The sequence below is a fragment of the Halorarum salinum genome (genome assembly GCF_013402875.1).
GTDB classification, from domain to species: Archaea; Halobacteriota; Halobacteria; order Halobacteriales; family Haloferacaceae; genus Halorarum; species Halorarum salinum.
Map to the genome: position 1 here is coordinate 1,799,713 of NZ_CP058579.1, position 225,173 is coordinate 2,024,885.

225 protein-coding genes, 1 tRNA gene and 7 pseudogenes (1 of these 233 running past the window's edge) are annotated in these 225,173 nt (G+C 62.7%); 145 read left to right on the top strand and 88 right to left on the bottom strand.

Annotation, left to right across the window (positions count from 1 at the left end):
- Nucleotides 1–320: 320 nt before the first annotated feature.
- Nucleotides 321–578, bottom strand: coding sequence for a four-carbon acid sugar kinase family protein (locus HUG12_RS21690; protein ID WP_246308167.1), 258 nt, complete (start codon nt 576–578; stop codon nt 321–323).
- On the bottom strand, nt 575–1,339 hold the full coding sequence (locus HUG12_RS08665; protein ID WP_179268376.1) for an IclR family transcriptional regulator: 765 nt from the start codon (nt 1,337–1,339) through the stop codon (nt 575–577). The genes HUG12_RS21690 and HUG12_RS08665 overlap by 4 nt, the downstream gene beginning before the upstream one ends.
- 321 nt (nt 1,340–1,660) lie before the next feature.
- Here HUG12_RS08665 and HUG12_RS08670 point away from each other — a divergent pair, with 321 nt between their 5' ends.
- From HUG12_RS08670 to HUG12_RS08685, 4 genes are all read left to right on the top strand, one after another.
- Nucleotides 1,661–2,530, top strand: coding sequence for a fumarylacetoacetate hydrolase family protein (locus tag HUG12_RS08670; RefSeq protein WP_179268377.1), 870 nt, complete (start codon nt 1,661–1,663; stop codon nt 2,528–2,530).
- A gap of 1,204 nt (nt 2,531–3,734) precedes the next feature.
- Nucleotides 3,735–4,199: a MaoC family dehydratase gene (locus tag HUG12_RS08675; protein ID WP_179268378.1), complete on the top strand. Its 465-nt coding sequence runs from the start codon at nt 3,735–3,737 to the stop codon at nt 4,197–4,199.
- A gap of 42 nt (nt 4,200–4,241) precedes the next feature.
- A complete protein-coding gene (locus HUG12_RS08680; protein ID WP_179268379.1) occupies nt 4,242–4,838 on the top strand; it encodes a PH domain-containing protein in 597 nt (198 codons plus the stop codon).
- A complete protein-coding gene (locus HUG12_RS08685) occupies nt 4,835–5,407 on the top strand; it encodes a PH domain-containing protein (protein WP_179268380.1) in 573 nt (190 codons plus the stop codon). Before HUG12_RS08680 ends, HUG12_RS08685 begins: the two co-directional genes overlap by 4 nt.
- A 177-nt stretch (nt 5,408–5,584) precedes the next feature.
- On the opposite strand, the gene HUG12_RS08690 is transcribed toward HUG12_RS08685, so the two are convergent.
- The gene (locus HUG12_RS08690; protein ID WP_179268381.1) at nt 5,585–7,384 is read right to left on the bottom strand and encodes an acyl-CoA carboxylase subunit beta; all 1,800 of its coding nucleotides are present in this window, start codon (nt 7,382–7,384) and stop codon (nt 5,585–5,587) included.
- 107 nt (nt 7,385–7,491) lie between these two features.
- Here HUG12_RS08690 and HUG12_RS08695 point away from each other — a divergent pair, with 107 nt between their 5' ends.
- Together HUG12_RS08695 and HUG12_RS08700 are read left to right on the top strand one after the other, a co-directional pair.
- Nucleotides 7,492–7,716, top strand: a complete 225-nt coding sequence (locus tag HUG12_RS08695; protein WP_179268382.1) for a DUF2061 domain-containing protein — start codon at nt 7,492–7,494, stop codon at nt 7,714–7,716.
- Between the two features lie 106 nt (nt 7,717–7,822).
- Nucleotides 7,823–9,757, top strand: a complete 1,935-nt coding sequence (locus tag HUG12_RS08700; RefSeq protein ID WP_179268383.1) for a S9 family peptidase — start codon at nt 7,823–7,825, stop codon at nt 9,755–9,757.
- Between the two features lie 57 nt (nt 9,758–9,814).
- On the opposite strand, the gene HUG12_RS08705 is transcribed toward HUG12_RS08700, so the two are convergent.
- The 4 genes from HUG12_RS08705 to HUG12_RS08720 form a co-directional block, all read right to left on the bottom strand.
- Entirely contained in the window at nt 9,815–10,042 is a 228-nt protein-coding gene (locus HUG12_RS08705; protein WP_179268384.1) for a hypothetical protein, read from the bottom strand.
- A gap of 48 nt (nt 10,043–10,090) precedes the next feature.
- Nucleotides 10,091–10,939, bottom strand: coding sequence for a class 1 fructose-bisphosphatase (locus tag HUG12_RS08710; protein ID WP_179268385.1), 849 nt, complete (start codon nt 10,937–10,939; stop codon nt 10,091–10,093).
- Nucleotides 10,939–11,754, bottom strand: a complete 816-nt coding sequence (locus HUG12_RS08715) for a class I fructose-bisphosphate aldolase (RefSeq protein ID WP_179268386.1) — start codon at nt 11,752–11,754, stop codon at nt 10,939–10,941. Before HUG12_RS08715 ends, HUG12_RS08710 begins: the two co-directional genes overlap by 1 nt.
- Nucleotides 11,755–11,850: 96 nt before the next feature.
- Nucleotides 11,851–12,477, bottom strand: coding sequence for a DUF7409 domain-containing protein (locus HUG12_RS08720; protein ID WP_179268387.1), 627 nt, complete (start codon nt 12,475–12,477; stop codon nt 11,851–11,853).
- A gap of 228 nt (nt 12,478–12,705) precedes the next feature.
- Between HUG12_RS08720 and HUG12_RS08725 the strand changes: the two genes are divergently transcribed.
- The 6 genes from HUG12_RS08725 to HUG12_RS08750 all read left to right on the top strand — a co-directional run bounded on the left by HUG12_RS08725 (nt 12,706) and on the right by HUG12_RS08750 (nt 21,430).
- A complete protein-coding gene (locus HUG12_RS08725; RefSeq protein ID WP_179268388.1) occupies nt 12,706–13,563 on the top strand; it encodes a 3-hydroxyacyl-CoA dehydrogenase family protein in 858 nt (285 codons plus the stop codon).
- 80 nt (nt 13,564–13,643) lie between these two features.
- Nucleotides 13,644–14,636 (top strand): phosphomevalonate decarboxylase MvaD, encoded by a 993-nt coding sequence (gene mvaD, locus HUG12_RS08730; protein ID WP_179268389.1) that lies wholly within the window; start codon nt 13,644–13,646, stop codon nt 14,634–14,636.
- A 195-nt stretch (nt 14,637–14,831) separates the two neighbouring features.
- Complete coding sequence (locus HUG12_RS08735; RefSeq protein ID WP_179268390.1) at nt 14,832–15,974, top strand: NAD(P)/FAD-dependent oxidoreductase; 1,143 nt, start codon at nt 14,832–14,834, stop codon at nt 15,972–15,974.
- A 57-nt stretch (nt 15,975–16,031) separates the two neighbouring features.
- Nucleotides 16,032–18,944: a DEAD/DEAH box helicase gene (locus HUG12_RS08740; protein ID WP_179268391.1), complete on the top strand. Its 2,913-nt coding sequence runs from the start codon at nt 16,032–16,034 to the stop codon at nt 18,942–18,944.
- 158 nt (nt 18,945–19,102) lie between these two features.
- Entirely contained in the window at nt 19,103–20,425 is a 1,323-nt protein-coding gene (locus tag HUG12_RS08745; RefSeq protein ID WP_179268392.1) for a hypothetical protein, read from the top strand.
- Nucleotides 20,426–20,518: 93 nt separating this feature from the next.
- A complete protein-coding gene (locus HUG12_RS08750; protein ID WP_179268393.1) occupies nt 20,519–21,430 on the top strand; it encodes an NAD(P)-dependent oxidoreductase in 912 nt (303 codons plus the stop codon).
- Between the two features lie 45 nt (nt 21,431–21,475).
- On the opposite strand, the gene HUG12_RS08755 is transcribed toward HUG12_RS08750, so the two are convergent.
- A complete protein-coding gene (locus HUG12_RS08755; RefSeq protein WP_179268394.1) occupies nt 21,476–21,859 on the bottom strand; it encodes a DUF7522 family protein in 384 nt (127 codons plus the stop codon).
- Nucleotides 21,860–21,978: 119 nt separating this feature from the next.
- Between HUG12_RS08755 and HUG12_RS08760 the strand changes: the two genes are divergently transcribed.
- Nucleotides 21,979–22,698 (top strand): class I SAM-dependent methyltransferase, encoded by a 720-nt coding sequence (locus tag HUG12_RS08760; RefSeq protein WP_179268395.1) that lies wholly within the window; start codon nt 21,979–21,981, stop codon nt 22,696–22,698.
- 9 nt (nt 22,699–22,707) lie between these two features.
- Here HUG12_RS08760 and HUG12_RS08765 read toward each other — a convergent pair whose 3' ends face one another.
- Nucleotides 22,708–24,954: an AAA family ATPase gene (locus HUG12_RS08765; protein WP_179268396.1), complete on the bottom strand. Its 2,247-nt coding sequence runs from the start codon at nt 24,952–24,954 to the stop codon at nt 22,708–22,710.
- A gap of 344 nt (nt 24,955–25,298) precedes the next feature.
- A complete protein-coding gene (locus HUG12_RS08770) occupies nt 25,299–25,757 on the bottom strand; it encodes a DUF7500 family protein (RefSeq protein ID WP_179268397.1) in 459 nt (152 codons plus the stop codon).
- A gap of 200 nt (nt 25,758–25,957) precedes the next feature.
- On the opposite strand from HUG12_RS08770, the gene ileS reads away from it, so the two are divergent.
- Complete coding sequence (gene ileS / locus HUG12_RS08775) at nt 25,958–29,122, top strand: isoleucine--tRNA ligase (RefSeq protein ID WP_179268398.1); 3,165 nt, start codon at nt 25,958–25,960, stop codon at nt 29,120–29,122.
- A gap of 54 nt (nt 29,123–29,176) precedes the next feature.
- Here the strand turns inward: ileS and HUG12_RS08780 are convergent, their stop codons facing one another.
- Entirely contained in the window at nt 29,177–29,992 is an 816-nt protein-coding gene (locus HUG12_RS08780; protein ID WP_179268399.1) for a class I SAM-dependent methyltransferase, read from the bottom strand.
- 316 nt (nt 29,993–30,308) lie between these two features.
- Between HUG12_RS08780 and HUG12_RS08785 the strand changes: the two genes are divergently transcribed.
- Nucleotides 30,309–31,085: an HAD-IIB family hydrolase gene (locus HUG12_RS08785; RefSeq protein ID WP_179268400.1), complete on the top strand. Its 777-nt coding sequence runs from the start codon at nt 30,309–30,311 to the stop codon at nt 31,083–31,085.
- A 12-nt stretch (nt 31,086–31,097) separates the two neighbouring features.
- On the opposite strand, the gene cutA is transcribed toward HUG12_RS08785, so the two are convergent.
- A complete protein-coding gene (gene cutA, locus HUG12_RS08790) occupies nt 31,098–31,409 on the bottom strand; it encodes a divalent-cation tolerance protein CutA (RefSeq protein WP_179268401.1) in 312 nt (103 codons plus the stop codon).
- A 10-nt stretch (nt 31,410–31,419) separates the two neighbouring features.
- Nucleotides 31,420–31,596 carry an HEWD family protein gene (locus tag HUG12_RS08795; protein WP_179268402.1) on the bottom strand — a complete coding sequence of 59 codons (177 nt, stop codon included), beginning with the start codon at nt 31,594–31,596 and terminating at the stop codon, nt 31,420–31,422.
- Between the two features lie 104 nt (nt 31,597–31,700).
- Between HUG12_RS08795 and HUG12_RS08800 the strand changes: the two genes are divergently transcribed.
- Both HUG12_RS08800 and HUG12_RS08805 read left to right on the top strand, forming a co-directional pair.
- Entirely contained in the window at nt 31,701–32,021 is a 321-nt protein-coding gene (locus HUG12_RS08800; RefSeq protein ID WP_179268403.1) for an EthD family reductase, read from the top strand.
- 110 nt (nt 32,022–32,131) lie between these two features.
- Nucleotides 32,132–32,686, top strand: coding sequence for a class I SAM-dependent methyltransferase (locus HUG12_RS08805; protein ID WP_179268404.1), 555 nt, complete (start codon nt 32,132–32,134; stop codon nt 32,684–32,686).
- An 81-nt stretch (nt 32,687–32,767) separates the two neighbouring features.
- Here HUG12_RS08805 and HUG12_RS08810 read toward each other — a convergent pair whose 3' ends face one another.
- Both HUG12_RS08810 and HUG12_RS08815 read right to left on the bottom strand, forming a co-directional pair.
- Entirely contained in the window at nt 32,768–33,937 is a 1,170-nt protein-coding gene (locus HUG12_RS08810; RefSeq protein ID WP_179268405.1) for a DUF7482 domain-containing protein, read from the bottom strand.
- A gap of 401 nt (nt 33,938–34,338) precedes the next feature.
- Complete coding sequence (locus HUG12_RS08815; protein ID WP_179268406.1) at nt 34,339–34,596, bottom strand: hypothetical protein; 258 nt, start codon at nt 34,594–34,596, stop codon at nt 34,339–34,341.
- Nucleotides 34,597–34,762: 166 nt separating this feature from the next.
- On the opposite strand from HUG12_RS08815, the gene HUG12_RS08820 reads away from it, so the two are divergent.
- Entirely contained in the window at nt 34,763–35,353 is a 591-nt protein-coding gene (locus HUG12_RS08820; RefSeq protein WP_179268407.1) for a sulfite oxidase-like oxidoreductase, read from the top strand.
- 48 nt (nt 35,354–35,401) lie between these two features.
- Here HUG12_RS08820 and HUG12_RS08825 read toward each other — a convergent pair whose 3' ends face one another.
- From HUG12_RS08825 to HUG12_RS08835, 3 genes are all read right to left on the bottom strand, one after another.
- Nucleotides 35,402–37,762, bottom strand: a complete 2,361-nt coding sequence (locus HUG12_RS08825; protein WP_179268408.1) for an ATP-dependent DNA helicase — start codon at nt 37,760–37,762, stop codon at nt 35,402–35,404.
- A gap of 291 nt (nt 37,763–38,053) precedes the next feature.
- On the bottom strand, nt 38,054–39,370 hold the full coding sequence (locus HUG12_RS08830) for a S8 family serine peptidase (RefSeq protein ID WP_179268409.1): 1,317 nt from the start codon (nt 39,368–39,370) through the stop codon (nt 38,054–38,056).
- 54 nt (nt 39,371–39,424) lie between these two features.
- A complete protein-coding gene (locus tag HUG12_RS08835; protein ID WP_179268410.1) occupies nt 39,425–40,138 on the bottom strand; it encodes an ArsR/SmtB family transcription factor in 714 nt (237 codons plus the stop codon).
- 245 nt (nt 40,139–40,383) lie between these two features.
- Here HUG12_RS08835 and HUG12_RS08840 point away from each other — a divergent pair, with 245 nt between their 5' ends.
- The 12 genes from HUG12_RS08840 (at nt 40,384) to HUG12_RS08895 (ending at nt 49,393) form a co-directional block, all read left to right on the top strand.
- Nucleotides 40,384–41,883, top strand: a complete 1,500-nt coding sequence (locus HUG12_RS08840) for an NAD(P)H-hydrate dehydratase (RefSeq protein WP_179268411.1) — start codon at nt 40,384–40,386, stop codon at nt 41,881–41,883.
- A gap of 1 nt (nt 41,884) precedes the next feature.
- Nucleotides 41,885–42,400 carry a cyclic pyranopterin monophosphate synthase MoaC gene (gene moaC / locus HUG12_RS08845; protein WP_218836430.1) on the top strand — a complete coding sequence of 172 codons (516 nt, stop codon included), beginning with the start codon at nt 41,885–41,887 and terminating at the stop codon, nt 42,398–42,400.
- Between the two features lie 137 nt (nt 42,401–42,537).
- Entirely contained in the window at nt 42,538–42,789 is a 252-nt protein-coding gene (locus HUG12_RS08850; protein ID WP_246308168.1) for a hypothetical protein, read from the top strand.
- Between the two features lie 316 nt (nt 42,790–43,105).
- The gene (locus HUG12_RS08855) at nt 43,106–43,624 is read left to right on the top strand and encodes an alpha/beta fold hydrolase (RefSeq protein WP_246308169.1); all 519 of its coding nucleotides are present in this window, start codon (nt 43,106–43,108) and stop codon (nt 43,622–43,624) included.
- A gap of 392 nt (nt 43,625–44,016) precedes the next feature.
- Nucleotides 44,017–44,202 (top strand): hypothetical protein, encoded by a 186-nt coding sequence (locus HUG12_RS08860; protein WP_179268413.1) that lies wholly within the window; start codon nt 44,017–44,019, stop codon nt 44,200–44,202.
- 90 nt (nt 44,203–44,292) lie between these two features.
- Complete coding sequence (locus tag HUG12_RS08865; RefSeq protein WP_179268414.1) at nt 44,293–45,438, top strand: acyl-CoA dehydrogenase; 1,146 nt, start codon at nt 44,293–44,295, stop codon at nt 45,436–45,438.
- Between the two features lie 139 nt (nt 45,439–45,577).
- Nucleotides 45,578–46,387, top strand: a complete 810-nt coding sequence (locus tag HUG12_RS08870) for a helix-turn-helix transcriptional regulator (protein WP_179268415.1) — start codon at nt 45,578–45,580, stop codon at nt 46,385–46,387.
- 260 nt (nt 46,388–46,647) lie between these two features.
- Nucleotides 46,648–46,821 (top strand): DUF1059 domain-containing protein, encoded by a 174-nt coding sequence (locus HUG12_RS08875; protein WP_179268416.1) that lies wholly within the window; start codon nt 46,648–46,650, stop codon nt 46,819–46,821.
- Between the two features lie 485 nt (nt 46,822–47,306).
- On the top strand, nt 47,307–47,912 hold the full coding sequence (locus HUG12_RS08880) for an OsmC family protein (RefSeq protein ID WP_179268417.1): 606 nt from the start codon (nt 47,307–47,309) through the stop codon (nt 47,910–47,912).
- Nucleotides 47,913–47,925: 13 nt separating this feature from the next.
- Nucleotides 47,926–48,693 carry a methyltransferase domain-containing protein gene (locus HUG12_RS08885; protein ID WP_179268418.1) on the top strand — a complete coding sequence of 256 codons (768 nt, stop codon included), beginning with the start codon at nt 47,926–47,928 and terminating at the stop codon, nt 48,691–48,693.
- Nucleotides 48,694–48,698: 5 nt separating this feature from the next.
- Complete coding sequence (locus HUG12_RS08890; protein WP_179268419.1) at nt 48,699–49,196, top strand: hypothetical protein; 498 nt, start codon at nt 48,699–48,701, stop codon at nt 49,194–49,196.
- A gap of 32 nt (nt 49,197–49,228) precedes the next feature.
- A complete protein-coding gene (locus tag HUG12_RS08895) occupies nt 49,229–49,393 on the top strand; it encodes a hypothetical protein (protein WP_179268420.1) in 165 nt (54 codons plus the stop codon).
- 53 nt (nt 49,394–49,446) lie between these two features.
- Here the strand turns inward: HUG12_RS08895 and HUG12_RS08900 are convergent, their stop codons facing one another.
- The 4 genes from HUG12_RS08900 to HUG12_RS08915 form a co-directional block, all read right to left on the bottom strand.
- Complete coding sequence (locus tag HUG12_RS08900) at nt 49,447–50,478, bottom strand: hypothetical protein (RefSeq protein ID WP_179268421.1); 1,032 nt, start codon at nt 50,476–50,478, stop codon at nt 49,447–49,449.
- A 51-nt stretch (nt 50,479–50,529) separates the two neighbouring features.
- Nucleotides 50,530–51,456, bottom strand: a complete 927-nt coding sequence (locus HUG12_RS08905) for a mechanosensitive ion channel family protein (protein WP_179268422.1) — start codon at nt 51,454–51,456, stop codon at nt 50,530–50,532.
- The gene (locus HUG12_RS08910) at nt 51,453–51,701 is read right to left on the bottom strand and encodes a YhbY family RNA-binding protein (RefSeq protein ID WP_179268423.1); all 249 of its coding nucleotides are present in this window, start codon (nt 51,699–51,701) and stop codon (nt 51,453–51,455) included. Before HUG12_RS08910 ends, HUG12_RS08905 begins: the two co-directional genes overlap by 4 nt.
- A 101-nt stretch (nt 51,702–51,802) precedes the next feature.
- Nucleotides 51,803–52,084 (bottom strand): ribonuclease P protein component 4, encoded by a 282-nt coding sequence (locus tag HUG12_RS08915; RefSeq protein ID WP_179268424.1) that lies wholly within the window; start codon nt 52,082–52,084, stop codon nt 51,803–51,805.
- 105 nt (nt 52,085–52,189) lie between these two features.
- Between HUG12_RS08915 and HUG12_RS08920 the strand changes: the two genes are divergently transcribed.
- The 4 genes and pseudogenes from HUG12_RS08920 to HUG12_RS22190 form a co-directional block, all read left to right on the top strand.
- Complete coding sequence (locus HUG12_RS08920; protein ID WP_179268425.1) at nt 52,190–53,203, top strand: alcohol dehydrogenase catalytic domain-containing protein; 1,014 nt, start codon at nt 52,190–52,192, stop codon at nt 53,201–53,203.
- A 169-nt stretch (nt 53,204–53,372) separates the two neighbouring features.
- Nucleotides 53,373–54,437: a glycosyltransferase family 4 protein gene (locus tag HUG12_RS08925; protein WP_179268426.1), complete on the top strand. Its 1,065-nt coding sequence runs from the start codon at nt 53,373–53,375 to the stop codon at nt 54,435–54,437.
- An 89-nt stretch (nt 54,438–54,526) separates the two neighbouring features.
- Nucleotides 54,527–55,624, top strand: coding sequence for a glycosyltransferase (locus tag HUG12_RS08930; protein ID WP_179268427.1), 1,098 nt, complete (start codon nt 54,527–54,529; stop codon nt 55,622–55,624).
- 307 nt (nt 55,625–55,931) lie between these two features.
- Nucleotides 55,932–56,054 (top strand): annotated as a pseudogene (locus HUG12_RS22190) (hypothetical protein); the annotation flags it as partial.
- A gap of 153 nt (nt 56,055–56,207) precedes the next feature.
- Here the strand turns inward: HUG12_RS22190 and HUG12_RS08935 are convergent.
- The gene (locus HUG12_RS08935) at nt 56,208–56,549 is read right to left on the bottom strand and encodes a HalOD1 output domain-containing protein (protein ID WP_179268428.1); all 342 of its coding nucleotides are present in this window, start codon (nt 56,547–56,549) and stop codon (nt 56,208–56,210) included.
- 981 nt (nt 56,550–57,530) lie between these two features.
- Here HUG12_RS08935 and HUG12_RS08940 point away from each other — a divergent pair.
- Nucleotides 57,531–58,370, top strand: coding sequence for a TrmB family transcriptional regulator (locus HUG12_RS08940; RefSeq protein WP_179268429.1), 840 nt, complete (start codon nt 57,531–57,533; stop codon nt 58,368–58,370).
- 238 nt (nt 58,371–58,608) lie between these two features.
- Here the strand turns inward: HUG12_RS08940 and HUG12_RS08945 are convergent, their stop codons facing one another.
- Both HUG12_RS08945 and HUG12_RS08950 read right to left on the bottom strand, forming a co-directional pair.
- On the bottom strand, nt 58,609–59,025 hold the full coding sequence (locus HUG12_RS08945) for a hypothetical protein (protein ID WP_179268430.1): 417 nt from the start codon (nt 59,023–59,025) through the stop codon (nt 58,609–58,611).
- Between the two features lie 203 nt (nt 59,026–59,228).
- Nucleotides 59,229–59,405 carry a XapX domain-containing protein gene (locus tag HUG12_RS08950; protein WP_179268431.1) on the bottom strand — a complete coding sequence of 59 codons (177 nt, stop codon included), beginning with the start codon at nt 59,403–59,405 and terminating at the stop codon, nt 59,229–59,231.
- 147 nt (nt 59,406–59,552) lie between these two features.
- Between HUG12_RS08950 and HUG12_RS08955 the strand changes: the two genes are divergently transcribed.
- Nucleotides 59,553–60,920, top strand: coding sequence for a CRTAC1 family protein (locus tag HUG12_RS08955; protein ID WP_179268432.1), 1,368 nt, complete (start codon nt 59,553–59,555; stop codon nt 60,918–60,920).
- A gap of 42 nt (nt 60,921–60,962) precedes the next feature.
- Here the strand turns inward: HUG12_RS08955 and HUG12_RS08960 are convergent, their stop codons facing one another.
- Nucleotides 60,963–62,093, bottom strand: coding sequence for a hypothetical protein (locus tag HUG12_RS08960; RefSeq protein WP_179268433.1), 1,131 nt, complete (start codon nt 62,091–62,093; stop codon nt 60,963–60,965).
- Nucleotides 62,094–62,259: 166 nt separating this feature from the next.
- Here HUG12_RS08960 and HUG12_RS08965 point away from each other — a divergent pair, with 166 nt between their 5' ends.
- Both HUG12_RS08965 and HUG12_RS08970 read left to right on the top strand, forming a co-directional pair.
- Entirely contained in the window at nt 62,260–63,348 is a 1,089-nt protein-coding gene (locus tag HUG12_RS08965; protein ID WP_179268434.1) for an AIR synthase-related protein, read from the top strand.
- Nucleotides 63,349–63,620: 272 nt separating this feature from the next.
- Nucleotides 63,621–66,179: a cation-translocating P-type ATPase gene (locus HUG12_RS08970; RefSeq protein WP_179268435.1), complete on the top strand. Its 2,559-nt coding sequence runs from the start codon at nt 63,621–63,623 to the stop codon at nt 66,177–66,179.
- Between the two features lie 38 nt (nt 66,180–66,217).
- On the opposite strand, the gene HUG12_RS08975 is transcribed toward HUG12_RS08970, so the two are convergent.
- From HUG12_RS08975 to HUG12_RS08995, 5 genes are all read right to left on the bottom strand, one after another.
- Nucleotides 66,218–66,799, bottom strand: coding sequence for a VIT1/CCC1 transporter family protein (locus HUG12_RS08975; RefSeq protein ID WP_179268436.1), 582 nt, complete (start codon nt 66,797–66,799; stop codon nt 66,218–66,220).
- Nucleotides 66,800–66,805: 6 nt separating this feature from the next.
- Entirely contained in the window at nt 66,806–67,096 is a 291-nt protein-coding gene (locus HUG12_RS08980; RefSeq protein WP_179268437.1) for a DUF211 domain-containing protein, read from the bottom strand.
- Nucleotides 67,097–67,255: 159 nt separating this feature from the next.
- The gene (locus HUG12_RS08985) at nt 67,256–67,705 is read right to left on the bottom strand and encodes a pyridoxamine 5'-phosphate oxidase family protein (RefSeq protein ID WP_179268438.1); all 450 of its coding nucleotides are present in this window, start codon (nt 67,703–67,705) and stop codon (nt 67,256–67,258) included.
- Nucleotides 67,706–67,874: 169 nt separating this feature from the next.
- Nucleotides 67,875–68,408, bottom strand: a complete 534-nt coding sequence (locus HUG12_RS08990) for a cation-transporting P-type ATPase (RefSeq protein ID WP_179268439.1) — start codon at nt 68,406–68,408, stop codon at nt 67,875–67,877.
- A 214-nt stretch (nt 68,409–68,622) separates the two neighbouring features.
- On the bottom strand, nt 68,623–69,882 hold the full coding sequence (locus tag HUG12_RS08995) for an MgtC/SapB family protein (protein ID WP_179268440.1): 1,260 nt from the start codon (nt 69,880–69,882) through the stop codon (nt 68,623–68,625).
- Between the two features lie 113 nt (nt 69,883–69,995).
- On the opposite strand from HUG12_RS08995, the gene HUG12_RS09000 reads away from it, so the two are divergent.
- The 3 genes from HUG12_RS09000 (at nt 69,996) to HUG12_RS09010 (ending at nt 74,126) form a co-directional block, all read left to right on the top strand.
- Nucleotides 69,996–72,110 (top strand): acetate--CoA ligase family protein, encoded by a 2,115-nt coding sequence (locus HUG12_RS09000; RefSeq protein WP_179268441.1) that lies wholly within the window; start codon nt 69,996–69,998, stop codon nt 72,108–72,110.
- An 875-nt stretch (nt 72,111–72,985) separates the two neighbouring features.
- Nucleotides 72,986–73,750, top strand: a complete 765-nt coding sequence (locus HUG12_RS09005; RefSeq protein WP_179268442.1) for a proteasome assembly chaperone family protein — start codon at nt 72,986–72,988, stop codon at nt 73,748–73,750.
- A gap of 178 nt (nt 73,751–73,928) precedes the next feature.
- The gene (locus tag HUG12_RS09010; RefSeq protein WP_179268443.1) at nt 73,929–74,126 is read left to right on the top strand and encodes a DUF7501 family protein; all 198 of its coding nucleotides are present in this window, start codon (nt 73,929–73,931) and stop codon (nt 74,124–74,126) included.
- A gap of 114 nt (nt 74,127–74,240) precedes the next feature.
- Here HUG12_RS09010 and HUG12_RS22035 read toward each other — a convergent pair whose 3' ends face one another.
- Nucleotides 74,241–74,345: a CBS domain-containing protein gene (locus tag HUG12_RS22035; protein ID WP_345777004.1), complete on the bottom strand. Its 105-nt coding sequence runs from the start codon at nt 74,343–74,345 to the stop codon at nt 74,241–74,243.
- Nucleotides 74,346–75,264: 919 nt separating this feature from the next.
- Between HUG12_RS22035 and HUG12_RS09015 the strand changes: the two genes are divergently transcribed.
- Both HUG12_RS09015 and HUG12_RS09020 read left to right on the top strand, forming a co-directional pair.
- On the top strand, nt 75,265–76,014 hold the full coding sequence (locus HUG12_RS09015; RefSeq protein WP_179268444.1) for an SDR family oxidoreductase: 750 nt from the start codon (nt 75,265–75,267) through the stop codon (nt 76,012–76,014).
- Between the two features lie 180 nt (nt 76,015–76,194).
- A complete protein-coding gene (locus HUG12_RS09020) occupies nt 76,195–77,241 on the top strand; it encodes a Gfo/Idh/MocA family protein (protein ID WP_179268445.1) in 1,047 nt (348 codons plus the stop codon).
- A gap of 128 nt (nt 77,242–77,369) precedes the next feature.
- Here HUG12_RS09020 and prs read toward each other — a convergent pair whose 3' ends face one another.
- The 3 genes and pseudogenes from prs to HUG12_RS09035 form a co-directional block, all read right to left on the bottom strand.
- The gene (prs, locus tag HUG12_RS09025) at nt 77,370–78,212 is read right to left on the bottom strand and encodes a ribose-phosphate diphosphokinase (RefSeq protein WP_179268446.1); all 843 of its coding nucleotides are present in this window, start codon (nt 78,210–78,212) and stop codon (nt 77,370–77,372) included.
- Nucleotides 78,213–78,336: 124 nt separating this feature from the next.
- Nucleotides 78,337–78,978, bottom strand: a complete 642-nt coding sequence (locus HUG12_RS09030; RefSeq protein ID WP_179268447.1) for a dienelactone hydrolase family protein — start codon at nt 78,976–78,978, stop codon at nt 78,337–78,339.
- A gap of 170 nt (nt 78,979–79,148) precedes the next feature.
- Nucleotides 79,149–79,612 (bottom strand): annotated as a pseudogene (locus HUG12_RS09035) (universal stress protein).
- 218 nt (nt 79,613–79,830) lie between these two features.
- Between HUG12_RS09035 and HUG12_RS09040 the strand changes: the two are divergent.
- On the top strand, nt 79,831–80,490 hold the full coding sequence (locus HUG12_RS09040; RefSeq protein WP_179268448.1) for a phosphoribosyltransferase: 660 nt from the start codon (nt 79,831–79,833) through the stop codon (nt 80,488–80,490).
- Between the two features lie 114 nt (nt 80,491–80,604).
- Here the strand turns inward: HUG12_RS09040 and HUG12_RS09045 are convergent, their stop codons facing one another.
- Nucleotides 80,605–80,964 carry an Hsp20/alpha crystallin family protein gene (locus tag HUG12_RS09045; protein ID WP_179268449.1) on the bottom strand — a complete coding sequence of 120 codons (360 nt, stop codon included), beginning with the start codon at nt 80,962–80,964 and terminating at the stop codon, nt 80,605–80,607.
- A 177-nt stretch (nt 80,965–81,141) separates the two neighbouring features.
- The gene (ppsA, locus tag HUG12_RS09050; protein ID WP_179268450.1) at nt 81,142–83,427 is read right to left on the bottom strand and encodes a phosphoenolpyruvate synthase; all 2,286 of its coding nucleotides are present in this window, start codon (nt 83,425–83,427) and stop codon (nt 81,142–81,144) included.
- Nucleotides 83,428–83,838: 411 nt separating this feature from the next.
- Here ppsA and HUG12_RS09055 point away from each other — a divergent pair, with 411 nt between their 5' ends.
- The 5 genes and pseudogenes from HUG12_RS09055 (at nt 83,839) to HUG12_RS09080 (ending at nt 87,346) form a co-directional block, all read left to right on the top strand.
- Entirely contained in the window at nt 83,839–85,245 is a 1,407-nt protein-coding gene (locus tag HUG12_RS09055) for an ADP-dependent glucokinase/phosphofructokinase (RefSeq protein ID WP_179268451.1), read from the top strand.
- Between the two features lie 111 nt (nt 85,246–85,356).
- The gene (locus tag HUG12_RS09060) at nt 85,357–85,671 is read left to right on the top strand and encodes a hypothetical protein (RefSeq protein WP_179268452.1); all 315 of its coding nucleotides are present in this window, start codon (nt 85,357–85,359) and stop codon (nt 85,669–85,671) included.
- A 305-nt stretch (nt 85,672–85,976) separates the two neighbouring features.
- Nucleotides 85,977–86,546 (top strand): hypothetical protein, encoded by a 570-nt coding sequence (locus HUG12_RS09070; RefSeq protein WP_179268454.1) that lies wholly within the window; start codon nt 85,977–85,979, stop codon nt 86,544–86,546.
- Nucleotides 86,547–86,556: 10 nt separating this feature from the next.
- Nucleotides 86,557–86,748, top strand: a pseudogene (locus HUG12_RS09075) (enoyl-CoA hydratase/isomerase family protein); the annotation flags it as partial.
- 118 nt (nt 86,749–86,866) lie between these two features.
- A complete protein-coding gene (locus HUG12_RS09080; RefSeq protein WP_179268455.1) occupies nt 86,867–87,346 on the top strand; it encodes a hypothetical protein in 480 nt (159 codons plus the stop codon).
- 93 nt (nt 87,347–87,439) lie between these two features.
- Here the strand turns inward: HUG12_RS09080 and HUG12_RS21865 are convergent, their stop codons facing one another.
- Entirely contained in the window at nt 87,440–87,574 is a 135-nt protein-coding gene (locus HUG12_RS21865) for a hypothetical protein (protein WP_281362338.1), read from the bottom strand.
- A gap of 153 nt (nt 87,575–87,727) precedes the next feature.
- On the opposite strand from HUG12_RS21865, the pseudogene HUG12_RS09085 reads away from it, so the two are divergent.
- The 8 genes and pseudogenes from HUG12_RS09085 to HUG12_RS09120 form a co-directional block, all read left to right on the top strand.
- Nucleotides 87,728–87,859 (top strand): annotated as a pseudogene (locus tag HUG12_RS09085) (thiamine-binding protein); the annotation flags it as partial.
- A gap of 100 nt (nt 87,860–87,959) precedes the next feature.
- Nucleotides 87,960–88,433 (top strand): DUF2267 domain-containing protein, encoded by a 474-nt coding sequence (locus tag HUG12_RS09090; RefSeq protein WP_179268456.1) that lies wholly within the window; start codon nt 87,960–87,962, stop codon nt 88,431–88,433.
- A gap of 131 nt (nt 88,434–88,564) precedes the next feature.
- Nucleotides 88,565–88,648: transfer RNA gene (locus HUG12_RS09095), tRNA-Ser, on the top strand.
- Between the two features lie 209 nt (nt 88,649–88,857).
- Nucleotides 88,858–89,307 carry a universal stress protein gene (locus tag HUG12_RS09100; protein ID WP_179268457.1) on the top strand — a complete coding sequence of 150 codons (450 nt, stop codon included), beginning with the start codon at nt 88,858–88,860 and terminating at the stop codon, nt 89,305–89,307.
- Between the two features lie 224 nt (nt 89,308–89,531).
- Nucleotides 89,532–90,332, top strand: coding sequence for a TrmB family transcriptional regulator (locus tag HUG12_RS09105; RefSeq protein WP_246308171.1), 801 nt, complete (start codon nt 89,532–89,534; stop codon nt 90,330–90,332).
- A 36-nt stretch (nt 90,333–90,368) separates the two neighbouring features.
- Nucleotides 90,369–90,614 (top strand): ribonucleotide reductase N-terminal alpha domain-containing protein, encoded by a 246-nt coding sequence (locus HUG12_RS09110; RefSeq protein WP_179268458.1) that lies wholly within the window; start codon nt 90,369–90,371, stop codon nt 90,612–90,614.
- Nucleotides 90,611–91,462 (top strand): glycyl radical enzyme family protein, encoded by an 852-nt coding sequence (locus HUG12_RS09115; RefSeq protein WP_179268459.1) that lies wholly within the window; start codon nt 90,611–90,613, stop codon nt 91,460–91,462. The genes HUG12_RS09110 and HUG12_RS09115 overlap by 4 nt, the downstream gene beginning before the upstream one ends.
- 606 nt (nt 91,463–92,068) lie before the next feature.
- Nucleotides 92,069–93,259, top strand: a complete 1,191-nt coding sequence (locus tag HUG12_RS09120) for an AGE family epimerase/isomerase (RefSeq protein ID WP_179268460.1) — start codon at nt 92,069–92,071, stop codon at nt 93,257–93,259.
- A 175-nt stretch (nt 93,260–93,434) separates the two neighbouring features.
- On the opposite strand, the gene HUG12_RS09125 is transcribed toward HUG12_RS09120, so the two are convergent.
- The 4 genes and pseudogenes from HUG12_RS09125 to HUG12_RS09140 all read right to left on the bottom strand — a co-directional run bounded on the left by HUG12_RS09125 (nt 93,435) and on the right by HUG12_RS09140 (nt 98,303).
- The gene (locus tag HUG12_RS09125; protein WP_179268461.1) at nt 93,435–93,947 is read right to left on the bottom strand and encodes a hypothetical protein; all 513 of its coding nucleotides are present in this window, start codon (nt 93,945–93,947) and stop codon (nt 93,435–93,437) included.
- A gap of 158 nt (nt 93,948–94,105) precedes the next feature.
- Nucleotides 94,106–95,358, bottom strand: a pseudogene (locus HUG12_RS09130) (hypothetical protein).
- Between the two features lie 107 nt (nt 95,359–95,465).
- Nucleotides 95,466–97,106 (bottom strand): BCCT family transporter, encoded by a 1,641-nt coding sequence (locus HUG12_RS09135; protein ID WP_179268462.1) that lies wholly within the window; start codon nt 97,104–97,106, stop codon nt 95,466–95,468.
- Between the two features lie 333 nt (nt 97,107–97,439).
- The gene (locus HUG12_RS09140) at nt 97,440–98,303 is read right to left on the bottom strand and encodes a hypothetical protein (protein WP_179268463.1); all 864 of its coding nucleotides are present in this window, start codon (nt 98,301–98,303) and stop codon (nt 97,440–97,442) included.
- Nucleotides 98,304–98,447: 144 nt separating this feature from the next.
- Here HUG12_RS09140 and HUG12_RS09145 point away from each other — a divergent pair, with 144 nt between their 5' ends.
- The gene (locus tag HUG12_RS09145; protein ID WP_179268464.1) at nt 98,448–98,663 is read left to right on the top strand and encodes a hypothetical protein; all 216 of its coding nucleotides are present in this window, start codon (nt 98,448–98,450) and stop codon (nt 98,661–98,663) included.
- A gap of 47 nt (nt 98,664–98,710) precedes the next feature.
- Here the strand turns inward: HUG12_RS09145 and HUG12_RS09150 are convergent, their stop codons facing one another.
- Nucleotides 98,711–100,057 carry a DUF362 domain-containing protein gene (locus tag HUG12_RS09150; RefSeq protein WP_179268465.1) on the bottom strand — a complete coding sequence of 449 codons (1,347 nt, stop codon included), beginning with the start codon at nt 100,055–100,057 and terminating at the stop codon, nt 98,711–98,713.
- Nucleotides 100,058–100,582: 525 nt separating this feature from the next.
- Between HUG12_RS09150 and HUG12_RS09155 the strand changes: the two are divergent.
- Nucleotides 100,583–101,044, top strand: a pseudogene (locus tag HUG12_RS09155) (glycosyltransferase); the annotation flags it as partial.
- Nucleotides 101,037–101,474, top strand: a pseudogene (locus HUG12_RS09160) (SAM-dependent methyltransferase); the annotation flags it as partial. The pseudogenes HUG12_RS09155 and HUG12_RS09160, both read left to right, overlap by 8 nt.
- Before the next feature lie 928 nt (nt 101,475–102,402).
- On the opposite strand, the gene HUG12_RS09165 reads toward HUG12_RS09160, so the two are convergent.
- Complete coding sequence (locus HUG12_RS09165) at nt 102,403–103,392, bottom strand: arsenic resistance protein (RefSeq protein WP_179268466.1); 990 nt, start codon at nt 103,390–103,392, stop codon at nt 102,403–102,405.
- Nucleotides 103,393–103,544: 152 nt separating this feature from the next.
- Entirely contained in the window at nt 103,545–103,883 is a 339-nt protein-coding gene (locus HUG12_RS09170; protein WP_179268467.1) for a Zn-dependent oxidoreductase, read from the bottom strand.
- A gap of 163 nt (nt 103,884–104,046) precedes the next feature.
- Here HUG12_RS09170 and HUG12_RS09175 point away from each other — a divergent pair, with 163 nt between their 5' ends.
- Nucleotides 104,047–104,343 (top strand): winged helix-turn-helix transcriptional regulator, encoded by a 297-nt coding sequence (locus HUG12_RS09175; RefSeq protein ID WP_179268468.1) that lies wholly within the window; start codon nt 104,047–104,049, stop codon nt 104,341–104,343.
- Between the two features lie 279 nt (nt 104,344–104,622).
- On the opposite strand, the gene HUG12_RS09180 is transcribed toward HUG12_RS09175, so the two are convergent.
- Both HUG12_RS09180 and HUG12_RS09185 read right to left on the bottom strand, forming a co-directional pair.
- Nucleotides 104,623–105,087, bottom strand: coding sequence for a response regulator (locus tag HUG12_RS09180; RefSeq protein WP_179268469.1), 465 nt, complete (start codon nt 105,085–105,087; stop codon nt 104,623–104,625).
- 230 nt (nt 105,088–105,317) lie between these two features.
- The gene (locus HUG12_RS09185; RefSeq protein ID WP_218836432.1) at nt 105,318–105,752 is read right to left on the bottom strand and encodes an Lrp/AsnC family transcriptional regulator; all 435 of its coding nucleotides are present in this window, start codon (nt 105,750–105,752) and stop codon (nt 105,318–105,320) included.
- Between the two features lie 436 nt (nt 105,753–106,188).
- Between HUG12_RS09185 and HUG12_RS09190 the strand changes: the two genes are divergently transcribed.
- From HUG12_RS09190 to HUG12_RS09215, 6 genes are all read left to right on the top strand, one after another.
- A complete protein-coding gene (locus tag HUG12_RS09190; RefSeq protein WP_179268470.1) occupies nt 106,189–107,094 on the top strand; it encodes an FAD-binding oxidoreductase in 906 nt (301 codons plus the stop codon).
- A gap of 321 nt (nt 107,095–107,415) precedes the next feature.
- A complete protein-coding gene (locus HUG12_RS09195) occupies nt 107,416–108,714 on the top strand; it encodes an NRAMP family divalent metal transporter (protein ID WP_218836433.1) in 1,299 nt (432 codons plus the stop codon).
- 85 nt (nt 108,715–108,799) lie between these two features.
- The gene (locus HUG12_RS09200; RefSeq protein ID WP_179270617.1) at nt 108,800–109,516 is read left to right on the top strand and encodes a sulfite exporter TauE/SafE family protein; all 717 of its coding nucleotides are present in this window, start codon (nt 108,800–108,802) and stop codon (nt 109,514–109,516) included.
- A gap of 757 nt (nt 109,517–110,273) precedes the next feature.
- Complete coding sequence (locus HUG12_RS09205) at nt 110,274–110,417, top strand: hypothetical protein (RefSeq protein ID WP_179268471.1); 144 nt, start codon at nt 110,274–110,276, stop codon at nt 110,415–110,417.
- A 397-nt stretch (nt 110,418–110,814) separates the two neighbouring features.
- Nucleotides 110,815–111,051, top strand: coding sequence for a hypothetical protein (locus HUG12_RS09210; RefSeq protein WP_179268472.1), 237 nt, complete (start codon nt 110,815–110,817; stop codon nt 111,049–111,051).
- A 76-nt stretch (nt 111,052–111,127) separates the two neighbouring features.
- Nucleotides 111,128–111,793: an MBL fold metallo-hydrolase gene (locus HUG12_RS09215; protein WP_179268473.1), complete on the top strand. Its 666-nt coding sequence runs from the start codon at nt 111,128–111,130 to the stop codon at nt 111,791–111,793.
- Between the two features lie 264 nt (nt 111,794–112,057).
- On the opposite strand, the gene HUG12_RS21700 is transcribed toward HUG12_RS09215, so the two are convergent.
- Nucleotides 112,058–112,516, bottom strand: coding sequence for a hypothetical protein (locus tag HUG12_RS21700; protein WP_246308174.1), 459 nt, complete (start codon nt 112,514–112,516; stop codon nt 112,058–112,060).
- On the opposite strand from HUG12_RS21700, the gene HUG12_RS21705 reads away from it, so the two are divergent.
- Together HUG12_RS21705 and HUG12_RS09225 are read left to right on the top strand one after the other, a co-directional pair.
- On the top strand, nt 112,503–112,847 hold the full coding sequence (locus tag HUG12_RS21705; protein ID WP_246308175.1) for a hypothetical protein: 345 nt from the start codon (nt 112,503–112,505) through the stop codon (nt 112,845–112,847). The two genes, HUG12_RS21700 and HUG12_RS21705, sit on opposite strands and share 14 nt — an antisense overlap.
- Nucleotides 112,848–113,042: 195 nt before the next feature.
- Nucleotides 113,043–113,207 carry a hypothetical protein gene (locus HUG12_RS09225; protein ID WP_179268475.1) on the top strand — a complete coding sequence of 55 codons (165 nt, stop codon included), beginning with the start codon at nt 113,043–113,045 and terminating at the stop codon, nt 113,205–113,207.
- A 75-nt stretch (nt 113,208–113,282) separates the two neighbouring features.
- Here HUG12_RS09225 and HUG12_RS09230 read toward each other — a convergent pair whose 3' ends face one another.
- On the bottom strand, nt 113,283–113,873 hold the full coding sequence (locus HUG12_RS09230) for a hypothetical protein (RefSeq protein ID WP_179268476.1): 591 nt from the start codon (nt 113,871–113,873) through the stop codon (nt 113,283–113,285).
- 121 nt (nt 113,874–113,994) lie between these two features.
- Between HUG12_RS09230 and HUG12_RS09235 the strand changes: the two genes are divergently transcribed.
- Nucleotides 113,995–114,381, top strand: coding sequence for a hypothetical protein (locus tag HUG12_RS09235; protein ID WP_179268477.1), 387 nt, complete (start codon nt 113,995–113,997; stop codon nt 114,379–114,381).
- A 42-nt stretch (nt 114,382–114,423) separates the two neighbouring features.
- Here the strand turns inward: HUG12_RS09235 and HUG12_RS09240 are convergent, their stop codons facing one another.
- On the bottom strand, nt 114,424–114,834 hold the full coding sequence (locus HUG12_RS09240; protein WP_179268478.1) for a hypothetical protein: 411 nt from the start codon (nt 114,832–114,834) through the stop codon (nt 114,424–114,426).
- Between the two features lie 1,284 nt (nt 114,835–116,118).
- Between HUG12_RS09240 and HUG12_RS09245 the strand changes: the two genes are divergently transcribed.
- From HUG12_RS09245 to HUG12_RS09255, 3 genes are read left to right on the top strand one after another with little or no spacing between them, the layout of a single operon-like run.
- A complete protein-coding gene (locus tag HUG12_RS09245; protein ID WP_179268479.1) occupies nt 116,119–117,498 on the top strand; it encodes a selenium-binding protein SBP56-related protein in 1,380 nt (459 codons plus the stop codon).
- 46 nt (nt 117,499–117,544) lie between these two features.
- On the top strand, nt 117,545–117,862 hold the full coding sequence (locus HUG12_RS09250; RefSeq protein WP_179268480.1) for a 2Fe-2S iron-sulfur cluster-binding protein: 318 nt from the start codon (nt 117,545–117,547) through the stop codon (nt 117,860–117,862).
- Between the two features lie 25 nt (nt 117,863–117,887).
- On the top strand, nt 117,888–118,664 hold the full coding sequence (locus HUG12_RS09255) for a DUF2182 domain-containing protein (RefSeq protein WP_179268481.1): 777 nt from the start codon (nt 117,888–117,890) through the stop codon (nt 118,662–118,664).
- Between the two features lie 431 nt (nt 118,665–119,095).
- Here the strand turns inward: HUG12_RS09255 and HUG12_RS09260 are convergent, their stop codons facing one another.
- Both HUG12_RS09260 and HUG12_RS09265 read right to left on the bottom strand, forming a co-directional pair.
- A complete protein-coding gene (locus HUG12_RS09260; protein WP_179268482.1) occupies nt 119,096–119,608 on the bottom strand; it encodes a hypothetical protein in 513 nt (170 codons plus the stop codon).
- Between the two features lie 244 nt (nt 119,609–119,852).
- Entirely contained in the window at nt 119,853–120,704 is an 852-nt protein-coding gene (locus HUG12_RS09265) for an IS5 family transposase (protein ID WP_179268483.1), read from the bottom strand.
- A 24-nt stretch (nt 120,705–120,728) separates the two neighbouring features.
- Here HUG12_RS09265 and HUG12_RS09270 point away from each other — a divergent pair, with 24 nt between their 5' ends.
- Both HUG12_RS09270 and HUG12_RS09275 read left to right on the top strand, forming a co-directional pair.
- The gene (locus tag HUG12_RS09270; protein ID WP_179268484.1) at nt 120,729–120,905 is read left to right on the top strand and encodes a hypothetical protein; all 177 of its coding nucleotides are present in this window, start codon (nt 120,729–120,731) and stop codon (nt 120,903–120,905) included.
- Nucleotides 120,906–121,419: 514 nt separating this feature from the next.
- Nucleotides 121,420–121,794 carry a class I SAM-dependent methyltransferase gene (locus tag HUG12_RS09275; RefSeq protein ID WP_345777005.1) on the top strand — a complete coding sequence of 125 codons (375 nt, stop codon included), beginning with the start codon at nt 121,420–121,422 and terminating at the stop codon, nt 121,792–121,794.
- Between the two features lie 15 nt (nt 121,795–121,809).
- Here the strand turns inward: HUG12_RS09275 and HUG12_RS09280 are convergent, their stop codons facing one another.
- Nucleotides 121,810–123,396 carry an ABC1 kinase family protein gene (locus tag HUG12_RS09280; RefSeq protein WP_179268485.1) on the bottom strand — a complete coding sequence of 529 codons (1,587 nt, stop codon included), beginning with the start codon at nt 123,394–123,396 and terminating at the stop codon, nt 121,810–121,812.
- Between the two features lie 108 nt (nt 123,397–123,504).
- Here HUG12_RS09280 and HUG12_RS09285 point away from each other — a divergent pair, with 108 nt between their 5' ends.
- Together HUG12_RS09285 and HUG12_RS09290 are read left to right on the top strand one after the other, a co-directional pair.
- A complete protein-coding gene (locus HUG12_RS09285; RefSeq protein ID WP_246308177.1) occupies nt 123,505–123,624 on the top strand; it encodes a YHS domain-containing protein in 120 nt (39 codons plus the stop codon).
- Between the two features lie 113 nt (nt 123,625–123,737).
- The gene (locus HUG12_RS09290) at nt 123,738–124,868 is read left to right on the top strand and encodes a VIT1/CCC1 transporter family protein (protein WP_179268487.1); all 1,131 of its coding nucleotides are present in this window, start codon (nt 123,738–123,740) and stop codon (nt 124,866–124,868) included.
- Between the two features lie 545 nt (nt 124,869–125,413).
- Here HUG12_RS09290 and HUG12_RS09295 read toward each other — a convergent pair.
- On the bottom strand, nt 125,414–126,421 hold the full coding sequence (locus HUG12_RS09295) for a Cdc6/Cdc18 family protein (RefSeq protein ID WP_179268488.1): 1,008 nt from the start codon (nt 126,419–126,421) through the stop codon (nt 125,414–125,416).
- Nucleotides 126,422–126,612: 191 nt separating this feature from the next.
- Between HUG12_RS09295 and HUG12_RS09300 the strand changes: the two genes are divergently transcribed.
- Nucleotides 126,613–127,443 carry a Cdc6/Cdc18 family protein gene (locus HUG12_RS09300; RefSeq protein ID WP_179268489.1) on the top strand — a complete coding sequence of 277 codons (831 nt, stop codon included), beginning with the start codon at nt 126,613–126,615 and terminating at the stop codon, nt 127,441–127,443.
- Between the two features lie 368 nt (nt 127,444–127,811).
- Nucleotides 127,812–128,831, top strand: coding sequence for a tyrosine-type recombinase/integrase (locus tag HUG12_RS09305; protein ID WP_179268490.1), 1,020 nt, complete (start codon nt 127,812–127,814; stop codon nt 128,829–128,831).
- A gap of 275 nt (nt 128,832–129,106) precedes the next feature.
- On the opposite strand, the gene HUG12_RS09310 is transcribed toward HUG12_RS09305, so the two are convergent.
- Nucleotides 129,107–129,919, bottom strand: coding sequence for a hypothetical protein (locus HUG12_RS09310; RefSeq protein ID WP_179268491.1), 813 nt, complete (start codon nt 129,917–129,919; stop codon nt 129,107–129,109).
- Between the two features lie 226 nt (nt 129,920–130,145).
- Here HUG12_RS09310 and HUG12_RS09315 point away from each other — a divergent pair, with 226 nt between their 5' ends.
- The gene (locus HUG12_RS09315; RefSeq protein WP_179268492.1) at nt 130,146–130,313 is read left to right on the top strand and encodes a DUF1931 family protein; all 168 of its coding nucleotides are present in this window, start codon (nt 130,146–130,148) and stop codon (nt 130,311–130,313) included.
- A gap of 68 nt (nt 130,314–130,381) precedes the next feature.
- Here HUG12_RS09315 and HUG12_RS09320 read toward each other — a convergent pair whose 3' ends face one another.
- The gene (locus HUG12_RS09320; protein WP_179268493.1) at nt 130,382–130,588 is read right to left on the bottom strand and encodes a hypothetical protein; all 207 of its coding nucleotides are present in this window, start codon (nt 130,586–130,588) and stop codon (nt 130,382–130,384) included.
- A gap of 449 nt (nt 130,589–131,037) precedes the next feature.
- Here HUG12_RS09320 and HUG12_RS09325 point away from each other — a divergent pair, with 449 nt between their 5' ends.
- The 3 genes from HUG12_RS09325 (at nt 131,038) to HUG12_RS09335 (ending at nt 132,994) form a co-directional block, all read left to right on the top strand.
- Nucleotides 131,038–131,355: a hypothetical protein gene (locus HUG12_RS09325; RefSeq protein ID WP_179268494.1), complete on the top strand. Its 318-nt coding sequence runs from the start codon at nt 131,038–131,040 to the stop codon at nt 131,353–131,355.
- A gap of 103 nt (nt 131,356–131,458) precedes the next feature.
- Nucleotides 131,459–131,944 (top strand): hypothetical protein, encoded by a 486-nt coding sequence (locus HUG12_RS09330; protein ID WP_179268495.1) that lies wholly within the window; start codon nt 131,459–131,461, stop codon nt 131,942–131,944.
- A 606-nt stretch (nt 131,945–132,550) separates the two neighbouring features.
- Entirely contained in the window at nt 132,551–132,994 is a 444-nt protein-coding gene (locus tag HUG12_RS09335; protein WP_179268496.1) for a hypothetical protein, read from the top strand.
- Nucleotides 132,995–133,024: 30 nt separating this feature from the next.
- Here HUG12_RS09335 and HUG12_RS09340 read toward each other — a convergent pair whose 3' ends face one another.
- The 7 genes from HUG12_RS09340 to HUG12_RS09370 all read right to left on the bottom strand — a co-directional run bounded on the left by HUG12_RS09340 (nt 133,025) and on the right by HUG12_RS09370 (nt 141,054).
- Nucleotides 133,025–134,149, bottom strand: a complete 1,125-nt coding sequence (locus HUG12_RS09340; protein ID WP_179268497.1) for a tyrosine-type recombinase/integrase — start codon at nt 134,147–134,149, stop codon at nt 133,025–133,027.
- A 215-nt stretch (nt 134,150–134,364) separates the two neighbouring features.
- Nucleotides 134,365–135,480: an ABC transporter ATP-binding protein gene (locus HUG12_RS09345; RefSeq protein WP_179268498.1), complete on the bottom strand. Its 1,116-nt coding sequence runs from the start codon at nt 135,478–135,480 to the stop codon at nt 134,365–134,367.
- A gap of 195 nt (nt 135,481–135,675) precedes the next feature.
- Nucleotides 135,676–136,548: a carbohydrate ABC transporter permease gene (locus tag HUG12_RS09350; protein ID WP_179268499.1), complete on the bottom strand. Its 873-nt coding sequence runs from the start codon at nt 136,546–136,548 to the stop codon at nt 135,676–135,678.
- Nucleotides 136,545–137,504 carry a carbohydrate ABC transporter permease gene (locus HUG12_RS09355; protein ID WP_179268500.1) on the bottom strand — a complete coding sequence of 320 codons (960 nt, stop codon included), beginning with the start codon at nt 137,502–137,504 and terminating at the stop codon, nt 136,545–136,547. Before HUG12_RS09355 ends, HUG12_RS09350 begins: the two co-directional genes overlap by 4 nt.
- A 10-nt stretch (nt 137,505–137,514) precedes the next feature.
- Entirely contained in the window at nt 137,515–138,936 is a 1,422-nt protein-coding gene (locus HUG12_RS09360) for an ABC transporter substrate-binding protein (protein ID WP_218836434.1), read from the bottom strand.
- Nucleotides 138,937–139,514: 578 nt separating this feature from the next.
- Nucleotides 139,515–140,249: an oxygen-binding di-iron domain-containing protein gene (locus HUG12_RS09365; protein ID WP_179268502.1), complete on the bottom strand. Its 735-nt coding sequence runs from the start codon at nt 140,247–140,249 to the stop codon at nt 139,515–139,517.
- Nucleotide 140,250: 1 nt separating this feature from the next.
- On the bottom strand, nt 140,251–141,054 hold the full coding sequence (locus tag HUG12_RS09370; protein ID WP_179268503.1) for an MBL fold metallo-hydrolase: 804 nt from the start codon (nt 141,052–141,054) through the stop codon (nt 140,251–140,253).
- Nucleotides 141,055–141,234: 180 nt separating this feature from the next.
- On the opposite strand from HUG12_RS09370, the gene HUG12_RS09375 reads away from it, so the two are divergent.
- The 9 genes from HUG12_RS09375 to HUG12_RS09410 all read left to right on the top strand — a co-directional run bounded on the left by HUG12_RS09375 (nt 141,235) and on the right by HUG12_RS09410 (nt 151,336).
- The gene (locus HUG12_RS09375; RefSeq protein WP_179268504.1) at nt 141,235–141,759 is read left to right on the top strand and encodes a YbhB/YbcL family Raf kinase inhibitor-like protein; all 525 of its coding nucleotides are present in this window, start codon (nt 141,235–141,237) and stop codon (nt 141,757–141,759) included.
- A gap of 281 nt (nt 141,760–142,040) precedes the next feature.
- The gene (locus tag HUG12_RS09380; RefSeq protein WP_179268505.1) at nt 142,041–142,814 is read left to right on the top strand and encodes an IclR family transcriptional regulator; all 774 of its coding nucleotides are present in this window, start codon (nt 142,041–142,043) and stop codon (nt 142,812–142,814) included.
- 653 nt (nt 142,815–143,467) lie between these two features.
- Entirely contained in the window at nt 143,468–144,685 is a 1,218-nt protein-coding gene (locus HUG12_RS09385) for a CaiB/BaiF CoA transferase family protein (RefSeq protein ID WP_179268506.1), read from the top strand.
- Complete coding sequence (locus HUG12_RS09390; protein ID WP_179268507.1) at nt 144,682–145,773, top strand: LeuA family protein; 1,092 nt, start codon at nt 144,682–144,684, stop codon at nt 145,771–145,773. The genes HUG12_RS09385 and HUG12_RS09390 overlap by 4 nt, the downstream gene beginning before the upstream one ends.
- Nucleotides 145,774–146,246: 473 nt before the next feature.
- Complete coding sequence (locus HUG12_RS09395) at nt 146,247–146,849, top strand: hypothetical protein (protein WP_179268508.1); 603 nt, start codon at nt 146,247–146,249, stop codon at nt 146,847–146,849.
- Nucleotides 146,850–146,869: 20 nt separating this feature from the next.
- Nucleotides 146,870–148,864, top strand: coding sequence for an ATP-binding protein (locus HUG12_RS09400; RefSeq protein WP_218836436.1), 1,995 nt, complete (start codon nt 146,870–146,872; stop codon nt 148,862–148,864).
- 1,209 nt (nt 148,865–150,073) lie between these two features.
- The gene (locus HUG12_RS21970; protein WP_321169772.1) at nt 150,074–150,361 is read left to right on the top strand and encodes a site-specific integrase; all 288 of its coding nucleotides are present in this window, start codon (nt 150,074–150,076) and stop codon (nt 150,359–150,361) included.
- Nucleotides 150,337–151,083, top strand: coding sequence for a site-specific integrase (locus HUG12_RS09405; RefSeq protein WP_321169773.1), 747 nt, complete (start codon nt 150,337–150,339; stop codon nt 151,081–151,083). The genes HUG12_RS21970 and HUG12_RS09405 overlap by 25 nt, the downstream gene beginning before the upstream one ends.
- A gap of 55 nt (nt 151,084–151,138) precedes the next feature.
- Nucleotides 151,139–151,336 (top strand): hypothetical protein, encoded by a 198-nt coding sequence (locus tag HUG12_RS09410; protein WP_179268510.1) that lies wholly within the window; start codon nt 151,139–151,141, stop codon nt 151,334–151,336.
- Between the two features lie 229 nt (nt 151,337–151,565).
- On the opposite strand, the gene HUG12_RS09415 is transcribed toward HUG12_RS09410, so the two are convergent.
- The 6 genes from HUG12_RS09415 to HUG12_RS09440 form a co-directional block, all read right to left on the bottom strand.
- Nucleotides 151,566–151,997 carry a hypothetical protein gene (locus HUG12_RS09415; RefSeq protein WP_179268511.1) on the bottom strand — a complete coding sequence of 144 codons (432 nt, stop codon included), beginning with the start codon at nt 151,995–151,997 and terminating at the stop codon, nt 151,566–151,568.
- A 289-nt stretch (nt 151,998–152,286) separates the two neighbouring features.
- Nucleotides 152,287–154,788 carry an ATP-binding protein gene (locus HUG12_RS09420; protein ID WP_179268512.1) on the bottom strand — a complete coding sequence of 834 codons (2,502 nt, stop codon included), beginning with the start codon at nt 154,786–154,788 and terminating at the stop codon, nt 152,287–152,289.
- A gap of 3 nt (nt 154,789–154,791) precedes the next feature.
- The gene (locus HUG12_RS09425) at nt 154,792–154,968 is read right to left on the bottom strand and encodes a hypothetical protein (protein WP_179268513.1); all 177 of its coding nucleotides are present in this window, start codon (nt 154,966–154,968) and stop codon (nt 154,792–154,794) included.
- A 286-nt stretch (nt 154,969–155,254) separates the two neighbouring features.
- The gene (locus HUG12_RS09430; RefSeq protein ID WP_218836437.1) at nt 155,255–156,364 is read right to left on the bottom strand and encodes a tyrosine-type recombinase/integrase; all 1,110 of its coding nucleotides are present in this window, start codon (nt 156,362–156,364) and stop codon (nt 155,255–155,257) included.
- Nucleotides 156,365–156,366: 2 nt separating this feature from the next.
- Nucleotides 156,367–156,573, bottom strand: a complete 207-nt coding sequence (locus tag HUG12_RS09435) for a hypothetical protein (RefSeq protein ID WP_179268515.1) — start codon at nt 156,571–156,573, stop codon at nt 156,367–156,369.
- A 242-nt stretch (nt 156,574–156,815) separates the two neighbouring features.
- Complete coding sequence (locus tag HUG12_RS09440; protein ID WP_179268516.1) at nt 156,816–157,010, bottom strand: hypothetical protein; 195 nt, start codon at nt 157,008–157,010, stop codon at nt 156,816–156,818.
- A 411-nt stretch (nt 157,011–157,421) separates the two neighbouring features.
- On the opposite strand from HUG12_RS09440, the gene HUG12_RS09445 reads away from it, so the two are divergent.
- From HUG12_RS09445 to HUG12_RS09455, 3 genes are all read left to right on the top strand, one after another.
- Complete coding sequence (locus HUG12_RS09445; protein WP_246308178.1) at nt 157,422–159,503, top strand: RecQ family ATP-dependent DNA helicase; 2,082 nt, start codon at nt 157,422–157,424, stop codon at nt 159,501–159,503.
- Nucleotides 159,504–159,596: 93 nt separating this feature from the next.
- Nucleotides 159,597–160,232: a PD-(D/E)XK nuclease family protein gene (locus HUG12_RS09450; RefSeq protein ID WP_179268517.1), complete on the top strand. Its 636-nt coding sequence runs from the start codon at nt 159,597–159,599 to the stop codon at nt 160,230–160,232.
- 5 nt (nt 160,233–160,237) lie between these two features.
- A complete protein-coding gene (locus tag HUG12_RS09455; protein WP_179268518.1) occupies nt 160,238–160,876 on the top strand; it encodes a hypothetical protein in 639 nt (212 codons plus the stop codon).
- Between the two features lie 118 nt (nt 160,877–160,994).
- On the opposite strand, the gene HUG12_RS09460 is transcribed toward HUG12_RS09455, so the two are convergent.
- Nucleotides 160,995–161,753 carry a DUF429 domain-containing protein gene (locus HUG12_RS09460; protein ID WP_179268519.1) on the bottom strand — a complete coding sequence of 253 codons (759 nt, stop codon included), beginning with the start codon at nt 161,751–161,753 and terminating at the stop codon, nt 160,995–160,997.
- On the opposite strand from HUG12_RS09460, the gene HUG12_RS09465 reads away from it, so the two are divergent.
- Nucleotides 161,752–162,087, top strand: a complete 336-nt coding sequence (locus HUG12_RS09465; protein ID WP_246308179.1) for a hypothetical protein — start codon at nt 161,752–161,754, stop codon at nt 162,085–162,087. The genes HUG12_RS09460 and HUG12_RS09465 overlap by 2 nt on opposite strands.
- Before the next feature lie 735 nt (nt 162,088–162,822).
- On the opposite strand, the gene HUG12_RS09470 is transcribed toward HUG12_RS09465, so the two are convergent.
- Nucleotides 162,823–164,010 (bottom strand): hypothetical protein, encoded by a 1,188-nt coding sequence (locus HUG12_RS09470; RefSeq protein ID WP_179268520.1) that lies wholly within the window; start codon nt 164,008–164,010, stop codon nt 162,823–162,825.
- Between the two features lie 11 nt (nt 164,011–164,021).
- The gene (locus tag HUG12_RS09475) at nt 164,022–166,829 is read right to left on the bottom strand and encodes a DEAD/DEAH box helicase (RefSeq protein WP_179268521.1); all 2,808 of its coding nucleotides are present in this window, start codon (nt 166,827–166,829) and stop codon (nt 164,022–164,024) included.
- A 157-nt stretch (nt 166,830–166,986) separates the two neighbouring features.
- Here HUG12_RS09475 and HUG12_RS09480 point away from each other — a divergent pair, with 157 nt between their 5' ends.
- Complete coding sequence (locus HUG12_RS09480) at nt 166,987–167,949, top strand: DUF4268 domain-containing protein (protein WP_179268522.1); 963 nt, start codon at nt 166,987–166,989, stop codon at nt 167,947–167,949.
- Between the two features lie 163 nt (nt 167,950–168,112).
- Nucleotides 168,113–168,661 carry a TATA-box-binding protein gene (locus HUG12_RS09485; protein WP_179268523.1) on the top strand — a complete coding sequence of 183 codons (549 nt, stop codon included), beginning with the start codon at nt 168,113–168,115 and terminating at the stop codon, nt 168,659–168,661.
- A gap of 11 nt (nt 168,662–168,672) precedes the next feature.
- Here the strand turns inward: HUG12_RS09485 and HUG12_RS09490 are convergent, their stop codons facing one another.
- Complete coding sequence (locus HUG12_RS09490; protein WP_179268524.1) at nt 168,673–169,212, bottom strand: TATA-box-binding protein; 540 nt, start codon at nt 169,210–169,212, stop codon at nt 168,673–168,675.
- A 218-nt stretch (nt 169,213–169,430) separates the two neighbouring features.
- Here HUG12_RS09490 and HUG12_RS09495 point away from each other — a divergent pair, with 218 nt between their 5' ends.
- The 3 genes from HUG12_RS09495 to HUG12_RS09505 all read left to right on the top strand — a co-directional run bounded on the left by HUG12_RS09495 (nt 169,431) and on the right by HUG12_RS09505 (nt 177,507).
- Nucleotides 169,431–172,793 carry an Eco57I restriction-modification methylase domain-containing protein gene (locus HUG12_RS09495; protein WP_246308180.1) on the top strand — a complete coding sequence of 1,121 codons (3,363 nt, stop codon included), beginning with the start codon at nt 169,431–169,433 and terminating at the stop codon, nt 172,791–172,793.
- Nucleotides 172,786–176,148 carry a helicase-related protein gene (locus tag HUG12_RS09500; RefSeq protein ID WP_246308181.1) on the top strand — a complete coding sequence of 1,121 codons (3,363 nt, stop codon included), beginning with the start codon at nt 172,786–172,788 and terminating at the stop codon, nt 176,146–176,148. The genes HUG12_RS09495 and HUG12_RS09500 overlap by 8 nt, the downstream gene beginning before the upstream one ends.
- Nucleotides 176,149–176,493: 345 nt before the next feature.
- The gene (locus HUG12_RS09505; RefSeq protein ID WP_179268525.1) at nt 176,494–177,507 is read left to right on the top strand and encodes a tyrosine-type recombinase/integrase; all 1,014 of its coding nucleotides are present in this window, start codon (nt 176,494–176,496) and stop codon (nt 177,505–177,507) included.
- A 32-nt stretch (nt 177,508–177,539) separates the two neighbouring features.
- On the opposite strand, the gene HUG12_RS09510 is transcribed toward HUG12_RS09505, so the two are convergent.
- From HUG12_RS09510 to HUG12_RS09520, 3 genes are all read right to left on the bottom strand, one after another.
- Nucleotides 177,540–178,715: a tyrosine-type recombinase/integrase gene (locus HUG12_RS09510; protein WP_179268526.1), complete on the bottom strand. Its 1,176-nt coding sequence runs from the start codon at nt 178,713–178,715 to the stop codon at nt 177,540–177,542.
- Nucleotides 178,716–178,733: 18 nt separating this feature from the next.
- Nucleotides 178,734–178,949, bottom strand: coding sequence for a hypothetical protein (locus tag HUG12_RS09515; RefSeq protein WP_218836438.1), 216 nt, complete (start codon nt 178,947–178,949; stop codon nt 178,734–178,736).
- A 144-nt stretch (nt 178,950–179,093) separates the two neighbouring features.
- Nucleotides 179,094–179,477 carry a hypothetical protein gene (locus HUG12_RS09520; RefSeq protein WP_179268528.1) on the bottom strand — a complete coding sequence of 128 codons (384 nt, stop codon included), beginning with the start codon at nt 179,475–179,477 and terminating at the stop codon, nt 179,094–179,096.
- 155 nt (nt 179,478–179,632) lie between these two features.
- Here HUG12_RS09520 and HUG12_RS09525 point away from each other — a divergent pair, with 155 nt between their 5' ends.
- From HUG12_RS09525 to HUG12_RS09560, 8 genes are all read left to right on the top strand, one after another.
- Nucleotides 179,633–179,851 (top strand): hypothetical protein, encoded by a 219-nt coding sequence (locus HUG12_RS09525; RefSeq protein WP_179268529.1) that lies wholly within the window; start codon nt 179,633–179,635, stop codon nt 179,849–179,851.
- 116 nt (nt 179,852–179,967) lie between these two features.
- On the top strand, nt 179,968–180,360 hold the full coding sequence (locus tag HUG12_RS09530) for a hypothetical protein (RefSeq protein WP_179268530.1): 393 nt from the start codon (nt 179,968–179,970) through the stop codon (nt 180,358–180,360).
- On the top strand, nt 180,357–181,289 hold the full coding sequence (locus HUG12_RS09535) for a HesA/MoeB/ThiF family protein (RefSeq protein WP_179268531.1): 933 nt from the start codon (nt 180,357–180,359) through the stop codon (nt 181,287–181,289). The genes HUG12_RS09530 and HUG12_RS09535 overlap by 4 nt, the downstream gene beginning before the upstream one ends.
- Complete coding sequence (locus tag HUG12_RS09540; protein WP_179268532.1) at nt 181,286–181,621, top strand: hypothetical protein; 336 nt, start codon at nt 181,286–181,288, stop codon at nt 181,619–181,621. The genes HUG12_RS09535 and HUG12_RS09540 overlap by 4 nt, the downstream gene beginning before the upstream one ends.
- The gene (locus tag HUG12_RS09545) at nt 181,618–181,875 is read left to right on the top strand and encodes a hypothetical protein (protein WP_179268533.1); all 258 of its coding nucleotides are present in this window, start codon (nt 181,618–181,620) and stop codon (nt 181,873–181,875) included. Before HUG12_RS09540 ends, HUG12_RS09545 begins: the two co-directional genes overlap by 4 nt.
- Nucleotides 181,876–181,926: 51 nt before the next feature.
- Nucleotides 181,927–182,523, top strand: a complete 597-nt coding sequence (locus HUG12_RS09550; RefSeq protein WP_179268534.1) for a hypothetical protein — start codon at nt 181,927–181,929, stop codon at nt 182,521–182,523.
- Nucleotides 182,513–182,884, top strand: a complete 372-nt coding sequence (locus HUG12_RS09555) for a hypothetical protein (protein WP_179268535.1) — start codon at nt 182,513–182,515, stop codon at nt 182,882–182,884. The genes HUG12_RS09550 and HUG12_RS09555 overlap by 11 nt, the downstream gene beginning before the upstream one ends.
- Nucleotides 182,885–182,932: 48 nt before the next feature.
- The gene (locus tag HUG12_RS09560; RefSeq protein ID WP_218836439.1) at nt 182,933–183,820 is read left to right on the top strand and encodes a phage NrS-1 polymerase family protein; all 888 of its coding nucleotides are present in this window, start codon (nt 182,933–182,935) and stop codon (nt 183,818–183,820) included.
- Here HUG12_RS09560 and HUG12_RS09565 read toward each other — a convergent pair.
- From HUG12_RS09565 to HUG12_RS09575, 3 genes are all read right to left on the bottom strand, one after another.
- Nucleotides 183,817–184,230 carry a hypothetical protein gene (locus HUG12_RS09565; protein ID WP_179268537.1) on the bottom strand — a complete coding sequence of 138 codons (414 nt, stop codon included), beginning with the start codon at nt 184,228–184,230 and terminating at the stop codon, nt 183,817–183,819. The two genes, HUG12_RS09560 and HUG12_RS09565, sit on opposite strands and share 4 nt — an antisense overlap.
- Nucleotides 184,231–184,333: 103 nt before the next feature.
- Nucleotides 184,334–184,693 carry a hypothetical protein gene (locus HUG12_RS09570; protein ID WP_179268538.1) on the bottom strand — a complete coding sequence of 120 codons (360 nt, stop codon included), beginning with the start codon at nt 184,691–184,693 and terminating at the stop codon, nt 184,334–184,336.
- A gap of 91 nt (nt 184,694–184,784) precedes the next feature.
- Nucleotides 184,785–185,546, bottom strand: a complete 762-nt coding sequence (locus HUG12_RS09575; RefSeq protein ID WP_179268539.1) for a hypothetical protein — start codon at nt 185,544–185,546, stop codon at nt 184,785–184,787.
- Nucleotides 185,547–185,757: 211 nt separating this feature from the next.
- Here HUG12_RS09575 and HUG12_RS09580 point away from each other — a divergent pair, with 211 nt between their 5' ends.
- From HUG12_RS09580 to HUG12_RS09660, 17 genes are all read left to right on the top strand, one after another.
- Nucleotides 185,758–186,363, top strand: coding sequence for an OB-fold nucleic acid binding domain-containing protein (locus tag HUG12_RS09580; protein WP_179268540.1), 606 nt, complete (start codon nt 185,758–185,760; stop codon nt 186,361–186,363).
- A gap of 207 nt (nt 186,364–186,570) precedes the next feature.
- Nucleotides 186,571–186,945 (top strand): hypothetical protein, encoded by a 375-nt coding sequence (locus tag HUG12_RS09585; protein ID WP_179268541.1) that lies wholly within the window; start codon nt 186,571–186,573, stop codon nt 186,943–186,945.
- Nucleotides 186,942–187,379, top strand: a complete 438-nt coding sequence (locus HUG12_RS22120; protein WP_179268542.1) for an HNH endonuclease — start codon at nt 186,942–186,944, stop codon at nt 187,377–187,379. Before HUG12_RS09585 ends, HUG12_RS22120 begins: the two co-directional genes overlap by 4 nt.
- Before the next feature lie 591 nt (nt 187,380–187,970).
- Nucleotides 187,971–190,223: a minichromosome maintenance protein MCM gene (locus HUG12_RS09595; RefSeq protein ID WP_179268543.1), complete on the top strand. Its 2,253-nt coding sequence runs from the start codon at nt 187,971–187,973 to the stop codon at nt 190,221–190,223.
- Between the two features lie 189 nt (nt 190,224–190,412).
- A complete protein-coding gene (locus HUG12_RS09600) occupies nt 190,413–190,736 on the top strand; it encodes a hypothetical protein (RefSeq protein ID WP_179268544.1) in 324 nt (107 codons plus the stop codon).
- Between the two features lie 207 nt (nt 190,737–190,943).
- Nucleotides 190,944–191,681: a hypothetical protein gene (locus HUG12_RS09605; RefSeq protein WP_179268545.1), complete on the top strand. Its 738-nt coding sequence runs from the start codon at nt 190,944–190,946 to the stop codon at nt 191,679–191,681.
- 42 nt (nt 191,682–191,723) lie between these two features.
- Nucleotides 191,724–191,870, top strand: a complete 147-nt coding sequence (locus HUG12_RS22125) for an antitoxin VapB family protein (RefSeq protein ID WP_179268546.1) — start codon at nt 191,724–191,726, stop codon at nt 191,868–191,870.
- A 3-nt stretch (nt 191,871–191,873) separates the two neighbouring features.
- The gene (locus HUG12_RS09615; protein ID WP_179268547.1) at nt 191,874–192,086 is read left to right on the top strand and encodes a hypothetical protein; all 213 of its coding nucleotides are present in this window, start codon (nt 191,874–191,876) and stop codon (nt 192,084–192,086) included.
- A complete protein-coding gene (locus tag HUG12_RS09620) occupies nt 192,061–193,845 on the top strand; it encodes a hypothetical protein (protein ID WP_179268548.1) in 1,785 nt (594 codons plus the stop codon). The genes HUG12_RS09615 and HUG12_RS09620 overlap by 26 nt, the downstream gene beginning before the upstream one ends.
- A gap of 28 nt (nt 193,846–193,873) precedes the next feature.
- Nucleotides 193,874–194,386, top strand: coding sequence for a hypothetical protein (locus HUG12_RS09625; RefSeq protein WP_179268549.1), 513 nt, complete (start codon nt 193,874–193,876; stop codon nt 194,384–194,386).
- Complete coding sequence (locus HUG12_RS09630) at nt 194,383–195,387, top strand: hypothetical protein (RefSeq protein WP_179268550.1); 1,005 nt, start codon at nt 194,383–194,385, stop codon at nt 195,385–195,387. Before HUG12_RS09625 ends, HUG12_RS09630 begins: the two co-directional genes overlap by 4 nt.
- A 109-nt stretch (nt 195,388–195,496) precedes the next feature.
- Nucleotides 195,497–195,847: a hypothetical protein gene (locus HUG12_RS09635; RefSeq protein ID WP_179268551.1), complete on the top strand. Its 351-nt coding sequence runs from the start codon at nt 195,497–195,499 to the stop codon at nt 195,845–195,847.
- Nucleotides 195,848–195,873: 26 nt separating this feature from the next.
- Entirely contained in the window at nt 195,874–196,026 is a 153-nt protein-coding gene (locus HUG12_RS09640) for a hypothetical protein (RefSeq protein WP_179268552.1), read from the top strand.
- A 9-nt stretch (nt 196,027–196,035) separates the two neighbouring features.
- Entirely contained in the window at nt 196,036–196,758 is a 723-nt protein-coding gene (locus HUG12_RS09645) for a hypothetical protein (RefSeq protein WP_179268553.1), read from the top strand.
- Complete coding sequence (locus tag HUG12_RS09650) at nt 196,751–198,274, top strand: ATP-binding protein (protein ID WP_179268554.1); 1,524 nt, start codon at nt 196,751–196,753, stop codon at nt 198,272–198,274. The genes HUG12_RS09645 and HUG12_RS09650 overlap by 8 nt, the downstream gene beginning before the upstream one ends.
- Nucleotides 198,275–198,713: 439 nt before the next feature.
- Entirely contained in the window at nt 198,714–199,406 is a 693-nt protein-coding gene (locus HUG12_RS09655; protein ID WP_179268555.1) for a hypothetical protein, read from the top strand.
- Nucleotides 199,406–201,520 carry an ATP-binding protein gene (locus tag HUG12_RS09660; protein ID WP_179268556.1) on the top strand — a complete coding sequence of 705 codons (2,115 nt, stop codon included), beginning with the start codon at nt 199,406–199,408 and terminating at the stop codon, nt 201,518–201,520. The genes HUG12_RS09655 and HUG12_RS09660 overlap by 1 nt, the downstream gene beginning before the upstream one ends.
- A 120-nt stretch (nt 201,521–201,640) precedes the next feature.
- Here the strand turns inward: HUG12_RS09660 and HUG12_RS09665 are convergent, their stop codons facing one another.
- The 3 genes from HUG12_RS09665 to HUG12_RS09675 all read right to left on the bottom strand — a co-directional run bounded on the left by HUG12_RS09665 (nt 201,641) and on the right by HUG12_RS09675 (nt 202,667).
- Nucleotides 201,641–201,994, bottom strand: coding sequence for a hypothetical protein (locus tag HUG12_RS09665; protein ID WP_179268557.1), 354 nt, complete (start codon nt 201,992–201,994; stop codon nt 201,641–201,643).
- A 176-nt stretch (nt 201,995–202,170) separates the two neighbouring features.
- Nucleotides 202,171–202,386, bottom strand: a complete 216-nt coding sequence (locus tag HUG12_RS09670) for a hypothetical protein (protein ID WP_179268558.1) — start codon at nt 202,384–202,386, stop codon at nt 202,171–202,173.
- Complete coding sequence (locus tag HUG12_RS09675) at nt 202,383–202,667, bottom strand: hypothetical protein (RefSeq protein ID WP_179268559.1); 285 nt, start codon at nt 202,665–202,667, stop codon at nt 202,383–202,385. Before HUG12_RS09675 ends, HUG12_RS09670 begins: the two co-directional genes overlap by 4 nt.
- Nucleotides 202,668–202,807: 140 nt before the next feature.
- On the opposite strand from HUG12_RS09675, the gene HUG12_RS09680 reads away from it, so the two are divergent.
- The 10 genes from HUG12_RS09680 (at nt 202,808) to HUG12_RS09725 (ending at nt 214,589) form a co-directional block, all read left to right on the top strand.
- The gene (locus HUG12_RS09680) at nt 202,808–203,242 is read left to right on the top strand and encodes an ArsR/SmtB family transcription factor (RefSeq protein ID WP_179268560.1); all 435 of its coding nucleotides are present in this window, start codon (nt 202,808–202,810) and stop codon (nt 203,240–203,242) included.
- 128 nt (nt 203,243–203,370) lie between these two features.
- Nucleotides 203,371–204,288 carry a hypothetical protein gene (locus HUG12_RS09685; protein WP_179268561.1) on the top strand — a complete coding sequence of 306 codons (918 nt, stop codon included), beginning with the start codon at nt 203,371–203,373 and terminating at the stop codon, nt 204,286–204,288.
- Between the two features lie 154 nt (nt 204,289–204,442).
- On the top strand, nt 204,443–204,718 hold the full coding sequence (locus tag HUG12_RS09690) for a hypothetical protein (RefSeq protein ID WP_179268562.1): 276 nt from the start codon (nt 204,443–204,445) through the stop codon (nt 204,716–204,718).
- Between the two features lie 194 nt (nt 204,719–204,912).
- Nucleotides 204,913–205,212, top strand: coding sequence for a hypothetical protein (locus HUG12_RS09695; protein WP_179268563.1), 300 nt, complete (start codon nt 204,913–204,915; stop codon nt 205,210–205,212).
- Between the two features lie 391 nt (nt 205,213–205,603).
- Nucleotides 205,604–206,671 (top strand): hypothetical protein, encoded by a 1,068-nt coding sequence (locus HUG12_RS09700; protein ID WP_179268564.1) that lies wholly within the window; start codon nt 205,604–205,606, stop codon nt 206,669–206,671.
- Nucleotides 206,672–206,727: 56 nt separating this feature from the next.
- Nucleotides 206,728–207,396 carry a hypothetical protein gene (locus tag HUG12_RS09705; RefSeq protein WP_179268565.1) on the top strand — a complete coding sequence of 223 codons (669 nt, stop codon included), beginning with the start codon at nt 206,728–206,730 and terminating at the stop codon, nt 207,394–207,396.
- Nucleotides 207,393–208,307, top strand: coding sequence for a hypothetical protein (locus HUG12_RS09710; protein ID WP_179268566.1), 915 nt, complete (start codon nt 207,393–207,395; stop codon nt 208,305–208,307). The genes HUG12_RS09705 and HUG12_RS09710 overlap by 4 nt, the downstream gene beginning before the upstream one ends.
- Nucleotides 208,308–208,625, top strand: a complete 318-nt coding sequence (locus tag HUG12_RS09715; RefSeq protein WP_179268567.1) for a hypothetical protein — start codon at nt 208,308–208,310, stop codon at nt 208,623–208,625.
- A 40-nt stretch (nt 208,626–208,665) separates the two neighbouring features.
- On the top strand, nt 208,666–210,669 hold the full coding sequence (locus tag HUG12_RS09720; RefSeq protein ID WP_179268568.1) for a hypothetical protein: 2,004 nt from the start codon (nt 208,666–208,668) through the stop codon (nt 210,667–210,669).
- 8 nt (nt 210,670–210,677) lie between these two features.
- A complete protein-coding gene (locus tag HUG12_RS09725) occupies nt 210,678–214,589 on the top strand; it encodes a hypothetical protein (protein WP_179268569.1) in 3,912 nt (1,303 codons plus the stop codon).
- A gap of 45 nt (nt 214,590–214,634) precedes the next feature.
- Here HUG12_RS09725 and HUG12_RS09730 read toward each other — a convergent pair whose 3' ends face one another.
- Together HUG12_RS09730 and HUG12_RS09735 are read right to left on the bottom strand one after the other, a co-directional pair.
- Entirely contained in the window at nt 214,635–215,744 is a 1,110-nt protein-coding gene (locus HUG12_RS09730; protein ID WP_179268570.1) for an HNH endonuclease, read from the bottom strand.
- Between the two features lie 254 nt (nt 215,745–215,998).
- Nucleotides 215,999–217,315: a hypothetical protein gene (locus HUG12_RS09735; RefSeq protein ID WP_179268571.1), complete on the bottom strand. Its 1,317-nt coding sequence runs from the start codon at nt 217,313–217,315 to the stop codon at nt 215,999–216,001.
- Between the two features lie 157 nt (nt 217,316–217,472).
- Here HUG12_RS09735 and HUG12_RS09740 point away from each other — a divergent pair, with 157 nt between their 5' ends.
- The 3 genes from HUG12_RS09740 to HUG12_RS09750 all read left to right on the top strand — a co-directional run bounded on the left by HUG12_RS09740 (nt 217,473) and on the right by HUG12_RS09750 (nt 219,005).
- Nucleotides 217,473–217,640 (top strand): DUF1931 domain-containing protein, encoded by a 168-nt coding sequence (locus tag HUG12_RS09740; protein WP_179268572.1) that lies wholly within the window; start codon nt 217,473–217,475, stop codon nt 217,638–217,640.
- Nucleotides 217,641–217,950: 310 nt separating this feature from the next.
- A complete protein-coding gene (locus HUG12_RS09745) occupies nt 217,951–218,379 on the top strand; it encodes a hypothetical protein (protein ID WP_179268573.1) in 429 nt (142 codons plus the stop codon).
- Nucleotides 218,380–218,519: 140 nt separating this feature from the next.
- Nucleotides 218,520–219,005 (top strand): hypothetical protein, encoded by a 486-nt coding sequence (locus tag HUG12_RS09750; RefSeq protein WP_179268574.1) that lies wholly within the window; start codon nt 218,520–218,522, stop codon nt 219,003–219,005.
- 580 nt (nt 219,006–219,585) lie between these two features.
- Here the strand turns inward: HUG12_RS09750 and HUG12_RS09755 are convergent.
- Nucleotides 219,586–220,161, bottom strand: a complete 576-nt coding sequence (locus tag HUG12_RS09755; protein WP_179268575.1) for a type II toxin-antitoxin system CcdA family antitoxin — start codon at nt 220,159–220,161, stop codon at nt 219,586–219,588.
- A 223-nt stretch (nt 220,162–220,384) separates the two neighbouring features.
- On the opposite strand from HUG12_RS09755, the gene HUG12_RS09760 reads away from it, so the two are divergent.
- Nucleotides 220,385–221,029 carry a hypothetical protein gene (locus tag HUG12_RS09760; RefSeq protein WP_179268576.1) on the top strand — a complete coding sequence of 215 codons (645 nt, stop codon included), beginning with the start codon at nt 220,385–220,387 and terminating at the stop codon, nt 221,027–221,029.
- Nucleotides 221,030–221,150: 121 nt separating this feature from the next.
- Here the strand turns inward: HUG12_RS09760 and HUG12_RS09765 are convergent, their stop codons facing one another.
- Both HUG12_RS09765 and HUG12_RS09770 read right to left on the bottom strand, forming a co-directional pair.
- Nucleotides 221,151–221,357 carry a hypothetical protein gene (locus HUG12_RS09765; protein ID WP_218836290.1) on the bottom strand — a complete coding sequence of 69 codons (207 nt, stop codon included), beginning with the start codon at nt 221,355–221,357 and terminating at the stop codon, nt 221,151–221,153.
- A gap of 113 nt (nt 221,358–221,470) precedes the next feature.
- Nucleotides 221,471–221,797 carry a hypothetical protein gene (locus HUG12_RS09770; RefSeq protein ID WP_179268578.1) on the bottom strand — a complete coding sequence of 109 codons (327 nt, stop codon included), beginning with the start codon at nt 221,795–221,797 and terminating at the stop codon, nt 221,471–221,473.
- A 203-nt stretch (nt 221,798–222,000) separates the two neighbouring features.
- Here HUG12_RS09770 and HUG12_RS09775 point away from each other — a divergent pair, with 203 nt between their 5' ends.
- The 4 genes from HUG12_RS09775 to HUG12_RS09790 all read left to right on the top strand — a co-directional run bounded on the left by HUG12_RS09775 (nt 222,001) and on the right by HUG12_RS09790 (nt 223,197).
- Nucleotides 222,001–222,207 carry a hypothetical protein gene (locus HUG12_RS09775; protein WP_179268579.1) on the top strand — a complete coding sequence of 69 codons (207 nt, stop codon included), beginning with the start codon at nt 222,001–222,003 and terminating at the stop codon, nt 222,205–222,207.
- Nucleotides 222,204–222,476: a hypothetical protein gene (locus HUG12_RS09780; RefSeq protein WP_218836291.1), complete on the top strand. Its 273-nt coding sequence runs from the start codon at nt 222,204–222,206 to the stop codon at nt 222,474–222,476. The genes HUG12_RS09775 and HUG12_RS09780 overlap by 4 nt, the downstream gene beginning before the upstream one ends.
- A gap of 67 nt (nt 222,477–222,543) precedes the next feature.
- The gene (locus HUG12_RS09785; RefSeq protein WP_179268581.1) at nt 222,544–222,738 is read left to right on the top strand and encodes a hypothetical protein; all 195 of its coding nucleotides are present in this window, start codon (nt 222,544–222,546) and stop codon (nt 222,736–222,738) included.
- A 168-nt stretch (nt 222,739–222,906) separates the two neighbouring features.
- Complete coding sequence (locus HUG12_RS09790) at nt 222,907–223,197, top strand: hypothetical protein (RefSeq protein WP_179268582.1); 291 nt, start codon at nt 222,907–222,909, stop codon at nt 223,195–223,197.
- Nucleotides 223,198–223,840: 643 nt separating this feature from the next.
- Here the strand turns inward: HUG12_RS09790 and HUG12_RS09795 are convergent.
- Nucleotides 223,841–224,650 carry a hypothetical protein gene (locus tag HUG12_RS09795; protein ID WP_218836292.1) on the bottom strand — a complete coding sequence of 270 codons (810 nt, stop codon included), beginning with the start codon at nt 224,648–224,650 and terminating at the stop codon, nt 223,841–223,843.
- Between HUG12_RS09795 and HUG12_RS09800 the strand changes: the two genes are divergently transcribed.
- A protein-coding gene (locus HUG12_RS09800) for a site-specific integrase (RefSeq protein ID WP_218836293.1) crosses the window boundary here: on the top strand, nt 224,570–225,173 show its 5' portion. The gene runs 89 nt beyond the window's last position; only the first 604 of its 693 coding nucleotides appear in the window; its start codon is at nt 224,570–224,572; its stop codon lies off the right edge, out of view. The two genes, HUG12_RS09795 and HUG12_RS09800, sit on opposite strands and share 81 nt — an antisense overlap.

Sequence of the window (225,173 nt, forward strand, 5' to 3'; positions counted from 1 at the left end):
GAGCGCGCCGACCTGCTCGAGCGTGACCGGGTTCGTGCTCTCGACGACGCAGAGGACGCTCCGCCTCCAGGTCGGGACGGAGGGGGGAACCGCCCGGGGCGGGTGACGGCGCCTCCACGTACCGTGCGAGTCCGGCGCCTCCGACGTGGAGGACCAACCCGTCCGAACGCGCCGCCCCCGTCGCCAGCGCGTCGAGGTACCGCTCGTGTGAGGCGTCGGCGACCACGATCGTACGGCCTGCGCGCTGCCGCTCGAAGGTCGGAGGTGACGGCGTCCGCCCCGACCGCGTCGAGCGCAGCGTCAACCTCCGCGACGAGGTCTCACCCGAGCGTCGAGTCCGTCTTCTTGTAGACGAACGGGTGGTCGCGCCCGTCGATCACACGAGCGACCGCGGTCGTGGCCTCCTCCGGGTCGACGTACCGGGAGTCAGCGTCGACGACGTGGACGTCCACGGGTCCCGGGGCCTCGCCCGTCGCGGTGCCGGACGCGGAGGCGAGGGTCCGGAGGCCGCGTGCGGCTAACTCGTGGCCCGTATCGGTCGCCCCGGTCGGGTCGTCGGCGACGACGCCAGCGATCACGAGTACGTCAGGTTGAGTTCGATGACGTTCGCGGCGCTCCGGAGGCGTTCGGCGATCTCCGATTCGAACGCCTCCCCCTTCATACGACTGGTCGGACCGGCGACGCTCACGGCGCCGATGGCGCGGTCGTCGGCGTCGGTGATGGGCGCCCCGACGCAGCGGAGGCCGGCGAGCCGTTCGCCGTTGTCCTTCGCGTACCCGCGCTCATGGATCGTGGCTAGCTCGGCTTCGAGTTCATCGCGCGTGGTGATCGTGTTTGCCGTCCGCGCAGGGAGACCCCACCGGTCGAGTATCTCGTCGACGCGTTCGTCGGGGAGGTACGCGAGGATCGCCTTCCCGAGCGACGTGCAGTGAAGGTTCACGCGCATCCCCGCGTGGGTGTCGAGGTTGACCGCCCGATCGCCCTTCGCGCGGAAGAGGTAGACGCCCTCGCCGTGTTCCTCGACGAGCAGGTTCGCCAGCTCCCCCGTCTCCTCGGCCAACGCTTGCACCTCGGGCTTGGCTACCTCGTAGATGTCCATCCGGTCGCGAGTGTGCTCGCCGAAGTCGAGGAACTTCAACCCGATACAGTACGTCTCGTCGTGGTTGATGACGTACTCGTGCTCGCGTAGCGTTCGGAGGTGGCTGTAGACGGTGCTCTTCGGGAGGCCGAGTTCGCCCGCCAGCTCGGTCACTCCGGCGCCACCTATCTCCTTCAGCGCCTCGAGGATTCGAAGCGACGTTCCGAGCGCCCCGATCGTGTTCGCGGTGTTCGGTTCCATGTCGTGAGCGTGACCATACCCACGATAATAAACGTTCGTTCGTGTAGGATGAACGATCTCCCCGTCATCGGGGTCGATACATCGACACCGCCGCACGGATTCGCCCCGAACGTGGTCAGGACGCTCACGATCGTCGTCCGCCGACTGCACGTATCGGCGTGACTCCGGGCTGATCGGACTGGGTCGCCGTCATGGGGGCCAACGATCGCGTACGGAGTCACACCGCGGCCGAGAACGCAACTCCTTCGACGGTCGGACTCGCTGAAAGACGCCGCCGGGTTCCGGGGCAACAATTATGTAGATTTGTTCGGTATCCGGAGCATGCGCTATTACGCCCTCGCGCGCCCCGAGCGGCGGGTTCTGGTCGCACGCGACGGTGACGATATCTTCGATCTGCCGAGCGCCAACCCCGACGTCGAGGGGTACTTCGACCTCGTCCGGGCCGCGAGGATAACGAATCAGTCCGTGGAGCGCGTCGCGCGCGGACTGCTCGACGAAGCGGAAGAAGTCGCACCCGAGGAACTGACGGGGCGACTCGGCCGGCCTGCGGTGCCCGAGGAGGTGTGGGCCGCCGGCGTAACCTACCGGATTAGCGAGAAAGCGAGGGAAGCCGAGAGCGGGATGCCCGACGTCTACGTCGACGTGTACGAGCGGGAGCGTCCCGAGTTGTTCTTCAAGGCCACCGGGAGCCGGACCGTCGGCCCAGGCGACGCCGTCGGCGTCCGCGAGGACTCCGCCTGGAACGTGCCCGAACCCGAACTCGGGATCGTCCTCCATCGGGGCGACATCGTCGGGTACACCATCGGGAACGACGTCAGCAGCCGCTCCATCGAAGGTACCAATCCCCTGTACCTCCCGCAGGCGAAGGTGTACGAGCGCTGTTGCTCCATCGGTCCCTGTATAACGCCTCCCGGCACCGTCGGCGATCCGCACGACCTCGGGATGGCGATGACGATCGAACGCGACGGCGAGGTCGTGTACGACGAGGCCACGTCAACGTCCGAGATGGTCGTAACGTGCGAGGAACTCGTCTCGTACTACACGCGTCACAACGTCGTCCCCGAAACGGCGGTTCTGCTGACCGGAACAGCCCTCGTTCCAGACGAGGATTTCACGCTTCGGAGGGGTGACGAGGTCCGCATCGAGATCGAGGGCATCGGCGTCCTGGAGAACTCTGTCACCGTCGTTTAGTACGGGTCTACTCGCCCGAAGGACCGATCGTCTCCTCGACTGTTACCGCCCGGAATCGCCGCGTATCGTTACCCCGAACGATCGCCGGTCGGTTGGCCCCTCCAAAGAGGCGGACTACTGTGTTCATCGTCGCCGCACGACGTTTCGACGGACGCGCGTCGGGTCGGGGCCGATGGAACCTAGAATTTTGCCGCCCTGCCGGGGTGCATCTCCGGCGACGGCGGAATGCGGGCGGCGCTATCCCGTTCGCTCCGTTCGGCTATACCGAATACAATCCGTTTCGGTCCGATTTTCATGACGCTTTTAGCGATGTAATCGCGACCCGGGCGGTCGCGTCAGTTCGGGACCGACCGGTCGTCGACCCGTCTGTTTGAACAGCGATCGGTTTCGAGCGGTGCCGGAGGGGTGTTCCCGGTCACGGATCGGATCTCCGGGGCGAACGGTGCCGGCGTCACTGGCGAAGGCTCGACGCCGCCTGCGTGCCCCGGAACAACCAGTTCAGGACACAGTAATTTCTTATTATGCTTCGACGCCGATCGACCGTGGCCTTGCGTCACGTTCGGATCGTGAACCGTGGTCGACGGCTCATCGGAAGACCACGGATCCGAACTGGTCAGTGAGCCGTGATCCGCAGCCGCGATCGGGGACGGTCCGGACACCCTCCTCCGACGAACCACGGAATACGGCCTCGACCGCCTGTCGCCGCCGAGTACGTTCGTGGGTCTCGCACGGTCCAACGAGGCGCCTCGGGAGCGCGGGGTCGGTGATCCGCAGCCGCGATCGGGGACGGTCCGGACACCCTCCTCCGACGAACCACGGAATACGGCCTCGACCGCCTGTCGCCGCCGAGTACGTTCGTGGGTCTCGCACGGTCCAACGAGGCGCCTCGGGAGCGCGGGGTCGGTGACCCGCCGATCCGCGTCGGTGAAGTACGGTCGTTACGTGGAGGAACGAACCGACGTGCCACCGACTCGGCGCCGGACACGACGAGTGAAACGGCGCTACGAAACATATTCGATCTTACACGAACTGGAACTATACAAGTGAATGCTATTTCGGTCGTCGATCGTGGCGCCGTCGAGTCGGGACCGAACGACGACTTCCGCCACTCCCTGCCGATCTGCCGTGACCGAATTCGTGGCATGCATCAGTCGCACCGTCCCCCTTCCCACAGGATTTTTGCCCCCGCCGTCGACCCACGCGCATGGCCGGGAAGTACTACGAGGAGTTCGAGGTGGGCGTGACCATCGACCACGAAAAGCGCCGGACGGTGAGCGAGCGGGACAACCAGGCGTTCTGCGACGTGACGATGAACCAGCAGCCGCTCCACCTCGACGCCGACTTCGCGGCGGACACGGAGTTCGGCGAGCGACTCGTCAACGGCATCTACACGATGGCGCTCGCGACCGGGCTGTCCATCCCGGACACCACCGACGGCACCATCGTCGCCAACCTCTCGTACGACGGGGTCCAGCACCCGAATCCGGTGTTCCACGGGGACACGATATACGCTCGCTCGACGGTGCTCGACAAGCGGGAGACCAGCGACGGGGAACGTGGGGTCGTCACGATGCGCGTCGAGGCGTTCAAGGTGGGCGACGGGGAGGACCCGCTCGTCTGCGAGTTCGAGCGAACCGTCCTGAGCCTGAAGCGCGAGCACGCGGCGTGATCGACGCGGGGGTTTTATAGTCGCCGTCGAAACACGCCGGGTATGTCGCCACCCTCCACCGCCGACCCGCGCTCGGACGAGTTCGACTGGCTCACGCTCGACCCCGACGAGGAGGTCGTCTGGAGCGGCATCCCGCACGTGCTCAGCATCGTCCCCGCGCTCGTCGTCGGCGTCCCGCTCTCGCTGATACTGGTCGGCATCCCCATCGTCGTCTCGGCGTACCTCGGCCGGAAGAACACGGAGTACGTGCTCACCACCGACGCGCTGTACAAGAAACGGGGGATCCTCTCGCGGGACGTGAAGCGCATCGGCTTCGAGAAGGTGCAGGACACCTCCTACACGCAGGACTTCCTCGGCACCCGGTTCGGCTACGGCACGGTCGAGATCTCGACGGCCGGCGGCGCGGGCGTCGAACTCAGCTTCGACGACGTCCCCGACCCGAAACGGGTGCAGGAACTCGTGAACGAGCGCATCCGTGCCCGCGGCCGCGGCGACGGCGAGACGAAGTCGGACGTGCTCTCGGACGTCCTCGCGGAACTCCGGGCGATCCGCGCCGCCGTCGAGGCCGACGACGGTGCGACCGACACGGCGGTCGCGGAGGCAGCGGACACGTTCGACTACCCCGATTCCGAGGAATGACCGACGCCGACGTTCCCCGGTCGCTGCCGCTCGCCGACGACGAACCGGTCGTCTGGAGCGGTCGGCCGCGGCTCTCCGCGGCCGGTCCTGCCGTGCTCGTCGGCCTCCTCGTCGCGACCGTGGGGGTGGCCTGGTGGGTCGTCCCCGCGGACGGGATGGCGCTGCCGCTCCCGGTGGCGGTCGCGGCGATCCTGCTCGGCGTCGCCATCCCGGCGGTCGCGCTGGTTTCGCTCGTGAACGTCCGCTACGCGGTGACCGACCGCGCCGCGTACGTCAAGCGCGGCGTACTCGGTCGGCGCGTCTCCCGGGCCAGGCTGGCGATGGTGGAGAACACCGCGTACAGGCAGTCCGTGACCGGGTCGCTGTTCGGCTACGGGGTTGTCGAACTGGAGACGGCGGGGACCTCGTTCGCCTTCCGGCGGGTCGACGACCCGGGGGCGGTTCGCGCCGTGGTGGACGAACGGACCGGCGGAACGGGCGACGAGGAGGGGGGGATTCCGGGTAGCCTCGCGGAGTGGCGGGCGGTTCGCGAGGAGGTCCGGGCGCTCAGGAGTGCGTTCGAGGGGTGAGTCCGGCGCCGCCGACCGGGTGCCGGGGCTAACGGTGCGAATTCTGGGGCGAACAGGCGGCAGCGGCGGCTACGCGCGGGACGGACTGCCGCACGACCGCTCGTCGTCCCGCGGTGACTGGTCAGCGCATGGGTGGGCTGGTCCCGGCCCCGTATTTGAACCTACGGGGCCAGGATCCTACAGCACCGTGCCGTGCTTCTTGTCGGGCACCGACTTCTCGACGTCCGCGTAGAAGTCGAACCGCTGGACCAGTTCCTCGCGGAGGTCGGAGGGCGGGACGATCTCGTCGATGACGACCTCGCTGGCCATCCGGTGGACGTCGATGTCGCGGCGGTACTCCTCGCGGAGTTCCGCCTCCCGCCGCTCCCGTTCCTCCTCGTCCTCGATGTCGTCCAGTTTGTTCGCGTAGACGGCGTTGATTGCGGCCTCGGGGCCCATGATGCCGATCTCGCCCGAGGGGAGGCCGATGACCGACTCCGGTTCGTAGGCGGGACCGCCCATCGCGTAGATGCCGGCGCCGTACGCCTTCCGCACGACGACGGTCTGTTTGGGGACCGTCGCCGAGGAGGTCGCGTAGATGAACTTCTTCCCCTTCTCGAGGATGGCGTCCTTCTCGACCCCCGATCCGGCCATGAACCCCGGCGTGTCACAGAGGTACAGCAGCGGAATCTCGTAGGCGTCGCACGTCCAGATGAACTCGGCGGCCTTCTCGGCGGCGTCGGGGAAGATGGCGCCCGAGCGCTGGGTCGGCTGGTTGGCGACGACGCCGACGGGCCGGCCGTCGATCCGGACGAACGCGGTGACGATCTCGGTCCCGTACTCGGGTTTGAGTTCGAAGGTGGACTCGGCGTCCGCGACGCGCTCGATCAGGTCGTGGACGTCGTAGGGGCGGTTCGGCGCCTCGGGGATGAGTTCGTCGATGCCGGCGGGCGAGCGCTTCGGCGGCTTCGACTCGCTCCGGGGCGGTTTCTCGCCGGCCTTGTCCGGGAGGTAGCTCATCAACCGGGCGACCAGTTCGCGGGCGTGCGCCTCGTCGCGGGCGACGAGGTCGGCGCTGCCCGAGTGCTTCGCGTGGACCTCGGGGCCGCCGAGCTCCTGCATGTCGATCTCCTCGCCGGTGACCATCTTCACCATCCGGGGGGAGGCGATCGCCATCGCGGACATCCCCTCGACCATGACCGTGAAGTCCGCGAAGACGGGGGTGTAGGCCGCGCCCGCGATGCACGGCCCGTACAGCACGCAGATCTGTGGGACGCGCCCGGAGAGCATCGAGTGGTTGTAGTAGTACTTGCCGATGCCCTCGCGGTTGGCGAAAAAGCCCGTCTGCTGGTCGATGCGGCCCCCCGAGGAGTCCATCAGGTAGAGCACCGGCTTCCCGTTCTTCAGCGCGCGCTGTTGCATCCGGAGGAACTTCTCGACGCCGCGGCTCGCCATCGACCCGGCCTTCACGGTGAAGTCGTTCGCCATGAAGTGGAGGTCGCGCCCCTCGAACTCGGCCGCGCCGGTGATGAGTCCGTCGGCGGGGACGCGGTCGGACTCGTCGTACTCCTCCACGTCGGGCGAGTCGGGGTGCCACGCGTCGAAGTGCGCGAACTTCCCGTCCTCGAACTTCAGCCCGCTCGAGCCGTCCTCGCGGTCGGCGTCGCCGGTGCCACCGGCCCCGCCGTCGCCGAACCAGAGGTCGAGTCGGTCGCGGACGAACAGCTTCCCCTGCTCGGGGAGCCGTTGCCTGTACTTCTCGGGGCCGCCCTGGAGGATGTCCGCGATCTCCTCGCGGAGCGCGACCTCGCGGTCGGTCATCCCCAGGTCGTCGGCCAGCGGGTACTCGGGTTCCGGCGCCGCCGCGGTGGCGGCGGGCTCCCCGTCCTCGCGCTCGCCCGCGATCACCTCGATGTCGACGCCGAGATGCTCCGCGAGCGCGGACGCGATCGCGCCCGCCTCCTCCTCGGTCGCCCCGGCGCCCACGTGGACCTTCATACGGAACCGTTGCGCAAGAATTGCCCTAAGGAGTTTCCATGCGAGCGCGCACGGGTCGACGGCGGGGGTACCCGAATCTTCTTGATACACCAGGTTGACGTAACCCTATGACGTTACGTGAGTCGGTCGGCTCGCGCCTCCCGCCACTGAGCCGTCGCCGGTCGCTGGTGAAGACCGCCGGCTACCGCGTGCTGATGGTGGTCGTGACGGTGGCCGTAGCGCTGCTGGTCACGGGGAACTTCGTCGACGCGCTGAACATCGGCGTCGCCGCCAACGTCGTGAAGACCGGAACCTACTACGGATACGAACGGTTCTGGGCGGGAATCGGGTGAGCCCGGGTCGGGGCGCCGGCGGCGCCGGCGCTCGACGTGTAACCGAGATTTCAGTACCACGCTCCGGCGAGGACTGAAGTCCCCCCGGTCGAACGGTTCGATCGAAATGTCGGACACCCTCCAGGAACTGGCGGAACTCCCGACGATGGCCCACCCGACGGTCGCGCCGGACGGGGACGAGATCGCGCTCTACTACGACGTGGACGGGCGGAACGAACTGTACCGGCTGGATCCGGAGACGGGCGAGCTAGTCCGGTGGAGCGACGGCGAGGTCCCCCGGAACGTGATCCACGGGATCGAGTGGAGCGCCGACGGCGAGCGGGTGTTCTTCCACCTCGACGATGACGGCGACGAGCAGAACGACGTGTTCGTCATCGACCGCGACGGCGCGGTGGAGCCGGTGATCCGGCAGGACGGGCAGGTCTCGCTCCACTCGGTCGGCGAGGACGGCGAGACGCTCCTGTTCGGCTCGAACCGCGACGGCCAGATGAACGTCTATCGGCACGACCTGCCGACCGACGAGACGACGAAGCTGACCGACTACGACCGCGCCGTCTGGACGGCCACACTCTCGCCGGACTGCGAGCAGGTCGCCTACGCCACGAACGAGTCTGACGACTACGACAACGTGGACGTGTACGTCGCGAACGTGGGCCGAAGCGCCACGGAGAGCCGGCCGGCGGCCGGCGGAGACGCCGACGGCTCGGACCCCCGGAACCTCGGGATCGGCGAGACCGGGGCCGAAGCGATCCCGGCCGACTGGCGCCCGGACGGCGACGCGCTGCTGGTGTCCGACAACACGCCCGGCCGCACCCGCGCCGGCGTCTACGACCTCGAGGCGGACGAGGTGACGTGGCTCGGCGACGGGGCCTACGAGGAGGAGCCGGGCTTCTTCATGCCCGACGGCGAGCGCGTCGTCGTCACGCGGACCCGCGGCGCTTCCGTCGTCCCCGTCGTCTACGACGTCGCGACCGGCGAGGGCGACGAGTTCGACGTCCCCGACGGCGTCGCGACGTTCGGCCGCGGCTTCGCGGGCGGCGAGTGGATCCTCGACGACGACCGGGTCCTCCTGATGCACACGACGCCGACCCGCCGGCCCGAACTCCTGGCGTACGACCCCGGGACCGACGAGTACACGACGGTGATCGAGGCGGAGTACGGTCCGTTCTCCCCCGACGACTTCGTCGACGCCGAGTACCTCACGTTCCGGTCTGACGGCGTCCCGGAGACCTCCCAGCGTGCGGTCGAGCACGACCCGTACGACGAACTGGAGATCGGCGCGATACTGTACGACTCGGGCGAGCGGCCGTCGCCGCTGGTCGTCAACCCGCACGGGGGACCACGCGGCCGTGACACCCTGTCGTTCGGCTACCGGACGCAGTTCCTCCTCTCTCGGGGCTTCTCCGTGCTGCAGGTGAACTACCGCGGCTCCACGGGCCGCGGGCGCGAGTTCGTCGAGGAGCTGTACGACGACTGGGGCGGGGCCGAACAGGGCGACGTCGCCGCCGCCGCCGAGCACGTGCTCGACGAACACGACTGGCTCGACGAGGACCGCGTGGTCGTGTACGGCGGCTCCTACGGCGGCTACTCGGCCTACTGGCAGCTGGTCCAGTTCCCGGACCTGTACGCCGCCGGGGTCGCCTGGGTCGGCGTCAGCGACCTGGAGGACATGTACGAGAACACGATGCCGCACTTCCGGTCGGAGCTGATGGTGAAGTACCTCGGCCACCCCGACGAGAACCCCGGCCTGTACGAGGACCGGTCGCCGTCGACCCACGCGGCGAACGTGGACGCGCCGCTGCTGCTCGTCCACGGCGTGAACGACCCGCGGGTGCCGGTGTCCCAGGCGCGCATCTTCCGGGACGCGATGGACCGAGCCGGGTTCGAGGCGGGCGAGGACTACGAGTACGAGGAACTCGGCGAGGAGGGGCACGGCTCGACGGACATCGACAACAAGGCCCGCAGCCTTCGGCTGCTCGACGACTTCCTCGACCGCCGCGTCGGGACCGCGTCGGCCGAGTCGGCGGCGGCCGACGACTGAGCGTCGGCCGGTCGTCGGGCCGGGTCACGTGCGCCGTCCCGGGCGTTCCCGCCCGCGCTAGTCGAACATCCGGTCGTCGAACTCCGGGATGTCGAACCCGCCGTCGCCGCCCCAGCCGTCCATCACCCGGCTCTGGTACAGCGCCATCGCGACCTGCGGGACCGCCTGGGGCGGGACGGGCGAGGGCTGGTCGAACGCCTCCTCGGTCCACTCGTTGTAGGCGTCGACCACGTCCATCGAGTCCTTGAACGAGCGGAGCATGAGTTCCTTGTACCGATCTCTCATCGCCCCGACCTTGGGGTGACCACGGGAATCGCTTTCGGGACGCGGCGACTACGCGAGCGCCGCCTCGAGCCGGTCGACGAACTCCCGGTTCCCGACGTACACGGGCGTCCGCTGGTGCAGTTCCGTCGGCTCCACGTCCAGCAGCGACCGCTCGCCGTCGGAGGAGGCGCCGCCCGCGGCCTCGACGATGTAGCCGATGGGCGTGCCCTCGAACTGCAGGCGGAGCTTCCCGTTCGGATTCGACTCCAGCGCGGGGTAGGCGAACACGCCGCCGTACGTGAGCACCTGGTTCACGTCGCCGATCATCGCACCGCCGTACCGGAGTTTCAGCTCCGACTCCACCTCGCGGGCGTACGACTCGAAGTCGGCGGGCCAGTCGGGGACGCGCCCGCCGAAGCCGTACACGACCGGGTCGTCGGGCAGTTCGACGTCGCGGAGTTCCTCGCGCGTCCCGTCGCCGGTCACGAGGTACTCGGTCGGGGTTCCGTCCCGCGCGACCGCCATCGTCGTGATGGGGCCGTAGAGGACGAAGGCGGCGGCGACGAGATCGCGCCCGGCCGCTGGGAGCGGCGCGTCGTAGACGCCGACGATGGTCCCCATCGTGTTGTTCGGCTTCAGGTTCGAGGAGCCGTCGAGCGGGTCGCAGGTCACCGAGAGCCCCTCGCCGACCTCGACGACGTCCTCTCGCTCCTCGCTGGCGTAGGCGCCGACCCCGTCGACGGCGGTCAGTCGCTCCTCCAGCAGGTCGTCGGCGTACACGTCGGCGTCGAGCACCGACTCGCCGGAGGGGTTCTCCGCGTCGAGGTACGAGCGCCTGCCGGCGAGGTTCCCGCGGACCTCCGGCGCGGTCGCGGCGACGGCGTCGAAGACGCGGGTGACGGCGTCGTCGCTCCCCATCAATCGTCCGCGACGGCGGCGCTGCCGGTCAGTTCCAGCGCCTCGTCGGCGCTCGCCTCCTCGTAGATGACGGCCTCGAGGGCGTCCAGTATCTCGACGGGGTTCTCCCGCTGGAAGACGTTCCGACCGACCGCGAGCCCCGCGGCGCCGTTCGCGATCGCGCTCTCGACGGTCTCCAGGAACGCCCGGTCGTCGGTCTTCGACCCGCCGGACATGACGACCTTCGCCGGGCCGGCCATCTCGCAGGCGTGGGCCATCGCCTCGCCCGACCCGGGGTACTTCACCTTCGCGATGTCCGCGCCGAGTTCGAGCCCCAGCCTGGCCGCGTACGCGATGGTGTCCGGGCTCGTGTCGTTCTTCAGCCCCTGGCCGCGAGGGTACGACCACATCACGACGCCCATGTCGTGTTCTCGGGCGGTCTCCTGGGCGTCGCGGAACTCCTCGGCCATCTCGACCTCGCCGTTCGAGCCGCCGTACAGGGTGAACCCGACCGCGTCCGCGCCGAGTTCGGCGGCGTAGTCGGCCGACCAGTTCACCGCGGAGTCGGGTTCGCCCATCCACAGGTTGGAGGTGCCGTTGAGCTTCGCGAGCAGGGACACGTCGTCCTCGTAGGAGGGGTAGTACGCCTCCGCGATCCCCTTCTGGACCGCGAACGCCGACACGGCGTCGTGGGTCGCGAGTTCCCAGACCGCCTCGGGGTCGGCGGTGTCCGGGTTCGGCTCGAAGTCCACCGGTCCGTGCTCGAGGCCGTGGTCGTACGCGAGGACGAGGGCCTTGCCGTCACGGGTTATGGCGTCGTCGGCGTGGGGAAGCATCTCGTTGAAACGTGGCCCGTCACGTCACATAAAGCGACCGGTGGAATCGGGGATGAAATTAACTCGAAACCGAATAGCGTCTTCGTCCCGTCCGACTCAGCCGAGGTACTCGTTGGCGGCGTCCCGGAGGTCGGCGACCCGGTCCACGTCGCGGTCCAGCGCGTCCGCGACCTCCGAGGGGTCGGCAGTCGAGAGCGAGCGGACCGAGGTGATGCCCGCCTCCGCGAGGTCGCCGACCGTCCCCTCGTCGACGCCGTCGAGCGCCGTCAGCGGGGTCGGCCGCGAGCGGTCGCGCCAGGCGGACTCGGCCGCGACGGGATCGCCGGAGCCGTCGGCCTCCGCCGCCTCCGCGGTGGTCCGCGACGAGGCCGCGACCCAGGCCTCCTCCCCGTCGTCGGCCTCCTCGGCCGGCGTGAGCTCCCGCTCGCTCCAATCGTCGGAGGCGGCGGCGACCCACGCACGTTCGGCGTCCCCCAGTCCACGGACCTGACTCGACCGGCGCCGGAGGTCGTCGGCGTCCTCCGACTCGAACGACCACGACAGCGAGTGCTCGCGGCGGATGCGCGCGGCGACGCCCGGGTTCACGTCCGCGTCCAGCAGCATCCGGAACGACACTGTCTTCTCTCGGATGCCGGCGGCGTCGAACGTCGCGTCGGCCAGCACCGCCGCCGTCGCCGGCCCGACGTACTTGATGTCGGTTGGGTCAGGGGCCTCCTCGGTCACGAACTGTCACCAGTTGCCAGTGCCTTGGAGCCCTGGTTCTTAACCTTTCTGTGCCGAGTATCAGAACCGAATAATTTGTCAGACGGATCGACGCGCCGTCGCCGGGTTTGCCGACGAGAGGTTGATTTTCCGTGCTCGAACGGGCGTACCGCGAATCGAGCCGCGACGCGCCCGCGGCCGGCGCGGCCCTTCGCTACGCTTACGGCCCACCCCGTGACACGTTCCGGTATGCGTGGACTCTCCGAGGTCGAGACGGTCGCGGTCATCGGGGCGGGGACGATGGGCAACGGCATCGCACAGGTCGCCGCGACCGCCGGCTACGACGTGATCGTGCGCGACGTCGAGCAGGAGTTCCTCGACGACGGCTTCGAGGCGGTCGACTCGTCGCTCTCCCGACTCGACGCGAAGGACCAACTCGACGAGGACCCCGGGACGATCCGGGACCGCATCACTGGGACGACGGACCTCGCGGACGTCGCGGCGGCGGACCTCGTCGTCGAGGCGGCGGTCGAGAACATGGGCGTGAAGCGGGACATCTTCTCGGACCTGGACGACGTGACCGACGGGGACGTGGTGCTCGCGACGAACACCTCGACGCTGTCGATCACGACCATCGCCGCGGCGACCGACCGACCCGAACTGGTCGTCGGCCTCCACTTCATGAACCCGGTGCCCGTGATGACGGGCGTCGAGGTGGTCGTGGGCGAGAAGACCGACGCCGCGGTGACCGATCTCGCGCACGCCTTCGCAGAGGACCTCGGCAAGGAGACGTGGGAGAGCGACGACAAGCCCGGCTTCGTGACCAACCGCGTGTTGATGCCGTGGATCAACGAGGGCATCCGCGCGTACGACGAGGGCGTCGCCACCAAGGAGGACATGGACCGGGGGATGAAGCTCGGCACCAACGTCCCGATGGGGCCGCTCGAACTCGCGGACCACATCGGGCTGGACATCTGCCTCGACGCGAGCCGGACGCTCCACGAGGAACTCGGCGACCGCTACAAGCCGGCGTACCTCCTCAAGCGAAAGGTCGACGCGGGCGACCTCGGGAAGAAGACCGGGAAGGGGTTCTACGAGTACGAGTAGGACACAGCACTCGTGATCGTCCGGACGGTCCCTCGCGGCCATCCGGAACGACTAACCCCGGCCCGGCCGCTCGGGCGGACATGAAGGCGACCGCGACGGCCCACCCCATCCAGGGCCTCGTCAAGTACCACGGGATGCGCGACGCGGAGCTGCGGCTCCCGTACCACGACTCCATCAGCCTCTGTACCGCCCCCTCACGGACGACCACCACCGTCGAGTGGGAACCGGACGGGAACGAGGACGGCTACCGGATCGACGGCGAGGCGGTCGACGGGCGCGGCGCCGAGCGGATCGACCACGTCGTCGAACACGTCCGCGGGCTGGCCGGCTTCGACCACGCGGTCCGCGTCGAGTCGGAGAACTCCTTCCCGTCGAACGTCGGGTTCGGCTCCTCCTCGTCGGGCTTCGCGGCGCTGGCGACGGCGCTGGTCGAGGCGGCTGGGCTCGAGATGACGCTCCCCGAGATCTCGACGGTCGCGCGCCGCGGTTCCTCGTCGGCCGCCCGGGCCGTCACGGGCGCCTACTCGCACCTCTACGCGGGGCTGAACGACCACGACTGCCGCTCCGAGCGGATCGAGACGGGGGCGAGCGACGCGTTCGACCCGGAGGAGGACCTCCGCGTCGTCACCGCGCTCGTCCCGGCCTACAAGGAGACCGAGGAGGCCCACCGCGAGGCCGAGGCGAGCCACATGTTCGACGCGCGACTGGCGCACGTCCACGAGCAGATCCAGCGGATGCGCGACGCGCTCCGCCGCGGCTCGTTCGACGACGTGTTCGAACTCGCGGAGCACGACTCCCTGTCGCTCACGGCGACGACGATGACCGGCCCGGCGGGCTGGGTGTACTGGCAGCCCGAGACGATCGCCACCTTCAACGCGGTCCGAGCGCTACGGGAGGAGGAGGACGTGCCCGTCTACTTCTCGACGGACACCGGCGCGAGCGTGTACGTGAACACGACCGTCGAGCACGCCGACCGCGTGGAGGAGCGGGTGAGCGAGGTCGGCGTCGAGACGGACGTCTGGGAGCTCGGCGGCCCGGCCCGGGTGCTGCCGAACTCGAAGGCGCTGTTCTGAGGAGCGCCGTTTCACCGCAACGGCTCCCGTCGGCGGGAATGGCGAACAGGCGGGACGGACGTCCCCGCGGCGGCGTCCCGCGCAACCGCGTCACGCCACGGGGTCTTGCTCACGTCACGGGAGGTGTGGCCCCGTTCTCGCACTTGAACCCTCGCCGCCACGCTCTTTCCGGCGGGCCTCGAACGGCCCGTATCCATGCACGTCGTCGTTCTCGGAGCGGGCTACGCCGGGCTCACGCTGACCCGCCGCCTCGAATCCCGGCTCCCCGCCGGGGCGGAGCTCACGCTCGTGAACGACGGTCCGAACCACGTCCTCGTCCACGAGATCCACCGCGCGATCCGCCGACCCGCGGTCGCCGCGGTGATCTCGATCCCAATCCGGGGGCTGCTGGACCGCGCCGAACTCGTCGACGCCCGGGTCGACGACGTGGACGCCGACGCCCGTACGGCCAGCCTGGAGGCCGGGAACTCCGTCTCGTGGGACTACGGCGCGGTCTGTCTCGGTTCGGAGACGGCCTACTACGGCATCGAGGGGCTTCGCGAGCACGCGACGCCGATGAAGTCGCTGGCCGACGCGACGACCGTCCGGGAGGGGTTCCTGCGGCTGTGTGAGGACGGCGGCCGGGCGGTCGTCGGCGGCGCGGGGCTCTCGGGCGTCCAGGTCGCGGGGGAGCTCGCGGCGCTGGCGGCCGAGGAGGGAGTCGCCGTCCCCGACGGCGTCGAACTCGTCCTCCTCGAGCAGTTCGCGGAGGTGGCGCCGGGGTTCCCCGACAACTTCCGACGCGCGGTCCGGGAGGAACTGGAGGCGCGGGACGTGGACGTGCGGACGGGGACGACCGTCGAGCGCGTGACCCGGGACGCCGTCGGCACCGACGAGGGGGAACTCGGCTACGACGAGTTCGTCTGGACGGGCGGAATCGCCGGGACCGCCGCGGTCGGCGGCGACCGTCCGTCCGTGCGCGCGGACCTCGGGCTGACCGATCGGACGTTCGCGCTCGGCGACGCCGCGCGCGTCGTCGACGCCGACGGCGACCCCGTCCCGGCGAGCGCGTCGGCGGCGGTCCGCGAGGCGGAGACCGCGGCGGTGAACGTCGCTCGGCTGGTCGAACACGAGATGGACGGCTCGGCGGCCGACTTCCGCCCGCGGCTCTCCCGGTACCGCTTCGACGTGCCCGGCTGGCTCGTCTCGGTCGGCGACGGCGCCGTCGCACAGCTCGGCCCGACGGTCCTCCGCGGGTCGGCCGCGAGGGCGACGAAGGCCTCGGTCGGCGCCGGCTACCTCACGTCCATCGGGGCCGTCCGGCGGGCGGCCGCGCTCGCCGAGGCGGAGCTACGGTGACGGCTCCGATCCGCCGGAGGCGGGGTGCTTAACCGCCTCGCACCGCTACAACCGGCGATGAGTGACGCGGCGCAGGTAGGGGGGATGGACGCCTTCGCCGCGCTCGGCGAGTCGGTGCGCGCGGCGCTCTCCGAGCGCGGGTTCTCGACGCCCACGGAGCCGCAGCGCCGCGCCATCCCGCCGATCGCGGCCGGGGAGAACGCGCTGGTCATCGCGCCCACCGGCACCGGGAAGACCGAGACGGCGATGCTCCCGGTGTTCGACGCGCTGGTCACGGGGAGGAGTCCACGCGGGGACCCGGCCGACGCCGACGCCGGCCCGCCCGAGGGCATCGGCGCGCTGTACGTCACGCCCCTGCGCGCGCTGAACCGCGACATGCGGGGGCGGCTGGAGTGGTGGGGCGAGTACCTCGACCTCGACGTGCAGGTGCGCCACGGCGACACGACCGACTACCAGCGGACCAAGCAGGCGAACGACCCGCCGGACGTGCTCGTCACGACCCCCGAGACCGTCCAGGCGATGCTCACCGGCGAGAAGCTCCGGGAGGGGCTCTCGGACCTCCGGCACGTCGTCGTCGACGAGGTTCACGAACTCGCCGCCTCGAAGCGGGGCGCCCAGTTCACCGTCGCGATGGAGCGCCTGCGCGCGCTGGCGGGCGACTTCCAGCGCATCGGCCTCTCGGCGACCGTGGGAGACCCCGACGAGGTCGGGCGGTTCCTCACCGGCCACCGCGGCGACGTGGAGGGGTCGCCGCAGGCGTCCGACCGCGGCTGTGAGATCCTCGAGATCGACGCCGGCGCGGACGTCGAGTTCGACGTCGTCTCGCCGGAGGTGACCGACGAGGACGAGCGGCTGGCGGGCGAACTCGCCACCAGTGCGGACGTCGCGAGCCACGTGCGGTTCATCCGCGACCAGGTCGCGGACCACGAGTCGACGCTCGTGTTCGTCAACACCAGACAGACCGCCGAGGCGCTCGGCGCCCGCTTCACGGCGCTGGACGCCCCCATCGGCGTCCACCACGGCTCGCTCTCGAAGGACGCCCGAATCGAGGTGGAGGACGCGTTCAAGTCCGGCGAACTCGACGGGCTGGTCTGCACCTCATCGATGGAACTCGGCATCGACGTAGGCCGGGTCGACCACGTCGTCCAGTACAACTCCCCCCGCGAGGTCGCGCGCCTGCTCCAGCGCGTCGGGCGTGCGGGCCACCGCCGGGGGGAGACGTCCCACGGCACGATCGTCACCGACAACCCGGACGACACGCTGGAGGCGCTGGCGATCGCCCGTCGGGCGGCCGCCGGCGAGGTCGAGGACGCCGGCATCCACCACGGCAGTTTGGACGTGGTCGCGAACCAGATCGTCGGCCTGCTCATGGACGTCGGCGAGATCGACGCGCGGGAGGCGTACGAACTGGTGACCGGGGCCTACCCGTTCCGCGATCTCGCGGAGGGGACGTTCCGCGACGTGGTCCGGCAGCTGTCGAACAACCGGCTCGTCTGGGTGGACGAGGAGCGGGACGTCCTGGAGAAGTCCGGCGGCACCTGGCAGTACTTCTACCGGAACCTCTCGATGATCCCCGACGAGGAGACGTACGACGTGACCGACATCTCCTCGCGCCACCAGATCGGAACGCTCGACGAGCGCTTCGTCGTCAACTTCGCCGCGCCGGGCGAGACGTTCATCCAGCGCGGGGAGATGTGGCGCATCAACGACATCGACGACGAGGAGGGGACGGTGAACGTCTCGCCGATCGAGGACCCCGCCGGCGAGGTGCCCTCGTGGACGGGCCAGGAGATCCCCGTCCCGAGCGCGGTCGCCGCCGAGGTCGGGGAGATGCGCGGCGTCGCGGAGCCGCAGTTCGCCGGCGGGGCCGACGTCGAATCCGTCGCCCGGGAGTTCGCCGCCCGCTACCCGGCCGAGCCCCGGACCCTCGAGGTCGGCCTCTCGCAGGTCGAGCGTCAGGTCGAGGCCGACGCGCCGATGCCGACCGACGACCGCGTCGTCCTCGAGGGCCAGGGGCGCTCGATCACGCTGAACGTCGCCCGCGGCCACGAGGTGAACCGGACGCTCGGGCGCCTGCTCTCGGCGCTCGTCGGACAGCGCACCGGGTCGTCGGTCGGCATGGACGCCGACCCCTACCGGGTGGAACTGGAGGTGCCGACGTCGGTCGACCCCGGCACCGTCATCGAGGTGCTGGAGGAGACCGACCCCGAGCACGTCGAGGCGCTGCTCGAACTCGCGCTCAAGCGGTCGGACACGCTGAAGTTTACGCTCACCCACGTCGCAGCGAAGTTCGGCGCGTTGAAGCCGTACCAGGCGGACAAGCGGTTCGGCGCCGACCGCCTCATGGCCGCCCTGGAGGACACGCCCGTCTTCGACGAGGCGGTCCGGGAGGTGTTCCACACCGAACTCGCCGTCGAGGAGACGGCGGATCTGCTCCAGTCCATCCAGTCGGGCGACCTGGAGGTCGTCACGGCGCGGGAGCCGACCCCCGTCGGAACCGGCGGGCGCTCCTCGGGCAGGGAGTTCCTCGTGCCCGAGAACGCCGACGCGTCGGTGATCCAGACGATAAAGGAGCGCATCATGGACGACCGCGTCATCCTGCTGTGTCTCCACTGTCACGAGTGGAACCACACGACGAAGGTGCGGCGCGTTCGCGAGACGCCGCGGTGTCCGAACTGCGAGTCGACGCGCGTCGCCGCGCTCAACCCCTGGGCCGAGGAGACGGTGGCCGCGGTCCGGGCCGACGAGAAGGACGAGGAACAGGAACGCCTGACGAAGCGGGCGTTCCGCGCCGGGAGCCTCGTGCAGGCTCACGGGAAGCAGGCCGTCATCGCGCTGGCGGCCCGCGGCGTCGGGCCACACAACGCCGCGCGCATCATCGCGAAGCTCCGCGAGGACGAGGACGACTTCTATCGGGACATCCTGGCCCAGGAGCGCCAGTACGCCCGGACGCAGAGCTTCTGGGACTAGATACGGGGCGGCTTCGTCGGAACGTGTTCCCCGAGTACAGTAGCGTGAAACGGCCGACCGAGGACCTGGCGAGCTCGAACCGCGTCCGCACGTTCGAAAGTAACCCGGTTCCAGTTTGGAATAAAAAATCTTAAATGGGATGGTAGTGGGCACCGAGTGTGTCGAAAGCGGTACAGAACGGGAAACCAACACGTGCGAACCGGCGGACCGTCCTCAGGGGCGTGGCCGCGACCGCGGGCCTCGGAGCAGTACTGGGTTCGGCATCGACGCTGGCCAGCGAGGAGTCCTCGGGGGAGGGCGACGAGGGAGCGACTGCCGGGACCTACGGGGCGACCGCCGAGGCCGAGGAGGCGGCCTCCCCCGCGACGGACCGGCCGGGGACGCCGAAACTCGGCGCGAACCTCAACGGACGGCCGCGTCGCCTCGGGAACGACCTCGCCCGCCTCGACGCGAGCGACACGACCTGGGTTCGCGCGTTCCTCGATATCAGGGACAAACTGAACGACGGGCGGGACCCGAGCGGGGACCCCGACGTCCTCGCGCTCCGGCGCGCCGCCCGCGAGAAGGGCTGCAGGCTCGTCGTGAGCCTGAAGTGGGGGTTCGAGGTGAACTGGCGGTGGGACCGCAAGGAATCGAGGAGCGTCCCGGAGCCGGACTCCGAGGACGAGCGGAGCCTGCTGTCGTGTGCCACGCAGTATCTCGGGGCGATCGGCACGCCGGTCGACGTCGTCGTGCTCGGGAACGAGCCGATGTGGGAGACGAAACGCGAGGACATCACGGGGGAGGACCCGCCGATCCTCCGGTTCACGCTGAACCTCAAGGAGCACCTCCTCCGGCACGGCGACCACGGCGACCCCGCGTACCTCCTCGGGGCGATCACCCGGCTCTACGACGACCCCGTCCGAGAGGAGCGGTTCCCGACGTTCTGTCGGGAGACGTTTCGGATCGCGAGGGAGGACGACGACGTCGACGGCGTCGACCTGCACGTCCACTACGACGGGCGGGAGGAGGCCCGGAAGGCACTCGAAATCGCGCGCGATCGGCTCCCCGACGGGACCATCACCGTCACGGAGTTCTCCCCCGTCTTCCGGTACGACAGGCACGTTCGGACGCCGATCGGCGAGTGGGGGGCCGGACGACGGTTCGCCGGCGAGTACGGCTACTCGCCGGACGTGACGGCCGTCGACTACTTCGAACGGGCGAAGGCCGATCCGCGTCCGCCCCGCGAACTGGCGGACTTCTACGACGCGATGCCCTGGTACCGGGCGGATCAGCTCAGACGGGACTACCGGCTGTTCGAACGGTTCGACGTCGACGTCGGCACGTTCGGGTTCCTCCAGGACGTCGGGATGCGCGACGTCGACTGGCGGCGACCCGACTGGACGCCGTTCCACATCAACTTCCTCCACCAGGACGCCCTGATGGAGGGCCGGGGCGCCCACCCGCTGTACATCGACGACTACCGGGAACTGGCCGGATGACTCCGCGTCGGGGCCCGCGTCCGCCCTCGGCTCCGTTCGGTCGGCGATCCCGACCGTAGCTATTTACCCCACAACGCCGCAGTGTGAGGCGACATGACGGACGAGACGATCGGTTTCGTCGGACTCGGTATCATGGGCCTCCCGATGGCGAAGAACCTCGTCGACGCGGGCTACCGCGTCGTGGGACACAACCGCTCCGACGAGCCAGTCGAGGAACTCGTGGAGCACGGCGGCGAGGCCGGCGGGTCGCCCGCCGGCGTCGCCGAGGAGAGCGACGTCGTCCTGCTGTGTCTCCCCGACTCGCCGGACGTGGAGAACGTCGTCCTCGGCGAGGGCGAGGAGCCCGACCCCGTGATCGACGGCCTGCGCGAGGGGACGACGCTCGTCGATCACTCGACCATCTCGCCGACGGTGGCCGAGCGGGTCGCGGAGCGGCTCGCGGACGAGGGCGTGACGGCGCTCGACGCGCCCATCTCCGGCGGCGAGGAGGGTGCCATCGAGGGGACGCTGTCGATCATGGTCGGCGGCGACGAGGAAGCACTGGAGGAAGTGAGGGACGTCCTCGACGTGATGGGCGAGACGGTCACGCACTGCGGTCCAAGCGGCGCGGGACAGACGACGAAGGCGTGTAACCAGATCGTCGTCGCCGCCCAGATGGTGGGCGTGAGCGAGGCACTGGTGTTCGCGGACAACGCCGGCGCCGACCTCGAGGCCGTGGTGGACGCGATCAGCGGCGGGGCGGCGGGGTGCTGGACGCTGGACAACCGCGCGCCGGACATGATCCACGGCGACTTCGACCCGGGCTTCTTCGCGGAGTACCAGTACAAGGACCTCCGCATCGCCACCGACGCGGGCGAGGCGTTCGGCTCGCCGATGCCCCAGACTGCCCTCGCACACGAACTCTACAAGACGATGGTCCAGAACGGGATGGGGAGGGACGACAACTCCGGCGTGATGCAGGTGCTGGAAATGATGGCGGGCGGCGAGGCGCGGGTCGACGGGTAGTCGGTCCCCGCGTCGTGGCCCCGGGCGGCCCGATCCGGCCGTCCGTCAGGACTCCCACTCCTCCAGGGTCGTGCTCACCGCGCGGGCGAGCGCGTCGAAGTCGCGCAGTTCCACGCCGTCGGTGGTCACGAACACGGCGGCGTTCTCCCCGCCGACGCGGACGAGGTAGCCGTTCTCGAACACCCGGAGCGTGTACCGGTAGTCGCCGAGCTCCGAACCGCCGTACGCGTCGGCCGTCGTGTTGAAGTCCTGGCGCTCGATGCCGATGAAGTCCATCAGGTCGGCGTCCCGCTCCAGGTCGTCCCGGAGGTACACCTGCTGGAAGTCGGTTCGTGTGAAGTACGTCACGGACCGGAGGTTGTCGCCGACGGTCGTCCGGCACGTCGCGACGAGCCGCTCGGTCGCCTCGGCCGGCAGCAGTCCGTCCATGGCCCGCCCTCTCGCTCCAGGTGGTTGACCGCACCGGTTCGCGACGGGGTCGCCGAGGGTGTGCCATTCAATACCACGTATCGCTCGGATTTACGATCCGACTCCGGCCAGTCGAAGACATGTCCGACCCCTTCGGGCGCGCGATCCGCGACTTCCACCGCGGCGAACAGGACGAGCCGTTGCGGCAGTTCGACGGCGACGAGTCCCTCGACCACCCGATCGAGGACTTCTACTTCGGCGAGGTCGACCCGGAGGACGAGCGGACGAGGTGGCTCGAATCGCGCCTCTCCGGGCGGTTCCTCGACCTGGGCGCCGGCGCGGGCCGCGACTCGCTGTACTTCCAGGATCGCCTCGAGACGGTCTCCCTGGAGGTCTCCGAGCACCTCGTGGGGACCATGCGCGAGCGCGGCGTGGACGACGCGCGGCTGGGGGACATGTTCGCGCTCCCGGAGCAGTTCGAGCGAGGTCGGTTCGGGTCCGTGCTCGCCTACGGGACCCAGCTCGCGCTGGTGCGGTCGATGCGGGGGCTCCGCGAGTTCCTCGGGGACCTCGCGCGGGTCACGACCGACGACGCGACGGCGATCCTCGACAACTACGACCCCGAGTACGAGGGGGCTCGGGAACTCCTCGGCTACCGGCACGACCCGACGCCGGGGCTCGGCTTCCGGGTCATGCACTTCGAGTACGAGGGGGACGTCGGCGACACCCTGCTGTTCCGACTGTTCTCCTCCGACAGGCTCCGCGACGCGTGCGTCGGAACCGGGTGGACGCTCGACGGGGTGAGCCGTGGGGCGGTCGGAAACGAGTGTCACTACATGGCGGTGCTGGAGAAGGAGTGACCGGCCCGGCTACGACGACAGCGTCGGCGACACCGACTCCAGGGCCGATTCGAAGTCCGCCATCGTCACCGACAGCTCGTCGGCGTGCTCGTTCGCATCGTCGCCGTGCTCGTCGGCGACGCGCTCGACCGCCCGCATCGTCGCCTCCCTGGCCACCGCCGTGAGGTCCGCGCCCGAGTAGCCGGCCGTCCGCGAGGCGAGGTCCTCGATGTCGACGTCGCCGGCCAGCGGCTTCCGCTCGGTGTGCACCCGGAGGATCTCCAGTCTCGCCTCCTCCTCCGGGGCCGGCACCTCGACGTGGCTCTCCAGCCGACCCGGGCGGAGGAGCGCGTCGTCGAGCCGTTCCTTCCGGTTCGTGGCGGCCAGCACGGCGAGGTTCGGGTTGCCGGACGCGCGATCGAACTCGGTGAGCAGCTGCGAGACGACGCGCTCGCCGACGCCGGAGTCGCCGCCGGCGAGGTCCCGATCGCCCGCCAGCGCGTCGATCTCGTCGAAGAAGACGATCGCCGGGGCGGCCTGCCGCGCGCGCTCGAACAGCTCACGGACGGCCTTCTCGGACTCGCCGACGTAGCGGTCGAGCAGCTCCGGCCCGGCGACCTGGATGAAGTTCACCTCCGACTCGCCCGCGATGGCGCGCGCGAGCAGCGTCTTCCCGGTCCCGGGCGGCCCCCACAGCAGCACCCCGGTCGGCGGGTCGGCGTCGGCCGCCTCGAACAGCGGGCCGTACGTCAGCGGCCAGGTGACGGTCCGCTCGAGCGCCTCCTTCGCCTCCGTCAGTCCGCCGACGTCGTCGAACGTGGTCGAGGGCTTCTCGGCGACGTACTCGCGCATCGCCGACGGCTCGACGCTCGCCATCGCCGCCTCGAAGTCCGCGCGGGTCACCTCCACCCCGGCGAGGTCCGCGTCGGCGTCGTCGTGGCGGACGCGCCGGAGCGCCGTCAGCGCGGCCTCGGTGGTGAGCGAGTCCACGTCCGCGCCGACGAAGCCGTACGTCCGGGCCGCGAGCCGGTCGAGGTCGACGTCGTCGGAGAGCGGCATCCGGCGGGTGTGCACCTCCAGGATCTCCCGGCGGCCGGCCTCGCCGGGCACGCCGATCTCGATCTCTCGGTCGAAGCGGCCGCCGCGTCGCAGCGCGGGGTCGAGCGAGTCGACCCGGTTGGTCGCGCCGATGACGATCACGTCCTCGCGGGCGTCGAGCCCGTCCATCAGCGAGAGCAGCTGGCCGACGACGCGGTTCTCCATGTCGCCGCCCTCCTCGCGCTCGCCCGCGATGGAGTCGATCTCGTCGAAGAAGATTATGGCGGGGGCGTTCTCGTCGGCCTCGCGGAAGATGTCCCGCAGGCGCTCCTCGCTCTCGCCCTTGTACTTCGAGGTGATCTCGGGGCCCGAGATCGAGAGGAACGTCGCGTCGACCTCGTGGGCGACGGCCTTCGCGATCAGCGTCTTCCCGGTCCCGGGCGGGCCGTGGAGCAGGACGCCCTTCGGCGGGTCGATGCCGAGCCTGGTGAACACCTCGGGCTCGGAGAGCGGGAGTTCGATGGTCTCGCGCACCAGGTCGAGCTCCTCGTCCAGCCCGCCGATGTCCTCGTAGCTGACCCCGCCCGCGGCGGGCGCCCCCGGCGCGGGGGTTCCACCCGCTCCGCCGGTCTCGCCCGCGCCGCCGGTCCCCGCCGACGCGCCGCCCGACTCGCCGCCGACCCCGGTCCGCGTCGCCCCGGACGTCGAGCGTGTTCGTTCCCCGTCCGCCCCCTCGCGTCGCCGCACGGTGACACGCGTCCCGTCGTTTATCCGCACCGGCCCAGCCGGGTCGGTGTCGCCCACGACGAACACGTTGCCGCCGAGGTGGGCGAGTCGGACCTGCTCGCCCGCAGTGACCGGGCGGCCGTCGAGGTCGCGCTTCGCCGCGCGGGCGAGCGTCGCGTCGTCGATGTCGACGTCGTCGAGCGCGGCCGGGGCGGTGAGCGTGACCGCGTCGGCTGCGTCGACGCTCTCGGCGGTCACCCGCACCGACTCGCCGATCCTCGCGCCGGCGTTCGTCCGCGTCTCCGCGTCGATCAGCAGTTCGCCGTCGTCGGCCTCCGCGCCCGCGGGCCACACCTTCGCCACCGTCTCGCGGTCGCCGGCGATGCGGACCGTCTCCCCGGAGAGCACGCCGAGCGCGCTCATGGCGGAGGCGGGGAGGCGGGCGATGCCGCGGCCGGCGTCCCGCTTCGCGGCGCCGCGGACCTGGAGGGCGATCCCGTCGTCGTCGCTCATGTCGGCTCGTTGGGGAGGTGGGGGTTTACCGGTTTCCACTGGCGGGACGGCGGGTGTCCCCTCGAACCGGCGTGCGGCGGCCGCGCCTCGGTCACGCGAGCGAAGTCGTTCGAAAGACGCTTCGTGTCTTTCGTGACGACGAGACGGCGGAGCCGTCTCGAACCACGAGGGTGAGTTCCGAGGAGCGTGCTCCGAGGTACGGGAGGGCGAGGTGCGGGTGGACGGGACTTTCGGGGACTGTTCCACGACGATCGAACTGACTCCGAAGCCGACGGCCGCGGGACCGTTCGACGCCTCGTCCGAGCCCCACCAACCTCGCCACGCGTCCCGACGCCACGAACTCCCTACTCGCCGTCGAAGTCCAGCCCCGCGTCCTCGAGCAACTCCATCACGGTCGCGTCCACGTCTCCCTCCGAACCCACCTGCCCGGCGTACCACCGGACTGCCGCCCCCAGCACGTCAGCCGGGTCGGTGCCGGCGAACTGGATGTTCGCGGTCCCGTCCTCGGACTTTCCGGCCAGCGCCAGCCCGTACGGCGCACCCGAAGCGTCGAGTTCAGCGGCGAGCGCGTCGAGGGGAGGTTCGGCGTCGGGTTCGCCCGCCGACTCGGCCACCGTCGGGCCCACCTCGTCCGCCGGAGACCGACCGTCGACGCCCGCCCCTCCCCCCTCGGTGGAAATGACGTACCGACCGTCGTCGCGCTCTTCGACCTCCCGTCGTTCGCGGATGTCCAGGTCGTCCGGGTCGAGGACGCCCTCGTCCTCCGGACGGTCGTCGTCCGTTCGGTCGCTCCCGTCGGTCACGGCGGGTCCTCTGTCGGCATCCGGTTTAGGTTCTCGTCCCTGCGTATCAGCCGTGAAAGCGGGAGGCGGGAACGGAGGGGTTCGGTCCGCTGCCCGTTCGTGTCCGGCGGCCTCGCCGCCTCGTCCCGTGGGCGGCCGCGCCCGACTACGCGGACTGCAACACCACGGTTTTGATAAGCACCGGGCGGGTTCGTTCGCGTATGGACGACAGCGACGTCTCGGACCAGTACGCCCCGGAGGCGGTCGAATCCGCCGTCGCGGCGCGCTGGGACGAGGAGGGCGCCTACGAGGCGGCGAAGGAGGCGCACGCCGGCGACCCCGAGTTCTTCTTCGTCGACGGGCCGCCGTACACGACCGGACAGATGCACCTCGGAACGGCCTGGAACAAGACGCTGAAGGACACGGTCATCCGCCACAAGCGGATGACCGGCCACGACGTCACCGACCGGCCGGGCTACGACATGCACGGGCTCCCCATCGAGACGAAGGTGGAACAGGAGCTCGGCTTCGACACCAAGCGGGACATCGAGGAGTTCGGCATGGAGAACTTCATCGAGGAGTGCCGCGAGTTCGCCGAGCGCAACCGGGAGAAGATGGACGAGGACTTCCAGTCCATCGGCGCCTGGATGGACTGGGACGACCCGTACCGGACCATCTCGCCCGAGTACATGGAGGCCGCGTGGTGGGCGCTCTCGCGGGTCCACGACCGCGGGCTGGTCGAGCGGGGCAAACGCGCGATCTCGCAGTGTCCCCGCTGTGAGACGGCCATCGCCAACAACGAGGTCGAGTACGAGGAGATCGAGTCGCCCTCCATCTACGTGACGTTCCCCCTGCGTGACCGCGAGGGGAGCCTGGTCATCTGGACGACGACGCCGTGGACCATCCCCGCCAACGAGTTCGTCGCGGTCGGACCGGACCTCACGTACCAGGAGGTCAGGGCGAGCAGGGACGGCGAGGAGGAGACCCTCTTCCTCGCCGAGTCGACCGTCGAGGACGTCCTGAAGCGCGGACGCTACGACGACTACGAGGTCGTCGCCGAGTACGCCGGTGAGGACCTGGTCGGCTGGGCGTACGAGCACCCGCTCGCGGAGGAGGTCCCCGACCACGCGACCGGCGAGGGCGTCGGACGGGTGTACACCGCCGACTACGTCGAGGCGGATCGGACCGGCCTCGTCCACTCCTCGCCCGGGCACGGCCAGGAGGACTTCGAGCGCGGGCAGGAACTCGGGCTCCCGACGTTCACCCCCGTCGCGGGCGACGGCACCTTCACCGAGGCCGGCGGCGCGTACGCGGGCCAGTTCGTCCGCGACGCCAACGACGACATCATCGAGGACCTGGACGCGAAGGGCCTGCTCCTCGCCGCGGAGACCCACTCCCACAGTTACGGCCACTGCTGGCGGTGTGACACGCCCATCGTCTTCCTCGCGACCGACCAGTGGTTCATCCGCATCACCGAGATCAAGGACGAACTGCTGGCGAACATCGACGAGAGCGAGTGGCACCCCCACGAGGCCCGCGAGGGCCGCTTCCGGAACTTCGTCGAGGAGGCGCCCGACTGGAACGTCTCCCGCCAGCGCTACTGGGGCATCCCGCTGCCCATCTGGGTGCCCGAGGGCGAGGGGAACCCCGACGCGGACGACCTCCTCGTCGTCGCCACGCGCGAGGAACTCGCCGAACGGGCCGACCAGGACGTCGACCCCGAGACGGTGGACCTCCACCGCCCGACCGTCGACGAACTCACGATCACCGAGGACGGCGTCACCCACGAGCGCGTGCCGGACGTGTTCGACGTGTGGTTCGACTCGTCGGTCGCCACGCTCGGCACCATCGGCTACCCGTCGGACGAGGAGACGTTCGAGCGCCTGTGGCCCGCCGACCTCATCATCGAGGCGCACGACCAGACCCGCGGCTGGTTCTGGTCGCAGCTCGGCATGGGGACGGCCGCGCTCGGCGAGTCGCCCTACGACGAGGTGCTGATGCACGGGTTCACCACCCTCGGCGACGGGACGAAGATGAGCAAGTCCCGCGGCAACATCGTCACCCCCGAGGAGGCCATCGAGGAGGTCGGCCGGGACCCGCTCCGGTGTTACCTCCTCAGCCACGAGCAGCAGGGCCAGGACCTCGCGTTCGAGTGGGACGGCCTGCACGCCATGCAGTCGACGCTCAACATCCTCTGGAACGTGTTCCGCTTCCCGCTGCCGTACATGCGCCTCGACGGCTACGACCCGGCCGAGGCCGACCTCGACGACGGCGACCTGACGGTCGTCGACGAGTGGGTACTCTCCAGACTCCAGACCACGAAGGCCGAGATGGCCGACGCCTGGGCGGACTACGAGGTCGACGACGCGCTGAACGCGCTCCTCTCGTTCGTCACCGAGGACGTCTCCCGCTTCTACGTGAAGGCCATCCGCGAGCGCATGTGGGAGGAGGAGGACTCCGGGAGCAAGCGCGCCGCCTACGCCACGATGTCGACGCTGCTCGACGAGGCCACGCGCCTGCTCGCCCCCTTCGCCCCGTACCTCACCGAGCGGATGTACCAGCACCTCGACGGTGGGAAGACGACGGTCCACCAGCTCCCGTACCCCGAGGCCGACGAAACGCTCCGGAACCCCGACCTCGAACGCGACATGGCCGTCCTCCGGGACGTCGAGGAGGCCGCGGCGAACGCCCGCCAGCGCGCCGAGCGCAAGCTTCGCTGGCCGGTCACCCGCGTCGTGGTCGAGAGCGACGACGCCGACGTCCGCGGGTCGGTCGGGAACCTGCGGGACCTGCTGGCAGAGCGCGTGAACGCCCGAACGGTCGAGGTGACCGACTCCTACGGCGAACTCGTCGAGGTGGCCGAGCCCGAGATGTCGACGCTCGGTCCGGCGTTCGGCGGCGACGCCCAGCGCGTCATGGAGGCCGTCCGCGGCGCGGCGCGTGCGGACCTCGACGCGGGCGACGGGCTCTCCGTCGAGGTCGACGGCGAGGAGTACGACCTCGACGGGGAGATGGTGAACTTCCGATCGCAGGCCCCCGAGGGCGTCGTGGGCGTCGGGTTCGACGGCGGCACCGTCTACGTCGACACGGAGCTGACCGAGGGGATCGAGTCGGAGGGGTACGCCCGGGACGTGGTCCGCCGAATCCAGGAGATGCGCAAGGAGCTCGACCTCGACGTAGACGAGCCGATCCGGGTCTCGCTCGAGGTGGCGGACGACCGCGTCGCCGGCTTCGTCGACGAGCACCGCGAGTACGTCGCGGAGGAGACGCGGACGGCGGAGTTCACGGACGAGGCGGAGTTCGACCTGGTCGAGGAGTGGACCGTCGAGGGGGTCGAGGTCACCATCGGCGTGGCCCGCGTCCCCGCGGGGACGCGGGCCGAGTGAGGCGGTCGAGCGGCACCTCCTCGCCGCGGGGCGGGCGCGGGTGACCCGTCCGGGTCAGTTCGCGGGCCCGGACGGGGTCCCGACGAGATAACAGTACCACGAGTCCCCGCGAGACACCTCGCCGCTCACCTCGACGTCGAACCCCCCGTCGGCCAGCATCGCCTCCCAGTACGCCACCGCCTCCTCGGTCTCCTCGTGGGTCGTCCGGAGTTCCAGCACGCCGAACCGCCCGCCCTCCCGCAGCGCCCGCCGCGCCTCCGCGACCGCCGCCTCGGCGTCCGCCCGCGGGAGGTCGTGCAGCACGCGGCAGGCGGTCACGACGTCCTGTGACCCGCCGGCGACCGGCAACCGGGCGGCGTCGCCCCGAACCGCCTCGGCGTCCAGCCCCGCCGCCGCGGCGTTTCGCTCGGCCAGTCGCGCGCCGTTGCCGAGGATCACACGGGCGTCGAAGGCATCGAGCGCGGTCACGCGGGTCCCCCTCGGCGCGCCCCGCCCGTCAGCGGTAGTCGCGTGCCCCACGCCGTCGCCGTTCGGACTCGCGGCGCGAGACGCCCCGCTCAGTCCGACGAGCGACCGCCCGGTGCCACAGCCGACGTCGAGCCAGCGGTCGGCGTCCCCCAGGTCGAGCGCGTGCCCGAGCGGGGCGTACTGCCACCGATCGGGTTCCCACGGTGCGGGGACGAGCAGCCGCTTCAGCGCGGGCTGGCCGTACCGGAGGCCGGCGAAGACGAGGACCAGTCCGGCGACGTATGCCGCCCCGGTGGCGACGACCGTTCCGAGCGCGACCCCGCCCAGCGCGACCGCCAGGCCGACCCCGATGCGCCGGAGGCGGCGACGCCAGTGGTACACCCCGAACCAGTAGCGGAACACGGCTTCCCCTCCATCGGGTCGCCCTTGCCTCTGTCGGAGATCGCTCGATCGACGCGGGACCGACGACGCCGCCCCCCGACCGGGTGTTTCGACGGACCGACGTCCCACCGCCCGTCCGTCAGGAGCGGCGACGGGCCGACACCCTGCCGCCGTCCGAGCGGACGTCGCCGACGGCGCGCGACAGCCTGCTCGCCGGGGTGGATTTCCCGAGCGGCGTCCGTCGGCCCGTCGAGCGCTGCCGGTCGGGCGAGAGCCGAACCGGTCGGGTCCCCACCGACGACGCTTTCCGGCGGGCACCCACACGACCCACCAGCGAATGCCCCCGTCAGAGACCCCGGACGACCCCGACACGCCCGACGCGTCCGTCGTCGCCGCCGACGCCGCCAACGCCGCCGACGCCGCCGACACGGGCGGGACCGACGTCCCTCCGCTCGCGCTCGACGTCGACGGCACGCTCACCACGCCGGCCCACACCGTCGACCCGCGGATCTTCGAGGTGCTCCCCCGGTGGCCCGCGCCGGTCGTCATCGCGACGGGGAAGGCGTTCCCGTACCCGGTCGCGCTCTGTCACTTCGTGGGAATCCCCGAGCGCGTCGTCGCCGAGAACGGCGGCGTCGTCTGCGTGGACGGGACGGTCCGCTTCGAGGGCGATCCCGAGCGAGTGCGCGAGGCCGTGGCCGCCTTCGAGGAGCGCGGCGGGGACCTCGGCTGGGACGGGGCGAACACGGCGAACCGCTGGCGGGAGACCGAGGCGGCGGCGCGGCAGACGGCGGACGAGACGCTGCTCCGCGAGATCGCCGAGAAGTTCGACCTCGACTTCCTCGACACGCAGTACGCCTACCACCTCAAGTCCCGCGGCGTGAGCAAGGGCCGGGCGCTGCTGACCGTCGCGGACGTCCTCGACGTGGACGCCGGCTCGTTCGTCGCAGTCGGCGACAGCGAGAACGACGCGGAGCTGTTCCAGGTCGTGGGGGAGGCGTACGCGCTCTCGAACGCGGACGAGGTCGCCAAGGGCGCGGCCGACCACGTCCTCGAGGAGGGGTTCGCGGACGGGACGATGGCGGTGCTCTCCGACCTGTTGAACCGCGCCTGATGGGCGACCCCGTCAGTCGGGACGCGTGGAATCCTCGATCCAGGCGGCGAACGGCTCGGCGACGGCCTCCGGTTCGAACCGCTCGATGCACGGCGTGTCGTACGGGTGGAGTTCGGCGACCCGCTCCTCGGCCGCGGCGACGCGCGCGTCGCTCGTCTTCACGAACAGCACCTCCTCGGACTCGTCGGCGTGGACCTCGCCGTCCCAGCGGTAGGTCGACCGGCAGGGTACCCGGTTGACGCAGGCCGCCAGCCGTTCGTCGACGAGCGCTCGCGCGAGGTCGGGAGCCGCATCCGGCGGCGCGGTGACGTACAGCGTCGGCATCCGGCCGGCCTCAGTCCTCGGTCCCCTCGAACGGGAGGAACGCGCCGTTGATGTCCCACTCGTGGATGCAGAAGACGTCGCCCCCGCCGCCGTCGACGCGCCAGGCGTCCGCCGCCTCGTTCCACCGCTCCACCCGACCGCACCGCTCGCACTCGCGGCGGTCCGGTCGGCGAATCTGGACGGGCATATCCGGGAGAGGGGCGTCCCGAACCATAAGCCCACCGTCGGTGGCAGGCGGTCGCACCGGCGCCGGGCGGTAGAGCAAAGTGCCTCTCGCGTGAGTCGACTGGCGTGATCAAGGTGGTCGAGTTCGTCGTCCGCGACGGGGAGTACAGCCACGAGGAGTTCGCCGAGTACTGGCTCGAGGAACACGGCCCCGTCGCGTCCGAGCTCCCGGGGCTGAAACGCTACGTCACCTCGCTGCCGACCGACCCCGAGCGCGCCGACTACGACGGCGTCCTGGAGCTGTACTTCGAGGACGTGGACGCGTACGGCGCCGCGTTCGACTCCGACGCCGGCGAGCGGACGCTGGCCGACGCCGAGGAGTTCCTCGAGGTCGGCGCCGGCCCCCGGATGATCGTCGAGGAGACGGTCCAAGTCGACGAGCGCTGAAGCGACGCCACGGGCCGGGCCCGCTCCGCCGTTCACGCGCTCTGGTGCCCCGTCCGGGGGACGGGTCGCACCGTCCGAGGGCTTATCGCCCGACGGGCCGAGCCACGTGCATGGGCTTTCACACGTACGACGTCGAGCGGGCGGACGAACTGGAGGACCCGGACCGGTTCCGCCACTGCTCGGCGGAGGAACTGCTCGCCGCGCTCGCGGCGTCGGCGGACGCGACGGTCGCGGACCTCGGGAGCGGCACCGGCTTCTACACCGACGTCGTCGCGCCCCGGGTCGACCGCTGCTACGCGGTGGACGTCCAGGAGGAGATGCACGACCTGTACCGCGAGAAGGGCGTCCCGGAGTCGGTCGAGTTCGTGGCCGCCGAGGTGGCGGACCTCCCGTTCGAGGACGACGCGCTCGACGCCGCGTTCTCGACGATGACCTACCACGAGTACGCGGGGGACGGGTCGCTGGCGGAGCTCGCGCGGGTCGTTCGCCCCGGCGGGCGCGTCGTCACCGTCGACTGGACCGCGGAGGGGTCGGGCGCGGACGGGCCCCCGACCGACGAGCGCTTCGCGCTGGGCGAGGCGGTCACGGCGTTCGAGGACGCCGGCTTCACGGTCAAGCGCGCGGAGACGCGGGTCGAGACGTTCCTCCTCGTCGCGCGGCGCTGATCCGTCGACGACCCCGATCGAACCCCCTTTCAGGATCCCTCTCCCACCCTCGTTTCAGGATCTCTCCTCCACATCGCCTCCTTACTCGTCCTCCTCGATGGAGATGATCGGACAGTTGACCGCAGCGACCGCCGCGTGGATGTTCCCGAGGAGCGTATTGACTGGACCGTCGGCGGCGCTCGCGAGATCCCCCGACAGGACCAGATCGATAATCTCCTCGTGGTCGGTCAGCCGACGACGGCGCCCGTCGTCGATCGCCTCCTCGGTCCACACGACCGGGTGGACGTCCCACAGCGGACTGTAGAATACGGAACACTCGGTGGGGTCTCCTGGCCGCTGGCACACCTGCTCGGACCGGGTGACGTTGAGGGGGCCGCCTTCGCCGGCCACCGCCGACCGGAGCCCCTGCCGCTCAGGGTTGTCCTGGCCCATCGGCCCGTTCACGATCGGGATGATCGCCTCCCGGGCCGAGCTTTCGAGGTCGCGGTTTCCGGCGACGGGTGCCGCCTCGAGGGTCGGCGCGTGCGTCGTGCCCTCGAGGGCTGCCACGTCGACCGGATACGCGTCGGTGCTGATGTACAGCTCCTCGCGTCCCTCGTAGAACCCGTCTACGAGCCCCAGGGTCACGGTCATCCCGTCCGTGTCGATGTCCGAGACGGCGTCGTGGACGCCCGTTCGGTTCTGGACGTGGGGAGCGTTGAACACGACGCCGTCCCCTCCCGTCGGCGTCACGAACGGACTGTACGACCCGTCGCCGACCGACCCGGGTCGGGTGTTCTCGCTGTCGAGCGGGAACCCGTCCGGTCCCGGCGCGACGTTCCGCTCCGGCGCGAAGTCGACCGTCCCGGCGAAGCGAACCTGGGCGTTTCGTGGGTTGAATCTCCCCTGCCCGGCCGTCGTTACCTCCTGGACGGCCGGCGTTCCAAGCGCGTTCTCGAGTTTCGGCGACCAGTTGAGCCCCATACGGATCGCGGGCTGGAGACGGGACGACTCCGTGAGCACGTAGTAGACGTCCTCGTCGTCGGGGCCACGACCGCGAAACAGCGGGAGGGTCACGGTGCCTCCCTCGGCGTCGATCTCGATGGCGCTCGCGAGTTCAGCCGGGATTCCGGTCGTTTGTCGGGTGCCCGCATCGGCCGACGACCCGCGGACGCTCGTCGACGTCCCGAGGACCGCGGCCCCGGCGCCCAGCGCCCCGAGGAAGGTTCGGCGGTTCGAACGAGCCGGACGACGCGACGGTTCCAGTGTCATGAACGCAGAAGTACGGTCCGTCGACGGTTAGTAACGAACGTGCTATTCCGCGGAAATGCTCGTGGAATCCACGTAATAGTCCGTTGTTCGACTGGAAGGGAGTTCGATCGGGGACGTCGACCCGAGGGCGAACGAGAAGGTTCACTCCTGGCCGCGGCCGGGAGGGACACGTCCCGGGTTCCGTCCGCGGTACGGTCGGCGTACGTGTGCCGCGCTCGTCGACCGGCCGGCCCGCTGCTCCGGTCACCGTCGCCGGCAGTCGGACGGGATCCCGACAAAACACGGGAGCTTTCCGAGGATGTAGCCGCCATCACGTACAGACGGCTCTAGCCTGGAACGAACGGTAGTGTTCCGTCGACGAACGGTTCCGCGGCGAAACGGGCAGTGAACCGTCGGGGCGTTCACCCCGCGGGTTCGTCCCGCTGCTGCTCGCCGTGCGTCTCGCAGAGTATCTCGCCCGTGTCCGTGTCGAAGTAGAACGGCTCGCCCGGCCGGATCATCTCCCCGTCCACGCCACAGCCGTCCTCGTGGTTCAGGAAGTACCTGCCACCCTCCTTTCCGGTTTCCAATCGGCTGGTCCGGACGGCGAACCGAACCAGCCCCTCGCCGATCTGGGTGCGCTCGGTCGAGTCGGCCATCTCGAACCTGATGACTGGCATCGTACCGTTCTAGGTGCGTCGCCATTGCCCTAAGCGTACGTGCCCCGGGACGCAACCGGCAACCGACCGGTCGATAGCTATCGATCGACAGCAGACGTATACTCACTACCGGGCTGACTTCCGGCACGTAGCACTAACCGGCCGCCTCCCCTAGTTCTCCCCCACGATGAAGGACGTCACGGACGTTCACGAGGAGTTCGGCGGGGAACGGCTCCCGCCCGGCCAGCGCGAGACCGAGCGGTTCCCAGTGCTCTCGAAGAGCGGAACCCCCGACTGGAGCCCGGAGACGTGGGAGTTCTCGGTGACGGGCGCGGTCGAGAACGACCTCTCGTTCACGTGGTCGGAGTTCACCGACCTACCGGCCGAGACCCAGGTGCAGGACTTCCACTGCGTCACCGGGTGGAGCCGATTCGACAACGAGTTCGCCGGGGTCACGTTTCCCGAGATCGCAGAGCGCGCCGGCGTCGACGACGACGCCCGCCACGTCATGTTCCGCTCGCTCGATGGCTACTCGACGAACCTCCCGCTCGACGACTGCATGCGTGAGGAGGTACTGTTCGTCCACGAGTTCGACGGCGATCCGCTTCCGACCGACCACGGCGGTCCCCTCCGCGTCGTCACCCCCCACAGGTACGCGTACAAGGGCGCCAAGTGGGTGACCGGGGTCGAGTTCCTCACCGAGCCTGAGCGCGGCTACTGGGAGATGCGCGGCTACTCGAACACGGCGAACCCGTGGAACGAGGAGCGGTACAACTGACGGTCGGTCCGGCTTCTCCCGACGAGCGGGACACCGCCACGCCCAACCTCACTCCTGCCCGTCCCAGAACCGTTCCAGACCGAAGCGGAGCATGTCCGGGCTCACGGGCTGGAACTCCTCGCGGGCGGGTTCCGGGAAGTGTTCGCGGACCGAGTTCCACGAGTCGCGGGCGTAGCGGGCGTCCACGAGCGCGCGGACCCCGACCTCCTCCGGGCCGCGGATGACCCGGCCGACGGCCTGGCGCGCCTTCCGGACCGCCGGCACCGTCAGCGCCGTCTCGAACCCGTTTCCGAACTCGCGGTCGTACGCCGTCTTCACCGCCTTCGTCCGCGGCGACGCGGTGTTGATGATCGGCACCCCGCAGACGACCGCCGCCGAGAGCCGGTCCCCGCGGTAGTCGACGCCCTCCGTGAGCGTCCCGCGGATGCTCGTCACCAGCGTCTTCGCCCCGCCGCCGAAGAACTCGGCTTTCAGGTCCTCGGTCGCCGCGTCCGCGCTCGACTCGTCGCGTAGGACCGGCGCGTCCGTCCGCTCCTCCAGCACGCCCGCCATCCACTCGGCCTCGCCGTAACTGGGCATCCCGACGAGCACGTTGCCGGGCGTCGTCCCGACCACCTCCACGACGGCGTCGGCGTGGGCCTCGCGCGTCTCGTTCCCCTCGCCCGGCGGCCCGCGGTTGCCGTACGTGAACTTGGGCGCGTCCACGGCGAGCGATTCGCGGTTTCCGTCGGGGAACGCGAGCCCGTAGGTCCGCTCCTCGACCGGCCGCCCCTCGGATTCGAGGTAGTTCAGCCCCGTCACCTCGCGGAACACGTCGAGCGGGGCGAGCGTCGCGGACATCAACACGCCGCCGCCGAACTCCGCGAGGCGGTCGCCGATGGCGTCCGCGGGCACGCAGTTGTGGAGCGACAGCCGCGCGTTGTACGCCCGCCGCCAGGAGTCGACGGGCTCCGTCTCGTCCCACGTCCGGTCCAGTTCCAGCTCCCTGAAGTACGACTCGTGGTCGAGCCGGTACCAGGCGTTCAACAGCCGGCCGACCGCCGGCGTCGCGCGCTTGGTCTCCTCCTCCTCGGCCTCGTTCAGGACCCGCTCGACGACCGCGCCGACGTGCTCGGCGCGGGCCCACACCTTCCCGCCGTAGCCCGCCTCGCGCGCCCACTCGGAGAGCTCGTCCTCGGCGGGCTCCTCGGGGTCGCGGAGCGGGAGTTCCGCGTCCGTGAGATCCGTGAGGTCCGCGCGCCATCCCGGGTGTTCCCGTTCGAGGTGGGCGGTCACCCGTCGGTCGACCTCCTCGCGGAGGTCGCGCACGAAGTCGCGCACGAGTTCGAGTTCGCCCAGGCTCACCTCCGAGTCCGAGAGCTCCCCCCGAACGAGTTCCGCGTCGGTCGTCCCCCGCGCCCGCTTCCCCTCGTCCTCGAACGCGACGGGCTGGATGACCCGCGTGAGCTCGTTCTCGGCGTCCCGGAGCGTCGCGTCGCCGACGCCGTCCGAGACGAGGTCCCGCACCCGCGGCTCCAGCATGTGCGCCTCGTCACAGACCACGAACGTCGAGTCGTCGAGCAGCGCGCCGGTGAACGTCGCCGCCGTCACGGGGTCGAACGCGTGGTAGTAGTTGCCCACGACGACCTCCACCTCGGGGACGAGCGCGCCCATGATCGAGTGCGGGCAGGAGCCGTGGCCCGCCGACAGCCGCACGAGTTCCTCGGCGTCGATCAGCCCCGCGTCGGCGAAGTCGAACGGCACCGCCTCGGCCGGGTCGCCCTCCTCGGGCAGGTCGTCGAGGAACTGCGCGTAGAAGGGACAGAACTCGGTCCCCTCGGCGGTCGCCCCCCCGCCGTGTTCGGGCATCGAGGGGAGGTACGGCGTCGGCTCCCCCGCGGTCTCGAGATAGGAGACGCCCGACTCGCCCGAGTCCGCGATGCCGGTCTGGGCGCGCCTGGCTTGCTGGACGAGCGCGCCCGCCGTCGCGTCGCCCCCCTCGCCCGTCAGGGCGCGCGTCCGTTCGCGCAGGCCCTCACAGCGGTCGTACACGTTCGAGTCGTCGATTCCGGCCCGGTTCTCGCGGGCGTACGGGCAGACGTCCGCCTTCCCGACGAGCGTCATCGCGGAGACGGACCGCCAGTCGTCGGGCAGGCCGGCGTTGATCGTCTCCAGGTCCTGTTCGAACTGGCGGAGCTGCTGCTTGACGCTGGTGAGCACGAACACGCGCTCGAAGTCGGAGTCCGGGTCACGGACGAGGTGGATCCCGGCGGCGAGCGCGAGCATCGTCTTCCCGGTGCCGCAAGCGCCCTCCAGCGCGAGATACCCTCCGTCGCGCGCCGTCTCGACGGCGGCCTCGATCCCGTCCTCCTGTTCGGGGTACGGCTCGTCGTGCCCGAACACTGCTCGCCAGCCCTCGGCCTCGGTCACGGTTACGCTCGCGTTCGACACGGCTTCAGTGCGTCGATGGCCTCGCCTTCGGTGATAAACCTCCGCCGGCGGAACGGCCGCCTGCGCGGACACGAACGTCCGTCGCCGCCGGGCGACTCACCCCGGGAGCGGACTCCGGCCGAGCACGACGACCGCGAGGTCGTTGGCGAAGACGGCGTGCGCCGCGGCGTCGGTCATCCGCTCTCCGCCCTCGTCGGTTCGGACCCGTCTCCGGTCGCGCGGGTCCGCTTTCGGTTCCCGCCGGTACAGCCCCGCCCGGGACGATGTGGGTCACTCACACTCCCTCCCGGTCGCGTTCCCCGTCCGCGGGTCGGCGACGTCGCCGGCGGCGACTGCGATCGCCCGGTCGGGATCGAGCTCCCGCGCGTCGCCGTCGGCGGCACACACGAGGATCGCCTCCACCTCGGCCGGCGAGTACGACCCCCGTTCCCGTATCGACACGACCGTGCCGGCGACGAGCGGCGCGGCGGCGGAGGTCCCGTCGAACCGACCGGCGGCGCTCGTGTCGGCGTCGTCGTGGACGCTCACGTCCGCCCCGGCGGAACTGTACGGCCGGACCGACCCGGCGCCGTCGACGGCGCCCACGGAGACGACCCCGTCGGCGTCGGCGGGCGCGACCGCGCTCCCGTCGGCCGCGGTGTGGGCGAGTCGCCGGTCGGCGGCGAAGAGGTCGACGGGTTCGGACCCCGCCTCGCGGGCGTACACCGAGACGTAGTAGTGGCCCCGCGGGAGCGTCGCGTCGATCGCCTCCGCGTTCCCGCGTTCGCGGATGGACTTGGCCACGACCGGGTCGTCGCGTCCGGGGAGGTCCCGGTAGAGGTAGAGGTCGTAGTCGGCCTCGTCGTCCCAGTAGAGCCGGAGCGTCACCTCGCCCGCGACGGCGCCGTCGCCGAGCCTGTTCCCCTGCGTCCCGTCGTCGAACTCGAGCCACCCACCGGAGTCGGGCGTCCCCCGCCAGTGGCGCCGCGCGTAGTTCCCGGAGGACGTGACGAAGACGGCGTCCTCGCTCGTCGCTCGCTCCGCGGCCTCGGAGATGCGATCCATCCCCTCGGCCGTCGCCGGGAAGTAGCTCCCCGAGTCGACGACGACGTCGACCCCGTTCTCCAGCAGCCAGTCCACGGCCCGCTCGTACTCCTCGGCCGAGGGACCGGTGCCGACGCCGACGAGGTACAGCTCCGCGCCGTCGGTCCGGTCAGCGACGATCTCGGCGACCGCGGTGTCGTGGGCGCCGGCGGCCGGGGAGGCGGGCGCGACGCCCGGCGGGGTCACCCGACTGTACGCGGCGACGCGCCCCGCGAGTTCCGGGTGGTCGCCGTCGAACCGGCTTCCGATGACGCCGACCCGGACGGCGTCGTCCCCGACGCCCGCCCCGCCGACGTCCGCCGTGCCGGCCGCCGCCGAACCGTCGACCGAGCCTCCGACCGGGCCGCGGGCGTCGCCGCCGGCGGCGACGCCCTGCGGCGGGGTGACGTCCCCCACGACGCCGCCGATGGGCCCGACGTCCGGGACGCCGGCCGCGCCGACCATCCCGGTGGTGAGGCCGGCGAGGGTGAGGAGGACGGCGAGCGCGGGCGCGAGTCGGGTCACGGCGTCACCGCCCGCCGGGTCGCGCCCGGCCGCGGGGTCGGGCGGAGGGCGCCATCAGGGACCCCGCAGTCGGTCGGCCGCGAGGACGGTCGCGAGGACGAGCAGGCCGCCACAGAGGAACCCGAGCCCCGGGGGGAGCACCCCGAGCGCCGCCCCGGCGGACCCGGCCATCGAGTCGCCGACGCGCGGGGCGGTCGCCGGGCCGCCGAGGTCGACGACGCCGGCGCCGAACGCCCACTGGACCAGCAGGCTCGCGCCCCCAAGCAGCGCCGCGACGCCGAGGAGCCCCCGGAGCGAGTCGAGCAGGGAGGTCCGGTCCCCGTCGCCGCCGACGGCGACGACGAGTCGCTCGTCCGCCGGGGCGTAGACGGTCATCTCCCGCCCCTTCACGGAGTAGCGGGTCCCCGCCACCGCCACCAGGCCGGCCTCCTGCAGGTTCGAGAGGTGGTGGCGGACGTTCTGGACGGACGTGTCCACGACGGTCGCGAGTTCGGAGGCGGTCCGGCGTTCCTCGTGGAGGGCCGTGAGCACGGACCGGGCCGTCTCCGAGGAGAGCGACCCGATGAGTTCGTCCGCGTCCTCGTCGTCGAGCCAGCAGACGCGGACGTCGTCGCCGGCCGTCCCGTCCGGCGCGTCGGACGGGGCCGCGCCGCGGTCGGCCGCGCCGTCCGCGACCGACGACCGGTCGCCGTCGCTCCCCTCCACGGGTCCCGAACCGGCGTCGTTGCCGGCCGTCGAGTCGGTGTCGGACGGGAGCAGTCCTGACATGCGGTCACTTTCCACACAGGATGGCTAAATATTTCCGGGTAGTTTCCCGACGATTTCGTTGAACAAAATCGCTCCGGTCGAGGGTCCGTCGGTTCGTCAGTCCCGGCCGTCGCCACGGGACGGGCCGCGGTCGACCCCGGCAGCGGTCGGAGTTCGCCACGGGTTTCGGCGACGCCCACGACGGTACGGAACCGGCCGCCCTACCCGCCCGATTTACGGCGTCCCCCGACGAACAACCGGCACCGATGATCACCGGCGAGCGGATGGCGATGGTCGACCGCAACGCCGCCGCGCTCGGCGTGGCCCGCAAGCAGTTGATGGAGTCGAGCGGGGGCGCCGTCGCGGGCGCCGTGCGCGAACGGGCCGAACCCGGCGCGGGCGTCACTCTCGTCTGCGGCCGCGGCAACAACGGCGGCGACGCGTTCGTCGCCGCGCGCTTCCTCGAGGCGTACGGCCTCCGCGTCGTCCTGCTCGGCCGGCCCGAAACGATCACGACCCGCATCGCCCGCGAGAACTGGGAGGCGCTCCGGGCGGCCGAAGTCCCGACCGAGACCTGCACGGACTCGGCCGACTTCGACCTCGGCGACCCGGACGTCGTCGTCGACGCGATGCTCGGTACGGGGGTCTCGGGCGCGCTCCGGGAGCCGGAGGCGACCGCCGCGGCGGCCATCGACGACGCCGACGCGACGGTCGTCTCCGTGGACGTGCCCTCGGGGTTCGACGCCGACGCGGACGGGGCGGCCGACGACGCGCACGAGTCGCCCGGTGACGCGGCGGACGACACGGGAGACGACGCGGCCGCCGCACCGGTCGACGCGGACGTCGTCGTCACCTTCCACGACGAGAAGCCCGGACTCGCGGACCTGGACGCGGAGGTGACCGTCGCCGACATCGGCATCCCCGACGGGGCCGAACTGTTCGTCGGCCCGGGCGACCTCCGGCCGCTGGCACGCGACCCGGAGAGCCACAAGGGCGACCACGGCGAGGTGCTCGTGGTCGGCGGCGGCCCCTACACCGGCGCCCCGACGCTCGCCGCGCGGGCGGCGCTCCGCGCCGGCGCGGACCTCGTCCGGGTCGCCTGCCCCGAGTCCATCGCGCGCGAGGTGCAGGGGTTCGACGAGGGCCTCATCGTCCGGCCGCTCCCCGGCGATCGTCTCGACGCGGCCCACCTCGACAGGCTCCGGTCGCTGGCCGCCGAGCACGACGCGGTCGTCCTCGGGCCGGGGCTCGGCGACGCGGACGAGACGCTCGAGGCCGTCGGGGAGTTCCTCGGCGGGTACGACGGCACGGCCGTCGTCGACGCGGACGCCCTGCAGGTCGTGCCCAGGGTCGACACGGCGGCGACGCTGATCTGCACCCCCCACCAGGGCGAACTCCGGGGCATGGGCGGGGAGACCGCCGCCGACTGGCGCGAGCGCGCCGACCTCGTGGCCGAGTTCGCCGCGGATCTGGGGCAGGTCCTGCTCGTGAAGGGCGCCTACGACGTCGTCTCGGACGGCGAGACGACCAGGGTCGGCCGGACCGGCAACCCGGGGATGACCGTCGGCGGGACCGGCGACGTGCTCGCGGGCGTGACGGGCGCGCTCGCGAGCACGCAGGAACCGGTTCACGCCGCCGCCGTCGCGGCCTACGCGAACGGCCGCGCCGGCGACATGGCCGTCGAGGAGAACGGCTACGGCCTCGTGGCGACGGACCTGCTCGACCGAATCCCTCATGCGCTGCGGGACGAAGGGGGGGACGAGTGAGATGACGCGAAACGCCACGGGCGACGACGGCGACTCGGAGCTCACCCACACCGACGAGGAGGGGGACGTGCAGATGGTCGACGTGGGCGGAAAGCCCGACTCCGCGAGGCGGGCGGTCGCCCGCGGGGTCATCCACCTGCGGGAGTCCACGGTCGACGCCGTTCGCGGGGACGACGTGAAGAAGGGCGACGTGCTCGCGACCGCCCGCGTCGGCGCCGTCCAGGCGGTCAAGCACACGTGGGAGACGATCCCGATGTGCCACGGGATTCCGATCACGAACGTCGAGACCGAGTTCGACGTGGGCGGGGACCGCGTGACGCTCACCGTCGCCGTCGAGACGACCGGGAAGACGGGCTGTGAGATGGAGGCGCTGGAGGGCGTGACGACGGGGCTGAACGTCGTCTGGGACATGGTGAAGGCCGCCGAGAAGGACGCCGACGGTCAGTATCCGGGGACCCGGATCTCCGACGTCGAGGTCGTGACGAAGGAGAAGCGTGTGCTAGATTCGGGAGCGTGACGGTTTCGTCGAACGTCCCCGGCAGATACGGTTCTCGTCCGTTCCCCATGTGACGGGGAACGTCTCGAACGCTCGGTCGCTCGTGAAGTACGGATCGCGACGTGCAGGAGGAGGCCGTATCTCGGGCAGGTGCCGCGTTGGCTCGACGCGCTCGCGGATCCGACCGCCGACCACAGTCGGTCCGTCCGGAAGAGGAGAAGGGGGAGGAGATCCCCGACGACGGGCTCGCCGAGGCCGCGAACGTCGCGGCCCACGTGCGCTGCTTCCCGACGATCCTGCACGGCGCGGAGTTCGACGTGGAGGCGTTCACGACCGAAACGGCCGGGATCGTCGAACACGCCGACGGTCGGGTGGAGGGGTCGGAACCGCCGTATCTCGTTGGGCCGTGACGTACGCTTATCGATGAGTGCAACGTACGTCCCTTGCTATGCCGTACGTCCAGTGTAACGGGGCGGACCTCTATTACGAAGACCGCGGCGAGGGAAGCTCGATCGTCCTTCTCCACGGCGTCACGTGTAGTCTCAGGCATTTCGAACCGCAGTTGGCCGATCTCCCGGACGGGTACCGCCCGGTCGCCGTCGATTTCAGGGGGCATGGTCGGTCTGAGAGGACGGAACTCGGGCACACCGTCGCGCAGTATGCCCGCGACGTCCGCTCCTTTCTAGAGAGCGGGACCTGGATGACGTCGTCATCGTCGGGTGGTCGATGGGTGCCTTCGTCCCGTGGGACTACGTGGACCAATTCGCCACGGAGCGAATCCGGGGACTGGTCGACGTGGACATCGAGACGTCCCGGTTTCGATGGGACGACTACGACTACGGACTCACCGACATGGACGGCCTCGAGGAGAAGCTCGCATTGGCCCAGATGGACCGAACGAGCCTCATCGAGCGCTTCACCGAGCAGGTCTTCGAGGATCCCACCGACGAGGCGAGAGCGATACAGTTCGACGAAATGTCCCGCACGCCCGCCCCGATCAAAAGCGCCATCCTGTTCGTTGCGCTCACGCGCGATTACCGAACCGTCTTCCCCGAGATAGACGTTCCCACGTTGGTGTGTGCCGGCGCGGGTGAGTCGCGGGGATCCGTCGCGGCGGTGAGACACGTCGCGGACCTCGTCCCGGACGCTACGTTCGAACTCTTCGAGGATAGCGGCCACTGTCCCCCTTTAGAGGAACCCGAGCGGTTCAATCAGATTCTCGGTGAATTCGTCGACTCCCTGTGATCGATGCGCGGACCCACTAAGCGGCCGTTCCGACTATCGCTCGAACGATCTGATCCGGCGGGGCCGGAGTAGCCGTTCCGCGGGGACGACGCTCGTCGAAGTACTCGCCCCTACGTCGATTGCTAACAAGCCCTGCGCGGACTTTTTGCGTCACCGGTCGACCGCCATCTCGAGGTGACGACGACGTGCCAACTCCCCTCCACATCCGCCGGCTTCTCGCCGGGTCCGTGACCGCCATCGCGGCGGGCACCGGGACCCGTACGGCCCGCGTCGTCGCCGCGCCGTGGCGAGGTCCGAGGCCGGACCGTCGCTGAACGGTTCGGCCGCCCCGGTCGTCGCGACCCCACCGGTCGAGGAGACCCCCCGCTGACGAACACCCCCCTTCCCCCCAGATGTACGCACACAGTCCCCCCGCGGACCACCGAACGTATCGACACGCATCCACCCTGGAGACGACCGTCGTGCTGGCGGCCGTCCCGCCCGTCGCCCTGCTCGCGGCGTCGTTCCCCGTCGCGGCCGGTGCGCTGGCCGTGGGCCTCGTCGCCGGCGGCGCCGTCGGCCGGGCGACCGGTCGGTGAAGCCGGTCGCCGACGGCGGTCGACCGGCCGCCGACCGGACGCCGTTCTCGCATCCGGAAACGCAATAAGCCCGGACTTGCAGGATTGACCATGGACTTCGGCCTCACGACCGAACAGGCGCAGATTCGCGACGTGGTCGCGGAGTTCGTCGACGAGGAGGTCGCCCCCCGCGCGGCCGAGATCGACGAGACCGACGAGTTCCCGGCCGATCTGGTGGCCGAGATGGGCGAACTCGGGCTCATGGGGATGCCGTTCCCGGAGGAGTACGGCGGTGCGGGGCTCGACTACCACAGCTACGCCATCGGCCTCGCGGAGATCTCGCGGGGGTCGGGCGGGCTCGGCACCGTCGTCGCCGCCCACACCTCCCTCGCCGGCAACATGCTGTACGAGTTCGGCGACGAGACGCAGAAGGAGGAGTTCCTCACGCCGCTGGCCGAGGGGACCGACGTCGGCGCGTTCGCGCTCTCGGAGGCGGAGGCCGGCTCGGACGTGCCCGCCATGACGACCGCCGCCGAGAAGGACGGTGACGAGTACGTCGTGAACGGCGGGAAGCTCTGGATCTCGAACGGCTCGGTCGCGGACACGATCACCCTGTTCGCCAAGACCGACCCCGAGGCCGGGAACCGGGGGATCTCCTCGTTCGTCGTCAGGCCCGAGGAGGACGAGGGGTTCGTCGTCGAGGGGACGGAGCACAAGCTCGGCGACAAGGGCTGTCCGACCGCCGAGCTCCGGTTCGACGACGTGCGACTCCCCGAGGACCGCCTGCTCGGTGCGGAGGGCGAGGGGTTCGTGCAGGCGCTGAAGACGCTCAACGGCGGCCGCATCACCATCGCGGCCCGCGGCGTCGGCATCGCCCGCGCCGCGCTCGACGACGCCCGGGAGTACAGCCAGCAGCGCGAGCAGTTCGGCGGCCCGATCTCCGACTTCCAGGCCATCCAGCACAAGCTGGCGGACATGGACACGAAGCTCCAGGCGGCGACGCTGCTGATGCACAGGGCCGCCGACCTGAAGATGCGCGGGGAGGACTACATCAAGGAGGCCGCGCAGGCGAAGCTGTACGCCAGCGAGATCAGCCGGGAGGTCGCCAACGAGGCGATCCAGATCCACGGCGGCTACGGCTACACGACGGACTTCGACGTGGAGCGCTACTACCGCGACGCGAAGCTGAACGAGATCTACGAGGGGACCAGCGAGGTGCTGCGGAACACCATTGCGGGACAGCTGCTGGAGGAGTAGCCGGGCTATCGGCTTCGGAATGGGAATCCGTCGGGAGCGGCCCCCGGACCGACGAACGACCCGAACCGCTCGATCGCCGTCGGGCCCGCGTCGGAACGCTCGGAGCTACAACTATACCCCTACCGTGCGTACCCGTCCCATGGAACTCGATAGCACTGGATCGCCCGTCGACGACATCGCGTACCTCACCCGGTCCGAACACCGAGTTCCCGCGCTCGTCGCCCTGACCGCCCGTCCGCGGAGTCGGTCCGAGCTCTGGGAGATGACCGGAGTCTCCTCGTCCACGATCAGGCGGACGATCAGGGAGTTCGAGGACCGGCACTGGATCCGCAGGAACGAGTACCGCTACGAGGCGACACAGCTGGGCGCGTACGTCGCGTCCGCGATGATGGACCTGCTCGAACGGTTCGAGACCGAGCGACAGCTCCGCGACGTCTGGCAGTGGCTGCCGAGCGAGGAGAACGGGTTCACGGTCGGGATGTGCGCCGACGCCGTCGTGACCGTCGCCGAGGCCGACGACCCGTACCGCCCCGTGAACCGGTTCGTCTCCCTCCTCAGGGAGACGGACCGGTTCCGGTTCGCCGGGTTCGACGTGGCCCTGCTCGAGCCGTGCAAGGACGAGCTCTGCCAGCGGATCGTCGAGGGGACGCGAACGGAGATCATCAGCCGGTCGAGGGTCGTCACGTACATCCGGTCGACGTCCCCGGAGCTGTTCTCGGAGGCGCTCGAGAGCGGAAACCTGACGGTCCGGGTCCACGACGACCTGCCGTCCTTCGGGGTCAGCATCTTCGACCGCCGGGTCGCGATCAGCGGTTACGACCCCGACAGCGTGATGGTCCGCGCGCTGGTCGACACCGACGCCCCGGAGGCGCGCGAGTGGGCGGAATCGATGTACGAGTCGTACCGGCGCGAGACGCCGACCATCCCCCTCGAGACGGCGGCGGAGTGACGGGTCCAGCGGACGCGGGGACGGCCCCGGTCGTCCGACGTCGACGTCCCCGACGGGCCCGCGCAATCAGTTCCGTCCCTGTGCAGACGGCCGTTCCCACAGGACGGGAGGGGAGACGGATTTCCGCCGCGGGCGGGGTCCCGTTCCAGCGACTGACGGGCCGTCACCTGCTGCACGGCTGGCACCGACCGGGCGACCGTCACCAGTTAGCTACCTAACACTCGCGCGCGTTCCCCCGTCGGGAGGTGAAAAACGAATCCATGGCGAAAGCACACAAGCTCGACTGCGAGAACGCGGCGGCCGACTGCCGCTTCATCGTCCAGTCCGAGAACGAGGAGGAGGCGATCGAACTGGCCGGGAACCACATGCGGGACGTCCACGGTCAGGACTACTCCGACGAGGAACTCCGAACGGACCACCTGCAGGTCGTCTGAGGTCCTCGCGGAAGGCCCCCACTCGGTCCGTTCTCCCCTCGCCGCTCGATACTTCGTTCGACCCACTCGCCACGCCCGTTCGTTCCACGGACCGTCCGGGCGTCGCCCGCTCCGTTCCCCTCCCGTCCTCGCTTCGTCCGCTCTACACCCGCCAGTCCACACCCTCCGGCCCGTATCCTCCAGTCCACATCCCCGGTCCGGCTCCGGCGATCCCTGTTCCGTCGTCGTTCCGCCCCGCGTCGACGCGGCGGGCGCGGCGACCGTCGGACCGCGGTCGGCGGCTCGACGCCCATCGAGTCGTTCGGCCGCCACGGCCACGACGGCGCCGAACGCGTCCGACGAACCGAATACGGGATCGGATCGACCGCGCGTGCAGTCGGTGACGCTCGTTCACCTGCTGCACGGGTGCCACCGACTGGCCGGCCGTCACCAGTTAGCTACCTAACACTCGCGCCCCTCTGCTTTCCCGCCGGGAGGCAGAAGACATGACCAACGAACAGCGAATCACGCACGGCGTGGACGTCGACGAACTGGAGGCGTTCGCGGAGTACGCGAGCGACCGGCCCGACGCGGTGCGGCTCGGGCTCGGGGCCCGCGCCACCTACGAGGGGACCTGCGCCCACAGCCTGGCGAAGATCGACTCGTACGGGCTCGGCGACGAGACGATCGCCCGCGACACGCGCGAGTACACGATCCCGTACGGGGGATGGAAGGAGGTGCTGGACGCGGGGGGCTGGGTCGGCGCGACCGACCGGCTGGAGCCGATCGAGGCGGCCCTGTCCGCGCTCGCCTCGTGCATCAACGTCGGCATCACCGTCAACGCCGTCGCGAACGGCGTCGAGATCGAGTCCCTCAGGACCGACGTCCGGGTCGACTTCGATCCGGGCGTCCTCTTCAGCGTCAGGGACCTCGAGGAGGTCGACGGCGTCTTCGACAACCTGATCGCCGAGATCGAGATCGAGTGCGAGGACCTCGACGAGGACCAGGTCGACGAGTGGGCGCGGCGGGCCCCGGTGTACACGCTCGTCTCGGGCGCCCAGGACGTCAACCTGACCGTCAACACGCCGGCCGAGGTGTCGGCCGACGACTGAGGGGGTGACGGGGATGCCGAACACACTCGACGTCGACAAACTGGAACGGGAGGTGAAGACGGTCTACCGGAACGTCGCGGAGGCGCCGGCGGGCGAGTACCACTTCGAGATGGGCCGCGGGCTGGCCGAACGGCTCGGCTACCCGGCGGCCGACCTCGACCGGATCCCCGCGGAGGCCCTGGAGTCCTTCGCGGGCGTGGGCTACCACTTCGACCTCGCCGACCTGCGGGAGGGCGACGACGTGCTCGACCTGGGTAGCGGCTCGGGGACGGACGCGTTCGTCGCTGCGCTGCAGGTCGGCGAGACGGGGAGCGTGACCGGGGTGGACATGACCCACGAACAGCTCGAGAAGGCCCGGGAGCTGCGGGACGAGGCGGGACTGGCGAACGTCTCGTTCGAACGGGGGTACGTCGAGGACCTGCCGTTCGAGGACGGCACGTTCGACGTCGTGGTCTCCAACGGCGTCATCAACCTCTCGCCGGACAAGACGCGGGTGTTCGAGGAGACGAACCGCGTCCTCGTCCCCGGCGGGCGACTCGCCGTCTCGGACATCATCAGCGAGCGGCGGATGCCCGGGAGCATCAAGACCGACGCGGACCTCTGGGCGGCCTGCATCGGCGGGGCCGAACAGGTCGACAGGTACAGGAGCGTCATCGAGGACGCCGGCTTCGAGGCGCTCGACCTCCGGGAGAACCCGCAGTACGAGTTCGTCTCGGAGCAGGCGGAGAACGCGTGTCAGAAGTACGGCGTCAAGAGCGTCTCGCTCGGCGCCCACAGGTGATCACGATGGCAACGGAACAACCAGTAGCGGGCGAACGGGAAGAACAGGTCGAGCTCGGCTCGAAACTACGGAACGGCTCCCTGCTGATGGCCTTGGCGGGCGTGGGGTTCATCGGGTACGGGATCGTGTTTCTGGTGATGAACTTCGTCGGGAGCGGGTTCGAGATCGGGGTGAGCACTCTTGGCGGGATGACGAGCGCGGAGTTGGACCCGACGGTGGCGTACTACATCAGCCACCTGCACGTGGCGACCGCGGCGTTCATCATCTCGACGGGGATCGCGGTGACGGCGCTCTCGTGGTACGGGGTGCGCCAGCGGCTCACCTGGGCGTGGGCGACCGCGATCGTCGCCGCGGTCGTGGGCCTGGCGCTCGCGCTCCCGATGCACTACACCGCGGACGCGTTCGCCCACGACTGGGTGACCCACCTCGGCCCCATCTACCTCGCGACCATCGTGTTCGTGGTGGGTGTGGTTCTGTCGTACCAGGGCATGCGAGCGTCGTAGCGCCCGTGGGGCCCTTCCTCTCCGCTTCTCCCGTGGTCCCCTCGTCGTTCGCGGTCGCACACGTCGGCCCCGGTTCGGAACTGACCGCGCTAGGGTACGTCTTCCTGGTCCTGCTCCACCTGCTGGCCTTCGGAGGGGTCGCGCTTCTCCTCTCCTGGCTGCTGGGCGTACTCGGAGCGGGTCGTACGGGGACGTGAGCGCGGCGGCGAGGCACGAACGGGACCGGGCCGCGTCGCTCGACGCCGTTCGGTCACGGTTCGTCGCCCGCGAGGCGCGTCCTCGCGGTCGAAATCGCGTCCCGGAGCCGAACGAACCCGTCGTCGTCCCGGCCCGCCAGGAGGGAGACGACCGGGAGGAGGTCCCGCGCCCCGTGGAGGAACCCCTCGACGAGGGCTTCGGACCGGACGAGGACGCCGTCCGGCGGGAACCGCGGCCTGTGGCCCCCGCCTCCCCCCGCCACGCGGACGCGGGCGACGCCGTCACCCCGGGGGCGCAACTCGAACCGGAGCGGGCCGTAGAGGCACGCGTACTCGACCGGTTCGCCGTCGAGTAGCCGCGTCACCGCGTCGAGCAATCCGGCGAGGTGCCACGGTGCGGTGTCCGTCCCGTACCGCGTCTCGTCGCCGAGGAACCAGCGGGGCCCCACTGTCATCCGCATCGAAAGTTCGACCGGGCCGCCTCCCGACCCGAGCGACTCGCGGAACCGCTCGTCGTCGAGGTCGAGTTCCACGGCCACCTCGTCGTAGACGACGCCGGCCCACGGGTCCGTGTCCGGGTCGTCGTCGACGGCGTGGACGACCAGTCGGGCGCCGTCGGCGGCGACGTGGCTGCAGTCGTCGATCCCCAGCCCCGCGAGTATCTCGTCGGTCGCGCCCGCCTCGCGGCGCGGACGAGTCGTCCCGCGAACCGGCACCGAGGCGACGTCGAAGCCGAGGTCGATCGGGACCGACACCGCCTCGCCGTCCCACGTGCACGCGGCGGTCCGGCGGCCGGCGAGCCGGGCGACCCCCTCCCCCAGCGGTTCGACGGTCGGCCCGTCGGCCGCGGGCCGAACCGCCGGAACGCCGTCGATGGCGACGGCGAGCGTCCGCGTCGCCCCGACGACCCCCTCGGCCACCCGACCGTCGGGATCGAGGAGCGAGAGCCGCGTTCCGTCCGGGCAGTCGACGACGACGACGTCGCAAGCCGTCCCGTCCCCGGGCGAGGAGCCGTTCCGATCGACGACGGTGCCGTGCAGGCGGAACGAGACGGCCGATTCGTCGATCGTGCGGTCGGAAACCATCGGTGGGTGAGGGGGGTGGGTTCGAGATCGTGTTCGCCGCTCCGGGACGGCTCAGTCGTCGCCGGTCGCCGTCTCGGCGGCCGCCAGCGTCCGGACGCCGCCCGAGAGTTCGCGCTGCGGGTACGGGATGGTGATGCCCGCCTCGTCGAACCGCTCCTTCACGCGCTGGACGTAGTCGGCGCGGGTCTTCACGAAGTCGGCGCGCGAGGGGTTCTCGATCCAGACCCTCGACTGGAGTCCCACGAAGGAGTCCGCCAGTTCGCTCAGGCGGACGGAAGGGGCCGGGTCCGCGAGGACGTCGGGGTGGCGGTCGGCCTCCTCGACGATGATCTCGGTCGCCTCGTCGATGTCGTCGTCGTAGCCGATGCCGAACTCCACCTTCAGCCGGAGCGTCTCCTTGGCGACCGGGTTCTTGATGACGTCGTCGGTGAGCACGGCGTTCGGCACCGTGAGCAGTTCGTTGTCGAACGTCCGAACCCGGGTGACCCGGAAGGAGATGTCCTCGACGACGCCGGAGTTGTCCTCCCACTCGATCCAGTCGCCGATGCGGAACGGCCGGTCGGTGAAGATGAACACGCCGGCGACGAAGTTCCTGATGACGTCCTGGAGCGCCAGCCCGATGGCGAGCGTCGCCGCGGCGGCAACGGTCGCGAGCGACCGCAGGAAGTTGCCGTACCCCGCGAGCCCGAACGCGACGGAGATGCCCACGAAGACGAGGACGACGTTGGCCATCTTTCGCAGCGGCCGGCGGGCGTGTGGTTCCAGCCCGCGCCGGTCGAGCACGCGGTCGACGAGGGGGACGACGAACGTCCGGCCGAGGAGGTAGACGCCGAACAGGACGACGAGGAACGTCGCCGCGGCCGCCAGCGGGCCGGCGACGTTCGCGGGGAGGTACTGGGAGAGGAACTCCGCGACCGGGGCCGAGGGGTTCACCGTCCCGCCGGGTTCCGGAGTCGCCTGGAGGAGCAGCCCGCTCATCGCGCGAACACGGCCGTGTTCCCCCGCGTCTCGACGAGGTCGGCGTCGGCATGCTCGGAGAGGTCCACGGCGAGTTCCTCGGTGCTGGAGCCGCCGCGGGCGGCCCGGAGGAACTTCACCTTCACGAGGTCGCGGTCCTCGAGCTGGTCGGAGAGCTCCCCTGCCACGGATTCTACGCCCTTCTTGCCGACCCAGACGGTCACGTCGAGGTCGTGGGCTCGCTTCCGGAGGTCGTGGTCGGTCATGGTAGCTCCCTACCGGCGGCGCGGGTTTGAAGCTTTACGTTACGTGCTGACGGGCGGGAACGGGGCCGGGTGGCTTCCCCGGCGGCAACGCGTTCCGCCGCTCAGCCGTAGGGGTAGCGCGCCGTCTCCCCGCAGTCACAGCGGATCACGACGTGGCTCCCCTCCTGCAGGCGGACGCGGGCGTTCAGCCCGGGGACGAGGTAGGCGTCACAGCGGTCGCAGGTGAACCGCTCGAAGGAGCGGGGCACGCCGCAGCGATGCCGCTCCGCGAGGCGACGCGCCAGCCGGACGTACTCCCGGGCGCGGTCGGGTTCGCCGGCTTTGACGGCGTCCTTGGCGAGGGCTTCGAGTCGCTCGATCCGCTCCTCCGCGATCTTCTGCATTGGATCGGCTCCCGGATGGTAGTTGACGGTGGACGGCGGATAGCGGTTTCGGAGCGATTCGCGCATCCAGCATCACTATTGCCGTTACGGTCGAACCACGAACCGATGCGTGCCGCAGCCTTCACCGAACTGACCGGTCCTGACGGGGTAACGATCGTCGAACGTCCGACCCCCGAACCGGGCCCCGGGGAAGCCGTCGTCGACGTCGAAGCGTGTGCCATCAACCGGCACGACCTCTGGATCCTCGAAGGCGACTCCGCGATGGTCGAGGCCGACGACCTGCCGTTCGTCAGCGGTCTCGACGTCGCCGGCGAAGTCCGCACCGTCGGTGCGGGCGTGACTGGTGTCGAACCCGGGGACGGCGTCGTTCTCTGCCCGAACGAGACCTGTGGAACCTGTCGATTCTGCCGCGACGGCCCCGAGAACCTCTGTGAATCCTTCTCGCTCCATCACGGCGGCCTCGCGGAGGCCGCCTGCGTCGAGGCCGACCGTCTCGTCGCGCTTCCGGAGTCCGTCGACACGACGACCGCCGCCGCCCTCCCGACCGCGTACATGACGGCGTACCGTATGCTCAGGCTGGCGAACGTCGGCCCCACCGATCTCGTCTTCGTGCCGGGTGCGACCGGCGGTGTCGGCGTCGCCAGCGTCCAACTCGCCGACGTGTTCGGTGCGAGAACCATCGGGACGTCCTCGTCGGCGGCCAAACTCGAACGGGTCGATTCGCTGGGCCTCGACCACGCCGTCCAGGGAACCGACCCCGATTCCCTCCGAACTGCGGTGGGGAACGTCGGGACGCCGGACGCGGTCCTGAATCACCTCGGCGGGCGCTACACCGAACTCGGGCTCGACGTCCTCCGGCGCGGCGGGCGGATGATCGTCTGCGGCCGGACCGCCGACAGCCGGTCCGAGATCGACGTCCCCGACCTGTTCCTGGGCCACAAACGGATCACCGGCAGTACGATGGGGACGCAGGGCGACCTCCGGACGCTGGTCGAACTCGTCGCTGCCGGGGATCTGACTCCCGAGATCGCCGGGACGTATCCGCTCGACGGGACCCGGAACGCGTTCGCGGCGATGCGAAACCGCGAGAGCGTCGGGAAGCTGGTCGTAACGAACTGAGAGCGACCGCCCAGTTCCTGTACAGGCGTGCTCCCCGGTGCTGTGAAGCCGCTGGAACGCGTTGACGTGTAGTCGTCGACGATCACGACGGGCAGCCCGAACGCGTCCCCGGAAATCGACTCCGACAGAGCAAAGGCCCGAAGCGGCGAACCGCCGGACCGTTCCGACGGTGAAGGTCCTCGACTACCTCGAACTCGAATCGCGGCTCGCCCGCGCGGGCATCGGCACGGCCCACGACCAGCAGGTCGAGGCGCTCCGACGCGCCGCCGAGTCGGGCGCGGCCGTCGAGGTGGTCGAGACCCCCTGGGCCGGCGAGGACGCGCTCGACGGCCTCTACAGCGCCGCCCGCGGCCGGGGCCTGTTCCGCGAGTACGACCTCGCCCACTGCAACCTCATCGGGCCGGGGAGCGTCGCCGTCGCCCGCCACGCGCGGCGCAACGGGGTCCCCCTCGTGCTCCACTGCCACGTCACGAGCGAGGACTTCCGCGAGAGCTTCCGCGGGTCGAACGCCGTCGCCCCGGCGCTCCGCCGCTACCTCCGGTGGTTCTACTCGCAGGCCGACCTCGTGCTCACGCCCTCGGAGTACACGAAGCGTCAGCTCTCGGCGTACCCCGTCGGGGCGCCGATCCGGGCGCTGAGCAACGGCGTCGACCTCGACTCCGTCGCCGACCACGCGGACCACCGCGAGCAGTACCGCGAGCGGTACGACCTCGACGGCGTCGTCGCGTTCGCGGTGGGCAACGTGTTCGAGCGGAAGGGGCTCACCGACTTCTGCGAGGTGGCCGAGCGCGTCGACCTCGAGTTCGCCTGGTTCGGCACCTACGACACCGGCCCGCAGGCGTCGCCGACGGTCACGCGCCGGGTGGAGAACCCGCCCGAGAACGTCACCTTCACCGGCTGGGTCGAGGACAAGCCGGGGATGTTCGGCGCCGGCGACGTGTTCTTCTTCCCGACGAAGGAGGAGAACCAGGGCATCGTGGTGCTGGAGGCGATGGCCTGCGGCAAGGCGGTCGTGCTCCGGGACATCCCGGTGTTCCGCGAGTACTTCGAGGACGGTCACGACTGCCTGCTCTGCTCGGGGAGAGACGAGTTCGTCGCGGCCCTCGAACGGCTCGCAGCCGACCCGGACCTCCGGGAGCGTCTCGGGGAGAACGCCCGCGAGACGGCCGGCCGGCACGGCCTCGACCGGGTCGGCGAGGAACTCGTCGCCACCTACCGGGATCTCCTGGAGTGACGCCCGCCTCGTCGTCGACGCGACGTGCCGGCCCGCCGTCGTGACGAAGACGCAAGGCATTACCCGCCACCCCCAGAACCGGGCGGACGATGCAGACGGTCGCCGCCTTCACCGACACGTACCTTCCCACGGTGAACGGCGTCACCTACACCGTGCGTGCCTGGCGCGACCGCTGGCACGACCGCGGCGGCCGCATGGACGTGGTGTTCCCCGGTGCGCCGGAGTACGACCCCGAGGACGGCGAGTACGCGACCCGGAGCTTCGGCTTCCCGTTCTACGAGGGGTTCCGCTTCGGACTGCCGGGCGTCCCCGACGCGGTCCGGGACGTCGACGTCGTCCACGCCCACACGCCGTTCGCACTCGGGCTCTCGGGGCTGTACCTCGCGCGAAGGATCGACGCTCCGCTGGTCGCCTCCTATCACACCCCGACCTCCGAGTACGCGGACTACATCGCCAACGGCCGGACGGCAGACGCGCTCGAGGCCGTCGCCCGACGGTACGAGCGGTTCTACCTCAACCGCGCGCGAGCGGTCGTCGTCCCGAGCGAACCAGCGCGCGAGCACCTCCGGGGCATCGGCATCGACGCGCCCGTCTCGGTCGTGCCGAACGGCGTCGACACCGGGTTCTTCCGTCGCGTCGACGACGGCGACTTCCGCGAGCGGTACGACCTTCCGGACGGCCCGCTCGTCGGCTACACCGGCCGACACGGCTTCGAAAAGGGGCTCACCGGGATCCCGCCTGCGGTCGCCGCGGCCGACACGGACGCGACGCTCGTCTTCGGCGGCGACGGCCCCGCCCGCGACGCGCTCGAACGGGCGGCCGCCGAGCACGGCCTCGACGCGCGCTTCCTCGGGTTCCTCCCGCGCGAGGACCTCCCGGCGTTCTACTCCGCGCTCGACGCCTTCCTCTTCCCCTCGCCGGTCGAGACGCAGGGGCTCGTCGCGCTGGAGGCGAACGCCTGCGGCACGCCCGTCGTCGGCGTGAACGACGGCGCGCTCGCGGACACGGTCAGGGACGGCGTCACCGGCCACCACTTCGTCCGCGGCGACGTCGACGGCTTCGCGGACGCCATCGAGCGCACGCTGGCCGAGCGGGAGTCGCTCTCGGCCAACTGTCTCGACTCCCGCGAGGAGTCGAGCGTCGAACACGCCGTGGACCGACTCGCCGAGGTGTACGACGAGTTGTGAGTCGGCGGCGGACAGCGCTTCTCGTCGACCCACGAGCCGATGGTTCACGAAGATCGAGTGGAAAACACAAACCAACATAGGGAAGCTTTCGACGGCGTACTCGAAACGACCGTTTGATGATTCGGGTAAACGATAGAAGCTTCTCCAGGGAGCGCGGGACGTCCCGTACCGTGTTCCCCGGCGTCGACGTCCCGTTTGAACACGGGGGACGTACGATGGATCTGATAAACCTACCGTACCCATCGAGGCAGCGCTAGAACTGCTTTCCGACCAGTGCAGACGACGGGTCCTACGGTACCTGATCGGGATCGACGGCGACGCCGCGGACCTCGACGAACTGGTCGACGCGATCGCGAGCGGCGAGCCACGGGTGGAGCGGGCCCGCGGAACGACTGCCGACCAGCTCAGAATCCGGTTGCACCACGTTCACCTCCCGAGGCTAGCCGAGGCGGGCGTCGTGGAGTACGACGCGCGAACCGACACCGTTCGCCATCACCGGTCGCCATCACCGGTCGGACGGAATCGAGCGACCCCTCTCGGTCGCCGTCGACGAACGACCGGGATGTGCGGTCCGACGTCGCCCTCACTCGCGTCCGTCCCGGCGGACGTAGACGTCCAGTCGGCCGTCCCGCCCGACGACGACCTCACAGCCGTCGTACGTGAACCACGTGCGAACGGTTCGGCGGGACCCGTCCTCCGGGGACGCGAGGAGCGCATCCAGCGCGTCGGGGTCGACGTACTCGTTCAGGAGCGCGACGTCGAGCGGGTTGCGGTCGGTCGCCGCGGCGACGGCCTCGACGACGGCGACGCTCGGCCCGCCCGCCGCCTCCCAGTCGGCTCGGGCGACGCTCACGTCGGGGTCCGGGCCGATGGCGAGCCCGGCGTTCGGTGCGTCCTCGTCCGTCGCAGTTTCCTCGTCAAACATGGTCTCACTTCCGTCGGCCAGCCGCCGACCTGGGTCCCCGCGTTCGTGACCCGTCCTGTGCTGCCCATCGCGGGGGTATTCGTACCGGAGGGAACGGTGTATCCACACATAGCTCTGTTGTGAGCATTCGAGTTACTGTTCCCCGTCCCGGTCCCGGGCGCCGTCGAGTTGCACGTGAACATCGTCTTCAGCACGACCACCAGGCTGTTCGTCGCCCCAGTCCCCAAGATGGCGGCCCCCTCCAGTCGGCCCGCTGGACCGCCGCCCCCCTCCGACGCGATTACGCTCACGAGCGTCTTGTCCTCGTCCACCATGAGCAGCCGTCCGGCGGGCGTGTCCGACCAGATCCACAGCGAATCGAACGTTTCGACGCCCGACGCTTCCCCGCGAATCCGCTCCTCGACCGCGTCGTACACGCGCGTCCCGGGGACCTCGGCGACGTCGCTCACGTCCTGTGCCGTTCCGTCCTCGAGGCCGGTGAGGGCGACGAACGTGCGGGCGGCGTAGAGACTCGGTCCAAACGCCTGGACCCGTTCGATCGCCGCGAATTGGGGTCGGTCCGTGGAGTCGGGCGACATTGGTAAAATCGGCGACGGTCGTTCGAACCCGTCCGGAGACAGGTTCGGCGCACGGCGGCAGAGAGGTTGGGACCCATTCTGTGCCGGGCGCCACCGTCAAGTCGTCGTCCTCCCCTATATTCTTATTGTGATTATCCGAGTGAACTGTGTCCATCGCTCGAAATCGGGGTGCCGACAGCCGTCCCGCCGGTCCGACCCGTCACTGGGACGGTGAGTTCGAATCCGGTCCCGCCTCCCCGGTGGCGGGATCGAACGGGGAGACGCTCGGGAGAGCGGGGAGACGCCGGGGAGTCCGAACGCGATCGCGCTCCGCTTCGGAAAGTCAAGAGAGGAAACGCCTTTCCGCTGGAGCACAAACCGGCGGCAGAGTCGATCGGGAGACCGGTCGAACGGGTTGGGACCCATGGACGGACTTACAGATCAACAACAGGCGGTCGAACTGCTCCAGCAACTCGGTCTCAAAGAGTACGAGGCCAAGTCGTTCGTGGCGCTCTCGCGGGTACCACGGGGGACGGCCAAGGAGGTGGGCGAACTCTCCGAGGTGCCACGCACCCGCGTCTACGACGCGATCCGCGTGCTCGAGACGAAGGGGCTCGTCGAGATCCAGCACTCGAACCCCCAGCAGTTCCGGGCGGTCCCGATAGACGAGGCGATTCGGACGCTACGGGAGGAGTACCGGTCCCGGACCGAACTGCTTCAGGAGGCGCTCAGGGGCATCGAACCGGCAGCGACCGACGACGAGACGGAGGTCACACACGAGGTCTGGGCGCTCTCGGGGGAGACGGCGATCAAGAACCGGACCCGGCAGTTGATCGACGAGGCCGACCGGGAGCTCGTCCTCGTGATCGGACACGACGCCGTCATCACCGAGCAACTGATCGACAACCTCCGGACGGCCCGGGAACGGGGCGTCGACGTCGTCGTCGGAACCGAGTCCGGCGAGCTGCGCGAACTCGTCCGGGGGGAGCTTCCGGACGCGGAGGTGTTCGTCTCCGGGCTCGAGTGGCTGAGCGGACCCGGGATCGCCGCCGACGAGACGGAGATCAGCCGCCTCCTGCTGGTCGACGGGTCGACCATCCTCGTGAGTTCGTTCCACGAGGACCGGACGGGGGGCAGGTCACACGAACAGGCCGTGTTCGGTCGGGGGTTCGACAACGGACTCGTCGCCATCGTCCGCCGGCTGATGGCGACCGGGTTCCCCCCCGCAGACGACGGCGAGACCGAGGAACCGGAACGATCGTAGGGGGGTTGGGTCGTCCGGACCGGGATCGGACGCGACCGTACCGGGATACGACGGTCTATCGGGTTCGGATCGCCGCTTCCGCGCCGCCCGGACGCCGGCCAACCGACCGCTCGACCGTCCCAGTCGTGACTACGGCCCGCTAACCGACTACGGCATGCCAGCACGGGACTACGGCATGCCAGCACGTCTCCGACACGCTACCCCGATACGGCACGCCGGTTCGAGCGCGTCCGGCGCGCTAGTCCTCGAGCGCCTGCGCGATGCGCTGGAGCTGCCGGGTCGCGTCGCGCACCTCGTCGCGGAGCTGGCGCACCTCGCGCACCAGTTCCTCGTTGCCGGCCGACTCCTCCTCGGCGCCGGGCCCGCCCATGCCGCCGGGGCCGCCGCCGCCCATCATGCCGCCCATCATCTGCGCGAACGGGTTGCCGCCGCCGCCCATGCCGCCCGGACCGCCGCCGCCCATGCCGCCCGGACCGCCGCCGCCCATCATCTCCTCGGGCGAGGGCGCCTCGCCCTCCTCGCGCTCCTGTTCGCGTCGCTCGCGGATCTCCTCGACGCGCTCGCGGAACGACTTCTCCTCGCTCTCCTCGTCGGCCTCGTTCTCCGCCTGCGCTTCCCCGTCCGTCGCTGACTCCTCGGGTTCGTCTTCGGCCATGGGGAGGGCTTCGCTCCGGCGTCCGAAAAGGGTTGTCTCTCGGTGTCATCCCGCCGAGCGTTCGCCGGTCGCCGTTCGACCGGTTCGTTCGCCGCGGGGGAGTGGTCGTCCCCAACCTCTGCCGTCGCCGGAGCCTCCCCCGGCACACCGTCGGCGGCGTTCCCCCCGGATTCGCTCCCCTGGCGCGGCGAGCGACCGCGCGTTCAGAAGTACGCGCTGATCGCGGCGTGCCCGATGTACATGCCACAGAGGGTGAACGCCCCCGCGACGACCCCCAGCGACTCCTCTGGGGCTGGACTCGGGAGTTCTGCGGCGGAGAGGACTGCGCCGATGCAGGACCCGGCAGCGAGCGCGATGACGGCCGCTTTGAGCCATTCCATACGTTGACTCCTTGGGGTCACGAGGTGAAATAAATGACGATGGGATTCGCGACCCGGGACGTTCGGGTTCAGCGGACGCGCGGGGTTCCGTCGGCGGCGATGCCACCAATCCGTGCGTTCTTATCCGACCGTCCCTGACGGGGGGCCGTGTTCACGGACCGGTCCGACGCCGTCGCGGACGAGCGTCCCCACCGGGGCTACGGGGTCACGGTGACCCCCGGCCAGAGGGGCCCCTGCGCGCTCGTCACGGGCTACGGACCGGGGAACCGCCTGCTCTCGTGGCGCGACGGGGCGCTCCGGGACGTCGCCTCCCCCGCCGTCGCGGACGAGGGGCGACACGCCATCGGCGTCGTCGCCGCCGACCTCGACGCCGACGGCCGCGAGGAACTGTACGTCCACAACACCGACGAGTTCGACGGCCGGACCCGCGACACCGACCTGCTGCTCGACCCCGTGGAGTGCTCGCCCGACCGGAAGGGGGCCCGCTGGCGGGACCTCTACGGGCTCGGCGTCAACGCGGACCGGGGGAACTTCCGGTCCGGCCGCTCGGTCGCCGCGCTCGACCGCTACGGCACCGGCCGCTACGGCGTCTTCGTGGCCTCCTACGGCGCCCCCTCGCGCTTCTACGAACTCGGCGACGACGGGGAGCTGACGGACATGTCCGCCGCGGTCGGGCTGGAGGTGGACGCCTGTGCCCGATCGCTGTTCGCCGGCCCCGTCGTCTCCGAGCGCATGGATCTGTTCGTCGGCGTCGAGCGCGGGCCGAACCGGCTGTTCCGCAACGGTTCGGGCCACTTCGAGGAGGTGGCAGGCGACGTCGGCCTCGACGACGCCGAGGCCGACGCCCGCGGGGTCGCGATGGCCGACGACGCGCTCGCCTGCGGGACCTGGGAGGGGCCGAACCGCATCTTCGAGCCGGTCGAGGACGGGACGTTCGTCGACGTCGCTCCGCCGGAGTTCACCGAGCCGACTCGGGTCCGGACGCTCGTCTGTGCCGACTTCGACAACGACGGGCGCGAGGAGCTGTTCGTCCACGGCCTCGGCGCCGAGAATCGCCTGTTCCGGCTGACCCCCGAGGGCGAGTGGGACCCGCTGGATCCCGGGCCGGCGCGGGAGCCCCGCGGGCTCGGCACGGGCGCGTCGGTCGCCGACTTCGACGGCGACGGCACGCTCGAACTCCTGCTCGTCCACGGCGAACTCGCTGCACAGCCGCTGTCGCTGTACGCCGCCGAGAACGACGGCGACTGGCTGCGGATCCGCCCGACGACCCAGTACGGCGCCCCGGCCCGCGGCGCGGCGGTCACGCTGGAGACCGACGAGTGGACGCGCACGCGTGTCGTCTGTGCCGGCTCGGGCTACCTCTGCCAGATGGAGCCCGTCGCCCACTTCGGGCTGGGCGAGCTGACCCCCGAGCGCGTGACGGTCCGCTGGCCGGACGGCCGCGAGGCGACGATGGAGCGGCCGGCCGAGCGCGCCGAACACGAGGTTCCACATCCGATGGCGCCGCGCTTCTGAGCCGCTCCGGCTCGTGACGGCCGTCCGCGGGACGCGGGCCCCTCAGGGCGCCGCGAGCGACCCGACGAGGTCCTCGAACCCGTCACCGTCCAGTAGCTGTGACGACCCCGCCCAGGCGGCGTAGCGGACGCCGTCCTCGGCCCAGAACGCCTCCCACGCGCCGCGTTCCTCGGTGAGCGCGGCGTAGTGGACGGTCGTCCCGCGACGGTCGAGCGCCCGGCGCGTCTCGGCGGACTGGTCGGCAGGCTCCGGCGGGAGGTCGGGCGCGAACGGGCTCCCCTCCGCCGCCGCCGCGAGCCAGAGGTGGTCGCTTCCGTTCCCGCGCCGTCGGAACACGCACTCGATCGCATCCGCGTCCGGGAACGCGACGGCCGAGTCGAACACGTACCCGTCGTTTCGCGGCAGAAGCGGACGGACGGGCGGGTCGCGGGCCAGCGCGACCGGCGAGAGCGGACGGGCTCCGTCGTACGGCCGAACGGGACTGAACTCCCACAGGCCGTGGGGGACCGCGACCGGCTCACACCGGTACCGCACCCAGTAGTTCAGCCGGTGGAACGGCGCGTCGCGGACGGCCGCGGCGGCGTCGGGTGCGGCGGGGGCAACCCCCCGCAGTAGCTTCCGAAGCTCGCGGTCCCCGAACTCGCCGTCGAGCACGGAGAGTTCGACCTGCGTCCGGTCCCGCTGGACGCAGGCGCCGCGTCGATCCTCGTAGTCGCGCCCGAGCCAGCCGACCGCGTCGCCGCAGTCGAACGGCGTCGGGTCCGGCGTGCGCCACAGCGGCGCGACGCTCGCGGCCGGCGGCGCCCAGTCGTAGAGGAACTGCTTGAGCCGGAGCCGCCGGCCCTCGCCCTCGACGACGGTCCGGACGCTGCTCGGGTTGCCCTCGCTCCAGGGCGTCTGTCCGAGCTCCTCGGGGGTCACGTCGTCCGGTCGCCCCGGCGGCTGTTCGGGTCGGCACGTGACGCGACCGATCGAACAGTCGCCGGGGAGCCACTCCGGTTCGAAGACGACGAAGTTCACGTCCGCCTGCGCGTCGGCGTGGGTCGTCTCGCGGGGCGGCCGGGCCTCGTCGGGGTCGTCGAGTCGGGCGGCGGGGTCGGCGGAGAGCCAGGCGGTCATCGGCTTCCCCTCGCTCGATCCACCGCTTCCATGCCGGGTCGTACGGCGGGCCATGGGGCCGAATCTCGGAGGACAGCGACGCGCTCGGTGGGCATGGGTCCCCGTTCGCCGACGGCGACAAAGCCTTTCCCTGAACCCGAGTTACGTTCGTCGGCTTACCGTTCGACCCGGCGACGCCCGTGACGGACCGTTTTTCACCCCTCCCGCCCACCTCCCGACGATGACCGACCGGCTCGGGAAGGCGGACCGAGCGCTGTTCGAGGGGACGATCCTGCCCGACCTCGGCGCGGACCGCGAGGACGTGGCGCTCGGCCCGGCCCACGGCGTGGACTTCGGCGTGCTCGACGTGGGCGGCCGCGCGCTCGTCGCCGCGACCGACCCGCTGTCGGTGCTCCCGGACCTGGGCTTCGCCCGGGCCGGCCGCTTCGCCATGTCGTTCGCGCTCGCGGACGTGGCCGTCTCCGGCATCCCGCCGAGTCACGTCGCCCCGACCTTCTCGCTCCCGACGGCGATGACCGACGACGAGTTCGCGGAGCTGTGGACGGCCATCGCGGCCGAGTGCGAGGACCTCGGGGTCGCCGTCGCGACGGGCCACACCGCGCGCTACCCCGGCGCGTCGTACCCCTGGGTCGGCGCGACGACCGTGCTCGGCGTCGGCGACCACGGCGATCTGATCCGACCGGACGGCGCGCGGCCGGGCGACAGACTGCTCGTCACCCGGGGGCCCGCCATCGAGACCGCCGGCCTGCTGACGACGCTGTACCCGGGTGCGTTCGAGGGGCTCGACGAGTCGACCCTGCGGGACGCCCAGGCCTGCCTCGACCGGACGAGCGTGGTCCGGGACGCGCTGGCCGTCGCGGACGCGGGGCGTGACGTGGACACCGACCGGGGGGTGGATTCGGGACCGGGCGACGCCCGCGGGGGGAGAGCGAGTGACGACGGTTCGACCGTCACCGCGATGCACGACGCGACCGAGGGCGGCCTCCGCGGCGCGCTCTGTGAACTCGCGGCCGGGGTCCGGATCGACGTCGATTCGGCGGCCGTGCCCGAGGACCAGGCCGCCGTCGCCGCCTGCGACGCGCTCGGTCTCGACCCGTGGGCCTGTACCACCGCGGGGACGCTCCTCGTCGCCGTCCGCCCGGACGGGGTCGAGGCGGTCGTCGATGCGCTGGAGTCGCGTGGGACCGCGGTCGGCGTCGCCGGGAGTGTCCGGGAGGGCGACGGCGTGCGGGTGGACGGCGAGCGGGTCGAACCCCCCGCGGAGGACGAGTCGTGGGCGGCCTACGCGGCGCTGTCGGGCGGGGAGTAGCGCCCCGGGCTGGCTCACCGCGCCTCGTGTCCCCGCACGTCCGTTCACGCACCGACCGACGAGTGGTTCGGGGAAATCGTTGTATCGGTGGACGTGCAATCGAACGACCAGCTACGAACGTGATACCGCTTCCGCGACCGAGGCCTCGCTCGCGTGACCGCCCGCCCCGCCGACCCGGAGCGGCGCTCCTCCGGCGTCGCTGAAGACCCGCCGTCCCGCACGACTCCGACGCCCGGACGCTCCAACGGCCCTACGAAGCCCCAGACGAACCGATGGACTGGTACACGCGCTCGCTCGAGGCGATTTACGCGGAACTCGACACGAGCACGACGGGGCTCCCCGACGAGGCGGTCGCCGAGCGACGCGAGCGGTTCGGACCGAACGAGATCGCCAGCGACCGCCGGCGAGGGCCCATCCGGATCTTCCTCGCGCAGTTCGCGAGCGCGCTCATCTGGGTGCTGCTCGTCGCCGCCGCGCTCTCTGCGGCCATCGGCCACGTGGTCGACGCGGTCCTCATCGCCACCATCCTGTTGGCGAACGGCGCCTTCGGGTTCGTCCAGGAGTACAGGGCCGAGCGGAGCCTCAAGGCGCTCCGCGGGATGGCGGCGCCGACCGCCACCGTCCGGCGCGACGGGACCGAACGGACGATCGAGGCCGCAGACCTGGTCCCCGGGGACGTCGTGCTCCTGGAGCAGGGGGACGTCGTCCCGGCCGACGGCCGCATCGTCGAGGAGGGGAACCTGGAGGTGGACGAGGCCGCGCTGACCGGCGAGAGCGTCCCCGTGGAGAAGACGACGGGGCCGGCGGAGGCGGGGACGCCCCTCGCCGAGCGCGACAACATGGTGTACAAGGGCACGAGCGTCAGCCGGGGGAGCGGGGTCGCGGTCGTCGTCGCCACGGGGATGGACACCGAGGTGGGCGCGATCGCGACGGAGCTGATCGGGGCGGAGGACCCCCGCACGCCGCTCCAGCGGGACCTCGACCGCCTCGGTCGGCGACTGGGGATCGGGGTCGTGGCGCTCTCGGCGCTCGTCGTCCCGCTGCTCGTGTTCGGCGGGCGTGGGCTCGTTCAGGCGGGGCTGACCGCCGTCTCGCTGGCGGTGGCGGCCGTCCCGGAGGGGCTGCCGGCGGTGGTCACGCTGACGCTGGCGCTCGGCGTCCGTCGAATGGCCCGGGAGGACGCGCTCGTCCGGACCCTCCCGGCCGTCGAGGCGCTGGGGGCCGTCGACGTCGTCTGTACGGACAAGACCGGGACGCTGACCGAGGGGGAGATGCGCGTGCGCGCCGCGTGGGTACTCGACGAGACGTTCCGGGTCGACGACGCGGCGGCCGAGGAGCGGCTGGACCTGCTGTTCCGGATCGGCGCCGTCTGCAACGACGCCACCGACGACGACGGCGACCCGACCGAGCGGGCGCTCGTCGCGGCCGCGACGGAACACGGGCTGGACGTCGACGCGATCCGGCGGGAGACCCCGCGGCGCGCCGAGGTGCCGTTCTCCTCGGAGCGCAAGCGCATGGCGACGATCCACGACGACGTCGTCTACGTGAAGGGGGCTCCCGACGTGGTGCTCGAACGCTCGACGCGGATCCTCTCGTCCGACGGCCCCGTCGACCTGGACGACGAGACGCGCCAACTGGTCGAACGACGGGTCGACGAGTTCGCCGCGGACGCGCTCCGGGTGCTCGGGTTCGCGTACACCGAGCGGACGGGCGACGGAGGGCCCGAGGAGGACCTCGTCTTCGTCGGGTTGCAGGGGCTGCTCGATCCGCCGCGCGAGGAGGTTCCGGACGCGATCGCCGACACGAAGCGGGCCGGCATCTCCGTGAAGATCATCACCGGGGATAACCCGACGACGGCCCTGGCCATCGCGGGACGGGTCGGCGTCGAATCGGCGGTGCTGTCCGGTCAGGAGATCGGGTCGCTCGACGACGCCGAGTTACGGGAGCGGGTCGAGGACGTCGACGTGTACGCGCGGGCGGAGCCACGCCACAAGGTCCGCATCCTCGAGGCCCTGCAGGCGAACGGCCACGTCGTCGCGATGACCGGCGACGGCGTCAACGACGCGCCGGCGCTGAAGAACGCCGACGTCGGCATCGCGATGGGCGTCCGCGGGACGGACGTGGCCAAGCAGGCGAGCGACATCGTCCTGCTGGACGACGACTACGCGTCCATCCGCTCCGCGATCAGGCGCGGGCGGACCATCTTCGACAACATCTGGAAGTTCGTCGCGTACCTGCTCAGCGCCAACGTCGCGGAGGTGGCGGTGGTGTTCGTCGCCTCGCTGTTCGGGTACCTCATCCTGCCGGCGGTGCAACTGCTGTGGATCAACCTGCTCACCGACGGGCTGCCGGCGCTGGCGCTCGGGACCGACCCCACGGGTGACGTGATGGACCGCCAGCCGCGGGAGCGGGAGGTCGGCATCATCGACGGGGACATGCTCGGGTTCATCGCCGGGGCCGGCCTGACGGCGACGACGCTGCTGCTCGGCCTGATGTTCTACACCCTCGACGGCGCCCAGTCGGTCACGCCGTACGCGATGACGATGGTGTTCACGGGGCTCGTCGTCTACGAGTTCGTCAAGCTGTACGTGGTCAGGTGGACGAAGGACACGGCGACGCTGACGAACCCCTGGCTCGCCCTCGCGGTCGTCACGTCGCTGCTCCTCCAGCTGGCCGTCCTCTACTCCCCGTTGAGCGGGTACTTCGGCACCGTGTCGCTCGGGGCCACGGACTGGGGGTTGCTGGGACTCATGCTCCTCGTCGGGACGCCGCTGGTGATCCTCGTCGGCTGGCTGGTCAAGCGGGACGCGGCCGCTTCCGGTCGCGGCTAGGTGGACCTCGATCCGCCGACGTGTACCCGTTCGACCACCTACCCGGGGAGGAACACGTTGATCACCGCGACGACGAGCCCCGCGAGGGCCATCCGGACCGCCGAGACGTACCACCGCTGGCCCGAGATCGAACCCATGTACGCGCCGAAGGCCGCCAGGATACCGATACCGAGGGCGACGCTGACCAGACCCGCCTCGGCCATCGAGAGGACCGCTCCCTCGAAGAGGAACGGGACGAGCGGGACGAGAATGCCGATCAGCGGGCCGAGCCCGCTCGCCGTCGCGTGAACGACGCGTGCGCCCTGCTGTTCGCGCTGCACTCGCGTGTCGTCGAGGTCGGTCAACATCGCCCGTTCGATCCGCAGGATCTCGGCGTGCGTCTCCGCGCGTTCGATCTCCCAGACGCTCCAGACGGCCGACGTGCCTAGCCCGACGGCGGCGCCGAGCCCGATCTTGACGACCGTGACTCCGTCGGGAATGCCCGAGAGGACGGTCCCGACGACGATCCCGATGCACGTCAGCGTCCCGTCGAACCCGTTCGAGACGAAGTACCGGCGGGAGATGGAGCGGACGTCCTCCCTCCCGAGGAGCGATCGCAGGAGACGGCGCTCGGTGGGCACGGCCGATCAGCCGTCCCGGCGCGTCCGTCGTTCCTCGACGACGTGTGTCCCGTACGTGACCTCGTCGATCGAGTGGACGGTTCCCCCGAGGCCGTCGATCGCCTCCTCGATCGCCCCGTAGTCCAGCGCGTCCCCCTCGATCGTGATCTCGACGTTCTGGACCTCCCTGTCGTGTTCGAGCAGCGACGTGGTGATCGCTTCGACGTGCCCCACGGCTGCGAGGCGCTCGGTGAACTCCAGAAGTTGCGGGTCGTGCGGTTTCAGGACGTCGAGGACGACGCGTCGAAGGTCGGCCATCACGTGGACCGTCGGCGGCGCATTCCTTAATACCGCGTCCCGGTGGACGACGTCGGGGACTTGGCCGACCCCGGAGTTAGACGTCCCCGTCCTGGCCGTGAGTTGAGCCCGGGTCGGGCCCGGCGCCTGTCAGGTCGTGAGCGTCGGGGGAACCCACCCTCACGTAACGGTGTACTCAGATTCGACCCTCCCGGTCAGTTCGTCGGGAACGAGCCGGTAGAACTCGAACGCGACCTCGCGCAGCGGCGCGTGGAAGATGTCGACGAGCGGGATGTCGACCCGGTCTAGCCCCTCCAGCGTCTCGGTGGCGATCCCTTCGGAACGGACCCCCTCCAGCCGGCCGCGCGCCACGACGCTTCGCCAGCCCTCCTCCTCGCCGTAGGTCACGAACGTGACGGGCCGTCCCTCCAGGTCGCCCTTGGCCCCCTCGTCCCCGTCGGCGAGCCGGAAGTAGAACGTCGCCTCGGTCGCGTCGTAGCCGTACGACACCGGGACGGCGTGTGGCGGCTCGTCAGCCGCCGTCGACAGCGATATCACGCCGGTTCCGCCGTCCCCGAGGAACGCGTCTCGCTCCTCCTCGTCCATCTCGACGGGGCTGTCCTCGCTCATGTCTGGTTCGAGGGCCGGAGAAGTGATAAGCGCTGGCCGCCGCCCGGCTTCGTCGCACCATCCTTTCGACTGGGGGACGATCCCGTCCGCGACCGCCGACGTGGCGGCGAGGGTCGGTCGGTCGAGTGACGGAGCCGACGTCACGCGGCCGGTCGCTCGTCGACGCCGGTCACTCGTCGACGCCGGTCTTCACGACGAGCGAGGGACGGTCGGTCAGCCGGATGACGCGGTCGGTGACGCTCCCGAGGAGGCTCCGATACTCCGCGGGGCGGCGTCTCGTCCCGAGGACGATCAGGTCGACGTCGCGTGTCTCCCCGTCGCGGACGACCGTCGCCCGCGTCCGGATGAGTTGCTGGAGCGCCCGGCAGCTGCGTTCGGCCTGCCACTCCTGGGCCCTGCCGACGATCGCGTTCACCAGCAGCACCGCCGCGATGAACGCGGCGTCGGTCCCCTCGCCGATGGCGAGCGAGACGACCGCGGCGAGCACGAGCACGTAGATGAGCGGGTCCTTGAACTGGCGGAGGAGGATCGTCCACCACACGACCGGCTTCGCCCTCGGAAGGCGGTTCGGGCCGTGTTCCGAGAGCCGGCTCCGGGCCTCCTCGGTCGAGAGGCCGTCGGGATCGGTTTCGAACGCGTCGTGGATCCGGTCGATCCCCTCGGCGTACCAGTCGACCGCGTCCGGGGCGGCGGGAACGGCCATCGGATACGGAAACCACGGCCGGATCGGACTTGGTGGCCGGTGGCGGGTGAGGTACGGAAAACGGCTCGCCACGAGTGGGGACGGACGGCCCGACGGCGCGTTCCGCGTCGGTGCGTGGTCGACCCGAACCCGGGCTCGGACCGGGACGACGGGCGCCGGTTCGTCGACGCGGTCGGACGATTGGTCCTGCTGCACCCCGCCCCCAGGCCACGACTCACACGAACACGGCGAACAGGATGCCGACGACCGAGACGGCCCCGAGGACCGCCGTCACGAGGATGGCGAGTCGACGGGGCCCGAGGAGCCACGCGAGCCCGGCCTTCACGAGGGTGTTCGCGATCGCCCCGACGACGATCCCCGTCGCCGCGACGTCCGTGGAGACGGAGCCGTCCGCGGCGAGTCTGCTCAGCGTGAGCGTGATGGCGTCCACGTCGGCGAGCCCCGAGACGAACGCCGTGGCGTAGACGCCCGACGGGCCCAGCCGCGTGTTTGCGAGCTCCGAGACGAGCAGGACCACGGCGAAGACGGCCCCGAAGAACAGCGCCGGTCGCAGGCGAAACGGGTTCTCGACCTCGGTCCCGGAGTCGACGCCCGTCCGCGCTGTCGCCCGCCAGTAGACGACTGCGGCGACGACGGCGCCGAACGCGGTCATCGCACCGAGCGGGACGGCGACGTGGGGGAGCAGCGCACGGTTGATCACCGCGACCTCGACGAGCGCCCGGGGGAACATCACGATCGACGCGACGACCGTGGCGAACGCGTACATCCGCGAGAGCGTCGGCGCCTCGCTCGCCCGCTCGGCCATCGAGACCGTCGTCGCCGTCGAGGAGACGAACCCGCCCAGCACGCCCGTCAGCGCGATGCCGCGCTCGGCGCCGACGGCCCGGCTCAGCGCGTACGCGAGGAAGCTCAGCCCGGTGACGAACACGACCATGAGCCAGACGAACCGCGGGTTCAGTCCGAACAGGACGTCGAGTTCGCGGTCAGGCAACACCGGGAGGACGACCAGCACGACGAGGACGAACTTGACCGAGGCGCGGCGCTCGCGCTCGTCGACCCGGTCGGCGAACCCGTGGATCGTCCCCTTCGCGGAGAGGAGCGCCGTGACGGCGCCGGCGACGATGATGGCGATGACGGCCCCCCGCTCGGAGTGGGTCGTCAGCGCGCCGAGAACGACGACGAGCAGCGCGGCGGTCAGCGTCGTGAGCCCGAGGTCGCGTTCGAGCCAGACCTTCCCGGCGTACGCCACCGTCAGCGGGACCGCGAGCGCGGCCAGAACGACGGGGAGCATCGCCGGAAAGAACGCCCCCACGAGCGCCCCGAGGAGCGCGAACAGCGGGAACGTGCGACTCCCCGCGAACGTCCCGGCCGACTCGCTCCCCTCCCGCTCCAACCCGATGAGCGCGCCGATCCCGAACGCTATCGCGACGCGGACCACCACCAGCCCGAACGGGTCGGCGACCGGGTCGATCACGTCCCGGAACTTCGTCGGTACGACCCGTCAACCTTCGGGGCTCCGCTCGCGTCGCGGACCACCACGTCCCTATAGATGCGTTCGTCACGTTGTGGCCACCGGAGGATACCACCATGACGGACCTTTCCGGCCTGTTCGACCCGGACCGCGTCGCGGTGATCGGTGCGACCGACCGCGAGGGCTCGGTCGGGCGGGCGCTGCTGGAGAACCTGTCGGCGTTCGACGGCGAACTGGTCCCCGTCAACCCGAACCGCGAGACGGTACTGGGGCGGGACTGCTACCCGTCGATCGGCGACGCGCCGGAGGCCTCCTCGATCGACCTGGCCGTCGTCGCCGTCCCGGCCCGGTTCGCCGTCGACGTCGTCCGACAGGCGGGGGAGGCCGGCGTCCGGAACGTCGTCGTCGTCACGGCGGGGTTCAGCGAGAGCGGGGACCGGGGCGAACGGCGGGAGCGCGAACTGGTCGCGGTCGCCGAGGAGTACGACCTCGCGCTCGTCGGCCCCAACTGCGTCGGCGTCATCGGCACACAGTCGGGGTTGAACGCGACGTTCGTCCGGGGGATGCCCCTGGAGGGCTCCATCTCGCTCATGAGCCAGTCCGGGGCGCTCATCGCCGCGGTCCTCGGCTGGGCGGCCCAGCACGGCATCGGCTTCCGGCACGTCGTCTCGCTCGGCAACGAGGCCGTTCTCGACGAAGTCGATCTCGTCGAGGAGTGGGGCCAGGACCCGGACGTCGACGTCGTCCTCGCGTATCTGGAGGACGTCGACGACGGGCGCCGGTTCGTCGACGCCGTCCGCGAGGTGACCGCCGAGACGCCCGTCGTGGCCCTCAAGTCCGGCCGGACGGAGGCGGGGGCCGAGGCGGCGGCGTCCCACACCGGGTCGATCGCGGGTAGCGACCGGGCCTACGAGGCAGCGTTCAACCAGGCGGGGATCCTCAGGGCGGGGACCATCCAGGAGGTGTTCGACTTCGGCCGGGTGCTCTCGGGCCAATCGCCCCTCGAGCGGGACGGCGTGGCGGTCGTCACGAACGGCGGCGGCCCCGGCGTCCTGGCGACCGACGCGATCGGCGAGTCGCGGCTGACGCCCGCCGAGTTCGGGGACGACCTGCACGCCCACCTCGCGGACGTCCTCCCGAGAGGGACCGACGCGACGAACCCGCTCGACGTCCGGGGGGACGCCACCATCGACCGGTTCCGTCGGAGCCTCGACGCCGTCCTCGGCGCCGACGAGGTGGCAGGCGCCGTCGTCCTCTCGGTCCCGACGGCGCTGTTCGAGTTCGAGGAACTGGCCGAGGTCATAGGGAGGCAGCAGCGCGACCACGGGAAACCGGTCGTGGCCTGCCTGATGGGCGGCGAGGAGGCGGACCGCGCTGCGGAGGAACTCGAGGCGTACGGCGTTCCCAACTACTTCGACCCGGCCAGGGCCGTCGCGGGCCTCGAGGCGCTCGCCGTGTACGGCGACGTCACGCGGCGGGAGTACGAGCGACCGACGACGTTCGACGTCGAGCGCGACCGGGCCCGGCAGATACTGGCCGGGACGGGCGAGCGCGGCGTCGACCACGTCAGCGTCGAGGCGATGGAGCTGCTCGACGCGTACGGCGTTCCGACGCCGGCTGGCGACCTCGCCGAGAGCCCGTCGGACGCCGAGGCGATCGCGGCGGACCTCGGCGACCCGGTCGTCATGAAACTCGCCAGCCCGGACATCCTCCACAAGTCGGACGTCGGCGGCGTCGAGGTTGGCGTCCCGCTCGACTCGGTCGGCGACACCTATCGGGCAATCCTCGAGCGGGCGAGACGGCACGACCCCGACGCGACGGTCCTCGGGGTGCGGGTCGAGGAACTCGTCGACATCGAGGACAGCACGGAGACGATCGTCGGCGCGAACCGCGACCCGCAGTTCGGTCACCTCCTGCTGTTCGGGCTCGGGGGGATCTTCGTCCAGTTCTTCGAGGACACGTCGTTCCGGGTCGCGCCCGTCAGCGAGCGGGAGGCCCGCGAGATGACCGCGGAGATCCGGGCGGCCCCGATGCTCCGGGGGGCACGCGGGCGGGCCCCGGCCGACCTCGACGCCGTCGTCGAGACGATCCAGCGAGTATCACAGCTGGTGACCGACTTCCCGGCGATCAGGGAACTCGACATCAACCCGCTGGTCGTGGGCCCGGACGGCGTCCGCGCCGTTGACCTTCGCCTGACCGTGAGCGGTGACGTGTCGTCGAGCGCCGAGTGATCGTTCGGCTCATCCCTCCAATACATAATCAATACATGATATATGTAAAAACGGAAACTCTGTTCGGACGTCGGCAATCCGCCGACCCACGTCGTGCCAGACCGTCCGGTGGGACCCCCGACCTCGGCCGATGCTGACGTGCGCGAACGGGCGGCACGGGGACGAACCGGGAGATCCCTGGAACCCCGGTCGAACTGCTCTAAGCTCCCGAGAGCGGCCGAAACGATCGAACCATGGAGGCGACGGCCGGCCCCTCGCTTCCGGTGGTCCTCGACGTGTCAGCGGAATCTACACGAACACGACCCCCGGGAGCGGGGATCGAGCGTCGCCGAACCGTCGGTCGCGATCGAACCCACTTGCGACCCCGGCCGCTCCCTGATAGTGACGGAAAAAATTTAATTCACTTTTACCATACGTGAAAGGACACGTTACTCGAACGGTCGGCCCCTGCCTCCGGCGACCCAACGTGCGTGGGGCCCTTCGTTCCCGGCCGACGTGCTGCGCGTTTCTACCGTTGGTGAGTCGTACCGACCACGTTCGGGATTTCCCCGGCCACCTGCTCCTCTCGGTCACCACGGAGAGGACGGGACGGACGTGGTCAGGTCGCCGAGGACGCCCTTTTCCGGAGCGTGTACTCCCCCGCAGTCGACGCGGATAACACCTTGGTCCTGCACCACGAAGGACGAGTCGTGTGCCCGAGTGATGCCCGTACTGCGAGGAGGACGTCACGTCGGTGAACGGCGGCGAACCTCGAGGGCACTTCGGGGTCGCCACCGTCTGGATCGCCCGATCTACGGGAGGATGCTCGGCGTCTCCGAGTGGACGAACTGACGGTGTCGGCACGAACAGCGAGCACACGGACGGAGTCGATACACATGTCCCAGGAACCCCCATCAGCCACGTTCGACCGACTGACAGAACTCGAAGCCGAAGCGCCGACGCTCATCGAAGGGTTGCCCGGCCACGGACTGGTCGCAGCGATCGCGACCGACATGATCACTAGGCAGCTGGACCTCGGCCATCACGGCAACGTGGTCTCGGATGACTTCCCGCCGGTCACGTCGTTCCAGGACGGACGCGTGCGGGAGCTCGTCCGCGTCTACGCCCGCGACGAGCCGCCCGTGATGACGCTCCAGAGCGACGTGGCGCTCCCCGGACGGGCCGCGAGGGCGCTCGGTCGGTGTATCCTCGAGGACCTCGCCCCGGAGTTCGACCGGGCGATCTTCCTCGCGGGTTCCCCCGCCGGGACCGAGGAACAGGTCGGCGACGTGTTCGGTGTCGCGACGACGGACGCCATCGAATCACAGCTTCGAGGCGCCGACATCGCGCCGGCGGAGGGGAGCGGATTGATCGGCGGCATCACGGGCGCGCTCGTCTCCGAGTGCTATCACGCGGACGTCCCCGCGGCCGTACTGGTCGTGAAAGCGAACCCCTACCTCCCGGACCCGGTTGCGGCCCGCTCGGTGATCGAGAACGCCCTCGAACCGCTCGTTCGGTTCGACATCGACACGACTGAACTCGAGGAACAGGCCGATCAGATCAGGACGCAGATGGAACAGATCGCCCGGCACTACCGGCAGATGGCGGAGGCAGGGCGGCCCGAACTCGAGGAGCCGACGGGACCGAACATGTACCAGTGACGGTCGAGCCGATTCCGACTCCCGTTCGAGGCGTTCCCGACCCCAGTTCGAGGCGGAACCTGGGGGCCGGTGTCCAGTCCGGGGCGAACGACCCCCAATAGCCGGAGCGGTACGAGTCGGGTGAGGACGCTCGAACCCGGCGTGAGGATATTTACCCCGGGAATCCGATAGCCGACACGTGTCCGAGTACTCACATCCGCCACGGGATTCGCCGGATTGGGAGCACCCCGATTTCTGCCTGTTCTGTGGCGCGAGGCTGACGGACGGTGGTGCGGGGTTCGTCGATCATCTCGCGGACGCTCCGGCGTGCAGAGAACGCTTCGAGGAGTGGCGTGAACGAGTCATCGAGGACATCGGCGGCGAGTGGAGCGGGTAGGCCGGCCGCGATGCTCCAGTAGCGGCGGCGGTTTTCGGATCGCTTTCCGCCGCGTTCCTCGTCGAACCGTGGGGCTCGGGAGTCGACTCCCACGAGCGATCGAGGCGCTCCGGGCTACAGTGACCGGGCCAGGTACGCCGCGAGGTCGAGGGTGGTGACCATCCCGACGACCTCCTCGCCCTGGACCACCGGAACGTGATGGATCAGGTGTTCGATCATGGTCCCGCCGAACCCGTCCGGTTTGGAAAGCGGACGTGACGATGGTCGCCGTCCGGTCCGCCCTCCTCTGGGTGCGGATCGTACGTCGGGGGACGGGAGGTGGGCACGCCTCACGCGGGACCGAAGGCTGCCGGTAGGCCCGAAGCACGCTCGCAACCTCTCCCTACCGTATCTGCGCGGCCGGTAGCGCGACCGTGTGCGCGGTAACGTCTTCGAACCCGAACTCACCGAACGTGGTCGTCCACAGCTCCCCTTTCCGGGCTCGAGCGTGGAGTGCTCGTCCGCGGAGTACTCGCCTCTCCCGACGTTGTGGCTCCAGGCAGGGCTCGAACTGGCCCGTCACGGGTCCCGTACGGACGGTCCCCATAGTCTCACGTTATCACACGCCGCCGGGACGTTACAACGTTACATCTGTAAACTACCGCCGTCCGTCGCCGCCGCCGATCGTCGGCAGTACCGGAACCCTACTTCGCGTAACGAATCCGCTATCGGTACGCCGGGAACCGCCGGGGCTCCACTCGCCGTCCCTTCGGGACCCGACGATCGCCGCCCCCCGGTGACCCAGTCGCCCGCGTGGGTCGTTCGGGAACGGTTCGAGGCTGCGGTCGGCCACGGACGGTCGCTCGAGGCGTCCGTGGGCGCCCTGTCGCCGAGTTTCCGGCGCGCTGTCCGGTCACGGGGACTAACGGCCATCCCGTTCGTCCGGACGCAGGTCGGCTCACGGACGCCGTTCCGGCGTCCGCGGTGCCGGGACCCGCCGAACGAGCACTCGGACGTCCTCGGCGAGCGGCGACCCGGCGTGCGTCGAAGCGATGGACGGACCGACGAGCATGGGCGCCCACCCCGTCGCCGGCGATCGGATCCTGACGTGGACCGCATTATTTGAGGGAAGCCGACGTTACATCGAGTGGGACCACAGATGACCGACAAACTCGCCGACAAGACAGCGCTGATTACGGGTGCGTCGTCGGGAATCGGGCGTGCGATCGCGATCCGATTCGCGGACGAGGGTGCGAACGTCGTCGTCGCCGACGTCCGGGAGGACCCACGCGAGGGCGGCACGCCGACCCACGAGGTGATCCCTGGGGCGCGGTTCGTCGAGACGGACGTCTCCGACGTCGAGGACCTCCGGGCAGCCATCGACGAGACGGTGGAGGCGTTCGGGAGCCTCGACGTCATGGTGAACAACGCGGGAGTGTTCCCGGGGAGCCAGCCGATCGCGGCGGTCGAGGAGGCGGACTACGACTGGCTGATGGGTGTCAACCTCAAGGGCGTCTACTTCGGGAGCAAGTTCGCCGCGGAGGCGATGCGCGAGGGGGGTGACGGGGGCTCGATCGTCAACGTCTCGTCGATCGCCGGACTCGTCGGGTACGCCGACGCGTCGACGTACTGCGCCTCGAAGGGTGGGATCACGAACCTCGTACGGGAACTCGCGCTCGAACTCGGCGAGGACGGCATCCGGGTGAACGCGATCAACCCCGGCGTGATCGAGACGGCGATGACGACCCAGGACGCGTCGGTCGCGGGGACGATCGACCAGCAGATCCCGTTGCGCCGCGACGGACAGCCCGAGGACGTCGCCGGCGCTGCGCTCTTCCTGGCCAGCGAGGACGCCGCGTACGTCACCGGGCACAACCTCGTGGTGGACGGCGGATACACTGCACAGTGACCCCACGGTTCCGGCGACAGCGGCCGGTTCCGGCGCCGGTGGACGGATATCGCCACAGTGGTCGGATTCCCGACCGACGTCGCTCCAGCGGCTAAGCTGATACGAACGTTGCCGACTGTCGTTTACGGTACGCCATCCACGGACGTACACGCTTTTCGTGCTCATCGTCGTCGGTTGGGTATGGTCATTCAGCTCGGCGCCATCGGCATCGGCGGCATCGGCCACCTGGAACTTGACTTCCTCGCCGGGATGGCGGACGTCCAGATCGTCGCCGGAGCCGACGTGTCGCGTGGCGCCTGCGCGGTCTTCGAGGACGAGTTCGACGCACCCGCGTATGCCGACCACCGGGCGATGCTGGACGCGCACGCCGGCGAACTCGACGGCGTCCTCGTCGCGACGCCACACGTCTTTCACTACGAACAGGCGACCGCCTGCCTCGAGGCCGGACTGCACGTGCTGCTGGAGAAACCCATGACGATGGACGTCCGGGACGCGGTCGCGCTCGCCAGGACGGCACGCAACCGCGACCGTGTCCTGCAGATCGGCTACCAGCGGCGCTTCCACCCGGTGTTCCAGACGATGAAGAACGTCGTCGACAGCGGACGGATGGGCGACCTCCACACCGTCGTGTGTTACATCGGGCAGGACTGGATCACGCCCCAGCAGGGGACGTGGCGGGTCGACCCGGAGGTCTCGGGGGGTGGCCAGCTGTACGACACCGGCAGCCACCTCCTGGACGCCCTGCTGTGGGTCAGCGGCGGCGCCCCCGAGACCGTCACGGCCTCGATCGAGTACGCCGTGCCCGAGATCGACGTCAGCGCGGCGCTCACCACGCGCCTCGCGCGCGAGGGCCACGTGGCAACCGCGAGCGTCGCCGTGACGGGCGACGGCGTCGAGACCGACCCACGGGAGGGCTACGTCGTCTGGGGGACCCGCGGGTGTCTCGTGTACACCGGCGATCGCCTCTACGTCGAGCACAAGGGGGCGACCCGGTACACGGTGGAGGCGGGGGCGGCAACGCACTACGACGAGACGACGTTCAGGAAGGTGAGAAACTTCGTCGACGCGGTCGCCGGTCGCGCCGACCCGCAGGTGCCCGCCGCCGAGTCCGTCCCGGTCGTCGCGCTCACCGAGGGCGCGTATCTGGCGGCCGAGGAGGGCCGGACAGTCGACGTGCAACGTCTCATCGCCGACGCCGAACGCGAGTTCGAGGGCGACGGCCGCTGACGCGGTGACGCCCCGTCCGCCCGGCGACCCGCGGCGGGAGGGCGCTACGCGACACGCCACGAGTCGCCCCGTCGACCCGGCGGCGCTGGACCGGAGCCCCGGCGAGTCGCCCAGCCGTTCGATGGGCGTCAGTCGGTGTCCGAGGGCGCGTCCTCGCCGAGGACGCCGTCCAGCATCGTCCGCTCGATCCGAACGTTCGCCGCGTCGTTCGCGACCGTGTTGGTGAGATAGAGTGCGTCGTACGTGTCCCGGACCCGCCGGACGCCCTCGTCGACGACGCCGTGGACCGCGGCGGCCTGTACCGTTCCAGCGCCCTGGTTCTTCAACCGCCGGAACGCCTCGACCATCGTCCCCCCGGTCGCGATCAGGTCGTCGAACACGAGCACGTCCCGCCCGTCGACGTCGAGTTCACCGGTCAGTTCGACGTCGTGGGCGCTCCCCCGGACCTTCTCGAAGCCGGGGACGCCGAAGCGCTCGACCGCCCCGAGATCCGGCCCGACGACGACGTAGTCGTCCATCGAGACGTGGTTCCGGATCGCCGGAAACGCGTGCAGCACCTCGAGCGGGACCTCGCGAACCCAGTCCCGGTGGCCGAAGTGGGGGTCGACGGTGTAGATGCGGTCGACCCCGTAGTACCCGGTGAGCTTCCGAAGAATCGACCGGGCGTAGTTGAGCGTTCCCTCGTAGAACGCCTCGTCCTGCCTGCCGTAGGGGACGTACGAGAACGCGAGGGTCACCGAGCAGTCGTTCTCGACGAGCAGTTCGAGCGTCCCGTGGAGGTACGCCAGTCCCCGATTCGGACGCGGCTGTCCGGCGTGTATCAGGACGACGTCGTCGAGCGAGTCGAGCCCCGCGAGCTGGACGTACACCTCGTCGTCCGGGAAGGTCCGACTCCCGTCCCGGGGGTGCGGCGCGAGTCGGTGCGCGTCGACGTCGAGGTGTTCCGCGCTCGGGGTTACGACGAGGTCCATGGGAACGTACACGTATCACGGTCGACCGGCATCCCGGGGCGCCCGGTTATCGTCGTTTCCGGCATCTCCTCCATCCCCTCCCACCTCTCCAGCCATCGTCGGGTCAGCCGCGTCGGGAACGGCGTCACGACAGGTGCCGCTCGAACCAGTCCGCGGCGAGTTCGGCGACCTCCTCGAGTTCGCCGGGGCCCTCGAAGAGGTGGCCGGCGCCCTCGATCACCGCCAACTCCCTCGTGCACGTGAGTTCGTCCAGTGCCTCCCGGTTGAGGTCCAGGACCTGCGTGTCGGCGCCGCCGACGACGAACAGCGTTGCGGCCGTCACCTCCGCCAACTCCGCCGACGCGAGGTCCACCCGCCCGCCGCGGGACACGACGGCGGCGGCGTCGTCACCGCGCCGGGCCGCGGCACGTAGCGCGGCCGCCGCCCCGGTGCTCGACCCGAAGTAGCCGAGGTTCGTCGCGCGAGTCCCCTCGCGCCCGCGAAGCCACTCGGTCGCGGCGAGCAGCCGCTCGGTCAGGAGTTCGATGTCGAACCTGGTCTCGTACTCCCGGTCCTCCTCCTCTGTGAGCAGGTCAAACAGGAGCGTCCCCAGACCGTGCCTCCGGAGCACCTCCGCGACGAACGTGTTGCGCGGGCTCTTCCTACTGCTTCCGCTCCCGTGTGCGAACACGACGAGGCCGGCGGCGCCGTCCGGAACGAGCAGTTCGCCCTCGAGTTCGACCCCGTCGACCGGGATGGTTACGGGGTTCTGCGTCTGCTCGGCCATACTCGAACGGACGGGATAGTCGAACGTTAACGTTCCTCCTCGACGAGTCGAGCGTCGTCACCGCGTCGTGCTCGCTCCTCCGACGTGCTCGCTCCCGGCTGTGCTCGCTCGGGGCGTCCTCGCCGCTCCGGGAACCCGTCCGCTTCGGTCGCACGGACGGCACCCTCGGGTCACTCCTCCGACTCCTCCGGCTCTTCCGTCCCTCGGACGGTGAGGACGGGAACATCGGCGGTCCGGACGACCCGTTCGGTGACGCTCCCCAGGAGCCACCTGTCCAGCCCGCGTCGACCGTGGGTCCCCATGACGATCAGGTCCACGTCGTTCTCGTCGGCGTACTCGAGGATCGCGCGGTGGACGACGCCGGCCTCGCGGGTCGCCCCGACGAACGCCGTCCCCGCGCGGTCGGCCCGCTCCTCGACCCGCTGGATCGTCCGTTCGCCCTCCCGACGGAGAGCCTCGTAGATCGGCTCCAGGTCGAGGCCGCTGCCGTCGAACCCGGTGTACGGATAGCTGGTGTCGACGACGTACAGGGTGTGAAGGACCACGTCGTACCTGTCGGCGACGTCGAGCACTGGTCGAGCGCCCGGAGGGACTCGTCGCTCCCGTCAGTGGGAAAGAGGATGGTTTCGTACATGGCTTGCACCACGTCACTCCGTCTTGAAAGGGTCGCTCGGCGCGGTAAGCAGTGTTCGCCCGCTTCCGGCGGGCGCGGTGGATTGCGGTTCCGACGCGGTCGTGAGTGGGGGCGTCGGGGTCGTCGGAGTAGTTGGCGGGGTTCGACGGCCCGACCGTCGAATGGTTCAATGAGTTCCCCGACGAAGGGACGGTCGTCCCTCACAGGGGCGATCATCCATGTTCAAGAACCGGATCGACGCCGGCCGACGACTCGCCGACGTCATCGACGACCACGACGTCGAGGCCGACGTCGTGTTGGCGATCCCACGCGGCGGGCTCCCGGTCGGACGAGCCGTCGCTGACGGGCTCGGCGTGCCGCTGGACATCGTCTCCGCACGCAAACTCGGGGCGCCGTGGAACCCGGAACTCGCCATCGGCGCCGTCGCCAGCGACGGCACCGTCTGGCTGAACGAGTCGCTGATCGGCGAAGTCGGGGTCGGGAACGCGTATATCGAAGAGCAGATCGAACGCGAGCGCGAGGCCGCGGAGGGGAAAGTCGAACGGTACCGTGGTGACCGCCCGCCGCTCGAACTCCGGGGGAAGACGGTCCTCGTCGTCGACGACGGCATCGCGACGGGCGCGACGACCATCGCGTGCGTCAGGCAGGTGAAGAACGCGGGCGCCGACCGCGTGATCGTGGCCGTGCCGGTCGCCCCACCGGCTACCGTCGAGCGCCTGTACGACGAAGCCGACGAGGTGATCTGCGTCGAGACGCCGCCGTACTTCGCGGCGGTGGGACAGTTCTACGACTCCTTCCAGCAGGTCACCGACGAGGAGGCCAGAACGTACCTGCGGGCCGACGAGGCGGACGGTGGCGGGGAGAGCGACCAGGAGTGACGGGGCCGCGGTCGAACCGGGCCGTCCCGCGGACGGGGGCATCCGTTCGACGCGCGACTCCTGGGGTGACGCCCGCGGCGCGACGCCGGCGTCGCGCCGCGCTACCGGACCGCGCTACCGGATTTCCACCTGTTTGGGCCGATGTCGCTTCCGCAGCGTCACCCAGAGGATGCCGTCGTTGTAGGACGCGGAGACGTGCTCCTCGTCGATCGGTTCGGGGAGGTGGACCACGCGACGCACCTCGCCCCGTCCTCGTTCCTTCCGGAGGTACGTTCCCCCCTCGTCCTCGCCGAGGTCGGCGACGATCCGGAGCCTGTCCTTCCGGGCGCTGACGTCGAGGTCCTGCTTGCCGAGCCCGGGGAGGTCGGCCGACACGAGGAACTCGTCGCCGCGGTCGGAGACGTTGACGGGGATCTCGGGTCGGTCGGGACGGGCGCTCGCTCGCTCGCGGGCTGAACGGGTTCTCGGGGGCATGCGTTACACTCACACGGACGTTCGGGACGTGCTTAAACTTGAACACGGCCGGAGGCTGTTCGACGCGACGGGGCGAAACGGACCCGTGACCGACGTCCTCCCCGCCGTCGAGTTCCCGTTTCGGGCGAGGACGTTCGAGGCGGTCGACAGGTGCGCCGAGGCCGGGCCGGACCTCGATCACAGGTCGGACTCGAGTTCCGCGACGCGGACGATGGTCTGGAGGGCCACGTCCGGCGTCACAGCGATCGAGTCGACGTCCGCCTCGAGGAGGAACTCCACGTACCCGGGGACCGTCGACGGGGCGTCCCCGCAGATGCCGACCCGGCAGTCGGCCTCGTGGGCGGATTCGATCAGCGCGCGGGTCGACCGTTCGACGGCCTCGTCGTCCTCGCGGAACAACGGCGCCAGTTTCGCCGAGTTCCTGTCGATCCCGAGGACGAGTTGCGTGAGGTCGTTCGACCCGATGGAGAAGCCGTCGAACACCTCGGCGAAGCGATCAGCGAGCACGACGTTCGAGGGGAGTTCCGCCATCACGTAGACGTCCATCCCGTCCGTGTCGAGACCGAACTCGCGCATGACCTCCAGCACCCGCCTCCCCTCCTCCGGGGTGCGGCAGAACGGCACCAGCACGATCACGTTGTCGAGGCCGACCTCCTCGCGGACGCGCCGGAGTGCCTCACACTCCAATCGGAACGCATCCCGAAAGTCGGGGTCGTAGTAGCGCGAGGCGCCACGCCAGCCGAGCATCGGGTTCGACTCCTCCGGTTCGTACCGCGCCCCGCCGCGGAGGTTGCGGTACTCGTCGCTCTTGAAGTCGCTCAACCGAACGACGACGTCGCGGGGGTGGAACGCCGCGGCGATCTTCGCGATCCCGGCCCGCAGTTCCTCGACGAACCGCTCCGACTCGCCCCGTTCGATCGCGTACAGCGGGTGGTCGCCGATCGCGGAGGTGACGATGAACTCCTCGCGGGCGAGTCCGACGCCGTCGACCGGGAGGCGTGAGAGCGAGAACGCGCGGGACGGATCGCCGAGGATGAGGGTCACGTCCGTCTCCGTCCCGGGAATCTCCTCGAGGGGCTGCTCGTGCACCTCGAAGGGAAGTTCGCCCTCGAACACCCGACCGGTCGCCTCGGTACAGTCGACGGTCACCGGTTCGCCGTCCCGGAGCACCTTCACCGCGCTCTCGGCGCCGACGATGGCGGGGATGCCGAGTTCGCGCGAGACGATCGCCGCGTGCGAGGTCTTCCCGCCCCGCTCCGTGACGATCGCTGCCGCCTTCCGCATGACCGGTTCCCAGTCGGGGTCGGTCGTTCCGGTCACGAGAACGTCGCCCCGCTCGAACCGGCCCATGTCGCCGACGTTCGAGAGGATTCGCACCGGGCCGGCACCGATGGCGGTGCCGATCGCGACCCCCTCGACCAGCACCTCCCCGTCCTCGGTCCGGCGGTAGGTCCGGATGCTCCGTTCGCGCTCGCCGCCGTGGACGGTCTCCGGGCGCGCTTGGACGACGTACAGCTCGTCGCGGACCCCGTCGAGGAGCCACTCGATGTCCATCGGGCGGCCGAAGTGGTCCTCGATGCGCCGGGCGTACGTCGCGAGCGACGCGATCCGCTCGTCGGAGAGGGCGACCCGGTCCCGGTCGCGGTCCGGAACCGGCTCGACCGCGGTCCGGCCGTCCCGCCGCACCATCCGCCGTTCCTTCGACCCCACCGTCCGTTCGATGATCCCGTTCGTCGGCTTGAACACGACGTAACGGTCAGGCGTCACCTCCCCCTGGACGATCAGCTCGCCCAGCCCGTAACTCGCCTCGATGACGACAGCGTTCCGGAAGCCCGTGTCGGGGTCGATCGTGAAGGCGATGCCCGAACAGCCGCGGTCGGCGCGTCCCATGACCTGCACGACACACGCCAGCTTGACCGCGAAGTGGTCGAACCCCCTGTCGACCCGGTAGGTGATGGCGCGGTCGGTGAACAGCGAGGCATAACACCCCTTCACGGCCTCGAGGAGCTCCCGTTCCCCCGAGACGTTGAGAAACGTCTCCTGCTGGCCGGCGAACGAGGCCGTCGGCAGGTCCTCGGCGGTCGCCGAGCTACGGACGGCGACCACCGGCTCCGCCTCGCCCGTCTCCGAGGCCAACCGCCGATACCGGTCGAGGATCACCCTCTCGAGGTCCGCCGGCATCTCGGCCGACTCGAACAGCGCCCGGATCCGACGCCCCCGCCCCTGGAGGTCGGGCACGTCGTCGGGGTCGAGCCCGTCCAGTAGCTCCGCGATCGACTCCTCTACGTCCGTCTCCGCCAGATACCGATCGTAGGCCGCAGACGTAGTCGTGAATCCGGGGAGCACCGGCACGTCGAGCCCCGCGAGCTCGCCCAGGTTGGCGCTCTTCCCGCCGACGAGCGCGACGTCCTCGCTCCCGATCTCCTCGAGCGACAGCGCGTACTGGGACCCTGGTTCGTCCACGGGAATCACCTCGGCGATCGGGCCGGACGTAGTCTCGCGGGCGGGTTCAATCGCCCGCGCTGACGCCCCGCGGGCCCTCGTCCCCGCGACGGTCGGACCAGTTCGGTCGCCACGGAGCCCGCCCGAGCTGCTGACGTCCCGTTCGGGCCGCTCGGTTCGAGGAGCTCCGTCGCTCCACCGGAAGCAGTGAACGCTGCGTGCACGGCGATGTCACCGTCGTATGGTCTGACGGCGTCGCACTTCAATCGAACTGGTGGTTCGACGGCGCGTCGCCCGATGACGTCGGTCCCGGTCCGGCGTCCGTCCCGGTCGCGGGAACGTGACGGTACCGTCCGACCCTCACATGCCAGGTCCCCGGTCGGACCTACGAGTACCATTATCTACCTGCCACGGAAATAGGGGGCGAGGTCGATGGACGCCGCTCGTAGCCGACTCGAATCGGACCTGGAGGCGCTCCGTGAGCTTCCGGTGTTCGTGGCGTACAACGCGAACGTTGACGGCATCGTCCGGGTCGACCAGTCGCTGGAGACGTATCTGGACCGACCGCCCGGGGTGCCCGGGGAGGCGGTCCCGCCAGATCGGCTGGCGTCGACGCTGGACCTCGCGACCGCGATCACGCGGTCGATGGCGACCGGCGAGGGGGACGAGATCGCCATGACCGCCGAGTTCGCCGCGCGACTGGAGGCGGAACTGGTTCCGGACCGGACACAGATGGGCGGGCAGGCGGGGATCATGACGAACCTGCTCTCGGTGCTCGGGGCGGCACCGATCGTCTACACGTACCTGCTCTCGGAGACCCAGCAGTCGAAGTTCGAGCGGCCGGAGGCGGTCCGGTTCCCGCTCGTGGAGGACGGCCGCGTTCTGTTCGTTCCGTTGGGCAGCATCGTCAACACCGACCGGACGAAGCTCAACTGGATCTTCGAGTTCGATGAGGGGGAGGAGCTCTTCGGGGTCCGCGCCGCCGCGAACACCCGGTTCATCGCCGCGTCGCGGCCGCCGGAGTTCGACCTGGTCGCCGGCGACCTCGACCCGGTCGTCGATCAGGTCGGTGCCGTCATCGACGGCGCCCTCCTGGCCGGCTACCACAACCTGACCCGCGAGCACGTCGATGAGGGGTACGAAGCGGCACACCGTCACGCCCGGGACGTCGTCCGCCGCCTCCGGTCGGGCGGGGAGTTCCCCGTCCACGTCGAGTACGCGGCGACCCACGACCGGGAACTTCGCGAGAGCCTCACCGAGTTGATACTCCCGGAGGCCGACGTCGTGGGCCTCGACACGCACGAACTCGACCTGCTCCGGCGGGACCTCGGGCTCGAACCGGCCCCGCCCGCCGAACTCGTCGCCGTCGACCGGGAGCTCCGCGAGGACGGCGTCGAGGACGAGTCGATACTCGAACAGTACCGGACGCTCACGGCCGTCCGTGAACGCCTGGGGGTCGACTGCCTCCGACTCCACGCGATGGACTACCACCTCGCCGTCACGGACGACTACCTCCCCGTCGAGGCCGTCCGACGGGGGCTCGCGTTCGCCGCGGTCAACGCGGCGTCGAAAGCCGCGACGGGACGGATCACGGGCCCGACCGATCTGCGACGGGGGCTCGAGTACGACCCCTCGGCGGCGGGCGGCCGGGCGATCGACGCGCTCGCGGACCACGTCGGCGCGTCGACCGACGACGGCGCGCTCTGTACCCCGACGATCGTCGCCTGTCCCAACCGCGTCGTGGAGGAACCCGCGAGCACGGTCGGCATCGGCGACATCGTCTCCTCGTCCAGTTTCGCCCTGGAAGTCGCCGTCACCACGGAGCGTGACGGGGAATGAGGCGCGTCGCTCCAGTCGACGGTGGCCCATGACCGACCGCTCGGTAGCCCGCCGATGCCGTTCCGGACGGTGCCCGGGCACTCGACCGGCCGTACGGTCGGGTGACGGTAGATGGGGCCGGACCGATCCGGGCCGTCCGACGTGCTCGCGCGCCTCCGGCCGAGCGACAAGGACGCGATCGTCAGCGCGCCCGTCGGGGGCGGACAGGCGGTCCTCTCGACGATGAACGAGTATCCCGGACCCGTATGCCCCGAGTGGAACGGGGCGCTCATCGAGGACACCTCCGCCTCCCGGCAGGACGTCGACCGGTTCCACGACGTCCACGTCCTCTCCTGGGACGCCGACCCGCCGGGCGAACGTGGCGCCGTGAACGGACCGTCGGGCGACACTCGAATCGGTACGTACCGAGCGTGGATAGGCCAGTAGAGCGAGTGGTATACGGAACGAATTACGAGCCGTCGGGGCGGGGTACTCCCGACCATGGGGAAACAGCCCGCACCAGTACATCGTCGGGATATGGTCGCGCTCGTCGGCGCGACCGCACTCGCCGGCTGTTCGAGGTCGGGTACGCCGAACCGACAGGCGATCACACTGGGGGACGACGGACAGCAGAACGACGTGGGGGAGGACGACGTGCAGGGGATCAGACAGGGGGAGACGGTCCGGGCCTTCGTCGGATCGTATCACGGGGATACTTCCTGCTGGACGAGGACGGCGAGGAACTCGACCGGTTGACGCTCTCGCCGGGCGACGAACTGCGGCTCACCCTCCTCAGTGTGGAAGCCGACGCCGCGGTCGAGGACCTCCCGCAGGCGGTTCGAACGAACGTTCCGAGTTCGGACGAACGCGCGCGGCGAAACGAACAGGCGATCCCGGTTCCACGGGGGACGACCCTCGACGCCCTGCACGACGCGGCCGATGCCGCGTATCCGGACCACAGTCTCGCCATCCGCGACGACGAACTTCTGGAGAACGGACCCGACGGCGGTGGGCCGGGACAGGGGCCATGGGGCGGCCACCACGGTCCCCACGGCGGACCCTCCGGCCCCGGGAACGGACGGGGACGAGGCCAGGACCCGGGGCCCGGACGGCCACGGACCCGGAATGCCGGGGTCGTGCTGGGGGGAACGCGTGGCGGAACGCTCGCCCCGCCGGCGTACCTCTGGCATCACTCGACGGTGCCCACCGAACTCGGGTTCGTCGTGAACACGACCGGGACGTTCGGGTTCGTCTGCACGGTCTACTGGGGGTACGGTCACCCGTACATGGTCGAACGCGGTCGCGTTGAGGTGAACGAATAGCCCTCCCAGGGTCGACGGCGTGGGCGGCGGCGGGGGCGTCGAACTCGCGCTCGCGTGCGACGTGCGGATCGCCACGCCCGACGCGAGTTTCGCGGAGACCGGCGTCCGCTTCGGCCTGTTCGGGGCCCGGGGCGGCACGGTTCGGCTCCCGCGGGTCGTGCGCGAGGGCGACGCGCTGGAGTTCGCCCTCTCGGACCGAACTGGCGGATGCGACGGGTGATGCGGCGTACGCGAACCGATGCAGGGAGCAGGCGGAGCAGTAGCACGGGAACTTCGACGACTACTGTTTCAAGCACGACGCGCTCCTCGGCGACCACTACGTGACGGCCGACCAGCCGGACGGGACGGAGGAGCCGCCGCCGGACCGCCGTCCCGACGCGGCCGCGTTCATGGCCTGCTGGCCGTGGAACGTCGTCGACCCGGGCAGCGACCGGGTGGTCGCGACCGTGAGCCACGCCGACGACCCCACTTGGAAGGCGGACGGGACCGACTGCGTCGGCCGCTACCCGGACGACGACTTCACCCCGACAGGCACGGCGGAGGACGGAGGCTGGCCGGTCAGTGAGGCCTACGCCGATGTCGTCCGCTGGCAGTCCGGGCTGGACCCGACCGCCGTCGCCGACTACGTCTACAGGCACAGCCAGCCCTGGCGCACCGCGGCCGACCTGCTGCCCGAGCGCGTCGACGGCGACGGCCGGGTCCGGTGGAACTCGAACCTCCAGTGGAGCCAGGCGATGTACGTCCTGCTCGTCGAGAGCCTCGTCCGCGGGGAACCCTTCGGGCTCGCGCCCGGCCGGTGACCGGGCCGCCCACGGCCGACCGGTCACCCCGCGCCCCCGTTTTGTACCGGCGCGTCGCCGCTCGCCGACGGGGTCTGGCGCGACGGCGACGACCTACGGCGTGATGTCCCCGTCCATCTCGTGGTACTCCCAGATGTGGTCCTTCCGCTGTTCCCGCGTCTCGAACCGTCTGCCGCAGAGGTCACACTCGAACAGGCGCTCTTCGGCCCCTTCCTCGTCTTCGCCCATGGTAGACGAGTGGGCGTCCACCACCTTAACGCTGGATCGGGCCGGCGGGACACCTATTGTAACTCGTCGCCATGCGTCCGGTACTCGGCGGGCCCAGTGTTCGCTGACGGCGCCACGTCTGGTAGAGGGGCGTCTCACACGAGGGAGACGAGCATGACAGTAATCGCCAGATTCGAGGTCATCCCGGTCCACGACGGGAGCCTCTCGGAGGACATCGCACGGGCGATCGAAGCGCTCGACGACTTCGACGTCTCCTACGAACTAACCGCCTCGGACACGGTCATCGGGGCGGCGGACGTCGACGAGGTGTTCGAAGCCGCTCAGGCGGCCCACAACGCGGTCGAGGGGAGGCCATTTATTGCCCGTTCGACCGAACACCCAACGTATGGACTTCGACGAGTTCACCGGGACGATCCAGCACCGACTCGAACTTCCGGGGACGGGCGAGACGCTCCGCGCGATCCGGGCGACGCTGATGACGCTCGGACGGCGGATCCCGGAGGGGGCAGCCGAGGACCTGGCCGCCTCCCTCCCGATGGAGATCAGGTGGTACATGACCGGTGCCATCCACGACCACGGGCAGCGCTTCGACTGGCGGGAGTTCGTCTCCCGCGTCGCCGAGATCGAGAACGCCGACGGGGCCGACGCGGCCTACCACGCCCGGGTCATCGTCGACCTCGTCCACACGCTGGTTCCGGAGTCTGACTTCCGTCAGCTCCGCGACCAGCTCCCGGAGAGCGAGGACGACGAGAACTGGGGACAGCTGTTCGAGATCGTCGACGGCGGCGGCTGGGGCGATCCACAGGAGGCGCAGACGGGGGGTAGCCCCCAGTCGGAGAACGAGTCCACGGAGGAGTGATCGACGCCCGGTCGGGGTCCGTCGACGTGGACTGAACGCTGAACGGGCGGAGTTGGGACGGAGGTGAATCCCGGTCCCTCGGGAGCGGACCGAACGCCTCGAGCCGACTCGTCGGCCCGTCCGGCGTACCCGGTGGGATGGCGGAGTGGACGAACGCGCCTGCCTGGAACGCAGGTGGCCGAGAGGCCTCGTGGGTTCGAATCCCACTCCCACCGCTTTCATCATGGCGGCGGAAGGGGGCGACGACGGCTCACCCCTCGGGTGACCGTCTCCGATGGCAGGAGTAGGCGAGCGACCGCGTCCCGAGCGTCGCCGTCGGGCCGAACGTAGTCCCGGTCGGTCCTCGATTCCGGGCGTCGCCGTCCGTTCTCACCGGCCGGGACCGACCTCGTATCTTTACCTCTTCGTGGAGGAATACACGAGTATGAAGTTCCTCGTGGCCACGGACGGCTCCACCGAGGCGGAACGTGCGCTCGCGTACGCCAGCGACGTCTGCGACGCGATGGGCGGGTCGATCACGGTGGTCCACGCGGTCGACCCGGAGGTCTACGACGAGGGCGGAACCGAACCGATCTCCGGGCTCTCGGACGCCGACCGGCGACTGATCATCGAGAACGTCGAGGACGCGGAGGAGCGGGGGCTCGACCTCCTCGAGGACGCCGCCGCGTTCGCCCGGGAACTCGGACACGACGTCGAGACGGAACTGCTCTACGGCGACCCTGTCCTGGAGATCACGGACTACGCCACGGAGGGCGGCTTCGACACCGTCTTCGTCGGTCACCGTGGCCGCTCGGAACGGACCGAACGGATGGTGGGCAGCGTCGCCAAGGACGTCGTCGAACGCGCGACCGTCCCGGTCACGGTCGTGCGCTGACCGAACGCTCGTTCCACGGCCGTTCGCGTCGTTCCCCGGCCGGTTCGTTCGGTGGACACGGCGTGTCCCTAATGGGCTGCCGCGCGACGTCGTAGTACGGCCCCGATCGGGACCTCGAGTTCGGCCGACAGTGGCTTCTCGAGAGCGGAGTACGAGCAGCGTCACCGCCTGGGTGGCCGGGAGTCTCGAACCACACTCATCGATGGGGACGAGGTACGATGCCCATGGCAGACCGTGACGAGGGTCTGGTGGAAGCCGAGCTAGTCGACCGACTCAAGGAGCAGGAACTGTCCCAATACGAGGCCCACACGCTCGTCAATCTCACCCGTCTCGGATCCGGCACCGCCAAGGACGTTGCGGGCATCGACGACGTCCCACGGACACGAGTCTACGACGCGGTCGACACGCTCCACGAACGGGGGCTGGTGGACGTCCAGCACACGACGCCTCGGAAGTTCACCGTCGTCTCCCGCGAGACGATCGTCCGCAAGTTCACCCTCGACCACGAGAGCACGATCACGGAAATTGCGGAGCCGTTCGAGGAACTCGGGCCCACGGAGCCACGAACCGAACAACTCGGCGTCTGGACGGTTACCGGCCGGGCGGCCGTCGCCCAGCGCGTCTTCGAGTTCATCGACGAGGCCGACGAGCAGATCGTCTACATGACCGTCGACGAACTCCTCACCGAGGAGCACCTCGAACGCCTCGGGGAAGCCGACGAACGCGGAGTGGACATCTACGTGGCGGGTGTCACCGACGCGGCTCGAGTTCGTGTTCAGGACGCCGTCCCGTCGGCCGAGGTGTCCGAGACGCCGTGGGAGTGGGCGGAGACGCCCGCCGGAAACCTGCTCATCACGGACGAGGAGACCGCGCTCGTCAGCGTGTGCGTTTACGGGTCCGAGGCTGGGGAAATCGAGCGGACGGCCATCTGGGCGGCGGAGCACGTAACAGCTTGGTGGTGGTCCTCAGAGCGATCTTCACCTGGCGGCTTGAAAACCGCGAACTCGCTTACCGATGACACATAGTTCCGGACCGACGACGGACGAACCGGAGGGGCGTCCATGACGGACGGGACCGCGTTCGTCCTCCCGGCGAAACGGGTTCGCGGCGACACGCTCCGGGAGCGCCTCACGGAGACCGTGTACGAACGCGTCCTGCCGGCTCGCTACCTCCGTCGGGGGCCGGACGGCGACGTGGTCGAGACGCCCGAGGGGCTGTTCGAGCGTGTGGCGGCGGCCGTGGCGGACGCCGAACGGGCCATGGTGCCGACGCCGAGGGATGGGAGCGGCGGTTCCACGAGTCGATGACCGGGCTGGAGTTCGTGCCGAACTCGCCGACGCTGATGAACGCGGGGACGGGGAGCCGCCAGCTCGCCGCGTGTTTCGTGACGTCCCCGCGGGACTCGCTGGACTCCATCTTCGAGACGCTCGGCCGTGCGGCGACGGTGATGCAGACCGGCGGCGGCGTCGGCTACTCGTTCTCGGCGCTCAGGCCGCGGGGTGACCCCCTCGAGTCGACCGGGGGGACGGCAAGCGGCCCCGTCTCGTTCATGAAGGTCTACGATACGATGTGCGAGCAGGTCAGGCGGGGCGGACGGCGCCGCGGGGCGCAGATGGGGATCCTCCGCGTCGACCACCCCGACGCCGGCCGCTTGTGCACCGCGAAACGTGAGGAGGGCGTCCTCGCGAACTTCAACGTCTCCGTCGGGGTGACGGACGCCTTCTTCGACGCCGTCCGGGACGACGCGCGGTACACGCTCGTGAACCCGAACACGGGCGGCCCGCATCACGTAACAGTGGACACCGCACAGTTCTACGGGACGGACTACGAGACCGCGTCGCCGACGGCCGTCGAGTCGAACCTCTGGCGGGACTACACGGGGGAGATCCCGGCCGGCGGTCACGTCCGGATGCCGGCTGCGCTGCAGGAACACGTCGACAGCGCCATCTCCAAGACGATCAACCTCCCCCACGACGCGACGCGCGAGGACGTCGCGGAGGCGTACTCGCAGGCGCTCGAACTCGGGTGCAACGGCGTCACGGTCTACCGGGACCGGTCACGCCGACAGCAGGTGCTCACGATCCACCCCCGGGGGGTGGTCAACCCCGACGGTCGACCCTCGGAGGCGTGCCGTTACCCGACGTGGCTCGGCTGACGCGGGTGGACAGTGGTGCGGGCGGAGTGACGAAATAAGACACACATTTGGTATGTTTGGGGACTTATATGAATAATTATCGTTCCGGGGATGCGGGTGCAGTCAGGGCGTTGTTTGTATCCTTCGTGGGGCCGTCGCAGCGGCGCTTGGGTCGGGACGAGGGGATCTCCTCTTCCAAGCGGCCGCAGAACGGACCCGCACCGACCGATCCTGCTCCGGGGCCGGACACTCCGACGAGGCAGTCGATCCGGTTTCTCCGGTCACTAGATCCGAATATCTCTCCCCGATACTAGTAGCCGCCGTCTCGAACCCGATGAGCGTCTGCGTCCCCCTTCACCCCGAGGAGGTCCCGTCGAATCGCGTCGGTATCCGGCCCTCCACCGTCGGAACCGAAATCCGAGGTCGACGGAAAACTACCAAACGTACCATTAGTTTCGCATACCGATATATGTGGTATCGCTGATCGAACACGGTTGGGGAGCGGTCGACGCCGGCAGCCATCGATTCCACGCAGACCGGGGCCACGCTCATCACCGTCCCGTCCCGACCGTGGACCGATGGACGAAACTGGCCGCGTCGCCGAGGACCGCGCGAGGTGGACGTGAGATGGCGGGTCACGCCGACGGCGAGGTGCTCGAACGGCGAATCGAGAACGTACTCGACTTCTACTATCCGGCTTGCGTGGACGAACGCGGGGGCTACATCGCACAACTCGATCCGGAAACCGGATCGGTGTACGACCGCGATGCCCGCCATCTGGTGGCCACTGCCAGGTTCGTGAGTAACTTCAGCATCGGCGTCCGTGCGGGCGGTCCGGACTGGTGTACGTCGGCGGCCGCCCACGGACTCCGGTTCCTCGACACGCACCACCGGGACGGCGAGCGAGGTGGCTACGCCTGGCTCCTGGACGTGACCGACCCCGTCGACGGTACGCGCTCGCCGTACGGACACGCGTTCGTCCTGCTCGCGCACGCTCGTGCACTGGAGGTCGGCCTCGACGACCACGTCTCGTTCGACCTCCGCGACCGGCTGGTCGACGTTGCCTCGCTCATCGAGCGGCGGTTCCGCGAACCCGCTCACGACCTGCTGGGGTGCAGACTCGACGCCGACTGGAACCCGATCGGGGCGTACCGGGGGCAGAACGCGAACATGCACGCCTGCGAGGCGTTCCTCGCCGCCTACGAGACCACCGACGAGCAGTCGTACCTGGAGCGTGCACTGACGATCGCCAGGCGCGTGACGGTCGATCTCGCCGATCCGGACGGGCGAATCTGGGAGCACTACACCGAGGCGTGGGAACCGGATCACGACTATAATCGGTCCGACCCCCGCCATCAGTTCCGCCCGTGGGGGTTCCAACCAGGCCACCACGCGGAGTGGGCGAAACTCCTCGCCGCGCTCGCCCGCCATCGCGAGGCCGCGTGGCTCAGCGACCGGGCCGTCGAACTGTTCGAGTACGCGCTGACCGGGTGGGCCGACGACGGCGGCTTCTACTACACGCTCGACTTCGCCGACGAGCCGGTGGTCGCCGATCGCTACGGCTGGCCCGTCGCCGAAGCCATCGGTGCCGCGGCGGCCCTCCACGAGGCGACCGGCGAAGCGCGCTATCTCGAGTGGTACGATCGGTTCTGGACGTACGCCGTCGACCGACTGGTGGCGCCCGGGGGGAGCTGGTACGAGAAGCTGACGCCCGACCACGAACCGGTCGTGACGACGGACGGCCCCGAAGTCGAGCCGGGATACCATCCGACCGGAGCCTGCTTCGAATCACTGCGGATGGTCGGGCACGGAGACTGACGTCCGGGTGCCCTCGAAAGATCCACGCCGAGGCCGCGGCGAACTGCCGTCGGCACTCAAACCACTCACTCGGCTAGAGTAACTAGCACGAGTGGCGTCCGTCGAGCCCCCGTCGGAGACGGGCTACGGCCCGGCTCATGAGTGGTACGCCACGCCACTGCCCGACGTTGCCGGGTCACGTCCACGACGGATCGTAGTCCTCGTACACGGCCTCCCGAAGCACCCGGTCGGTGACGAGGAAGGCTCCGACGGCACACGCCACGAGCATCCCCACCATCGCCCACTGCAGCCACGACGACAGCACTAGCTCTACGGACGAGACGTACACGAGCAGCACTGCGGAGGGGAGGATACGGACGAGCGCGAGGTGGGTTCGATTCGTGACGAACTTCTCGGGGTGGTCGGCCGCTGCAGGCTCGCCCTTGGAGACGTACTCGTGCAGCTTTGCGAACGGGTGGTTCGAGTCGATGCGTCCGGTTTCGGGGTCGTAGTCCCTGTGGAACCGCTCGAAGTGGCCGGACCGCATTCCGACGACGGCGCCGACGAGGGTGATGATCGGCCCAGCAACGAACGAGAGAACGAACGCCCACCCCGGGATAGCTGCGTCCATGCCGAACACGAGGTCGTACCCCACGCCTCGCCGTGTGGGTACCCCCAACGCGAGGGGGAAAACCCCGCCGAAGAACACGGTGGACCCCGTGCCGTTCCGATCTTCGAGTTCGCTACTGACATGTACGTCTGGTTATTAGTAACCGACATCATGCATTCGGGAACGGCGTCACGCCGATCGGGAGGATTCCCTACCGAGTTCGAACTCCCCCTGCTCGATTCCGCGAACGCACGACGTCAGACTTCGTCAGACGACCATTCCCGCAGCCTCCAGATGTCGGTTTCCGGGTCCAGATTGGCGGGTTCGGCGCCGCGTGACGTCACGATTCCAGCGTGGTACAGCATCGCCTTGAGTTGGAACACCGTCGGCGAGTGATACACGCCCCCGTCCGTTAGCTCACCTCGCTGTAGTTCGCCGTCCGTGTCCAGCACGCGGCTTCGAATCTCCCCGTCGCCGCGGACGAACAACTCGACCGTGAAGGAGGGGTGGAGTTCGTGGAGATATTCGACGACCTGTGGGAGCGTCGGCTCGCGGATTCCATCCTCGTGCAGGTGCTGGAGTTCCTCCACCAGCAACTGGGTCGCCGGGTACGCGTAGACGACGCGGCGGGCGAGCACCCCCCACTTCGGGGCGAGGTCACTGAACCGCTTCCGGGAGCGCTTCCACCTCTCGAACGCCGCCAGCGCGTCGTCGACGGATCCACACTCCCGGAGGGCGAACCTGACGACCTCACGCCCGAGCGCCGTCAGCCGAACGCGGTCGGGTCGCCCCTCGACGAGGTTCAGGAACACGGCGCCGCTCCGGGCGGCGTCGACGGCGCCGACGACCCGCTCCGAGAGGACGCGGTCGGTCCCGTCGGGGTGGTACGCCGCGAGGGGGTACGCGAGGTAGTTCTTCGGGTGGTTGAGCCCGAACGACGGGTTCGCGACGCCCTGCGCGCTCGCCTGGAACCGGATCGCGTCGGTCTCGGTCGTCGTCCGGTTGCCGACGACGCGCGGGACCTCGACCGGTTCGACCCCGCCGGCGGGGTCGACGCCGAGGACGCCGACGTTGAGTTCGCGGGCGAGCGTGCGGGCCGACCGGGAAACCGCCCCGACGGTCGCCGCGAGGTACGCGACGTTCGCCTCGTTCAGCCGGTCGTGCGCCTGGACAATTCCGCGTTCGACGTCGACGCCGCCGCGGTCGGTGTACCCCTTCGCCTCGACGGCCACGAGCGGCGGTTCGTCCCCCAGCCGGTCGACGGCGAGGAGATCGTCGCCCAGGACGCGGACGCCGACGAGGTCCGGGTACCCGGATCCGGCCCGGACGTGGTTGAAGGGGGCGAGCGCCTCCCTGACCCCGGGTCGATCGACTCCCCGGCGAGCCACCGGTCGGCGGAGAACCGCGCGTCGACGACGACGTATCCGTCGTCGGCGTCGTCCGGGAACAGGCGGCGCTTCGTGTGCGCGAGGACCCTCGGTTCAGCCAACGTGGTCGCCGCACTGCCCATGCCGCGCCGGTTCAGCCAGCTGGCTCATGAAGGTTCGGCTTCGGCGCGTTCGCCGGCCCCGTCGTGCCCCCATCCCGAGACGGACGACCGACCGGTCGCGTACCCGATCAGTCGTCGGACGAGTACTCCACGTTCCGCCGGTTCCGCAGTCGCTCGCGGACGGCGGTCGACTGGCCGGACTCGGGCGAGTCGGCCGACTCGGCGGAGTCGCCGACCAGCACGGGGGCGTGCCGTTCGAGTTCGACGACCATCCCGACCATGGCGATCACGCACATGATCGCCGTGGGGAGTCCGACGAGGACGGTGAACGTCTGGAGGACCGGGAGCCCCCCGGCGAAGCCGAGCGAGACGGTGAGAAACACCATCATCAGCCCCCAGACGACGCGGTTGAGCGTCGAGGGGGATTCGGTGTCCCTGGTGACCATCATCGCGATGCTCAGCGTCGACGAGTCGAGCGTCGTGATCAGGAAGCTCACGACGAGCAGCAGCAGGAGCGCCGAGAAGGCGCCCGGGTACGGAAGGAGCTGTTCGAACAGGGCGAATCCGACGGCCTCCAGGCCGGCGTCCGAGTACACCCCCAGGAGGTCGGCGGCGCCCGACGACTGCACCCAGAGCGCGGACCCGCCCGTGGCCACGTACCACGGGACGGTCAGGCCGAACGAGCCGACCAGCCCCGCGAAGACGAGCTGTCGGAGCGTCCGGCCGCGGGAGATCCGCGCCATGAAGATGCCCACCATCGGCGCGAACGTGAGCCACCACGGCCAGAAGAACAGCGTCCACGAGCCGAGCCAGTTCGTGGCCTCGCTCCCGGGGCCGAAGAACAGGCTCATCCCGACGTAGTCGGCCGCGTAGCCCTGCAGCGCCTGCGTGCCGAGGTTGAACAGGAACGAGAGGGGGCCGAACGCAAGGGTAACGACCATCAGCGCGATGAGGAGCACCACGTTGAGATCCGCGAACCGCCTGATCCCCCGCTGGATCCCGGCGACGACCGACAGGAGGAAGACGACCCCGACCAGCAGTATCAGCGCGATCCGGCCGCCCTCGCCCGTCCGCACGCCCCACTTGAACGCGAGCCCGGAGAGGAACTGGCTGATCCCGAGGCCGAACGAGACGGTGATGCCGCTCACCGTGACGACGACGGCCAGCGTGTCGATCAGCTTCGCGGGCCATCCGTCGAGCCCGTCCGGGCCGAGGAAGGGCGCGAGGATCACCGCGGGTCGGAAGGACGTGTCCTTCCGGTACACGAAGTACGAGATCGCGACGGCGAACACCAAGTAGGTCGCCCAGGCCGAGGTTCCGTAGTGGAAGATCGCGTACTGGAGCGCGTTCGCCATCCGTTCCCACGTGCCGGCGGCGGCCCCGGACCCGAAGAACGGCGGCGGCGTCTGGTAGTGGACGAGCGGTTCGACCGGGCCCCAGAACTCCAGCCCGCCCGACGAGAGGCCCGCGGTGAACGTCATCGCCAGGTACTGGGCGAACGAGAACTCGGGCGTCTCGTCCGGGCCCCCGAGTTTGATTCGCCCCCACGGCCCCAGCATGACGTACACGACGAACACGAACGAGAGGAAGACCGCCCACAGGTACAGCCACCCGAGGTTCGTCACGATGAACGCGTTCGCGGCCGCCAGCTTCGACGCGGCGACGTCCGGCCGGACGACGATCCCGACGATGATTCCCAGCAGCGAGAGCAGCGACGCCGTGAAGACCGTCGGGTCGGACTCCTCCAGGAACTCCGATGTTCCGTTCATGAGTGGCTAGCGGCGATCGACGCGTGAACGCGACGTGTCGGCTCCTTCCGCACCATGTGCACGGCGGCCAGATGCTCGAGGGTGAAGTATCCAATGAAGGAGGCCGCCATCGGTTGACCGTCTCTCACGTACGGGGTGGTCATCTCCGCCGCCGGAGGGCGGCCGCGCCGCCCTCCGGATCTTGAGCGACGAGGCGGGCGAGCCGGTCCACGGCTTCCACACGCCCGACGAGGAGTGACGGGTGCGGCGGAAACGGTGTGAGGACGCTCCGTGAGAGCCGTCGATCGCCTACTCGCTCGGGACCGCGGGTGAGCGTTCCCTCCCTCCCTCCGGTTACGACGCCGAACTCGGCCGTCGGACGTCGTCGAGTCGGCGGAGCCCGCACTCGACGCCGCCCACGAGGAGGAGGACGACGAGATAGACGAACCACGCGCCGAAGTAGAGCGCGTGGGGATCGTCCACGCTCGCGGTGAACTCCGCGCGGACGTCCAGTAGGACGAACAGCGTCAGGAGGCCCGCCGGCGACACCAGCCCGTGGCGAACGAGCAGGTAGACCGGCACCGCAGCCAGTAACCACATCCCGGCGGCGCCGTACGCGTACAGCGGCCAATCGAGGCCGCCGAACCCCGTTACGCCGAGGCGGCGGGCGAACCACACCATCACCCCCGCGTGGAGGACGCCGGCGACCGCGGCGACGACGGTCGCCCGTCGCCTGGATGCGGGAATCGACAGTTCCGGGCTCGGCGCCCGCGGTCCCGGGAGCCGCTCCCAGACGGTCCGGACGGCGTACTCGACCAGCCCGACGAACAGGAAGCCGACGGTCCAGACGGACGCGTTGACCATGTACCGAACGATGTACAGTCCGTTCTCGACCACGACGATCCCGGTCGGCTCGGGGAGTCGTTCGAGTTCGGCCACGTCCCGGAAGGTCGGCCCCGGCGGCGTCAGTTCCGTGCCGAGGACGTAACCGGTGGTCGCGACGAGCGCGATCAGCGGTGTGACGAGCCGGTATCGGAGAGCGAGCCACGCTGGAAGCGATCCCATGACGACGAGGCCGCCGTACCGCCAGCCGATCCCGACGACCGAATACTCCGCGGGGCCGACGGTGTACCCCAGGTCGAGGGCGACGACGAGCAGTGCGACCGCGTGAACGATTCCGATCAGGAGGCTGATCAGGACGTGGCGTCCGGAGGGCATACGTAGCCCTGCTGTCGCCCGTCGCTTCTAGTTTCCCCCGTCGCTCGTCGCGTGCCCCCGTCGGAATCGGTCGACGGTGACCGGCTTCACCGCCGGGCGGATCCGACGACGGATCGATGGACGGACGGCGCCTCAGCGACGGGGATGACGGACCGGATTGACCGGCTGACGCTCGAATCCCGGATCGTGGACGTCCTCGTGTTCTACCACCCGGCCTGCCTGGACGAGCGGGGGGCCACGTCGCGCAACACGATCGTCGTCCGCTCGCAGGAATCCACGCTGTCACGGCACACGACCACGAACCCGAGAAATGACGGGATCGCTGCGCGTTCACCGCTGCCGCGACTTCCCCATCGGTGACCGACGTCGTATTCGTCCGCGTCCCCTCCCGGTTGCGTCCCGAGCCGTCACTCGACCTCGTGAGGGGACGGGGCCGCGAAATCGCCCGATTCGAAGCCGATCGGAGCGGGTTCCTCGACGACCCGGAGGTCGTCACGGTCGCGTGCCTCCTCCACGAGGGCCGTCGACGCGTAGAGCCGCTGGAGGTGCATGGTGTCGGCCGCACGGAGAACGCGGACCGTCTCCGGGTCGACGATCCCGATGGTCGACAGCGCCGCGACGAGGCCAGCGCGGTCGGTCTCGACGGCCGGCGGGAGACGGACGCCCCGCGTCGTGCTCGCCGTCAGCGCGTTGATGAGCGTCGTCGGCATGTCGATCCCCTCGAGGAGGTCCGCGTGGACGAAGTCCGCCGAGCCCATCCCCATCGCATTTCCGTGCGTCGTCTCGGTCAGCCCGCGTGTGTAGATGCGTTTGACGTCGGGCGAGTCCGGTTCCGGTTCCTGGATCGCGAACGGTCGCCTGCCGATGACGTTCGTGTCCATCCCCTGGCCGCTGACGTCCTTCCCCTGGGAATCGAGAACGAGCACGTCGAGTTCCCGGAACGGTATCTTCGGCATGACGTCGTAGGCCGTCTCGAGCAGTTCCGCCTCGCGGTCGAGGAACCCCTCCGGCGGGACGCCTTCGACGAGCGCGGTGTCGTCGCGCTGGTCTTCCAGGATCGCGATCCCGCCGACGACGGGGAGTTGGGCGAGCAGTTGTTCGGTGATCTCGGGGATCATGTTCCGGAGCGACCAGTCGACCGCCCAGTCGTGGGCGATCTTCGCGCCGCGCTGTTTCCCCATCCCGATCACCAGCATCTTCGAGAGGCCGCTCTCGACGGTGCCGTCGAAGTCTGTGTGGGGTTTGACCCGGTTGATCGGGACGATGGCGTCGGCCGCGACGGCGTTCGCGTCCGCGACGACCGGGACGTCGCGGTCGGCGGTCCGTCCCACCTCGGCGACGTCCATGCCCGACCGGATCTCACAGTCCACGGTCGACTCCGACACGCCCAGGTCCGCCAGCATCTCGCGCTGGCCCTCGGCCGTGGCGCCGCCGTGGCTCCCCATCGCCGGGAACACGAACGGGTCGTACCCGCGATCCTGGGCGCCCTCGACGACGCCGGCGACGATCGTTCCGAGGTTCGCGATCCCGCGGCTCCCGACGCCGAGCGCGATCTCGCCGCCGTCGGGGACGTCCTCGAGCGGGAGCGACCCGAAGGCGTCCGACGCGCGATCGGCGATGGCCTCGCGCGGAATCGGGTCCGTCTCCCACACCTGCTCGATGAGACCCAGTTCCGGCAGGGGAGTTTCGCCACACGCATCCTGAACTCGCTCCTCGGGGACTGCGAGCGAACGCCTCGATGGGTCCGTATCCATACCGTAACGCTAGGCAGGTCCACTGATAATTATGACCCCGAGACGAACTGACGGAGACCGGTCGAGCAGGTCCAGGAGGTGACGATAGCCGCTCGGGTCGGCGTCGACTACATCGGACGGATCGACCATCGGTACTTCGGGGGCTGGAACCCGTTTCCCGACGCCGTCTCGGAACTTCGAATCGATCTGGAAAGTGGCGATAGCTGTAGGCCCTAGCTCGACCGTCGAACGAATCGACCGCTGAGGCCTGAGACGTCCGAATTCGAGCGACTGAAAACGGAGGCCGACCGGTGGCAGAACGGTGAATCACCGCAGCGGGAGATGCACGGCGCGTATTCAGCGTTGACGCGACCCGAGATTCGGTCCGCTCGAATCGACGAGCGCGGAGCGTGGATCCTCCACGGGGTGACCGACGGCAGCAGAATCCGACTGAAGTCGAGTGATGGGTACGGAGCCCGTTCGTCTGGACGTACGGAAACGGCGGGGACCGGTTCGCGTTTCAACCGATCGCCGGAAGTCACCACCGTGTCCGACCGGCCGCCGACGAGCGTTCTCCTGCCGACGACGAGGTGGACCGACGCGTGCGCGGAGGTGGCCGCCCAACTCGGGGACGGCGACGAGCTTCTGGTCATCCACGACGGCGAGGACGACCCCGTCACCGAGCGGGAAGACCGCCCCGAGGGCGTCCGACTCGTCGCCGCCGGCGAGCCGGAGGGCTGTTCGGGGAAGGCCAACGCCATCGTTGCCGGGATGCGGGCCGCGCGCCACGATCGCCTCGTCTGGACGGACGACGACTTCCACCACCCTCCCGACTGGCTGGCGACCTTCAGCGCGGACTATGAGGACCACGGGCCGGTGTCGGAGGTGCCGTACTCCGTCGGGCGGGACACCCTGTCGGTGCTGCTCGAACCGCTGTACGCCTCGGCCGGCTCGCTGGGCCTCTACCTCGGCGACCGGATGTGGGGCGGCGCGGTCACGTTCGATCGAGGTGGCCCGTGAGCGAGCCGAGGAAGCCGGCGTCGCGGACCGTGTCAGTTTCGAGGTGGCGACCGCGAAGGAGTACGACGGGGGCGACTGTGACCTCGTGATGATGTTCGACGCGTATCACGACGTGGGTGATCCGGTCGGCGTGGCGTCACACGTCCGGGGGACGCTCGCCGGCGACGGGGCGTGGATGTTGGTCGAGCCGTTCGCCAACGATCAGGTCGAGGACAACCTGAACCCGCTGGGCAGGGCGTTCTACTGCGCCTCGACGATGGCCTGCGTGCCGAACTCGCTCGACCAGGGCGGCGACCTCGTCCTGGGAGCACAGGCCGGCGAAGCGCGTCTCCGTGAGGTGATCACCGAGGGCGGGTTCACGGGGTTCCGTCGGGCGGCCGAGACGCCGTTCAACCTCGTGCACGAAGCCAGACCGTGACGATAGTCCCCTCCCAATCGTCGGTGGTTCGGCACGTACTACTGAGCGTTCGTGTTCACCGGGTGTTCTGACGGTCGCCCCGCCGCTCGGCGGACCTGGACTGGACGCTGGCACCGTTAGATTCGTCTTGGCAGTAGCGCTCCGCCGGCCGTCGGACACGGGGCGCTCGAGGAGGATCGGGAGCTCGGCCGCTCGTAACGTTCTGGGCGCGCATTCATCCACCTCCTGTATCGTCCCGTTCTCCTCCTTCCACGTTTTCCGGACCCGGAAGCTTACAGCCCATCAAGGGTTACGATGCCTTCGCCGACCTCGAAGTTTACCAGGCGCCTCGGATCAAACGTCAGACTCACGATCGCCTCGTTCTGGCTCTCAGGCGCTCGAACCGAGCAACTACGGTCCGCATCGTAACGTCCACCGTTCCTCCGCACGGCCGTCGGTAACACGCAAACGCGTGGACACCGTTGTCAATTCCTTCGATCCGCTTGGAATGTGGCGTCTCGGATCCCGACTCCAAGCCGGTCTGCGCGAGAGTCGGTCCGGATCGTCCTCGTCGGTCGACGACGCCGCGCAGAACTGCCGATCACCCCGTCCTCCTCATCGAAGGCGAGTCCCTCATCCGCGAGGACCATCGAACCCGTCTCCACCTGGTCGAACGCCAACGACGGCTCCGCATCCGTGTTCTCACACGGCCACAGCGGGTCCCGATCACCGGCACCACCGCACTCCGGTTCCGAGATCCCGTACGGCGGTTCCCCACACGCGCCAGACCAACCTCACCACCACCGGCAGGCGTGAACGCGATCTCGACCGTCCCGTGCTGCGTACACGTGATCTCCACGCACCCGGCCCTCGTTCCCGGCTCGGCCTCCACGTCGAACTCCAGCGTCTCCTCATCGCGATGGGTTAGTTCGGCATCGAACGCGTGCCGCTACGCGTATGGAGCCGAGAGCGACGTCGGATCGTTCGATAGGAGCCACAGCGGCACCGCCCGCGTCAGAACGACCATCCCAACCAGTTCGACGAGCGTCTGCGTGACGACGACCGCGGGGACCAATCGGTAGCCATCCGGCAGCGCGAGCGCCAACGGGAGGACGACGAGCGAGTTCCGCGTCACTGAGGTGAACACGAACGCACGGGCCTCACCGACGTTCATCCGGAATAGTCCGGCGGCAAGTCGTCCCAACAGGGGCATGATGATGAGGAACACGACGTAGACGGGGACGACGGCAGCGATCCGTCCGATCGAATCCTCGACTCGGGGAAGTTGGGAGGCGATAACGACCAGAAGCGTCGCGCCCATCATCGGCACGGGAAGCCAGCCCATCGCGTCCTGCAATCGACGCCCGGTATCGGAGCCGTCCGCCCACACCTCGGTGAGCCACGCGAGCGTCAACGGGAGCGCGATGAGAAGCAGGAACGCCTCGATGAACGGACCCGCCCTGATGACGTCCGCTACTCGTGCGCCCATGAACAGCCACAGGTACACCGGAAGCAGGAGGAACTGGACGAGCAGGAGCGCTGGCGTCGCAGCGGTGACCTGCTCGGCGTTACCCCCCGCGAGATCGGTGAAGGCGATGACGTAGTCGATGCACGGAGTCAGCAGCACCATGAACGCCCCGACGAGGATGGCCGGCTCCTGCGGGAGGAATCGAGTGAGCGCGTAGACGACGGCCGGGACGACGAGGAAGTTCATCCCGAGCGCGGCAGCCATGAACCGAGCGTTCGTGAACGCGCGACGAAACTTCGTGAAGGGGATCTCGAGAAAGGTGACGTACAGGAGGACCGCCAGCACGGGGGTGATTACCCGCTCGAACAGCGGTGCGGCCGAAGGAAGACCGACTCCGAATCCAACGGCGAGGGCAACGCTTGCGGCGTAGATGGCGATCTGGCGTCGTTGGAGCCACTCCCTCATGCTCATCGGGGCGTTCTTGGGGACGGTGCGCTATACCGCTGGTGTCGCGTTCAGTACGAAGATCGATCGGCGTCCGTCAGTGTTCGGTAAGTGATCCGCGGGACGCTTTCCACGACCCACGACGTGGTTCAGATACGTCGACGACCGATCGGACCGAATCACGCTGCCTCGTCCTCTAGTCGTTCGACGAATTCGTCACGGAACATCCGTCGCGTCCCTTCGGGGCCCGTGACAGTCAGGACCGTCTCTTCGTATGGGGGCGACACGGTGATGTTGAATTCCGCGAACGAACAGCACCGCAACTCGTCCGCGGTGAACCGGGCGACCGCCCGGAGGGACTCGTCCGTTCCGTCGAACCGTACGCTCACACCGTCTTCGCGTTCCTCGTATCCCACGTACTGGGAGACGAGTAATCGTTGGACCGCTTCCGATCGTTCCGATCTCTCCTCCTCGGTCAGCGTACACGCAACCTCGGGTTCCGGGCCGTTCCGGCTCATGGGACGGAATCGCTTTGAATCCCGAACCATTTATACTTCCGAGTACGAAGTATGGAACCGACTGCGGTGAACGAAAGCCATGGCAGATGCCCCTGACGCGGTAACTGATGCGTCCGACCCTTCGAACGTCGATCGGGATTGTCTCTGTCCATTGGGGGGAGTGATGGATCTTCTCAGCCGCCGCTACGCGATGCAACTCATCTGCGTGGTTGGCGCAACCGGTCCAGCGAGGTACGGCGATATCGAAGGGACGTTCGACGGAGTGAGTAGTTCGACGCTCTCGACGAGACTCGACGAGCTCGTCGAGGCCGGAATCCTCGCCCGCGAGCAGTACGCCGAGATCCCGCCGCGGGTTGAATACGAACTCACTGAAACGGGTGAAGAGCTAGGGCGACGTCTGAAACCCCTTCTCAGGTGGGCGGAAGAAACCGATGAGGAGGAACTCTCCGGGAATCGATGAACAGCGGACTGCAGGAAGGCACGGCGTGAGTTTCGGGAGATCGGACGACGTACCTCCGGGAACTCCGGAGGGAAGTCCACTCATCGGTGCAGCGTAGGTTGGTACGCTATCGTCACCGTACTCGGGCCGAAGGGCTCGCCGACAGCCACCGCTCTTTTTAGCCCAGGCTGGCTCCGTTGAATTCCTCAGCAAGTGATCGGATCGGCACCCTCAACGGCCAGTACAGGTGAAGCACGTGCCACCCACTTCCCTTCCCAGTGCCCGTATTCGGGGAGTGAACTACGCCGGAGTCGGGGGAAGACGTGCCTTTTCGAACCAGAACCGCTCAACCGTTCGCGCGATGGTGACGTATTCCTGAGCATCGGCCGGCTTGGTCAGATACGCGTTGGCGCTGGCCTCATAGCACCTCCTGACATCGCCCTCGTCCTCGGAACTCGTGTTCACGAGCACGGGGAGATACTGGAGGTGGTGGTCATTCCGAATGGTTTCGAGCATTTCACATCCATCCCCGTCGGGGAGGTTCAGGTCCAAGAGAACGAGCGCCGGAGCCGGTGCTGACCCATACTCGCCCCGCTGTCGCAAGAAATCGACTCCGTCATCTCCATTGGTGACGAGATGTAGTGTCGTCTCCGTCTCCGTTGAATCGAACGCCTCTCGTGTGAGACGGGCATCACCCGGGTTATCTTCGACGAGAAGAACATCGATGGGTTCGTCGTGAGATTCTCGGTGGGAACGGTCGGACATGGTGAGGTGACCCCGTGGGGACTTACTCGCGCCCCACCGTATCCGAGGAACGGGTTTAGCTCTTTCTCGACGGATCCGTTATCTATTGTGTATAACTGGTGGAACATCCGCCTTAATTGGCATTCCCACAAGTGATACTTGAATTTCCGCACTTGGAGGAGCGATAGTTGCGGAAATCGGAACAGGTTCGTTACTCTTCACTCTCGTCGGGTTCATCGCCAAGCCCCCCCTCATAGTGGAAATGATCGAACGGCTGGATTCGGCGCTGTTTCATCATCTCCGACTGTTCGATTTCGAGGCCCAACTCGTGAATCGCATCCGTGATGCGGGTGATGTCGGACGTGGACGTTCCGCCGCCCGGTGAGCATCTCTCGTACGTCGATGACGCCCTTGATGTCGAGCAGTTCCTCAACGTACTCGGACCGCTCGGTCGGGGGCGCGGTCACGACGAACAGCACACGGAGGGGGAGGTTGGCCGCTTCGTAGTCTAATTCCGGATGATAGCCAGCGATAACGTCGTTCTTCTCTAAGCGTTCGATACGGTTCCGAACCGTGCTTGCCGACGTGCCGACTTTGTCGGCTATCTCCTGTGCGGTAGCGTTCCGCGCATCGACCTGGAGCAAGTGGAGGATGCCACGGTCGATGTTGTCGAGTTCGTGCGCCACGTGAACACTACGGCAGGCCAGTTGCATGGACCCTGTGACCGCCCCGTTCGGGAGTCGCGATGACTCTACTCGATTCGCATCCCCACGCAGCGGCAGTTTCTCGCTGAACCGTGTCCGAAGGATGGGGTTCAACAAAGTCCCCTGGCCGTAGGTCATCCGTACGAACACGGCGGTGGTCGGCGGGGAATCGTCGGATTGGCGAACGCCTGCTGCTCGAGCGAGCGGGACGTTGAAGCGACCGCCTTCGAGGAGCCAGAAATCGGAGCAGGGGCCCCACGGCGCGGTTCGGGAGGGATTCACGCTCCCTTCGAGACGCCTGAGAGGATCACCGTTAGTCCTCGAACAGTGGTCGTGAAGTGACATTCGGCAAGTAGCCGTCGAATATCTCTTTTTTTTTCGCGTGATAACGAATGGCACGGCGGATTTCCGTAGCACCATGCCCCAAGCCACCGTCGCCACTCGAGACGGGACCACGACCACGCTGCCCGAGGAAACTGTCGAGGCGTTCCGCCAGCGCCTGCGCGGCCCGCTACTCTCTCCCGGGGACGAGGGGTTCGAGGAGGCGACGCGCATCTGGAACGGCATGATCGAGAAAACGCCCGCGCTCGTGGTCCGGCCGACGGGGACGGCCGACGTCGTGGCCGCGGTGAACTTCGCCCGCGACGACGACCTCCTACTCTCGGTGAAGGGTGGCGGCCACAACATCGCGGGCACGGCGCTGGCCGACGACGGCCTGACCATCGACACGTCCCGACTCCGCGGGGTCCTCGTCGATCCCGAAGAGCAGATCGCGACGGCCCAAGCTGGCTGCCTCCTCGGCGATCTGGATCGGGAAACCCAGCTCCACGGTCTGGTCACGCCAGGAGGCTTCGTCTCCGAAACCGGGTTGGCCGGCCTGACCCTCGGCGGTGGCTTCGGCTATCTGACCCGCCGGTTCGGCTGGACGGTCGACGACCTGCTCGAGGTCGAGATCGTCACCGCCGATGGGGAGGTCCGTCGCGCTAGCCGCGAGGAAAGCGAGGACCTCTTTTGGGCGGTCCGCGGCGCCGGCCACCACTTCGGCGTCGTTACCTCGTTCACGTTCGAGCTCCACGAGGTCGGTCCGACCGTCTACGGCGGACTCATCGCCTGGCCGTTCGAACGGGCCGACGAGTTCCTCGAGGCCTATCGGGAACTCACCGCCGAAGCGCCCAGGGAACTCACGGCATTCGTGATCATCCGTCGAGCCCCGCCCGCACCCTTCGTCCCCGAGGAGTGGCACGGTAAGCGAATCTGCGCCATGACCGTCTGCTACAGCGGTGACCTCGGGCGGTCGATCCGTACGCGGCTTTGCCATCGCTAACGACGAATGGGAAAACATTGCAGGCGGCGTGTTCCCCCTCTCTGAGAACGGTTCTCCACACCTCCCATGGGAGAACAGGTTCCGTCCGGGAATCGCAGGACCTAACCCCCTGGATGGTCTATATCCTGATATAATTCTTGACCGTTCTGCGCTAGGGAGTGGAGCACTCGGAGTTCGGCGGTTCGGGGGAGGCACAGGTAGTGCAAGCACGATCCGGTCCGGCGGAGTGGCGATGCTCGTGAGTCAGCCGTCTCGAAGAACTCCGTCGAATCCCCCGCCAACGCAGGGAGCGCTAACCGACCAAGGCAACCGTATGAACCCATGAGCTTTGATTTCAACGCGTACCACGATCTTCGCTCGATATTCGGCGTCGAAACGTCCGTAAGCGACGTCTTCCGGAAGTACGGGCTGGCGTTCGTGATGGTCGCCAGTTACTTCGGCTCCGGGTCAGTCTTCATCGCCAGTTCCGCCGGCGTCCGCTACGGCTACTCGCTTCTCTGGGCCGTCGTGGGCGCGGTGCTACTCGGCTACATGGCCCAGGACATGAGTGCCCGTCTCGGCATCTTCGGCGAGTCCCTGGCGGCCTTCGCCAGAGAAAAACTTGGACGGACCGTCTCGACGGTGCTTATGGTACTTCTATCGGTCGGCTGTGTCGCCTGGACGCTCGAACTCACCGCCGCTGTCGGGAAGGGCATCGTCGTCCTGTTCGGCCTCCAAGCGATCGGCTGGGGCCCCTTCGCATACCTGACCGGCCTTGCGGCCATCGTCATCGGTATCCTCGGCTACGACTGGGTCGAAAAGATCATGGTCTCGATGATGTTCGCCCTTCTCGTCAGCTACGTCTTCGTCGCCGGTGCCTCCTCGCCGGATATCGTCGCTGCGGCGACGGGGTTCGTCCCCGTCCTCGGCGGTATGAACGGGATGGTGCTGGCGGTCTCCATTCTCGGGACCACAGCGCTGTGGCCCAACTTCTTCCTCGAATCCGAACTCGTCGAAGAGAAGGGCTGGATCGGAGCTGACGCGATCCCTGATATGCGCCGCGACCTCGCCATTGGCTACGCAGTCGGCGGGATCACGACGATCGCCATCGTCGTCGCTTCTGCCGCGGTCCTGCGACCGGCAGGGTACGAGCAACTCGAGACGTTCCTCACGCCCGGCAAAGCCATGGCGACTGTGCTCGGTGAGTGGGCGATGGTCGTCTTCCTCGTAGGGACTCTCGCGGCGGCCTTCAACAGTATCATCCCCATCATGTGGGCGCCCGCCTACATAATCCGCGAGACGCTTGGCGGCGAGTACGCCGAGAGCCGCCGGACGTTCCTCATCATCTACGTCGCCGGCGTCGGACTCGGGAGCCTCTCACCACTGGTCCATCAGTATCTGGGCCTGAGCGTCATCGACATGATCATCCTCTTCCCGGCGTACAACGCCGTGGTCGGACTGCCCGTTACCGCAGCATTGCTGTTCTGGGCGGTCAATGACTCCGACGTGATGGGCGAACACACCAACGGGGTGACGCTCAACGTCCTCAACGCCGCACTCATCCTGATAGCGGCCTACTCGGCCTATAGCGCCGGTAGATTGGTCATCGAAACGATTCTCACAGGCGGGCTCGCCGGATGATGGGGGGTGAGCTGGTGTGACCGCAGTCGCCGGTCTCACACTCCCGGTCGTGTTCGCTTTGGTCCTCATCTCCCTCGCGGGTGGCATGGGAATCACCGCCGTTGGCCCCGGGGGCGTCTTCGTCACAGCGGCGCTGTACGCCCTACTGGACATCCCGCCTGGCACTGTCGCCGGTACAGCCAGCGCTACCTTCGTCGCTACGGGGCTGCTCGGGACCGCCACGTATCTTCGCTCTGGCGAACTCGGCGACCGCGGGGGGGCCGTCGCGGCGGGACTGCTCAGCCTCGGGGGGATCTTCGGCGCGCTTGTCGGCGTCCGGCTCAATGCCATGGTCTCCGAGCAGCTGTTCGGTTATCTACTCGGTGCGTTCCTCACACTCTCCGGCGTGTTGGTCTGGCATCGTGCCCGCGGGACCACTGACGAGCGGCGCACGCTCGACCCCTCGACCTGGTCGGGGCGAGTCGCAGTCACCGTCATCGGGTTCGCCGTGGGCGTCCCCGGCGGTCTGTTGGGCGTCGGCGGTCCCGTCATCGCCGTGCCGTTGCTGGTGGTCGTGGGCATGCCGATGTTGCTCGCCGTGGCGCTTGCACAGGTTCAGTCGGTGTTCCTCGCGGCCGGAGCCACTGCCGGCTACGTCGCGCAGGGAGCGGTTTCGTGGCCGTTGGCCGCGCTGGTGGGCGTCCCGGAACTCGTCGGCGTGATTGCCGGCTGGCACTTTGCCCAGCATACCAATCCTGCCCGGCTCAAGCGCGGGCTTGCGGTCCTGCTCGTCGTTCTTGGACCGTATCTCGTGCTGTCATAGGGAGGGGATCGTAGGATGGGGAAGGAGAGCTCATGAAAGGACCGCATCCCCCGTTTCAAGCGCTTCGCTCCACGTCGTGCATATCCGACGAGCCTCGGTTTCCATCCCTACGAGATAGTCCAGCAGGAGTGTGATCAGAGTGGAGAACCGCGGTCGCCAACGGGGAATCCTCGCTGTGGGTCCCTGTCGAACGACTGCATAGGGTACAGCGAGAGGACGTGATACCACACAGCCGATGCGTGTAAGGAGCACGTACGCATTCGAAACTCCCACCCCACTTCGTTTGTAAACCCATTCGAAGGAAGGAGTGGGGAAACGCATGTCGGCGCTAAGCGCCCGACGGTTCGTGTGTAGCCTCCAGGGAGCATCCAACAAACCGTACAGTGCTCCGGAATCCGAACCGGGGTGGAGCACTCCAACTGCACACCGGTGTCCCCGTAGCTCCTTCCACACCCAACGGTGGCACTGTACCCATGTCTACAACACAGTACGTCGATGTCGAACGCACCCTCACAAACCTCGAAACCAGTTCGCTGGTCCCGGCCAACGTTCAAGCCATCCGGGAGTTCCTCGACCGCTGTGCCGCCCAGGGCATCAGCGACGTCCGGCAACAGCGGTACGCCCGGTCGTGGAAGGCACTCGTCCGGAAGTCCGCGCCCGACGGCTTCCGGTTGTACGGCGCCACCGAGGCGGAGCTCAAGGAACTCGTCGCCGGCCTGACCGGTCCTCGAACCACGCGGAGACGTCGAAGGAGACGATGCGCAGTGCGGTTAAGAAGTTCTACAAGTTCGCGAACGGCGGCCACGACCACCCGGACAAGGTCGACCTCTTCACGGTGAAAAACGGGCGGCGGAAGGCCTCGTCGGTCACCCTGGAGGGCCTTTCACCACCGATGAACTGAAACGCCTGCTACGCGGCTTCTCAAGCACGCGTGACCGGGCGTTCACCCTGGTCCTGTACGAGTCCGCCGCCCGGCCCGGCGACCTCCTCTCGCGGAACGTCGCGGACTTCACCGCGAACGAAAACGGGGGTTTCAGCCACATCGAGGGGAGCAAGGACACGCCCGATCGCGCCAAGCTACATCCACGCGATGACCACCAGTACATGGTACGGCCGCGAACTACTTCGACTACGGCCTGGACGGTAGTCCCCCGGTCGAGCCTACCGCTTGGGAAGCGCTCGCTGATGCGCTGGAACAGGCGGACGCCCACCACCAAGCGAGGCTGGAACAGGAACTGGCCCAGATCGACGAGCAGTTAGCAGTTCGAAACCGGCAGCACGGTGACTTTGTCACTGAGTTGGAACGCCAGATTGACCGCTATGTGGACCGGTTCGAGCACCTCTACACGATCGGGAGGGGGAGACTCGACGGGACCCGGGAGCGGGTGAAGGACCGGCTCATCGCGTTCTATGAGGAGCTACGCGACGAACAGCGGGACCACTGGCGGGACCGCCAGCGGATAGAGCAGGAGCGCCGTGATGTGCGCCGGGAACTGGCCGCGACAGGCGACGATGCACTCGCCGACCTGCTGTAATCGCGCTGATCACCGCGTCCTGACGCCAGCAACCACGGGCGAGTGGATTTATTGAGCATCCCAGCGACACTCACCCATGAGCGTTCAGCATGGCCCCCTTTCGTTCGAGCGACTCGGCCACGCAAGCGTCCGGATCGAGACCGACGACGGCGTTGTCGTCTACATCGATCCATGGAGTGATGTCCTTGCAGACGAGCCGAGGGACGGTGACGTCGTGTTCGTCACGCACGACGATTTCGATCACTACGACCCCGACGCGATCGAAGCGGTCGCCGCCGACGATGCCGACATCGTGGTCTACGAGGCGGTCGATACAGCCGACCTCGACCGCGACGTGACCCCGCTGGCCTACGAGGGCTCGCTGTCGGTCGCCGGAATCGATGTTGAGGCGGTCCCCGCACACAATCGAGAGGATGGCGAGCACGTCGACGAGGACGGCGACCCGTTCCACGCCGAACGTGAGGTCATCGGGCTCGTGCTCACGTTCGATGAAACGACCGTCTATTTCACCAGCGATACGGACTTCCTCCCGGCGCACAATCACATCCAGGCGACCGTGTTCATCCCGCCGATCGGCGGTCACTTCACGATGGACCGCCACGAGGCCGCGGACTTCGCCGAGTCGGTCGAGCCGGAACTCGTGCTTCCGGTCCACTACGATACCTTCGACGCGATCGAAACCGACGCCCAAGCGTTCGCCGAGGATGTGGAAACACGGGGGCTGACCGTCGAACTGTTCTGAGCCAGCAGCGAGCACACGTGAGGACCAGTCGGACGGTCCCGTTCCACCCCACCGTTCAGCCACAATGTTGCGTGAAACTACCGCTCAGTAGGCTGCAAACCTAACGCAGTTGCTCCTATCGGCTATTTGTGGTGTTGATAGCGCCGTACTGAATACAGGGCGCGTATCGGTTACGAGGGGGAAGGGTGGACGGTTTGGAGAATCGCTCAATACAGGTGAAGGACCAACCGTACAGTTCAGAGAAATCGAGGAATCACACTGGAATCATCTCACAGTCAGCATCGGCAGAAAATACTTATCAGCTGGCATATCAGACCTGTTCATGCGCCGTCGAACCCTCCTCGCTGGCCTCGGTGCCCTCTCAGCTGGCTGTCTCGGGTCATCGGCTCCACACACAAGTAGCACACCGTCCTCAACAGAAACCAGCGGGACGCCAACCTCTACAGTCACGCCACCGTCTACAACCAGTCCACCATGTGAACGTAGGACTGAAACTCCATCCACGGACTCTACAGGTGCGACGGCTTCGGACGGTGAATACAAAGTTGGTGGTCTTACGAACTCGACAAGCACCACCGGTTCGTCCGGCACGCCTGTCCCCGAACCTGCCGTCAAGTTCAGTGCCGCTGTCGTTGACGATGTCGTCTCCGAGGAGAGCCCCGGCGCGATAGAACTGAAACTGATGAACAGGAGCTCGACGACCCAAACGGTGTTCGCAGGCACCGTTCCGCCGTTCGGGACGGTGTTTGCAGATTCCGTCGAAGGCGACGAATTCCTGCTCTGGCGGGAGTACGAGGAGGAAGGATGTATCACTTTCAGCGAAGACGGGTTGGTGATTTGTGACATCGGCTCACTGACGGAGCTCCACCCCTGCCAGAGCATCACTCACCGGTACGACATCCTCCCGAGTAGCACGACTCACCACCCGGAGTACACAGTACCGCCCGGCCCCGGTACATTTCGCATCACCGGCTCGCTCGACTACGAGGCAGACGGAGCACAGGAGTCGGAACTCTCCTTCGAGATTCAATTCTCCCTTGACGCAGTAGAATAGACCGCTCAAAGAAGTGTGCGATGGTGTTTGGAGCTCACTGAATGCATTAATATACACAGGGCTACTGAGCGGTTGATTCACGCACCGCGGTCTGGAAGACATTACCTGTGACGACACCGTTCGAACGCAGAGTACAGGTAAGGAGCCTATCGATATCTTCAGAGGCGTTTTCAAACCGGGAAGCCAGCGTCGAGCATGGCCACTCGGCTCGTATTTCTCCTTCTGTGGGTCCCCATCGGGTTCGCGTTGCTGGTCGGCGCGTCCTATCTCGGAACGAAACTCGCCCTTCGCTCGTACTTCGACGACGACGAGCCTCCGTCGAGCCTCATCAGTATCGAGGACGTGAACGACGACCGATGACCGGAGTCGGTTATCAGGCCGTCATTCAGGGGAATCGGCCGGTACAGGTCAGGTATTGCTCGACAGGGACCCGTACTAACTTGGCGTTCCCCACGTCGGAAGCGCGGCTTTGATGGCTGGCTCGGAGCCGACGTACGCACCGGCCGTCCCGAACGCCAGGGGAACCAGCGGGACGACGACCATCCACGAGAGCGAGGTCGTGTTCCAGAGCGCGGGCGTGATGAGAGTTTGACCCGTCGAGACGCGGAAGACGAAGGCGCCCAGGAGGATCGAGATCAGGTACCCGACGAACAGGTATGCGCCGACTGCGGCTGGGATGGCTGCGTCCTCGTCAGCGTGCTGGACGACGACGGCGCCGACGACGAAACACGCGAGCGGCCCACAGAGGAAGAGCCACGGTGCGGTCCCTAGCGGGAGATATCCGACGAACGTGCTGTCCGGGGATGCAACCTGGAGGGGAACCCGGTGCGCAGCCAGCAGAACCCATCCGATCGCTGCCCACGCAGGCTCTCCTGCAGTTTCGTACCCTGGCCATAGGTTCCGTGGAGAGTTCCCGCCACGGCCGAGAAGTCGTGGGAGCCACGGAACCGCGAGGATTGCCGTGAGGACGTAGGCGAGGACGGCCGCAGTCGCACCTGCGAGACTACGACGGAGGGAAGGAATCATATTCAATCGTTACCTGCGCGCAATTTAAATCTGCATACTCAACGACTCGACCCTAGCGAGAGGAAGGAGACGAACGCTCAGTACAGACAAAGTATTTATCGAGATATATGTGTCAGTATGTATGGGGTATCACTTGTCACGGCGGCGGTTCCTCCACGCGTCGAGTCTCGTGGCTGGGTGTTCTGCGGGGTGTCTCGGTGTGTACGGGAACGGGCATATGCAGGATATTAGCCTATACAACGGCACTGGAACGACTCTCACTGTTACGACAACCGTCACTCGTACCGCCGATACCGAAGAGATTCTGTCGGATACGGTCACACTCGCTGATGAAGCCAAACAGCGATACCCCGACCCAATTAAAGAGGGAGGGGTGTGTCTGATTCAGGTCTCCGTCGAGGGTGGAGAGCAGAACTCATACGAGTGGGACGCGCCGGAGAGCGAGGCATCTGGAATCCAGGTCTCGATAACGACCGACGGTATTGGGTTTAGCAGGGTGGTGGCGTGAGTACGTAGTGCTGGTCAAGCAGGAATCGTTCGGAGAGGCCATTCAATCATAGATAGCTCCGCCGAGACTGAGTGCCCCCTCTTCGTCCAATGAGACCACGACCGTGTCACCCGTCACTCCAGCAGACGAAGCCGAAGACGGGCGTAACTCTATGACGATCTCGGAAGAGTCCCCAGTATCAGCTTCGACTGCCACCGTATGCGTGCCTGGTTGAGCGATGTACCCCTCTCGCCGCTGCCTTCCCCCGGCTGACAGGGTGAAGTCCTCGTTCCATCGAGTCTCCCCGTCAGTTATCACGGAAACGGTCAGCGAATGGCTCCGGTCGTGGCGATTCGAGAGCAGCAACGTTCCGGGCCCTGCGTCGTATGCCGCCCCGAAGCAGCCGCTCACGAAGAGCGTCCCTGTCGCTCCCAGCACGGAGAGGAACACGCGACGAGACCCTTCCTGAACCATACCATCAATCAATTCAGAGACGTGATAAGTACTTTTCGTGGTTGCGTCCCCGAATACAAGCCAAGTCCATTCTTACCAGGGGACCTATCGGTCGATTCGCAGATTCACTTAGCGGCTGTTCCGTCGCAGACGGTCTGAAACGAACGCCGACCATCTACTGCATACATCCTCTGTAGTCAGTACGTCGCATCTGACAGTGGCCACGTAGGTCGACCACGTCCATAATACACTCATCTGTTTCACCGAATTGAGGAGATCAATCAGCCGTGAAGTGATCTGCTCTGTGTTGCTTGGTACATCCCCTGTACTTAGCGGCGCGCCTCACCTAACTGTGAGCCGCCGGATGTCCGAGAATGAGGGAGTCTCGGACAACATGGCCCCGGTCGGGTCCCCCTCTGACCAAGAGCGCACGTAACAGCCGCTTCGTGAGTCTGCGTATTAACTGAGTACCTCCGGAGGGCACTATATTATCGTGATCCCGGTGATGGTGATCCCGACGGTGCCAGCGAGGATGCCGACCGCGAAGATGCCGTCCGCCCGTTTACTGATCGTCTCCTGTCGAAATAAATAACGTTCGTGAGGCGTGCTGCGTACAGAGCACCACGCAGCACGCCCTGAACGGTCAGCGAAGAGTTGCTCACGGTGGATGAACGGCGACGTCACTCACTACCTATCTTCTACCCGTAGTGAATATAATCAGCAGGCCGATCAAGCCCGTTCGTCCCGAAACCTCAGAATTGGCAACTGGCTATTCAGGTGGATCGCCACTAGCGGGCATAATCCGTGTTCTCAACGTCCTGATCCCGCTTGAATCTCACATCACCTTTAGGCGTATTCCATATGGGCCGTCTCTTCTGCCGATCACTGGCGCCTCCCCGAGTGAGTTTCCATCGTACGGCTATCCTACCGTTCCATTGCGTCGTCGTATGAATACACGATCAACGGTTGATCCAGTCACGGATCTTCAACTCCTCGATTTCGGCAGGAAAACGAGGGATGCACGGGGACTGTCCTCCCCATCGCATCGATGTCCTCATCGCTCAGGAATGATCGACGGAGTCAGTCGATACAAACCATCCTACCCCGACTAGGATGGGGCGGCGACTCGACTAACGGGACGTGCGATTAGGCCCCGGTCGGCGTGTAATTCCGTGGTACCTCGACTGGTCGTGGCTGGCGGAATTGGCCAAGTCCGTGGAGGTCCAAGGTGCTCGCCGTACTCCGGGGTTGTCCGAACAGGGGGAGTTTGTAACTAAGAAAAATCGCGGGAACCCTCCGCAGAAGATGTCCGAACAAGAGCACACAGAGATGGAACACCAGCACGAGCACACCGGCCCCGGCTACATGACGCCACAGGCCGCGATCGAGCGATCGGAACCGGAGACACTCGCGTACGTGGTGGGAACGCACGTCGGGACGGACGTGGACGAACCCGACTTCGTCGCCGTCGTCGACCTTGACCCGGAATCGTCGAACTACGGCGAGATCACCGACCGTATCGACCTGCCGAACAGGGGTGACGAACTCCACCACTTCGGATGGAACGCCTGCTCGTCCTCCTGTCACGTCGGCGGGTTGGAGCGGCGATACCTCATCGTCCCCGGGAACCGCTCCTCGCGCATCCACATCGTCGACGCGCAGGACCGGGAACACCCCGAACTGGTGGACGTCATCGAGCCGGAGACGGTCAACGAACTCGACCTGTCCGCTCCCCACACCGTTCACTGCATCGGCGGCGGGACCGTCATCATCTCGATGCTGGGCGACGCCGACGGCGACCTCCCCGGTGGGTTCCTCGAACTGGACGAGGACCTGAACGTGAACGGGCGGTGGGACCACCAGGGCGAGATCGACTTCAACTACGACTTCTGGTATCAGCCGCGGCACAACGCGATGGTGTCCTCGGAGTGGGCAGCCCCGAAGACCTACCAGCCGGGATTCGATCTCGACGACGTCGAGGCCGGCAACTACGGTCACGAACTCCAGTTCTGGAACTGGGAGGAGCGGACGGTCGAACAGACGGTCGACCTCGGCGAGGAGGGGCTCATACCGCTGGAAGTGCGATTCCTCCACACCCCCGAGCACGCCCACGGGTTCGTCGACGCGGCGCTGTCGTCGAACATCTTCCGCTTCTGGAAGCGAGACGGCGAGTGGCACGCGGAGAAGGTCATCGACTTCGAGAGCCGCGACCACGAAGACTGGGACATGCCAGTACCCGCGCTTCCGACGGACATCCTTCTCTCGATGGACGATCGGTACCTGTTCGGGTCGAACTGGCTTCACGGCGAGGTCTGGATGTACGACGTCTCCGACCCTGCAAACCCTCAGTACGCCGATTCCATCTCCATCGGTGGCTACTTCGGCGACCGTCAGGAGGTCCAGGGACGTGAACTGGTCGCCGGGCCGCAGATGCTCCAGTTGAGCCTCGACGGCGAGCGCCTCTACTGGACGACGTCGCTCTACTCGTCGTGGGATGACCAGTTCTTCCCGGAGGAGGCAGAGCGGGGGTCGGTGATGCTCAAGGCTGACGTAAACCCCCGGAAGGGAACGATGACGCTCGACGAGGAGTTCCTCGTCGACTTCGGCGACCTGCCCGACGGGCCCGCCCGGGCGCACGAGATCAGGTGGCCCGACGGCGACTGTACGAGCGACATCTGGGAGTGAGCCGAGGAGTGCCGTACCCTACTCCCGATCGCTGCGCACGCTACCGATGGCTACCGTGAGATTGGTGTGGCGTGACGGCCGAGAGGCGACCGTAACTGCCACCGACGAGACGCTGCTCGAAGCCGCAGAACACGCCGATTTTAGCCTCCCGTTCGGGTGTCGGACCGGCGCCTGTGCCACGTGTACCGGTCGACTGCTCGACGGGGACTCGACCCACGTACGCCAACCACGGGCGCTCAAGCAACGTCACCGCGACGACGGGTACGTCCTGCTGTGTATTGCCAGGGCGAAAAACGACTCCGCGGTCGAAGTTGGAGTGGACGTTCACAACGACCTCTTGGAGAACCCACGGAAGGGACACTGAACGCAACTTCCGCTACTGACGGTCGATGACCGTGCTCGAACGGTGGACTCGTCGCCACCGAGACGGGTATCCGACCGTCACCCTCCTCGCGTGGGCAGCACTGGTGCTCCACGATCCAATCGAGCAAGCAGTGTTCGGTCACGACCACGAGCCGCTGGGGCTCCTGTCCGGTCCAGGCGTCATGGAATCGATCGGGACCACGCACGGGCACGGCATCGTCGGCGTCGGTCACTACCTCGGCATGTGGGGGCTGATGATCGTCGCGATGATCTATCCCACATCGACGGCCGTCTTCCAGTGGTACGCCGACCGCCATGGGCGGGGAACGCCGACTGAGGCGATCAGCGACGTCACAACGTTTGCCGCGACCTACACGCTCCTCTGGGTAGCAGTCGGGGTCGTTCCGCTGGCAGTGAACGTCGTGGTTCCCATCTCGTCGCTCGCGACCTCCGGGGGACCGCTCTACTTCGGCGTCGCGTTTCTCGCCGTGGCAACGGTCCAGTTCTCGCCGACCAAGCGCCGCTGTCCAACCCCCGTAACCCTGTTCGGCGACCGGGAGTACCTCGACACCGTGACAGCCGTGCGGTCAGGGTGGGAGTTCGGTCGGCAGGATTCTGGCTCCTGTGGCGCTTGGATGGGGCTTATGGTGGTCGTTGGGTCGATGAACATCGGGTGGATGCTGCTCATTACGGCCGCCATGTCGATGGAACGGACAACAGCGCGGGGCCAGCGGTGGGCAGACCGCTTCGGAGTGCTCTCGGCCGCCGTCGGATTGGGGCTCGTAGGGACGTGGTTCCTCTGAAACGGTTGGCGGTCCCAGTATCGTCCCTCCGCGACTGCCTCTGGAGAGACCGCTGATCTCAGCATTCATAGGGATCGACGGCCTTGTTGAAACCCTCTAGCAGTGATAGGTCTCCAGAATCCTGCTGAATAGATAGCGCGTATCGGTCACTGGCCATTCGCCACCTGGCGAGGATCGAATCGTTCGGTACAGACGATGTAGGTAACGAAAGCTACGTTATCAAGGGATGACAGTAATAGGGTATTGAAGACACAGGGCGTATCTTGGACCAAGGCTCATCGCGACGCCGGCGGTAGCTACATTGCGGACCTGTCATCGTTTGACCGTCAAGAAGAGCAGTAGAGTTCGCTGACCAATACTGTAAATAGCAAGCAACTTCGGAACACTTGCCTCCTGATCTGGATCGAACCTACAGACGGAAGAAGCAGGAATTACGTTGCCCTCGATGACGGTGACGACATCTCGTCGCGATTTTCTCGGGTCCTCCGTCCTCGCAGCCCAACGATCCCAGCGCCGACAAGGAAACCACCGCCGGCGACGAGCAGGAATGGCTCAGCGCCGAAGATGAACATGATGGGCTCACCGGAGAACGGATACGTCGTTTCCGTATAGAGCGGATAGCGTAACCCGTTCGCTGCGACAAACATCGTCCGGAACGCCTCGAACAGAACGATTCCACCGACCGCCACTGGCACGACGGAAAGACGCTTCCTCCAGGGGGCGACAGCCGCCCCAACAATGCCAATGATCCCCATTCCTGCGAGCAACCACTCCCTTCGACCGGGTACTTCCCCACCGGCGTTAATCGTCCCCTGGTACCCCGGTGCAACGTGCAGCACTCCTTGATGGATCCCGACCACTATCGCCGCGAATCCAGCGATCGCGAGGACGACCGGACTGATGCCTCTGTTTTTCACGACCGGAACGATTCCTATATTTTTCATATTTCGAAGGTTGATTTTGAGGGTTACTTAATCATTCCCCCAAAATTTCAGTATCGATAGACACGGCTCTATACATCCTGTATGAGGCACGACTCTATACTACTGACATCTACCTGAGGATTTCAATGACTTGCGTTAACTAAGCAAACTCACCTAGCGGGTGTTCCGTCGCAGACCGTCTGAAACGAACGCCGGCCGTCTACTGCAGACATCCTCTATATTCAGCAGTCCGCTCCTCTCAGAATCACGGACATTCGCACTTATCGCGTGAAATAGCGAGACTTCGTTCCAAGTTGTGAACGACGCACTTGAGGACGAGTTCGCGGAACTGCTTCCACCAACGGCGTGACCGCACGAACGCCCCAAATCTTAGTTTGATTGCTGCGTTGACTGTCTCGTTCATGTTCCGTCGATGGTAGAGGTCGCTATCCAGCCGTGTATTCCACGCCTTGTGGAGAGGTGTGAACTCACGATGCTTGATGAGCGGCCGGATATCGTGGTCACGGGCGAGTCGCCGGAGCTTCTGGTCGTCATAGCCCTTGTCACCGGTCAACACCGCGATGGACGCCGCGTTCCGTTTCGCTACCTGTGGCGCAATCTGCGTATCGTGCTTCCGCGTTGTAGTCACGTGAATGTCGAGAACGGCGTTGGTCGCTGTATCGACCAACAGTGTCGTCTTCAACTGTTGTATCGTGAGATTTGTCCGCTTCGTATAGTGGGCTGAGGTGTGGGCTCGTTCAAACCCAGACGCATCGATGCCAGTGACACCGTTGACCGGCAAATCCGCGAGCGAGACGTTCAGTAACACCCGCCAGACGGCCATCTCCAAGCGGTCGAACGCCTTGCAGCGTGTCGTGGGTGCGGGAATCAAATTGAGATTAAGGGCGTCACGGATGCGGGGCATCTCGATGAGTTCGTCAACGAGGTCGCGGTATGTGATCGTCTTCTTGACTTTCAGGCAGAGCGAGACGACGCGTTGGCGGAGTGTGAATCGTTTCCGCGAATAGCGTGTCGAGAACCGAGCAACAGCACGGCGAGCCAGCACCATAGCACGTTCAACGAACCGGAGGAGCTGTGACTTCGAGAGGGCATCCATCTTCCCTCCCGCTACTCACTCATCATGTTTCTCAGCAAGGGTTTCAACAAAGCCGTCCTTCTCGAAACGGCGCTCGGGTTACTCCGGACGTTCGCGACGGAACTGGCACGTCTCGAAGAACGCAGCGACACCGAGAGCGAACCGACTCTGTACCCCTACTCGCGGTCGACGACGCAGATGATATCGAAGAGCAGCCGCTGACCGAGGAACTCTCCCGGATGGTCGAAACCTTACAGGACGACACGGAACAGTACACGTCGGCGGAATTCCGGGACCAGAACCACGAAACGAGAGCAACCCTCATCTCTGGCGTGACGGCACTCCGATTGTTCCTCTCACGATTGAACCAGAGCGTCGACGCGACGTATGTCTCGGGATCACAACACGAGACAGATCCTGCGACCGCAACGGAAGAAGTCGATGACTAAGCCCCATCATCCGATATTTGCACGACTGTACGACCCGGTGATGCGACCGGCAGAACGAACAGTTCTCACTGAACATCGGCGATATCTCACGAGCGGAATTTCCGGTGCGGTTCTAGATCTTGGTGCGGGGACGGGTGCGATGTTCCCCTATTTCAACGAGGCCACGGCAGACGGGGCAGCTGTCACGCTATCCACGATTGAACCGGATCCACACATGCGTCGACAGGCGGTCAAGTGAGCCCGCGATCGGACTGGAGATTGCGGTCGAGGACGCTGGTGCTGAAGCATTGCCGTTCGCAGACGAGTCGTTCGACGTGGTGATTGCGTCGCTGGTGTTCTGTACGATTCTCGATGTTGAGGCTGCACTCCTCGAAGTAGCGCGAGTGCTGAAACCAGGCGGTGAATTCCGATTCCTCGAACACGTCCGGGACGACGGGACGGTCGAGATTTCCCACGATGTGCTCGCACCAGCTTGGCACACTGTCGCTGGCGGCTGTCATCTGAATCGAGAGACGGACGAGGTGTTTCGGACTGACGATCGCTTCGAACTCGTCGATTACACGAGAGTGGACGACGACCGCATTGGGGTCGTGCCGTTGATCCGAGGGACGCTCGAACGCCACGATGATACGTCGTTACTCGCGCGACTCGTGAAGCGGTAGCGAGACTGGTGATAACTATCGAGTCAGCCGATCAGACGAGGTCAGGAACAGGATGATGAAGACGAGGGTGACTCCCAGGCCAACTAGCGAATAGGTAAGATCGGCAGCAGCAAGCAGCGCCGTTCCGATAAGAGACGCCGCAGCGAGTAGCGCATAGCCGAGCGAGCGAGAGTCCTGTTGCTGAGTCCGGGCAGTGGCTCGCGTCCGCTCTTCCGCTCGTGCCTCCAGCTCTCGTTCGAGCTTTGTCGGCAGGCGAAGCAGTGCCCAAAGCGACGCCTCGAGTTCACCTCGAATCTCCTCGAGTTTCATCCGGGCCGCTCGTTCCATGAACCCGTGCTCGCGGAGGAACGTCTGTGCCGCAGCGAGAAAGTCGAACTCCGGGTCGAGTTGTCTGAGAACCCCCTCACTAATCGATCCCACCCGGAGGACGAGCATGATATCGGGCGGAATGCGAAACGGGAACTCGTGGAGCATCCCGGTCACTTCGCTGATGATCTGCTGCCAGTCCACGGTCTCGCTGCCCTCCAAGTCCTCAATGACTAACTCAAGGACGTGCCCAACGGCGGCCCGATCAGCGTCAGGATCGAGCGCACCGAGAGCGATGAGTTCGTCAATAATTCCATCCACGTTCCGATTGACAGCAGCGAGATAGAGGTTTACGACGCTGTTCTGCATCGCCGGCGTGAAGCGGCTACTCATCCCGAAATCGTAGAAGACGATACGCCCGTCGTCATCGACGGCGAGATTACCAGGATGCGGATCGCCATGGTACACGCCGTGCTCGAGCCCCATCGTGAAGTACGCGTTCGCAACATCCTCCGCAACCTGTTTCGGGTCGTGGTCCTCCGATTCGAGTTCGTCAACGTCGGTGACCTTCGTCCCTTCAACGTAGGCCATGGTGAGCACACGTTCCGAGGAAACATCCTGGTAGACACGTGGGATGACGACCGTCTCGTTGCCGTCGCGTTCGAAGTTTGACCGGATCTCCGCCATCATTCGAGCCTCCCGCTCGAAGTCGAGTTCCTCCAGAATGATGCGCTCGAAGTCGTCAGCCATGTTCCGGAGCGAAAACTGGAGGCGCTCCGGGGCAAGCAGCATCGCCAGTGGGATGAGTCGGCGGATGATGCGAAGGTCGGTCTCAATGAGATCTTTGACGCCAGGCCGTCGAACCTTCACAACGACTTGGTCGCCCTGATACGTCGCTCGATAAACCTGCGCCAGTGACCCACCTGCAATCGGTTCCGGATCGAAGTCATCATACGAGTGATAGCCGACATCGTCTGCAAGCGCGGGGATCATCTCGCGATACGGCCCCGTCGGGACCGCATCCTGCAGCGTGACGAACTCCTCGGCGTACACCTGTGGGACAATATCAGGACGAGTTGAGAGGACCTGTCCGATTTTCACGAACGTCGGCCCAAGATCGAGCATCACGTCGCGAAGCCGGCGGGCACGCTGTGCGTGCGTCTCTCGAGAGATCGAACGGGGGCGTCCGAAGAGCAAAAACCGACGTCGGTCACGAAGGAAGAGTATCACAAATGGGACAAGATGGCCCAGAATCCGGAAGAGTCGAAGAGAAAACCTGATCATCAGTGTCAACATCGAATTCTCCGTCGTTCCCTAATAGATACGTGTTGGAAGCGTTCCGAAATCACCATTCGGATGGGCGCCGAAACATTCTGATGAATGCCTACCGATCCGGTCTGTGGGATGGAACTCACATCTGATGACGCCGTCGCTACTGTTCAGCACGGAGGGAAGACGTACTATTTCTGTAGCGACGGGTGTCGTCAGCGATTTGAGGAACAGCCGACTGTATATACGAAGTAGTCCCCACTTTTCAGGCTTGAGGTCGGGTGAAGTGGCAGTCTCCATTCAATTCTGAAGGCTGTACTGTTTCGTCCCCTGGTATCACTAAGTCTTTCCCCATCGAAATCTGGACAATGAGCACGCGTGACGACGTTACGCGGTATCGTCGCAATATACAGGACGAGATAGACAGTGCGACCGTCTACGAGGCCATGGCCTCAGCGGAATCTCAATCCCAGCTCGCCGACGTGTATCGGCGCTTGGCGGCGACCGAGCGTGAGCACGCGGAGTTCTGGACTGAGAAACTTCGTGAGTCGGGCACCGATATATCTACTCCACAGCCGTCTTGGAGAGCTCGTGTTCTCGCGTGGCTCGCCAGCCGGTTTGGCCCTGACGTTGTCGCCCCGACGATGCGCGCTGGAGAAACAACTGGCGGTGCAGGATACGCCAGGCAATCGGAAGTCGAGGGGACGGGGATAGTGGCTGACGAACGATCCCACGATCGCCTGCTTGCAGCAATCTCCGAGGCACCCGGCCGTGGCGCAGAAGGGAGCGTCCTCGCCCGCCTTGAAGGGCGACATCGCGCAACTAGTGGCAACGCCCTCAGGGCGGCCGTTCTCGGAGCGAACGACGGCCTCGTGTCGAACCTGAGTCTCGTGATGGGTGTCGCAGGGGCCGCCCTCAACGCGACGGCCATCCTCATCACCGGGTTGGCCGGATTGCTCGCCGGTGCCGGGTCGATGGCGATGGGCGAGTGGCTCTCCGTCCAGAGTTCGCGGGAACTCTACCAGCGCCAGATCGACATCGAGGCCGCTGAACTCGCTGAAGTCCCCGAAGAGGAGGAAGAAGAGTTGGCGCTCATCTACGAAGCGAAAGGCTTCTCCAGAGACCAAGCAGAGCAGCTCGCAGAACGACTGGTAGCAGACGAGGCCACGGCACTCGATACACTTGCTCGTGAGGAGTTAGGCATCGATCCCGAGGAGTTGGGCGGGTCTGCCTGGGAGGCTGCAGGTGCGTCGTTCATCCTCTTCGCACTGGGAGCGATCGTCCCCGTCATCCCGTTCTTCGCATTCACCGGAATCACCGCTGTGGGGGTTAGTCTCCTGTTGAGTGCGGTTGCGCTCTTTGTGGTCGGTGCTGCGATCACCGTGTTGACCGGCCGTAGCGTTCTCTATTCTGGCACCAGACAGGTCGTGATCGGACTCGCCGCAGCTGGTCTTACCTACGGCGTTGGGACGCTTATCGGCGTGTCCATCGCCGGATGAACGAGGAACGACTGGAGATCGGTCCTCGTCTTTGATTGTCGAGCGGCCGTAGTGTAAGTCAGGACTGTACCTCTAATTCCAGACCTGCTGAGCGTGACTGGGGGGTACAGCACTAGGTTCATACCGCTCGGAAGACTTCTTTCGGAATTACCCTTGAAGAGACAGTGGATTACCTCGCCGATGAACTCTGCATCATGAGACACAGCGTAGGCAACGGCGACAACAACCAGGAGCGCCGTTCCGGTAACGATGGTCGATTGAACTGGCGTCGCAGGTTCCAACTGCCAGACCCGTACGCCAGGTAACGCCCCGAGACAGACGAGAAAGACGAGCCCAGCCACAGCATCCCCTCACCCGCTTCTCCCAATTCATGAAACCCGCTTCCCTTCCACAGACCGAATACCTTCTGGGTGATAAGAGACTCACCTGTATTGAGCGATCTACCGCCATCTCAATCGTGCGTGTCTCCGGTGCTGGAGTGGCCCCGTGGCGTCAGCGCGCGTCGACAACTGCATTAGCCTCGACGGGCGCTGGCTCCCGTGCTCTCAACAGGGGCGCTGGAGCCAGATGGACCGGGTCTTCCCGGCGTGGCCCCCGTAGTGATACTCGACGCGGATCACCTCAAGGAGTTCGAGGTGTTCGAGAAAATCACTGACCCGGCGCGTGCTCAACGGGGAAGTCTGCGTCTGGGTGCAGCGTTCCCGGTACCAGTCATAAACCGCACCGGACCGCACTGGTTCTGTGTCGGCCGTCAGCAGTTCGATAGCGTCCAGGAGCAATCGATGATGCGCCGATAACGGAGCCAGTAGTTTGGCATGATAGCGCTGGCGGACATCGGGTTGGACGAGACGGACGACGTCCTCGGTGATCCGGCCGTCCGTGACCTCACCGGCCAGAGTGAGCCAGTGGTATGCCAGCCGGATGTTCGGCGTCGTCGCCGCGATGGAGGCTGCCGCGTCATCGGTCACCTCGTTGTCGAGCCAGTCGTGCCCCCGTGTATTGAGGATGTGGACAACGTCGACTTCCGTGTACGGCTCGCAGTAAATCATGGACGGCAGGAGCGAGCTATAGATACGTTCATCGAGTTCTGTGGCCAGGTCGGGATGGATGGCCGAGAGCATCACAAGCCGTAGTGTCTGCTGTGGGAGCCGAGAGAGCGAATACAGGAGGTCGGTACCGTCGTTCAGCAGGAGGAAGTCGATATCATCCAACACGACAACGAGATCCTGGTCGGCGAGCGCGTCTGTGAGCGCCGAGGTAAGCTGGGCGGTGTGGTACCCCGTCCTGAAGTCACTGTCCGTGACGGCATTGCAGAGTGCGGTCAGCACCCTGTACTGTATATCGTACTGGATACACGTGAGTCGGCAGACGGTGGTCCGCTCAGGGAGGACGCGTACTGCGTGCCGTGTCAGGAACGTTTTCCCACCACCCTTTGGGCCGTACAGGTAGAGTGCTGGGTCGCGTCGATGCAGGAGCCCATCCACCAGGGCATCGTACTCATCGCTCCGGCCAACGAGGTCCGGCACCTCATCGGTCTCACTGTCTCGCGCCATGCCGCCTTTCGAACACCGACCGGAGACATTCATAGCTGCCCGAACCCCCGGTTTCCGATGGGTCGTGGAACTATGTTCACAGTTCCATCCACATCGAAGAGTCGTATGAGCATATACAGCTCTGATCACCCAAGCTAACCGAAGGACGGCCTCTTCCCTTGTTTTTGAAGCTTTCCCGAGAGTTGAGTCTCATGTTCGAACGCGCAACGAACCATGGTACACTAATCCGATCCGAATCACCGCTGACAGCAGCGTATACGCCACCAGAGCCCATTGATAGGAGCCAGGAACTGGCGCTGATTGCGGACGCGGTGCGTCCCCTCATCCATCGCAAGCAGCCAGACCATCTCCTCGTGTTTGGCCCGGCGGGCGTCGGGAAGACGCTGCTCGCGACCCACGTCCTCTCCCACCTGGCCGAGGAGACGCGGGTGACCACCGCATACATCAACTGCTGGCAGTACAACACTCGGCCGGCGCTCCTGACCGAACTCCTGATCCAACTCGGGTATCCGGCCCCGCGGAAAGGCAACCCCGTCGACGAACTGGTGACGAAGCTCCGTGAGTGGTTGGACAAGCACCACGGCGCCGTCGTCGTCCTCGATGAGTTCGACCAACTGACCGACCAGACGGACGTCGCCTACGACCTGCAGGAGACGAGTGACACCGCAGAGAGTTCCCTCGGATTGATCTTGGTCTCGAACCAGCCACCGGCGGACCTCGAGTTGGAACCGCGGAGCCAGAGCCGGTTGGCGTATCACCCGCTCGAGATTCGCCCATACACGGAAGTGGACCTCGTCGAGATCCTCTCACAGCGTGTTGAACAGGCCTTCCATCGCGATGCTGTGGCGGATGAGGCGATCGAGCGGATTGCCGCGCTCGTCGCGGCAGAGAACGGGGACTGCCGGGAAGCGCTCACCCTGCTGTTACGGGCGGCTCGACTGGCAGAACGTGACCACGCGGAGACGGTCACCGTCACCCATGTTGAACGAAGCACCACACAGAGGGAACAATACCGAAGGTAAGTCGAGAATCCATACAGGGGGACCTATGGGATCGAGGCAGTAGTTCGATTTACTGGTCGGATGGAGGGGAAGTACTGGGACAATGTGCTGGTGACTTCTTGGCACCTAGGAAGATACCCCTGCATTTATTCCCGTCCTGCGACTATTGGCGCTTGCCGAATCACATGACGGAGGCGACCCCCGCTATCTTCCATAACGAACTGTCGACGCGGACGGCCGATGGATTTATATAGACCTCGACGCCGTCTGTTGACTCTGGATCGTGATGGAAAATCATGGGCGCTGCAGGGGATGGCTACTACCCACGCGATTCCCCGCAAACTGTCCACCAGGTGGCCACAGCTCCCCACGAGGTTGCCAGACCACCAATGTCCGACCTCGAACCAATCGCACCAACTGACGCACTCGAACTGTACCTCACCGACCGCAGCAGCGACCTGAGCGACTGGACGATCCGCTCACACCGCTCCCGCCTTTCAACGTTTATCGAGTGGTGCCGCGACAGTGAAGGCCTCGAGAACCTGAACGATCTCACGGGCCGGACCATCCACCGGTACAAGATCTGGCGGCGCGACGAAGGTGATATCAACACAGTCACGCTGAAAACCCAGATCGATACTGTCCGCGTCTTCGTGAAATGGCTCGAAACGATCGAAGGCTGTCCACCCGACACAGCAGCCAAGATCAAGTCACCGTCACTGAGCCCGGAAGAGAACATCCGAGACACCGAACTCCACACGGACGCCGCCGAAGAGATGCTTGACCATCTCACCAAGTACGAGTACGCAAGCCTCCGGCATGTCACACTCTCGCTGCTCTGGCACACGCTCATGCGGCGGGGGGCAGCACGCGCCATCGACCTCCAAGATTACGATCGCGACGAGCAGTATATCCATATCGTCCACCGGCCCGAGACCGAGACCCCGTTAAAGAATGGGCAGGGTGGTGAGCGGATGGTTGCCCTCCCGAATACCATGTGTGACCTCCTGAGCGACTGGATCGACGATCAGCGGCCCGATGTGACTGACGACTACGGACGGAGTCCACTCCTCGCGACGACCCAGGGACGGGTCCACGTCACGACCATCCAACAGTACGTGTACATGGCAACGCGGCCGTGTGCCTACGGCGTAGCGTGTCCACATGATCAGGACCCGGACACGTGTGCTGCGGCGGTTGAACGCTACGACGCATCGAAGTGCCCGTCATCCGTCTCACCGCATGCCATTCGTCGCGGGAGCATCACGCATTGGCTCCGGAAGGATGTCCCCCAACCAGCGATCAGCGACCGAGCGGATGTTTCGGCGACAGTCCTCGATGCCCACTACGACGAACGAAGTGAACAGGAGAAGATGGAGCAGCGGCGTGCGTTCCTCGACGATATTTAGTAGTGTCTAGACTAGGAATATAACTACACAGTCGGCCGGACGCAACTCTCTTGAGCCGCATTTGAATGGGATCGAATTAACGAATTTACTCGATCCTATCTTTTCGGTCGTACGTGATTTACCACGGTGGCTGTGTACTGTCTGCCCCAACGAGGAGCAACGAGTGTTCTCGATGAGCAGTTCGAGTGTCCGGAGGAATAGCAGGTGCTCACCAATTGGTAGCCCATCTCTGAGACCCGGATAACAACTTATCTTCGGATGCTCCAGAATCTGGCTTATCTCACGGCTTTCATAAAGGCACGACTGTCCCCGATAAAGTCCTGATCAAACTCATACTCGTCCAACCAGCCTTCCTCCATCTCTTCCGGGTAGACCGCTCCCGTAGCGATGTACGTTTGCCCGCGGTCATACGTTTGCACAACCAGCAACGCGCGATAGTCAATAACAAAATCGTCGTCCTCGGTTTCAGCAGTAAACTCTGCTGAGAGCGTAAATTCGTCCTCGATAGTGGCCTCAGCATTACTGTAGCTGATATCGTTTCGGCGGCAGGTGGTCCCCCATTCGCTTTCATAGAGGCCCGTACATAGATCGGCGTCGGTGAACGGATAGTCCGTTTCTAGCTGGTCGCTGAAGACCTCAAGAGCGGTTGCTCCAACAATAGTCTCAGCCTTTTCCCGATGGTTCGCAATGTCATCGAGATCGATCTCGACTGCTCCAGGGCCGTACCCCACTAATAGAGAATCGATGACCGACATACCGCTGTCATCCTCCTCTGATGTGAAGTCGATGTAGGCCTCGCTCCGCATGGTCTGAAGGGTCCACGCATAGAGCCGCCACTGAGGCACATCCACCCCGAGATCATCTTTGACCTTCTCACGGAGTCCTGCGTGCTGGCTGGAGGCACCGATCCAGGCTACGTCGTTGTTATCCTGCTTTTCGTAATCAACGGTTTCCCACGGGGATTCGGCGAACAAATCTGGGAGAGTTGGTCTTGTCAGTGATGCTCTGGTCGCGCTGCTTTCCGCTCGACCGGCCACAGAGAATGACGAGAGGGCCGCGATCCCAGCAATAACCGCTCGCCGTGACATGGCCGTCTTGTTCGAATAATTGGGTGTCATATGCTTTCTATCCACTATTTCACCGGGGGTTACATAAGGGTACGTCAGACATGAATCATTAGTCAGACAGACGGCATACGTTCCTCTTTTATGTGAACTACAAGCATCGCCCGATCGAAAACCGGCATCGTGCAGAACTAGCAGCTGAAGCCGTCTCCTCAAGGTTTATTGCCCTCAGTTCTCAAGCGTTGTCTGCATGGCGAACCTTGTGGTCAAATCCGCTGTGAAAGAGAAGCTCGAAGGAAAGAACGTCGCTGCGGACTTCTACGATAATCTGAACGAGGAGGTTGCTGACCTTCTCGAGGATGCCGCGCGACGCGCTGAGGATAACGAGCGGAAGACGGTGCAGCCACGAGACCTCTAACTCCGGGGATCGACACCTGGCCCAGACTGCTTTCTTCCCACACCAGACCCATTCAGAACGGCGCCAGACTACTGTATTCCGAAGAAGTAGTTAATCGCAGCGGACGCACCACCCAGGTCGCGAAAGAATTTCGCAAAGGCTCCGAGCCCAATTGTGCCGAGGATACCCCCACCCACAAGTGGATCGATCGCCATCGCTAATCGGAGGAGCGTACCGAATTCGAACATTTCCACGAGGAAGATTCCCCCTGTGAACAAGGCGAAGTCGACGGGCATCGCAATCCCCTGTTGAAACAGGACCCAGAGGACCGTGAGGCCACCGAGCAGAATGAGCCACGTATACGTGCGTCCGTGTTCCGTGGCGTTCTCAGGAGCGCCCTTTCGCCAATTCCGAAAGTAGTTCGCTGTTTGCCACAGTGACTTAAGCAGCCCTGACGACATGTTCGATAACAAACTGTATGGGCATGTGGAGCATAAGTTTTGCGCGAAGCGGTTTGAGTGACAGCGCGTCAGAGCCGTTGTTAATAGCAGTTCTCGGTGCACGGGATACCAGTATGGAGGAAGAATGTAGGTACTGCAGTGTTGCACAAGTCGTCCCTGTCCTCACGATTCAGGTCACTGACGGTCCTCGTCCTGGGAACAAGTATCGGCGATTCTGTACTGCCTGTGAGCGGTGACTGCCGATGTGTTCAGTATCCTATTTTCGACAGCATCCCCAGCCGCATGTGCTTCCGCCGGACAGTACTCTGGACGAGAAGCGGGTAATTCCGATCGAAGAATTCCAAGGAGATGGTGGTGCTGTACTCGCGAGTAGTGCCGTCAAAGGCTCATTAGGAGACGTTATCGAAATCCCGCATAGTTTGCAGGCCCAGTGTGAAGGTAATGGGCCCACCAGTGCTTGTGAACCTGGTGAGCATGAGCTTGTGGAGAAGATTCATGTGTTGAATGATGCAGTCGGTCTGCTGGTCGTCAACGATATCGTGGATGAGGCAGCTGCGTACCGGTTTCTCGCGGGCAAGCTCACGGAACTTCTGGACGCCTAGGAAGCATCGGAATCGCCTGCTGGAACCTCCTGAGCGAGTGTCTGTTGGGATGGGCCAAGAGAAGACGCGTTTTATACTGGCTCCTCAATCATATGGCGTTGTCATGAGTACGAACGTGTTCCTGGCACCGTGTGACCCGGGCAACTTTGACCGGACGGTGCGTTCCCCTGTTGATCTCAGTGAGTATCCCGAGCATCCGTCTGAGGTGTCAGGGATGGATACCGTCCGGTTTTGGGGAGTGCGTAACGGGTCGGACAACGAGACTTATTTCGAGAAGATGGAGAGTGGGGATCTCGTCCTCTTCTACCAGGATGGGGCGTACGTGGGGACAGGACGGATCGGGACGACCTTTGAAGACGAGGCTGGGTGGGCGAGCTCCACGTTCTGGAACGATGCACCGTCCACGCGCATCTATACGCTGAAAGAGTTCGAACAGGTGTCTGTCCCGAAATCCGCGGTCAATGTGATCTTCGACTACGTGGCGGACTTCAATCCACAAGGGCTGATGCGGGTAGCCGATAATCGGGTGACCAAGTCTCTTGCTTCGATCAAACTGGCGGTGGAGAGATTCAGCGAACGAACCAGCTAGGCCTTGGACCAGTCGGTCGTGGCCGCCCTACTCATATGGTGGCTGAACATGGGCGAGTACCCGAACATCAAGTTCATCGTACGCAGGCTCGTACACGGTTTCGTTCCCTGGACGCGATTCGGCGGTCCAGCGTGCGCCGTTCATGTATTCCCAGAGGATCTCACTGGTGCTTCGCTCGTATCTGATCTGTTGTCTCTCCCGCTCCCCCATCGAGTGGTAGATCACAACATCGAATGTCCCATCATCCCATACCCGGACGTTGCATGTCCGAGGTGCGGGGAGCTCTTCTCGAGCGAGCTGGCGGATGCGATCGACAAGTGGTGCAAGCACTTCCATCGGCGGGATTCCATCAGCTGTCATGGGTCTGGGTGGTGTCTCATTCTCCCGCAGCCAGCGGGAGCACTGTTTACCGACCAAAGGTCAATCGAAAGTCTACCGACGGGTGAGCCTCAATAGGAGCACAGAGACACCCGCGACTGCAAGAAAACGGGACATGTGGTCCCTCTACGAACGAGCACAAAAGTACATCGAACGAGAACACGACACGGAGATTCTATTTTCGCTGGCCTGCTAATTTTATTCCTTTTCACACCCGTTCTAGACCGTATGGGCGAATACGCAGAACACGATATCGACTATATCAGCGGAGAGCTAGCCGGAATCATCTTAGCCGCTAGCATTCAGACCACGGACGACACAACATTCGACAAAGCCGCCTGGAGGGACCTACAGGGAGAAGACATTACGTACAACAGCTTTCCCGGCTATCCTAGCAAGGAGGCGAGGCAGCAGCAAGAAGACCCGTTGACGATCATGAAGTGGGATGATCGTCGCGAAGTTGCAACATTGGCGGAGGGAGCAGCGGTTCCTACAGACAGAATCGGGTCGATAGTCTTCGATGATGGGACTGTCGTAAGCAATCGAACCGGGGAGAAGACGATGTTCTCCTTACCAGACTCGCTATATAAGGTGATTTCACGCCTCAGTGACCTCCGGCTGAAGATCATCCGTGACGTGTACGATTACACTCCTGAGACACGGCCCAAGTGACGTCGATCCATGACTAAGATTCGGCAGACCTCACTCAGGAGATGCCGAGAGGACTGCATCAATGGCTGCGGTACGCATCTGTCGCTGCTCTTCCTTCGTCGTCTTATCGTAGTGGTGGTCGAGCACGGCCACCGAAGCATCCACCTCGTCTGAGATAATCTCCTTCGGGACACCATACCGTCGAAGATGGGTAATGTACCCCCGGCGGACGTCATGCGGTGATCGCTTGCTCGGACACTCCATATTCCCGGTCTGCTGTGCGGCTCGACACTCAGCAGGGATCTCCCCGTGTGGACACTCACCGTCGAAAGCGCATGGCGCCGTCCACTTGTTGATATACGTCCGGATGGTCGGAGACGCAATACGCCCATTGGCCGTTGAGAGCAGTGGTTCACGTCCGTACTCATCCGTTGCGTCGACGCGCTGGTGCTGGAGGTAATCGTCAAGCGTGTCGCACACAGCCGGGGGTACCGTAACCTGGCGCTCGCTCTTGTCCCCGTTCTTCAGTCGTGTCCCGGTCGTTGGTCGATTGTGCAGCTCCAGATATCCCTCGTCATTCTGTGTCGGTGGAGAATAGTCCTGGAGATCAAGTGCGAGCAGTGTACAGATGCGGAGACCCTTCTCAGCCACCAACAGCCAGACGATGTGCTCCCGGGACGCATACCGGAACGTCGCGAGGTGGCCGATGATCGTCTCGGCGCGGTCACGCTCCAAGAGTCGATCACGTGTCTCATCTGCAGCGACCACGTCGACATCTGGGACGAGATACGGCAGTTCAGATCTGACGTAGTCCTGCTGGCGGCAGAAGCGTAGGAAGACGCTCAGGGTCTCCAATTGCGATTCCAGCGTGCGCGGTGCATAGCCGAGGTCAGTCTGGTGTGTTTTGTACGCCTCTAGATCAGGCCCATCGAGTGCGTTCAGATCATCGATCTCTGCGTACTCCGAACACCATCGTGAGAAGTGCGCCAACCGCGCTGCGTGCGACCGCATCGTCGACGGGAGATTCCCCTCGGGATTGGTATCGAGATATTCGTCTACCGCTGCATGTGGTCCCCGTGGAACAAGGTCCGCAGCGTTCGTCTCGGCGACGCCCGTCTCATAGAGGATGCGGCGCAGTTTTCGTTCAAGATCCGGGTGCGTGGCATTGGAATCCATCTGCTATTTGTGTGCTATCAGTCCGGGATGTCCCAGCCTCTAAGGCGTGATACTAGAGACAGAAGCTTAAGCATGTGTGTCGGATCTATACCATGGTAACATAGCCAATGATGCATGTCATGCATTCACCAGTCTACAAGGAGATATCGTTCGGTGATAGTAGACAACTTTCCGGCGGCACTCCTAGCTCGGTCCACTGGTTGCCGGGATTTGAATTATTCCCGATTCCCGGATTTTGCTACAAGTTTCTCAGTTTTTGAATCAAATAGGTATAGATTATCGACATCAATCTCAAGTGAAATCATGTCTCCGACTGAGAAGTCATTTTCAGCCGAAATCAGCGCAATGAGTTCACCTTGATTAGTCTCGATCGTGATTTGTGCACGGTCGTCGATTGGTTCATGGAGCATTAATTCTCCATTGAGGGTATTTTTCCGGGATCCATGCCTGAGAGAGATAGAGATCGGGCGGATTCCAAGCGTCACCTCGGTGGGATTTGAGTCGGTCAGGATTCGATCAGTCTTGAATTCAAGTGTTGTATCTTCGACCGTAACAGTTCCATCGTCCGGTGAGAGTGATTCGAGGGTAGCGTCTAGGAAGTTCATCGATGGATTCCCAATAAAGTTGGCAACAAAAACATTTGTAGGATAGTGATATAGGTCCTCGCGGTTGCCAACTTGCTCAAGCCTACCGTCGTTCATGACTGCGATACGATCGCTCATCGTCATCGCTTCTTCTTGATTGTGAGTGACGTATACCGTAGGTTTCTGGAGTTGCTGGTGAACTCGTTGGACCTCCTTACGAACATCTACCTGGAGTTTTGCGTCAAGATCACTGAGCGGTTCGTCCATGAGAAACGCTTGCGGATTCTGAACAATCGTCCGGGCAAGCGCGACCCGCTGTTGTTGACCACCACTTAGCTCACCAGGATATTTATCGAGTAGATCGTTGATTTGCATGATCTCGGCAGCCTCTTCAACCTGCTCCTTTTGTTCATCTTTAGACACGTTATCTATCTTGAGTGGATACGCAATATTCTTAAATGAGGTCATATGCGGATATAGCGCGATATCCTGAAACATCATCGCAAGATCTCGTTTGCTTGCTGGCACGTCGGTTATGTCTTCCTCACCGTAAAGGATACGACCACTAGTTGGCGTCTCTAACCCTGCTATACATCGGAGTGTTGTGGTTTTTCCGCACCCTGATGGTCCGACGAGGGTGAGGAATTCTCCTTCATTGATTCTGAGATCAACACCCTCTACAGCTATCTCCGTCCGTTGTGAGACCTGGTACTCCTTTCGAAGATCTTTAACCTCTATAGCACTCATGTAAGTCTCTACTCCTATTGATCTATTGGAACAATATAATACTAATGAATATATTCCTATATTTTTCCTTATGTAGTATAGGGGGTGTGTGATTTATTGAGTTGCTGAAGGCGAGACTCGGAGTAAACATAATGGATGACACAATTAAATAGGAAGTGAGGAGAGAGGACATTCCAGTGAGCTATTGGACTTGCATCAGCCGCTCACCTGGAAGCCTCTTATGAGGTACTTTTGAAGGAAGTACACGAGGAGGAAGGCAGGCAACAAGGTAATAAATGTAGCAGCCATCATCTCCCCCCACGGTATCAGCTGATCGTTAATGAGTGTATCCAGCCCGATCGTGATCACGTAGTTCGACTGATCTGTCATGAGGATCTGAGCTAGTGTGTACTCATTCCACGATGTTGCGAATGCGAACACGACTACAGCGATCATACCAGGCCTGGCCATCGGAAGGGCAACATCGACAAACGCACGGAATCGAGTTGCGCCGGCCATCTGGGCCGACTCCTCGAGAGAGTAGGGGACGGACTGGAAGAAGTTCCACATCAACCAGAGGGAAAATGGCAGTGCAAGTGCTGTTTCGGCTAACACCAATCCTAGGCGACTATTGAGCAACTGGAGGTCTCTCCACATGATATACATGGGAATCCCAAGTAAGATGGAAGGAAACATGTATCCGAGCAGGACCCCTCTCGCGAACGTCTGCTTGAATTTGAGATCAAGTCGAGCAAGGCCATATCCTCCTAATGTCGCGAACACGACTGTGAGGGCACACACTCCTGCCGCGACAACTATACTGTTAACTAGCCACGTGACAAACTCGGTATTGAGTAGGAGCGCCTCGTAGTGGTCCAGCGTGAATTGTGTTGGGAGGAGCGTTACGTCTCTAGTCTGAACATCCTGAGTTGGCCGGATAGACGTGGTGAAGGTCCATAAGATTGGGAATAGGATGACGACCATCGCCATAGATAGTAAGCCGTAATGAACGAGGCGTTTCAGCTGCCTGCGCTGCCGATAGGAGATGTGCTTCGAGTCCATCATCGGGCTTTCGGTCTGATTGCTCATTCGACACGTACCCCCTTAGATGGTTCAAGGACCCGGAAGTAGAGGAATGCAGTGACGACGAGCAAGCCAAACAGCATTGTAGCGACAGCCGACGCACCCCCAATGTTCAGTTGCTGGAACGCGGTTTCGTAGGCAAACAGTGGTGCGGTCAGTGCTACGTCATTAGGCCCACCATGCGATAACACCCAAATGATATCGAACTTATTGAACATCCATACGAATCTCAATAATACGACTATGAACAACACTCCTCTAAGGTTGGGAAGTGTGACATCACGGAACTTCCTCCACGCACCTGCACCACACATTTCAGCGGCTTCATAGTGGGAGTCAGGAATGCTCTGGAGTCGAGCAACTGCCATAATGGTGACAAAGATAGAAAACTTCCAACTGCTTACAATAATGATCGCCGGCATCACGAGCGCTTCGGTTGAGAAGAATGCGATTCCACTGTCCACGATACCAAGATCGATCAAAATCCGATTGATAATCCCGAACCGAGTATTTGTCATCCAGATAGCGATGAATCCAAACACGGCCATCGGAACTAGATACGGTAAGAAGGCAATTGCCCGAATCAAACGTTTGAATTTGAAGTCCTGAGTAACGAGCAATGCCAAACCGAGGCCAAACGTTACTTGAATCAGTAGGGATCCAGATGCGAATACTACCGAACGCCACACCGATTGCCTGAAGGCCTCCAAAGCAAATAAATCAATATACTGATCGATACCAATCCACTCCCAGGTACCGCCGTATGGCGGTACTTGGAAGAAACTTGCTGTAATCGCCCACACGATTGGAAAGATATTGATCAATAAAAATAATATCAAAACTGGCATAACTGTAAATGTAATCATCACCTTTCGGTTCGACAGAAGCTCGTCGAAGAACTCTCGGACGTCGGATAGGCGTTGTTGTATTGCTGCCCGTTGAGTCGGAAGATTGGAAGCCATCCCCATCAACCTAAATCTGGGTTTCGTCGATGATGCCTTGCATGTTCTGTGCGCGTGCATCTATTGCCTCTTCAATATTCCTTCCATCAATGAGGATATCACGCTGGATTTTTCCCAGCTCGAAGCTCGAGAAGATTGGACCGGCGTACGGGTTCGGGGGATTGGTTTCCAAGGGAATATCGAATGATGTGTTGGCCATCTCAACGAGATCCACGACATCGCGTTCGTAATCCCACTGTGGGCCAAGCGCCTCTTGGAGCTGATCCTGGAACTCACTATCTTCAAGGATTTGTGGCTGAGTTGGAAGCAGGTGGACAGGGGTTATCGTGAAGAACTCGTAGTAGTTCTCCGGCCGAGTCCAGAATTTGAGGAACTCTTGGCCGGCTTGTTCGTTCGAGCCGCGGAATGTGAGATATCCCGTCGTGTTTGCCCACGATCGGCGTCCACCTTCTTCGTACTTCTCTTCTGGAACTGGAGCAGTTGTGTTCCGAATGTTCTCAACAAAGTCATTAGAATCCGTGTCTTTTCCCCGACTTCCATAGATGTATAACTGGTATGTAAGTTCCTGCTCCATCGCGTCGAATAGATCGGTGTAGTCGACACCAGTGTTGTCAGGGGAGTACTGGGCAAGTTCCTGAACATGCTCGAAAACCTCGATCCATCTGCTTCGATACGGCTCTTCGTCCATGACGACTTGCACGTTGTCGTTATCATCACGTTGACAAACAACGGCGTCATTCCCCCATCCTCGAGTGAACAGGCTGAAGGTCGGCTCTCCGAGTTCCGAAGCATTAGAGAGGAAAGCACCACGAGTTCCGCCCTGCCCGTCGTCATGCTCGCGCGCCATCGCCAGCTCTTTCTCCCAGGTATTCGGAACCTCGTCAAAAACGTCTTCTCGATACCATTGAGAATGAATTGTTTGATGATTCGGAACGAACGTATTGTCCCCATCAAATTCGAATAAGAATTGTTCGGGCAAGGCCCCGTACCGCTCTTCCAAGGTATTGATGACCTCGCTGTGGTCCGCAAGTACTCCCTGGGACCCAAAAGTAGCGGCATTCGGAACGACAACCTGCGCTACTTCCGGGGGATCATTCGACTGTAAGAGTTGAATGATACGCTCTTGGGCGCTCCCGGTTTCGCCGATATACTCGATCCGGACACTTGCACCTGTTTCATCTTCGAAGTCGGCTGCTAGGCTTTCCCAATATTCCTGAAACGGTTCGGAATTTTCCTGAGAGAGGAGGTGAACCTCCTGTCCACTTATGTCACTTCCATTTGTCCCAGTGGCAGCACCATTCCCATCATCTGACTCATCTCCACCTCCCGAGCATCCGGAGAGTCCAGCGATTCCTGATGCACCTGCTACTTTGATAAACGTACGACGACTCGCTCTCGGACTGGTTCCCCGTCCATTGCTATCACTATTCATGGACACGACCATGACATTCACAGGGTGGGTATTAAATCTATTGTATAATTTAAGGCATTCATACGTGGTCTATTCCAATACGTTTGTTAACTCACGTTATTGGACGCAACCTTCCGTAGTACCATCGTGCGGCACAGTAGGAAGGTTGGTATCTAGTAGCGATGGTCGCGTACTGGTCCCGGATAATGCCCGCATGCCTAGCATGCGCTGTTTGTCTCTGAGTACGAGATAATAGCTCCCACTACAAACAGACCTTTGGAAGATGTCATTGGCAAGTGTTCCGATCCGACTTCTGCAACCGATGGTACTCCAATTGTCTGTTGATCTCTCAACTACTTCCGGGGTGACGTTACTGGCGGTCCGTTCACCGCGCTCGAACAAGGGTGTGCACACTTTATTTGATCGTTCCTCATTTTCGTTCTGCTCAAAAGAAGTGATAGTGGACCGATATCGGAGATCTCTCCCCACTAGTGAAGTCGCTTCTGGGAACTCTCTATATCCATTGTCGAGCATGACATGACTCTCTATGGTCAGTGGTGGATAAACGCGTCCGTCAACACCGCCACGACGTTTCTGTATCATTCGTAACTCATGATGATCTCTCTCACTGTTGTATTGAATCGTTCAAGATACGGTTCGATGTCTGCTCCGATGATCGGAGTCCCATGTGTTGGAGCGATACAGTCTACATCGTAAGTCGAAAAGATCTCGTCGACGTCGTCAATTAGCCGCTCAGGATCCACAAATTCCAGCCATCGGAACATTTGACGGTGATACTCGTAGATCCGCTCAGAGGAGACATTACCGCTCAGATCTTCAGAAGTATACTCTGTTTCCGAGTCCTGATGGTGGTTTCCAAATCCATCTGCCGTAAAGAGGGTCCCAGTATCATGGTCGAACGCCCAGACTGTATCGGTGATATCAGCGAGCGGGGCATCAATGAATGAAATTAATCGCCCTGCAACAGTTAACCGTTCGCCGGGATTGCACCCAATGTCCACTGATACACCCACAAGTTCTGGCGCTGCCGTTGCACATATTACGTCAAAGCCTCCTAGTGTATCTTCTAAACTACCGACATTCCCTGCATGGGGAAGATCTGCATGTGAGACTATGACCCCTTCCAGTGAGCCGTTATTAGATGCGTTTTGAATTTCTTCGACGATGGCTTCTTCGTGATAATGAGATCCCGTGTCGACCAAGATGGACTCACCATCATTCTTCAATAGGAATACAGAAACGTGAACTAATCCGTCGCCGAAATCATAGGGCTCACTAATCCATTCGATATCTTGGTGTACAGTTCGTCGCATATTAATACGCGCTCATGATACGGCCTTGTTCGATAATACGATCGATAACAGCATTATTTAGTCGAAGGTACTCTTCTGTCTCCTCCCGTACTGGAACACCATGAGCCGGAGCAACAACATTCGGTTGTTCTACGTCGATAAGCGACTCTATAGCTTGGCGTGTTTTGGTTTCGTCTACGTATTGGAACCAGAAGAGGGCTCGAGAATGAAATTCAACCTGCCGGCTAACAGGGTCATCATTGTCGAGTTCGTCAAGGAAATCCAAACAATTCTTTTCCATGTGAACATCTCCCAGCCAGTCGACGGTGAATAATGTCTCAGTCACATGTTCTGCGAGCCATGTATGGACCCGATGATCGAGGAAGGTGGGTTCGACGAATTCTATGATCTTTCCACCCAGATCGATCGTTTCACCTGGTGCGACTTTTGTCGCATCTTCCAGATGGTACATCCCGTGCTTCGAACCAAATTCCGGAGCAATCAGCTCTGCTCCCGGATGCTCTTCAAGGATAGGGAATGTATTCCCGGCATGGGGATTCTCCGGATGAGAGATAACTAAGTAGTCTAAGTCCTGCCCATCCAGCAAACTGTCCAGCTCATCTAAGATCTGGTTGGTACTGTGGGGAGAGAGGGTATCGAATAGAAGCGTTTGATTCCCACAGATTAGAAACGCGTTGTCGCACACGTGGATTTTCTCACCAGAGTTATACCAATCGGGAGGATCATCCGAGTACTTCTCCCTAAGCGCAGGACTATCATAGCATTCCTGAATCCAGAATATTCCATCAGCTAGTTCTCGCGGCATAGGAAGGGGATGTGTACTAACCAGCATAAATATACCGGTGGGAACGAATCACACGCACACGGGAGATCGGTTTTGATGGACTTTTGCCCATAGGAACCTTTATTGCACTACCTACGACATCCTCTCGCATCCGGATGCAAAATTGGACGTAGATGCGCAGTCTATCGTCTTGCGCATCCGGTGGATGGAGAAATGACAACACCAATAGACGGCAAGATCGAGCAGAAGGGAGAATTGGCCTTGACCAGTCCGGCATTTGAGGACGGAGAGATGATGCCCGACTCAGTCGGCTATGCAAACGAAAACGAAAACCCACCATTGCACATTTCAGGTGTCCCTGATGGAGCGGAAGCCCTCGTTCTTGCGATGGATGACCCAGAGGCCGAGCCCGTCGTGGGGCATATCTGGGATCATTGGATGGTATTCGATATCAACTCCGAAACAGCCGAGATCCCAGAGGCGTGGACTCCCGATTCAGCAGTTGAAGCGTACAACGACTTTGTGGAAACCGGATGGGGGGGCCCTTCACCCCCGGAGGGCGACCACGCATATTATTTCAAGTTATTCGCCCTGGACTCCAAGGTCGGGTACCCACCTGCCATTAGGAAAGCCCGGCTCGGCTCTGTAATGGCGACGGAGTGTGAAATTCTCGCTCAAACTCAACTCGTTGGTCGATATGACGCTGAGCAGGGTACGATTTTCTGATCGCTGAATCCACCCTCCTCATTATTACTGATCGGAATCGCTAAATCACGGTCATAACGGTGTTTATCCTATCAGTCGGATTGGTTCGAATAGACTTCATCAATGCTGAGTGGAATCTATCTTGCATCGGCGATAGCGGCTTGAGCGAATGCGTGGAGAGAAATATACTGCAATCGAATTTTTAAATGAAGTGCTGCAAATGACTGTATCGTCCCGAATGGACCATGTGGCGCGTCCACATATAGCGAACGTTTATTGGGAACGAGTACGAGGAGTGCCTCATGGGGAAGGAAGAAATCAAAGATGGGATGAACGGTTCGCTAATCCGGTGCAACGCTATTATCTCATACCTTGATGAGGCGGGTGCAACGGGGGTTTCAGAGATTGCTCAAGAACTTGACCGCCCCAAGAGCTCAGTCCATAAATACTTGAAGACATTAGAATTTCTGGAATTTGTTGAAAATGATGGAGGCGTATACCGCTTAGGATTGCGGTTCCTCGAAATCGGAGGTCGGATACGAAACCGGAATCCGATATTCCAGGTGGCTCGACCCTTGGCTGACGAACTTGCAAATGATATCGATGAAGTAATCTTCATTTCTGTTAAAAACGGTAACTATGGCGTGTTTGTATATCAAACGAATAATCGATATGGCATCGAGAACCTCGCACCCCTTGGGGAACGGTTTTATCTCCACCAAAATGCAGCAGGCAAAGCGATGCTTGCTGAGTGTTCTAAAAACGAAATCGACCAGTTCATATCGAAGTCGAACCTTCCACCGGCAATGGAAAAAACCACGACCGATCCGAACCAGCTCCGGACGGAACTCAACCGCATTAGGGACGAAGGATATTCGGTAGGAAAGGGGGAACGATTTGAGGGGATTCGTGCGATCAGTGCAGCGATTCCTGACGGAGAATCAGGCGCTATCGGTGCGCTTTCGGTTGTTGTGCCGGATAGTGGGCCAGTTGCAAATAAGCTGGAATCAAAGAGCAGTGAAGCGGTTATGCGCACCGCAAATGAGATTAGCTTGGCACTCAAATATGACGAATAATCGTTTCTAAATAGTGAACGGATTTGACCGTATGTGCGAAAGCCTAGCACGGCCCCGCTGGAAATCACCAGCATTTACAAACGTATGACTGTAAGCCGACTCACTCAGAATTACAACTGCGTGTAAGCAATTCACTCTCGAAGGACACAGATGATGGCGTACATGGACTTCTCAACCGGTAAAGCACCTGATCTTCCTCGTAGAGGAGCAATCCATATTCCGTTCGCTATATATGAACAAAGGAAATACTGGCAAGCTCTACCTCCACATTTTCGGAAGTTATAGTTTCTAACGTCGCGGATTTAGTATACACTATGAGAAATTATGGAGAGAAAATTTCGCACAGTGACGAGGAGCCTGCTACAGGAGATAGGAATAGAGTGTTCGAGCAGTTAATCGACCCCCGTGCTGGTTGAGCTTTCCTTCCCTAAGAAGTAGAGACGTCGAATTGTTCCTGTACGACGGTCCCCAGCGCTTGGGATGTTCTGTACGGCATCTACACTCAAGTCCGCCAAAAGATGTGAGTGTCTTCAACAGAACCCCTCCGTCTCAACAACCAAATATAAAAATCGCTTCTAATATATCCGGAATTTTATACCTTCTTTAAATACCCAATGAGTAACTTTTACTGTGTTGGAATATATCTCCCCATTATGCTTGCCCGCGAACGGCAGGGCCCACTCGATGGGCTCCGAGTGATCGACATGTCGGGGATGATTAGCGGAGGATTTGCTACGACGATGATGGGTGATTTTGGTGCCGATGTCGTAATGATCGAACACCCAGAAGTTGGTGATCCCATCCGTGAATGGGCGCAAAAAACAGAGGATGATATTTCACTCTCCTGGAAATCACTCGGTCGAAATAAACGATGCGTAACTCTCGATCTCAGTTCCGAACGTGGCCGTAAGTTGGCCCTAGAACTAGTGGAAGATGCTGATGTAGCCTTCGAGAATTTTCGGCCAGGCACAATGGAAAATTGGGGACTGGGTCCTGATGATCTCATGGAAGCAAATCCCGAGATTATTATGGTTCGACTTTCCGGATACGGACAGACAGGCCCTAAATCACAGAAGCCGGGATTTGGAACGATTGCTGAGGGAATTTCAGGGTGGGCAAACGCAAACGGGTTTCCTGACCGTGATCCACTTCTTCCTCCGATTAGTCTCGCCGACCTCACTGCAGCCCAGTTTGCCACGCAGGCAACACTGATGGCAATCTACGAACGAGAACTCAGTCGAGGGGGAAGCAGTAAGGGACAGGTGATCGATGTTTCCCTGATCGAACCGCTCTGGCGATTATTTTTTGGCGATGTTGAGGCGTACGACGAGTTCGAGCATGTCCAGAACCGTACTGGCAATCGGCATCCAAATACAGCACCACGGAATATCTATGAGACAGCTGATGGATACATGACCATGTCTGCATCTAATCAGCGAATTTTCGAGCGGGTAGCGAAAGCAATCGACAAGCCAGAACTTATTGAAGACTCTCGGTTCACGGATAACTCTGCCCGGGTTGAGAATGTTGAGGCGCTAGATGAGGAAATTGAAGAGTGGACGGAACAACATACCACTGCAGAGGCGATCGAAATTCTCGAAGAATTTGATGCCATCGTCGGTCCCGTGAATAATATGGCGGACATCTTCGAAGATGAGCAATATCGAGCCCGAGACGCGATCGTGGAGGTTGATGATCCGGATGTTGGCTCCCTCAGAACTTTTGCTACGATACCGAAATTCTCACGAACTCCTGGCGAGGTCGAATTTCTCGGTCCTCGCCACGGTGAACACAATAATGAGGTCTTTCTCGAAGAACTTGGCCTTGATCGGGAGGAATTCGAGGAACTAAATGCGGAGGGAATTATATGAAGCTCAGTGATGTCACCCTCCGCGAAGGCGATCAGATGCCAGGTCGGAACTACACTACTGACCAGAAAATCGATTCTGCCCACCAGTTAGACAAACTCGGAATCGATTTTGTGCAGGCTGGCTTTCCGGCAACAGGAGAGAAAGATCAAACAGTTATAACTGAACTCGCAGAAGCGATTCAGGCTGACGTAGTCGCATTGGCACGAGCACTGATTGCTGATATTGATGCTGCCCTGGATGCCAACACTGACGTGGTAGACGTATTCATTCCTGTCTCCGATCTTCATCTTGAACACTTGCTTGGAATGTCACGAGATGACATGATCAAGATGCTAGGTGATGCAGTTGACTATGTGTATGACCACAGTGTGGAGATCCACGTGACGCTGGCTGACGCGTTTAGAACTGACACCGAGAATTTAATAGAAGTAATCGAAACGGTTCCACAAGCCCAGTATGTTACGCTCGCCGATACCGTTGGTGCACGAACTCCAAAGTCAGTTGAAAAAATATTGCTCGATTTAAAAGGGAACATCGACCTTTCGCGAATCGGCGTCCACTTCCATGACGACTTAGGTTGTGCAACTGCGAACACTCTTGTGGCATATAATATAGGTGTAGCAAAAGCTGACATTAGTATCGCAGCGTTGGGGGAACGAGCTGGAAACACTTCGCTTGAAGAGGTCGTTGCCGCTTGTAGTACTGATCGGGGAAACACTCTCGGCATAGAGGAGTCGAAGCTGATTCCGGTATGCAAACAGGTACTCAATACTCTCGGCGAAGAAGTAGATGAGCGGAAACCGATACTTGGAAACAAAATCGCGGAACACGAATCTGGTATACATACTGCCGCAATGCTTGAGAATCCGGCAACACTCGAACCATACGACCCGCAAAGGTTTGGTGGAAGCCGTCAACTCCTCTTCGGGGCTTCAACGGGGTCAAGTGCTTCACGGCAGATTCTCGAACGAGCTGGGGTCGACTTTGACGATAATACAGTCAAGAACTACAAAGAAGTTCTTACTGAACAGGGACCGCTGACATTTGACGAGTCCATTACTCTCGCAAAAGAAATGTTTGGTGACTGAGGAAGGTCTAAACATTCGAAGTTCTATAATACTCGGGATCTACTGAGTTGTGCGCCAGAAAAGACCCCGAAATTGGTGCCAGTTCTATAACACAGATGTATAACTCTTGGAAATGTCATATTCCACATTCTGTAGTGACCTTTCAGTATAGCAATCTCTTCCGAATACACCGCAAACGAATCATATATCACGAATAAATTAGAGACGAACTCTCCAATCTTCAGAATGTACTCACGGTGTGATATAGGACTGACAAAGAATATAACTTGTTGTTTCATCTACAAAATTGTTCAAAAACAGTCGAATTAACTTACAGTCACTCATTTCCCTACTTTCCTTCGCTCGCCTGTTACTATGCAATCCAATGAGAAGGAAGGACTACGTTCTTGAACTGATACTGAAAGCATTGAATATCTTCTATGCCAATAACCTTAATCATGGAGAGTACAACCAATACCATGGTTAGATAACCTATGGCTTCACTTACGGATTCAGCACGGCCACGAGGCATCCTCAATGAGCGGGAACGACAGTATTTGCTCGGAGATACAGACATCGAGCCACGAACCCAAACCGAACGCGATATTCGGGCAACTATCCGTGAAAGGTTACGACATGCCATCTTCGATTATGCACTCCTCTTCGATCAACTGGAAAATAGGGACATCGAGCAAGTATTTGACTCACGAGCCGATGATGCTGCGGAACTGCGGACAGCGATCGAGGATACCCTTGGGTTCTTCTACCGGGCGACCATTAATTTCCACCCGCCGTTCCAGCATCTGGCCACCGAGGGCATCCAACGTGCCGAACAGGCCCACTTCGACCGGTACGTGAAGGCGACCATCGACATCGAGGCCACCGCGCCAATCGATCCGGACGTCATTAAAGCGAAGATGACGGGTGAACAGGATGACCGTCTCACACCTGAAGAGGCCTCGTGGATCGCGGAGACGGTACTCGCTTCGGATGCCGTCTCCTTCTCTGATCTCGACGAGGCGCATGATCGGCTCCGGCATCGACAGGCAGGGCTCCACCAAGAGAAGACCTATGACCCGACTGCCGACAACGACTAAACCGGTCAGCGGAAGCAGGGATGGCTGACCGCCCAGCCGCACCACGGCCACACGAGTTGGACCAATTACAGGCGTTGATGGAGCGGGTCGGTGAGGATGAGGATCGGGTCGACAACCTGCTCACCGTCGCGGCACGGAATGCAGAGACGTACGGGAGCCTCATGGACCTGTATCAGCGGAGGGTCGCACAGGTCGTGACCAAAGATGTGTTCTATCCGTACGAACGTGTGGATGGCGAACTCACACTTGGGACGGATCCCGACGGACAGCAAATCGCGCTCACCCGGGAGCAACTGAACGAACACCTGCTGCTCGTGGGCATGACGGGGAGTGGGAAGACGACGTTCTTCTATAATCTCATGGAGACGGCGATGACTGCTGGACTGCCGGTCATGGTGTTTGATTTCAAAAACGACTACCGCCACCTCGTGGACGATGACGAGGACCTCCTGGTGATCAACTGGCGGGATTTCAAATTCAATCCGCTCGCCCCGCCACCTGGCGTCCAACCGGGGAAGTGGGGCGAGATTTTCGCCGATACGTTCGCCCATACCACTGACTTGCTGATCGGCTCGGAGAGTTACTTTCTCGAGCGGCTGGGGCTGCTCTACCAGATTTACGAGCAGGCGGATACCGAGCGCGCGCCCTCGTTGTTCGAATTGCGCGACCTCGTACAGGCCGACTGGATTACCAAGGCCTCACCGAAGTTCAGGTACAAGGAACGGGTCGCGAGCCGTCTTTCGATGATAACGGGATTTTCTGGTGAGATCTTGGACTGTAGCCAGGGGTATCCGCTCGAAGACCTACTTGAACGGAACGTCGTGTTCGAACTGAAGGAACCCAACCAGTTTGCCACCAACTTCGTGATCGAAACGATGCTGACGTGGATCTTCTACTACCGAGATGCACAGGGACAGCGGCAGGGATTGCGCCACCTCATCTTGTTCGACGAGGCCAAACGCGTCTTCGATGTGAATCGCGAACGCCAGCCAGAATCCGGGTTTCCACCGATCGACGATCTCGTAGGGAAAGTCCGGGAGTTCGGGGAGGGGCTGGTCGTCGCAGACCATGAACCGTCGAAATTGACGGACAGCATCAAAGCCAACACGCACACCAAGCTCTGGTTGACGCTGGGCAGCGGGACGGATACCCATGAGATGGCCCGGACCTTCGGGATCGAACAGGAGGCGGTTGACTTCACCCGGACGATGCAAAAAGGCGAAGGCCTGCTGAAACTCGCTGATCGCGATCCCGTCCCGATTTTGCTCCCGGACTATCCGGTGGAGAAGGTGATGACGGAACCTGAGATCCGGAGCCGGATGGCACCCAAACTGGATGCATTCGCGACTGCCGACAGAGAGCGCCCGGCACGGTTTGAGGAATTTCTGGACCACGACGAGAAGGACGAGTCGACGGACTCAACCTCCAGTGTCGAAGCGGCTGGCGAGGCCCTGCTTGCAAGTGTGAACGACCAGCCGTTTCTCGGGATGGCCGAGCGGTACAAAGCACTCGGGGTCGATACGAAGAAGGGAACGAAGGCCAAGAACGAGCTGGTCTCGTTGGACCTCGTGCGTGAGGTTGAGGTGAACACCTGGAAACGCGGACGGAACCCGAAACTGCTGGAACTCACCAGTGAAGGTCGCCGTGTGCTTCGCGAACGCGGATACGAGATCCGCTCGAGTGGCAAAGGTGGGATCGAACATCAATGGTGGCAGGAGAAAATCAAAGCCCACTACACCGAGCAGGGCTATGATGTGACGGTCGAGTACCATCTTGGGAAGAAGAGCATCGACGTCTACGCTGTGGCCGGCGATGAGTCGGTCGCGATCGAACTTGCACTCAGCCCGGACCATGAAGTCGAGAACATCAAGAAGTGTCTGGCACAGGGGCCGGACCGCATTCAGGTCGTCTATACGGAGACGGCTGTGAAAGACAGTATCCAAGCCGCCTTACGTGAAGAACTGGGCAGTATCCCTTCGACCGTTTCGTTTTCCTCCGTCACTGAATTCACATAGCCAAGAACCCGTCTCGACCCCACAGGAGATTGATTTTCGGCCCAATAAAAGAAAAGGAGAAAAGGAAAAGAAAAGGAAAAGAGGAGGAAGGGAAGGGGAGAGAAGAAGAGGGGATGAGGAGGGAAGGAAGGATCGGGGTGTGAACCCGATCGGTGCGCGTGCTTGCTGGAGGGCAAGCAGTGCGCCCGGCGGTAGCCGGGAGGCGATTGCGGTGGCGATCGGTCCAGAGTGGGAGTGCCCATCGGGGAGATGGGAGCGGGGCGTGCGCACTGTTGGACGGTCGTGCGCAGCGGAGAGAGCGGTCCCTGTCAGGGGGAGTGGGGCAGGGACCGGTGAGGGGGTGGTGAATCCACGAGGTGTGGTGCAGGGAGTTTCCACGCTGTGGAGTAACGGTGGCGGACGGGCGGTGTGTCGTCCTTGGAGGGGGATGGGCCGACACTGGCATATTGGGGTGTCGGTGGCTGGCGAACTGCCGGCGGGCAGGTTGTTCGCGGTGGGGTGCAAACCAGGTTGTGTGGTGGGAGGGCTAGACCGGGAGTGTGCGGTGCACGGTGGGTCTCCGGTGTAGCCGGGGCGTTATTGAGGAACGCATTCTCGCTGTCGCTCGAATCCGGAGGTAATCCGAGATGGATGGCTGACTGAGTAGGGTGCCGACGGTGTCGGCACCGCAGCTGATTGTGGACTTGTTGGTAGAGGGCGGGCCGTGTACGGAAGCGGCAGAGTAACTCATCGAGAAGATTCACGGAGACGGCAGTAGCAATGGTTCGCGAGTAGTGTGATTCCGTTACTTCCGAGCATGGAAAGACCCAACCTTGCTTTAAGAGTTCGTGGCCCGGCTGGGGATAGATCGCAGCGATATGCCTGCGGTGGTCGGTGCAGTAACAATGGGCGAATCTGAAACGATCTATACCGCTATCCTGACGGCAGAGTACCGCGATGAACAGGATTCGTTTGACATCGATATTCAGTACGTGGAGGCGTTGCCGGCTCGTGGGCCGTCTACGCTCGTATACGGCCGGTATCCAATCAGAACATTAGCTGCCGGCCTGGACAACGATACGGAGAACGCCTTCACCGACTATCAGGCTCTGCAGGGACTCCCGAACGGGCCGGAAACGATGGTGAGACACACGAAATCAGGCGTTTCGGTGTTTCACGAGCCGGTCTGGATTGGGGCTCAAAGTCGAGTGGTTCGCACGAGAGCGAACCATGGAACTCGAACCTATCGACCCCGAAACGGCGCTGGAACTGTACATCGCAGAGAAAGAAATGGAGCTGTCGAAGTCGACGCTCCGGTCACACCGATCGCGGCTCGGCCACTTCATCCGGTGGTGCGACGAGCGCGACATCACCAACCTGAACGAACTGACGGGCCGGAAGCTCCAGGAGTTCCGTCTCTGGCGACGGAACGACGGCGATCTTTGCAAGGTGAGCGTGAAGACGCAGATCGACACGCTGCGCGTCTTCATCCGGTGGTTGGGTCCATCGACGCTGTAGACCCAGAGTTGTACGTCAAGGTGATCTCACCGGACGTGACCCCGGACGAGAACAGCCGCGACGTAAAACTCGACGCCGAGGACGCGGAAGCGATTCTCCAACACCTCGAAACGTACGAGTACGCCTCTAGGGATCACGTCACCATCGCGCTGCTCTGGCACACGATGTTGCGGCGTGGAGCAGCCCGCGCCCTCGACGTCGACGACTACGACCCAGAAGAACAGTGTCTCGAGGTGCGGCATCGACCGGATTTGGACACGCCGATCAAGAACGGAACCGACGGCGAGCGCTTCATCGGGTTGTCCGGGTGGTTGTGCCAACTGCTCGACGACTGGCTGCGCGATCGCCGCCCCGACGTGACGGACGACTACGGGCGCGAACCGTTACTGGCTACGCAGTACGGACGGCCGTCCAGGACGACGATCCCAAAGTACGCGTACCGGTGGTCACGGCCCTGCGCGTACGGCGAGGAGTGTCCGCACGGGCGGAATCTGGAGGATTGTGAAGCGACGGAGCAGGGACACGCGTCGAAGTGTCCTTCTTCGATCAGCCCGCACGCGATCCGCCGGGGGAGTATCACGCACCATCTGAAGGAGGACATCCCGGAGACCGCTGTGAGTGGTCGGGCTAACGTCAGTCAGCGGGTGCTGGACCAGCACTATGATCGGAGGACTCAGAGAGAGAAGATGGAGCAACGGAGAAAGTATCTGGATCAGTTGTAGCGACGGGGTCTAAGCGATAATTCTATCAGAAATCTCTCTGTGGGACGGAAATAGAATGGAAGCTGATGCATCGGTACTGGAGTTCTACGAGCAGATTGATTCAATGACGGGGACGCTCCCAGCGTTCAACGAGATGTTGTTCTATACCGGATCGCCGGATGCGAAGATCGTGGTCCTCAGTAAAGCGCCAACGTTACCGAACGGCCCCAATGACCACACGTTGTACCAAACGGTGACTGCGGGGGATAGGTGACCGGTCAGTAGATGATAATGCCTCGTTCTTCCGGACTTATCCCTTTCAGGAAGGGACGAGGAACGATCTGTTCCGGGAGTATGTCGACCGTCTCCTCGAGTTCTGCGACCGGCCGACCGAGGGGATTGGATTCACGGACCTCTGTAAGCGTCCGTTAGCTGCGTTCGGTGAAGAGACATCCCTTGATGAGGTGTGGAACGAGTCACCGTACAGCAGGGAGGATGTGATCCTAGTACAACTCCACCACGTCGATCCAAAAATCGTAGTGTGCAACAAGAAAAACGTCTCCCGACTCCTTTCTCAAGCGTTTCTGGGGGATGACGGCTACGACAGTGACGGGTGGCCGGCGTCGACATGGGATCGAGTGCAGTCGGAGGATGTGATTCTGGTTTATTCGACGATGGCCCACATGCAAATGAGCCTGTTGAGCCGGAAGCGCCTCTCTGAGGAGATCCAGCGGTTGTACCGGGCGGGGTAGAACTTTCGGCCTGAACAGGGCGGTCCACCGGATGCGGTCGTCTACGTCAATGACGTCAAGATCGAAGCAGAGTCCATGGCGGCGAGCGCCTTCGCGCAGGTCCGAGATCTGCTCCCGTGAGGGTTCGGTGTCGGAGTGGGTCTCCTTCTCAACGAGGGTTAGGTCGTCTGTCAGTTCGTTCACACGGTTGGCATCGGGGATGCGGTCGTTGATCTCCGGTGATCAGGGCGGCGGCCGGTGTGATCGGCGAAGGGGACATCCTCGAGCGCAGCTTTGACCAATTCGATGAACCTTAAACCTCTCCTGGGCATCATACCATACCCAAACCCAATGGTGGTCGACCTTTTTACGCAACTCCGAGATGTTATCGTCAGGGGAAATCTCCCATCGAAGCGCATGTTGAGAGTAGAGACTGATTTCATTTCGGGTCGTCACAAGCGCTTGGTAGATCCTCCTCTATTTTTCTGGGACGCTAATTCCATCGAAGATCGTAGTGATTGCGGCAATTGCATCTCAATTCGCAGTATCCGTCGAACTCCTCGTACCGGATCGAGGAGCCACACTCATCGCAATAGAGGAGATCATAAGCTTTCTTGTGGGCTTCATAGACTTCCTCAAACTCGTCAAGACTGAGTGTCAACCATTTTCCTGGAGACCAGTGGACTCGTCGATTTACCTTATTGAGCTGCTGACCGACGTCGTTTAGCACTTTGCCAAACTCACTATCAAGATCATCTACGCGTTCCCACATCTCTTCCTCATCATCGGCGTGAAGATTCAGGTTGTCCTTTGCTCGGCCTGTGAGGGTGTTCAGCCTCCCCGAAACTGCATCCCTGAAGTCACTAAGCCGATATGTCCCACTGGGGTCATACTCCACTTTCCCCCCTATTGACATACACGTCTGTTGTAACATTCGCTCCGTAGCATATCGGAGCTCGTGAGCCGCTCGTTCCATCTCGTCGTCAGCCATAGCTTCTTCGACCGTTTCCCACTGTTCGTAAACATCGATGTAACTTCGGCTCTCTTTCACCCCGTCGTCTATTGACCACTCGCGAAGGTGGACCTTTGATCCGCCGTAGAGTGCCCCCTGGGACCTCAGTTGTTCGGCCCAAAGCTCGTCGTGGGTAGTAATGATGATCTGATATTCATCTGCAAATTCCTCAGCAATCGTACGTGCAATCTGAAGCCTATGATCTTGATCAACGGACATGACGACATCATCGAGGAGAAGAAGCGATTTTTCGTCGTGTTGCAGATAATCAGTAAGCGCGAGATGAAGACAGAGTCCCAAGGAATCGAGATGTCCCTCGCTAAACACGGAATGGGGAGGATATTCCCCGGCATCGTAGAATTCCTTCTTAAGATCAGCTCCTGTATCGGTCACTTCGATCGAAGCTTCCGTCCCATCTTCATCGGGGTGAATCGAGCAATAGTAGGACTCCACTCGATCCGTGATGTCCTCGTAGATCGCACCAATGACCTCACAGCGTGATTCGATGAAAGCCCTTTCAGCAGTCTCGACATCACTGAGGAGGGATCGAAGTCGGTCGACCTCCTCATCGAGTTCCTCGTATTCCTGCCACCGCTTTGCGATTGTGTCGATCCGCTCATATTCCTCCTCGGCCTCACTGAGGTCGTCGAGCTCTTCCGTCCGGGACTGGAGTGAATTGGAGGCTCTGACAATCCGTTTATCTTCAATATCGATCTTCGGGGCCTCTGGTTCACAGATTGGCAACTCCAATCGATGGAAACTTCGATCGTGAATCAGACCTCCCCGGAGGGAATCCAATGATTCCTCAACTCTTCGTTCGAATTTCTCCAATTCCTCGACTTCCGGATATTCGTCTTCATCCAATTCCTTGACGAGGTACGTGAGGTGGTCCAGTCCCTCTTCAAGACGGTTGACAATATCCTGCTGAAGTTCGTCGAGGTGATTGAGTACGCTTTGGAATTCTCGGAGTTCCTCCCGCCGTCGACGAACGTCCTCATGCAATGGCATTTTCTCGTCCCAATCCTGCTGACAAAGCGGGCAAACGTCTGCGTCAGGAGGGATTACGTCCTCACCGAGTTCTAGCAGCTCAAGCCGTTTTGCGCTAACATCGGCCGATTCTCGTTCTCTGCATTCCTCAAGCAACGAGTTCACCCGTTCGAGTTCTGTTGGCAGCTCTTCCTCCAGTCGGTCGAGCCAAGCAACAAAATTCTGGAGTTCCACTTGGGGTCGCTCTCGACGGAGCGCCTGGGCAGAAAGTGTCTCAAGCGGGGATTCGACGTCATCTCGGACGGATTCTGGATCGATTGTCTCAATCGGATCGCCGCCAAAGGATTCTCGTAGCCCGTTAATCTCCTCTAGAAGGGCCTTCCTCAGTTCGTGTTCTTCGTCCGTATTTGAATCTGCAAGCTCTTGGAGTCGCTCAAACGTGTTTTCTCGCTTGGCTTTTGCGTCTTCTAACTCACCTTCGAGGTTCCTACGGGTCCGTTGTAGTGATAGTCGCCTGTCATCGATGTCAGGCAGGTTTAACAACTCACTGAGAACTTGCCGTCGAGACTTCGGTTGCGTGATGATGAGGTCCAAGAGATCATCACGTGTAAGGATGTGCTGGCCTTGCTGGGCCGTTTCGATGATGTGGAGCAATGAATCTGGAAGGTCTTCTTGTGGCGGATCGAGGCGGGAATCGTCGACAGATCGCTGAACGTCTACACTATCGTCCGCACTCTCATCATTAAATGTGGCCGACACGACACAATCGCCATCTGCATTGACGTTCCGAATGATCTCATCTTTATTTACACTCCCCATTCCAGGTCGATCCAGCTGTCGAATATTGTTTGTGAGAAGATAGTTGATGGCCTCTAAGACCGAACTCTTCCCAGATCCGTTCGGCCCTACGATGATCGCATTTCCACAGTCGGGCTCGAAGGTGTATTCGTCCTTGATTCCCCGAAAATTCTGAATCTTGAGTGTCTGAAGTTCCATGGATTAGCTCCTATCCTCTATCACTTGTTCAGAGAACTCATAAGGCGGATCGTCAGCCAAGGCGTTGGCGAGAATAGTCTCTGCAACGTCTTCGTCAACGCTACTCTCCTCAATTTTCGATCTGAATGTATCGAAAATCTCCTCTCGGATTTCGTCAGTGCTCGCACCTGGTTGGACCATTGATGGTAAACGTAGCTGACTGGTAACTAAAAAAACTCTTTGGGGATTCGAGTGTTTTTAAGCCCGTAAGCGAATAGTTCGACTTCAGCTTCGGGAGCCTATTGGAGAACTTCATACTGGCACAACGACGTTCTACGGAGGTGTTTGGCAGAGGGTTCGACGAGGAGTGGTGACTTCTGTACGTCGTATCACGCGAGTCGAGAGCCAGGTGGTCTTTGCTGCCGGCGAAGAACCGAAGGCGTTCTTGGAGGCGTTATCGATCGATATCGTCGAATTCAAGACGGAATCAACCATCAGATTCGTTTAGCGCATTGCGGAGAACTTCTCGCCGCTGCTGTATCTTCTCGTCTTCAGTTCGTATATCGTAGTGTTCGTAGATTACCACTGGTGAGACGTTGCACCGGTCACTGACGACCTCGACGGGAACACCCGCCTTGAGGAGTCGGGTGATGTAGCCCCGACGGATGGGGTGCGGCGTGACGCTCGACGGGCACTTCGACGCTTGGTCAAGATCGGTTGCGGCGCCGCACTCGTCGGGGTCCCGGTCGTGAGGACACTTCAGACCGACCACACATTGGCGGGACCACTTGTAGACGTACTTCCGAATGGTCGACTTCGAGAGCCGACCCTGTGGAGAGGCTAGCAGTGGATCACGACCGTGCTCATCCGCCACGTCCGGCCGTCGGTTCTTGAGGTAGTCCTCGATGAGGTCACACGCCTCTGAGGTAATACTAACCGGCCGCTCTCCCTGGGGACCGTTCTTGAGCGGCGTCTCGGTATCTGGCCGGTGGACCAGCTTCAGATGCGGGTGTTCGTCCTCCCGCTGATAGTCGTCGACATCAAGCCCGTGAGCGCCGCCCATCCGCATGCCCGTCTCGACCAGAATTAGCCAAGTCAAGTGCTCGACGGTCGCGTACTCGTACTTCTCCAGGTAATCGAGGATCTCGTTTGCCCGGTCCGTCGTGAGGGTAGTCTCGCGGACGTTCCCGCCGTCGGGGATGACGGGCGACTTAATCTTCTTGAACAGCCCGTGCTGCACTGCGTCGATGGTCTCACACCACTCGACGAACACGCGGAGCGTGTCCATCTGGGTCTTCTCGCTGGTGACGTTGAGGTCTTCGCGCCGCCAGACGCGGAACTCGTGGACGTCGCGAGCGGAGAGATCGTTGAGGTTTTCCATGCCCTGCTCGTCGCACCAATCGACGAAGAAACCGAGCCGGGACCGGTGGGACCTGACGGTGGCCTGCTGGCACTCGCGGGCCTTATCCTCCAGGTAGAGGTCCAGCGCCTCCTGCGGTGAGATCGGCTCCAGCGTCGTCTCCGTCCGCTCCAAGATGTCCCGGAGGAGCGCTTCGGTCTCGTCTGAATCGATTACATCGGGGATGTCGTTCGACACAGTCACAGCAGCTCCGCCCAGAACTCTTCGAGCGAGCCGTCCGGATGGAAAGCTTCGATCCGATCGGGGTTCTCCTGGACGTAGTACTCCACGGCTCTGCGGAGCAGGTCGGTCGCTTGTTGGTCAGTCTCGTCGAGGGCGTCCACGATCAAGGTCGCCTCGTCATCCGGGAGGCGGGTCGCGAACGCCCGGGAGCTGTTTGAGCCCATCGGCTTGGCCGATGGGAAATCCGACAAAATAGATTGGTGAGAATTGGCGGTTGGTGAGGCACCAATTCACCAATATCGGTGCTGGAAGCGGAAGATTTCTTGCGAAATTGCAGTCGGACCACCAATTTCGAGTGAACGACAATTAGCTCGGTTGGTGGTCGGAATCCAATTTGGTCACCTCGCCACCAACTTCGTCACCCACACGTCGATTTTCGAATTGCCAATTGTTGGTCAGGGGCCCCTCAAACTGGACGATCATGCTCGATATCCGCTTCGGAAAAGGTGACCTCGAACGTCCGCGCGCGGCGGGTAGTCAGGCGGTTGTACCCTATTCGGGTCGTTCCGATGTACTCGTTCAATTCAGAAACGACGTCGTCGGCTAGATCGAGTGTAACGGTCGCGACGTGCTCGTCTTCCAAGTGGTCCTTGAGTGTCACCGGATTCCAGGGCGAGACGAACGATCGCCGCGGGAGCGACCTCTCGATGAAGGGGTCGTTTCGTTGCGTCCTGTGAGTGTAACAGCCGCAACGACGTGTTCCTCGCCGTAGAAGGGATGCCGGTCGTTGGAGATGACGCCGTCCGGCCGTCGGCCACCGGCATCAAAGGTAGTTCGGGCTGTAACAACGGCCTCGAGCGGAAACTCCCTTCAACTGTCCTCGGTTTCTCTGAGACGTTCGAGGTCGTCTGTCCAGTCGGGGTTCCGACCGTACCTCTGGTCTTCGTACGCGGAAGTAACAGGCGTGAGATCGAATCTTGGCCAGTTCTCATACTTGTTACTTGATCCTGTATAGATGACCCTCTCTGGATCTTGGGAAATACTTTTAGCGAGACAACCGATGAGAGGGGGCGTGGACTCGGATTCGAAAAGTGGGATCAGGCGGCGGGGCCAGGAACTATTGGAACAGAGTCTCGGACTAGACGCGGAGTTCCGGCCCGACCAATGGGAGGCGATCGAGCGCTTGGTCGTCGACAAGGAGCGGGTACTACTCGTCCAGCGAACCGGGTGGGGGAAGAGCACGGTGTACTTCATCGCGACAAAGCTACTCCGCGAGCAGGGCCACGGCCCGACGCTCATCATCAGCCCGCTGCTGGCGTTGATGCACAATCAGATCCAGGACGCGGAGAACCAGCTGGGTCTCGAAGCCTGGACGATCAACTCCAACAACACGGAAGATTGGACCGAAGCGAAGGAAGCTGTCGTCGACGGAACCTGCGACGTTCTCCTGATCTCGCCGGAACGGTTGGCGAATATCGAATTTCACGAGGACGTCCTGATGGAAATGGACGACGAGTTCGGGATGCTCGTGGTGGACGAAGCTCACTGTATCTCCGACTGGGGCCACGATTTCCGTCCCGATTATCGTCGTATCAAGCGTATCCTCCAGGAATTCCCGGATCACATCCCGGTCGCGGCGACGACTGCGACTGCGAACGACCGGGTGGTCGACGACGTCACCGACCAGGTTCCTCGACTCCGGGCGATTCGTGGCGACCTGGTCCGTGATTCCCTGCGCATCCAGACGAATGAGATCGGCTCCCGAGCCAAACGTTTGGCCTGGCTCGCCGAGATCGTCCCGGAACTCCCGTCGTCGGGTATCGTTTACTGCCTGACGACCGACGAGGTCGAGACAGTCGCCGAGTGGTTGAGCGATCAGGTGTTGGACTTCGAGCCCTACCACGGTGGGATGGACGGCGACCGTCGCCGTGAGTTGGAGGATCGACTGATGAACAACGAAGTCGACGGTCTGGCCGCGACGAATGCGCTGGGGATGGGGTTCAACAAACCGGACCTTGGGTGGGTCGTCCACTTCCAGCGACCGCCGAACCTCATCCGGTACTACCAGGAGATCGGCCGGGCTGGTCGGGGCCTCGAGGAGGCATTCGCAATCTTGCTCTCGGGGGACGAAGACGACCGGGTCGCGGAGTTCTTCATCGAACAGGCCTTCCCAGAGCCGGAGGATTTCGAGACCGTCCTCTCGACGTTGGAGGCCAGTAACGAACCGTTACACAAGTACGAGATTCTGAAGCGGGCGAACATCTCCTGGAAGGCTGCCTCGCAGTGCCTGGACATGCTCAGGGTCGACAACGCCATCATCCGGGTCGACGACGGCTTCGAACGGACGTCGAAGGACTGGAGCTACGACCACGACCGGATCGAATCGGTGACCCGACACCGGTGGGAGGAACTCGATCGAATTCAGGAGTTCGCCAGAACCGACGAGTGCCTGACAGCGTTCATCGACGACGAACTGGATGGTTCTCTCGAGGGCGACTGCGGCCGTTGTGCAAACTGTACTGAGCCGGTTATCCCGACCGACATCGAGGACGAGCGGCTGATCCAGGCGGCCGTTGAGCACTATCGAGCGGAGTCGTGGGACGAGATATCGCCACGGTACTACCTGCCGACGGAGAACGGTAAATCGAAGATCGAAAAGCACCGGAAGCACGAACCGGGTCGCGTCCTATCCGTGTACGGCGACCCCGGATACGGTGAGCTCGTGAGTCAATCCTGGGAACAGGAGGACACGTACAGCCAGGAACTGGTCTCTGCAGCTGTACGGCAAATCGAGACCGAATGGAACCCCACTCCAGCGCCGACGTGGGTGACGGCGGTACCGTCGCCAACCGACTGGCCGAAGGTTCGAGACCTCGCTCGACGAATCGCGGCCGGGCTTGGACTAGAGTACGTCCAGGCAGTTGAACGGGTCAAGGAAATGCGACCACAGCATGAGTTGGCGAACTCCTACCAGAAACGATGGAACGTGGAGGATGCCTTCGACGTTACTGAGGATGTTCGATCGGCGCCGGTGTTGCTTATCGACGATACCGTCGGATCTCGGTGGACTTTCACAGAGGCAACATTCGAGCTACGGGACGCAGGAAGTGGGTCGGTCTATCCGTTCGCGTTAGCTGAGCGGACTATGTGGTGATTCTAAAGTCACGGATCGCCAGCGTCTTCTCGCGTGGAACGCCAGCTCCCAGGCAGTCGTAGTTTTATCTAACACGGCTATCATAGTTCGCTAATGGCCGCGACCGACGATCTCGAAGAGCGACTCCGAGAGCTCCGGGCCTCGCTCGAGGCGCTGCCATCGGTGTCGGAGCCACCGAAGACGACACTCCGGATTCTCGGCTCGACGAAATCGGAGCAGCACTGGAATACGCTTCTGGCCTACTTTCTCGACCCGTCGCAGCCACACGGGTTCGGTCCCGACTTGCTCAAGAGTTTCCTCGACCGAGTCCAGATCGAGACCGACATCGACCTTGAGTACTTCCACCGAGATATCGAGGCCGTCTCAGTGGACACCGAGCTCACGTCGCCACGGGACAACCGGCTCGACATCGTGCTTCGCGCGCCCAATGCGTGGTTCGTCTGGATCGAAGCCAAGGTCGACGCCTCCGAGGGCACCAAACAGACCGATCGGTACGTTAAAGATACGCACCTCGGCAATGAGGAGAAAGCCGAGTACCCCGACGACGGTCAGCACTACCTCTTCCTCTCGAAGGAACATGCACCGGACTCCAGTGCCGGCGAGTTCGAGGACCTGTACTGGCGCCACGTCGTCGAGGCGTTCAGAGACGAACTCAACCACGCACACGGTCAGTATCCGGAGCGGAGCGTCAATCAACTACGGAGTTCCTGTCGACGATCATCAGGGTGACCAGCATGGAAGACGACGACTTCACGCAAATCCAAAAGGAGAAGGTGCGATTGCTCAACGAGTACCGCGACGATATCGACGAGCCCCTCAATGCGGCCGAGTCACTGCGTCAACGGTCTATCGAGGAGTGGCCGGAGCGATTCCGGAGTGAGCTTGATGACGAGCTCTGGACCGAGGATTGGCTGGTCCGCGAAGACCCTGGGAAGTGGGGCTGCATCTTCCGCGAAGGCTGGTACCTTGATGACAATAATCTCGAACCGACCCGGGACCACGTAGAGACACAGGGACCTACAGGGTTCCGACTGCACTACGTCCACCTGATCCGAAACGAGCGGTCTTTCACGGAGGGGGAACTCACCTATCTCCTGCGCTGCTCGACGAGTGTCCCGATGCGAGATGAGTTCCATCTGCTCTTCAACAACGATCGATGGCAGGAGAGACTTCGCCCCTTGTTGAAAGAGCGTGGAATCACGAACAAGGGCAACAAACGTGACCTGATGCAGAAGACCTACGACGTGGACCAATCGGGGCTTCCAGAGAGCTACTTCAAAACGCTCGCGACAGCATCCGATGAACACCTCCCGATCGCAGAGGTAATTAACGATATCGTTGCTGAAGCCCGCTCAAATGTCCTGGACACATAACCCTGTCTCGTAATTCCGCTTCTTTGTCCTGTTAATATATGCGCCGTAATTTTTCTATTGGTGTCCTAGCCGACCACAATACTGAGATATGAAAAATCGCTCGTAGATTTTACACCAGTCACGAGCCCCCGAAGTCAGGGTGCAGTATCTCCGGGTATATGTCAAGCACTTCGTCCATCTTGGGTTTGGACTTTTCGGGGAGGGCAGGGTACTGAACATCTTCGTTCCGCGGCCCCAGGTCGAGTTCCTTCGCCGTCAGTGCGAGTACAGCAGCATCGATAACGTCGTTCAACCGCCCCTTCGAGATCCGATCGTGCCACTCAGCTCCGTTCTCTCGGTTGAGTACGATATCCGTGACTTCCTCGTGGAGATTTTGGTCCTCCTCCAGTACCTTGAGACGTTCCTCTCGACCATCCGGTGTCTTCTTTCCAGGAAATTGGCTGGAGTCAAATCCTGCAAAGCAGATCTCTGGGTGACTCTCATACGTTTTCTCTTTGGCCCCCTCGAATTCCTGGAGAAAGACGTCTACTTCCAAGACTCGAGGGAAGAGCCACCAACTTTGGCTACCTAGCGAATCACCGTTTAATTCCCGAGCACGATTGTAGTCCTCAGCTTCGATTACGTTCCTTCCTGGAATGGAGAAAACTGTGCTCCTTCGAGAATTTAGTCGGTCCATCGCTTCGTTGTCACAGTCCCGTGTACCAGATACAGGAAGACCGATGGGAATATCCATAAGGATGGATCGGACGTCGTCATCACGGCCGTGATTGAGCCAAACGTTGAGGATCGATGGTTCGGTTGTAACGGCCGTCTCATCGCCTGTCTTGACGACCACCCAACAAGTACTTGCCCAATCCACGCCGAGGTACAAGGTCATGAAGCGCTGGATGCTCGGAGAAACCTTGAAACCTGAGTTGGGGATGTACTCGTGGTGGTCCGTAACAGACAGGGCGTCTCCCTCTGAAGCTCAAATAATGAGGCGATTCGAAACGGGTGATTCGGTCCGGATTGATATTCCTGACGAGACTGATTCCGATCACGAACTATATCACGGCCGGGTTGGGGAGGTGTTAGAGATAATCGAGGACGACGCAGAATGTCATACTGGTGATGAACGTGATTCGCACTTGTTTGTCGTGAAGCTCGAGAATGGAGACATCGGGCATTTTAGGTGGCGTGATTTGCGTCCAGACAACCGATCCCAGGACTGAACTCATCAGGAAATGTGATACGCAAACCGATCAAGAAAGGCTGGGTCGTAGGACTCGTCGACGTGGTTCACGTTGCAGAGCCTCGACTCCCTAATCTTTTGACCAGGGCTGTCATTGCCGAGGCATTCCTTCGTCCGGGGGTCGATCGGGGGTTTCCCGTAGTTGCTAACGAACGCGATGGCGTTCCGCTTAAGGTACGCCCAGTTGCTCTCGGGCCCCGGCTCGTCGGGGAAGTCAATCCTGAGGAAGGGTAGTTGCTGACCCGGCGCTCCATTTCGAGTTCTTCGAGGTAAAGTTCGCGCCCGGCACTGCTGCCGTCGCCCTATATGGGTTATACATCGAGGAGGTTATGGCGCTCGATCAAAGCTTCCCCGGCGTGCTCCCGGAAGACTAAGCCCCTCTTGATTGCCTCCTCCCTCGTACGTACCGGTGAGATTGCCCCGGAGGTTCCGAAGGCGATTCCAAAGTGACGTACCGCTCCCCTCGGAGATGGCGTGGATGCCGACGCGGGTGAGACGTAATTGATCGGTATCCTGACGCTCTTGGTCGGTCCTGAAGAAGGAGTAGACTACCCGGTCTGGCCAATCCGTGTAGCCGTCGCGCTCACCCAGTGTCTGTTTCCCACCAACCTTGGTCTCCAACTGGCTCATAAAGCCATCAAATTGACCTAGGTCTTTTTGGTGAGTCGTCTAACGAGACCGTGGTATTGGTAGAGTCCAAGGATCTTTCTATTCGCTACAACGTTAAACTCTCGGCCGGGCATCCATTTTCTAAGATGTATCGACAGTTGCCGGAAAGTCCCTTGGTCAACGGATTTCTCGAGCCAACAAAACTATCGAACAAATTTGACGTCACCCACTCAGTATCCCCACCCTCATCTTCTCCGTGGAACGTGACCCCCTCTGGCACCCGAAGCCGTTCGTACTCACGCCCCCTCTGAACCCTTTCCTGAAGCGACCGAGTCAGCTGCCACCTGTACGAGTCACGCTGCTGGTGACTCTGTGTCCTTGCAAGCGCGTTGAGCGTAAACCGCCGCTCGATGTAATCCCGGAAATCCGGATCGAACGCCCCTAAAAATGCATCCATGCTATCAAACTCGTCTGGAAGTTCCGGATACTCTCCAGGGTAAGCACGTGGATCCAACTCGATCGTGTCGAAGAACGCTTCATCCCGGACGCCACGGATAGGAAGCCCATAGTCGCAGCGTTTGATGTGCTCCTTGAGGTCGTCCCAGAAATAGACGAGCGGATGATGGCTCGTGGATCGATCGCCGAATTGGCAGTAGGGGTACGTGTCGAGGCCCGTCATGGCCCACTTTTGAGTACGGTACTTCCCGATTACATGGGACCGATCCAAAGCTACCGGGCAGTACTCAACGTAAATCCAGGAGAGCTCTTGACGATGTCGCAACGCCTGAAGAAACACGGCGTACGCATCAACGAACACAGACCTCGCTAGCCCCTCTCTGATGTGATCTTGTTGGGGAACGGCCGGTAGTGCCAAGAATGCCTCCCCAGGGCTATACTGGAGGACGAGGTTGTACACCTGCGTCATGTTCACACGATAACAGAGCCATTGGATCGCGGAGTCATCTGGACCGAGAACGCGGGTCTTGACGGGGGCCTTGTGTTGAAAGACGACCTCTTTGGCCGTGTCGAGCTTGATGTCATATCCCTTCCCGAGCGGTGACTTCGTGTACTGTGTTCCGCCTTCTTCGACTCGGGTGGGTGCGAGGGCAATCCGTCGCTTGAATCCGTCAGCTAAGGCCGAAAGCTGCTCGTGCGTGATGTTGACCTCCAGGGTATTCTCGTTCGGGAGCGTCCCGAGGTCGGCGAAAACGTCGTCAGGATAAACTCGAAAAACGAAGTCTCCAATTGTGAAATCCAAATAACCTGACGGGCCTCCTCTGAATTGGTAGGTCATATAACCTATCTTCACCGCTCGCCCAAGATGCGTTTGACCTCACGTCGGGTGAGGTGACCGGTGCTCGTGAACAACTCGGCGAACGTCTCTGGTTGAATGGTCGAACGTTCGGCGTGTATCATCAACGTAGTAAATGCAGCCACCGGAAGCAGAAGGACTCCTTGACGCCTCGCCTCATCGTGCGCCCCCGAGGCGAACTGTGGCGTCCCAATGGTCAGTTGGAATGGTTGGGTGTCGGCCTTCCGGACCACGTCGGTCGCGTTATCGACGCTAATCTCTCCTTCCTCAAGGTCCTCCTTCGACTTGCATTCGACGGCAATCACGAGGGGGGTCCCATCAACCTCGTACGGCGTACTCTGATCGTCATTCAGGATTGTAAGTTCGCCCTCGGGGTATCGATCTTGCCCCTGTTCGTCGAAGCTCCGGTATTGCAGTCCATTGCAGTTCCCCAGACGCTCCTCACAGTGGTTTTCGAACACCGTCTGCGTCGTCTCGAAAAGGGATCGAATTGCCCCAGTATCGGCCCCCTCACTTCGGGCATCAAGTAGCGTGTTTCGGCGGGAGAGCTCGGGTTCCTCGCAGAACTCATTGATTGCCCGACGAGTATATTTGAACGCCTGCTGACCGGGCATCTCGCCGAATAATCGGAACATGGGTCCAGTCGCAATCTCGCTTGGATGCTCGATATCGAGCCCGTCACGCATGTGATCGATCCACCGCCGCTCCGTCGCGATGTGGTGTCTGGCAAATGCCGCCCCACCAGCGTCCAGCCCGTAGCGCACCTGGTATTCCAGCTGTTCGAGCTGGTCGTTGAATACGGCCACGAGCGGGTCTTCTGCCTCTTCCAGGATCTCCGTGAGCGTCTTAATCCCGCGGGCGAACATCGGCGCGGCCCGTTCGCTTACGTCGCTGGGCGTCCGACTACTCGTGATTCGCCGTCGAGTGAAGCTCACCCCGAGCTCCTCTCCCCTGAGCCAATCGGCAATGACCTGGGCCGTAACCAGCGCGTTCGCGAGCGTCTCGTCGGAGAGATCATCTGAATCGGGAAGGGGTAGTCGGTCGCGAATCGGTTCGAGATCAATTCCCCTCTCACCACCACGGCGGTATAGCCGGCACTGATCGAGGAGCGGTGACGCACCGAGTACTGTGAGGAAGTCGATTACGTCGAACTTGTCCAGCGATTTAACGTCCCGGAGGTAGCGGACGGCCGCGTGCACCGTCGCCGGGGCGATGAGCTGCTTTGAGGTCGCGTACCCGAGGTCGGTTAGGTCGAACCGGCCCGATGATTGGCCGGAATCCACCATGCCCTGAGCGATCAGCTCCTCAACCGTGGCTTCGATCCCCTGGATCGTCTCCGATTCAGGAAGGTCGGTGGTCGCACCGTGGAACGTGTCTGAAAGGAACTCGTAGATTCGATCCGGGCCTTCGTACTCCCGAATCAGATCGAGCACGAGTTCCGGGTCGATAGGGTTGATCGCCGAGGTGACGGGTTCGATGTCGCCGGTGAGAAAGTTGTCGTAGAGGTCCTGCTGTTGGAGCGCGTTCTCCGCATACAGTACTGCCTCCCCGGGGTCATCGCCGTACTGTGGCCGCCCCGATCGGCCGACGAGGTTCTTGTATTCACCGGTCGTCATCGGCCGGCCGTATTCGCCGGAGCCGCCGAGCCGCGGCTTGGTGATGAAGACGCGATCGATCGGGAGGTTAATTCCGGCCCCGAGGGTAGTCGTCGACACGACGACTCGTAAGCTGCCGTCTTCAAGTCCGCCGACGACACATCGTTTCACGGTATCGTTCAGACCAGCGTGATGGAACCCAACGCCGTGAGGGATGCACGCTTCGAGCGCTTCCTGCACCTCGCCACGTCGATCTGCGGCGTCCGAGATCCGCTCCTCGAGATCACGGGTGACGACCCTGTCGACTTCGACCGGACCACTTCTGGGGTGGTCGCGTAGGAAGGAGGCGATTGCTTCCGCGTACCGTTTTGCATCCCGTCGGATCGGGGCAAAGATCAGCGCTTGTCGCCCGGGGTCGCCACTTAGGAACTCCAGCGCTGGGTTGACATGGGGGACCTGCTCGACGTACCTCGAAACTGACTCTGTGATTGGTTCGTCTTCCCGATAGAGATTGAGCTCATCGCTTCCAACGACGTGGGTGCCTTCCCAGAGAGAGCACTTTCGCCAAGTTCCGGAGTCGCTCCACTCGGCCGCCAACCACTTGGCCACCTGTTCACAGTTGGGCGCCGTCGCACTGAGCCCCACGACGCGAATCTCCGGGTACTCAGTTCGGAGCTTGGTTGCCACGACCTCGAGGTTAGGCCCGCGCCGCTCGTTACTGAGTGTGTGAAATTCGTCGATGACGACTAGGCCGATTTCGTTAATGTAGCCCCCATGATTTCGGAGGTGATAGTCGAATTTCTCGTAAGTCATCACAAGAATGTCGGCTGCGAACAGCTCGACTGGTTCCATTCGATCCCCACCCAGCGAGGTCTCCACGGATAGGTCGAATGTATCGCCGATCGTCTCCCGGAACGTCTGAGTTTTCTCCTCGGCAAGTGATCGATAGGGGATGAGGTACACACTTATTTCCCGTTCGACGGCCGTCGCATTATCGACGATGGCGAACTCGGCGGCAAGGGTCTTGCCAGTTCCTGCTTCCGCGACCATGAGAAAGCTCTCGGCGTTGAGAAGGCCTGCATTGAGTGCGTCGAACTGGGTTCGCCAGAGGGAATCGATATCCCGATCGTTTCGTAAATGGTCGACATACGTACTGACGAGCCCGTACTTACTAGTGAGCAACTCGATTTCCGAACTCGTACTCATTCTGTCTCGATGTCTAACTCGGTGTAAATATAAGTTTCTCCTGAGTGAAACATGGCATGTTTAAATCTATGAATATTGATTGGATAAAAGTGGTTTTGGGCGTTTAACTCATTTCGCTCCTGGAAGGCTTTTGTAACTGCGTTGAGCAGAGGAGCGTATGAGACAGGGTTCGCCAGCAGATTTCCACGAGCTTGAACCACAGGACGTCCGCGAATATTGGTCCCACGAGGCCCACGATTTCACACCGTGGTTGGCGGACTCGATTGGGTCTGAAGAGGTATCGCATCTGGAGGACGTTCTCGGACTAGATTTAGAAGTGACCGAGACGGAGAAGAGCGTTGGAAAGTACAACGTCGATATCGTTGCCGAGGTCGTCGACGATGGCCGGCAGGTCGTAATCGAGAGCCAACTGAGTTCTTCGGATCACGACCACCTCGGGAAGTCCATTGCCTACGCGGCTGGGGTTGATGCAGATATCATCGTCTGGATCTCACCCACGTTCAATGACGAACATCGAGACGCTATCCAGTGGCTGAATAAGAATAGCCGCGAGGGTGTCGATTTATTCGCAATTCGACTCGAAGTATGGCGAATCGGCGAATCTCCCCCAGCAGTCCGGTTCAATCCAGTCGAGGATCCCAGCGAGTGGAAGGAGAAAGCCAAGCGCTCGAAGGGAGAGCTGACCGAGACGAAGAAACTTCAAGAGGAGTACTGGACGCAGTTCCGAGATCTAATCGAGGGCCAGGAGACGCTATTACGGGGGCGGAAACCGAAGCCGCAGCACTGGTACAACAATCCGATTGGGAAATCGGGCTATAAACTTCAGTTTACGGTTAACACGGTGGAGAACAAGCTGTACGCCCAACTCATCATAAACGACGACCCAGAAGCGTATCAGTCTCTGGAGCAACAGAAAGACCAGATAGAGGAGGAGATGGGCGAATCGCTCCTCTGGAGACCTCCCGAAGAGGCCCAAGGAGAGAGCAACCGGAGTAAAATCACACTTCGCCGGGACGGATTCCTGTCCGACAAGGAGGAATGGGAGGAGTATCACGAATGGATGTTAGACCGGGGTGAACAGTTCCACGAGGTGTTCGCGGGACGGATTCAGCAATCCTGAGAGTTGGATATTTATGTGTTACCGCGTTGTGAGTTGAATTCGTGGGAGAATCGAGAGTGTGAATGAGGACATAGAAATCTTAGCGGGCAACCGGGAAGATTTGCTTGAAGAACTACGGGATGTCGTCTGCGCAGATGAAGAATGAGTCATCAGAGGGGTTCTAATGGAAATCGTGAGTACAATGGGAACCGGTTCGCTTGGGCGCGAACTGGACTTAGAGCCTCTCGTTAGCGATCTTCAGTCACGACTTGGTGAGGTAGTGAATGCGAATTTTCGTGGCGACGCTATGGTGACCGTCCGATTAGAAGAAAACGGACCTGCCTACACAATCTATCGAACTGGGTCATTCCAAATCCGGGGTGCCGAGACTGAAGAGGATTTGGTAAGTGCAGAGGGACGCTTCCGAGAAGCATTAGATGAACTTGATATTGAGGTAAACGATTACGAATTTGAACACGTGACTTCGGTGTTCATGGAAACCCTTGACCAAAAGGTAGATCTTGAAACTGCGATGATTGCTCTTGGGTTGGAAAATGCCGAATACGAGCCGGAACAATTCCCAGGACTCATTTATCGCCCTCCCTCTTTCGAGGTCACCTTGCTGGTCTTCGCAAGCGGGAAGATCATCATTGGCGGAACTACTGACAGGAACCAGGCCCTCGATGCAGTGAACCGCCTACGAGAGCAGTTAAGTTCCATAGAACGCGTTTGAGGCCCTTGCTCCTAGAAGAGAGTATCAATTTCCTTTAAGAGATCAGCGACTGCCTCTTCGGCCGAGTGAACGTCTGTTGTTCCGGTGATGATTACCTTTCCAGAACCGAAGATTAACATCACACAGTTATGGTTCGTCGGTCTGTAGACTAACCCAGGAAACTGCTCTGGCTCATACTCAGTGAACTCTAGCCCCAGCCCGATAGCAAGCGCTGAGAGATCCAGTTGTTTGTCGATATCCGCCATACAAACATAATTCTGGATTTTATACCACTCGTCCCCAGCCTCCGGAAGAATGCTATGGTCTGTGAGTAACCGGAGAAATTCCGAGGGAGTAGCGAATGCCTCTTCCTCTGAGCCAGCCCCGGTGATGATGTATTTGCCCGTGCGGTAAACCGTGATTAGAGGTGCAGAGTCATCGAGACGGAAGTAGGCACCTGGATATTTCTCTGGGTCGTAATCAACAACCTCGCTCAATTCATGAGCTACAACCTCAAGATCTATCTCAATGCCCAAAGAGCCCGAAGCGACGACGTTCTCCACGCTAACCATTCTATGATCCTCTATGTCACGTCTCTCATCTCACCGAATAATAAACTGCGGTAACTGGCTTTCTTGGTCGCCGGTCTTTGCTGGATGTACAAACTGCCAAAAATCGCAGCTGTCGAGAGGTGACGTAGGTTCATATACGAAAACGAGGGGAATTACCCTCGGATGATTCACCGACAGCCCGCGACTGTTTGCCAAGAGTATATATGGTGCTAGAGAGAATGGCCGTCAAGCGAAATATGTCTGTCAGAACTCCCATCGAAGGTCTCGCCTCAATCGAAAACGGAGGCGACGTTATCGACTATCTACTCAATTCAGAAGGATTAAACTACAGTACCTTTGTCGAGGTCCCGAGCGGAATAAAGCGTAACCAAGGGAGGAACGATTGGTACGAGGCACACTTAGTCGATGAGAATGGTGACGGCATCATTCGATACATCGAGCTCGAAGCATCTGGGGATAGCCCCACATTTAGCGATCTGAAGCGACACCTGAAACGCCACGGAAGCCCAGTTAACGAACTTTTCACTGTCATCGCATACAGGAAATCCGATGAGGGGCCACTGACCAGTCCCCTGAACGACGACCTAACGTTCCTTTACATTGAGGAGCAGTTTTCTTCAGAAGACGTCGAGGTGACCTTCGATCTCAACTACTTCACGGTCAAGCGGTTTGGCGTCGAACCAGCGTACCTCGACTATCTTGACGACCTCTCCGTGGACTCTGGACAAGGTCGAACGAGTCTCGAAGGGGACGTTGAGGATGTCTTCTCCATCCGAGAGGTCACGCGTAACTTCTACCAAGATTTCGGGGAAATCTTCCGTGAGGATCTTCAAGATGCGATTCACGGCTTGAAGGAACCGGAGGAGAACCTCAATGCATATACGCGAACGGTCGTCAATCGCGTCCTGTTCTTGCTGTTCATTGAGGAGAAGGGGTGGCTTGACGGCGATGTGGACTACGTCGAGAACAAGTACGAAGAAGTGGCCAAAGAGGACGATCTGCACGTTTACGACGACTTATTCGAGCCACTGTTCTTCGAAGCGCTCTCAGAGGAGGGGACAACGGAATCGGACCGCCTCGGTCAGATCCCCTTCCTCAACGGCGGTCTGTTTGAGCGCAAGGACATCGAAGAGGACGTTGAAATTGACGAGGAATTCTTCGACAAGCTCCTCAGTCCGGAGGATGGCGACGATGGCGAACCGGAAGGGTTCCTCCGGCGATACAAGATCTCGCTTCGTGAGTCGAATCCCAGCGAACAGGAACTCGTCGTCGACCCGGAGTTCATCGGGCGTATCTTCGAGATGTTCATGCAGGAGGACGAACGTTCAGAGGTGGGCGCGTTCTACACCCCGAAACCTATCACCGCCTACATGACGAAGAACGCGCTCAAGCAGCATCTGCTGGGGCAAACCGACATCTCCCACGAAGAGGCTGTGTCACTGGTTAGTGACCACACCGCCCCCGACTCGCTCACTGAGGACCAGATCGAGGACGTCAATAACGCTCTTCGATCTGCGACTGTACTGGATCCGGCAGTGGGCAGTGGCGCGTTCATCATCGCCATGCTGGAGGAGCTTGTCGCCGTCTCGGAAGCACTTGACGATAGTACTGGCGACGGCCGAAGCCGGTTCCAGCTGAAAGAAGAGTTCATCGCGGACACGCTCTACGGTGTCGACATCGACGCTGGCGGTATCGAACTGTGTAAGTTCCGTGTCTGGCTCCACCTAATGCAGGATCTCGACGTAGACCACGACGAGTTCCTTGATTCTAACGAAGAATTCGCACTGCCCAATCTCGGATTCAAGTTCTTTGTCGGAAACAGCCTTGTCGGAGAGCATGACCCAACAAACGTCGACGCTCAGCAAGCCACTCTAACGGGGGGGCTCGACAGCACACTCGAAGAGATTCACGAGGTTAGGACCCAATACCAGACCGCACACGGTGATGAAAAGGATCGACTTGCCGAGCGTCTTGAGGAACTTACTGACGAACTGGACACTCAGTTGGCCGTTGAGAAGAGTAGCTGGATGACTGAGGTTGTTGAAGAAACGGACGAAACCTTCGCGTGGACACTTAACATTCCAGAGGTCATTCTGGACGGGGGGTTCGATATTGTAATTGGTAATCCACCGTACGAAGGGCAATCTCAACAGGATTATATCGGAGAACTCGCCCGCTTCTACGACAAGAAGTACGACTTCTACAAGACCATCCCACGGATGCGACACGATTTGTATCAGAAATTCAATATTAGGGGTTGGGAACTGACACGGAAAGGCGGTGTACTGTCCTATATTACGAGCAATACGTTTTACACCATCGGGTCTAAGCAGACGACGCGGCAACTGCTCCAGCGGAACCAATTACTCGATTTACTAAGAGCGAATTCTGACACATTCGAAGCAACGGTCGAACCTGCAATCTTTGCACTGCAAAAGCGGGATCCAGATCCAGCACACAAATTCAATTATATCGATGCATCAGAGACAGAGATTCAGGAGTATCGCTCGTTCGTTCGGGAATTAGACACTTCCGAGTCCGACGCTGAACGGGTCGCACCGCTTGACCTCCACGATTCATCCCGCGGGTATCGCGTCCAACTTCAGGTCTACAAAGACACGCTGCGGAGTGCGTTTTTCGAGCCGACCGAGACGAACATGAGGCTCCACGACCAATTTATGTCCCGGATCAAGAGCCTCGCCGAGGAGTGGGAGTCTGAGTTACAGGACGTAACGACATTGAAGCATAACGCAGAGAAGATAACGCAAAACCACACCTCACAATTAGATACAGGCGATGTGTCTATCCTCGGATTGCTAACTCTCGGAGGACAGGGGATGACGACCGATAAGAATGCGAAGTATATGGCATTTTTAGAAGGAACCGAAGAGGCCGAAGAGTTAGCCGACCGAAACCCCGACTTCAAGCTGAACGAGCGCAACGAAAATGAGTATAAATACCTTGACAAGGTTATCACCAAAGATCGAGTCGCGGATCCCAGTAATCTCACTTCTGAGGAACAATTAAACGGAATTGATAGCTCAAAGACAGCCACCTGGGTTCCGATCGAAAAGGGGTTCCGTCAATCAGATCTTTACTATAAGCCTCAGGTCGAATATATCAACTGGTCAAAGGATTCATTACAGGAAATTCAGAGTCACCGGAACGGGATCTTAAAGAATATCGACTATTACTTTGAACCCGGAGTGTTCCTCTCTATCGGCGGATTCGCTAATCTTAAAGCCAGATATACGAATAACCGAGCTATCGACCATACTGGTAATATATTCGCCCCAACTATCCTACAAAAGCTGTCCGTGAAGTACCTCATCGGAATCCTCAATTCAGAAGTACCCATCCATATCACCGAGAACTTCATTAATTCAACTGGACTTGAGACCGCCGACCTCCGTTTGATTCCCATTCCGATTCCGACCGAGGAACAACGGGAAAGTGTCGAGATGCTGGTCGATAGAGCGATTGAATCTCAGCGAGGGAATCGGTCGGAGTCTCTTGAATCGATTCAGGTAGAGGTTGAAGAGATCGTAGAGCAGATCTATCAGGTGGACTTGGATGAGTGACCCAGACTGGAGCGACTACTCCGACGTCCTCGACAACCGCGAATATGACGTCGCCGAGCGAGCGAACGCTCTTGCGCCTGAAGCCGAGACTGTCCGCATCGCCGTCGGTTACTTCTATCTTGGTGGTTTCGACCTCCTGAAGGAGAATCTCCGAAGGGCCGAACGCATTGAGATCCTCATCGGAACCGATACCGATCAGCGTACCATCGATGAACTGGAACGTGGGTTCGCTGACGACCTAGATGAATACGACCGCTCTGAAGCCCAAGAGGGGATCAATCGGCTTTACGAGCTCATTCAGGAGGACAAGGTGGATGTGCGTGTGTACGACGACAGTCGGTTCCATCCGAAGCTCTATCTCTTCGAACATCCGGCGGGTTCCCCGGACCTCGGCCGGGCGATTATCGGCTCCTCGAACCTCTCCGCCAGCGGTCTCCGTGGGAACGTCGAACTGAACGTCGAAAAGAAGGACAACAACACGATCCGGTATCTCGGCGAGTGGTTCGAGGATATCTGGGCGGAGGCCAGCGAATTCGATAAGGACCTTATGTCTGCCGAGATAGAGAAGTCGCAGTTCGGAGACGACCTCCCAGACACCTCCACGGGAAAAGGTGAAACATCGGTCGCCGAGGTGGAAACGATTTCACCGTACGAAGCGACGAAACGGTTTATTGTCGAGCAGTTTTCCCGAGACGTCCGAGAGGGCACCCTACTTCAGGACATCTCTGGCGATTACGAAGAACAACTCACAGCGTTCCAGCAGGACGCGTTCAGGGCAGCTCGTCGTCCGCTCGAAAAATACAACGGCGTCGTACTAGCGGACAGCGTCGGTCTGGGCAAGTCATACATCGGTGCCCCTCTCGTACAGGACTACACGAGTTCCCGAGATGATGTTCTCGTCATCGCTCCCAAACGGTTGGAGCGGATGTGGATGCGGGACCTCCTTGATGCGGACACCGGCGAGTTCCCGACAACTGCTGAGAAGACGTTTATGAGTTTCAATAAACTCTCCCGTCTATCTGAAAAGGAGATCCAACGGCTCCGTGGAGTTGATCTGATTCTCGTCGACGAGGCTCACAACCTCCGAAATACTGGAACACAGCGCTACGATAAACTCCAGTCAATCGGTCGGATGGGCAAGAAGTTCGTGATGCTGACTGCAACGCCGATCCACAACTCCGTCAGAGACGTGGACAATTTGATCAAGGTGTTTGCCGACGACGATGACTTCGACATCGAGCTTCAGGGCTTGTCACCGAGCGAGATTTTTAAACAGTATGACCGCCTCTCCAGCGAGGAAGACAAATCCGCGAGCACTCAGAGTCGGCTTTCGGACTTGGAAGAACTCATTGAGTCAATTATGCGGGAGGTCATCATTTCGAGGGACCGGAAGTACATCCTCGAAAATTACGAGGAGATCACCATCGGAGACCGGGCCATTAGCGTCCCTGATCGAAAGCCGCGTCTTGTCACACCCGATGACCCTCGTCTCGACGAACTCTATAGTGACATCGTCGATACAGTCATCGGCTCAGATGACTCCGAGAACTCTGGATTGAACATCCCCTACGTTAGTGCTGATCGGTATGACGCTGACGGAGACGAAGAAGAGGAACTAATCATTGAGTACCAGAACGCGAGCATTCTGATGCTCATTAATCTCCTCAAACGTCTTGAGAGCAGCCTTGCCGCGTTCGAGAGTTCTGTTGAACGGCTTATGGAACGAGAGCGCATCACACGTCACATCGCTACTGGTGACCTGGATGATGCGCAAAACCGGAGTGACGCCGTCGAACAGATACGAGATACATTCGAGGACGATTTCGCCAAAGATGTTGACTTCGAGGACGTCGCAGAAGCCCTCAATAGAGTCAGTCCATCGAAGAGGGATGAAATCGTAGCAGACATTGATGAAGACCTTCGAGAACTGGATCGAATAAAACGGCAAGCACAGAATGCACTTCAGACCAAAGAAGATGGACGCACTAAAGACGCTAAGGCGGAACGTCTGCGTGGGTTAATTGACCGAGAGCTATCGGACGAGAAGGTTCTCATATTCAGCCAGTACGTACCCACGATTACGCACCTCTTTGAGCAACTAACTGGGGAGAATCCTGCACACACGAACGTTGCTACACTTGGTCAAGATCCGAGTAATCCTACCGTCGGATTTGTCCACGGGGGAAGTGGGTACGATGAGAGAATTGTTGAGCGATTTGCTCCAGAAGCTCAAGAGGCCGATGTGACCCTCGGCGAAGAGATTGACATCCTGTTTGCGACCGACGTATTAGGAGTCGGACAGAATCTCCAAGATGCACGAGTCCTCGTGAACTACGATCTCCACTGGAACCCGATGAAGATGGAGCAGAGAATTGGGCGTCTTGACCGCATCACCACGCGGCATGATGAACTGTGGATCTACAACTTTGCTCCGACAGGTGACCTACGGAAGCAGCTCGGGCTCGTCGAGGGGATTCAAGAGAAAATCGAAGATATCGCCAACACGTTCGGTCATGCCGCTCCCATCCTGGATACTGCTGAAGAGCAAGTACACAAAACGCTCATCACCTACGAGCGACTGGAAGAAGGCGGTGCAGAGTTTGGGGACGAACGGTTGGAGGGTATTGGGTCGAAGTACGACGATCTCAGAAATGTCGTTCGATCGTTCTGTGAGGAGAATGATGTCGATATCGAGGAGCTTCTGGAAACCTACGATGCCGTCGCAGACAGGTCGGAACCACAGTATTTCGTCTCTCCTGGCGAAGAAGGATACGTCTCACTCGCCCACTTAGAACATAGTAGTGGACGCACTGAATGGCGGACCACCATCTTCGATTCGGATCGAGTACAAAGCACCACAATCGGAGGGCAAACGGTCTTCACCCAATTCCCACGGTTAGAGACTGATGAAGTTCGAGTGTTCGAAACCATCTCCTCCCCCGATACCACTCGCCACGCGATTCCTGAGGACGATTTTGATGAGTTGAAGTCTTTCGTGAGTGAGTTGGGCACGCCGAGTACGTGGCAAAACGACATTCTTAGTCGGCAGAGTGGAGATAGTGACGTTGTTACCGACATTAAACAACTATGTCGACAGATTGCGGACAGCGACGTGGATGTGAGCGGAGAAGCAGAAAAGATTGTTGGCCTGCTGGGTGATCACGAGATGAGCGACTGGGCAGAGGGCCAGTTGCGCACAATACATCGGAGACGTCGTAGATATGGGGCTAACGGTACGATTCGAAGGATACACCACAAACTCACAGAGGGGATTGAGTTAGTCGATCCGGAGACCGTTATGGAAGCAGAAGTTGCGATTGCAGGGCAATTGGACGATAGCACACCGGAGAAATAATTCACAGAAGTATCCTGCTATCTAACTCTCCTGTAGTAGAGAGTAACCCAAAGCCTAAGCCGTTGCTTTACATCTTGGCTCTTGCGAACCACAAGACGGCGACGCCCTGATGCACGATCCATGATGCGACATCATGGTCTCTACAGCCAGAACGGTCGTTCCCTTATAAGGAACCCACCGCTGTCCCGTGTATCACGACCATCACGAAAACGAATGGGCGCTGCAGGCGCTGGTCACTACCCGTGACCGAGGGTGATTTCCGCCGTTCCAGCCGCACTCCCCGACAATCCCAGATGGGCCATGCTCCGAGACTCATCCGGTTCGCTCAACACCACCCCATCAGCAATGAGTCTCGAACCCATCACCCCAGACCACGCGCTCGACCTCTACCTCACCGACAAAGCCAACGAGCTTGCGGAGGCCTCCCTCCGCGGCCACCAGTACCGGCTCGGCCACTTCGTCCGCTGGTGCAACGACATCGCAGCCATCGACAACCTCAACACGATGACCGGCCGCAAGCTGCACGAATACCGGCTCTGGCGCCGTGAAGACGGTGACCTGAACAAAGTCAGCGAGAAAACCCAGATGGACACCCTCCGCGTGTTCATCCGGTGGCTAGAATCCATCGATGGCGTCGAACAGGACCTGAGCGAAAAAGTGCTGTCCCCGTCGGTCACCCCCGACGAGAACACCCGGCACGAGATGATCGACAGCGACCGCGCCACACAGGTCCTCGCCCACCTCGAAAAGTACGAGTACGCAAATCTCCCGCACATCGCCATCGCCCTGATGTGGCACACGATGATGCGGATCGGTGGCGTCCACGCCCTCGACGTCGACGACTACCACCCAGACGACCAGTACCTCGAAGTCCGGCACCGGCCAGACACTGGAACCCCCATCAAGAACAAGGGAGACGGCGAACGCCTGGTAGCGGTCTCCGACCAAGTGGCCGAACTGCTTGATGACTGGCTCACCCAGAAACGGCCCGATGTCACCGACGAGTACGACCGGACCCCCTTACTGGCCACCCGGCAAGGCCGCGCCAACAAGACCACGCTCCGTGCCTACGTGTACCGCTGGACCCGGCCCTGTGTCACCGACAATCCCTGCCCCCATGACCGCAACCCAGACGACTGCGACGGGATGCACCGCGATTTCGCCTACCGCTGCCCCTCCAGCGTGAGTCCCCACGCCATCCGCCGCGGCTCCATCACGCACAACCTCAACAGCGACGTGCCAGCTCAAGCGGTCAGCGACCGGGCGAACGTCAGCCAGCGCGTGATCGACCAGCACTACGACCGGCGCACCGAACGCGACAAGATGGAACAACGACGGGCGTACCTGGACAACCTCTGAGGCTGCCCCGCTAGCTGTCACACCGCGGTGCGTCACTGGGCGTACCCGGACTCCGGGTCGTCCCCAACCGCCCGGAACTCGTCCTCGAACCGCTCCCGCTCCTCGGTCGAATCCGGTAAGTCGTAATGGAGGGCCTGCACCCGCGGGGACACATCACACCGCTGTTGAATCGCATCCGAGGACACCCCCCGGTTCCGCTGATCCGTGATATACCCGGTGCGGACATGGTGCGGTGCCCGACTGCTCGGACACCGGAACGCCGCATCATTCGCCTGCGCCGCCTCACACTCGTCCGGATCCCGGTCATGCGGACACTCGAGCCCAACCACACACGGACGCGTCCACATATACGCAATCTTCTGTAGCATCGACGGGCTGATCCGGCCATCACCCTTCGTCAACAATGGCTCCCGCCCCAGCGCATCACGCACTGGCGGCCGCACATGCGCCAGATGATCCCGGATAATCCCCGGTGTCTGGCCGTAGAGGGTGATCTCGCGCTCGCTTTGCTCGTTATTCTTCAGCGGCGTTCCCTCCCGGTGCCGGAACGTGAGGACACCGGTCTGCCGGTTGAAATCACCCACATCAAGCGCCCGAAGCCCGCTTTTCCGCGGCCCGGCCTGGCACATCAACTCCATGGTCACGTGCTCCACAGTCGCGTAACGGAACGTCCGCAGGTAGGCTAACGCCGCCTGCGCTACCTCGGGCACCAGCTGCTTCTCGTCGACTCCCTCCCCTCGGTCACGGTCCACCCGTGGAATCTCCACGCAGTGTTCGAACCGGACTGGCGCCATCCGGTGCTCGATCAGGTACCGGATAAACTCCCGGAAGAGGTACATATCATCGCGCAACGTGTTGTTCGCCAACGGTTTGGCCCGGGACAACGACTCATACTTCCGCCAGGACCGGTACCGTTCCACGTCCTCACTGGTGAGGTCCTGCGTCGTTGTGATCCCTGCCGTCTGCAGATACGTCTCGAGGTAGTCGAGCTTCCGGGTGTAGTGGCTGGTCGTTTCCACGGCCTCCAGTTTGTGCTCACGAAACTCTGCGAGGACCTCGGTCATCGGCCGGGACTTCAGGACGAACTCGGGGAAGGACTCAGCGATCTCGTCTACGACCGTGGAGGCGATCTGCTCCAGAAACTCCTCTGACGGGTTCTCTGAGAGGCGTTGTTTGACAAGCTCAACATCGTCAGGGCGGTCAGCCATTTGTGCAGGCCGCGGCCATTACCACCAGTCCTCCTCATCGAGGTAGAGAGGGGTGGTGAAGTCAGTGGTAGCGTAGGGCTGGTCCTCCTCCCAGTACTGCATCCGCTGGTCCATCGCATCGTCAAGCTGAGCGGCCTTATTCTCCGCAAGCTCGTGGCTGAGCCCTGGGGCGGTTGCTGGTTCGAACGGTCGGTCGAACTGGTCCAACGCAGTGTTGGCTTCGTTACTGGTCATGGCGACGGCTGAGGCTACGCCTTGGCCGATATTAAAACGTTTCTCTGCTTCACACCCGAACGTGACGATGCTGGTATCGAGTACAACACGGCTTGCCGAGGCCACGCAGTGGCATCCTCTCGCCGCGGCATGTCATCACCTCCCTTATTCGCCGCGGTCCTGCTTCACTTCTTCAAGCATTTTCTCCATCTCCTCGATCGACAGACTGGACTCGTGGGCAAGCCCGCGGAACCGCTCCCGTTCGAACTCTTCAAACTCATCATCCAGATCGGTCAACATCTGGACCACGACCTCGCCCTTCGCCGTCAACTCGTACGTCCCGTCCTCCTCCCGCACCAATTCAGCGTCCTTGAAATCGTTGATGAAGTGCTGGACCCCGGAGCGGCTGGCATCGATGTTCTTGTGGATATCCTTCGCGGGCACGCCTTTCGTGATCTGCTCTAGCGCGGCCAACCGCTTCCAGTTCCCGAGGGCGTTCAGCACCTCTTCGATCATCTGGCGGCGTTCCAGGTCAAGTTCAACGGCCATACCGCCTTCTTGACCACCCCGTACATTAGTGTTCACGGTTCCAAGATGCGGGATGCCACGAATACAGACGGCAGCTCCGAAAATGACTTCAACGCTAAGATACCGGCATGGAAAACATTTATACGTCTGCGTCGGATAGGATGGCCTGACACGCCATGGGCAAACAACCCCGCACCAACGAACCCGGCGAACAGGACGAAGCGAACAAGACAATCGCGGAGTACAAGCGCGAGCACGGTATCCCGCCCGAGAAACCGATGGTGTACACGCTCGGGACCGACACCTACGAACTCCACGACCAGGACCTGGTCGGGGACGTCCCGGACGGTGCAACCATCGAATCGCTCTCGGTCAACGACCCTGTGTTCGGGTAGGTAGGGCCGCTCCCGTCCCTCTCCCTGCTGACGCAACCGCCCGACTCCCCTCCAACCTTGCTTTGGAAGCCCATCCCCCCGATACCCGAAGAGGACCACCACACACCCCCCATACCATGATCGACAAAGACCGCGTCAAAATCGAATTGAACGCCCTGAAACCCGTCTGTGATGAGGTCCGCTCGGATCTCAACGAAGGCTGGGTCGAACTCCACGGCATCACCTTCCCATCCGGATGGCGGCCCCGCACCGGTGCCCTCCGGTTTGAACTTCAAGACCCCTATCCGGGCAGTCAGCCGAAAGCCTTCATCCCCGAAAATATGCGGTACAAAGGAGGCCGTCCGCACATCATGCTTCGGAGCGGGCCGCCCGGCTGGCGGAAGTACTGCATCCACCGCCTCGAGCTGGACGCCGGGTTCGATACGCTTGTGTCGATGACCCGGTTAATCGAGAAATCGCTGCTGCGCCCGCACAGCAAGAACCCGGTCAAGAAGGCCTCTCGACGATGACCGGGGCCGGCTCCACCCACACGCCGGACGCGCGGTTTGACCGGACGATCCGCGCCCTCGGCCAATCCGGCGTGAACCGGCTTGCCACCACGCACCTCGCGGTCGTTGGCTGCGGCGGTCTGGGCTCCATCATGGCCGAGGAATTCACCCGGTACGGTATCGGCCAGCTCACACTCATCGATCCTGATGTGGTGGAGGAATCGAACCTGCCGCGGCTGTTCGGAGCGTTTCCTGCGGATGTCGGCCGCCCCAAAGTCGAGGTGGTTCGCGACCACCTCGCCCGTATCGATGAGAACGTCCGGGCGACCACGGTACAGGATCGGGTTGAGAACGCTACTCCAGCACTCCGGGAGGTTGACCTGATCGTCGCTGGCCTTGACCGCGTGTCCACACGCCAGTGGCTGAACGCGTACGCGGTCCAGCACCGCACCCCGTACGTCGATGCCGGGGTTATCATCACTACCAGCGGCACCGAGGAGACCGAGACAGGAACAGCACCGCACATCGAGACGATGGACGGCTACATCCAGGTGGTACTGCCCGGCCACTCCGCCTGCTTCGCGTGTCTGAACCGCGGAGATCCGGAACGCGCCCGGATCGAACGCCTCACCGAGGAGGAACGCGAGGAGGAACTCGCCCGCGGCTACATCGACGAAACACAGCTGTCCCCGGAACCTGCGGTCGTCCCGTTGAACGGGGTTGTTGCCTCGAAAACGGTGCAGCTCGTGGCCAAGCTCGTGACCGGGTACGCCGAGCCACCGGACTACCTGCATTTCGAAGGCGTCAGCAACGACCTCACCACGCTGTCCACCACGCCACGGCCGGACTGTCCGCTCTGCAACCCCGGCACTGACCAGGACCTCGATCTCGAGGCGGACTTCGATCTCACCCCCGCCGAGAACGACCCAGACCCGGAGACAGACCAATGAATCCATACCTCGACCACGTACTCTCGGCCATCGCCGGTGGCATCAGCAGCGTCATCATCGTAACATTGGTCCGGGATATCCCCGGCGGCACAGAGGCAGCAACCGTCGGAGGCATCCTGCTGTTCACCGCCGCGGTCATTGACTGGCTGCGCGAGCTCAGCCCAGACCACCCCTCCAGAATGCCCCGGCAACCGGTCGAAACCGATCCCAACGCCCTCGATCTCGACACGACCGGGTTGTTCACCGACCACCAGAACACCGCTGTCCCTGACAGGGGCCGCCGCCCCCACCCGTGGACAATCCAGGCCCAGCGCCACGAGGACAACAGATGAACTTCGAGACAGCTGACCTCCATGACTGCGGACACGTCGGCCAACTCGCCGGCGTCTGCCAATACGCCGCGCCCAACGAGCAGGGGTGTGCGAACAAGATCTGCGAGCAGTGCATCGGCACCTGCGATATCTGCCGGGCAGTCCTCTGCCCGCATCACGCCGTCCGGCTCGAGGACGGGACACAGGTGTACTGCTCGGACCATGTGAACGGGTACATCGCCCGCACACTCCTCAGCGCCCTGCTCGACCGCTAACCCACCCCCCTGTATATGGACGATACTGACACCAACGCCGATCCCACCACAATGACCGACAACACCACTGATGCCGACCCGGTGACCGACAACACCTACCAGAAGAAAACGACACGCCGCATCGGCGACCCCGACGCGTTCGTCGTCGATGACGCGACAACAACCACAGACGTTGGGACGATGAACCAGCACACCGATGTCGTCATCCGTCCCTGCAAATGCGGGAACACCGAACAGGAGCTCAGCACCATCTCCCAGTGCAGCCGCTGCACCGAGAAATGCTGTCCCAAGTGCCGTATCACACTCTCACGGCGGATTCGCTGCCCGGACTGTGCCGAACAGGAGTTCCACCTCACGAAAGCCGTGTTCATCGCGCTGTACCGCCTGGACGTACACGAACACGGCGGCACCGACCTACTGGAACAGGTCGAGCACACGGCTGCCGTCACCCTGATCGAACACAACTACATCCAGATCGAGGCCGCTGTCGAGGAGGACGGCACGCTCGCGGTCGACGCGGACAACCCGCTCTCCGTGGCGGGGAAGGAAGCACTCCACGTCGGCGAACAACTGTACAACGACGACGAAGACGTTGCTCGGCTCAAGCAGGAGTTGATCATCCAACAGGTGGCGAACAATGGCCGCTAACACCCTCCCCGCCGTGGTGGGGACACCGCTGTTCCTGCCGCTGCCTACAACCCCGAACGAACTCGTGTTCCTCGCTGCGGTGTTCGCCGGGGCGATGGCCATCCTGTTCGGCATCCACCCCACCGCCGTCCTCGGTGCGGCCTACCTCGTGCTGGTCATGTATTTCGTTGACGTGCTCGGGCCGCACCCGATGCTCGCGGTCCTGATCATCGCGACCGCTGCACTCGCCCGCCTCGCCGGAGTTGGCGGTGACAAACTCCGGACCTGGCTGCACAACGCCGGCCCGGAAACCCTGGCCGCTGTGGCCGGTGTCCTCCAGCACCTCATTTCCACTCGTCGTGGCGGGCGTGAAAACGAGTAGCGTTCAAAAACGTATGACCAGTGACACGTACACAGCATGACCCCTCCCATGTATTCGATCACGCCCAAGACCGTTCCTGCCACGTTGAAAGCCCAGCACCAGTGGGTGTGCTGGCGCGAAGAATCCCGGGACGGACAGGACAAACCCGCGAAGGTACCGATCAATCCGGGGACCGGCACGTATGCGAGCGTGGCCGACCCGGAGACGTGGACCACCTTCGCTGCCGCCTACACCACGTACCGGGAAGACGACACGGTGGCCGGTGTCGGGTTCGTGTTCACCCCGGACGACCCGTACGTCGGCGCTGACCTGGATGACTGCCGTGACCCGGCCACCGGGAAACTCGCGGACTGGACGCGAGATATCGTTCAGCGCCTCGACTCGTATACGGAGGCGTCACCGTCAGGGACCGGTGTCCACGTACTCGTCCGCGGGGAATTCCCTGACGGGAAGTGCCGGAACGGCGACGTTGAACTGTACGACCGGGACCGGTACTTCACCGTGACCGGGCGGCACCTGTCCTTGACACCGCCGACGGTGAACGACCGCACTGAACCACTGAGCGAACTCCACGAAGAGTACCTCGCTGCTGATACCGGGAGCGGTGAGCGCGAGCTGGCTGATGGCGGTGCCCCCGAGGATGCACCACTGGCGGATGCAGACCTGCTCGAGTACGCGTTGAACGCATCAAACGGGGAGAAGTTCGACCGGTTGTGGCGCGGTGATACCGCTGGGTACGCGAGCCATAGCGAGGCGGACCAGGCCCTGTGTAACCTGTTGGCGTTCTGGACGGGTGGTGATGCACACCAGATCGAGCGGCTATTCAGCAAAAGCGGTCTCATCAGGGACAAATGGCGTGACCGGCCGAACTACCGGAAACGAACCATCGAGACGGCGATCAGCGATTGTCCTGCCTTTTACGACCCGGAGCACTAGTCCGCTCGCATCCCTTCAGCCAGCACCTGAGCTTCCACCAGTTCTTCCCATTCAGCTTCCAGCGCCAGTTTCGCATCCTCCATCTCACGCAGTTCTGCCTGGAACCGGCGGCGTGCCTCGGTCAACTCACTGTGAAGCTCATCCAGCCGCCGTTCTAACCGTGGCCGTTTCTCCGAGGTCCGGACGTGTCGCGATAGCTCGTGGTCGACCTCCCGGATCTCCGTTTTCAACCGGGCAACCGTCGAGTCATACAGTTGGATGCGGCTCTGGATCTGTGCTTCCTTCGCGGTGAGCTGGCGCTGGACGCGTTCGAGTTCAGATTCGGCGGTTGCCGCCAGGAACTGGGTGACATCGAAGCCTGCTGCCGCGTCCTGATACTCGGTGTCTCGAGGCGTGTTCTCCCGCTCCACGCCCGAGTCTGGGGAGGTTGAAGATTAAGAAGAGAGTCGGGAATCACGGGGGTCCCGGTTTCGCGGAATCGGACGTCATGGAATCGGGGGTAGGCACGTGATGTTAGCGGGAGAAGCAGTTACGAACGGAGTCGAACCGGTGTTCGTGATCGAGGGCCGTGCGGGGGACGTGACAGGTCTGGCAGATCTCCTGGTCGAGCAGGGTGTCACCGGCGTCAGTGGGAGTGTAGGCGATGATGAGGTCACGGTCAATGTCGTCGGGGGAGAGGATGTGGGTTTTGACGAGGCCGCGTTCCTGGAGCTGGGTGATACGGCGCCCGATGGTCTGGACGGAGCGTTTGCCGAGGCGGTCGTACGCCTTCGTCTTCCACAGTGGTTCGGCATCGAGCAGACAGAGGAGTTCGAGGTCTAGCTCATCGAGCTGTTCGAGTTGAGACTCCGAAGTAGTGACAGGGTCGGTCATAGGTACAACAACTACCACCGAATCTTTAAAAATCAAAAAGGAGGGTTCCAGCCGCCAAACCGACTGGAACCGAAAGAAGAATCGCGCTCACCTACGCAAGGGCCGTGGCGTCATCCTCTTCATCGCCACTCTCATCTGCAGCCTCAGCAAGCGGATCATCGACCTTCCCAATGATGTACTTCACCGTCGAGTATTCATCCTTCTCCGGATTATCCCGATTCGCATTCTTCAACTGGATCTCGACTTCCATCCCAAGAAGATTCTGCCGCAGATAGTTCTCCAACGCCGCGTTCACCGCATCATTGTCGTCCAGATCCACAGGCTCGAACGGGTTGATCGGCTCACCATCCCGGTCATATAACTGGATGGCGCCTTTATCCTCACCATCCGTGAGAACACCTTCGGCTAGACCCAGCTCGAACAACGTATCGTACAACTTTGCGTTGTTGTAACTGCCAGTGCTCCGAGTGAGCGATGCCTTGGTATACATCTTCATCGGGATGTGGCCTTCTGGGACCTGCTGAAGTGTGTCCCAGTCAATCTCCTCCCGACGCTCGTTGACCGCAGCAATCTCTTCGCGATGCGCCTCAACCTGCTCGAGGACCGCTTCTTCTTTCTCGTCATCGAGGCCGAGTTCGTCGACAGGGATGTACGTGTAGATCTGCAGTACATCCTCTTTCTCATCGTCGTTATCCGACCCCCACGCTTTCCGCGGGTAGATATCGGAGACGTGCCCGATTTTTGCCTTGTACTGGCCGTTGTGCTTAAGTTTGAATTGGAGAGGTTCGACATGTAGTTCGTCTTCGTCGTAATCGGTGCCGTTTCCGCCACCGTCTAGTGCGATATTTGCCATTGTTGATGTTGTCACCTGTTGTGCAGCCGAATTCGTGTGAGCCGGGTGTTCTGCGTGGCTCCAGGTGTTTCGGCCGATGTAACGTGAGTTTCGTATGACCGTTCACAAGACGTGGTCAGTGTCCATGAGCGACAAAAGCTGCTAGCGCTCACTACCCACCTATTATTTAACAATCCTTTTATATATCATAGTTTATGCGAGGGGAGATCATATGACTATCGTTGCAATCGAGGAATCTGCCGAGACGGCCGCCGTGTCGCCAAAGGAACCAGCACCGCAGGAGGTTCGCGAATACATCTTGGACAACACCGACCTGACCGCAGATACCCTCACCGGTGCCCGGAATGAGGTGCAGGCCGAGATCTCGTTCCTCTCGGACGTGGCCGCATACTATCTCATCGCCCAGCGCCACGGCTTGGATCCGGCCGAATTCTTCCAGACCAAGAAGCAGGCGTACGCACTGAAGGTCGGCAACCTCCGGCCGGAGATGCGGTCCGCCGATCTCACTGCAACGGTGAAACAGATCACCCCGATCAACGAGTTCGAACGCGACGATGGCAGCGACGGGAAAGTCTGCAACATCATCGTCGGCGATCAGACCGGGAAAGCGGTGGTCACACTGTGGGATGAGGATACGGCCTATGCCAGCGAGTTCGAGTCGGGCGATAAGCTCCGCATCGAGGACGGGTATACGAAGATGGCCTCCGATTTCTGCCAGAGCCGGTTCGGCTGCGAGGTAGAGTTACGTCTCGGGAACGATGGAACCTTACTGAAACAGACCGGGACCGGCGATGAATGGGTTCCAGTCACAGGGTGAGCTGGAACTAATCACGGAGTTGTTGCCTGTCTCAACTGCTGTCTGTCGAAATCTGTGCGTCAGGACTGTGATGTGGACTTCCGACTGATTTTCTTACTACTGTGGAATAATATCGGGATTGATTCCATAGGTTACAGGAAAATATAGTATATAAACTAGATTACACAAGTTATCATTACGGATACGAATTCGGTGATAAACTTGCAGATGGAACGAGACGATACTGTCAAATTCGAACGAAACATCATAGACAACTCAAACACGCCACAGGTGTCGATTGCCAAGGAGATGATGGCCTACCTCGGTGCACAAATCGGCGACTATGTAGGCTTCAAAAAAACCACGGGAAAATACGGCCGGTTCGGGATCATCCGCGTCTGTGCCCCCGACGACGACGAGTTCCTCGTCAAACGAAAGATCATCAGCAACAACGGAACGCCCCAGTTCTCCCTTCCTGAAGCAATCATGTCCTATCTGGATTTTCAAATGGGGAACGTTGTCAGATACCAACCTGACAAACATGACGGCTGGAAGGCGATGACGTTCTGGAATCCCAACCAGCAGACAGGTGCTGCCGAGTGATAGATAAATGCTTCATCTGCGGGGAAGATAACGAGCACGTTCTTCAACAGCACCATATCGTCCCACGATGGCTCGACGGCTCAGACCGAGATGAGAACCTCGTTCGACTCTGCGCAAACTGCCACCAGGCAATTGAGAAAATCTACACCAGACAAGTGTTTCTCCGCCTAGAATCGAAATTCACAGACCGTGTCACTCAGCTGGTCGCAGACTTTGTGGATAAACATATCACGCACACAGATCGGGAGACCCGAACGCGGACTAGAGACGTCTACGATCAGTTCGTCGAGTACTGCCGGCAACGAGATTCCCGTCCAATTGACCGCCCTTCGTTCCATCGGGAGTTCCGAACCCTTACTACCAGCACTGTGACCATCAAGGAAAACTCAACGAAAACCCGGAAATACTACACTGATCTCCGGATTGAGCGGTGACTTTCTGATGGTATTCTGGACTGACACCCTTTACAAGTACGATCACGGCCGGTTCAAACACCAGAAAAACTGTCCATGCCGAACCTGTCGACGGGCACGACGAGAGCGAGGGCGGTAATATGGCATCTCACGCTTCTCGTACACCCGGTATTTCTGCCCCGTCCCAGTTCCAGAGGAAACCAACCTCCCCCCACCTCGTTTCATGTGGAGCAGAACACGAGACCGGAACCCCCCCTACCCCCAGGGGGAAAAGTGTAATCGGCTTCCACACCCAGTCTCCTCTCGAAATACCGCGTTTCTATAAGTGTAATAGCGGCCAAACCCCACATGTAATAGATGTAATAGGTGTAATAGCCCCTGCACAGATTCTGAAACCCCGGAAAACCCTTCGTACAGAGCCGGAGAACTCATTACATCTATTACACCCATTACACTTTGCATTACACTTCGGAAAAACAGGGAAAATGAACCAGAGAAACTCTCTAACTATACATTACATCTATTACATCTATAATATAATAGTAATAGTAATAGAGGGCGGTTCCACACGAAACGAAGGTCTGATTCGGCAGTTAACGGAGGTTTCAAGCCGTGACGGACAATAATCTAACCGAAAAGCAGAAAACCCTTATTTCGTGTGTAGAACGGTTGAACACTCCATCAACATCCGACCTCGAAGACGATGACGAAGCCAGCGACCTCTACAGCAGCCACAATTCACTGCTCAACGCACTCTCAAACCTTGCTGAAGACGACTACCTCAACTGCGACCGAGGCAACCCCAACACCTGGAGCCTGAAAGAAAAAGGCCGCCGCATCCTGCGGGCGATCCAGCAACGCCAACAACGCCAAACAGACGATATCGCCGACTTCAACGCCGTCGAAGAGTTCGCGGACTTCTTCAAGCAAGCCGCATCCGACGAACTCGCCCGCGCAGAAGCGAACGAATCACACATCTTTCTGGATCTCGATAAACTCGGCCGGTTCAACTCCGAACTTGAACAGCAGGTCCTCACCAACCCCAAGGAGATGATCGAGGACTGCCAAGAGGCACTCACAACCTACTGTGGGCTGGATGCAACCAGCCAACTCGAGGTCCGCATCAAGAACGTTCCCGACATCTACCACAAGACCATCTCTGATCTGTCCTCCTATGACCTCGAGCAGCTCGTCACCATCAAAGGAGTCATCCAATCGGTGACCGCGCCTATGCTGGAAGTGACCTGGGCAGAATTCCAGTGCGTCAAATGCGATAATGTCTACCCGCGAAAACAGACCGGAAGCAAAGTCAAGAAACCGTATAAGTGCGGGCAGTGCAGTGGAAAGGAGTTTCGCGAGACCGATCGCGAATACACGACAGTCCGCTTCCTCCACGTCAAAGAACAACCCGGGCAGAAAATGCGGTCAAAAATTGTGGTCGCTGTCCGCGGCAATCTTGCGATCGACGAACGGCAGAACCTCCAAGCAACCGGCTCAGGCATCAATATCACCGGGTATCTGGAACCGTACAAAGCCCGGAAAACAGCGGATGCCTTCAAGGTCCGACTCCTCGCGAACCATGTCGAGATTGATGACGACAAATGGGAGAACGTGGAGATCACTCCCGACGACCACGACGCAATTCAGGCCATCGCTGACGCAGAAAATACGAAGGATATCGTGGTCCGGAACCTGGCGCGTGATGCGGTCAAAAACCAGCATCTTGTGAAAGAAGCCATCGCGGTCTGGCTCCTCGGGAAAACAGCAGAAGGAAACATTCACACCCTGATTTTCGGCGACCCGGGAACCGGAAAATCAGCGATCGGGAACTATCTGAACTCGCATATGCCACGGGTCGTCAAGTCGGTCGCGACCGGTGCCTCCGGTGTCGGCCTTACCGCATCGGTCTCAAAGGATTCATTGACCGGAGAATGGATTGCAGAAGCCGGTGCAATGGCGATGGCTGACGGGGGATTCCATATCACGGATGAAATCGACAAGCTCTCCGATTCTGAGGATATCTCGAATATGAACGAGGCACTCTCAGACCAGTCGATCACGCTGGATAAGGCCAGTATCCACACCGAGATTAGTGCCGATGTCTCCGAGCTGGCGATCGGGAACCCGAAAGGGTCCACCCTCGTTCAACAGGAACCGGCCTACACTCAGCAACCCATCGATGATTCGAAAAGTGATCTGAAAGACCGGTTCGATATCTTCCTGTGCGTCAAGAAGAACGATCTCAGTGTTGACGAGCAGAAGCAAAAGGAACGAGAGGTTGTCCGGCATATGATCCGCCGCAACCAAAAACTCGATGTGTCTGTTCCGGATGCTGAGAACGGTGATGATGAGGTGATGCGCGTCGATGAGGAGCTGCTGATCAAGTATTTCGCGTACGCACAGCAAGTGCAGCCGCAGTTGACTGAAGAGGCGGCCGAGTTAATGGAGGACCTGTTTTTCGGTGTCCAGAACCCTGAGACCGACGGTGAGTTCTGGGGTCGTCGGCAGGTGATGTCGCTGAAGAAGGTGGCTATCGCGTTCGCTCGGATGAATCTCTCGGAGCACGTTGAGGTTGAACACGTGAGCGAGGCCAGCGATTTCCTGCGCCGGACCTACGAGTCGATGGATTTCAACATCGGGAAGGACAGTTTAGAGAAGATGTCGAGTGCGGATATGCAAAAGCGGGAGACGGTGAAGAACGCTGTTTCGCTGCTGGAGCAGCAGAATGGGGACGAGCCTGTGGATATCGAGGATGTGCTCGAGGAGGTCTCGTTGAGCGAGGAGGAAACGGAGCGAGTGATTAACGATCTGAAGAGTGAGGGTGAGTTGTTTGAACCTGCCAATGGGAAGATAAAGCACCTCTAATGCGGCTTTACGGTTCCAGTATGGGACACGGTGGAAGTCTGGTCCCGATATTTAAATCCAGCTGAGTGAGAGTCTGGTGTCGGTCGCCACGAAGCGGGCGATCGACCGTCTCCCTCCCCCCACTCTCGTTGGTTGGTGGGTTTGGGAGACAACTGAGGGGAGCGGAGCAGCAGGCATGGGTGAGATGCGATGGCGAACGAATACGACCCGAACCAAGTGTTGGACTACGAAGCAGAGCTAAACGCGATGCAGCCACCGACCCGTCGGCTGGGCGTGGGTGAGGACTGGTCCCGGGACGATACCCGGTACGACAACTGTGTTGCGGTGTGGCGACACGGCTCGGGTGATGAGCTCATCGTGTATCGGCGGGCCGCAGCGGGGCCGGATGAGGACCGGTATCAGGTGGTGATGAAGTCGGCGGCATCAGGTGCGTTGCGGCCGGTTCAACCGTTTCCGTCGAGTGAACAGGCGGAGGCGTTCGTCGAGGGAATGCTTGTAAATCTCGGTGAGTAACAGGGTTGGGTATGGGGCGTGAGGAGGAGTTTCGGGTGACGCAGGCGATGTGGTGGCAGATCGAGCCGGTGGTGGCGGATGCGGTGGCGAAGCGTCGTGACGACTGAGGCGGGGAGCGGCGACTTATTTAAAGGAGTTCTCCCCACACCGTTTTTAGATGACGTGAGGGTGAGAAATTGGATACCGGACTGATTGTGCATGGCTCGTGTGATAGGTGTCCACGGGAGCGTGTTGAACTGTTTTCTCGGCGGGAGCGCGGGAGTGTCCGGCGCCGGATCAAGCACGGGGCGTTGGTCTGCTGGCACTGCCTTCGTGGAGCGGGGTGAGGCGGTTCTGGACTGGCGCGTATGGCTACTGAAATTCTTGAAGTTGAGCTGGTCAGGGACCAGACTCGGTGTGTCGCGGGTGGTCTTATTCTGGAAGGGTGGTGTCTGGACGTACGTCGGGATCTCGCTTGTTCCGGTCGCGGAGAACTGGCCGGCGATCAGTCGACTGGTCCAGGAGCGGTCGTGGGCGGCCGTTGGCAACCTGTTTGGTTCGGTCGGGTCGAATGTTGCGGCAGCACTTGGTGAGGGGGCGGCGGCGGCACAGCAGTTGCCGTCGTCAACTGGCTGGGCCTCTGTTGAGGTGCTGGGTGTGGCTGTCCCGGTGTTGGCGTGGATGGTGTTGTTGGGGACGGTGGTCGTGTCGGTGTTTACTATTGCGTGGTATTTTCGGACGATGCATCTTGGTGTGAAGGTGTTCGGTGGGGAGAATGTGCCGCCGGTGCTGAGTTTTCTGTTTGGCGTGCTGGTCTTCGGGTTGCTGGTATGGGGTGTGACCGGGTCGTTCCCAGTCGACGAAATCGTGGGGATGATAGAGCATCTGCGGCAGTGGCTGGATTCGGTGCATGCAGGTGATGTACCGGGATTGGAAGGGAACCGATCTGGGAATGTGACGCGATGAAGTCCACAGAATTGATACTTTTATAAAGGAACTTACAGGAATGTGTGGACAGGTGAAGGAATCTTGGGGGAGGCGAAGAATATCTCGGTACAAGAGAAGGTCTACGACCGCTTAGATGAGCAACGAGCACCAGGTCAGAGCTTCTCCGGGTATATTGAACAAATATTGAATGAACGAGAGGAGGACTAACCAATGTTCAGCGTTACTGAGACGGTTGAGACCCAACTGGTCGTACTCATCAAACTCCTGGTCGGTATCGTTGTTGCAGCCGGCGGCACAATCCTCTTGCACCGTATCTACGGCCCTGAAGCCGTTATTTTCGCGGTCTTGCAGACCGTCGGTGTGCTGCATCTCGTGATCGAGTATAAAGAGAGGCGAGGTGATTCGGCTGAGCCTGCAGCATAAACTCGGGTTCATCGCCGGCATTCTTGTCCTCCTTCTGGGGCTGGGCGGTGCTGCTGAGGTCTCAGTCAACCAGACCACAACCGAGCTCGAACCCGGGACGAACCAGACCCTCGGCCAGCTCACGGTCAGCAGCGAGACGAACGACACCGAGATCCTCGACACAACCCATAATTTCCCGTTCCCGGTCTGGCTCGTGAACCAGTCCCGGACCACCACCGCCGCGAACAACACGACGCACACCCAGCTGTCGGCCGACATCCTGGTACGGCCACCACACGATTTCGAACCAGGAAACCGTTCGAACACGTTCTATCTCATACTACCAGCGGAAAGCCACCAGATCCAGTTCGACTACGCGATCCGCGAAATCCGGAACTGGTCTGTGACCCCGACTAACCTGACGCAGAACGTCTCGGTCGGGTCCAACGGCCTGTTTGGAACGCTGGCGGTGCACCAGGACGGTAACGCCGATCAGACCATCACAACGAATGTGACCGGCAACCTGAGTCCGTTCCTCCGGGTCGAACCATCGTTCAGTGTGCATCCGGACACCCCGCACGAAGCGAGGTTAACATTCCAGGTCCCGGAATCGACGCGGTTCGGAAACTATTCCGGACGCCTGCTGTTGACCAGTGGTGAGGACGAGACCCGTGTGAATCTTTCAGCGGTGTTCCTCGATCAGATCTCCCCAACGATCCAGACAATGGAGCTGCCGGAATCGGTGATGGCGACCCAGCCGGCTCCATGGCTGCTGGAGATTTCTGACAATCTTGCGGTTGACCAGGTAACGGCCAACGTGTCAAAGGTCATCACGGTCACGGAAGGCAACGACACCGTCCGTACCAACACGTCCGTGACATCGGTCGAGTTCACCCACGAGGCGAACACCGACGAGTGGACCGCCGAGTTCACCGACACCGCCGACATCACCCAGTACTACGCAAACCTCTCGATCACGGATACAGCGGGCAACACCGTCCACCGCATGCACGCATTCACGGTTGCCGGGCTTTCCGCGGTGGATATTACACAGTCAAATTTCCAGTTCACCTCGATCCGGCACAAGGAGCAGGCAACGGACCAAATCCTGACGAACAGCGTTGACTCACCGTTCTCCCTGCAGTTGGACCGGTTCGAATACGCCGGCAATGCGTCCGTCCAGGTCGGCGTGCTGGCACCGGATGAATCAACCCCGGAATACTTCGATGCGACAGGGTCCAGCATCGAGTTCACGCAACCGGGCGAGTACCAGCTCGTTGTGGATTCACGCGAGGAGGAATCCGCGTCCGGGGTGTACCGGTTTGATGGTCGCCTCACAGTATCGGTCCCGGACCAGCACGAGAACGTCTCCGACATCGTGTTCGGCGGGCAGATCAACAGTGACGAGTACCCGGAACCACGGGAGCTGCGGATCGATGAGTTCGAGGGGTTCATCGGGTATGACAACGTCCTCGAGGAGTTCGAAGCCCGGTTCGGCCCGGTGGGTAGTGATGGGAGTCGGACGTACACGTATTTCCTGGGCCGGGTGCCGGCGGAGAACTGCCGCGGGTTCGCGAACTGGGATGGCTGCCGGACGATCTCGTTAGGCGAGCTCGAACGGGAACTGGACGCGGCGGATACTGCACAGACCCAGCGCGACCTGGCGGTTGGACTGGCTATTGTTGCGGTGCTGGCCGCAGTGGTGTTCACGTATTGCTATACACAGATTGTGCGGCACCGCGGAGCGATCATGGCGTATCACCCGCGGAAACGCGAGTAACACAGAGTAGAGTAGGTGACAATGAAGAATGGTATTCAGCAACGATGAGAAAAAGGAGCGGATTCCCTTAGATGACCGGATCTGGGGGATCGAAGGCATGTATCACGGGAAACGCGAAGCGAAGGGGCATGACGGGGATGAACCGGTGTACTATGTCCAGTACAAGCCGGACGTCGAGTTCAGTTCCTGGTTGAAGTACTGGCTGGCAGTCTTATGGCCGTTCTCGTCGATTGAGGACGGGCTGTGTGAGACGCCGGAGCCGATTCCGGAGTCGATGATTCAGGATCAGAAGACCCCGCCGACTGAGGCGGAGGGGGTCCCGAAGTTCAAGAAGGTCTTGTTGCGGGATAAGAACGGGAATCAGCCGTATCAGGCCCGGCTCGAAGAGGAGCTTGGGAAGGATCTGAAAGCGGTGTCCCAGCAGAAACATGAGAAGGAAGGTGATCGTCGACGGCAGGCCGCCAAACGTCATAAGGAACGACGGCGGAACAGCGGTGAGTCGTCGGGGTCCGCGAGTACTGCAGGAGGCGAGTCGTGGTGAGCGCGAACTTGTCGTATGTGGAGGATGCGCGGTCAGAGCGGTTCGGGCAGGTGATTGCAGACCTGCGGAAGGAATCGGTGGATGATGAGTCGTATGCGGACTTTGTCTCCCGGGTCGATAGCATCACCGCGCAGGTCGATGAGATCATCGAGAGCGAGCAGGAGGACCGCCAGAAGCTGCTGCAGGAACGTGAGCAGATCTTGGAGCGTGAAGGCGAGGAAGAACTGGTGCGGCTCCGGGAGGATGGGCTTGCGCCGGCTGAGTTAGAACGGGTCGAAAGTGAGCTCAGGGAGGTTACGCGGAAGATCGAGGACTGGTTTGCGTACCGGTCGGACCTCCAGAAGGTGAAGGCTGGGAAGGTGAAGGCTGTCCTGGATGAGATGGATACGCTGGATATCCAGGCCCGGGTGTACGAGGAGTTGGATGACCGTGTGAAGGACCGTGTCGACGAGGTCGAGACCGACATGGATGACTTGGAGACTGACCTGCGAACGCAGTTCACGGAGTTCAAGGCTGAGATGAAGCAGGAGCGCCGTGATTACCGTGAGGGGTTGCGTGAGGAACGTCGGCGTGACTGGGACTTGATCTCGGAGGTGCTGCAGAAGGCGATTCAGGCGCTTGACCGCGTTGGGCTGTCACCGTCCGGGATGCAGCAGCGGGTGGCGGACCATAGTGACCGGGAGTTACCGTTGGAGGCCCCGGCAGAGGGGTTGTCCACGGGCGAGGCGGAGGCTGATCCTGCAGTCTTGGGTGATGATGCGGACGAAGGTGACGCTGCGGATGCCGATGCTGAATCGAAGTATCGGTTCAAGGATCGACCGAGTGAGGAGCGGTTGGCCGAGTTCAAACGGTTGGTCTCGGAGGAACCGGTCCAGGAGTTGACCAAGCAGGAGATCGTGGAGTTGACTGACCTGAGTTGGGGTGGATTGTACGATAAGGAGCGAGGAACCCTGGTGCGCGTGGAGCAAGAGTTCGATATCGAGTTCCCGGAACTCCACTGACCAGTGGAGAAGTGTCTACGAAAGACACGCACACGGATACGATATATTCCCGAGTGAGCGGGATATACTGCCATGCGAATTTCGTCGCGTGAGACGGAGGTGAGACTAGATGGATTACAGTGTGAGAATCAGACGACCAGCAACAGCGAACGCCCGCCAGTACGGGTTCGAATACGTTCATTACACCCTCGCATACCTGCGCGACCTCCCCGACCTCCGTGGCGAAGACACGGACCGGATCCGTGAGGTCATCCAAGACCATCTCGTCGACGGACTCTCCCTTCGCGACGATGTTGATCTCGAGACCACAGAACACGTCGTGGTCATCCCCAACCCGAGCATCGGCGTCAAACACCGGAAAAACACGAAAGCGATCTACAACGACGAACTGGCGATCCCGGACACAGTCATTGACGCCCACGAACAGGACTCACAGCGGAGGGGAGCACCATCGCAGTAGACCAGTCACTGCTTCGGCTGTACACGATGATCGCCGGGTTCATCCCACTCTTGGTCGGGGCAGCCTTCTTCCGGATCCGGTCTGACGGCCTCGGGTTCACCGTCGGCTACATCACCGGGCTGTTACTCGTGGTGGCCGGTGCCCCGCTCCTGATCGGATTGGTCGCGACCTTCGGGTGAATGCCTCGTATGGATGATACGCTGAAACTCATCGGTGCCGCCACCGGCGTGATCGGGCTTGGCCTGCTCAGTGCCTACTATACCGGGACGTGGGAGGACGAGCTGGTGCTGTATCTTGGGCTGCTGGTGTTGGCCGGTGGCCTGCTCTACATCGTTGTGAAACGTGGGTACCTGGAGTCGGTGACGGAGAAGCTGGAAGCGGCGGACTCGTTGACACCGGGATTCGGGACGGTGAAAGACCTCGATGTCCTGTGGGCTGACTTGCAGGCGTGGGAAGCAGAAGATCCGCGGAACACCGAGTTGGTGTGGAACCACCAACTGACCGATACCTCGATGATTGCGGTCCCCGCTGAGAACCCGGAATTCTTCCTGTACTCGATTATGACGCCGACAAAGACGGAGGGTGAAGACCTCCATATCGTGGTAGAGACCACGACCGGGTCCATCCTGCATCACGTCTCGAACGATGAGGACTACGAGTATGAGAAGAACCGGCCGTTCGACTCCGTGCCGTTCGTCCAGGAGTTCCGTCTGGCGATGATGCTGAACGTGATGGAGCGGAAGGAAGTGAAAAACTGGTTTAAGAAGGCGTCGCTCGGCCAACTGCCCGGTGGCTACCGGCCAACACCGATGGACCGTGAGACAGAACAGGCGATGACTGACGCGACGAACGGACAGTGGCACGCCGAGCATCCTGACGAGGGAGTCGGTGAGGCGGACCGAGATGAGTGACCACGTGGAGACTGACGACGCTGGGTTAAGCCGCGTTGTGCAGTCATCGTTCGACAGTAGCCCGAACCCGGCGTTCCGGCGGATGACGAAGAAGCCGGAGATTGAAGCGACCTACGACCCGGACCGGATTTTCATCGGGTGGAGTCTCGGAGGGAAAACACTCTTCGAGCAACTGGTTGACCGGTACAAGACCCGGTTGAAACGGCAGGGTATCACCGATTATCGAAGCCTGCGGAATGATGCGATTCTGTACGCGCTCGAGGAGTTCCCCGACCATCTTGGCAACGAGAAGTGGGTAGAACCCGTGTTCATGGACCGGGCCAGTGCGGACGTGCTCTTGATGGGTGGACAGCGAGGCTCCGGCAAATCGTTCAACATCCGGGCGATGAGCAACCGCAGCGCAGAAGCCGGGGTCACCAACATCCTCCTAGATCCGAAGCACGAGTACTACACGAACCCGATGTACCGTGGGATTCAATCGGACCTGGCGTATCTGCGGGACGGTGAATCCCCGACCCCGATTCAGACGGTCGTGCTGATGCCGTATTTTGTGTACAAAGCCCGGCAGGACAAGGGGCTGCCCCAAAGCGGCTATGATTACGTGAACGTCTTCCAGTTCTCGTTCGACGATCTGACCGCGGACGAGATCCACTTCATCCTCACGAACCTCGATGACCACCGGGATTACCAGGTGCTGGCCTCCGAGGTGTCCTACCGCGTCAAAGACCGGAACTATCGCGTTGAGAGCTGGGATGACGTCTTCGCTATCGCATGGGAGTTGGATGAAGAGGGTGCGTTCAACTGGGACAACGGCCAGCGCGTCCGCCAATTGAAGAACACGGTGCGGACCACGTACCAGAACTACGAGTTCCTCGGGAAGAACCGGCCGATCGAGCGGCGGGAACCGGGGGAAGACGGCATCACCTACCGCAATCTCGCTGAGTGCCTGCAGAAGTACAACACAGTCGTGCTCTCGCTGCAGGACGGGGATGCGCTTCCCTCCAGTCTCAAGATGAAAGAACTGTACGTCGCCATCCTGATCAAGAAGGTTCGAAACCTCCGGCAGCGAAACGTGGTACCCGGCCCCATCTCCTGGCGGTTCGACGAGGCACACAAAATCGTCCCACAGCAGTACACTGTACGAGAGTATCCCTCGAAAAAGCAGGCGCGGCAGATGATCAAGGAGGACCGCTCGCTCGGGTTCCGGATCGACCTTGCAACCCAAACACCGAACGATCTGGATATGGACAACTTCCTCGACCAGCTGCGGCACGTGTTCATCCCGCAGAATATGTCGGATACGTCTCGCACGTCTGGTGAACCTAGTCCTCGGAAGATCATGCTGAGCTTGGGCCGGGTGTATGAGTCCGCGGACCGCCAGCGGGGGAAGTGGGATGCGATCTTCGATGCGATGGCAGAGGTATTCGAATACTCGTGGCTGTACATCGATAAGAAACGAGACTACTGGACCGTGTTACGGCCGGCCTCGCCGTTGGCAAACCATCTGCAGGAATAACGGTCGGTACCGATTCGGTCACCCGGCCACAGCCCGGTTCCAGCCTGCTCCGCCCGTGGAATTCCATTCTCAGTTTTAAACACTCGCTGCCCCACACACCGCCTATTCAACACCCGATAGGTGATCCCCGATTCCACGCGACCTCTATACGTTCGGCAGTTTAGACGACCTCTACGAAACCGCAGACACCCTCCCTGACGCGGAGAAAACCGGGCAGATCCTCGCCGTCGACGACGACCGCGAGGACTCCCAGTCACTGGGCTGGCGCTCACCCATCTACCTAGAGGACCAGGCCGTCGGTGATGTCTCCGCGAGCGATGACTACTACCATGTCATCCAGTACGGTGACATCCTCGAGGCGGTCGGCACCGCCCTCGAACGCCACACGGATACGGTCTCTCCCCGCGGGTACGTCCGGCTCTCAGAGTCCGGCCACCGCATGACCGGGTACATCGACTTCGACGGGTTAGACGCCGAACCACAACAGGGAGATGTCATCGACCTCGGGGTCCAGGTCCAAGCCGGTCACACCGGGTTCCACGGCGTCAACTACGATATCGGTGCGGAACGCCAGATCTGCAGCAACGGGATGACCGCGTTCATCTCCGACCTGCATTTCGACCAGACCCACAGCGAACCCTTACAATACGGGTTGGCCCAGCACGCGGTTGACTCCGTTATCGACGGGGTGGACACGGTCGAACACCGGTTGCAGGATGCGGCCGGCCGCGAGTTCGTGAACCGGGATGAAGCCATCCTCGTCCTGTTTGATACCGGGCTGGACGCGTTCTTCGATGAGCCGTACGACGTGTTCACCGATGCGCTGGACGCCGAACTTACCGACACCGAGACTGCACCATCCTTGTATGAGACGTACAATGCGGCGACGCGGGCGGTGACCCATGGCGGTGACTTGACCGGTACCGATCGGGATCGAGCACTTGGGCAGGCCGCGACCTTGCTGGACCGGCGTGGGGACCTCCCGGAGACAGCCCTGCTCGGGCAGACCGCGGTTGAACGTCGTATCGACACCTACGCCGGTGACGGGGACGAGGTGGAGCCGTACTGGTCCGGTGAAGCGGAAACCCTGCAGGACTTGGTGGCCGCCCACGGCACCGACTCGGCGATGTGATGGATGCGGACCGCCTCCTCCGGTTGCTGGACCGGGCTGACCTCGCGGACAATCAACGGATGCAGGAGCTGGTGCGGATCGTCTCCCAGACCGGTGGGACGCGGACCGCCGAGTACGCCGAACAGCTCATCACGCACCGTGTCAGTCAGCAACTACAGTACCCGTTTTCGGTAGACAGTTACCCGTTAGCCACGGTCCCCGGCCCGGAACAACTGTATCTAGGAAACGTGATCGGGACCGCCCGCCAGTTCACGCTGGAAGAACAGGTGCTGCGGCGGCACGTCGAAATCGCTGGCGCCACCGGCACCGGGAAAACCACACTCCTCTACCAACTCCTCACCGGGACCAACGCACCATTCTGGGCCTTCGACCGGAAACAAGATTATCGCCAACTCCTCCACGTCCAGCCCGATGTCTTGGTGCTGCCTTGGGAACGGCTCGGGCTGAATCCCTTAATCCCGCCGCCCGGCGTCTCCCTGCGCTTATGGACCTGGGTGTTCGCAGAACTGTTCGGTCACGTCCACGCGTTACTGTCCGCTTCAAAGAACCGGCTCAAGTACGATTTAGCCACGGTGTATCGTGACCATGGCTTCGAGCTTCACCCGCGCCGGTACAGCGAGGATCTGATCCGGGAGGTAGTGGCGGGGACCCGGTCGATGCCGCCGGACCCGCGGCCCGATCCGGCGAATGTGACGTATCCTACCATGGTTGAGTTGCAACAGCAGGTCGAGGACGGGGGTGACGGCTCCTACAAGGACCGGCAGTACGGGGCAACGGTTGCGAACCGGATGCGGGATGTGACGGACGTTGCCGGGCCTCTGTTCACCGCTGACCGGAACCCGCCGCTGGAGCAGTTGATGACCCAGAAGGTGGTCTGGGAGTTCGGGCAGCTCGGTGCGGATATTCAGAACTTTCTCATGGAGTATTTGCTGGTCTACGTCTACACCTACCGGTTGGCGAACGATCTGCGTGATGAGGATGCGCCGCTGCTCATGTTTGTGATTGATGAGGCGAAACGATTGTTCTCCCGGCACAAGGAGCAGCAGGCCGCGGCCGGTGAGCCTCTGGCGAATGACCTCTTGGAGAAGGTGCGCGGGTTCAACATGGCTTTGCTGATCGCGTCGCAGGAACCACGGAAATTGACTGAGACGGTGCGGGCGAACACGTATACGAAAATCCTGTTCCGACTGGAGAGCGGTGATGAGCGCCAGGTTATGGCGAACGCGATGGGACTGTCGAAGCCTCAGCGAGTATTTGCGGAATCTACCCTGGACGTGGGGAATGCGTTGGTCTCGGTCGGGCCGAATGAGGCAGTGCCAGTTGCGTTTACGAATGTGGACACCAGCGAACCCGTCCAGTACGAGGAACTCGTTGCCTCCCAATATGCCCAATGGGATGCCGTGTCGGGTGACCCCGCTTCTGATACATCTAGCTCTACTGTACTTGGCGGTGCTGAACAGACCGAACCCACCGATACAGTGTCTGTGGCGGACGAACACGCCGAGAAACCCGTCACCGAGTCACCTACTCAGCTATCCGATGAGGCGGCGGTTCTCTTGCAGGATGTGGTTGAGCATGAGTTCCGCCCGGTCACGGAGCGGTATCCGCGGGTTGGTGGGAAGAAAGCAGGGATCTCGGCGAAACAGGAGTTGCGCGACAACGGGTTCATCCGCGAGAAGTTTGTGACGTTGCAGACTGGTCGCATGAAGTTGTTAGAATTGACGGATGCTGGTCGGACCTATTTGATGGAGCAGGGTACTGAGGTGTCGCGTGTTGGTCGTGGCGGTGTTGTCCATCGGTTTTGGCAGTACCGGGTGAAGCACCTGCTTGAGGAGCAGGGGTGGACGGCGACGCGTGAAAAGGCGGATGCCGATGTGCTGGCGGAAACCGGTGACCGGGTCGTTGCTGTTGAGGTCGCGTTGCGTGATCGAGCTCGGGAAGTTGAGCACGTTCGGGATCGCTTAGCGGCTGGTGCGGATGCGGTGATTGTGTTAGGGAAGACACGGGCGATCTGTGAAGGATTGAAGCAGAAACTCGATGAAGAGGGTTTGTTGAGGCCGAGCGTTGTGATTGAGGTCGTCCGGGCGTTTGAAGGGGTTCAGGCGGTCGAATAGTGGTGTTTGCGGACCGTTCAAACCCGCCGAATTAGTGGGTACTGGAAGGAGAGATTCAGACAGGTTCTGTCAAAATATTCTTTAATTGGCGAGGGTATCGGTCACTGGGCTCGCCGTTATTCAGGCTTGGTTCCTGCGACGGATTCTCCATTCGTAGCACTGTTCGTATATGTCTCCGCTCTGAGTGAGTTCGAGGATCGCCAGTCGCGTAGCACCGCGGATGCTTCCCCAGCCATCTCCCCAGTCGGGCGCAGTCCACTGCCACTCCGCGTTCTTGTCGTCTCGCTGCCACCGGTCGTTTTCCAGCATGGTCGATGGGAGTGATCCATTGTGCCGGATGTTCGCCGGTAAGATGATTCGGGGCGGTGTTTCCGGGTGGTCTGCTGAGAGGTTGATTTGGGCCCTGATTGTTTGCGGGGTCCAACCCTCTGGAAGCTGTATGCCGGTGAGTTGGAGTGATTGGTTTACTTCCATTGGTGGCAGAACGCGTGGCACACGGAAATATTTTCTGTTTCGGTATCTTCAAAACAGATATTGAATCAATCTGCAGGTGGGGAATCCCTTCCACAATCATCTGATTCTGATGAGGTGGACGTGTTGTAGAGTACGATCTCACCGAAAAAGGGCCCAGTGTTCTACAGCACATTTAGTCAGTCATCGTCGCCGTCGTTGTTGCCGCGGAAGATAATCCACAGGCCAGCGAGGCCGAGGGCGGCTGCCCACTGTTCACGACTCGGGTTGAAATCAGCGTCTCGGATGAGGGCGTGGTCGCGGACAGCACTCCATTCGGCCAGCACCCACACCGCGGACAGGAGGAGGACAGCGAATACGGCCGGGTGGGCGAACAGGTACTCGGGAAGCGTCATGGCGGGGGCTGCTCTCGCTCGTGGTCAGGTGTCTCGGGCGTGACTGGGACGCGAACGAGACCGCCGTACCCGGTGAGCAACCGTGTGAGGGCTCGTGTGGCGAACAGGATCAGGCCGATGGCGGTGAGCCCGAGCAGGGGGATGCTGACCGCATCGTACATGATCGCAAGGACGACGGCACCGGGCAGCACCAGGGCGGCTGGCACGGCCGTATCTTCCGGCCCGGCGATGATGAGGAGGATGGCAGCGACCTGTACGAGTACGACCAGTGTTAGACTCACGATACAGGTGGGTGTACGGGTTCAGCCGCGAAAAGCGTTTCGGATATAGTGTACTTCAGTAATATATGTACTCTCGTGTTTTCTTTCCGATTGTAACCTCTAGTGTTTTACAAAGCCGGGGCGAAGGCTGTGGACAAGACATGGTTGATGCGGACGATGCTGAGGTGGTTGGTGAGGTGTTGCAGGCCGTCGGGAACCCGCACAGGCTCCGGCTTCTCTATGGCTTGGCCACTGGCCGGTCGCGACAGGAACTGGCCGGAGAGCTCCCGATCTCGGGTAGCGGTGTCACGAATCATTTGCGTGTGTTGGCGGATGCAGACCTGATTTATCGTGGTGAGGACGGGTGGCAGGTGTCACCGCTGGGTCGGGTGATCGCGGACTGGGTTGGTGGGTCTGCTGGTGACATTGTCGAGGCGAAACACCGGCTGGGTGATGCACAGGAGCAGGCCGCGGCGGAGCTGGCTGAGGTGCCGTTGTCGGGCCAGGAATTGGAGCGGGCGGTGCAACGGCGGAAATGGGAATTGGTGCGCGAGGAGGTCGCAGGATTGCTTGAAGACGCGGATACCGACGCGTAACACGTTGTTCTCCGTCGTTTGCCGCGAATGAACTCCTCGATTATTTGAACTCCCAGTGCCATGAAAAGCTAACCCGCGAAAAAGTCAGCACAAGAAACTTTTATGCCCTGACACGTGCGGTATGGACTATGAAACGCCGCGTATTCCTTTCTACTGCTTCCGCTGGTACCGCCTTAATCGCTGGTTGCACCAGCAACGACGAGCCTGGGGACACCCCAGAGGAGACCGGTACTGACACCCCGCCTGACACGGTCACAGACACAGATTCGGACACGCCAACTGAGACAGAATCGGATACCTCGACCGAGTCAACGCCGGAGTACGACGCGGTCATAGAATACACTGCCCACGTGCAGGATGACGCGAACGGCGAGTACGACCTTCCGGAACCGATTTACGATAACTGGAGTTGGATCGTGATTGACTTCGAGGTCGTGGAGGGGCAGCTGGATATGGAGGACGTTTGGTTTAACGGACTGTTTGAAACTGAGCAGCGGTATTACACGGTTTCGAAGCAGACTGACGGCGCCGAGGATGGTATCGAGTCACGAGGAGCGATCCGTCAGGGAAGTGGTGGCGTGACGCTGCACGAGTATCCGCCAAGCCCGGCGTCCGATCTTGTGGGGCCGATGTTTGCTGCGATGGACTCGAGTATCGGTGGGGATGGTGTCGTGACGGACGGCCCGACCGACCTGTACCCTTCTGTCACAGTTGAGTATTCGGTGGAAACCGCTCAGAATCCGGACGTGCTCCGTGACGAACACGAGGCTGAGCAGGGGAACGTGTGGGCGACTGTGAATCTAAACGTGGCTGAGGGGGTGCTCAATCTTGAGGATGTGTGGTTCCGGAGCCAGTTACTGACTGATTCTCGCGTGTACGAGTGCGACCATACGAGCCAATTTGCCGAGCAAGGGGTTCGGGCGCGTGGACTCGTCAAGCAGGGTTACTCGGCAAACGCTCTGTACCAGATCGCGGAGAACGAGTCTGTCGAGGAATGGGGGTATCAGGAGGACAACCGGCAGGACGTTACTATCCGGAGAGTTTGAATCACGAGTTGTCATATGTTGTGAAGAGCAGGCTCTACTGAGCGACAGATCTAGTTAGTTGATTGTTTGATAGAGAGATTCCAATTGTTCCAACCGGTTCCAAGGTTCCCCTCAACTTATTTAAAGCAACTTTGATAGTCCTGTTTACAGGTTGATGATTGATCTCGGTGTTGTACAGTTCGGAGCCGCAACAGGGCTCGTCGTGCTGGTGCTTTTGCTGGCCACGGCCATCAAGGGATCTGGGCGGGACCGAGATGCTGTTCTTCGGTATTCGTACGTTGAGCTGGTAGTGATCGCAGCATCGGTCTATCACCAGTTTGCGGTGGTGTCACCCCAGACCGGCGTGGAGAACATTATCGATGGGGCGACGTGGTGGATTATGGGTGTCGTGATTCTGCGGCCATGGCTCAGTGATTTGGTGGATAAGTAGCGCTTCGACGAGAGGTTCAACACCGTGACCAAGCACGCGCATAACGATATTGGACGGAGCCTGGTGCTCCGCCACCATGTAATTCACTGTCAGGTCCTGGGTACCCTGACTACTGATGTTCAGTTCTTACAGGATGTGGGCGTGTGGCAGCGGCGCTTTTCCGAAAACCCGTTGCTGGAGGTGAACTTCACACAATGGTATTCGACCTCCTTGATCAGGTAGACGATGTAGTCTGGACATGGTTGCTACACCTCTCTGCATTCCTCGCTGGCATTCATCTCGTGTTAGTCGGGATGGAGTATTTGACGCAGCCAGCACAGTCATTGCTAGGTGAACAGCTTGCTGGGATTGGGCTACACGCATCCGGGTTAGCGCTGAGTCTGGAAGGAGCGGTCACGATCTTTGTGCTGCTGGTCGGCACGCTTCTCACACTCATCGGGCTTGGTTTCCTACTGTATGTTGGGAAGCAGGTGTTTGAGCAGTATATGGCGTAAGCGTGGTGGAGCTAAACACCCGCTCCGTCATTCTTTTTCTTTCCTTTTCTCCGGGTTTTGACTGCAACTTTTATAAGGAAGCTTGGGTAGTACGGTAATCAGTACGGCTCCTCTCGGACTTTCCTTCGAGGAGAGCACTCTGCAAACCCATAGGTGGATCAACGCTGACCACGACTCGTAAGCCCCGGAGCACAGGCCAAACGTCCAGCCAGCTGGTGTATGGCGCTACTACCCGCATCGACAGCCAGCCGGCCGGGCTAAATGTCGTACTCCGTGGAAGCGGTAGCGCTTATTGTAGTGTTCAATGCGGTCAGCGGTATCCATCGCGAACCCAGGTTCTCGGGCGCCCCATTGCCCGGGGGAGGTGATTATAAAAATGGGAGCATTAGGAATGTCTACACGTGCTTGGACTGCAGTCCTTCTTGCACTCGTTGCAGGAGTTGGACTCGCAGCATCGGGTATCGTGACTATGCCGAGCGTCGGGAACTTCTCGATCGGCGACCAGACAAGCGATGAGACCCAACAGGATGGCGTCTCTGTCATCGATGCGTCGACAGACGGCCAGCTCACGTTCCCGACCTCTGCGTCGAACATGGACGTGTACTTGGCCGACGTGGAGGCAACAGATCTCTCCAGTGAAACCACTTCACCGGTTCACTACGGGGATTATGTTGACTTCTCAGCATCCGATGCAATCAGCGGCCTGACCGAGGGAGTTGAGTACCACAAGGTCTCACTCTCCAGTTCCAAAACAGCCACCTTCGCTGATCTCGAACCGGGCACGTATGACTTGATCGTCGTGGACAAGGCTGGTACTCGAGAGTACCACTACCACTTCGGCCAAGTTACGATGCCTGAGCGGATTAGCGAGTTCAAGGCAGAGAACAACAACGTCGTTGAGCTGACACGGAACACGGATGGCGACAAGGTCGTCTTCTTCGATCGGTGGGCCAGCTACAAGGATGACAGTTCAGCTGTATACCAGCCAGGACAGACGAAGGCTGTCGCGCTTGACGCGAACATCGACGATCCGTCCAGCAATGTGACGGACCGACAGCGCACGATCGAGCGATCAGTGACACACACCAGTGGTGTGTCGTATCTGGGCAAGTTCGTCGTGAAGAACTTCAACCCGGACGACGGAGTGTCCAAGCTCGCTGTTTCGGTATCCTGTGAGGGATCCGAGCTCTACAGCAAGACACTGCTGGACGGTGCGACCGACGAAATCGGGAGCGACAATGCGTTCAGTGAATCGCTCGTCTCTGAAGCTCAGCACAATCCGAAGGAGTGTAATGGCGAAGTCTTGACGTCTGTTGACGTCACGTACGACGCAAGCACGCTTTCCGGGTCTGCTGACGACGACGAGATTGGTACCGGTGAGAAGATCGCTGACTTCGAAGTTCAGGACATTTACGGCAATTCACTCGGTTCCGATGGACTTGTCTCCATCACAGGCTAATCCCTGGTTGATGGTGTGGGGTATGGTCGGACTTGGCGTCCGGCCCCACTTTTCCGATGGCGCTCTCAGTCGCAGATGGCCGCGGTCCGCTTCCGGATTCGCGGCATGAACTCCTGTTCATGGCTGTAGCTCTGGCGCTGACGGCGACCTTCGTGTTCGCAGGAGCGATGGTATACGTCCAGCAGAATCCGGGGGCACCGTGGCAGCTTGAGGCCATGTACAGTTCGGCGTTCAGCCTCGCTGGCGATCAAGCAATCACTGCGGACACCCCGTTGGAATTGCCGCAGGAGGACGCTCAGTATCTGAATCGCGTCTACCGCGAGCTGAACACTCGGTCGGGTGATGAGGTGGGGGAGCAAGGCTACTGTCTGGACGTCGTGAACGGTCGCCTCAGCGTCCAGCAAGCGGGCACGATTGAAGCACGGGAAGATCGAGTCACGTACACGACCGCGAACTGTCTCTTCAGGGGCAGTATCGCAGGGACAGCGCACTTTCACCCGCCATCGAGTCGACCAGTCCTGTCCGGGCCCTCGACAAGTGCCCACCCCGATTTCAATGATAAACTGGCGCTGCTGGAAAGCAGTCACCGGTTCAGCTGTGTGCAGGCCGGGCTGATGACCACGACCCCTGGTGACCAGACGCGGGCATTCCGGTGTTACCTGAAACCGGCGAGCGGCGAGATTACTGACGAGTTCCCGGAGATTCGTGTGGAGGTGAGCGAATGAGCGCGTTGGACTTTACCGACGAAACGTTTCAGGTTCAGAAGGTCAATATCGCGGTCTTCTGGTTGATCATCACCGGGCTCGCGATCGTCGGATTACTGTGGATGAACACGCTTGGCGCCAACTCTGGAAACACCGCACTCACATCCACATCCACCATGTTCGCACTACTCTGGACCGCCAGTGTGATCATTGAATTCGCGGTCTACATGTTCTATCGGCATCGGTTCTGGGGCGACCGGGAGAATGAGATTGGTGCCATGGACGTCTCCCTACTCTGGTTTTATCTCGGGTTTGCAGCCATGGTAGTCGTGTCCACTGTTGGCCGATTAAGCGTGATGCAGCCGATGTCGCTTCTGTCACAAGCCGCTGAACGTGGTGCGTTAACGGACTTCCAATATCTGTATATGAACGCCTTTGTCGCCCCGACGATCGAGGAGAACTTCTTCCGGATTGCGCTTCCCGTCTTCCTGATCATCTTATTCGTCGGGATTGCAGAGAGCCTGGATATCGACTGGTTGGGTCACCCGGTCGTGCAGGTAGTTGCCGCAGTCTCGATCTCGAGCCTCGGGTTCGTTGTGTTCCATACACTGGAGGAGTCGAATCCTGAGTTCCAGCTGGTCGCGTTTGTGTTTGGCACCGTGTTGGCCGCCGTGTTTGTCGGTGATCTGGTGCTGAACGTGTTTTCGAGTGTGACGGTGGTTCCGGCGCTGTTGGTCGGCATCCACCTGGGGAATAATGTCCTGTATATCGGGTTGCGTCGAACAGTGGATATCTTATTGAGCGGGGAGAGCGGGATTTTGCTGCCGGTAGTCGGTATCGATATTGGTGGTCATCTGATCTTGGGCATGTTCGTGGTGGGGGCGGTGATCGCCGCCCAGGAGATGGTGAGCCTAGTCAGGGAGTGGATGTAGATGGAGGGAGGTACTGTTGAGGACTACATTGAGCGGATAGAAACGTATCTGGATGCGTTTGACTATGCACAGACCGAGGTCGATGTTACGGTATCCGCCTACGATTCTCTGTGTGGGACGGGGGTGGAGCCAGCGTTGCGAGTGGGTGTTCGTGATCGGACGGCTTCGCGGCCGAAGCGCTCAGGGGTCTTTGAGGCGGAGGTGTCGTGGTCGGCGGTGTACGCAGAGGCGGCGAGACGTGATGCCGTGTATGAGCAGGTGCTTGAGGAGGTTTCTGAAACGTTCAGTGATTTATACGTGTTCTCGTCGGACCAGTGAGAGCCGGGAGTCAAAACTGGGCGCGAGCATACTTATTTAAATGAATTTTGACAGGTTGTTAAGCGAGGGTCCGATCTCTGTGACGACTATCCCGCGGCGCACTATCCTGGCCATCCTTGGTCTACTTATTCTCGGTGCTGTCGTCGCGGTTGTTGGTCCTGGCCTGTTCAGCCTGTCCTCGAACCTCTGTCTCGAGAGTGCTGACGAGGTCCGTATCGAGAGTTCGGTGCTCGAGTTCTCCGGTGATCGGGGGTGGTCGATCAATGCGGCGGCCGGCTGTGATAACAAGATCGTGGGCGGGACCACCACGCTCCCAAAAGACAGTATCAGTACGGATGAGGCGTCTGCGGAACGTGATTTCACGCTTGGGTTGACGAGTTTTGATGCCTGGTTCTATCAAGGGATCAGGGACACGCGAAGCCCGGTCTATACCGTGCGGAGTGCCGTGTTTTCTGACTGCGGGTTATTCTCGGGGGATGAGTGCCCGAATTCTCAGGATGACTGTGATGCGTTCCAGGCCGAGTCATCGGAGTCGAGTCCTGCTGAATTCCGGTATACCGATGGGTCGGATCTCTATTGCTACAAGGTAGAACGCGTTGGCTCAGTGTCGGACTGGACCTTGGCCCAGGGCACTGACTTTGATGGCACATTTACTGTAGAGGCTGCTGGCCGGAGTGATACGGATACGATCTCGAAGGATGATGTGACTGCCCGGCTGCAGGTGGCTGATGTGAACGTTGACGGTGATCGGGAACATGCACATGTGACGTGGACCGGGAGTCTGGCCGGTGAATTGCGGTCGATGGATCTCTCGGAGTTCATCGCCACCTGTGAGAATAATTGTGAGCAGCACACCAACGAGATTTCCTGGGGTGTTGGTGCTGAATCCCAGTATTCTGCCTATTCAGCATATGATGGCGGTGGCTTCCAGTCCTGTGTCGAGACGGAGGTCGATGCGAATGGTGCGCCGCACACCTGTGTGAATGCCTATAATAATAGAGCGAGCAACGTGTTCGCCGACGCCTCGTCCGGAATCCGGTCATTCGCCGGGTTCGACGTGGCAGATGTCCGGTTCCAGGACGGCCAGATCCAGGTCGTCGCTGACCGGGGGACAGCGATCGATCGTCCCGAGTTCCGTATCCTTGTTGATGCGGACTGGATCGGGTTCTCGATTCCTACGGTCCAGCCTCGGTTTGAGTCAGTACCGGATGTGACGGTGATCGGGAACAGTCAATCGACGGCTGCGATCGATGTGCGGAACACGGGAGAGACGGGGGAGATGCAGGTGTTTGCGGAGTGTCCCTCACCCATCAGTGGCGGCAGTGATACGGCGATGGTGCCGTCGGGTGAGACTGGCCGGTTCTTCATCCCGATCAGTGCCGGGCCGACCGAGACGCGGGATTATACGTGTACGGTGACGTCGCAGGATACAGATACCGCCGAGACGGCACAGACCACTGAGTTGACGGTGCACGCGAAGACCTCGTGTCCGGATGGGGATGGGGACGGTGTCTGTGACCAGCTGGACGCCTGTCCGGATGAACCGGGTGCCGGGTCGAACAATGGCTGCCCCCTCGAGGAGGTCTGTGGTAACGATGTGGATGATGACGGTGATGGCCGCGTCGACGAAGGCTGTGAGGAGCCTGGTGGCAACTGGTTTGAGAACCTGTTCAGTGGGCTTCCTGCGATCGGCGGTGTTGGTACGGGGCTGGATCAGTTAGCAGGCGACCTCGGTATGCTGTTGAGTGGCGGAGGGAGCTGGTTGGCGTGGTTTGATGTCGCGTTCACGGTGGCTATCGGGCTCGCTGTGTTGATGTTGGTCAGTACTGTCCTGCTCAATTTGTTCCCGACCGCGGAGTTTGTTGACTTGCTGCCGGTGAAGGAGTGGCAGTTCCGGTTGCTGGTCGGCATCTTCTTCGGGGTGCTGGCGGCGGGCAGTGCCTACGCCTTCGTCTCGAGCATTGTCGGAAAGGTGCTCCTCCTGGTCGTCGTTGGTGGGGCGATTGGGCTGTACGCGTACGTCGAGAGCTTGGTGCCGGGGTGAGGCTGGGAATGGGTGACGGAACGAGACCGGTGGCAGTAGTTCTCCGTCAATACCGACGGCTTGCAGTCCTCGCGGTCTTTCTGCTGCTGTTGAGTGGTGGTGCGGCGGGTGCTGAACTGGTCGTTGACGGGTTAACTGAGGAGAAGATCACGACCACGTTCTATGACACTGAGAGCAGTGAAATCGGGCACGTGAATTTTCAGACCGAGTACTTGGATCTGAACCTCACGTATGATGAGGTGTTCACGCACAGCAGTTGGAGTGATGATTTCAGTATGGTGCAGTTCTCGAAGAACACGATTGAACGAACCGATACGAATGATACGATTCGGTTCCGGCCCACGCTCCGCAGTGACCAGAACGCGGACTACGGGGATGACGGACTGAATCAGGTGTTTTCTGATAACGGTGAATGGTTCTACGACGAGGAAACCACGGTAGTAACTGGGGAACTGGTGGGGGACGAGTTCAACGGTACTTTTTCACATACTAACGGAGATCTGATTGTCCGCGTTGAAAGCCACTATGAGCACCTGATCATAGAATATTCGGTCGAGTACCCGAATGGGACGGTGGCCTGGAACGGTACCGACATCTACAGCGGTAACGGTACGAACCGTCTCCCGGTGGCCGGTACCGTCGAACAGGTGAATACGACCCACGTCCGGCAGGAACTCACCTACGACAACCGGTTCGGCAGCAGCGACTGGAAGCAGCTGGTGGTCGCGCACGGTCGCGACACCAGTATCGTGAACGTCGACACCGACGGCTTGGAACAGAACACCTGCAGTATGAACTACAGCGACGTCGAGCCCGAACTGGATGCAAACCAGGTTGACGACCGATTCCACCTGGACGACCCGGACGCGTACCAGTATTCCTGCTTCAACGTGTCCTATCCTGCTGACAGTCAGGAAACGGTCACGGTCACATTCCGGCAGCCAGAACCCGTCGAAGAACAAGGAAACACACTGGGAGCGATAGATAGCGAGTATGACTACTTTTCCTACCTTATCGGTTCTGTTGCCAGCTTCCAGGTAAGCAGTAGTGCGGAGTGGCAGGACGGGACGTTCACGAACACGGTGGATAGTAGTGGTACCCTCCAGCTAGAACTATTGCCTGTCACAGAGGATTGGGAAGACGGGGATTACACGAATAACCCGACGTGGACGGAGCCAGAGACAGGTGGTACAGCCACGGTTCAGAGTTCAACAGTAGCGGTGGGGAATAATGCGTTAGATATTGCGACCAACGGGGGAGGGGAGCATATTCTTCTTCATGACCGAGGAACAGGCGTTACTGTTAATGACGGCGATGTTTACGAGGTATGGATGCGTGTAGAGACTAATAAAAGAGGGTACTGGTGGATAGGAGGGAACGACCTGGCCGCTGCTGACAATATAGGTATCCACTGGCAGGACGACTTAGATACGCTTGAGGTGGATACGCAGGATGGTACGGGTGGCAATCTCGCAGATTCAGATATAATGGATTACAGCGATGTATCTGCAAACACGTGGTTACGGTTTGAAGTTGAGCTACACCCATCGAATAGTGAAGTGCTTGTGCGGGCGTATGATACGTCTGACGTACTGCAAGGAAATACCAGTGTTCAAACCAGTGGCGATGATATTCTCAGGTTTATCGGGTTGAGGAATCAAGATGCGAACACCGGAAGCGTATTCTTCGGTGATTTGACACATGCGTACGAACACAGTGCCACGGGTTCGTACACGTCTAAAATCTATAATGCCAGCGAAAAGAAGATATGGAACAACGTCACCATGGGCGGGTTGACGAACCCTGAACTGGCGAATATCACCGTGCAAACGTCTAACGATAACTTTTCCACCATCCTAGAGCAGGATACGCTGACCGGCTTGTCGGCGGGAACCAACACGTATGATCTGTCCCTGACCGAGGGAGCGCAGCAGGTCCGGTTCAACTACTCCTTCATCGCTGGTTCAACGCCGTCAGTGGACAACACGACGGTGCAGGGGCACACTACAAACCTGGCTCCGGTACTCGCCAACACAACGTTCATCGACGACCGGCAAACCGCAGTTCGCCGAGTCAACCACTCCCTCGATGACCGGGGTGAGCAAGATATCCAGAGCTTCATCGGCAACGGCTCCCTCCTCCAATTCACAAACACAACCCTCAGCGTCGACATCACCCTCCCCTTCGACTCCTTCTTCTCAGTCACAGATTCTGCCGGCGCTACCAGCAACACCGTGGACGTGAACCTCTCTGAGACCGATACGGGAACCTGGGCAGACGACTTTGCCCACACCCTCGACACACAGCGGACCAACCGCTCGGTCACCATCCACAACCACGCAGGAGACAGCATCGACTACCAGTACAGCTTCCCCACGTGTGTCAACCAGACCAGCGAAGAATACACTGGCAGCATCAGTGCCAGCAGCTCGGTCACGAACACCCTCGTCTGCCAGGATGACTGGCTCACCAACGAAGCCGAAGTTCCCCATCGACTGGCGCAAAACCGGTCGGCCACCTCGACACTGGCCACCCAGCACATAGTCAATCAGACGGCGCTCAACGTCACGAACCAACAGTCCGTAACCTTCTCCGAGGTAAACCTCTCCTCGCACTGCAGTCTCACGACAACGGCTTCAATTGCGGGCGGCCAGACCCAGGCCACGACCCAGTGTAACAACGAGTCCGTCACCGCCGACCGCATCAACCACACGCAGTTCCGGTTCGTTCCACCGCCAGATCCTGTCACCCTCGGCGCTCCGTATCCTGGACATCGCCATATCCAGCTCACCGAGGAGGCCGGGGTTTCCTGGACGAATATCAACACGACAGGTGGGGTAGCCGCACCTGATCAATGTACACAGGCGAACGCGTCGACAGTCAACCTCTCTGCCGGGGCAACGACGAACGTGACCGTCGGCTTCAGCTGCATCCCTGGATCCGTATCCGGAACACAACTCGTTATCCGGGACGGGTTCCCGTCCGCCGACTATACGACCGAGGAATACACGACGGACCAGCTAGTGGTCCACAGCAATGCCACGGCCAACACCACGATCATCTGGCCGATACTCAAGGACAGCCTCGAGCGGTGGCGAGACCGCACCTCTACCAGTGTCTCTGCAGTCGTCGATCACTCCAGTCGAAATATCTCGGTCGTGGAAAACAATACGCACGTCCTGGTCCGGATTGGTCCAGACCATGGGAATTCCTCGCTCCACGAAGGCGTGTACACCGCCTCCCTGTCGTACTATTATGACTCAAGCGACGGCGGCGGTCCTGCTCGCGATGAGGAACACAATCAGTCCGCACCCGGCGGGATCACGGTTGATGTCCTAGTCGTTACTGGTGCGCCGGGAGCCGACGTTGACACCAGTTTCACGATCGACAACACTGCCACCACTCGACGCATTCTCACGGTCGCACCAGCGAACGAGTCGCTGCCCGGGTGTGCGTACATCCAGTTGCAGCAATCCGAGATCAGTACCATGTACGGAGACGCAGGGGAGTATCGTGTCGGGGCCCAGGACTCCGTCTCGCCACGGGTTCGTGCAACGATCCCGGACAAACAGGTGCTTGGCACGGTCGATACGAACGAGGTCTACTGTGAGTACAACGTCTCCAGCCAGGGCCGGCACCTGACCACGTTCATCGTCACGGTCCGTGCAGATCCGTCGTGGCCGGACCGCATCAACGACGTTACACAGTCGTACTTCTTCGGCTTGGAGCTGTTCACCGAGAAAACGGTGTGCTGGCCGCCAGGCGAAGAAGCAACACGGGTGCTAGAGGAGGACTTCGAGTGTCCGGAGAAATGGCAAGAGACTATTGAGTGGTGGCCTACCCCAATAGCGGTACTTTTCGGCGCACTATTTGTCATCTCTGGGGTGTTCTCATTGCGGTTGCTCTCTCGTCGTCTCTAGTGCCGACGATTCACCGATCCGAAGATCCAGCCGAGAAATTCCATCTCATCCTTCTGCGTCAAAGTCCGTTGCTGTGAAACCCTTCGGCGGTCGATCATCGAAGGATTGGTGGACCCACTCGTTCCAGAACGCTTCCTGATCAGCGTACTCCACAGAATCCCAGTACGCGATCGCATACCCTCCGTCCTCCCGTGGTTGGCCACCACCGTGAGCATAGTAATGGCACTCCGCACACAGCACGGCCAAGTTCTCTTCCGAGTTCTTCCCGCCTTGACTCCGGGGAATGATGTGATGAACCTGCAACTCGTCTTCCTCCCCACAGCAGACACACGTCTGAGTGTCTCGGTCCATCACCGCCTCTCGCGTACTGTTTTTCAGCCGGTCAGTCGCGATTCCCTCTCCTGGAATCTCTTTGAACTGTCTTGCGTAGCTGATGGAGCTGTCCGTGGCTTTGGCTACGAGATCGTTGTTCTCCCGCAGGTAGGGGAACGCCTGCTTGAGCGCGATGATCTTGTCCTTCTTGTAGGGGAACGAGTTCGGTGAATCCTGGAGATAGGTTTGGTAGATGTCTACGAGGGCGGCTTCGACCTCTTGGAGCTCATTCGCCAACGCAAGCCACTCCGGATCCTTTTGCTTCAGCTCGTGTGTGACCCGCTCTTCCTTTGCTTCAAGTTCGTCCTGAACTGCCTGCATCTCCGCTGTCCACGTGATCCCTGTTGGCTCAGTTGGCTCACCGTGTGCAGACGGTTCTCGTTCCTCGAGTGGTTCCGATTTCAGGGCGACGACCCGCCAACCGGAGCCGATGCCCGTGGATTGCGTGCCGTAAGATGCTTCGTCAACGGTGAAGTCCTCGTGCTCCGATCGCTGGACGAGATAGACGCCTTCCGCCCGCCTCACAATCCACTTCTTGAGGGGGAGCAGCAACTCCTCCTGTCTCTCGTCTTGTTCATACGGGATCCATTCTCGGCGCCGGATCAGGTCGAGATAGGGGTCGGGAGCATTCCTGCCGAGCGTTTGTTTGAGGGCATCGACATCGCCCAGATTCCGATACCATCTGTCCGCTGTAGGCAGTGGAACCTCGTATTCCCGGGCGATTTGTTTCGCGGCGTCGTCGAAGAATTCCGCATCCTCAGCCCACCCGTCTTCCCCGTCCATTGCTTCGACGTGGTCGGTGGGAAAGTAAGAACCTATGGCTCCCTCATCACCACACTACGGGGAGATCTCCTAGGGACTCCATTCGCCGGGGGCAGCGGATGGAGGAGCTCTGATATGTGGGCGCACCTGATTGGACTCCGGAGATGCGCCCGGACAAGGAACTCCACTTGCAGACGATAATCCTTTGGCTCTCTTACAGCTCTGCCACTTGATGGGAACGCCTTCTTAGCGCATCCGACTAAGCTGCTACTGCATCATTTGATGTACTCTGAGAGGTGCATACTCTCAGTCCTCTGTTTGAGCTCCTCTCGTGCCTCATCCTCGATGGTTGCTTTTTCGAGAAGAGAACACAACGTGTTGCGTGTGCCTTTTGTCAGGGTGTCTCCTTCATGCAGGAGACAGAACCCGACGATTGACGCTCGGAGATAGTCCCAGATCTCCTCCTGAATGTCTTTCCCACTTCGATTCCGTCTTCCTCCATGCGCCCATTTGTTCCGGTACTCATCGTATCCTTGCTTTAGCGTTTTTCTCACCTCTAGTGGGTCATACTGGTCATCAAGCAGGCCTAACAAGAGCGGACAATACGCCGTGACCGTTCCCTTCCGCCCCCCGTACATCGCCTCGAGGCCGATCACTGCGAACGTCACACTCTCCCGCGTGTAGGTTCGCTTCTCGAGTGACGTCTCATAATGGTCGATCGCTGCGGAGAGTGGATAGTGGAAGTCCTTCGTATCACCGTCGATCTCTGAGTGTAGAAGGGTGAACAGGTTTTGCAGCCGTGACTCGTCGTCGCTCTCGATCTCGACTTTGGGCAGCGGGCTTGCGGATGAGATTGGTCTCCCCGTGCCGCGCTGTCCCAGATAGCCCTGCGGGATGTTTTCCTGATAGATATATGACGCATTTCCTCTGTCCACGAGTCTGAGTGCCGGCAGCAATACGTCATGGACTGGGTTTGTCGACTGACTCAGATTCGGGTGCTGCGTAGAGTGGTACCGGATGATTACTGAGTCACGGATTTCGGAGGGGCGAGTTTCGGACTGCATGCCTGGCAGGACATTTGCAAATCCGGAAACTTCGTACGTGAGCTCTTCCTCGGTGGGATGCCCGATTTCGATACTGTCAGTGATCTCAATAGGGCCATCACTGAGCTCGATACCCGTCAGATAGAAGTTGTGAACGTATTCCGGTGTGCCTCGTTCAAGATCTTGTTTCAGGGAGTCAAGGACGGCAGCTGCCCGATCGTCGTAACTGGTGAGGTACTCTCCTTCCTCACCGAAGACGTCGTGGAGGAGTTGGTAAACCATGTACCCGGAGAGCCGAAGGTCGTATTGGTCCTCGATGGCGGTTTGGAATGACTCGGTCGGGTCTGTAGATTGGAGTGATGCTTTTCGCAGTGCCTGTTCGATGTCCGGTCGTGAGTCCGTCTTCTGGGTGAATGCAAGTTCTGTAGGTTCAACTCGGTGGATCACGTTCTCGGGGATACCAACTGCTTCGATCTGTGCTGCAGCATGGTCGATGAACTCGTAGAATGCGGGTGAGAGGTTGCCTCCCTGGTCCGGCGAACTGGTCATGACGGACGCAGTGCGTACCGTGAGTTAAACCCCGGTTGCTTAGATGGAGTAATCGAACCAGTTCTCCACGGTTGATTCCACAGAGTGAACACAGAGAAATAGGGTTACATCCCCTCTTCTCAAGGTTTATTGTCCCTGATTCTGAACCAGTATCTGCATGGCAGACCTTGTGGTCAAATCCGCTGTGAAGGAGAAGCTCGAAGGAAAGAACGTCGCGGGAGACCTCTACGAGAGTCTGAACGAGGAGGTTGCTGAACTCCTCGATGATGCTGCGCGCCGCGCTGAGGAGAACGAGCGGAAGACGGTGCAGCCTCGCGACCTCTAACACCGAAGAGTATCACTTAGCCTATCGGATTTCTTCTCCTAGCGGATCGAGGTATCATCGGAATAGTTGAGAAAGGAGTCTATTACTAAATAGCCGATTGTCATACTATTCCTGAATACACGTACAGGGTGTTCAACTGAGGCATCACTATATGGTAACAATCGAACGAAGAAAGTACTTATTGGGAATTTCCACGTTCGCTAGCACCTTCGTTGGTGGCTGTATTACGGGCGATCCTAATGCTAGCTCCGGCTCTACATCTAACGAATCGACACCTACGACAGCGCCAGAGTCAGCCAGAACATCGTCTGTGCAATCTACTGCCAATTGGAGCGACGAGGATCTGGAAACATTTGCTGATTATACAGAACAACGGTTATACGAAGAGTACAAGGGTGATGTCGAGGTCCAGCCAATCTCTGTCGAAGGTAACCGCTGGCAGATGATTTATTCGTCCCCGTCGACAGAAGATAGACAAATCGCCGGTGAAGTTATTGAAATAGCCGTCGGGTATGGGAGATTTGTTGCTGATGACTTCGGTTACGTCGATGATAGTCCGCCGACCGGACTGGACGCTACAGTCCATAGCGACTCAGAGGGGCAGGAGATTGCTTCTTGGAAGGCAGAGACCGAATGGGCAGTCAAAACCTGGGACACTCTCGAGATCTCGTATCGAGACTATCAGACTCTCGTTCTTAACACTCTGGAAATCAAAGGCCGGTATCCGTACGAGGAGTAAACTGATTTTCAGACGAATCACGAACTAGGCACGTTCTCCACTGAAGGAGTTATATACTGAACCCGAGTTCGCACCGAGTCTACTGCGATGGGCCAAGAGAAGACGCGTTTTATACAGCCCCTCAACCATATAGCGTTGTCATGAGTACGAACGTGTTCCTGGCGCCGTGTGACCCGGGCAACATTGACCGGACGGTGCGTTCCCCTGTTGATCTCAGTGAGTACCCCGACCATCCGTCTGAGGTGTCAGGGATGGATACCGTCCGGTTTTGGGGAGTGCGTGATGGGTCGGACAACGAGACTTATTTCGAGAAGATGGAGAGTGGGGATCTCGTTATCTTCTACCAGGATGGGGCGTACGTGGGAACGGGACGGATCGGGACGACCTTCGAGGATGAATCGGCGTGGGCCAGTACCACGTTCTGGAACGGTGCACCATCCACGCGCATCTATACGCTCAAAGAGTTCGAGCAGGTGTCTGTCCCGAAATCCGCGGTCAATGCGATCTTCGACTATGTGGCGGACTTCAATCCGCAAGGGCTGATGCGGGTGGCTGATTCTCGAGTAAGCAATTCTCTTGCTTCGATCAAACTGGCGGTAGAGCGATTCAGCGAACGAACCAGCTAGGCCCTGGACCTGTCGGTCGTGGCCGTCCTACTCATATGGTGGCTGAACATGGGCGAGTACCCGAACTTCAAATTCATCGTACGCAGGCTCATATACGGTTTCGTTCCCTGGACGTGATTTGGCGGTCCAGCGTGCGCCGTTCATGTATTCCCAGAGGATTTCACTGGTGCTTCGCTCGTATCTGATCTGTTGTCTCTCGTCGTCCCCCATCGAGTGGTAGATCACGATGTCGAACGTGCCGTCATCCCATACCCGGACGTTGCATGTCCGAGGTGCCGGGAGCTCTTCGCGGGCGAGCTGGCACATGCGATCGACAAGTGGTGCTAGCGGTTCCATCGGTGGGATTCCATCAGCTGTCATGGGTCTGGGTGGTGTCCGTTACTCCCGCAGCCATGCGGGAGCACCGTCAACCGGCATGAACGACCCTCGAGGGCTCTACTCACGGACGTATCTCGATGGAACGACAGAGACACCCGCGACTGCGAGAAAACGGAACGCTCAGACCATGTGTGACCGAGAACAAAAGGTCACCGGATAAGGATGATAAAGGATGGTTGGTTCTTGCAGTCTGATCTCTTGATCAGCGCGTTGCGCGGCCAACCACGATATCCCACAGCAACTCCGGGAAATCGTTGTCATTCATCTCACGGTGGGCGACACCCGCGAATACTGGCCGACCTGAAACCCGTTTGATCTCGTCCGTGGTGACGGCGTCCGCCTGGTCGAGCACTGCAACCCAGTGGACGGGAGCATGGAATTCGTGGACATCGCTGGACGCGGAGTGGAACAATCGGTGTTCCAGGGGGACCGGGTCGCTGCTTCCGTCTTCGAGTGCGATACCGACGGCGCGGAGCCCGTGGCCGTTCTCCCAGGAGTAGATCTTATCGGCGGTCTCGATTTCCCCGATGTGGCCGCCATAATTGTCGACGTCGTCCGGGTTGTTGCTGTCGGCAAATGTCGCGACGACGCCGTGGCCGTAGACGCCCGCACCGGTCTGGCCATGGGGCAGATAGCGTTCGTTCGTGTTGAACAGGTGGTGGGCGGGAGCGTTCAGGGTTTCTTTCAGCGCTCTGCGTGAAACCTGTGATACGTTGAGACCGGCGTCTTTGGCGCGTTCGATGAGATCGTCGTCGATTGAGACGGTGGTTCGGGCCATAGGCAATGTGGCGGTTATGCCCCGGAACTAAAACTATTTCGGAAGAGTGCATACTCTGGACGCACCTAAATGCCTTAGTGCATACATTGTTGTCCGAGACTACAGTTCGTATGCACTGGAAGGGTGACCCGTGCATAATATGGGGTGGGAAGGGTGGACAGATAGTTGGGAGCGGTTTACCCGTGGTCACAAGGTTGTTTAGATCACGCTGCCTTTCTCGCCTATGCCGACCGATAAGTTCGAAGATGCTGTCCCACTCCCGTTTGGAAACGAGGTGGATCCTGCTGGCCGCAAAGTCTCTGCCACCCCGATCATAGAATTCCGGATGGACGACATCACGGTTCAGTCGTCCACGGAAAGGGGCTGGCCGACGCTCATTGTCGGAGACGATGCGGGGACCAGTGTCGGTATTGGCCTGTATTATCCCGGGGACTGGCACCCCGTCCCGGTAGACGAGATCGATCTCATTCTCAAAGAGGACCAGACCTGGGCAGTTGTTGTCGCGTATCGGACCAGACGGAAGGCCATCTCTGACGGGAACTTCGATTTCGGTGAGTTCGAGGGATACGAATGTTATGAGTGGGCCACCGAGGCCCGGATTGAGGTCATCGAGTACTGCACTGCACGAGGCATCACCCCGATTTTCTGCAACCCAACTGCACCAGATCGGTACATTGCGTACGCCTATCAGGAGGCCGATTCCTTCAACGATCTGGACCGGATATTCGGGTTATCTCGCTATCCTACAGTGGTGGAGCGGCGGAAGAAACTGGTCAACTATGTGATTCCGCGTGATGAGCGGTGGGCGGACAAAGACACGAGCCTCCAGGAGATGGCCCAGGATATGTTCGGTGAGGACGACAGTTAAAGCGACAGCAAAAGTAGGCCGACACCGAGGTTCCAGGGGAGCAGGTGGTCCACGACCATTGCAAGGAATACGACGCCGATGAGGGTGGCAAAGGAAAAGAGGAAGGCGCGAGTAGTATCGTTCACTCTGTCTCTCCCTGAATGAGGCGGCGCTGGCACGCCGGGTTCTTCCGGAAGTGGACGAGTGTCTTGTCCAAATCCACGCGGTCGTTCTCGTAGTTCGTTGTCTTCGTCGGCATCGCTTCGCCGCAGAACCGGCACGTCTTCGGCGGGTTCAACGTGTACGTATCACCGACCACTGGAGCCACCTCGTTGTTCATCCCGGTCATGACGCCCAGCGAATAGCTGGTGCAGTCGTCGACGGGCGTCCCGCCAGTACAGGCCGAGCGCTACCCCTAGTGCGAGTACGGCACTCAGGATAATGAAGACTCGAAGGAGGACATCAGTCACCGTAGCCACCCTGTTGTGCTTGGTCGAGGAGTTCCCAGTACACCATCTTCTGTCGCTGTTTCCGTCGCTCTTCTGGCACCTGTACTTCTATTATATCTTCAGCTACAAGCACGTCAGCGATCTGTGGAAGGATTGTTTTCCGGAGACTGGCTTCCGAGTAGTTGGTTTGCCGGTCAGCGGTTTCTGCTGCTAAATCGGACTGCAATACCCTACCTTGTTCGTGGAGATATGGCCACAACGCGTGGTAGGTTTCCCGGAGACTGTCCGATCGGTCGAGTTCCGAGAAATCTGCTTCTGGTGGTTCGGTTTCTGTAGACATAGTGCTGAAGAGGGATGGGGAAAATTCGTTTAAATAAGTTGTTGGGCGTACAACAATTGTTGTATGTGCAACAAAAGCGATAGCGGCCACAGACCACCTGATTCACAGGAATACTGGACACTCGATGGTTCTTCGGGGCGTTTCGCATTAGTCCCTCAAATGAAACTTATTTAATATTGTAAGAATCTTAAAACAAATAGAAGGTGACAGCATTGGCAGACTATGCAGAATTTTTCGCAGTATCATTGACGAGCGGTTTCGTCTACTTTTTCTCTGGCGGTCTAATCACCGCTGGACTTGAAACAGGAGACTTACTGGTTGGCGGGATGGGTGTGTTAGGGCTCTTCGGCAGTCTCGGCGTCACTCACGAGCTCGCAAAGGAATACGGAGAGAAGGACGACGAAGCGTGATAGCGATGGAGGAGATCGTATTCGAGGGCGAGGTCGAGCACAACGAAACTCCGATCGACGGAAAGCTCGGGATCTGGTTGAACCGGAAGAGTTCCAGCTTTCTCAAAAACCTGCTGCACTGGGCCACGTTCCGTCTTTTCGGCTTAAATCGGCACGTGATTACCCTGCCAGCGGATAAGGAACAGGCAGGAGATTGGCGATATGGAGAGACGGTCCGCGTCGTTGTTCAGAAACCGGACCTGGACGACATAGACGGTGATAGCAATTAGAAGAATAACTGTAGACGACAACTTTGACTGGATCCAGGCATGTAAGCGGATAATTCAGAGACCGACGATGCAGCTGTTCCCGCTGTGGTTGGCGCACGAGATGTTCACGGGCTGGAACGACACGCTCCTCGGTGCAATCATCGATGCTATGGGCGGGTATACCGCTGCGATGGTGTTCCAGGTCCTGATCGTGTTAGCGTATCTGGTTCCTGAACATGTCGACGTACGTTTGCAAACGAACACTGAGGGTGATGCGAAGTGACATGGATTCCGAATTGCGATGTGTGCGGTGGTAATATCGATGAAGACGAGAAAACCGTTCAGATCCTCATTGGCGATTTCAAGCGCAATACCACAATCCTTGGGCGCAATAGGTTGAAGCGAGGAACCCGGTCACGTTCTTTCATTCATCGGAAGTGTATCTCCGGATTTGAGCGCGACGATCAAGGCAAAGAATGTCTCGCCATTGCTCAGCACCTCAGTAGTTCCGAAGATTCGCAACAGAAAACGCAGGGTGAGCATAGTGGATGAAGACAGAAAACTGATTGCGCGGACAGCGAACCGGCTATGCGATGAATATGAGATCCGTGGAGGCATGGCTATTGGCCGCCACATCGCATTAAGTGAGTTCGTTGAGCGCGTATTCGATGCCAGGGAAGACGTACTGAACGACCGAGACAAACCAGAATACGTTCAGAAAGAGAGTGATAGCCCTGAGTAGCATCGTAGGAGAGATCGCTGAAAGTTCATTCCTCATCGGCGTGGCAGCGATGTTGGGACCGTTGGCCGGAGTTGTTACGGTCGGGTTGATGGGTCACTCAGGCCTTCAGGGGTTGATGGCAGCCGGTGCGGTTGGCTCATCCGTCGTTCTGATCTATAACACGTTGAAAGATGAGTTCGTCCAGAAAGAGGATGGTAGCGGTGAATAACCCGTTCGTCATCTTGCTTGGTGCGGCACTCAGTCTATTGTTAGCAGTACCACTGGTTGTCTTCTTATTTTGGGTGACAGAACGACTCACACGACCAGATTGCGTTCGGAAAGAGGGTGATAAGTAATCTTCTGCATTGTGTACATCTTGGCCTTAGCAGCTGTCTCAATTGCAGGGCTATTCACGGGGCATCCAGAAGCGTTGATCGTCTGGTTCATTTTGCTATTCACAGGCTGCAGGTCCGGATCGCAGGAAGAAACACCAGAACCCGTCCAGAAAACGGAAAGGGATAGCCAATGATCACGATTGAAACCACGCAGGAGGGGTTGTTCATACTCGCAGTACTGGCTTTGGCAGGGTGGATACTGTGGAAACTGTAGGGTTCGTACGCAATGATGGTGGTGCTCATGATTAGGCCAATGGTTGAGTCAACGGTCAACACTTTGCTTTGGTTCCATTACAGCGCCAGTGGGACGGAGCTGCTCGAGTCAGGAGAATACGAGCGCAAAACTGGCGCAGAGGGAGATACCAGTGCAGACTGACTACACCGACCCCGACGACGACAACCAAGATTTCTCCAACGTCATTATCCAAGGGCCACGGCACAACCGTAAACCGGCTTGCCGGGACCACGGCGCGATGAACAAGGTGTACGTCGACGACGAGAAAGCGTTCTGGCAGTGTCAGGCCATCACCGAACGAGGAGACGGCCATCTTGAAGTCACCGAGACCTGTGATGCCGCCTGCAAAGAAGTACAGGTGGAGGATCCGGTCGGCTTCGCATTCAATGCTGACTACGACCAGCCACGCATCGATCCCGCAAACACACCACGGTCCACGTTCCGGAAAGACAGGTGATACCTGATCGACGGCAACACACTCGCGGATATCGACGACCTCGAACCCCTCTTCAAGCAATGGTGCCAAGACTCCGGGAACAGCGCAAGCACCGCCACCACCTACTGGCAACGCATCCGCCACTTCCCATCCTTCCAGCTCCGCGACAGCGACCAGACCGAGCTCATCGGCAAACTCAACAAGGAGATCGAGACATCCGAACAGCTGACCGCCGTCCGCCAGTTCATCCAGTTCCTCTACGAAGAATACGAGAAGAACGAGGTCTCTGATGAAGCCTACACCGCCCTCCAGATCAAGAAGAACGCGGTGCTCGCGAACCTGGAACTCTCGAAGAAAGAGAAGGCCCGGAACCGGGACGATCGCCAGATCAAGCGCATCCAGGAACACCATCTCCACGCCGACGAGCTGGTCCGATTGCTGGAAGCAGCCGCACCTGCCCGCGCCCGCTTCTATTACCTGCTGTATGCTGGCGGGTTCCGCATCGGCGAGTTGAAACGCCACGGCCGCAAGCATCTGCGCCCGGACTACGGAACTTACGGGGCGATCAACATCCTGCGGACACAGCACCTGCCGGGACAGGGTGAAAATCGCAGCAGTAAGAGCAAGCAGAGTCGGACCGTGGAGTTCCTGTCGAAATACCCTACCCTAATCTTGGAGGATACGCCCGTCGGGACGTGGATGGATGAGAACGACGTCGAATGGACCGAGGTGTTCTTCCCGGAGTACTACGCGCAACTCGAGAACCACTACTTACGAAAATACTGCAACAAGATTGGCGTCCACCGGGTGACGCCGCACAGCTTCCGGCACATGCGGATCACCCACCTCGTCCACAGTGACGACCACGAGAAGGATTGGGTGCAGCGCCGGTCCGGCCACGCCGACGGGAAGACGACCGACCACTATACCC

What these genes read in the sequence shown, in the direction of transcription:
- HUG12_RS09660 (WP_179268556.1), top strand. Translation starts at nt 199,406, where the DNA reads ATGGATGCGGACCGCCTCCTCCGGTTGCTGGACCGGGCTGACCTCGCG.
- HUG12_RS09485 (WP_179268523.1), top strand. Translation starts at nt 168,113, where the DNA reads ATGGAAATCGTGAGTACAATGGGAACCGGTTCGCTTGGGCGCGAACTG.
- HUG12_RS08865 (WP_179268414.1), top strand. Translation starts at nt 44,293, where the DNA reads ATGGACTTCGGCCTCACGACCGAACAGGCGCAGATTCGCGACGTGGTC.
- HUG12_RS08810 (WP_179268405.1), bottom strand. Translation starts at nt 33,937, where the DNA reads ATGACACTGGAACCGTCGCGTCGTCCGGCTCGTTCGAACCGCCGAACC.
- HUG12_RS09340 (WP_179268497.1), bottom strand. Translation starts at nt 134,149, where the DNA reads ATGGATTCCAATGCCACGCACCCGGATCTTGAACGAAAACTGCGCCGC.
- HUG12_RS09145 (WP_179268464.1), top strand. Translation starts at nt 98,448, where the DNA reads ATGACGGACCGGATTGACCGGCTGACGCTCGAATCCCGGATCGTGGAC.
- HUG12_RS08985 (WP_179268438.1), bottom strand. Translation starts at nt 67,705, where the DNA reads ATGAGCGAGGACAGCCCCGTCGAGATGGACGAGGAGGAGCGAGACGCG.
- HUG12_RS09540 (WP_179268532.1), top strand. Translation starts at nt 181,286, where the DNA reads ATGAATCCATACCTCGACCACGTACTCTCGGCCATCGCCGGTGGCATC.
- HUG12_RS09545 (WP_179268533.1), top strand. Translation starts at nt 181,618, where the DNA reads ATGAACTTCGAGACAGCTGACCTCCATGACTGCGGACACGTCGGCCAA.
- HUG12_RS09450 (WP_179268517.1), top strand. Translation starts at nt 159,597, where the DNA reads ATGGCCGCGACCGACGATCTCGAAGAGCGACTCCGAGAGCTCCGGGCC.
- HUG12_RS09785 (WP_179268581.1), top strand. Translation starts at nt 222,544, where the DNA reads ATGCAGCTGTTCCCGCTGTGGTTGGCGCACGAGATGTTCACGGGCTGG.
- HUG12_RS09730 (WP_179268570.1), bottom strand. Translation starts at nt 215,744, where the DNA reads ATGGACGGGGAAGACGGGTGGGCTGAGGATGCGGAATTCTTCGACGAC.
- HUG12_RS09625 (WP_179268549.1), top strand. Translation starts at nt 193,874, where the DNA reads ATGGTATTCAGCAACGATGAGAAAAAGGAGCGGATTCCCTTAGATGAC.
- HUG12_RS08965 (WP_179268434.1), top strand. Translation starts at nt 62,260, where the DNA reads ATGACCGACCGGCTCGGGAAGGCGGACCGAGCGCTGTTCGAGGGGACG.
- HUG12_RS08715 (WP_179268386.1), bottom strand. Translation starts at nt 11,754, where the DNA reads ATGCTTCCCCACGCCGACGACGCCATAACCCGTGACGGCAAGGCCCTC.
- HUG12_RS09060 (WP_179268452.1), top strand. Translation starts at nt 85,357, where the DNA reads ATGGGGCCGGACCGATCCGGGCCGTCCGACGTGCTCGCGCGCCTCCGG.
- HUG12_RS09335 (WP_179268496.1), top strand. Translation starts at nt 132,551, where the DNA reads ATGGGCGAATACGCAGAACACGATATCGACTATATCAGCGGAGAGCTA.
- HUG12_RS09170 (WP_179268467.1), bottom strand. Translation starts at nt 103,883, where the DNA reads ATGAGCCGGAACGGCCCGGAACCCGAGGTTGCGTGTACGCTGACCGAG.
- HUG12_RS09225 (WP_179268475.1), top strand. Translation starts at nt 113,043, where the DNA reads ATGGCCACTCGGCTCGTATTTCTCCTTCTGTGGGTCCCCATCGGGTTC.
- HUG12_RS09240 (WP_179268478.1), bottom strand. Translation starts at nt 114,834, where the DNA reads ATGGTTCAGGAAGGGTCTCGTCGCGTGTTCCTCTCCGTGCTGGGAGCG.
- HUG12_RS08700 (WP_179268383.1), top strand. Translation starts at nt 7,823, where the DNA reads ATGTCGGACACCCTCCAGGAACTGGCGGAACTCCCGACGATGGCCCAC.
- HUG12_RS09720 (WP_179268568.1), top strand. Translation starts at nt 208,666, where the DNA reads ATGAATTTTGACAGGTTGTTAAGCGAGGGTCCGATCTCTGTGACGACT.
- HUG12_RS09165 (WP_179268466.1), bottom strand. Translation starts at nt 103,392, where the DNA reads ATGAGCATGAGGGAGTGGCTCCAACGACGCCAGATCGCCATCTACGCC.
- HUG12_RS09175 (WP_179268468.1), top strand. Translation starts at nt 104,047, where the DNA reads ATGGATCTTCTCAGCCGCCGCTACGCGATGCAACTCATCTGCGTGGTT.
- HUG12_RS21865 (WP_281362338.1), bottom strand. Translation starts at nt 87,574, where the DNA reads ATGGGCGAAGACGAGGAAGGGGCCGAAGAGCGCCTGTTCGAGTGTGAC.
- HUG12_RS09270 (WP_179268484.1), top strand. Translation starts at nt 120,729, where the DNA reads ATGTTTCTCAGCAAGGGTTTCAACAAAGCCGTCCTTCTCGAAACGGCG.
- HUG12_RS08815 (WP_179268406.1), bottom strand. Translation starts at nt 34,596, where the DNA reads ATGCCAGTCATCAGGTTCGAGATGGCCGACTCGACCGAGCGCACCCAG.
- HUG12_RS09020 (WP_179268445.1), top strand. Translation starts at nt 76,195, where the DNA reads ATGGTCATTCAGCTCGGCGCCATCGGCATCGGCGGCATCGGCCACCTG.
- HUG12_RS09705 (WP_179268565.1), top strand. Translation starts at nt 206,728, where the DNA reads ATGGCGCTCTCAGTCGCAGATGGCCGCGGTCCGCTTCCGGATTCGCGG.
- HUG12_RS08680 (WP_179268379.1), top strand. Translation starts at nt 4,242, where the DNA reads ATGTCGCCACCCTCCACCGCCGACCCGCGCTCGGACGAGTTCGACTGG.
- HUG12_RS09570 (WP_179268538.1), bottom strand. Translation starts at nt 184,693, where the DNA reads ATGACCGACCCTGTCACTACTTCGGAGTCTCAACTCGAACAGCTCGAT.
- prs (WP_179268446.1), bottom strand. Translation starts at nt 78,212, where the DNA reads ATGGACCTCGTCGTAACCCCGAGCGCGGAACACCTCGACGTCGACGCG.
- HUG12_RS09305 (WP_179268490.1), top strand. Translation starts at nt 127,812, where the DNA reads ATGTCCGACCTCGAACCAATCGCACCAACTGACGCACTCGAACTGTAC.
- HUG12_RS09580 (WP_179268540.1), top strand. Translation starts at nt 185,758, where the DNA reads ATGACTATCGTTGCAATCGAGGAATCTGCCGAGACGGCCGCCGTGTCG.
- HUG12_RS09195 (WP_218836433.1), top strand. Translation starts at nt 107,416, where the DNA reads ATGAGCTTTGATTTCAACGCGTACCACGATCTTCGCTCGATATTCGGC.
- HUG12_RS09385 (WP_179268506.1), top strand. Translation starts at nt 143,468, where the DNA reads ATGCTTGCCCGCGAACGGCAGGGCCCACTCGATGGGCTCCGAGTGATC.
- HUG12_RS09715 (WP_179268567.1), top strand. Translation starts at nt 208,308, where the DNA reads ATGGAGGGAGGTACTGTTGAGGACTACATTGAGCGGATAGAAACGTAT.
- HUG12_RS09200 (WP_179270617.1), top strand. Translation starts at nt 108,800, where the DNA reads ATGGGAATCACCGCCGTTGGCCCCGGGGGCGTCTTCGTCACAGCGGCG.
- HUG12_RS09520 (WP_179268528.1), bottom strand. Translation starts at nt 179,477, where the DNA reads ATGGCCGTTGAACTTGACCTGGAACGCCGCCAGATGATCGAAGAGGTG.
- HUG12_RS09310 (WP_179268491.1), bottom strand. Translation starts at nt 129,919, where the DNA reads ATGTCACGGCGAGCGGTTATTGCTGGGATCGCGGCCCTCTCGTCATTC.
- HUG12_RS09690 (WP_179268562.1), top strand. Translation starts at nt 204,443, where the DNA reads ATGATTGATCTCGGTGTTGTACAGTTCGGAGCCGCAACAGGGCTCGTC.
- HUG12_RS09530 (WP_179268530.1), top strand. Translation starts at nt 179,968, where the DNA reads ATGATCGACAAAGACCGCGTCAAAATCGAATTGAACGCCCTGAAACCC.
- HUG12_RS08840 (WP_179268411.1), top strand. Translation starts at nt 40,384, where the DNA reads ATGATCACCGGCGAGCGGATGGCGATGGTCGACCGCAACGCCGCCGCG.
- HUG12_RS09235 (WP_179268477.1), top strand. Translation starts at nt 113,995, where the DNA reads ATGGGGTATCACTTGTCACGGCGGCGGTTCCTCCACGCGTCGAGTCTC.
- HUG12_RS09330 (WP_179268495.1), top strand. Translation starts at nt 131,459, where the DNA reads ATGAGTACGAACGTGTTCCTGGCACCGTGTGACCCGGGCAACTTTGAC.
- HUG12_RS09475 (WP_179268521.1), bottom strand. Translation starts at nt 166,829, where the DNA reads ATGAGTACGAGTTCGGAAATCGAGTTGCTCACTAGTAAGTACGGGCTC.
- HUG12_RS08705 (WP_179268384.1), bottom strand. Translation starts at nt 10,042, where the DNA reads ATGAGAGATCGGTACAAGGAACTCATGCTCCGCTCGTTCAAGGACTCG.
- HUG12_RS08880 (WP_179268417.1), top strand. Translation starts at nt 47,307, where the DNA reads ATGACCAACGAACAGCGAATCACGCACGGCGTGGACGTCGACGAACTG.
- HUG12_RS09285 (WP_246308177.1), top strand. Translation starts at nt 123,505, where the DNA reads ATGGAACTCACATCTGATGACGCCGTCGCTACTGTTCAGCACGGAGGG.
- HUG12_RS09395 (WP_179268508.1), top strand. Translation starts at nt 146,247, where the DNA reads ATGGCTTCACTTACGGATTCAGCACGGCCACGAGGCATCCTCAATGAG.
- HUG12_RS09150 (WP_179268465.1), bottom strand. Translation starts at nt 100,057, where the DNA reads ATGGATACGGACCCATCGAGGCGTTCGCTCGCAGTCCCCGAGGAGCGA.
- HUG12_RS21970 (WP_321169772.1), top strand. Translation starts at nt 150,074, where the DNA reads ATGGAACTCGAACCTATCGACCCCGAAACGGCGCTGGAACTGTACATC.
- HUG12_RS09515 (WP_218836438.1), bottom strand. Translation starts at nt 178,949, where the DNA reads ATGACCAGTAACGAAGCCAACACTGCGTTGGACCAGTTCGACCGACCG.
- HUG12_RS09350 (WP_179268499.1), bottom strand. Translation starts at nt 136,548, where the DNA reads ATGAGCAATCAGACCGAAAGCCCGATGATGGACTCGAAGCACATCTCC.
- HUG12_RS22035 (WP_345777004.1), bottom strand. Translation starts at nt 74,345, where the DNA reads ATGATCGAACACCTGATCCATCACGTTCCGGTGGTCCAGGGCGAGGAG.
- HUG12_RS08875 (WP_179268416.1), top strand. Translation starts at nt 46,648, where the DNA reads ATGGCGAAAGCACACAAGCTCGACTGCGAGAACGCGGCGGCCGACTGC.
- HUG12_RS09295 (WP_179268488.1), bottom strand. Translation starts at nt 126,421, where the DNA reads ATGGCGCGAGACAGTGAGACCGATGAGGTGCCGGACCTCGTTGGCCGG.
- HUG12_RS08935 (WP_179268428.1), bottom strand. Translation starts at nt 56,549, where the DNA reads ATGTTTGACGAGGAAACTGCGACGGACGAGGACGCACCGAACGCCGGG.
- HUG12_RS09505 (WP_179268525.1), top strand. Translation starts at nt 176,494, where the DNA reads ATGAGTCTCGAACCCATCACCCCAGACCACGCGCTCGACCTCTACCTC.
- HUG12_RS09600 (WP_179268544.1), top strand. Translation starts at nt 190,413, where the DNA reads ATGGCGAACGAATACGACCCGAACCAAGTGTTGGACTACGAAGCAGAG.
- HUG12_RS09205 (WP_179268471.1), top strand. Translation starts at nt 110,274, where the DNA reads ATGCGCAGTGCGGTTAAGAAGTTCTACAAGTTCGCGAACGGCGGCCAC.
- HUG12_RS08990 (WP_179268439.1), bottom strand. Translation starts at nt 68,408, where the DNA reads ATGGCCGTTCCCGCCGCCCCGGACGCGGTCGACTGGTACGCCGAGGGG.
- HUG12_RS09480 (WP_179268522.1), top strand. Translation starts at nt 166,987, where the DNA reads ATGAGACAGGGTTCGCCAGCAGATTTCCACGAGCTTGAACCACAGGAC.
- HUG12_RS08695 (WP_179268382.1), top strand. Translation starts at nt 7,492, where the DNA reads ATGACGTTACGTGAGTCGGTCGGCTCGCGCCTCCCGCCACTGAGCCGT.
- HUG12_RS08820 (WP_179268407.1), top strand. Translation starts at nt 34,763, where the DNA reads ATGAAGGACGTCACGGACGTTCACGAGGAGTTCGGCGGGGAACGGCTC.
- HUG12_RS08945 (WP_179268430.1), bottom strand. Translation starts at nt 59,025, where the DNA reads ATGGCCGAAGACGAACCCGAGGAGTCAGCGACGGACGGGGAAGCGCAG.
- HUG12_RS08755 (WP_179268394.1), bottom strand. Translation starts at nt 21,859, where the DNA reads ATGGACGGACTGCTGCCGGCCGAGGCGACCGAGCGGCTCGTCGCGACG.
- HUG12_RS09465 (WP_246308179.1), top strand. Translation starts at nt 161,752, where the DNA reads ATGAAGCGCTGGATGCTCGGAGAAACCTTGAAACCTGAGTTGGGGATG.
- HUG12_RS09045 (WP_179268449.1), bottom strand. Translation starts at nt 80,964, where the DNA reads ATGCCCCCGAGAACCCGTTCAGCCCGCGAGCGAGCGAGCGCCCGTCCC.
- HUG12_RS09100 (WP_179268457.1), top strand. Translation starts at nt 88,858, where the DNA reads ATGAAGTTCCTCGTGGCCACGGACGGCTCCACCGAGGCGGAACGTGCG.
- HUG12_RS09115 (WP_179268459.1), top strand. Translation starts at nt 90,611, where the DNA reads ATGACCGGGCTGGAGTTCGTGCCGAACTCGCCGACGCTGATGAACGCG.
- HUG12_RS09030 (WP_179268447.1), bottom strand. Translation starts at nt 78,978, where the DNA reads ATGGCCGAGCAGACGCAGAACCCCGTAACCATCCCGGTCGACGGGGTC.
- HUG12_RS09420 (WP_179268512.1), bottom strand. Translation starts at nt 154,788, where the DNA reads ATGGAACTTCAGACACTCAAGATTCAGAATTTTCGGGGAATCAAGGAC.
- HUG12_RS09645 (WP_179268553.1), top strand. Translation starts at nt 196,036, where the DNA reads ATGGATGATACGCTGAAACTCATCGGTGCCGCCACCGGCGTGATCGGG.
- HUG12_RS09665 (WP_179268557.1), bottom strand. Translation starts at nt 201,994, where the DNA reads ATGGAAGTAAACCAATCACTCCAACTCACCGGCATACAGCTTCCAGAG.
- HUG12_RS09190 (WP_179268470.1), top strand. Translation starts at nt 106,189, where the DNA reads ATGCCCCAAGCCACCGTCGCCACTCGAGACGGGACCACGACCACGCTG.
- HUG12_RS09380 (WP_179268505.1), top strand. Translation starts at nt 142,041, where the DNA reads ATGGGGAAGGAAGAAATCAAAGATGGGATGAACGGTTCGCTAATCCGG.
- HUG12_RS09255 (WP_179268481.1), top strand. Translation starts at nt 117,888, where the DNA reads ATGACCGTGCTCGAACGGTGGACTCGTCGCCACCGAGACGGGTATCCG.
- HUG12_RS08920 (WP_179268425.1), top strand. Translation starts at nt 52,190, where the DNA reads ATGCGTGCCGCAGCCTTCACCGAACTGACCGGTCCTGACGGGGTAACG.
- HUG12_RS09365 (WP_179268502.1), bottom strand. Translation starts at nt 140,249, where the DNA reads ATGCGACGAACTGTACACCAAGATATCGAATGGATTAGTGAGCCCTAT.
- HUG12_RS09510 (WP_179268526.1), bottom strand. Translation starts at nt 178,715, where the DNA reads ATGGCTGACCGCCCTGACGATGTTGAGCTTGTCAAACAACGCCTCTCA.
- HUG12_RS09180 (WP_179268469.1), bottom strand. Translation starts at nt 105,087, where the DNA reads ATGTCCGACCGTTCCCACCGAGAATCTCACGACGAACCCATCGATGTT.
- HUG12_RS08740 (WP_179268391.1), top strand. Translation starts at nt 16,032, where the DNA reads ATGAGTGACGCGGCGCAGGTAGGGGGGATGGACGCCTTCGCCGCGCTC.
- HUG12_RS09320 (WP_179268493.1), bottom strand. Translation starts at nt 130,588, where the DNA reads ATGCCCGTCGACTTCGCCTTGTTCACAGGGGGAATCTTCCTCGTGGAA.
- HUG12_RS08785 (WP_179268400.1), top strand. Translation starts at nt 30,309, where the DNA reads ATGCCCCCGTCAGAGACCCCGGACGACCCCGACACGCCCGACGCGTCC.
- HUG12_RS09040 (WP_179268448.1), top strand. Translation starts at nt 79,831, where the DNA reads ATGTTCAAGAACCGGATCGACGCCGGCCGACGACTCGCCGACGTCATC.
- HUG12_RS08725 (WP_179268388.1), top strand. Translation starts at nt 12,706, where the DNA reads ATGCGTGGACTCTCCGAGGTCGAGACGGTCGCGGTCATCGGGGCGGGG.
- HUG12_RS08690 (WP_179268381.1), bottom strand. Translation starts at nt 7,384, where the DNA reads ATGAAGGTCCACGTGGGCGCCGGGGCGACCGAGGAGGAGGCGGGCGCG.
- HUG12_RS09360 (WP_218836434.1), bottom strand. Translation starts at nt 138,936, where the DNA reads ATGAATAGTGATAGCAATGGACGGGGAACCAGTCCGAGAGCGAGTCGT.
- HUG12_RS08890 (WP_179268419.1), top strand. Translation starts at nt 48,699, where the DNA reads ATGGCAACGGAACAACCAGTAGCGGGCGAACGGGAAGAACAGGTCGAG.
- HUG12_RS09635 (WP_179268551.1), top strand. Translation starts at nt 195,497, where the DNA reads ATGGATTACAGTGTGAGAATCAGACGACCAGCAACAGCGAACGCCCGC.
- HUG12_RS08900 (WP_179268421.1), bottom strand. Translation starts at nt 50,478, where the DNA reads ATGGTTTCCGACCGCACGATCGACGAATCGGCCGTCTCGTTCCGCCTG.
- HUG12_RS09770 (WP_179268578.1), bottom strand. Translation starts at nt 221,797, where the DNA reads ATGTCTACAGAAACCGAACCACCAGAAGCAGATTTCTCGGAACTCGAC.
- HUG12_RS08710 (WP_179268385.1), bottom strand. Translation starts at nt 10,939, where the DNA reads ATGGGGAGCGACGACGCCGTCACCCGCGTCTTCGACGCCGTCGCCGCG.
- HUG12_RS09490 (WP_179268524.1), bottom strand. Translation starts at nt 169,212, where the DNA reads ATGGTTAGCGTGGAGAACGTCGTCGCTTCGGGCTCTTTGGGCATTGAG.
- HUG12_RS09725 (WP_179268569.1), top strand. Translation starts at nt 210,678, where the DNA reads ATGGGTGACGGAACGAGACCGGTGGCAGTAGTTCTCCGTCAATACCGA.
- HUG12_RS08765 (WP_179268396.1), bottom strand. Translation starts at nt 24,954, where the DNA reads ATGAGCGACGACGACGGGATCGCCCTCCAGGTCCGCGGCGCCGCGAAG.
- HUG12_RS09000 (WP_179268441.1), top strand. Translation starts at nt 69,996, where the DNA reads ATGACGGACCTTTCCGGCCTGTTCGACCCGGACCGCGTCGCGGTGATC.
- cutA (WP_179268401.1), bottom strand. Translation starts at nt 31,409, where the DNA reads ATGCCGACGCTGTACGTCACCGCGCCGCCGGATGCGGCTCCCGACCTC.
- HUG12_RS09655 (WP_179268555.1), top strand. Translation starts at nt 198,714, where the DNA reads ATGACCGGGTACATCGACTTCGACGGGTTAGACGCCGAACCACAACAG.
- HUG12_RS09555 (WP_179268535.1), top strand. Translation starts at nt 182,513, where the DNA reads ATGGCCGCTAACACCCTCCCCGCCGTGGTGGGGACACCGCTGTTCCTG.
- HUG12_RS09640 (WP_179268552.1), top strand. Translation starts at nt 195,874, where the DNA reads ATGATCGCCGGGTTCATCCCACTCTTGGTCGGGGCAGCCTTCTTCCGG.
- HUG12_RS09015 (WP_179268444.1), top strand. Translation starts at nt 75,265, where the DNA reads ATGACCGACAAACTCGCCGACAAGACAGCGCTGATTACGGGTGCGTCG.
- HUG12_RS09400 (WP_218836436.1), top strand. Translation starts at nt 146,870, where the DNA reads ATGGCTGACCGCCCAGCCGCACCACGGCCACACGAGTTGGACCAATTA.
- HUG12_RS09105 (WP_246308171.1), top strand. Translation starts at nt 89,532, where the DNA reads ATGGCAGACCGTGACGAGGGTCTGGTGGAAGCCGAGCTAGTCGACCGA.
- HUG12_RS09700 (WP_179268564.1), top strand. Translation starts at nt 205,604, where the DNA reads ATGTCTACACGTGCTTGGACTGCAGTCCTTCTTGCACTCGTTGCAGGA.
- HUG12_RS08915 (WP_179268424.1), bottom strand. Translation starts at nt 52,084, where the DNA reads ATGCAGAAGATCGCGGAGGAGCGGATCGAGCGACTCGAAGCCCTCGCC.
- HUG12_RS09230 (WP_179268476.1), bottom strand. Translation starts at nt 113,873, where the DNA reads ATGATTCCTTCCCTCCGTCGTAGTCTCGCAGGTGCGACTGCGGCCGTC.
- HUG12_RS09500 (WP_246308181.1), top strand. Translation starts at nt 172,786, where the DNA reads ATGAGTGACCCAGACTGGAGCGACTACTCCGACGTCCTCGACAACCGC.
- HUG12_RS09740 (WP_179268572.1), top strand. Translation starts at nt 217,473, where the DNA reads ATGGCAGACCTTGTGGTCAAATCCGCTGTGAAGGAGAAGCTCGAAGGA.
- HUG12_RS09435 (WP_179268515.1), bottom strand. Translation starts at nt 156,573, where the DNA reads ATGGGCTCAAACAGCTCCCGGGCGTTCGCGACCCGCCTCCCGGATGAC.
- HUG12_RS09615 (WP_179268547.1), top strand. Translation starts at nt 191,874, where the DNA reads ATGTTCAGCGTTACTGAGACGGTTGAGACCCAACTGGTCGTACTCATC.
- HUG12_RS09755 (WP_179268575.1), bottom strand. Translation starts at nt 220,161, where the DNA reads ATGGCCCGAACCACCGTCTCAATCGACGACGATCTCATCGAACGCGCC.
- HUG12_RS09585 (WP_179268541.1), top strand. Translation starts at nt 186,571, where the DNA reads ATGGAACGAGACGATACTGTCAAATTCGAACGAAACATCATAGACAAC.
- HUG12_RS08860 (WP_179268413.1), top strand. Translation starts at nt 44,017, where the DNA reads ATGTACGCACACAGTCCCCCCGCGGACCACCGAACGTATCGACACGCA.
- HUG12_RS09290 (WP_179268487.1), top strand. Translation starts at nt 123,738, where the DNA reads ATGAGCACGCGTGACGACGTTACGCGGTATCGTCGCAATATACAGGAC.
- HUG12_RS09535 (WP_179268531.1), top strand. Translation starts at nt 180,357, where the DNA reads ATGACCGGGGCCGGCTCCACCCACACGCCGGACGCGCGGTTTGACCGG.
- HUG12_RS09425 (WP_179268513.1), bottom strand. Translation starts at nt 154,968, where the DNA reads ATGGTCCAACCAGGTGCGAGCACTGACGAAATCCGAGAGGAGATTTTC.
- HUG12_RS08670 (WP_179268377.1), top strand. Translation starts at nt 1,661, where the DNA reads ATGCGCTATTACGCCCTCGCGCGCCCCGAGCGGCGGGTTCTGGTCGCA.
- HUG12_RS08795 (WP_179268402.1), bottom strand. Translation starts at nt 31,596, where the DNA reads ATGCCCGTCCAGATTCGCCGACCGGACCGCCGCGAGTGCGAGCGGTGC.
- HUG12_RS08835 (WP_179268410.1), bottom strand. Translation starts at nt 40,138, where the DNA reads ATGTCAGGACTGCTCCCGTCCGACACCGACTCGACGGCCGGCAACGAC.
- HUG12_RS09410 (WP_179268510.1), top strand. Translation starts at nt 151,139, where the DNA reads ATGGAAGCTGATGCATCGGTACTGGAGTTCTACGAGCAGATTGATTCA.
- HUG12_RS09135 (WP_179268462.1), bottom strand. Translation starts at nt 97,106, where the DNA reads ATGAACGGAACATCGGAGTTCCTGGAGGAGTCCGACCCGACGGTCTTC.
- HUG12_RS08665 (WP_179268376.1), bottom strand. Translation starts at nt 1,339, where the DNA reads ATGGAACCGAACACCGCGAACACGATCGGGGCGCTCGGAACGTCGCTT.
- HUG12_RS09750 (WP_179268574.1), top strand. Translation starts at nt 218,520, where the DNA reads ATGAGTACGAACGTGTTCCTGGCGCCGTGTGACCCGGGCAACATTGAC.
- ileS (WP_179268398.1), top strand. Translation starts at nt 25,958, where the DNA reads ATGGACGACAGCGACGTCTCGGACCAGTACGCCCCGGAGGCGGTCGAA.
- HUG12_RS08940 (WP_179268429.1), top strand. Translation starts at nt 57,531, where the DNA reads ATGGACGGACTTACAGATCAACAACAGGCGGTCGAACTGCTCCAGCAA.
- HUG12_RS09300 (WP_179268489.1), top strand. Translation starts at nt 126,613, where the DNA reads ATGTTCGAACGCGCAACGAACCATGGTACACTAATCCGATCCGAATCA.
- HUG12_RS09710 (WP_179268566.1), top strand. Translation starts at nt 207,393, where the DNA reads ATGAGCGCGTTGGACTTTACCGACGAAACGTTTCAGGTTCAGAAGGTC.
- HUG12_RS09670 (WP_179268558.1), bottom strand. Translation starts at nt 202,386, where the DNA reads ATGACGCTTCCCGAGTACCTGTTCGCCCACCCGGCCGTATTCGCTGTC.
- HUG12_RS09695 (WP_179268563.1), top strand. Translation starts at nt 204,913, where the DNA reads ATGGTATTCGACCTCCTTGATCAGGTAGACGATGTAGTCTGGACATGG.
- HUG12_RS09140 (WP_179268463.1), bottom strand. Translation starts at nt 98,303, where the DNA reads ATGCCCTCCGGACGCCACGTCCTGATCAGCCTCCTGATCGGAATCGTT.
- HUG12_RS08905 (WP_179268422.1), bottom strand. Translation starts at nt 51,456, where the DNA reads ATGAGCGGGCTGCTCCTCCAGGCGACTCCGGAACCCGGCGGGACGGTG.
- HUG12_RS09265 (WP_179268483.1), bottom strand. Translation starts at nt 120,704, where the DNA reads ATGGATGCCCTCTCGAAGTCACAGCTCCTCCGGTTCGTTGAACGTGCT.
- HUG12_RS09550 (WP_179268534.1), top strand. Translation starts at nt 181,927, where the DNA reads ATGACCGACAACACCACTGATGCCGACCCGGTGACCGACAACACCTAC.
- HUG12_RS08870 (WP_179268415.1), top strand. Translation starts at nt 45,578, where the DNA reads ATGGAACTCGATAGCACTGGATCGCCCGTCGACGACATCGCGTACCTC.
- HUG12_RS09390 (WP_179268507.1), top strand. Translation starts at nt 144,682, where the DNA reads ATGAAGCTCAGTGATGTCACCCTCCGCGAAGGCGATCAGATGCCAGGT.
- HUG12_RS09345 (WP_179268498.1), bottom strand. Translation starts at nt 135,480, where the DNA reads ATGAGTGCTATAGAGGTTAAAGATCTTCGAAAGGAGTACCAGGTCTCA.
- HUG12_RS08675 (WP_179268378.1), top strand. Translation starts at nt 3,735, where the DNA reads ATGGCCGGGAAGTACTACGAGGAGTTCGAGGTGGGCGTGACCATCGAC.
- HUG12_RS08855 (WP_246308169.1), top strand. Translation starts at nt 43,106, where the DNA reads ATGGGTGCCTTCGTCCCGTGGGACTACGTGGACCAATTCGCCACGGAG.
- HUG12_RS08930 (WP_179268427.1), top strand. Translation starts at nt 54,527, where the DNA reads ATGCAGACGGTCGCCGCCTTCACCGACACGTACCTTCCCACGGTGAAC.
- HUG12_RS09355 (WP_179268500.1), bottom strand. Translation starts at nt 137,504, where the DNA reads ATGGCTTCCAATCTTCCGACTCAACGGGCAGCAATACAACAACGCCTA.
- HUG12_RS09760 (WP_179268576.1), top strand. Translation starts at nt 220,385, where the DNA reads ATGCCGACCGATAAGTTCGAAGATGCTGTCCCACTCCCGTTTGGAAAC.
- HUG12_RS09090 (WP_179268456.1), top strand. Translation starts at nt 87,960, where the DNA reads ATGGACTTCGACGAGTTCACCGGGACGATCCAGCACCGACTCGAACTT.
- HUG12_RS09470 (WP_179268520.1), bottom strand. Translation starts at nt 164,010, where the DNA reads ATGACCTACCAATTCAGAGGAGGCCCGTCAGGTTATTTGGATTTCACA.
- HUG12_RS08950 (WP_179268431.1), bottom strand. Translation starts at nt 59,405, where the DNA reads ATGGAATGGCTCAAAGCGGCCGTCATCGCGCTCGCTGCCGGGTCCTGC.
- HUG12_RS09370 (WP_179268503.1), bottom strand. Translation starts at nt 141,054, where the DNA reads ATGCCGCGAGAACTAGCTGATGGAATATTCTGGATTCAGGAATGCTAT.
- HUG12_RS09260 (WP_179268482.1), bottom strand. Translation starts at nt 119,608, where the DNA reads ATGAAAAATATAGGAATCGTTCCGGTCGTGAAAAACAGAGGCATCAGT.
- HUG12_RS09110 (WP_179268458.1), top strand. Translation starts at nt 90,369, where the DNA reads ATGACGGACGGGACCGCGTTCGTCCTCCCGGCGAAACGGGTTCGCGGC.
- HUG12_RS09495 (WP_246308180.1), top strand. Translation starts at nt 169,431, where the DNA reads ATGGCCGTCAAGCGAAATATGTCTGTCAGAACTCCCATCGAAGGTCTC.
- HUG12_RS08760 (WP_179268395.1), top strand. Translation starts at nt 21,979, where the DNA reads ATGTCCGACCCCTTCGGGCGCGCGATCCGCGACTTCCACCGCGGCGAA.
- mvaD (WP_179268389.1), top strand. Translation starts at nt 13,644, where the DNA reads ATGAAGGCGACCGCGACGGCCCACCCCATCCAGGGCCTCGTCAAGTAC.
- HUG12_RS09455 (WP_179268518.1), top strand. Translation starts at nt 160,238, where the DNA reads ATGGAAGACGACGACTTCACGCAAATCCAAAAGGAGAAGGTGCGATTG.
- HUG12_RS09215 (WP_179268473.1), top strand. Translation starts at nt 111,128, where the DNA reads ATGAGCGTTCAGCATGGCCCCCTTTCGTTCGAGCGACTCGGCCACGCA.
- HUG12_RS08910 (WP_179268423.1), bottom strand. Translation starts at nt 51,701, where the DNA reads ATGACCGACCACGACCTCCGGAAGCGAGCCCACGACCTCGACGTGACC.
- HUG12_RS09245 (WP_179268479.1), top strand. Translation starts at nt 116,119, where the DNA reads ATGTCCGAACAAGAGCACACAGAGATGGAACACCAGCACGAGCACACC.
- HUG12_RS09685 (WP_179268561.1), top strand. Translation starts at nt 203,371, where the DNA reads ATGAAACGCCGCGTATTCCTTTCTACTGCTTCCGCTGGTACCGCCTTA.
- HUG12_RS09315 (WP_179268492.1), top strand. Translation starts at nt 130,146, where the DNA reads ATGGCGAACCTTGTGGTCAAATCCGCTGTGAAAGAGAAGCTCGAAGGA.
- HUG12_RS09560 (WP_218836439.1), top strand. Translation starts at nt 182,933, where the DNA reads ATGTATTCGATCACGCCCAAGACCGTTCCTGCCACGTTGAAAGCCCAG.
- HUG12_RS09680 (WP_179268560.1), top strand. Translation starts at nt 202,808, where the DNA reads ATGGTTGATGCGGACGATGCTGAGGTGGTTGGTGAGGTGTTGCAGGCC.
- HUG12_RS09460 (WP_179268519.1), bottom strand. Translation starts at nt 161,753, where the DNA reads ATGACCTTGTACCTCGGCGTGGATTGGGCAAGTACTTGTTGGGTGGTC.
- HUG12_RS09525 (WP_179268529.1), top strand. Translation starts at nt 179,633, where the DNA reads ATGGGCAAACAACCCCGCACCAACGAACCCGGCGAACAGGACGAAGCG.
- HUG12_RS08750 (WP_179268393.1), top strand. Translation starts at nt 20,519, where the DNA reads ATGACGGACGAGACGATCGGTTTCGTCGGACTCGGTATCATGGGCCTC.
- HUG12_RS09650 (WP_179268554.1), top strand. Translation starts at nt 196,751, where the DNA reads ATGAGTGACCACGTGGAGACTGACGACGCTGGGTTAAGCCGCGTTGTG.
- HUG12_RS09735 (WP_179268571.1), bottom strand. Translation starts at nt 217,315, where the DNA reads ATGACCAGTTCGCCGGACCAGGGAGGCAACCTCTCACCCGCATTCTAC.
- HUG12_RS08805 (WP_179268404.1), top strand. Translation starts at nt 32,132, where the DNA reads ATGGGCTTTCACACGTACGACGTCGAGCGGGCGGACGAACTGGAGGAC.
- HUG12_RS08960 (WP_179268433.1), bottom strand. Translation starts at nt 62,093, where the DNA reads ATGGCCCGCCGTACGACCCGGCATGGAAGCGGTGGATCGAGCGAGGGG.
- HUG12_RS08980 (WP_179268437.1), bottom strand. Translation starts at nt 67,096, where the DNA reads ATGGCCGACCTTCGACGCGTCGTCCTCGACGTCCTGAAACCGCACGAC.
- HUG12_RS09055 (WP_179268451.1), top strand. Translation starts at nt 83,839, where the DNA reads ATGGACGCCGCTCGTAGCCGACTCGAATCGGACCTGGAGGCGCTCCGT.
- HUG12_RS09280 (WP_179268485.1), bottom strand. Translation starts at nt 123,396, where the DNA reads ATGTTGACACTGATGATCAGGTTTTCTCTTCGACTCTTCCGGATTCTG.
- moaC (WP_218836430.1), top strand. Translation starts at nt 41,885, where the DNA reads ATGACGCGAAACGCCACGGGCGACGACGGCGACTCGGAGCTCACCCAC.
- HUG12_RS09005 (WP_179268442.1), top strand. Translation starts at nt 72,986, where the DNA reads ATGTCCCAGGAACCCCCATCAGCCACGTTCGACCGACTGACAGAACTC.
- HUG12_RS08885 (WP_179268418.1), top strand. Translation starts at nt 47,926, where the DNA reads ATGCCGAACACACTCGACGTCGACAAACTGGAACGGGAGGTGAAGACG.
- HUG12_RS09575 (WP_179268539.1), bottom strand. Translation starts at nt 185,546, where the DNA reads ATGGCAAATATCGCACTAGACGGTGGCGGAAACGGCACCGATTACGAC.
- HUG12_RS09120 (WP_179268460.1), top strand. Translation starts at nt 92,069, where the DNA reads ATGGCGGGTCACGCCGACGGCGAGGTGCTCGAACGGCGAATCGAGAAC.
- HUG12_RS08735 (WP_179268390.1), top strand. Translation starts at nt 14,832, where the DNA reads ATGCACGTCGTCGTTCTCGGAGCGGGCTACGCCGGGCTCACGCTGACC.
- HUG12_RS08685 (WP_179268380.1), top strand. Translation starts at nt 4,835, where the DNA reads ATGACCGACGCCGACGTTCCCCGGTCGCTGCCGCTCGCCGACGACGAA.
- HUG12_RS08970 (WP_179268435.1), top strand. Translation starts at nt 63,621, where the DNA reads ATGGACTGGTACACGCGCTCGCTCGAGGCGATTTACGCGGAACTCGAC.
- HUG12_RS09250 (WP_179268480.1), top strand. Translation starts at nt 117,545, where the DNA reads ATGGCTACCGTGAGATTGGTGTGGCGTGACGGCCGAGAGGCGACCGTA.
- HUG12_RS09765 (WP_218836290.1), bottom strand. Translation starts at nt 221,357, where the DNA reads ATGACCGGGATGAACAACGAGGTGGCTCCAGTGGTCGGTGATACGTAC.